Below are 227,823 nucleotides of genomic sequence, written 5' to 3'. Positions count from 1 at the left end.
CTCGGCGGTGCTGTTCCTCGTGCCCGGGTTCGCGCTCGTGACGGGCGCGCTCGACCTCGCGAAGCTCGACTTCTCGGCGGGCGTCGCGCGCGTGACGTACGCGCTGATGATCCTCGCGTCCGCGGCGCTGGCGGTGTGGGGCGTCTCGGCTGCCGCGGGCCTCGCCCCGGACCCGGTGCCCGCACCGGTCCTCGCGGAGCCGCTGCTGTTCGGCCTGCGCGCGGTCGCGAGCTTCCTCGGGGTGCTCGGGTTCGCGCTGATGTTCAACAGCCCCTGGGCGATGGCGCTCGGGGCGGCCTCGATCGGCATGGTGGCGAACGTGGGGCGCCTGCTCCTCGTCGACGCCGACGTCGTCCCGCAGGCAGCCGCCGCGGCGGCGGCGCTGCTCGTGGGCCTGCTCGCGGCGACGGTCGCGCCCGCGCTGCAGGTCCCGCGCATCACGGTGTCCGTCCCGGCGGTGGTCATCATGGTCCCCGGCGTCACGGCGTACCGGGCGGTGTACGAGTTCAACAGCGGCGCGACGGCGCAGGCCCTCGCCTACGCCGTCGAGGCGGGTCTCGTGATCGTCGCGCTCGCGATCGGGCTCGCCGTCGCGCGCATGCTCACCGACCGGGAGTGGACCTTCGAGCGGTAGGAGGGGACGCCGTCGGGCCGGCGGTTTGGTCTGGTGGCGACGCCCTTGTACCCTGGGCGACGCAGGCTCTCCGCGGAGTCCTGCGAGGAGACGTCGCATAGTCAGGTCTAGTGCGCCACCCTGCTAAGGTGGTAACGGGGCAACCCGTTCGAGGGTTCAAATCCCTCCGTCTCCGCTCAGGAAGGTCTCGGTGTGCACGCACCCGGGGCCTTTTCTGTTGCCCGGGATCGTGCGGCCTGCACCGCCCGACGCGCGGGCGGGGCGGCCGGGCTCGTGGCCGAGCCCCTGCCGCCCCGGCGCCGTCACCGGCGCTGCGTGACAGCTCGACGTCGGGCCTGCTCCGTGGGCCGTGCCCTACGCCGTGCCGGTCGTCGCGAGCGCCGACCGCACGACGAACCGCGACGCGCCCGCCCCGGCGAGCACGAGCGCGGACGCCCCCAGGACGCACAGCAGGAACTGCAGGGCGACGCTCGCGTTCGTGAAGGCGTTGATGCCGAGGACGGGCACCATGAACAGCAGCACGGCCGCGGTCGCGACGCCTACGCTCACGACGAGCGGCACGAGCGTCTCGCGGAAGCGCGCCCGGTCGAGCGTCCGCAGGTCGGTGCCCGCGAGGACGAGCGTGCGGTACTCGCCGCGCTGGTCGATGACCCGGCCCGCCTGCATGACGCCCGTCGAGACGGCGGCCAGGACGCCCGCGATGGCGAGGGTGAGGAAGCCGCCCGTCTTGATGTCGACGAGGAACTGGGCCTCCGCCGGGTCGGACGCCATGCCCGGGTCGAAGAGCGCGAAGATGCTCGCGAGGCCCGCGATGAACGTCGCGAGCGCGACCCCGCCCACGGACCGCCACGCGGTCTTCGGGTTGTCCACGATCCGCCGCCCGGCGAGCAGCGTGGGCACGCGGCGCGCGGAGCCGGCGGTGATCCTGCCGACGACCCAGATGACGAACGGCCCGACGAGGTTGAGCGTCGCGAAGCCGATCAGCAGGATGACGACGACGACGGTGATCCCCACCGCGGCCGAGCCGAACGACAGGTTGGTCGCGACGATCATCGCGACGGCCGCGAGCCCGGTCGCGAGCAGGCGCACCGCCTTGAGGCCCGGGGGAGTGACGCGCGCGGCGACGCCGAGCGGCGTGATCGCGACGCGCCGGAGGCTGACGAGCGCGGACACGAGCGCGACCGCGACCACGAGCACGACGGCGCCCAGCAGGGCGGGCACGCCGACCCACAGCTCGGCGACGTCGAACGTGCGGCCCTGGAAGCGCAGCTGCGCGACGAGCGGCAGGAGGGCGCCGTAGCCGACCAGCCCGACGAGCGCCCCCGTGACGGCCTGGGCGGCGGCGTCGAGCACCGTGAGAGACGTGACCTGGCCGGTCGTCGCGCCCGCGAGCCGGAGCGCCGCGAGGCGCGCGTCGCGGCGCGCGACGGCGAGCCGCGCGGCCGCCCCGCCGAGCGTCACGAGCGGGATGAGCAGCAGGAGCGAGGCGATGCCCGCGAAGATCGGGTACTGCGTGTCGTACGACGTCACGGCCGCGTCCACGCCCTCCTGCATGCCCTCGATCCCGCCCGCGCGGCCGAGGAACGCCCCGAACCCGCCCACGACGACGAGCAGGATCGCGGTGGTCGTGGCGAACGCGATGACGGCGAGCACGTTGGTCAGGCCCTGCGGGTCGCGCTCGTCGGCGCTGCGGCGGCGCAGGAGCCACCAGAGGTCGACGGTCCTCATCGGGCGTTCCCCTGACCGGGGACGGCCGGGGCGGCCACGTCGTGGCCGGGCGCGAAGAACTCGCCGGAGATGACCCCGTCGCGCATCGTCACCGTGCGCGAGCAGTGCCGCGCGACCCCGGCGTCGTGCGTCACGACGACGAGCGCGGCACCCGAGTCGCGGGTCGCGCGCGTCAGGACGTCGAGCACCTCGGCGCCGGTCGACTGGTCGAGAGCGCCCGTCGGCTCGTCGGCGAACACGACGCCCGGCGACCCGACGAGGGCGCGCGCGATCGCGACGCGCTGCGCCTGCCCGCCGGAGAGCTCGCCCGGCCGGCGCTGCTCCATCCCGGCGAGGCCGAGGTGGGCGAGCCAGCGGGCGGCGACCGCGGTGGCCTCCGCGCGGGCCGTGCCGGCGAGCATGAGCGGCAGCGCCGCGTTCTCGACGGCGGGCAGCTCGGGCAGGAGCTGGCCCGACTGGAAGACGAAGCCGAAGTCCTGGCGGCGCAGGATCGTGCGCCGCGCCTCCGAGAGCGTCGCGACGTCCTCGCCGCGCCACGACACCGAGCCGGACGTCGGCGTGATGATGCCCGCGAGGCAGTGCAGGAGCGTCGTCTTGCCGGACCCGGACGGGCCCATGATCGCGAGCGACTCCCCGGGGCGGACCGTGAGGCTCACCCCCGCGAGGGCGTGCGTCGCGGTCTGCGCGGAGCCGTAGACCTTGGTGAGCGCGCTCGCGACGAGGGGCGAGCCGCCGGGGACGGGAGTGGGGCCGGTGAACGTCATGCGTCGATCGTCCGCCGGGGAGCGGTGTCGTCGCGTCGGGCTGGGGACGGGACGTCGCCCGGCCCGGGTCCGACCGTGGGGGGACCGTGCGGCGTCGTCCGTGCGGCGAGGGTCGGACGGCGTGGCGTCCGTCACGCCGCGGCCTCCGGGCCCGGATCCGGTTTGGGATCAGGGCGAGGACGCGGTAGTGTTCTCGACGGCCGGTGAGCGATCAACGGCCAGCACGACCAGCGCCCGTAGCTCAACGGATAGAGCATCTGACTACGGATCAGAAGGTTGGGGGTTCGAATCCCTCCGGGCGCACAGCGGAACGGCCCCACCCGACGGGTGTGGGCCGTTCGTCGTTTCCCGCGCGTCTCGTGACCCCGCGTCCGGGCGACCGGCCCTCCCGGTTTCCGCACGATCGTGCTACGTTCGCCGGGTGACCAAGGGCGACGACACGCGGCAGGCGATCCTGCACCGCGGCGTGGAGGCTGCGTACCGCGTCGGCCTGGCGGGCCTGACGATCGGTGAGCTCGCGCGTGCCACGGGCATGTCGAAGAGCGGGCTCTACGCCCACTTCCGCTCCAAGGAGTCGCTCCAGCTCGCGGTGCTCGACCAGGCGCGCGCGGAGTTCGTCGACACGGTCGTGGCGCCCGCGCTGCGCACGCCCCGCGGCGAGCGGCGACTGCGCGAGCTGTTCGAGCGCTGGCTCGTGTGCGACCTGCGGCAGCAGCCCGGCGGTTGCCTGTTCGTCAAGGCGGCGACCGAGCTCGCCGCCCAGGAGGGGCCGGTCCGCGACCAGCTCGTGCGCGACCACCAGGACCTGTACGACGCCGTCGCACAGGTCTACCGGACGTGCGTCGCCGAGAGCGGCTTCCGCGACGACGTGGATCCTCAGCAGTTCGCGTCGGAGCTGTACGGGGTGATGCTCGCGCTGCACCACGCGCACGTCTTCATGGCCGACCCGCTGGCCGAGGACCGGGCGCGTCGCGCGTTCGAGGCGCTCCTCGACGGGTCGCGCGCACCCGTGCCGGTCGCCTGAGCGCCTGCCCCGCACCCGACCCACCCCGACGGAGAGGATCCTCGTGACCACCTCGCGAGCCGAGAAAAGCACGACCGTTCGGCTGGAACGACGGCGCGCCGCGCGCCGTCGGAAGGCCGCGGCTCGACTCGCCCTCGTGCGCGCTCGGTTCGCGGTGCTCCAGACGGTGTCGCCTCGACGGGCCGCCCGGCTCGCCCTCGACCTGTGGTGCACCCCGCCCGACGGCGCGGGTCGTCGCCGCGACGACCGCGCCGTCGCCGGTGCGCTGAGCACCGTGACGACGTCGTCCGGCGCGCGGGTCGTCGTCGAGACGTGGGACCCGCACGCCTCCGCGGACGACGCGCACGACGGGACGATCGGCCGGAGGACGGGGACCGGCGTCGTCTACCTCGCGCACGGGTGGGGCGGGCGGCGCGGCCAGCTCGGCGCGTTCGTCGAGCCCCTGCGTGCCGCGGGCCACCGCGTCGTCGCGTTCGACGCGCCGAGCCACGGGGACTCCGGGCCCGGCCGCCTCGGTCCGCGGCGCAGCACGATGCCCGAGCTCGCGGACGCCCTCGCCGCGGTCGTGCGCGAGCACGGGGAGGCGACGGCCGTCGTCGCGCACTCGCTCGGCACGGCGACGACCGTGCTCGCGGTGCGCGACGGCCTGCCCGCGGGGCGCCTCGTGCTCGTCGCGGCGATCGCCGACGTCCTCGGCCAGCTCGACGGGTTCGCCGACCTGCTGGGCCTGTCGCGCCCGACGCGCGAGCTCCTCCGGAGCCGGCTCTCCGACCTGGCCGGGCGCCCGCTGCCCGAGCTCGACGTGCGCGAGACGCTGCGCACCCACCCGGTGCCGCCGGCGCTCGTCGTGCACGACCGCGCCGACAAGGAGGTCCCGTACCCCGTGGGTGCCGCGCTCGCGGCGGCCTGGCCCGAGGGCGAGCTGCTCACGACCGACGGGCTCGGGCACCACCGGCTGCTGCGCGACCCCGACGTCGTGCGGGCGGTCGTCGACTACGTGAGCTCTCCCGCCGCCCGGCCCGACCCGGAGCCCGTCGTCAGGCCGGCGGCCGGTAGCCGGTGACCTGCGTGAGCGCCCGTGCCCGGTTCGAGCGCGCGAGCATCACGCACCCCGGGACGAACGCGCCGAGCAGGAGCGGCCCGACGACGAGCATCGCGGCCCACATCATCAGGGCGAGGTAACCGGCGGCCGAGTTGTTCGACGGGTCGCTGTCCGCGTAGGCGAGCAGGCCGATGCTCAGCGCGCCCGCGGCGACCATGAGGACGACCGGCACCCAGATGAGCACCCAGGCGGTGCGTCGGTACCTCGGTGTGAAGGCGGCCACCGGCGGCGGGGGCGGAGGTGCATACCCCGGTGCCGGATATCCGAGGCCCGGGTGCTTCGGGTGCGCGGAGTGCGGCGGATACCCGGGACCCGGGTGCCCGGGGTGCGGCGGGTAGGCGGGGTGCGGCCCCGCTGGGGGGCCGCCGTACGCGGACCCGTGCCGCGGGTCGTGCGGGGGTTGGGGCGGCGGTGAGGTCACCCGTCCTGGATATCAGGCGTGCGGGCGTCGTGCGCGGACCGTCCGGCGGCGCGCCCGCGTGTCGGCGGGGCCCGGTAGCGTCGGACCATGCCGTCGGACAAGGTCGACCTCAAGGCGTTCCACCGCGAGCTCTACGCGCCGCCCCGCGGCCGGTTCGTCGAGGTGGACGTGCCGACCCTGGCCTACCTCGCCGTCGACGGCGAGGGCGACCCCAACACGGCGCCGGCCTACGGGCAGGCGGTCGAAGCGCTGCTCTCGCTGTCCTACGCCGTGAAGTTCGCGAGCAAGCGCGCGGGGCGGGACTACGTCGTCGGGCCGCTCGAGGGGCTGTGGACGGCCGACGACCCGGGGACGTTCGTGCGCCGCGAGAAGGGCGCGTGGCGGTGGACCCTCCTCGTCCTCCAGCCCGACTGGGTCGACGAGGACACGGTGGTCGCCGCCACGGAGACGCTCCGGGCGAAGAAGGAGCCCCCGGTCGCGCTCGACCTCGTGCGCCGCACGAGCCTCACGGAGGGGCGGTCGGTGCAGACGCTGCACGTCGGCCCGTACGACGACGAAGGCCCGGTGCTCGCCGAGCTGCACGACGTCTACCTGCCCGAGCACGGGCTCACGTTCGCCGGGCCCCACCATGAGATCTACCTGAGCGACGTCCGGCGCACCGACCCCGCGAGGCTGCGCACCGTGCTCCGCCAGCCGGTCCGCCCGGTCTGACGGCGGGCCCGCCCGGTGCCGGCACGCCCGATCAGGCCGTGCGTGCGGCCCGACCCCGCGGCGCGACGTCAGGCGGCGACCCGCCGCCGCGCCCAGGCGAGGTCGGTCGCGTCGAGCACGTCGGTGAGGCGGCGGCCCGCGAGGCCGCGCGCCCAGGCGGGGGCCGCGCCGTCGGGCACGGCCTCCTGGAGCACCCACTCGCGCACGCCGAGACGGCGCAGGTGCGTCCCGAGGGCGAGGAGCTCGGTGCGCGAGTGCACGCTCGGGTCGACGGTCGTGCGCACCTCGTGGTCGACGCCCGAGCGCAGGATCACGGCCAGCGCCTCGAACGCGCGGCGTCCCGACGGGATCGTGCCCGTCACGACGGGGTAGCGGGACGGCAGGTGCTTGATGTCGAGGCCGACCCAGTCGACGAACGGCAGGAGCCGGGCGAGCCGCGCCGGCCACGGGCCGGCCGTGTGGAGCCCGACGTCGAGGCCGAGGCCCCGCACGTCGTCGATCGCGCCGAGCAGCCCGGGGTGCAGGGTCGGCTCGCCGCCCGAGAACACGACGCCGTCGAGCAGGCGACGGCGCGGCGCGAGGAACGCGACGACCTCGGACCAGGGGACCGTGTCCTGCGGCGGCGGGCCGCCGAGCGCGGCGACCGCGCACAGCCCCGGGTGGTGGCAGTAGCCGCAGCGCCACGGGCAGCCCTGGGTGAGGACCGTCGCGACCCGACGGCCGGGCCAGTCCGTGACGGACAGCCGGTCCAGTCCGGCGACCACGAGGCCGGGGCGGGTCATCGGCGGCTCCTTCGGACCACGACGGCCCGGCGGTCCGGACCTCCCGGCGGCGGTGCCGTCAGGACCTCGAACGTATCCTCGCGGGCCCCCGCGCCGGACCGGCCGAAGGTCCCGACCTGGCAGGCCCGATCCGCGCCCGACGCAGGCGCCACGCGGGACGCGCGTGCCGGACGCGGCGGACCCGGGGTCGCGCGCCCTGGGCGGGCGCACGACCCCGGGTCCGGGGGACCGGGACGGTCAGCCGCAGGCGGGCTGCCCGTGCTCCGGCGTCGCGACGGTCTCGCGCTCGTCGGCGTCGTCGGACGGCGCGGCCGTCGCGGTCACGGGGCCGGTGGTGGCCCCGCGGACGGCGAACGACTGGTACGCGTTCTTCCCCGGGCTGACCGCGGGGAAGCTCTTCGTGCCCCACGGGGTGGCGACGTCGACGTCGAGCGGGACGTCGTCGTCGTTCACGACGCGCACCGCCACGTACGCCTTGCCCGCGAGGCACCGCACCTCGGCCGTCGCCGTCACGGCGACCCCGGGGTGGACCGCCGGGTCCGCGGCGCCGGGCGTGAGCACGCGCAGCGCCGTGAGCCCCGGGTCGCCGTCGCGCCACGACGTGCTCAGCGCGACGTACCGGGCCGTGCGGTCCACGGCGAGCCCGCCGCGCGCGTCACCGGCGCCGAGCGTGCCGACGTCGGTGAACGTCCGGCCGTCGTCGCTCACCGAGACGACCGACTCCGGCGCCCCGCCGCGCTCCCACGCGGCGACGACGGTACCGATCTCGCGCGGGGCGCCCAGGTCGGTGACCATGCGGCCGTCCGGCCCGGGGACCCACGCCGTCGCGGCGTCGCCGTCGACGGCGAGCGACGGCGACGTCATGCCCTCGGGCAGCACGGACGCGGGGAACGTGAGCGTGCTGAGGGCGTGGTCCGCGACCGGGAACGGGGTCGCGTCCCGGAGGGTGACCCGCGTGCCCGACGGCGTCGCCCCGACCGTGCGTGTCGCGCCCGTCTCGGCGTGGCGCAGCTCGACCGGCGCCCTGTCGCCGGTGACGCGGAACGAGCGCGCGTCGGCGACGGCGACCGTCACCCCCGCGGGAGCATGCCCGGCCGGCGTGGCGACCGTCGCGCGCGGCGCGAGGACGACGGCGTCGCCCGCGGGGACGGTGACCGCGAGCGTCGAGGCGTCCGCCCCGACGGTCTGGGTGCCGGCGTAGACCGGGACGGCCCCGCCGTCGTGCGGGACGGTGAGGGTCGTCGCGACGTCGGCGCCCGTGAGGTTGAACGCGACGACGTACCCGTCGACCGCGCTCACGAGCACGCCCGCCGTGTCGGCCGTGGGCACGCGGGCCCCGGCCTGCGCGGCCGTCGCCGCGGCGTCGCCCGGGACCATCTCGACGAGCCGGGGCCCGGCCGCGCCGTCGGTGAGCCGCACGACGTGCCGCGTGTCGGTCGCGCGCGAGACGGTCACGGGGGCGTCCGAGCCGCGCACGACGAACCCGGCCTCGCCCTCGACGTTGAGCCAGTCGCCGTCACTGCTCAGCACCTGGTCGCCCGTGTACCGGAACGACGCGGCGTCGTGCCACGTCTGCCCGTCGAGCGACGTCTGGACGCGGTACTCCTGGCCCGCGGCGACCTCCCAGCCGAGCTGGACCTGGCTCACCGCGGTGGGTGCGCCGAGGTCGACCTGGACCCACGAGTCGTGCTTGGTGCGGTCCGCGACCGCGACGGCCCAGCGGGTCGTGGCGGAGCCGTCGGTGACGGCGCTCGCGGGGTTCGACCCGTTGGCGCTCGACGCGGTGGCCGGCTTGCCCGCGGCGACGTCCGTCCCCGTGGGCGAGAAGGCGCGCAGGTGGTAGAGCGAGTAGCCGTACGTCGCGTCGCCGCGCACGCCCTGCATGCGGACGTAGCGCGTGGTGACCGGCGCGGGCTCGTCCGCGCCCGCCGGGGTGAGGTCGACGGTGTCGAGCCGCGCGACGTTCACGTCCGCCGGGGCCTTGCCGTACGCGGTCGCGGTGGTCCACGTCTGGCCGTCGGTCGACGTCTGGACGAGGTACCGCGCGCCCGCGCTCGCCTCCCACGCGAACCGCACGGCGCCCACGGTCGTCTCCTCGCCGAGGTCTACCTGGATCCACGAGTCCGGTCGCGTGCGCTCGCCGACCGCGACGGCCCAGCGGGTCGACGGGTTGCCGTCGGTCACGCGCGCCGCGGTGCGGCCGCCCGCCATGTCCTGGCTGGACGCGGTCGCGACCTTCCCGGCGGCGAGGTCGGTCGTCGACCCCTCGTCGCCGTAGGCGTGGAACGCGAACATCGAGTAGCCGTACTGCGGGTGGCCCTGCTGCCCGAGGAGCCGGACGTACCGCGCCGTGACGGGCGCGAACGACAGGTCGTCGACGCGCGCGGCCTTCGCGTCCGCGGGGTCGGCCGGACGCGTCACGGGGAGCGTCGCGGTGGTCTCGCCCTCGGCGGTCGTGTAGGTGCGCGACCCGTCGAGGCCCGAGTAGCCGTTCATGGCGAGGTTGCGGACCGACAGGCTGGCGTCCTCCGTGCCCGCCCCGGTCGACGCGTAGACGGCGGCACCGGTCGGGAGCGTGACCTGACCCGCGTAGCCGCTGCCGACCCGGAACACCGACGACGTGCCCTCGAAGCCGTCGCGCGGCCCGGTGTACGTCGTCACGTGCCGCTCGTCGACCGTGGCACCGGTCGTCGGGTAGAGGAACGGGGTCGAGCCCGAGACGTGGAACAGCCACGAGTCGTGCGCGGGGACCCAGGGGAACTTCACGAAGCCCTTGCGGCTCGACGCCGCGGCCCACGCGTCCGCCGTCTGCTGGACGGTCAGGCCCGGCCCGGCGCCGAAGTCGCGCACGCCGGAGAGGCGCTCGAAGAACTCGTCCTGCGGCGTCGGCTCGACGGGGCCCTCGGGCGACTCGGCGGCCTCGACGTGCAGGAGGTAGGAGATCGCGATCTCCGCGCGGGCCTCGGGCTCGTACTTGGGCTCGCCCGAGAACTTCGCGAGCCGGTAGACCGGCGCGTACGACTGGTAGTCCTCGAGCGCGGCGGCGAGGTTCGCCTCGGCGCGCGCGGCGTCGGGGTCGCGCAGGACCTGGCCGAGGAACGCCATCGGGATGGCGTCGCGGCCGTAGAGGAACTCGCGGTCGGCGACCATGGGCATGAACGGCTCGCCCGCGTCGGACATGACGAGCTTGATCGACTCCCACAGCTCCGCCGAGTTGGGCTGGTGCGTGAGGATCTCCGGCAGCGGCTCGTCGCGCAGGAGGAAGTGGATCGCGTTGCGCCCGCCTGACCGCCAGATGTCGGACTGGTAGTGCGGGCCGAACGACCCGTGGTTCTCCACGAGGTACGTGTCGTGGATGGTCTGCATGGTGTTCGTCGACACGGGCCTGCCCGCGACGACGGCCGGGTTGTTCCGGTCGGCCGTCGGCTGGCCCGCCGCGTTGCGGCCCCAGTCGCCGAGCTGCTCGGCCCAGCGCGCGGCGTCGGGGACGTCGGGCGCCCACGCGAGGCCGGGCGCGAGGGCCTGCGTGTAGACGCCGACCTCCTCCTGCGCGGTGTCGCCCTCGTGCTTGCCCGTCGGCCAGTCCGCGGTCCACGAGCCCGAGAGCGGGTCCTTGCCGAAGTCGAGGTCGGCCGTGTACGTCGACTGGCCCGTCGCGATCGTCGTGAGGTTGGCCTGCGTCGTGGCGTCGAGCTCGTCCCACAGCAGCGTCCCGGCCGCGAGGAAGTAGGACTGGAACGTCGAGTCCCAGAACAGCTTCTTGCCCCACGCGCCCGCCGGGTCCACGAACCGGTTGGTCGCTGCGTAGTGCCGGATCGTCGCGAGCGTGCGGGCACGCAGCGTCTCCTCCGGGACCCCCGCGAGCTCGGCGTCGTACTCGCCGTGGGTCAGGAGCACGGCGTTGCCCAGCACGACGGCGAAGTTGAAGTCCTTGAGCTGGTACACCCCGGCGGACTCGTCCCAGACGGTCTCGACCCAGCGGGTGTGCCGCAGCAGGGCGCCGTAGTAGTCGGCGGCGGTCGCGTCGGGGGCGCCGTACGCGGGCGTGGCATCGGCCGTGGTCGACGCCGGGGCCGCGGGCGGGGCGGCCGGCGCGCCCTGGGCGGTCCCGGGGGCCAGGAGGAGGGAGCCGGCCGTCGCGAGGGCGAGGGCGGCGGTCGTGCTGCGGCGTCGCGCGCGGCGCGCGGCCGGAGGCCGGGCGGGTGATCGGGTCATGGTGGGGTCTCTCGTCGTCGTCGTCGTCGGGAGCGGGGTCCGCCGTGGACGGCGGTGCGGCGCGAGGTGCGGGTGCGGGGTGCGGAGCGCCGGTGCCCGCCATCCTGACAGCGCTGTCTGGCAGAGTCCAGAGGTTCGGCGAAACTGCCGCGGGTGAAGCCGCGGGCGGTGGGAAACGCGTCGAGGCCCGTCGGGGAGCGTGGCGGTGGCCATGCTCCCCGACGGGCCTCGGGACCGCGGTGGGCGGCCGGTCGGGTCAGCCCTTGACCGAACCGGACATCAAACCCCCGACGAAGTACTTGCCGAGGACGATGTACACGAGCAGCGTCGGGAGCGACGCGAAGAGCGCGCCGGCCATCGAGACGCCGTAGTTCTGCAGCAGCGCGCCGTTCGCCAGGTTGTTCAGCGCGAGCGTCACGGGGCCGTTCTGGCTGGAGGAGAAGAACACCGCGAAGAGGAAGTCGTTCCACGCGGACGTGAACTGCCAGATGAGCACGACCACGAAGCTCGGGATCGAGATCGGCAGGATGATCGACCAGTAGGTGCGCAGCATCCCGGCGCCGTCGACGCGCGCTGCCTCGACGAGCTCGTGCGGCACGGTCATGTAGTAGTTGCGGAAGATGAGCGTCGTGATGGGGATGCCGTAGATGACGTGCAGCAGGATCAGCGACGGCACGCCGCTCGGGATGCCCAGGCCCAGCACGAGCTGGTTGAGCGGGATCATCACGGCCTGGTACGGGATGAACATCCCGAAGAGGATGAGCGTGAAGACGATGTTCGCGCCCTTGAACGACCAGCGGGAGAGCACGAACCCGTTGAGCGACCCGAGGAAGGCCGCGATGATCGCGGACGGCACGACCATCTGCACCGTGCGCCAGATGGCGGGGGACAGCGCGGTCCACGCCGTCTGCCAGTTCTCCGTCGTCCACGTCTGCGGGAGCGACCACGCGCGCGCCGGCGACGCGTCGCCCGCGCCCTTGAAGCTCGTCACGAAGAGCACGTAGACGGGGATGAGGACGATGACGAGGAACAGCACGAGCGCCGCGTACTTGAGCGTGCGGCCGACCGAGAAGCGTTCGCGCGGCGTGCGGCGCGCGGGCCGGCGCGGCGTGCCGACGACGTCGGGGGCGGGGACGGCCGGCGTCGAGGTGGTCGTCATCGCTTCTCCTGACGGTTGGTGCGGATCAGGTAGGGCACGATGACGACGGCCACGATGATCAGCAGGATCGAGCCGACGGCTGCCGCGTTGGCGTAGTCGAAGCTCGACTTGAAGACGTACATGTCGACGGCCGGAACCTTGGTCTGGTAGTTCGCGGGCTTCGAGATCGACATGATGAGGTCGAACGCCTTGAGCGACATGTGGCCGATGATGATGAGCGCCGAGAGCGCGATGGGCGAGAGCTGTGGGAACAGCACGTGGCGGTAGAGCTTCCACTCGCTCGCGCCGTCCATGCGGGCGGCCTCGCGCAGCTCGTCGGGGATGCCGCGGAACCCGGCGAGGAACAGCGCCATGACGTAGCCGGAGAGCTGCCAGATCGCGGGGATCGCGATGGCTGTGATGCCCCACGTGACGTTGTTCCACCAGTTGTTCTGCAGGAAGTCGAGCCCGACGATCTGGAACAGCCGGTTGAGGCCGCTCGCCTGCTCGCCCTGGTTCGAGTTGAGCAGCCAGCGCCACACGACACCGGACGCGACGAACGACACGGCCATGGGGAACAGGTAGACGGAACGGAAGATCCCCTCGCCCTTGACGGGCTTGTCGAGCATCCACGCCCACAGGAAGCCCATGAGCATCGTGCCGGCGAGGAAGACCACCGTGTAGAGCACGAGGTTCTTCAGCGAGTGCTGGAACGCCTCGCTGCCGAGGAGGGCCGTGTAGTTCTCGAACCACACGACGACCGACGGCTTCTGGCCCGTGGCCTGTGCCGCGGTGTGGTTGTCCGTGATCGACGTCTGGAAGTTCGCGCCGATCAGGCCGTAGACGAACACGCCGACGAGGATCAGCGAGGGCGCGAGCAGCAGCAGCGCTGGGCCGGCGCGTCGCAGTGACTTGAGCATGGTGGGTCTTCCCGGTCGTGGGGGCGTGGGCCGCGGCGCGGGGAGCGCCGGCGTCCCGGGGACGTGTTCCGGTCGCGCTGGTCCGCCGCGCGCCGTCGGGACGTGCCCGACGACGCGCGGCGGCTCCGGCGGAGCGGTGTCAGCCCTGCGCGGTGGCGGCGGCGAGCTCGGACTGGTAGGTCGCGAGGTCGGACCCGCCCGACGTGAACTTGCTCGTCGCGTCGGAGATCGCGTTGAGCGTCGCGACCGGGGCGGCGGCGCCGTGCGCGAGCGAGGAGACGATCGTGTCGTTGCCGAACGACTCGATCGCCGTCTGCTGGTACTCCGAGAACTCGGCGGGGTCGGCGTCGGTGCGGGCCGGGATGGAGCCCTTGGCCTTGTTGAACGCGACCTGGCCCTCGAGCGAGCCCACGGTCTCGAGCCACGCCTTGGCGCCGTCGGGGTGCGGGGCGCCCACCGGGAGGGTGAACGAGTCGGCGAGGAAGTCGAACACGCCGTCGGTGCCCGGGACGGGGAACGCGGTGAAGTCGGTGCCGAGCGTCTTGCCCTGCTCCTCGAACGCCGCGACGGCCCAGTCGCCCATGACGTTGAACGCGGCGTTGCCGTCGATCACCATCTGGGTCGCCTCGGGCCAGTCGAGCCCGTCACGGTCGGTGTTGGTGTAGCTCATGAGCTTCTCGAAGTCCTCGAGGGCGGCCGTGACCTCGGCACCCTCCCAGTCCGTCGAGCCGTCCCACAGGCCGTTGTAGCCCTCGGCCCCGAGGTCCGCGAGGAGCACGGTCTCGAGGAGGTTGACCTGGGTCCAGGTCGTCGCGACCGACAGCGGCGTGACGCCCGCGGCCTTGAGCTTGTCGAGGTCCGCCATCCAGGCGTCGAGGTCCGCGTAGGTCGCGGCCGGGTCGACGCCGTTGGCCTCGAGGACCGTCGGGTTCGCCCAGACCACGTTCGCGCGGTGGATGTTCGACGGGATCGAGTAGATCGCGCCGTCGTCGGACTTGAGGCGGTCCACGAGGTCGGCCGGGAAGACGTCGGTGAGGCCGAACTCGTCGTAGAGCGAGGAGACGTCCTCGATCTGCGCGGCGTCGATGTAGTCCTGGAGCTCGGCACCGGCGTGCGCCTGGAACGTGTCCGGCGGGTCCTGGGCCTGGAGGCGGGACTGGAGGAGGTCCTTGGCGGCCGAGCCGGCGCCGCCGGCGACCGCGCCGTTGATGAACTCCACGTCGGGGTGCTGCTCCTCGAACACGCCGACCAGCGCGTCGAGACCCGCCTTCTCGGAGCCGGCGGCCCACCAGGTGAAGACCTCGACCTCGTCGCCGCCCCCCGAAGCGCCCCCGTCACCGGTGCCCCCGTCACCGGAACCACCGCCGCTGCACGCGGCGAGTGCGAGACCCACGAGGGCGGCCGTCGCCACCGTCGCGCTCGTCCTGCGATCGATTCGCATCGTGATATCCCTACGCCTTCTTCGGTCGTGGGGGACCGGCGGACGACCACGTCGCACCGGCCGGGCGCATCGGTGCGCCCTCGAACCCGAGGCCCATACAACGGCGGCCGACGCTTGATGTCAAGAAATGAACGCAAGCGACGCCGAATCGTGATGTTCGCGTCAAGGCATGGATTCAAGGCCGAGCGCCGCGCGGCCAGCATCATTCTGACAGCGCTGTCCAATTCCTGTCGAGCCCTGCCCCCGACCGGCACCGCGACGCGCCCACCTGGGCGCGCGCGTCCCGGCGGTATCCTGGCCGACGTGCGCGCTGACCGGGTGACACCGGGCTCGCAGACTTCACTGCGTGAGGCCAACCGAGCCCGGATCGTGAGCGCCGTCCAGCAGCGTGGCTCCCTCACGCAGATCGAGCTGGCCGGCGTCACCGGGCTGTCCCCGGCGACCGTCTCCAACATCGTCAAGGAGCTCACCGGCGCGGGCGTCCTGCACACCTCGCCTTCCACGCGCAGCGGACGGCGCGCCCTCCAGGTGACCCTCGCGCGCAACCTCGGGCTCGTCGCGGGGGTGCACTTCGGCACGCGCTCGATGCGCGTCGCGCTCGCGGACGCGTCCATGCGCGTGCTCGCCGACCAGCGCATGCCGCTCGCCCCGGACCACCGCGCCGACACCGGCCTCCAGCGCGCCGCGCTCCTCGTGGGGGAGATGGTCGCGTCGGTCGACGCGTCCCCCGACGAGCTGCTCGCCGTCGGGGTCGGGGTGCCCGCGCCCGTGGACGTGCGCGCCGGGCGCATCGCGACCGTCGGCATGATGCGCGGCTGGGACGGCGTCGTCGTCCCCGAGCTGCTCGAGGCCGAGCTCGGCGCGCCCGTGACGGTGGACAACGACGCCAACCTCGGCGCCCTCGCCGAGACCCGGTTCGGGGCGGCCGTCGGGCACGACGCCGTCGCCTACCTGCGCGTGTCCCACGGCGTGGGCGGCGGGCTCGTCCTGGGCGGGCGCGTCGTGCACGGCCGCGCGGGCGTCGCGGGAGAGATCGGGCACGTGACGATCGACGAGAACGGCCCGGTGTGCCGGTGCGGCAACCGCGGCTGCCTCGAGATGTACGTCGGCGCGGGCGTGCTGCTTTCCATGCTCTCCGAGAGCCGCGGCCACCTCACGCTGCGCGACGTCATCGCGCGGGCCCAGGAGGGGGACCCGGGCTGCCGCCGCGTCCTGTTCGACGCCGGTCAGCACCTCGGCGTCGCGGCCGCGAACCTGTGCAACCTCGTCGACCCGGAGATCGTCGTCGTCGGCGGGCAGCTCGCCGAGGCGGGCGAGTCGCTGCTCGGCCCGCTCCGCACCGCGCTCGAGCAGCGCACGGTCCCCAGCACGGCCGGCCCGGTGCGCGTCGTCGCGTCCGAGCTCGGGTCGGCCGCCGAGGTGCGCGGTGCGCTCGCCGTCGCGCTCGACCTCGCGCGCGTCAGCGGCTCCCTGGGGGTGAGCGCATGAGCGGGGACGGGGCTCGCCCGGGGAATGCCCGCCGTCGCGCGCGGGGTGCAGTGACGACGGGTGTGGCGGCCGTCGTCGTCGCGCTGCTCGCGCTCGCGGGCTGCGCGACGCCGGAGGAACCCGCCGGGCCGTCGGAGGGGACCATCGGGCTCCTGCTGCCCGAGGCCAAGACCGCGCGCTACGAGACGACCGACCGCCCGACCTTCGTCGGGGTGGTCGAGCGGCGCTGCCCGTCGTGCGAGGTGCTGTACGCGAACGCCGCCCAGGACGCCGCGAACCAGCAGCAGCAGGCCGAGTCGATGCTCGCGCGCGGCGCGGACGTCCTCGTGCTCGACGCGGTCGACGCCGTCGCCGCGGTGAGCGTCGTCGCCGAGGCCCAGCGACTCGGCGTGCCCGTCATCGCCTACGATCGCTTCGTCGACGGCGCGGACTACTACGTCTCGTTCGACAACGAGCTCATCGGGTACCTCATGGGGGAGGCGCTCGTCGGCGCGGTCCTCGACCGTGCGGAGCAGGACCCGCCGGCGCAGGGCCGGCGGCCGGGCGTCCTGCTCGTCCAGGGCTCGCCGACCGACCCGAACGCCGCGGAGCTCGCCGCCGGCGCACACCGCGCGCTCGAGGGAGAGGACATCGACGTGCTCGCCGAGTACGACACGCCCGACTGGAGCCCCGACAAGGCGACCGAGTGGGTCGAGGGGCAGCTCACGCAGTACCCGGGTCGCGTCGACGGCGTCTTCGCGGCGAGCGACGGCATCGCGGGCGGCGCCATCGCCGCGATGAAGGCCGCCGGCCTCGACCCGGTGCCGCCCACCACGGGCCAGGACGGCGAGCTCGCGGCCGTCCAGCGCGTCGTCTCGGGCGACCAGTACATGACCGTCTACAAGGCCACGACGGAGCAGGCGCGCACGGCCGCCGAGCTCGCCGTGCGGGTGCTGCGCGGCGAGGACCCGCGCGCGACCGTGGTGATCGACGGCGTCCCGAGCCTCCTGCTCGCGCCGCGCGCGGTCGGCGTCGACGACGTCCGGCGCGTCCTCGTCGACGGCGGCGTCTACACGGTCGACGAGATCTGCACCCCGTCGTACGTCGACGCGTGCGTCGACGCGGGTCTCCTGGAGGCGGCACCGTGAGCGCCCCCGTCCTGACCCTGCGCGGGGTCTCCAAGAGCTTCGGCGGCGTCCGGGCGCTCGTCGACGTCGACGTCGAGGTGCGCGAGCACGAGGTCCTCGCCGTCGTGGGCGACAACGGCGCCGGCAAGTCGACGCTCGCGGGCGTCGTCGCGGGCGCGTTCCGCCCCGACGCGGGCGAGGTGCTGCTCGACGGCGCGCCCGTCGTGCTCGACTCGCCGGCGGCCGCGCGCCAGCACGGGATCGCGGCGGTGTTCCAGCAGCTCGCGCTCGTCGACGACCTCGACGTCGTCGAGAACGTGTTCCTCGGGCAGGAGGTCCTCCACGGGCCGTTCCTCGACGAGATCGCGATGGAGCGCGAGGCGTGGGGCCTGCTCGACCAGCTCGCCGCGACCGTCCCGTCCGTGCGGCAGCCGGTGCGCACGCTCTCGGGCGGCCAGCGGCAGGTCGTGGCGGTCGCACGCGCCCTCCTGGGGTCGCCGCGCGTGCTCGTCCTCGACGAGCCGACGGCGGCGCTCGGCGTCCGGCAGACCGCCGAGGTGCTCAACCTCATCGAGAAGCTGCGCGAGCGCGGGCACGCCGTCGTCCTCATCAGCCACCAGGCGGGCGACCTCCAGGCCGTCGCCGACCGCATCCTCGTGCTGCGGCTCGGCCGCGTGCACGGCGAGTTCCCGGGCGACACGTCCTACGAGGACCTGCTCGCCGCGATGACCGGCGCCGTGCGCCCGGCGCGCCCGGGCGGACCGATCGGGAGCGCGGGCGGGACCGAGCGCGAGCGGCGCACGGGCGGCACCGGGGCGGTGCACCGATGAGCGTCCCCGGCCGCACCTCGGGCGCGGCGCTCGACCGGCCCCTGACGGGCGCGCTGTCCGGGTCCGTCGTGCAGCAGCTGCGCGGCGCGCACCTCGGCATGCTGCCGATCGTCGCCGCGCTCGTGCTCATCTGGGTCGTGCTCGGCGCGATCAACCCCGCGTTCCTCTCCGCGGAGAACCTCGTCAACCTCACGCTCCAGAGCGCCCCCACGGGGATCATCGCGCTCGGCGTCGTGCTCGTGCTGCTCGTCGGCCAGATCGACCTGTCGGTCGGTTCGGTGAGCGGGCTCGCCGCGGCGGTGCTCGCCGTCGGGACGGTCGGGCTGGGCTGGCCGGTCGGGATCGCGATCGTCGCGGCGCTGGCCGTCGGGGTCGTCGTCGGGCTCGGGTACGGGCTGCTCTCCACGCGCCTCGGGCTCGCGTCGTTCGTCTTCACGCTCGCGGGCCTCCTGATCCTCGCGGGCGTGCAGCTGCGCGTCCTCGGTCCCAAGGGTTCGATCAACCTGCCGTTCGAGTCGTGGCTCGTGCGCACGGTCCAGCAGGGCTTCCTCGCCCCCGCGGTCGCGTGGGGCCTCGTGGTCGTGGTCGTGGCGGGGTACGCCGCGCTGCGCGTGACCGACCACGTGCGCCGCGTCCGGGCGGAGCTCCCGAGCCCGGGCCTGGCCCGCGTCGCGGTCCGGACGGCGGTCCTCGCGGCGGTGCTCGTCGCGACGGTCGCGTACCTCGGGACGGCGCGCGGGATCGGCTACACCGTGGTGCTCTTCGTGGCGCTCGTGGTCGTGGTCGACGTGCTGCTGCGCCGCACGCGGTGGGGACGCTCCGTGCGCGCCGTCGGGGGCAACCGGCGCTCCGCGCTCCTCGCGGGCGTCGCGGTGCGCCGCACGGTCGTCTCGTGCTTCGTCGCGTGCTCGACGTTCGCCGCGCTCGGCGGCGTCCTCGCCGCGGGCCGGCTCGCGGCGGCGAACCAGGGGACCGGCGCGGCGGACACCTACCTGACGGCGATCGCGGCCGCGGTCATCGGCGGCACGAGCCTGTTCGGCGGGCGCGGGAGCGCGTGGTCGGCGCTGCTGGGCGTGCTCGTGCTCCAGTCCATCGCGAACGGGCTCACGCTGCTCAACCTCGACACGGCCACGCGGTACATCGTGACCGGAGCGGTCCTGCTGCTCGCTATCGTCGTCGACATGCTGATTCGTGGTCGACGGGAGGTCTGAGATGGTGATGCAGGGGGAGAGCGCGGGGACGGTCCCGCCGGGCGAGGTCGGGGTCGTGGTCCCCGACACCCCGACGGAGGCGGCCGTGGCGCGTCCGCACGGCGGACGCGGAGGCCGGCGCCCGACGCTCGCCTCCGTCGCGGAGGTCGCCGGCGTGAGCCTCAAGACGGCGTCGCGCGTCCTCAACGACGAGCCGAACGTCGCGCCGCAGACGCGCGCCAAGGTCCAGGAGGCCGCGCAGCGGCTCGGCTTCCGGCGCAACGCCGTGGCCGCCGACCTCGCGCGCGGCGGCTCGTCGCGGCTCGTCGGCTTCGTCACCGGCGACCTCGCGAACCCGTTCTACTCCGCGCTGGCCAGCGGCATCGAGCGCGAGCTCCGCCACCACGGCCTCCAGCTCATCACCACGAGCTCGGACGAGGAGCCGGAGCGCGAGCGGTCGCTCACCGAGGCGCTCGTCGAGCGCCGCGTCGGCGCGCTCGTCGTCACCCCGACGTCGACGGACCACTCGGGCCTGCGCCGCGAGCTCGAGGACGGCCTGCCGGTCGTGTTCATCGACCGCCCCGCGCGCGGCGTCGAGGCGGACACGGTCGTCATCGACAACCGCGGGGGAGTGCGCGACGCCGTGACGCACCTCCTCGCGCACGGGCACCGCCGGATCGCGCTCGTGGGCGACGTGTCGCGCCTGTGGACGTTCCAGGAGCGTCGCGACGAGTTCGTCGCGACGCTGCGGGCCGCGGGCGTCGAGGACCCGGGCCGGTACGTGCGGGACGGCGCGCACGACGCCGACCTCGCGCGCGTGTTCGTGGCGGACCTCCTCGCGCTGCCCGAGCCCCCGACGGCGTTCGTCACGGCGAACAACAAGATCACGGTCGGCGCGCTCCACGCCCTGCGCGACCGCGAGGCGTCGGGCGGGGCGGCGGACGTCGCGCTCGTCGGCTTCGACGACTTCGAGCTCGCGGACCTCCTGCACGTGACGGTCGTGGGGTACGACGTCGTCGAGATGGGCCGGCAGGCGGCGGCGCTCGCGGTGTCCCGCGCCGAGAACCCGGAGCTCGCCCCGCGGCTCGTCGTGGTGCCGACGCGGCTCGTCGTCCGCGGCACGGGGGAGGTCCCCGGCCCCGCGGCCTAGGCGTGGCCGCGGTGCCCGTGCGCGTGTCGGTGCGAGCGCGGTCGTGCTGACGGCGTACGACCTCCTCCGCGGTCGAGCGGGTGGCGCGAAAGTCACACTGAGCGTGACTTTTGCGCCAGGGGGTCCTCTTGTCGGCGCCCTGTCGGCAGAGCCCTGACCGCGTTGACAAAGCCCGGAGCCGACGCATAGGTTCAGGTCGCCCCTGACAACGCTTCCCCCCTGCGCGTTGTCAGGGGCACCCCTGCAGCCTGACAGCGCTGTCAGACGATCGAAGGAGATCGCGGCATGACCAGACCACTCCCGTCCGGACGCGCGGTCGCGCGGTCCGGCAGCGGCCGCGCCCGGCCTCTCGGCCTCGTGCTCGCCGCCGCACTCGCCGTCCCGCTCGGGGTGCCTCTCGCGGCCCCCGCGGGAGCCCTCGCCGCCGCCCCCGCCGCGGCCGCCGAGCCGGGCGACTTCTCGTCGTCGTTCGAGTCCGGCGACCCGGCGGCGCTGCCCACCACGGTGGCCGAGCGCGACGGCGCGCCCTGGCAGGCGAACGTCGGCTCGTTCACGGCCGGCCTGCCCGGGAGCGTCCTCGGGCAGCTGAAGGGCGTCACCGCGAGCGCGCAGAACCTGCCCAACGAGGGCGCGGCGAACCTCGCCGACGGCAGCTCGGGCACCAAGTGGCTCGCGTTCGCGTCGACCGGCTGGGTCCGGTACGAGTTCGCCGAGCCCGTCTCGTTCGTCGCGTACACGATGACCTCCGGCGACGACGCCGCCGGTCGCGACCCGAAGACCTGGACGGTCGAGGGGTCGAACGACGGGTCCACGTGGACCGCGCTCGACCGGCGGACGGACGAGGACTTCCCGAACCGCCAGCAGACGCGCACGTTCGAGCTCGAGGCGCCCACCGCGGCGTACACGTACCTGCGCCTCAACGTCACGGCGAACTCGGGCGACTCCATCGTCCAGCTCGCCGGGTGGGACCTCTCGGCCGACCTGAGCGCCGGCCCGTCCGCGGCACCCATGACGACGAAGGTCGGCACCGGGCCGCGCGTCAGCTTCACCAACAAGGCGGGCGTCGGTTTCTCCGGCCTGCACTCGCTCCGGTACGACGGCTCGCACCTCGCCGACGGCGAGACCTACGCGACGAACGTGCTCTACGACGACGTGGACGTCGTCGTCGGCGAGGACACGCGCCTGAGCTACACGATCTTCCCCGAGCTGCTCGACGACCTGCAGTACCCGTCGACGTACGCGGCGGTGGACGTCCTGTTCACCGACGGGACCTACCTGTCCGACCTCGGCGCGCGCGACGCGCACGAGACGGTCGCGACCGCGCAGGCGCAGGGCGAGGGCAAGATCCTCTACGCGGACCAGTGGAACTCCGTGCGGGTCGACCTCGGCGACGTCGCCGCGGGCAAGACCGTGGACCAGGTGCTGCTCGGGTACGACAACCCCGGCGGCCACGCCGGGACGAAGTTCGCGGGCTGGCTCGACGACGTCGCGATCACGGCGGAGCCGGCCACGATCGACGGGTCGAGCCTCGCCAACTACGTGGACACGCGCCGCGGCACGCTCGCGTCGGGCAGCTTCTCGCGCGGGAACAACATCCCCGCGACGGCGACGCCCAACGGGTTCAACTTCTGGACGCCGTACACGAACGCCTCCTCGCAGAGCTGGCTGTACGAGTACCACAAGGCCAACAACGCCAACAACAAGCCCGTCCTCCAGGGCTTCGGGATCTCGCACGAGCCGAGCCCGTGGATGGGCGACCGCAACCAGCTGACGTTCCTCCCGTCGACGGCGTCGGGGACGCCCGACGCCACGCTCTCGACGCGCGGCCTCGAGTTCGACCACGCCGACGAGACGGCGCGGCCCGACTACTACGGGGTCACGTTCACCAACGGGTCCGCGATCGAGGCGACGCCCACCGACCACGGCGCGGTGCTCCGCTTCAGCTACCCCGGAGCCAAGGGCCATGTGCTCGTGGACAAGGTGGACGGCTCCTCCAAGCTCACGTACGACCAGGCCACGGGCACGATCTCCGGCTGGGTCGAGAACGGCTCGGGCCTGTCCGTGGGCCGCACGCGGATGTTCGTCGCCGGCACCTTCGACCGTAGTCCGACGGCGGTCGGGACGGCGGCGGGCAACCGTGCGGACGCGCGCTTCGCGACGTTCGACACGTCGTCCGACAAGACGGTCGAGCTGCGCGTCGCGACGTCGTTCATCAGCCTCGACCAGGCGCGCAAGAACCTCGACCTGGAGGTGACGGGCAAGACCTTCACGGAGGTCAAGGCCGCCGCCGCGCAGGCGTGGAACGACCGCCTGGGGGTCATCGAGGTCGAGGGCGCGAGCGAGGACCAGCTCGTCACGCTGTACTCGAACCTCTACCGCCTCAACCTGTACCCGAACTCGCAGTTCGAGAACACGGGCACGGCGCAGGAGCCCGTGTACAGGTACGCGAGCCCGGTCTCCGCGACCACGGGCTCCGCGACGGACACGCAGACCAACGCGAAGATCGTCGACGGCAAGATCTACGTGAACAACGGGTTCTGGGACACGTACCGCACGGCCTGGCCGGCGTACTCGCTCCTCTACCCGGAGCTCGCGGCCGAGCTGGTCGACGGGTTCGTCCAGCAGTACCGCGACGGCGGCTGGATCGCGCGCTGGTCCTCGCCGGGCTACGCCGACCTCATGACGGGCACGAGCTCCGACGTGGCGTTCGCCGACGCGTACCTCAAGGGCTCGCTCCCCACGGGCACGGCGCTCGAGGCGTACGACGCCGCGCTGCGCAACGCGACCGTCGCGCCGCCGAGCAACGCCGTGGGCCGCAAGGGCCTGCAGACCTCGCCGTTCCTCGGGTTCACGCCGGAGTCCACGCACGAGTCCGTGTCGTGGGGCCTGGAGGGCCTGGTCAACGACTTCGGCATCGGCAACATGGCCGCCGCCCTCGCGGAGGACCCGGCGACGCCGGAGGAGCGCCGCGAGACGCTGCGCGAGGAGTCCGCGTACTTCCTCGAGCGGGCCACGCACTACGTCGAGCTGTTCGACCCCGAGGTCGACTTCTTCGTGCCGCGGCACGAAGACGGCACGTGGGCCGTCGACCCCGAGACGTACGACCCGGAGGCCTGGGGCGGCGGGTACACCGAGACGAACGGCTGGAACTTCGCGTTCCACGCCCCGCAGGACGGCCAGGGCCTCGCCAACCTCTACGGCGGCAAGCAGGGCCTCGAGGACAAGCTCGACGAGTTCTTCTCCACGCCGGAGAAGGGCGCCGGCAACGGCGGCATCCACGAGCAGCGCGAGGCGCGCGACGTCCGCATGGGCCAGTGGGGCATGAGCAACCAGGTGTCGCACCACATCCCGTGGCTCTACGACGCCGCGGGCGCGCCGTCGAAGGCGCAGGAGAAGGTCCGCGAGGTCACCCGCCGCCTGTTCGTGGGCAGCGAGATCGGCCAGGGCTACCCGGGCGACGAGGACAACGGCGAGATGTCGTCGTGGTGGATCTTCGCCTCGCTCGGCTTCTACCCGCTCCAGGTCGGCTCGGACCAGTACGCGGTCGGTTCGCCGCTGTTCGACAAGGCGATCGTGCACCTGCCGGACGGCGACCTCGTCGTCAACGCCGAGAACAACTCGGTCGACAACGTCTACGTGCAGTCCCTCGCGGTGGACGGCGAGGCCCGCACCTCGACGTCACTCTCCCAGGCGGACCTCTCGGGCGGCACGACGCTGGACTTCGTCATGGGTCCGGAGCCGTCGGACTGGGGCACGGGCGAGGACGACGCGCCGCCGTCGCTCACCGAGGGCGACGAGCCCCCGACGCCGGTGCAGGACGCGACGACGGCGGGCCTCGGCACCACCACCGTCGCCGACGGCGACGCGACCACGAGCGCCGCGGCGCTCACGGACAACACGTCCGGGACGCGCACGACGTTCGCCACCAGGACGCCGTCGATCACGTGGGCGGGCAACGGCATCCGCCCGACCGTCGGGTCGTACACGCTGACCTCCGGGGCGAGCGGGACGGCGTCACCGTCCGCATGGACCCTCGAGGGTTCCGACGACGGCGAGACGTGGACGACGCTCGACGAGCGGTCCGGCGAGCAGTTCCGCTGGGCCCTGCAGACGCGGCCGTTCACGGTCGCCGAGCCGACGGCGTTCGCGCGGTACCGGGTGACGGTCACCGCGACGTCGGGCTCCGGCGCGCTGTCGCTCGCCGAGGTCGAGCTCCTCGCCGACCCGAAGGAGTCCGGGGCCGAGGAGCTCACCCTCTCGGCCGCACCGGACCGTGACGGCGTCACGGGCCGCGAGGTCTCGGGCTCGTTCGCGACCCTCACCGGGGTCGAGGGCGACGTCGCGGCGCTCGACGTGCAGGTCGCGTTCGGCGACGGCTCCGAGCCGGTCGCCGGGACGCTGCGGGCGGGCGCGTTCGGCGGGTACGCGGTGGACGCCGCGCACACGTGGACCGCACCCGGCGTCTACCCCGTGACCGTCACGGTCTCGGGCGAGGGGATCGAGCCCGTCTCGGCCTCCTCGTACGTCAGCGTCTCGCTCCTGCGCGAGGGCTCGCTGCTCGCCGCGTACGACAACGTCTGCATCGGCGACGCCGGGACGACGGTCGGCTCGTGCGACGGCCAGGGCGTGTTCTTCGACCGGGCGCAGCTCGCGGCGAAGGGCTTCGTCCAGGGCGAGCGCGCGACGGTGCCGGGCACGGACCTCGCGTTCGACGTCCCGGCGGTCCCCGCCGGGCAGCCGGACAACGCCACGGGCGACGGGCAGACCATCGAGCTCGACGTCCCCGCGGACGCGGAGCAGCTCTCGGTGATCGGCACGGGCACGGAGAAGAACCAGCAGGCCACCGGCACGCTGACCTTCGACGACGGCTCGTCGCAGCCCATCGACCTGAGCTTCGGCGACTGGTCGGGCGCGGCGCGCAACCCGGTGTTCGGCAACATCCCCGTCGCCGTGACGGACAACCGCCTGCGTGGCGGCAGCCCGCAGACCGGCACCCCCGCCGCGTTCTTCGCGACGGCGCCGATCACCCTCCCCGAGGGCAAGCGGCCCGTGAGCCTCACGCTCCCGGACCAGCCGGGCGAGCTCTCGCGCGACGGCCGCATCCACGTGGTCGCGGTCGCGCACGACGGCACGTTCGCCGAGCACCCCGCGCTCGAGGTCACGGCCGCGGAGGGCGTGACGCTCGCCGTCGGGCAGACCTCGGACGTGGCGCTCGCCCAGGTGGCGGGCGGCCGCGAGGGCGCCGACCTCCGGGCGGCGGTCACGTGGGGCGACGGCTCCGACGTCGCGGCCGGCACGGTGGCCGACGGATCGGTCTCCGGCTCGCACGCCTACACGGCGGCCGGGACGTACACGGCGTACGTCGTGGTCGACGACGGCTGGACCAGCCAGGTGGTCGAGGTCCCCGTGACCGTGACCGAGGCGGAGCCGGCCCTCGCCGTCGACGTCACGGTGAGCACCCGCTGCCTCGCCGGCAAGGCGTACGTCGCGGTCCGCGCCGAGAACGGCGAGGACGTGCCGCTCGCGATCCGGCTCGTCACGCCGTTCGGCACCAAGGAGGTCGCGGCCGTCGCGCCGGGCGCCAACGCCTACCAGTCGTTCGCGACGCGGGCCACGGCGGTCGAGGCCGGCACCGTCACCGTCGAGGCGACGCGCGGCACCGGCGACGAGGAGGTGACGGCGTCGATCCAGGCCGACTACGCCGCCGTGACCTGCGGCTGAACCCCTGAGCCCGCCCCGCCCCGCGTCCGACCGGGGTGAGGCAGGCATGCACCACCGGCGGTGCCCCGGGATGATCGTCCCGGGGCACCGCGCCGTACGGGCACCGCGCCCGGTGCGGCGCCCCGCACCCAGCACGAGAAGGACCGAGAGATGACCGAGCACCCGACCGAGCAGCCCACGCCAGCGACCGACCTGCGGCGCTGGCGTCGCGAGCAGCTCGCCGACCTGCTGCGCTTCGGCGAGGCGTCGCTGCGCGCGGACGGCGCCGCGCAGTGGCTCGACGACGACGGGCGCCCCGACCTGTCGCAGCCGGTGCACACGTGGATCACGTCGCGCATGGCGCACGTGTACGCGTTCGCGTCGCTCCTCGGCGTGCCGGGCGCGGGGGAGCGGGCCGACGCCGCGCTGCACGGGCTGCGGGCGGTGCTCGTCGACGCCGAGAACGGTGGCTGGGTCTCGTCGCGCGGCCCCGCGCGGCGCCCGGGCGACGGCCACGACCCGGCGGCGGGCGAGGCCGTCCCGGTGGACGGGACGAAGAGCGCCTACGCGCACGCGTTCGTGGTGCTCGCCGCGGCGTCGGGCACGATCGCGGGCCGCGAGGGTGCGCGCGAGCTGCTCGACGCGGCGCTCGCCGTGCTCGACGAGCGGTTCTGGGAGCCCGGGCCGCGCATGCACGCCGACGAGTGGTCGCGCGACTGGACCGTGCTCGACGAGTACCGCGGCGTCAACGCGAACATGCACTCCGTCGAGGCGCTCCTCGCCGCGCACGACGCGACGGGCGACCCCGAGTGGCTCGCGCGCGCGGCGTCGGTCGCGGACCGCGTCGTGGGGTGGGCGCGCGAGAACGACTGGCGCATCCCCGAGCACTTCGACGCCGGCTGGAACCCCCTGCCGGACTACAACGCGGACCGCCCCCGCGACCCCTTCAAGCCCTACGGGTCGACGCCGGGCCACGGCCTGGAGTGGGCACGCCTGCTGCTCCAGGTCGACGTCGCGGCCGGGACCCCCGGCGCCCGCACCGACGCGGCGGTCGCCCTCTTCGACCGGGCCGTCGCGGACGGCTGGGACGGCGAGCACGGCGGCGGCTTCGTGTACACGGTCGACTGGTCGGGCACGCCGGTCGAGCCCCGGCGCTACCACTGGGTCGCGGCGGAGGCCGTCGCGGCCGCCGACGTGCTGGGCCGCGTCACGGGCGACCCCCGGTTCGCCGAGGCCGCCGCGGGCTGGTGGGCGTGGATCGACGAGCACCTCGTCGACCACGAGCGCGGGTCGTGGCACCACGAGCTCGACACCGCCAACCGGCCCGACGGCGTCACGTGGGTCGGCAAGCCCGACGTCTACCACGCGGCCCAGGCCGTGATCCTGCCCGACCTGCCGCTCACCGGCTCCCTCGCCGCCTCGGCCAAGGCCGCGGGCAGCATCCTGGGCTGACGCCCGGGCCTCGGACCGCCGAGGCCGGGGTCGCGCGCCACGTCACCGTCGCCGTGGCGCGCGACCTCGGGCTCGGCGACGACACCCCCATCAAGAATCGTTTTCTTGAGGGGGGTTCCGTGTTCGTCGGGAGCGTCCGGTGGCACGCCCGCACGCTCTTCGCCGCGCGTGACGTCGCCACCGAGGGCGATCTGCGCCTGTCCCGGGTGTGGACGGCAGACGATCTGCTGGCGGCGTGGCCGTGACGAAGCGCGTCCGGCCTGAGGCCCACGACGACGAGAGCCCCGCACCGGACCGGTGCGGGGCTCTCGCAGGCTGAGCGGGTGACGGGAATCGAACCCGCGCTATCAGCTTGGGAAGCTGAAGTTCTACCATTGAACTACACCCGCGCGGCGCCGGTGGCGTCCGCCCCGGGCCCTCTGGGAGGATCCTCGGCGAACCAGCGCGCGACCCGATCATAGCGGACGACGCCGGTGATGCCAGAACCGCCCGCACCACGACCAGTCCCGCGCCGACGAGCGGCGCGCCGCCCGAGGAGCCGCCTTGTCCGAGAACCCGTACCAGCAGCAGCCCGACCCGTCGCAGGGGAGCCCCGCCCCCGGCGACCCGGTCTACGGCGGCCCCGCCACGCCGTCGGGCCCGACGCCGGGCTCCGGCCAGCAGCCCGGGGCCGGTGACGCGTACGGCCAGCAGGCGTACGGGACGCCGGGTGCTCCGGGCTACGGACAGCCGACGCCCGACCAGGGCTACGGCTCCGCCCCGCAGCCGGGCTACGCCCAGCAGGGATACGGCCAGCAGCCGGGCTACGCGCAGCCCGGCGCCTACGGTCAGCCCGGCGCGTACGGCCAGCCCGGCTACGACCCGGCGTACGACCCCCAGGCGAAGTCGCGCCTCGCCGCGGGCCTGCTGGGCATCCTCGTCGGCAGCCTCGGCATCCACCGCTTCTACCTCGGGTACACCGGCATCGGCCTGACGATGCTGCTCGTGTCGGTGCTGTCCTTCGGGTTCGCGGCGCCGGTCATCGCGATCTGGGGCCTGGTCGAGGGCATCCTCTACCTGACCTCGAAGACGGGCTACTACTCCGTGGACTCGACGGGCCGCCCGCTGCGCGCCTGACCTCCCGTCCGCGGGCGGGGGCCGCGCCGCCTCGACGACGAGCCGGCGCGGCCCCGCGCCCGACGGCGCTCGGCCCGCGCTGACCCAGGGCGCCGGTCGGGGGTGCCGATCCAGGGCGCCGATCCACGGTGCGGAGCCCGGTCCGGGCACGCTCCGGCGTCGGCTAGCGTGGGCCCGTGCTGCTCTCCGACCGCGACATCCGGGCCGAGCTCGACGCCGGCCGCGTCCAGCTCGAGCCGTACGACCCGGCGATGCTCCAGCCGTCGAGCATCGACGTGCGCCTCGACCGGTTCTTCCGGCTGTTCGACAACCACAAGTACCCCTTCATCGACCCGTCGCAGGACCAGCCCGACCTCACGCGGCTCGTCGAGGTCGACCCGGCCGAGCCGTTCGTGCTCCACCCCGGGGAGTTCGTGCTCGGGTCCACGTTCGAGACGGTCACGCTGCCCGACGACGTGGCGGCGCGCCTGGAGGGCAAGTCGAGCCTGGGCCGCCTGGGCCTCCTCACGCACTCCACGGCGGGGTTCATCGACCCGGGCTTCTCCGGGCACGTGACGCTCGAGCTGAGCAACGTGGCGACGCTGCCGATCACCCTGTGGCCGGGCATGAAGATCGGCCAGCTGTGCTTCTTCCGGCTGTCCTCGCCCGCCGACAACCCGTACGGCTCCAGCGTCTACGGCTCCCGCTACCAGGGCCAGCGCGGCCCGACGGCCTCCCGCTCGTGGCAGAACTTCCACCGCACCGACGTCTGAGCGCGGCCCGCCGCGTCGGACGCCGCTCGACCCCGCAGGACCCGAGGACCGGAGGACCGCACCGCATGAGCCCGCTCCCGCCGCTGCCGCACCCCGCCGGGCCCGGCGCCGCGCAGTCCTACCAGGCGCGGCACGTGCTGGGGCTGCCCGCCGACGTCCACGTGGACGAGGTCGAGACGCTCGCGCTCTCGCGGTTCGCGGGCGCGCGCTGGGACGTCGCGCCGGAGGGCACCGAGCCCCTCGTGCCGCCCGCGCGCACCGCGCGGCCGGGCGAGCCGGGGGTCCTGCGCACGTCGCGCCACACGACGCTCACCGGCCCGTACGCGGGCCCCGGCTCGGGCGTGCCGGGCACCGCGCTCGTGTTCGACGTCGTCTGTCCCCGCGAGCGCGGGGACGTCCCCTACCCGGGCGGCGGGGACCGGGACGGCGTCGGGCGCGCGTTCCCCGGCGGCCTGCCGGTCCGGGAGGAGGAGCGCGTGGTCGCGTTCCTCGTCGCGGCGGCGCGCCGCCTCGGCGGGTCGGTCCGGACCGACGTCGGCAACCCGGCGGGGGCGGGCGTCGTCCTCACGCCGGACCCGGGCGTCGCCGTCGACATGACGCTGTACTCGGACGTGTGGCTCGACCCGCACGCCGCGCTCGCGCTCGTCGGCCGGCTCCACCCCCGCACGCGGCTCGCGACGGAGGGCAAGCCGTACGAGGGGCCGCCGAAGGGCATCGCGGAGCTGCCGCTCTACCCGGGCGAGAAGATGGACCCCGAGCTGCGGCGCGCGCTGCACGCCGCGGCGGACGACGTCGACATCAAGGCGCTGACCGCCGGTGCGGTGCTCGACGGGTACGGCCTCCTCGTCGACCTGGGCATGGACGGGCTCGTCGCGGTCGAGGTCGGCGGCGAGGAGGCGCTGCCCCTCCTGCTGCGCGGGCTGCCGTGGACGGTGGGCGGGGCGGTGAGCTACCGCGTGCGCTGGGAGCCGCAGGACCTCGCGGAGTCCCAGCGGGAGCAGCCGTCGCTCGACCACCAGATCGCGCGCAAGCGCGCCGCGGAGGTGGTCACGCAGGTCACGCGGACGCTGCACCAGGCGGTCGGCGGGGAGATCGCGGACGAGGCGGAGTTCCTCGTGGACCCCGAGGATCTGTGACGGCCTACTGAGGAATCGGTCACGGACGGGGCTACGGGCGCCCCGCACGGCTGAGGAGTCGGTAAAATGGTTCTCGGCCCGGCCTCGTCGGCGCCGTGAACTGTCGTGCCCTGCGGCTTCCCCCCGCCCGGGCGCGGCGATGACAAGTCCAGCAAGAACTTCGCCCACCCGCCCCCGACCCGGACGGAGCGGCCCGTGCTCTACGTGCTCCTTGCCCATCTCGTGATGGCACTGGGCGCGCCTGCACTCGTCTCGTTCCTCGGCCGCCGGGCGTTCCTCGTCATGGCGCTCGCGCCGGCGTCCGCGGCGGCCTACGCGCTCGCCTGGACCGACCGCGTGATGTCGGGGGAGCACCCGACGCAGGTCATCGAGTGGGTGCCCGGGCTGGGGCTCGAGCTCGCCTTCCGCATGGACACGCTGTCGTGGCTCATGCTGCTGCTCGTCGGCGGCGTGGGCGCCCTCGTCCTCGTCTACTGCTCGGCCTACTTCTCGCCCACCGCGCAGGGCCTGCGGCGGTTCGGCGGCGTCCTCACCGCGTTCGCGGGAGCGATGGTCGGGCTCGTCACCGCGGACGACATGCTGCTCCTGTTCGTGTTCTGGGAGCTCACGACCGTCTTCTCGTACCTGCTGATCGGCCACTACGCCGACCGCAAGGCGAGCCGTCGTGCCGCCATGCAGGCGATCATCCTCACCACCGCGGGCGGCCTCGCCATGCTCGTGGGGGTCGTGATCCTCGGCGTCCAGGGCGGGACGTTCCGCATGTCCGAGATCATCGCGGACCCCCCGACGGGCGGCGCCGTGACCGCCGCGATCGTCTGCCTCCTCGTGGGCGCGGCGAGCAAGTCCGCGCTCATCCCGCTGCACTTCTGGCTCCCCGCCGCGATGGCGGCGCCCACGCCGGTGAGCGCCTACCTGCACGCGGCCGCGATGGTCAAGGCCGGTGTCTACCTCGTCGCGCGCTTCGCGCCCGCCTACTCGGACACGACGGTCTGGCGCACGCTCGTCGTCGTGCTCGGCGCGGGCACCCTGCTCGTGGGCGGCTACCGCGCGCTGCGGCAGTACGACCTCAAGCTCGTCCTCGCGTTCGGCACCGTGAGCCAGCTCGGCCTCATCATCCTGCTCGTGGGCCTCGGCACGCGCGGCGCCGCGCTCGCCGGGCTCGCCATGATCGGCGCCCACGCGATGTTCAAGGCCTCGTTGTTCCTCGTCGTCGGCGTGGTCGACGCCGCGGCCGGCACGCGCGACCTGCGCCGCCTCACGGGCGTGGGCAAGGCCCTGCCGTGGACCGCCGTCGCGGGCGGGCTCGCCACCGCGTCGATGATCGGGCTGCCGCCGTTCGCCGGGTACGTCGCGAAGGAGGCGGCGCTCGAGTCGCTCCTGCACGGCGAGGGGCCGGTGTGGGTCGACACGGTCGTGCTGTGGTCGGTCGTCGTCGGCTCGATGTTCACGGTCGCGTACGGCCTGCGCTTCTGGTGGGGCGCGTTCGCGTCCAAGCCGCACCTCGGCCGGTCGCCCGCGCGCGCCAACGCGCACGAGAAGGCGTGGGGCGCCGGCGCCGGTACCGGCACCGCGCGCCGCCCGGTCGTCGAGGCCGAGGAGCCGCCGATCGACCCGGCGCGTATCCACCGCCAGCCGTTCCTGCTCGTGGGCCCGGCCGTCGTGCTCGCGGTCCTCGGCCTCGCGACGGCGCTCGTGCCGCACTTCGGCGAGGACCTCCTCGCCCCGTACGCGGACACGTACCCCGTCGGCGAGCCCGGGCACCTCGTCCTGTGGGCCGGCTTCACGCCCGCGCTCGCCCTGACGGTCCTCGTGCTCGCGGTCGGCGTCGTGCTGTTCTGGCAGCGGTCGCGCGTCGAGCGGTTCCAGGCGTCGCTGTGGACGGGGCCCGAGGCCGACGTCACGTACCGCAAGGTCATGCGCAAGCTCGACGACCTGGCCGCCGACATCACGGCCGTCACGCAGCGTGGTTCGCTCCCGTTCTACCTCGGCGCGATCCTCGTGGTCCTCGTGCTCGGCCCGGGCGTCGTCATGGTCGCGCAGACCGCGTGGCCCGAGCAGCTCCGGGCCTGGGACCGTCCCGCGCAGCTCGTCGCCGTCGCCGCGATCTGCATCGCCTCGGTGCTCGCCGCGCGCTCGCGCCGCCGGCTCAAGGCCGTGATCCTCGTCGGGATCGCGGGGTACGGCAACGCCGTCCTCTTCCTCCTGCACGGCGCGCCCGACCTCGCGCTCACGCAGGTCCTCGTCGAGACGATCACGCTCGTCGTCATGGTGCTCGTGCTGCGGCGCCTGCCCGCGTACTTCTCGAACCGGCCGCTCGCGGCGAGCCGGTGGGTCCGCCTGGGCATCGGCCTCGCGGTGGCCGTCGTCATGATGGGCTTCGCGCTCGTCGCGCCGCTCGCGCGCGTCGCGACGCCCATCTCGGTGGACTTCCCGGCCGAGGCCTACGAGTTCGGGCACGGCAAGAACATCGTCAACGTGACCCTCGTGGACATCCGCGCGTGGGACACGATGGGCGAGATCTCCGTCCTCCTGGCCGCCGCGACGGGCGTCGCGTCGCTCGTGTTCCTGCGCTCGCGCAGCGGCGAGATCCTGCGCGCGTCGGGGGCCCGGCCCGCGACCACGGCCACCGGCTCCGGCGTCTGGAGCGACACCGACGACCCGGGTGCCGCGCTGCGCCGCCGCGGGGTCACGGAGAAGGACCAGCCGCGCATGCTCGTGTGGCTGAGCGCCGGCCGCACACTCGCGCCGCAACGGCGCTCGGTGATCTTCGAGGTCGTCACGCGCGTGCTGTTCCACGCCATGATCGTCTTCGCGCTCTTCCTGCTGTTCTCCGGCCACAACGCGCCGGGCGGCGGGTTCGCGGCGGGGCTCGTCGTGGGCATCGCGCTCATCGTGCGCTACCTCGCGGGCGGGCGGTACGAGCTCGGCGAGGCCGCGCCCGTCCACCCCGGTCTGCTCCTCGGGACGGGCCTGTTCCTGTCCGCGGGCGTGGGGCTCGTCGCGTTCCTGCTCACCGGCAACGTGCTCGGCAGCGAGGCCTACGACCTCGCGCTCCCGCTCGTCGGGGAGATCCACCTCGTGACGTCGCTGTTCTTCGACGTCGGCGTGTTCCTCGTCGTCGTGGGTCTCGTCCTCGACATCCTGCGCACGCTCGGCGCCGAGATCGACCGGCACGCGGAACGCGCCGCCGCGGGCCGCGAGCCCGGCGAGGACACGGGGCCGTTCGAGGCCATGGAGCCCGACTCGATCGGAGGTGGCCGCCGGTGAACGTCATCGACATGACGCCCAGCGTCGTCCTCGTCCTCGCGATCGGCGTGCTGTTCGCCGCGGGCGTCTACCTGCTCCTCGAGCGGAGCCTGACCCGCGTCCTGCTCGGGTTCATCCTCATGGGGAACGGCGCCAACCTGCTCTTCCTCGTCGCCGGCGGGCGCGCCGGGGGCGCGCCGCTCATCGGCACGACGCCCGAGGAGGACATGAGCGACCCGCTCGTCCAGGCGATGGTCCTCACGGCCATCGTCATCACGCTCGGCATCACGGCGTTCGTGCTCGCGATGGCCTACCGCTCGTGGCAGCTCCACGGCCACGACGAGGTGCAGGACGACCTCGAGGACCGCCGCGTCGCGCGGCACGCCGCGCGCAACGCGCCCGCGTTCGAGGACGCGGACACGGAGGAGAGCGGCGCCACCCTGGACGACGAGGCCGCCCAGGTCCGCGACGAGACCGACGGCGACGGCGACGGCGTCACGGACGGCGAGGAACCGCCGTCGGGCCCGGCGGGCCAGGACGCCGGGGACGCGACGGACGGCCGCACCGTCGGCTCCGACGCCCGGGACGACGCACAACCTGACGACCGACGGACCGACGGGAAGGAGCCGCGATGAGCCTCACCGCCGCGGCCCTCGTCCCGCTCCCCGTCGTCCTGCCGCTCGTCGCGGCCGGCCTCGCGCTCGCGCTCTGGCGCCACCCGCGCGCCCAGCGCATCATCACCGTGGCCGCGCTCGCGCTCGTCCTCGCGGCGTCCGTCGGCCTCCTGGTCGCGGCCGACTCGGGGCCGATCGTCGTCGACGTCGGCGGCTGGGCGGCGCCCGTCGGGATCGACCTCGTCGCGGACCGGCTCTCGTCGCTCATGCTCGTGGTGTCGAGCTTCGTCATGCTGTGCGTCCTGCTGTACTCGCTCGCGCAGGGCGTGGCGGACGGCGACGAGGAGGCGCCGGTCGCCATCTACCACCCGACGTTCATGGTGCTCGCGGCGGGCGTGTTCAACGCGTTCCTCTCGGGCGACCTGTTCAACCTCTACGTCGGGTTCGAGATCTTCCTCGCCGCGAGCTACGTGCTCCTCACGCTCGGCGGCACGGGCGAGCGCATCCGCGCCGGGTCGATCTACGTGGTCGTGGCGCTGCTCTCCTCGATCGTCTTCCTCGTCGCGATCGCGCTGACCTACGCCGCGACCGGCACGGTCAACCTCGCCCAGCTCTCGGAGCGGTACGCGGAGATCGACCCCGGGACGGCGCTCGCGATCCAGCTCCTGCTGCTGCTCGCGTTCGGCATCAAGGCGGCGATCTTCCCGCTGTCCGCATGGCTGCCCGACTCCTACCCGACGGCGCCCGCGCCCGTCACCGCGGTCTTCGCGGGCCTGCTCACCAAGGTGGGCGTCTACGCGATCATCCGCACGCAGACGCTGCTCTTCCCCGAGGACAGCGTCGTCGACGACGTCCTCATGTGGCTCGCGCTGCTGACCATGGTCGTCGGCATCCTCGGCGCCGTCGCGCAGAACGACATCAAGCGACTGCTGTCGTTCACGCTCGTGAGCCACATCGGCTACATGATCTTCGGCATCGCGCTCGCGTCCGAGCCGGGCATGGCGGCCGCGATCTTCTACGTGGTGCACCACATCACGGTGCAGACGACGCTGTTCCTCGTCGTCGGCCTCGTGGAACGCCGCGGCGGGTCGACGTCGCTCGACCGGCTCGGCGGGCTCGCCAAGCTCGCGCCCGGGCTGGCCATCCTGTTCTTCATCCCGGCGATGAACCTCGCGGGCATCCCGCCGCTGTCGGGCTTCCTCGGCAAGGTCGGCCTCCTCGAGGAGGGCGTCGCCCAGGGCACGCCGCTCACGTGGGCGCTCGTGGTGGGGTCCGTCGTGACGTCGCTGCTCACGCTGTACGCGATCGTCAAGGCGTGGAACAAGGCCTTCTGGCAGACGGCGCCCGTCGAGATCCCCGCGGACGCGCGCCTGCCGCGCGGCATGGTGGGCCCGGCGACGGCGCTCGTCGCCTTCGGCCTCGCGCTCACCGTGGTCGCGGGCCCGCTCTACTCGTACACCGAGCGCGCCGCCGCGACGCTGCTCGACGGCCACACGTACGTCGACGCCGTGTTCCCCGGCGACTCCGACCGCGGCCAGGGCGAGTCGAACGAGGTCGCGACGGGCGAGAGCGACGGCACGGAACCCGCCGGTTCCGAACCGGCCGGCACGGGCGGAGGTGCGGACGGATGAGCCTGCACCGCCGCCGCCGCGCGCTCGCCTCCGGCTGGTTCGCCCGCGTCACCACGCAGTGGCGCACCGTCCTGTGGCTGACGATCGTCTGGGTCATGCTCTGGGGCGACCTGTCCGTGGGCAACGTGCTCGCGGGCGTCCTCATCGGGTTCGCCGTCATCACGTTCTTCCCGCTGCCGTCGATCGCGGCGCGCGGGAAGTTCCGGCCGTGGCCGTTCCTCGTGCTCGTGGGGCGCTTCGTCTCCGACCTGGTCGTCGCGTCGTTCCAGGTGAGCCTCCTCGCGCTGAACCCGCGGCACACGCCGCGCGGCGCCGTCGTGGGCGTGCGGCTGCGGAACCCGTCCGACATCTACCTGACCATCACGGCCGAGCTGTCGTCGCTCGTGCCCGGCTCGATCGTCGTCGAGGCGCACCGCCTCACCGGGATGCTCTACCTGCACGTGCTCGACGTCGAGACCGCGGGCGGCGTGGAGAAGGTCCGCGAGGACACGCTCGCGCTCGAGGCGCGCGTGCTGCACGCGTTCGCGTCGAACGACGAGCTGCGGGCCGCCGGCCTGTACGACGTCCCGTCCGCGCGAGAGGTGGCCGAGGCATGAGCGACACCGTCTACCTCGTGATCGTCGTGGTGAGCGCCGTGCTGCTCGCCGCGGGGGCGAGCCTCGCCGTCGCGCGCGCCGAGCGCGGGCCGTCGATGCTCGACCGCACGATCGCGCTCGACGTCTTTACCACGACCCTCGTCGGGGCGATCGCGCTCGAGGCCGCGTTCTCCCGGCGCACGGACACGATCCCGATCCTCGTCGTGCTCTCGCTCGTCGGGTTCGTGGGCTCGGTGACGATCGCGCGGTTCGCGTCGGTCGAGCCCGAGGACGAGGGTCGCATCCGCACGGCCGAGGAGATCGCCGCCGAGGACGCCGCCCGCCGCGAGGCGGAGGAGTCCGACCGGGACTCGGCGGTCGACGCCGAGCACCACGGCGGCGCGCCCGACGGGGAGGTGCGCTGATGGACCCGACCACCGGCCTGTGGGACACGATCGCCGACGTCGTGTCCGCGGTCTTCCTCCTGTGCGGCGCGTTCCTCGCGTTCGCCGCGGGCGTGGGCGTCGTGCGGTTCCCGGACCTGCTGGCACGCATGCACGCGGCGACCAAGCCCCAGGTGCTCGGGCTGATCCTCGTGCTCGCGGGCCTGAGCCTGCGGCTGCGCTCGTGGGGAGCCGTCGCGACGCTGTTCCTCGTCGTCGTGTTCCAGCTCCTCACGTCGCCCGTCGCGGCGCACATGGTCGGCCGTGCGGGCTACCGCACGGGCAAGGTGCGCACGGACCTGCTCGTCGTCGACGAGCTCACGCGCGACCAGGAGGCGGCCGAGCGCGAGGACACGGGCGAGCACGACGACGCCGACCCGCACGGCGAGCCGGGCGCCACCGGCGGCGTCGAGCTCGCCGACACGGGCGACCCCGGGCCCGACGACGCGGCTCGCCCCGCCGACGCGGAGGGCCCGGCGCGCTGACACTGCCGCGCGCCCGGTCCCGCGCGCGGGTCCCGCACGTGGCTGGTAGACCGGCAGCATGCCCGACGCCACCACGCCCGCCCCGCCGCAGCCGGAGTCGCGCAACCCGCGCGTCGCGCGACCGGAGGGCGGCGGCGACAGCACCGTCACGGTGATCGTCGCGTTCCTCGCGAACGCGCTCATCGCGGGCGCGAAGACGGTCGCCGCGACGGTGACCGGCTCGGCGTCGATGCTCGCGGAGGCCGTCCACTCGTGGGCGGACACGGGCAACGAGATCTTCCTCCTCGTCGCCGACCGGCGCTCGCGCCGCCCGGCGGACACCGAGCACCCCCTCGGGTTCGGCCGCGAGGCGTACGTGTGGTCGATGTTCGCGGCGATCGGGCTGTTCGCGGTCGGCGCGGGGGTGTCGATCACGCACGGCATCCAGGAGCTGGTGCACCCGCAGCCGGCGGACGACTTCGTGGTCGCCTACGCGGTCCTCGCCCTGGCGTTCGTGCTCGAGGGGGTGTCGTTCCTGCGCGCCCGGCGGCAGGCGCGGGCCGAGGCGCGGGCGGCGGACCGCGACACCCTGCACCACGTGCTCGTCACGTCGGACCCGACGCTGCGCGCGGTGTTCGCGGAGGACGCCGCCGCGCTGATCGGCCTCGTGGTCGCGTTCGGGGGCGTCCTGGCCCACCAGCTCACCGGGTCGCCCGTGCCCGACGCCGTCGGGTCGATCGTCGTCGGCCTCGTCCTCGCGGTGGTGTCCGTCGTGCTCATCGACCGCAACCGGCGGTTCCTCGTGGGGGAGGCGGCGATGCCGGCGACCCGCGCCGCGGTGCTCGCGGGCATCCGCGACCTGCCGGAGGTCGAGCGCGTCACGTACCTGCGGCTCGAGTACGTCGGGCCGCGCGCGCTGTACCTCGTGGCGAGCGTGGACCTGCGCGGCGACGAGTCCGAGACGTCCGTCGCCCGTCGGCTCGACGAGCTCGAGCGCCGGGTGACGTCCGTGCCGCTCATCGCGGGCGCGGTGTTCACGGTCTCCGCCCCGGAGGAGCCGTCGATCGTCTGACCTGGCGGCCGACCCCCCCGCCGTCGAACGGGCGCAGAACGGACGAAGCGGTACACATCCGCGGTCCTCATGGGTAGGGTCGAGCGATGGTCTCGCAGCGCACGCCCCGGCACCGCTCGGCGGCGGCGCCCGCGCCGTCTCCCGAGTCGTCTCCTGTGCCCGCGTCCTCCGCCGCGCCCGCACGTCGGCGCGGCGGCCCGTTCGCCCGACACCTGCGGTCCGGTCCGCGCGTCGCGGTGACGACGGGTGTCGTCGCCGCCCTGCTGCTCGGCCCTCCGCTGGGCCTCACGGCCGCGACGGTGACGGGCGAGATCCGGCCCGAGCACGTGGGCCCGCTCGGCCCCGTCGTCGCGGCGCTCCCGTGGCAGGGGAGCGCGCCGCAGGAGTGGCTCGCGGGGCGCGACCCGCGCGACGACCGCGCGTCGCGCACCCTGGCCGACGCGCGCGACGACCTCCCCGCGGACGCCCCGACCGCGCCGGGCACGCCCGGGGCCGACGACGCGCCGCCCGCGGCGACCGCGCCCGCGGCCGCGGCGACCGAGGAGCCTCCCGCCGACGCAGTGCCGACGCCCACGCCGGAGGACGTGCCGCCCGCCGAGGGCGCGGCGGACCTGGCCGGCCCGGACGGCGCGACCGCGACGGGCCCGACGCCCGGCACCGCGCCGGCCGACGGCGCCGCGCCGGCTGCCGGGACCGCCTCGGCCGCCGGGGCGGCGGCGCCGGGCGGAGCCGGTCCCGGGGGGCTCACGGCGGAGGGCGCGGCGGTCGTCGAGCTGACGAACGCGGAGCGGGCCGCCGCCGGGTGCGAGCCGCTCGCCGTCGACGACCGGCTCACCGCCGCGGCGCAGCTCCACAGCGAGGACATGGACGCGCAGGGGTACATGGACCACACGAGCCTCGACGGCCGCTCGCCGTGGGACCGGGCGCACGCGCAGGGCTACCTGAACCCGGGCGCCGAGAACGTGGCGAAGGGCTACCGGACCGCCCAGGACGTGGTGCGCGGGTGGATGGACTCGCCGGGCCACCGCGCGAACATCCTCAACTGCGGCCTGCGGGAGATCGGCGTCGGGCACGCGAACGGGGCGTGGACGCAGGTCTTCGGCTGGGGCTGAGCCCCGGCCCCTCTCGGCGGCGGGCGCACCGCCCGTCCCGCGTCTCGCGGGAGCAGCCCCACGCGCGGTGAATATCGCAGGTCCGCTATCTTATCGCCGGAAAGTGGAACGCTACTGCTCGACGAGGAGTTCAGAATGGCCCCCACCGGACCCGCCGCACCGACCCCGTCCACCCTCGCCCCCGCTGCGGAGGGGCCGCGGCGCGCCGCGGCCCGGCGGCTCCGCGAGGGGCTCTGCGAGCGCCTCGCCGCCTGGTCCGTGCCGGCCCTGCGGGTCGCCCTCGGCCTCGTCTTCCTCGTCTTCGGGGTGCTCAAGTTCTTCCCGGGCGCGAGCCCGGCGGAGCAGATCGTGCGCCGCACGGTCGAGGCGCTGACCTTCGGCCTCGTCGACGGCACCGCCGCCGTGGTCCTCACGGCGGTCGTCGAGACGGCGGTCGGGCTCGCGCTCCTCACCGGTCGTGCGCTGCGGGCCGGGCTCGTCGTGCTCGCCGTCACGCTGGCCGGCGTCCTCTCCCCGGTCGCGCTCTTCCCGGGCGACCTGTTCGGCGACGGCATGACCCTCATGGGTCAGTACGTGCTCAAGGACGTCGTGCTCGTCGCCGCCGCCGGGGTGGTGGCGGCGGCGACGCTCGGGGCCCGGTTCACGCTCGCGGAGCCGGCGCGCGCTCCGGCGGCGTGATGCCGGGCCGGTCCGTCCGCGCCGGGCTCAGCGCGCCGGTGCAGAGACGGTCGCCCGGGCCTCGCGGTCGAGGAGGCTGCGCTTGACGTCCAGTCCGTAGCGGAAGCCGCCGAGGCTGCCGTCCGTGCGCAGGACGCGGTGGCAGGGCACGAACAGGGCCGCCGCGTTCATCGCGCAGGCGCCCGCGGCGGCGCGCACGGCGGCGGGCCGCCCCGACAGCTCGGCGTACCGGGTGTAGGTCACCGGGTCGCCGGGCTCGACCGTGCGCAGCACGTCCCACGCGTGCGCGCGGTAGGGGCCCGAGGCCTGCCGTACCGGGACCGCGTCGATCGCGTGCACGTCGCCCGCGTAGTAGGCCCGGACGGCGGCGACGGCGGTCGCGACGGCGGGGTCGCCGTCGGGCACGGGGGAGACCGTCGCCGGGCGCAGGCCGGGGTGCACGAGCGCGACGAGGTCCGCGGGCTCGTCCGTCCAGCCGGACGCGAGGACCGCGCCGGCGGCGTCGACGACGACCGTGAACGGGCCGTCGGGCGTGGTGAGCGTCGTGGTGGCGGCCGGGCTCGTGCCTGCCGTCGCGGTGGTGGTGGTCGGGGCGGGTGCGGTGGTCACGGGGTCTCCTTCGCAGGGGTCGGGGTGGGCGCGGAGGCGCGCCAGAGGTGCATCGCGGCGTACGAGCGCCACGGCGCCCAGAGCTCGGCGCGGGCGGCGAGCGCGCGGCGGTCGTCGGGCAGGCCGAGCGCGGCGGCGCCGACGCGGAGCGCGAGGTCGCCGTCGAGCAGGACGTCGGGGTCGTGCAGCACGCGCATCGCCACGTACCCGGAGGTCCACGGCCCGACGCCGGGCATCGCCTCGAGCGCCGCGCGCTGGGCCGCGGGGTCGTCGGCCGGGGAGAGGGCGAGCGACCCGTCGGCGAGGGCGTGCGCGACGCCGAGCACCGCGGCCGTGCGCCGGGCGGGACCGCGCAGGTGGTCCGCGCCCCCGGCGGCGAGCTGCGCGGGCGTCGGGAACAGGCGCGTCGGCCCGAACCGCGACGCGAAGGGCGTCCCGAGCGCGACGGCGAGCCGCGACAGGTGCGTCCGCGCGGCCGCGACCGAGATCTGCTGCCCGACGAGCGCGCGCACGAGGATCTCGGCGGGGTCCACCGCCCCCGGGACGCGGATACCCGGCACCGCGCGCACCGAGGCGGCGAGCGCGGGGTCCGCCGCGAGGGCCGCGTCCACGGCGGCCGGGTCGGCGTCGAGGTCGAACAGCCGCCGGACGCGCGCGATCGCGGCCGGGAGGTCGGCCACGGACGTCAGCTCGAGCTCCACGTGGAAGCGCGGTGCGCGCCGTCGGCTCCCAGGCGGCGGCCCGTAGGTGGCCCGGAACGCGCCCGGCCCGTGCGGCAGCGCGAGCGTCCGCGCGTAGGAGAGCAGCGGGCCGTCGAGGTCGACGACCTCGACGCCGTCGACGGCGCGCGCCGCGAGGAACGCGAACACGCCGCGCGCGTCGAACGGCTCGCGCAGGGGAAGGGTGAGGTCGAGCGCGGCGGTGGCGCCGCCGTCGTCCGCGGTGGACCCGGCGGGAGCTGCGGCGGGCGGGCGGCGCGGGTCGCCGGTCGACGGCGCCCGGTCCGGTCGGGCCCGACGCCGCAGCTCACCCGGCGTCGTGTCGAAGACCTCGGTGATCGTGTCGTTGAACTGCCGCACGCTCCCGAAGCCGGCGGCGAACGCGACGTCGGCGAGCCGCAGGTCCGTCCCCGTGAGCAGCGCCCGCGCCGTCTGGGCGCGCAGCGCGCGGGCGAGCGCGACCGGGCCGGCGCCGAGCTCCGCGACGAGCACGCGGTGCACGTGCCGGGCCGAGTACCCGAGGCGGGCGGCGAGGCCGTCGACGCCCTCGCGGTCCACGACGCCGTCCGCGACGAGCCGCATGGCCCGGGCGGAGAGGTCGTGCCCGAGGTCCCAGCTCGGCGTGCCCGGCACCGCCTCCGGGAGGCAGCGCTTGCACGCGCGGTAGCCGGCCTCGTGGGCGGCGGCCGAGGTGAGGTAGAAGGTGACGTTCTCGGGCTTCGGGGTGCGCGCCGGGCACGACGGCCGGCAGTAGATGCCGGTGCTGCTCACGGCGGTGATGAACTGCCCGTCGAAGCGGCGGTCGCGCGACGCGATGGCGCGGTAGCGCTCGGCGAACACGGGGTCCGTGGTCGCCGGGGGCGTCGCGAGGGTCGTCGTCATGACTCGATCCTCACTCGCCGGACCACGCCCTGGCTAGCGGGATTCGGACACGACGCTGTGGTCGTCGTCGGGCAGAGCGCGGCGGAGCAGGGGCTTGTTCACCCGCTCGGTGAAGAAGTCGATGAGCGGACCGGCGAAGAACGCGGTCATGACCGTCCCGACACCGACCGGGCCGCCCAGCGCGACGGCCAGACCGAGGAACCCGAGGTCCTGCGCGACTCGGACGACGCGGTACCGCGCGCGCGTGCGGTCGACGACGATCGGTGCGACAGCGTCGTACGGCGCGGTCCCCACGCCCGCCGTCATGTACGCGGACGCGCCCGCGGTGAACAGGACGATCCCCACGACGAACAGCCCGGTCTGGACGAGGTGGCTCGGAGGGTCCGGGACGAGCGGGGCGAGGAGCGCGGAGAACCACTGGACGAAGAATCCCGTCATGACCATGTTGATGATCGTCCCGACACCGATGTAGGTCCGCCCCCACACCACGACGGGGACGAGCAGCACCGCGTTGACCGCGAGCTGGTAGACGCCGAGGTCGATCCCGAGCAGCGTGCTCGCACCGATGTTCGCGGCGGTGAACGGATCCACGCCGACCTGTGCGGACAGCAGCACCGCCGACCCCAGGCCGAGCACCGCCACACCGACGAGCGCCCAGGCCGCGCGCAGCACGACGTGGGAAGGGCGGGTCCGAGGTGCGCGCGTGGTCACACGGCGACGCTAGGGGCGCGTCCCCGCGGGCGCGACCGCGGAGACCGGGGTGAGCAGACCGTCGCGGCTCAGACGCGCGCGTCGAGCCAGTCGAGGACCTCGCGCAGGTACGTCGACCGGGCGGGCTCGGGGGAGAGCGCCAGGTCGTGCGCGCCGCCCTCGACCGTGACGACCGTGACGTCGTCGCCCAGCCGCTCGGCGCGCGACGTGATGTGCCCGACGTCGAGCACGCTGTCGGTCGTGAGCAGGGCGTCGTGCCAGCCCGACGCCGGGCCGCTGCGCGCGGACGCGAGCACGAGCACCGGGCAGTCGACGTGCAGCCCGCGTGCGACGCGGGCGTGGCCCCGGCGCACCGCCCGCAGGAACCCGGCGCGCACCGGGAACCCCTCGATCGGCTTCCACGCGAGGTCGAAGTCCCACTCGCCGCCGGTGCTCGCGTGCAGCGCCTCCGCCCAGTGCGGGTCGAGCGCACCCACGATGAGCCGCGGCGCGACCCGCCCGACGACGTCGACCACCCACGTCACCGGGCCGCGGAACACCCACGGCTTGTTGAGGTCGAACCACGGGCTGTTGAGCACGAGCGCCGCGAGCCGGCCGGGCCGCGCGTCGGCCCACAGGCTCGCGAGGAGACCGCCGGTCGAGTGCCCGAGCACCACGAGCCGGTCGTGCCCCTCGGCGCGCACCGCGCGCGCCGCCGCGTCGAGGTCCTGCGCGTAGACGGCGAGGTCGGTGACGAAGTTCGGGTCGTCGTCGGGCCGCGACGGCGCGCCCGAGCCGCGGCCGATCGAGCGCCCGTAGCCGCGCAGGTCGACGGCGTAGAACCGGTACCCGCGCGCCTCGACCGCCTCCGCGACGTGCGTCTGGAAGAAGTAGTCGATGAACCCGTGCACGTACAGCACCGCGGGCCGGTCGCCCGCGGGCGCCGCGGCGTCGCGCCGCACCAGGGTCGCCACCGCGCCGTCCGGGAGGTCGAGGTCGCGCGCGACCCAGTCCCCGCCCAGCACGTCGGGCCGCCAGGTCCCGTCCGTCCGCGTCGCCTCGTCCACCGCCGCCTCCTCGCTGCCGCCGGCACCGCCGGCCCGACCCCTCTGCCGTGCCAGGGTCCCACGTCGTGCGCGCCCGCGGACGCCGACGGGCGGTAGCGTGACGCGGATGACGAGCGAGATCCTCGCCCGCGTCGACGACGGCGTCGGGCACCTCACCCTGGACCGGCCCCGCGCGCTCAACGCGCTCGGGTACTCGATGCTCGGCGAGATCGCCGACGTGCTGGACGAGTGGCGCGTCGACCCGACCGTGCGGCTCGTGCTGCTCGACGGCGCGGGCGACCGCGGCCTGTGCGCGGGCGGCGACATCCGTGAGCTGCACGCGTCGGTCGTCGCCGGGCGGCAGGCCGACGCGCGCCGGTACTTCCGGCGCGAGTACGCGGTCGACGCGGCGCTCGCGGAGCTGCCCGTGCCCGTCGTGACGATCATGGACGGCATCACCATGGGCGGCGGCGTCGGCCTCGCGGCCCACGCGCCGGTCCGCGTCGTCACCGAGCGCTCGCGCGTCGCGATGCCCGAGACGCGGATCGGCTTCACGCCCGACGTCGGCGGGTCGTGGCTCCTCGCCCGCGCGCCCGGGCGGCTGGGGGAGATGCTCGCGCTCGGCGCGGTGACGATGGACGCCGCCGACGCGATCCACGCCGGGTTCGCCGACCACTACGTGCCGAGCGAGCGGCTGCCCGTGCTCGGCGCGGACCTCGCCGCGCTCGCGAGCGCGGGCGTCGACCCGCTCGACGTCGAGGCCGTGCGCGACGTCGTGCGGCGGCACGCCCTCCCGGCGCCGGTGTCCGGGCTCGTCGCGCGCCGCGCCGCGATCGACGCCGCGTACGCGGCGGACACGGTGCCGGAGATCGTGGCGCGCCTGCGCGCGGCCGCCGCCGACGGCGACGAGCGCGCGGGTGCGGAGGCGGACGAGCTCGAACGGCTGTCGTCCACGGCGGTCACCGTCGCGCTCGCGGCCGTCCGCAGCGCGCGCGACCTGCCCGACCTCCGCGCGGCGCTCGCCCAGGAGTACGGGCTCGTCTGCTGGTTCGTCGACACGCAGCCCGACCTCGTCGAGGGGATCCGCGCGCAGGTGGTCGACAAGGACCGCGACCCGTCGTGGCGCCCCGCGACGCTCGCGGAGGTCGACCCCGCGCTCGGCGCCGAGGCGCTCGCCTACGTGCCCGCGGAGGCGCTGTGGGACGACGCCCTCGGCCCGCGGCTCGCGCGCCGCGCAGTCGAGGCCGTCGTGCGCCGCTTCAGCGAGGGGGATCCGACGCCCGACGAGCTCGCCGCGGCGCACGACGACCTCGTCGTCGAGCTCGTGGAGCGGCACGAGGACGGGAGCGTCGTCGTGCACCTCGCCGACACGTGCGGCGAGCACTTCCTCGACGGCTACTGGCCCGCGGTGCGGCTCGACGCCGTCGGCGACGTCGTCGAGGTCACCGTCGAGTCCTGAGCGGTCCCGGACGCACGACGGCCCGCCCCCGGTCTCCCGGGGCGGGCCGTCGTGTCGTGCGGGGTGCGGACCGCTCAGTCGGTCGGCGGGCGCAGGCGCGTCGCGTCGTCGATCTCGTCGTCGGGACCGGCCTGCGCGCCCGGGCCGTCCTGGCCCGCGGGGCCCGGCTGCGGCGGGAGCGGCTGGGTCGGTGCCGGCGGCTGGTGCGGCGGGAGCGGCTGGGTCGCTCCCGGCGGGACGGGCGGCTGGGCCGGCAGCGGCGTCGTCGGGGACGACTGCGGGTGCGGCGCGCCGGGGGGCGCGAACGGCGCGGCGCCCGGGTAGCCGCCCTGCTGCTGCGGCGCCGGCGGCTGGCCGCCGTACGGGCCACCCTGCTGGCCCGGGCCGGACGGCGTCCCGTAGCCCTGCGGCTGACCGGGCTGGCCCGGGTACTGGCCCTGCTGGCCGGGGTACTGGCCCTGCTGACCCGGGTACTGACCCTGCTGGCCGGGCTGACCGGGGTACTGGCCCTGCTGGCCGGGGTGCGCGCCGGGCTGGCCGTACTGGCCGGGGTACTGGCCCCGCTGGCCCTGCCCGGGGTACTGGCCCTGCTGGCCCGGGTACGGCTGCTGGCCGGGGTACTGACCCTGCTGGCCGGGCTGGCCCGGGTACTGGCCCGGCGCGCCGTAGACGCCCTGCTGTCCGGGCTGGCCGGGGTACCCGCCCTGCGGGAAGCCGGTGCCCTGGCCGTCCTGCGTGCCGGGCTTCGAGCGGAGCACGAGCCACAGCACGAGGCCGATGATGCCGAGCAGCACGAGGCCGCCGACCAGGAACCAGATCCACGCCGACGAGCCGGACCCGTCGGAGCTCTCGGCGTCGGGTGCGGTCGCGCCGTCGTCGGTGCCCTCGTCCGTGCCCTCGTCCGTGCCCGAGCCCGCGGAGCCGCCGGGCACGGCCGAGCCGCGCGCCGTCATCTCGTTGACCTCGCCGACCACCGGGGTCCACGTCACGGTGTTGCCGTCGACCTCGCCGTTGGACTCCGCCACCTCGCCGGGGAACGTGATGGCGATCTTGATGTCGAGGCCCTCCATCATCTGCCGCGACATCTCGTCGGTCGCCGCGTCGCCCGTGTCCGGGTTGAACTCCTCACCCGTCATGTCCATCGAGCCGCTCACGACGTACTCGTCGCCCTCGCGGGTGACGGAGATCGAGTCGGCGGCGCCGGTGTCGAGCTGCGCGATCGGCTGGTCGGCGTAGGTGATCTTGGTGCCGGTGTAGCCGTCCTGCGCGTACGGCTCCTGCGTCGCGCCTTCCGGCATCTCGGACTCCATCTCGGAGCCCATCTGGTCCCAGAGCTCCTGGGGGTCCGAGCCCATCGACTCGGCGACCTCGTCCGAGAACGCCATGACGACGCTGCCGTCGAACGTGTCGTCCTCGTTGAGGGTGATGGCCATGTCCATCCTCATGCACCCCGCGAGGAACAGTGCGAGGGTGGCGAAGAGGGCGCCGAGGCCGAGTCGTCTGCGCAAGGGTGAGGAGTTCACCCGCCCAGCATGTCTCGGATCGTCGCCCGGGGCGAGGGTCGATGCCGATTTGAGACGGAATGCGGCCGGACTTCATCCGCTCCGAGGGCGTGCGAGGACGGCGAGCGGTCGTCCGGGAGTGCCGAACGAAGTTGAGCGGAATACACTCAACTTAGGAGTCGTTCCACTGGTCAGACCAGATTTTCGAGGCATCACATCGGAGCACCTATGGAAACGAAGTTCACCACGATGTCGCAGCAGGCGATCGGCGAGGCGATCCAGACCGCGTCGGCCGCCGGCAACCCGCAGCTCGAGCCGACCCACCTCCTGGCCGCGCTGCTCACGCAGGAGGGCGGTGTCGCCGTCGGGCTCCTGGACGCCGTCGGCGCGGACAAGCAGGCCGTCGGGCAGAAGGTGCGCGCGGCGCTCGTCGCGCTGCCCACCGCGAGCGGCTCGGCCGTCGCGCAGCCGACGCCGTCGCGCGCCACGTCCGCGGCCCTCGACGCCGCCGCGAAGGAGGCCCAGGCGCTCGGCGACGAGTACGTCTCGACGGAGCACCTGCTCCTCGGCATCGCGGCCGGGTCGTCCCAGGCCGCGACGATCCTCCAGCAGGCCGGCGCGACCGCCGAGGCCCTGCGCTCCGCGCTGCCCGCCGTCCGCGGGAGCGCGCGCGTGACGAGCCCCAACCCGGAGGGTACCTACAAGGCGCTGGAGCAGTACGGGACCGACCTCACGGCGCGCGCCGCCGAGGGCAAGCTCGACCCCGTCATCGGTCGCGACTCCGAGATCCGGCGCGTCGTGCAGGTGCTCAGCCGCCGCACCAAGAACAACCCGGTGCTCATCGGCGAGCCGGGCGTCGGCAAGACCGCCGTCGTCGAGGGTCTCGCCCAGCGCATCGTCGCGGGCGACGTTCCGACCTCGCTCCAGGGGAAGCGCCTCGTGTCGCTCGACCTCGCGAGCATGGTCGCGGGCGCGAAGTACCGCGGCGAGTTCGAGGAGCGCCTCAAGGCCGTCCTGGAGGAGATCAAGTCCTCCGACGGCGAGGTCGTCACGTTCATCGACGAGCTGCACACGGTCGTCGGGGCGGGCGCGGGCGGCGAGGGCGCCATGGACGCGGGCAACATGCTCAAGCCGATGCTCGCGCGCGGCGAGCTGCGCCTCGTCGGCGCGACCACGCTCGACGAATACCGCGAGTACATCGAGAAGGACCCGGCGCTCGAGCGCCGGTTCCAGCAGGTGTTCGTCGGCGAGCCCTCGGTGGAGGACACCGTCGCGATCCTGCGCGGGCTCAAGGAGCGGTACGAGGCGCACCACAAGGTGACGATCGCCGACTCCGCGCTCGTCGCGGCGGCGTCGCTCTCCGACCGGTACATCACCGGGCGCCAGCTCCCGGACAAGGCGATCGACCTCGTCGACGAGGCTGCGTCGCGCCTGCGCATGGAGCTCGACTCGTCGCCGATCGAGATCGACGAGCTGCAGCGCGCCGTCACGCGCCTCGAGATGGAGGAGGTCGTGCTGTCCGAGTCGACCGACCCCGCGTCGCTCGAACGGCTCGAGAAGCTGCGCGCCGACCTCGCGGACCGTCGCGAGGAGCTCGCCGCGCTCACCGCGCGGTGGGAGGCCGAGAAGGCGGGTCACAACCGCGTCGGCGACCTGCGCGCGAAGCTCGACGAGCTGCGCGTCCAGGTCGAGCGCGCGATCCGCGAGGGCGACCTCGAGACCGCGGGCCGGCTGCAGTACGGCGAGATCCCGCAGGTGCAGCGCGAGCTCGACGAGGCCGAGGCGGCCGAGCAGGCCGACGACGCGTTCGCCGCGTCCGGCCCCGAGGCCGCGCCGATGATCGCGGACAAGGTCGGCGCCGACGAGATCGCGGAGGTGGTGTCCGCGTGGACGGGCATCCCCGCCGGCCGCATGCTCCAGGGCGAGAGCGAGAAGCTCCTGCACATGGAGGAGGCCATCGGGGAGCGCCTCATCGGCCAGCAGGCCGCCGTCCGCTCCGTGTCCGACGCCGTCCGCCGCTCGCGCGCGGGCGTCGCCGACCCGGACCGCCCCACGGGCTCGTTCCTCTTCCTCGGCCCCACGGGCGTCGGCAAGACGGAGCTCGCGAAGTCGCTCGCCGACTTCCTCTTCGACGACGAGCGCGCCATGGTGCGCATCGACATGTCCGAGTACTCCGAGAAGCACTCGGTCGCCCGGCTCGTCGGCGCGCCCCCCGGGTACGTCGGCTACGAGGAGGGCGGCCAGCTCACCGAGGCCGTCCGGCGTCGGCCGTACTCGGTCGTGCTGCTCGACGAGGTCGAGAAGGCGCACCCCGAGGTCTTCGACATCCTGCTGCAGGTGCTCGACGACGGCCGTCTCACCGACGGCCAGGGCCGCACGGTCGACTTCCGCAACGTCATCCTCGTGCTGACGTCGAACCTCGGCTCGCAGTTCCTCGTCGACCCGATGCTCGACGACGCGGAGAAGCGCGAGGCCGTCATGAGCACGGTGCGGGCGTCCTTCAAGCCCGAGTTCCTCAACCGGCTCGACGACGTCATCGTGTTCGAGCCGCTGACGATCGAGGAGCTCGGCCGGATCGTCGACATCCAGGTCGCCGCGCTCGGCCGGCGCCTCGCGGACCGGCGCATCACGCTCGACGTGACGACGGCCGCCCGCGAGTGGCTCGCGCTCGAGGGCTTCGACCCGGCGTACGGGGCGCGCCCGCTGCGCCGCCTCGTGCAGCGCGAGATCGGCGACCGCCTCGCGCGGATGCTGCTCTCGGGCGACGTCGCCGACGGCGACGTCGTGCGGGTCGACCGCGACCCCGAGGGCGACGGTCTCGCCCTCGGCACGGAGATCCTCACAGCCTGATATCCCGCTCGGCTGCCCCCCGCGCCACGTGCCGTCGTCGAACGGCTGGCACGTGGCCTGGGGCGGGGTCGTGCCCTGCCCGCCCTGCGGCTAGGGCCGCGCTCTCGAGCCTTGAGGAGAGGGTGCGGCCGGGTGCCCGGGACGACGTCCGTAGCCCCCCGGACCGGCGCCGGGAGGCATCCTGATCCTCGATTCGCGCGTTCACGCGGACCTTTGCGCACCCGGTCCGTCATCACGGTCACGATGCGTCACGTCCATGGCTCGCCAGAGGCGACCCCCGGGAGTCGCGCCGTCCCAGGTAACGCTGCCCGTCCGCGTCCCCGGCGGCTCTTTGTTAGCACCTCAGATTTAGGTCTTGTGGCGCGCGCACTGGTGTGCAATCCTCGTGCCAGCCGCCCAGGGGGGGGCGGCAAGACAGGGGAAATCGCGATGAAGCGAAGATTGGTCTCAGCCATTGCGGCGTCAGCCCTCGTGATCGGTGCGGTCGTGGCAGTGCCTGTCACAGCTGCGGCGACACCCGGGATCAACGGCTGCCACTTCCAGATCTACGACTGGGCGACATACACCGAGACCTTTCGTGGAAACTGTGGACTGACGCGTGCGCGGTTCGACTATCGCACCACCAACGGTGGGGTGTTCCAGGACATCGCCTACTGGCACACATGGTCCGAGACGAGTCGTTACCCGTCGCCCTGGAGAGTCGCGAACTACGGTCAGGTGTGGGACCGCAATCAAACCAGCGGGTGGAAGGTGCCGTGATCGTATGACGGTGCCGGGACGATGGTTGTCGACCGTCGTCGCTGCGGTTGCTCTCCTGTCCGGCTGTTCCCAGAACGCCGGGCAGGAGGGCCCGTACGCAGCAGAGTTCGATGCTGCATACGAGGCATCGACGTCCGATTTCGAACGGGGCGTGCTGCGCGACGGAACCATCTCGGACGCGGAGATGGTCGAGGCTCGGAGCCGACTCGTCGCGTGCTTGGAAGACCGTGGCGTCCCGGTGGAAGCTCTCGGTGACCGGTATCGGCTCGGACCGTTCGAGGACGAAGCGGAGTCCCGAGGCGCGGACTCGATCCTCGCAGAGTGCGAGACCGGGACGACAGCGCTCATCGAGCCTCTCTACGCGGCTGTCCTCGGGAATCCTCAGGACGAGGACGTGAACACCGCCGTCGCAGAGTGCATGGTCCGGCACGGTGCGCGAGGGGCCGACTATTCCGCCGACGACGTCGTCCGCGAGATCGGTGAGAGGGCTTTCGACGGGCTCGAGCCGGATGCATGGGAAGTGCGATGCATGAGGAATCCGGACTCGTGAGAAGCGACGCCGGCCGTGCCACGGTATCGCTGCTCGTCGCCTGTGCCGTCGCGTTCGCGGGGGCGTGCACGGCCCGTCCGACCGTCCCTCCGCTGACTCTCGAGGAGAGCCGTGAGCTCGCGGACGCAGCAGATGTTCGGACAGTCGTGCTGCCCGAGGGTTTTGCGTCTGACGGGGTGGTCCGAGATCGGGCGATCGACGAGTCGCTCAATGATGTCCCGATCGGTTTCTCCCGCGAGTGGGGGCAGGCCCTGGGGAGGCCCGTGTTCGTCGTCTACGAGTTTGTCGGATCGTGCGGGGGCGAGCCGGAGCGCGGATGGACGTACGTCTTCGACGCCGACTCGGAACCGGAGTGCATTGTCGAGCCGACGCCCGATGAAGCTCTCGGGAAGGTCGTGGACCTTGCCGATCGCTCGGTCGGCTCGCGTGGTCCCGTCGTCGTGGTGATGGACCGCGACCGCTCGCTGGTCGTCGATCTCGCGAAGGACTGATCCAGGCAGGAACCTCTCGGAGTGCCTGGGTTCGAAGAAATGCAGGGGTGATGACGGTGAGCAAGAGTGACGGGCCCGGGGTCACGGTGGCCACGATCATGCTGGGCGTGGTGACGCTTCTTGCGGGTGGCGTGGCCGCAGGTGTGGTTCTGGCGCCGGATCGTGTGCCGCAGAGCGTACGGTCGCCGGAGGCGGTGGCTACGGCGCCGGTCTCGTCGCAGGCATTCGACGACATGCGGCGGGTGAAGGTGACGCCGCAGGTCGCGCAGGATACGCCGCTGTCGTTGGCGGGCTCGGGTCGGGTGACGGCGTCGTCGTGCGTGCCGGGTGGGGTGATCGAGTCCGGATCGAGCCCCGTGACGATCGACGACCGGCCGGTTCTGGCGCTGGCGACGTCGATCCCGCTGTGGCGTGACCTCGCCCCGGGCGCGGAGGGTGACGACGTGCGTGCGCTCCAGGCCGAGCTCGCGCGGATCGGGTTCCCTGTTCGTGCGGACGGGGAGTACGGGAACGCGACGAAGACGGCGGTGGCGCGTCTGTTCGAGGAAGCGGGGGCTGCAGAGCCGTCGGATGACCTTCCGGCGGCGTCCGTGCTGTGGTTGCCGGCGCCGTCGGTGGCGGTGGCGGAGTGCGGGGCGCCGTTGGGCACGGTCGCGGGCGACGAGCCGTTCATGACCGTTGCAGGCGGGCTGTCGTCGTTGCAGCTCGCTGACTCGGTCAGGGACGGCGCCCCGGGTGCGCGGGTGGTGCGGTACGGAGAGCTGACCGCGCCGGTGGGCGAGGGCGGCGTGGTGACGGACCCGACGTTCCTGGAGGAGGTGCAACGAGGCCCGGAGCTCGAGGCGTGGCAGCGCTCGGAGGGCTCGGAGCCGGTGACGCTGGAGTACGTGCTGGCCGAGCCGCTGGACGTGGCGGTGGTGCCCCCGGGCGCGTTGTTCGCGCTTTCGGGCAGTTCGGGGTGTGTCGTGGGAGACGGTAGCCCCCGGCCGGTGACGGTGGTGTCGTCGTCCTTGGGGCAGACGTTGGTGACGTTCGACGGCGCTGCGCCGTCCGTCGTCGACCTCACGCCGCAACAGGGGCAGTCATCGTGCGCATGAGGCCGCGCAGAGCGGGCCGAGGGAGCCCAGACGCAGGAGCGCCGAAAGACAAGTACGTGCGCACGTCCGGTTTGTCTCACGCGTTCGACGGGACGCGCACCCTGTTCACGGGCTTGGACATGGTGCTGCGACCAGGTGAGGTCGTGGGGCTGGTCGGCCCGTCGGGCTCGGGCAAGTCCACGCTGCTCAGCCTGCTCGCAGGCTGGGTGACGCCTCGGGCGGGCACGATCGAGCGGGTCGGGGTCGATCACACGGGCTGGGTGTTCCAGAATCCGCACGGGGTGGCAGGGCGGGCGGCCCTGGACCACGTGGTGCTGCCGTTGCTGGCCCGAGGGGCCCGACGCCGCGACGCGGAGACCCAGGCGCAGGAGGTCCTGGACCGGTTCGCGCTCGCGCCGGTCGCGGGCCGGCCCTTCCGCGCGCTGTCGGGCGGAGAGGCGCAGCGGCTCATGCTCGCGCGTGCGGTCGCGATCGCTCCGGACCTGCTGCTCGTGGACGAACCGACCGCGCAGCTCGATCTCGCGACCGCCGGGACCGTGAACGATGTCCTCGAGGGGATCGCGCAGCAGTCCTCGATCGTCGTCGTCGCGACGCACGACCCGAACACGCGCGACGCGTGCACGCGCATCGTCGATCTCGCGGACCACCAGGAGGAAACGTCCCGCCTCGCGGCGCAGCGGGACGGAGGGGCGGGATGACCACCACCCCGCCCGCAGCGACGGCTCCGCCCACGAACGTGCCTGCCTCCACGCCCGCTGGGATACCCGACCAGACCCCGCCGCGCCGTCGTCGGTCGATGCGGGCCGGGTCGACGATGTCCGAAGCGTGGCGCAACGTCCTGACCGGCACCACACGTGCGGCGCCGTACGCCGTCGTGCTGCTGCTCGCCGTCGGCGTGCTCGCCGCGGTGGATGTGCGTGCGGTGGTCGACGTCGTCCGCGGCGCGCAGGACTTCCGCGACGCCGGTGCGAGCGTGCAGGTGCTCGAGTCGCCCGAACACGTGGACGCGGTGCGGTGCGAGGCGCTGACCCAGATCGCCGGGGTGCGCGCCGCCGGTGCACTGCGTGCGGGCGAGCCGGTTCGTGCTCTGAACCTCCCGGGGTCAGAACTCTCCACCTACGAGATCACTCCCGGCCTGGCGCGCGTTCTCGACCCGTCGGCCACGACCGCCTCCGGCGTGTGGCTGGCGAGCGATCTCGCAGAGGCGCTCGGCATCCGCGCTGGCGACCAGATCGCGACCAGTACGGGGACGGCCGTCGTCGCGGGCGTTTACCCCTACCCCGACGACGGCCGGGTCCGCACGCTCGGCTACACCTTGCTCGCCCCGGTACCGGCCACCGGGTCCTTCGACGCGTGCTGGGCCGAGATCTGGCCCGCCGATGCGACCACGGCCGCCTACCTACGCACCGCTCTCGTGCCCGACCCGTCCGGTGAGACCAGGCCCACCCAGAGCCAGCTCAACGCTCGCCTCGGCACCAGCTATGATGCGCCGGCCCTGCTCGCCGAGCGCCTGACCCGGCATGCCCCGGTCGCCGCGCTCGCCGTCGGGATCGCCTTGGGCTACACCGCGATCCGCTCCCGTCGCCTCGAGCTCGCCGCCGCCCTGCACGCCCGCGTCCCGCGACCTGCACTCGCTTGGCAGGCCCTGCTCGAGACGCTCGCGTGGACACTCGCCGCCACCACCGTCGCCGCCACCGCACTGTGGTGGGTCGCCGCCTGGGAGAACCCTGACCTCGGCATCGAGACCTGGGCCACGGGCGCGCGGTCCCTGGCCGCCGGCGCGGTCGGCACCTTCCTCGGCGCCCAGACCGCCGTCCTCACCACGCGAGAGAAGCACCTCTTCCGCTATTTCAAGGAGCGATAGGCCGCAGCCCGTCCCACCACCCGGCTCCCGTTCGTCAACGAGCAGTCTCGGCCGGAGCCCGGGCGGACAGCGCGCCGCCAGGACATACTCGGTCCGTGCCGACCGACGAGACGACCTCTTCCGCGACCACCTCCGCGCAGCGGCGGCCCGACGACGTCCCGCGCCGCTCCGCGGTCATCGTCAACCCGAACCGCGTCGAGGGGCTCGACGCGCTGCGCGAGCTCATCGTCGCGCGCCTCACGGACGCCGGGTGGCCCGAGCCCGCGTGGCTCGAGACGACGGCCGAGGACCCGGGGACGGGCCAGGCGCGCCAGGCCGTCGAGGACGGCGCCGAGGTGGTCTTCGTGAGCGGCGGGGACGGCACGGTCCGCGCCGTCGTCGAGGGGCTCGCGGGCACCGACGCCGCGCTGGCGATCCTGCCGGGCGGCACGGGGAACCTGCTCGCCGCCAACCTCGGGGTCCCGTCGGACGCCGAGGAGGGGATCCGGCTCGTGCTGCGGGGCGGCCGGCGCACGATCGACGTCGGGGTGGCCGACGGGCAGACGTTCGCGATCATGGCGGGCATGGGCCTCGACGCCGCGATGATGCAGGACGCGCCGACGGCGCTCAAGGCCCGCGCGGGCTCGATCGCGTACGTCTTCTCCGCTCTCAAGCACCTCGCCGACGACGAGATGCACGTCGAGGTCACCGTCGACGGGCGGACGCGTCGGCGCCGGGCACGCACCGTGGTCATCGGGAACGTCGGGCGGCTCCAGGCCGGGACGAACCTCCTCCCGGACGCGGAACCCGACAACGGCCAGCTCGAGGTCGCGATCTTCGCGCCCCGGAACCTCAAGCACTGGGTCCAGCTCCTGTGGGGCGTGGTGCGCGGCAAGAGCCGGGTGCCGAGCCGCGAGGTCGTGCGGGGGCGTGAGGTGTCCGTCGTGTCCGACCGGCCGCAGCCCCGCCAGCTCGACGGCGACGTCATCGATCCGGACGAGCGCCTCGACGTCAGCGTGCGGCCGGACGCCCTGCACGTGTGCGTCTACCACCCCGAGGAGTCCGAGGACCTCACGCGCGGCGCTCCCGGCAACCGCTGAGCCTGTTCTGACCGGTGCGCCGACCTCGTGCGAGGGCGAGCGCGCGGGAGCACCGTAGGGCCATGAGCCCACGACCGCCCGAGCGTCCCGGCGCGCAGGAGTGGCTGCCCCGCGGCCGCGCCGTGCACGACGTCGAGGCGCTCGACCGGGCGGCGCACGACTGCCACGGGTGCGAGCTCTGGGCGGACGCGACGCAGGTCGTGTTCTCGCGCGGTCCGCACGACGCGCGGCTCGCCCTCGTCGGCGAGCAGCCCGGCGACCACGAGGACCGCGAGGGCGAGCCGTTCGTGGGCCCGGCCGGGCGCCTCCTCGACGACGCCCTCGACGCGGCCGGGCTCGCGGCCGACGACGTGTACCTGACGAACGCGGTCAAGCACTTCCGGTTCGAGCAGCGGGGCGGGCGCCGCCTGCACAAGAGCCCGGACGTCGCCCACGTCCGTGCGTGCCTGCCGTGGCTCACCGCCGAGGTCGCCGCCGTGGGGCCGCGCGTCGTCGTCGCGATGGGCGCGACCGCGGGGCGCGCCGTCCTGGGGCGGCCCGTGCGCGTGACCGCCGAGCGGGGACGGGTCCTCGACCTCGGCGACGCGGAGCCGGCGTCGCCGTTCTCCCCGGGCGCGCCCAGCGGCGGTGGGCCCACCGAGCCGTCCGACGGCGCCCACCTGCCCCGGCCGACGGACGCGCCGCGCGTCGTCCTCACCACCCACCCGTCCGCGCTGCTGCGCGTACGTGACCGCGCCGAGCGCGAGGCGGCGTTCGCCGCGCTCGTCGACGACCTCCGCCTCGCGGCCGACGCGGCCGACGCGGCGGGCACGCGGTGAGCGACCACCCGAGCGCGCCCGGTGCGGGGCGGGGCACGCCGCCCGGCGCGTCGCCGCACCCGACACCGCGGGTGGTGGTGAACGCCCAGCGCTGGGAGGCCCTGACGTTCCTGCACTGGCCTGTCGACCCGGCCGTCGTGCAGGGCTGGCTCCCGCCCGACCTCACCGTGCAGCAGGCGGGTGGGACGACGTGGCTCGGGGTGGTCCCGTTCCGCATGGCGGGCGTCCGGGTCCCGCCGCTGCCGCCGCTGGGCGCGTGGTCGGCGTTCCCCGAGCTCAACGTCCGCGTGTACGTGCGCGACCGTGCGGGCGCCGAGGGCGTGTGGTTCCTCGGCCTGTGGGCGACGTCGCGCGCGTTCGTCGCCGCGACGCGCGCGGCCGGCGTCCCGTACCACCCGGCCCGCGCGGCGGTGCACGCGCGCGGCGACCGGGCCGGGGCGCCGTCCGCGGTGCGCTACCGGTTCCGGTCCGACGGCCGCGGGCCCCTGCGCGTGCCGCACGAGCACCCGGGGCTGCGCGAACTCTCCCTGCACGCCGAGGTGCGCGCGCACGAGGAGGTGGACGCGTCGTCGGGCCTCGTGCGGTGGCTCACGGCACGGTGGTCCGCGTACGGCGCGCGGGCCGGGCGGCTGTGGCGGTTCCCCGTCGTGCACGAGCCGTGGACCCTGCGACGCGGAACCCTCGACGTCCTCGACACCGACCTGCTCGACCGCCTCGGGCTGCCCCCCGCGGACCCGCCGCTCGTGCACGTCGCCGCGCCGGTGCACGCCCGGTTCGCGGTCCCGCGGCCGGTGGGCTGAGGTCAGGCGGCCGGGTCGACGATCCCGTGCCGGAACGCCCACACGACGAGCTGCACGCGGTCGCGCGCGCCCGTCTTCGTCATGGCCCGGCTCAGGTGCGACTTCACGGTGCTCGGTTCGAGGAACAGCGCCGTCGCGATCTCCGCGTTCGACGACCCCCGGCACAGCAGCGCCACGATGTCGAGCTCGCGCGGCGTGAGGAGCGCGGCCGCGTCGTCGTCCCGCGACACCGGGGCACGACGCCGCGCGAACTCGCCCAGCACGCGGCGGGTGAGCGACTGGTCCACGAGGCCGTCGCCCGACGCGACGCGGCGGACGGCGTCCACCAGCACCTCCGGCTCCGCGTCCTTGAGCAGGAACCCGCTCGCCCCGGCCTCCAGCGCCCCGAACACGTAGTCGTCGAGGTCGAACGTGCTCACCACGAGCACCGGCACCGGGTCCGCGACGTCGGGCCCGGCGAGCGCGCGCGTGGCCGTGATGCCGTCGCCGCCGGGCATGCGCACGTCCATGCACACGACGTCGGGGCGCTCGCGGCGCGCGACCCGCACGGCGTCCGCGCCGTTCGACGCCTCGCCGACGACCTCCAGGCCCTCGCTCTCGAGGATGACGGTGAAACCGGCGCGGACGACGGCCTGGTCGTCCACCAGCACGACGCGTGTCACGAGGCCTCCTGGGCGGGGGTGCGGGGGTCGCGCGCGGGCGCGTGGGGGACGGTCAGCCGGACGAGCCACGCGCCGTCGGGCGTGCGCCGCGCGTCGAGCGTGCCGCCGAGCACGGCCGCGCGCTCGCGCATCCCGACGAGGCCGTGGCCCGGTCGCGCGTCCTGCGGGGGAGCGACGCGACCGGCGGGGTTGCGCACGGTGACGACGACGGCCGCCGGGCTCCACGCGAGCCGCACCGCGACCGGTCGCCCGGGTGCGTGCCGCCGCGCGTTGGCGAGCGCCTCCTGCAGCACGCGGTAGACGGCGATCTGCGCGGTGGGCGCGGGCTCCCAGGGCTCGCCCTCGGTCTCGACGGTGACCGTCGTGCCCGCCGCGCGCGCCGTCTCGAGGAGCGCGGGGAGGTCGGCGAGCGTCGGCTGCGGGGCCTCGCGCTCGTCGCCCTCGTCGTCGCGCCCGCGCAGGATGCCGACCACGAGGCGCAGGTCGTCGAGGGTCTCGCGGCCCTGCGACCGGATCCAGCGCACCGACTCCTTGGCGCGCTCCGGGTCGGCGTCGACGAGCCGTTCCGCCGCGGACGCCTGCACGACGATGCCCGAGAGGTGGTGGGCCGCGACGTCGTGCAGCTCGCGCGCCATGCGGGCACGCTCCTCGAGCACCGCCTGCGCGGCGAGCGCCTCGCGCTCGCGCTCGGCGCGCACCACGCGGTCGCGCAGCTCGGCGACGAGCTCGCGCCGCGTCGCGACGTACGAGCCGACGAGCGCCGCGCCCACGAACGTGAGGACTGCCGAGAGCAGCGCGCCCCCCACCTGGAGCGCGTGCTGCGCGGGCCCGGCCCCGGCGGGGACACCGAACCCGCCGAGCGCGAAGATGAGCAGGACCTGCGCGAGCGCCGCGAGCGCCGGCGCCCCGAGGCGCGCGCGGCGGGGCGCGTAGGCCCCGGCGGAGTAGGCGGCGACGAGCGTCGCCGGGGCCTGGAACCCGACGTACGGCGGCAGGAGGGCGGTGATCGCCACCTGCGCGACGACGGTCAGCGTGAGGCAGACCAGCGGCGCCCGACGGCGGAGCACGAGCGCCGCGGCCTGGCCGACGACGAGCGCGAGCACGGTCGCGCGCACGCCCGGACTGATCAGGCTCTCCCCCGGCGCGCCGAACGTGGCCCCGACCTCCGTCGCGAGGACGCGCTCGATGCCGAGGAACAGCACGACGGTCGCGAGGGCGACCACACCGGCCAGCACGGCGTCGCGGCCGGTGTCGGTGCGGACGCCGACCCGGTCGAGCGCGCGGCGCAGGGTCTCGGTCACGGTCCTCCTCCAACGGGCGACGGGTGCGGGGACGGGGTGCGCCGTCGGGCCCGCCCACCCTACGGGGCGGGCGGGCCGACGGCGCCGTGCGGCTCCCGGCCTGTGGACGACCGGGTCGTCGCGTCGGGAGCGGGACGGGCTGTGGTCAGACGAGGTCGCGCCGGCGCAGGCTCACGGCGCCCCCGCCGAGCAGGACCGCGGCCCAGGCCGCGAGCCCGGTGAGGGCGGCGAGCGCGCCGAGCGGGGCCGCGCCGCCGAGGAGCGTCGCGGCGGACCCGCCGGTCGACGCGAGCGCGCCCAGCCCGAGCGGGAGCCACTCGGCCGCGGCCGAGTCGCCGCCGGACAGGAGCGTCACCGCGCCGCGGACGATCGGCTCGGCGAGCGCGAGCGCGGCGACCGTGACGACGCCCGCGACCTGGCCGCGCACGAGGGTGCCGATGCCGAGCCCGAGCCACGCGAGCAGGACGAGCACCGCGAGCCCGCGGGCCCAGACGCCGAGGACGTCGCCGGGGCCGAGCGCGAGGCCCGCGCCCGGCGTCGTGACGATCGCGACGAGCAGGCCCAGGGCGCCCAGGAGGGCGAGGACGACGCCCACGCCGAGCGCGACGGTCGCGGTCGCGCCCGCCTTCGCGCCGAGGATGCGCAGCCGCGACGGCTGGACGAGCGCCGTGGGCACGATGCCGCCCGTGCGGAAGTCGGTCGTCACGGCGAGCACGCCGAGCAGGAGCATGCACACGGTCGCGACGCCGACGGAGCCGGAGCCGCCGAGGCCGGTGCCGAGGAGGTCGAGCATCGAGCGCTGGAACGCGGGCTGCGAGACGTCGGCGAGCGCGCCGAGGTCCGGCGCGAGCTCGGCCACCATCTCGGGCGGGGCCTGGAGCCCGACGGTCGTGCCGCCGCCGGCCGCGTCGGCGCTGCGCAGGATCGTGGGGAGCAGCAGGGTGAAGGCCTGGACGACGAGCATCCCGGCGACGGCGACGGCCGCGACGACCCACGTCGCGCGGGTCGTGCGGAGCTTGAGCATCTCGGCGCGGTACATCAGCGCACCCCTTCGGTCGTGGCGGTCAGGTCGAGGTAGAAGTCCTCGAGGGACTCCCCGTGCAGCAGCTCGTCGAGCGGCCCCTCCGCGACGACGCGCCCCTGCCCGACGACGACGAGGTCGTCCGCGACCTGCCGCACCTCGGACAGCACGTGGCTCGCGAGGAGCACGGTGCCGCCGTCGTCGGCGAACGCGCGGACGAGGTCGCGCAGCCAGCGCATCCCGGCGGGGTCGAGACCGTTCGCGGGCTCGTCGAGGACGAGGACCTCCGGGTCGCCGAGCAGCGCGGCCGCGATCCCGACGCGCTGCCGCATCCCCAGCGAGTACGTCCGGACACGGCGGTCCGCGGCGGGGGTCATGCCGACGAGCGCGAGCACCTCGTCGACGCGACGCGCCGGGATCCGGCCGGCGGACGCGAGCACGCGCAGGTGGTCGCGGCCCGTGCGTCCCGGGTGCAGGCCGCCCGCGTCGAGCAGCGCGCCGACGGTGCGGGCCGGGTGCGTCAGGTCCGCGAACACGCGGCCGTCGAACGTCGCGGTGCCCGCGGTCGGGGCCGCGAGCCCGAGCAGGACGTGGAGCGTGGTCGTCTTGCCGGCGCCGTTCGGGCCGAGCAGCCCGACGACGCGGCCCGGCGCGGCGGTGAACGTCACGTCGTGCACGGCGTCGAACGCCCCGTACGCCTTGCGCAGCCCGGAGACGTGGATGGTGGTCATGCCGGTCCCTCCCTCGTGCGTCCCGCACGGGCCTCCCGTGCGGTGCCCCACCAGGCTGTCGCGCGGGCCCCCGCCGGGTCTTGCGGCGCAGGGCGGAACCTGCGTTGCGACCTCCGTCGGAGGCGTGGCGCCGCACCGCTGGACCGGGGGAGCCGTGGCGGGTATCGCCGCAGGTGAGGGCGTCGGGCGTGACACACGAGCCGGGATGGGGCAGGGTGGACGTCCACCCGATCGCCCTGGTGGGCAGCGTGTCGCGCCGTCCGCCCCCTCGACAGCCCCGGAAGGAGGCGACGTGCGCCGACGCCACGACCGGTCCGGACCCGCCGAGCGGGACCGCACCGCCCCCCTCCAGCGGCCCGCGCGCCGCACCGCCACGCCGTGGGTCACGGTTGCCGCCGGTGCCGGGGCGGTGACGCTCGTCGTCGCCGTCGCGGGCATGGTCGGTGCCGCGACGGGCGGTGGCGAGGCGGTCGTCGTCGGCGGGGTCTCCGCCGAGGGCGGCGCGAACGGCGAGGACGCGGTCCCCGCGGTCACGCCGCGCCCCGACACCCCCCGCCCCGAGGTGACCCGCATCCCTCCGCCCGACGCGGCGGACGGCACGTCCGACGACGCGCGCCGGGCCCCGTCCCCGCGCCCGTCCGCGAGCGGCCCGGGAGAGCAGGCCGCGCCCGGCGCGCCCTCGCCCACCACCGAGCCCGCGCCCGCTCCCACCGCGTCCGAGCCGACCCCGGGACCGACCGCGCCCACCCCCACGCCCTCCCCGACGACCGACCCCGGCACGGCGTCCGTCTCGTGGGTCCAGGAGCGGCTCCGCGTGCACGGTGCCGACGTCGCCGTCACGGGGACGATGGACGACGCCACGCGCACCGCGCTGCGGTCGTTCCAGAAGGCGCACGGCCTCACGCCCGACGGCACCGTCACCGCGGCGACCGCCGAAGCCCTGCGGGCCGCGCCGCCCGACGTCGAGGACCCCACCGGACCTGGCCCGACGCCCCCGGCCGAGCCCGCGCCGACGCCCTCCGCCGACCGGCCGTCGGTCGCGGTGCCCGGGCCGTCGTCGAGCGCCGACGAGCCCGCCCCGACGCTCGCCCCCGCACCCTGAACCTCCTCCGCCCGGGCGCGGGCACCCCGCCGGGCCGCACCGCGGTCGGTAGGGTGTGCCCTCGTCGGACGACGGACGGAGCAGTGCCATGACGAGCGCGGCCATCGGCGCCGGGCAGGACCCCACGGGCTCCCGCCGCGCCGCGGCGCCCGACCCCGCCCGCGGGTACGCGAAGGGACGCGCCAAGCGTGAGGAGATCCTCCAGGCGGCCGTCGTGCTCTTCGGCGAGGTCGGCTTCCACGCCGCGTCGCTGCGCGAGCTCGCGTCCCGCGTCGGCATGTCCCACCCCGGGCTGCTCCACCACTTCCCGACGAAGGCGGCGCTCCTCGAGGCGGTGCTCGACCACCGGGAGACCGTCGACCGCGCCGACCTCGAGGAGGACCTCGCGCGCGGGACCGACTTCTTCGACGCGCTCGTGCGGCTCGTCGAGCGCAACGCCCTGCGCAGGCCCATCGTCGAGCTGTTCACGGCGCTCGCGGCCGAGGCGACGTCGCCCGACCACCCGGCGCACGCGTACTTCGTCGAGCGCTACGAGTCCACCGTCGCGCGCATCGGCGAGCAGCTGTCCCGGCGCGCCCGGTCGTGCGGCCTGCGCGACGGCGTCGAGCCGGAGGTCGCGGCCCGCCAGCTCGTCGCGCTCATGGACGGTCTGCAGGTCCAGTGGCTGCTGTCCCTCGACCGCCCGCGGCCCGAGCGCGTCGACATGGCCGCGGACCTGCGCGCGTACCTGCGCCTCGTGCTGTCCGACGCCGAACGCTGACGGCGCGGTCCGCCCGGGACGTCAGCCGATCAGGTCCGCCGGGAGCGGGGCCTCGCTGCTCGCCAGGCACAGCCCCGTGCGGTCGCCGCCGCGCCAGGACGCCTCGGTCGGTGCCCACACCACGAGCCGCACGTCCTCCGGGGCATCCGGACCGAGGGTCTCGGGCGTGCACACGCGCGCCACGCGGCGGTCCACGGCGTCCTGGCCGGGCCAGACCTCGTCCGCGCCCATGTCGGTGCGCCCGACGACCTGCGCACGGTGCTCGTCGGCGCACGGGACGGCGCGCACGCGCGACACCTCGCCGTCGGGCGGGAGCTCGTCGAGGCACGTCCCCAGCACGAGCTGCACCGCGCTCACCGTGCGGGGTGCGTCCACGTCGCCCGCGAGCGGCGTGCGCGCCTGCTCGCCCTGCCACCAGGCGATCCCGCCCACCACCCATCCGAGCGTCGCGACGGCGCCGAGCACCATCCCGGTCACGGCCAGGCCGCGTCCGCGGGTGCCGCGGGAGCGGACGCGCGACAGGGCCGCGGCGCCGAGGCCGACCCCGACCGGCCCGAGCACCACGCCCGCGGGCACGCTCGCGACGGCGAGCGGCTCGACGCCGGGCGTTGCGGGCTGCCACCCGGGCGCGTAGTACGTCTCGGGGGCGAAGCCGGGCCGGTCCCCGGGCCCGGGCGGCGGCACGGGTGCCGCCGCACCGGAGGGGCCGTGCGGCGTCGGGCCGGGCCGGGGCGCGCCGGCTTCCGCGGCGCGAGGCTCCGCGGCCCCGGGCGCTCCCGAGGGGGGCGGGACGGGCGGGCGTCCCGAGGGCCCGGACGCGGCGTCGCCGGGCGGGGCGAAGAGGTCGTCGTCGCTCACGGTGCCGAGTCCCCGAGCGTGCCGGCGAGGACCACGAGCATCGCGAACGCCGTGCCGACCGCGCCGACGACGATCCCGGTCACCGCGAAACCGCGCCCGCGCGTGCCGTCGCGCATGACCTGGTTGAGCGCCACGATGCCCAGCACGAGGCCGACGAGGCCGGGGAAGCCCGCGCAGAGCACGAGGCTCGCGATCGACACGATCATGGACGCGAGCGCGAGCCCGTTGGTCCGCGGCGGGGGCGCGTAGGGCGCGCCGTACGGCGGCGGGTAGCCCCCGTAGCCCGGTGCCGGGTACGCCGCGGGTCCGGGCGGCGCCGCGTACCCGGGCGTCCCGCCGTACGACGGCGTCGCCCCGGGGGCGTAGGGGGAGCCGGGGCCGTAGGGGGACCCGGCGGGCGCGGCCGGCGCGCCGTACGGGGCGCCGGCGCCCGACGTGCTCCCGTACCCGCTCCCGCCGCCCGGCGTGCTCCCGTACCCGCCCCCGGCGCCCGACGGCGCGACGAACCCGCCGTCGTCCGGCGCGGCGGGGGCGTCCTCGGTGGGCGGGTGGTACGGCGTGAGCGGCGGCTGGTGCGGACGCCGCGGGGCGTACGGGTCGGCGGGCTCGTCGGGGGACCCGTACGGAGGGACGGGTGGCGTCGTCATGGACACACCGTAGCGAGGGGACGCGCCCTGCCCGGCCCGGACCCGCGGCGCCGACCCGCGGCCCGAGCCCGACGGCGGACGCCCCGGAGGTCAGCCCGCCAGGTCGACGACGACCGGCACGTGGTCCGACGCGCCCTTGCCCTTGCGCTCGTCGCGGTCGATCGTCACGCCCGTGACGCGCGCGCGGGCGGCGGGCGACAGGTACGCGAAGTCGATGCGCATGCCCTCGTTCCGCGGGAACCGCAGCCGCTGGTAGTCCCAGTAGGTGTAGGTGCGCTCGGCGGGGATCGCCTCGCGCGTGACCTCGGTGTACCCGGCGGCGCCGAACGCGGCGAAGGCGTCCCGCTCGGCGGGGGTGACGTGCGTCTTCCCGGCGAAGTACGCGACGTCCCACACGTCGGTGTCGAGCGGCGCGACGTTCCAGTCCCCGACGAGCGCGACCTGCGCCGCCGGGTCGGCGGCGAGCCAGCCCGCGGCCTGCGCGCGCAGCTCGTCGAGCCAGCGCAGCTTGTAGGCGTAGTGCGGGTCGCCGACCTCGCGCCCGTGCGGCACGTAGAGGCTCCACACGCGCACGCCCCCGCACGTCGCGCCGAGCGCGCGCGCCTCGACCTTGTCGCCGAACGCGGGCTGCCCGGGGAACGACGTCTCGACGTCGTCGAGGCCCACGCGCGAGACGACGGCGACGCCGTTCCACTGGTTCACGCCGACGTGCGCGACCTCGTACCCGGCCGCCTCGAACGGCGCGACGGGGAACTGCGCGTCCGTGCACTTGGTCTCCTGGAGCGCGAGGACGTCGGTCCCCGTCCGCTCGAGGAACGCGACCGCGCGGTCGACGCGGGCACGGACGGAGTTGATGTTCCAGGTCGCGAGGCGCACGGGCCCCACCGTACGGCGTCGCGGGCGCGACCCGCAGCGACCCGCAGCGGCCCCGACGGTCAGGCGGGCCGGTAGCCGTTCTCCGGTCGCCCGGCCGCGCCGTACCGGGGCGCGACGTCGGCGCGCCCCGTCGCGACGAGGTGCTCGAGGTAGCGGCGCGCGCTCACGCGCGACATCCCGGTCCGCGCGGCGACCTCGCCCGCCGACGCGTCGCCCGCGTCGGCGCACGCCGCCGCGAGCGCCTCGACGACGAGCCGCAGGCTGCGCTCGGACAGCCCCTTCGGCAGCGCCGCGGCCTCCGGCGTCCCGCGCCGCACGAGGCGGTCGACGGCGTCCTGGTCGAGCTCGTCGCCCGCGGTGCGCAGCGAGTCGCGCAGACGGGCGACCTCGTCGAGCCGGCCGCGCAGCGCCGCGGCCGTGAACGGCTTGACGAGGTAGTGCTGCACGCCGCCCGCCATGGCCTGGCGGACGCTCTCCAGCTCGCGCGCGGCGGTCGTCGCGACGACGTCGACGGGCGGGGACGGCCGGCGCCGGATCTGGCGCAGCACGTGCAGCCCGGTCGCGTCCGGCAGGTAGATGTCGAGCAGCACGACGTCCGGGTCGAGCACGGCGAACGCGCGCAGCGCCTCGGCCGCCGTGCGCGCCTCGCCCACGACGACGAAGCGCGGGTGCGACTCGACGAAGCCGCGGTGCAGGCGCGCGATCGTCGGGTCGTCCTCGACGACGAGGACGCGCAGCCGGTCGCCCGGCGGCGCCGTGGGCGCGCCGGTGGGGGCGGGGGAGCGGCCGGCGGGGGTCACGACGCCGTCTCCGGCGTCCGGGCCCGGGCGCCCGCGGCCGCGTCGACGGGCTGCGCGGGGAGGGCCACGGCGACGCGCGCCCCGCCGAGCACGGAGGTGGTCACCTCCACCGTCCCGCCGCGGCGCGCGGCGACGCGCCGTACGAGGGCGAGGCCGATCCCGCGCCCGGGCGGGCCCGCCTTCGTGGTGTACCCGGCGGCGAAGACGTCGGCGCGCGAGCCCGCGGGGATGCCGGGCCCGTCGTCCTCGACGACGACGACCACCCGGTCGCCCGGCGTCGGGCCCGTGCCGTCGGGCGCGCGGTCGGTCACGAGCACGCGGACGCGGCCCCCGGGCCCGACGGCGTCGACCGCGTTGTCGACGAGGTTGCCGAGCACGGTGAGGGCGTCGCCGTGCAGGGCGGCGTCGTCGGGCCCCGCGGGCGCGGCGAGGTGCGCGGACGGCGACACCTCGAGGCGCGAGCCGCGCTCGCGCGTCGTCGTGGCCTTGACCAGGAGCAGCGCCGCGACCTCGGGGGAGTGGACGCCGGGCGCGACGCCCGACGCGGTGAGCAGCCCGCCGTGCCCGGCGCGCTCGATGAACGCGACGGCCTCGTCGGCCTGCCCGAGCTCCAGCAGGCCCGAGACGACGTGGAGCTTGTTGGCGAACTCGTGGGACTGCGCGCGCAGCGCGTCGGTGAGGCCGCGCGCGCCGTCCAGGTCGCGCAGGAGCGCGTGCAGCTCGGTGTGGTCGCGCAGGAGCAGCACGGTCCCGACGGCGCGCCCGTCGACGCGGGCCCGGTCGGCGCGCGCGAGCAGCACGCGCTCGCCCGCGAGGACGAGCGCGCCGCCCTCCTCGGGCCCGGCGGCGGGCGCGTCGGCGTCGTCGGCCGTCTCCGCGGTGTCGGGCACGAGCGCGAGGAGCTGCGGGTCGAGGACGTCGTGCGCGGGCCGCCCGACGGCGTCGGCCGCCGCGATCCCGAGGAGGCGCTGCGCCTCGTCGTTGACGAGCACGACCGCGCCGTCGCGGTCGAGCGCGACGACGCCCTCGGAGATGCCGTGGAGCATCGCGTCGCGCGTCTCGAGCAGCCGGCCGATCTCCTCGGGCTCGAGCCGGAAGATGCGGCGGCGCACGGCACGCGTGACGAACGCCGCGCACACCACGCCGAGCGCCGCCGCGACGCTGAGGGCCGCGAGCAGCCACCCGAGGTCGTCGGCGAGGTCGTCGGCCAGGTCGGACTCGAGGATGCCGACGCTCGCCGTCCCGACGACGTCGCCCTCGGGCCCGAACACCGGGACCTTGACGCGCCACGACTCGCCCAGCGTGCCGGTCTGCGTGCCCGTCCACACCTCGCCGGAGAGCGGGACCGACGGGTCCGTCGAGACCCTCTCGCCGATGCGGGTCGGGTCCGGGTGGGAGTACCGCACGCCCTCGTCGTCCGTGACGACGACGTACGTGACGTCGGAGGCCTCGCGGATGACCTCCGCGATCGGCTGGATCGTCGCGGCGGGGTCGTCGTCGTCGAACGCGTCGATGATCGCGGGCAGGCGCGCGACGGAGAACGCGACCGCGGTCATGCGGTCGAGGTAGGCGTCGCGGAGCTGGCGGTGCTGCAGGGTCGAGGCGACGGCCCCCGCCGACGCCACGACCAGCAGCACGATGGCGACCTGCAGCACGAGGAGCTGCACCCGGAGCGACACTGCTCGACCCACCGCACCAGTGTGCCCCAGGTCCGCCGCACCCGGGCCTCGGCCGTGACCACAACGACCGCAACCACCGGATCGACCACAACGTCCAGTACGACCGCAGCCCTCGCCGTGCCGCCCCGCGCTCCTAGGCTCCCCGGATCAGGTCGTGAGGCCCGCGCCGTTGCGGGTCCCGCTCAAGGAGGAGACATGCGATCCGTCGTCCGCCCGCGCTCCGGGCACACCGTCAGCCCGCGGCACGCTCTCACCGCGACGCTCGCCGCAGGACTCGTCCTCGGTCTCGCCGCGTGCTCGGGCCTCGAGCCCGGCGCCCCCACGACGGGCGGCTCCGGCGACGCGTCCGGCGGGGCCGCCGCGTCGGTCGACGAGCTCGCGATCGTCGTCCCGGCCGACCCCGGCGGGGGCTGGGACCAGACCGGCCGCGCGATGCAGCAGGACCTCCAGGGTTCCGGGCTCGTGCGCACCGCGACCGTCACGAACGTCGGCGGCGCCGGCGGCACGGTCGGTCTCGCGTCGCTCGCCAACACCACCGACCCCCACACGCTGCTCGTCATGGGCCTCGTCATGGTCGGCGCGGTCGAGACCAACGAGTCGCAGGCCCGCATCGAGGACACCACCCCGATCGCGCGCCTCACCGAGGAGCCCCTCGTCGTCGTCGTGCCCGCGTCGTCGCCGTACCAGACGCTCGAGGACCTCGTCGACGACGTCGTGGCGAACGGCAAGTCCGTCTCCATCACCGGCGGCTCCGCCGGCGGGGCCGACCACATCCTCGCGGGGATGCTCCTCCAGGCGGCCGACGTGCCGTCGGCCGAGGTGGGCGGGCTCCTCAACTACGTCGCCTACTCGGGCGGCGGCGAGTCGCTCGCCGCGCTGCTCGGCAACAAGGTCAGCGCCGGGATCTCGGGCGTCGGCGAGTACGCGGAGCAGGTCAAGGCCGGGACCGTCCGGGCGCTCGCGGTCTCGGGCGCCGAGCGCACGGACCTGCTGCCCGACGTGCCGACCATGACCGAGGCCGGGTACGACGTCGAGCTCACGAACTGGCGCGGCGTCGTCGCGCCGGGCGACCTCTCCGACGAGGACCGCGCCGCCCTCGAGCTGCTCGTCAGCGAGATGGTCGCGTCCGACGAGTGGCAGGCGACGCTCGAGGAGAAGGGCTGGGACGACGCGTTCCTCGTGGGCGAGGAGTTCGACGGCTTCCTCACGGAGAACATCGCCGACATCAAGATGACGCTCACCGACGTCGGCCTGGTCGCGCCGTGACCAGGCGTCGCGCCTCGCGCGACGCGCCACCCGACGCGTCGCGCGAGCCGGGGTCGTCGGAGGCTCCGTCCGCGGGGTCGTCCGCCGTGGCTCCCGAGCCAGGACCGTCCGACGCCGAGCCCCGCCCCGGGCCAGCGCCGGCGACGGCCGTCGGCGACCCCGCCGACGGCCAGGCCGCCGGGGACCCCGCAGGCGCCACCCCCGCCGCGGGTCCCCGGCGGCGACCCGGCGAGCTCGTCGTCGCCGGCGTCACCGCCGCCCTCGGGGTGTTCGTGCTCCTCGACGCGGGGACGATCGTCGTGCCGGGCTCGTCGAACACGCTCGGTCCCCGTGCGTTCCCCTACCTCGTGGGCGCGCTGCTGCTCGCCACCGGCCTCGTGCTGCTCGTCGCCGTCTGGCGGGGGCACGGCGGCCAGGAGGAGGACAGCGAGGACGTCGACCCCGACGCCCGCACCGACTGGCTGACCGTCGGTCTCCTCGGCGCGGTGCTGTTCGTGCACGTCTACGCGATCAACCTCGTCGGGTGGCCGTTCGCCGCGACGCTCCTGTTCGCCGGGGCCGCGATCGTCCTCGGCGCCCGCCCGTGGTGGCGCGCCGCCGTGCTCGGCCTCGTCCTGGCCCTGGTGATCCAGGTCCTGTTCGGGGGCGTGCTCGGGCTGTCGCTCCCGCCCGGCCCGCTCCTGGAGGGGGTGACCTGGTTCCGTGGATAACCTCACCGCGCTGCTCGACGGGTTCGCGACCGTCGTCCAGCCCGTCTACCTGCTCTACGCGCTGTTCGGCGTGTTCGTCGGGACCGCGGTCGGGGTGCTCCCCGGCATCGGCCCCGCGATGACGATCGCGCTGCTCCTGCCGCTCACGTACTCGCTCGACGCGACGGCCGCCATCATCGTGTTCGCCGGCATCTACTACGGCGGCATGTACGGCGGGTCGACGACGTCGATCCTGCTCAACACGCCCGGCGAGTCGTCGTCGATCGTCACGGCGCTCGAGGGCAACCGGATGGCCCGCATGGGCCGCGGGGCGGCCGCGCTCGCGACCGCCGCGATCGGCTCGTTCGTCGCGGGCACCATCGCGACCGTCGCCCTGACGTTCGTCGCGCCGTACGTCGCGCGCTGGGCCGTGCAGCTCGGCGAGCCCGACTACTTCGCGCTCATGGTCGTCGCGTTCGTGACCGTCGGCGCGCTCCTCGGGTCGTCGGTGCCGCGCGGCATGGCGTCCCTGTCGCTCGGCCTGTTCCTCGGGCTGATGGGCACCGACACGCTCACCGGCCAGCAGCGGTTCACGTTCGGCGTCCCGACGCTCGCCGACGGGATCGACGTCGTCATCGTCGCCGTCGGCCTCTTCGCGGTGGGCGAGGCGCTGTACGTCGGGTCGCGCCTGCGGCACGGTCCCGTGCACGTCATCCCCGTCGAGAAGGGGTGGCGTTCCTGGATGAAGCGCGAGGACTGGCGGCGCTCGTGGAAGCCGTGGCTGCGCGGGACGGCGATCGGGTTCCCCGTCGGCACCATCCCGGCGGGCGGCGCCGACGTCGCGACCTTCCTGTCGTACGCCGCCGAGCGCAGGTCCGCCGGGAAGCACAAGGACGAGTTCGGCAAGGGCGCGATCGAGGGTGTCGCGGGCCCGGAGGCGGCGAACAACGCCGCGGCGTCCGGCGTCCTCGTGCCGCTCCTCACGCTCGGCCTCCCGACGACGGCGACCGCCGCGATCATCATCGTCGCGTTCCAGTCGTACGGCATCCAGCCGGGCCCGCTGCTCTTCGAGAGCCAGTCCGCGCTCGTGTGGGCGCTCGTCGCGAGCCTCTACGTGGGCAACCTCATGCTCATCGTGCTCAACCTGCCCCTCGTGGGCATGTGGGTGAAGGTGCTCCAGATCCCGCGGCACTACCTCTACGCGGGCATCCTGCTGTTCGGCGCGCTCGGCTCGTACGCGCTGAACTTCTCCCCGGTCGACGTGCTCATCCTGCTCGTCATCGGCGCGATCGGGTTCTTCATGCGGCGCTACGGCTACCCCGTCGCGCCCATGGTCGTCGGCATGATCCTCGGGCCCATGGCCGAGGACCGCCTGCGCCGCTCGCTCGCGATCAGCCAGGGCGACCTGACGACGCTCGTCACCAGCCCGTTCGCCGCGACGGCCTACGCCCTCGTCGCCGTCGTGGTCCTCGCGGGCCTCTGGCTGCGCCGGCGCGAGCGCCGCACCGGCGCCGAGCTCGCGGCGCTCGCGGAGGACGTCCGCGTCGAGGCCCAGGACCAGGAGGTGCGCTGATGACCGTCGTCCTCGCCTACGCGCCCGGCGAGCTCGGGACCGCCGCGACGCGGGCCGCGGCCCGGGCGGCCGTCCTGCTCGGCGCCGGCGTCGTCGTGGTCAACACGACGCGCGGCGACCGGCTCGTCGACCCGCGCTGGGCCGACCACGACCAGCTCGTCGAGGTCGGCACGATCCTCGAGGAGGCGGGCGTCGAGCACGAGGTGCGGCACCTGCAGTCCTCCGCGCTGCCCGCGGAGGTCGTGCTCGGTGTCGCGGCCGAGGTCGACGCCGACCTCGTCGTCGTGGGGGTGCGGCACCGCACCCCCGTGGGGAAGCTCGTGCTCGGCTCCACCGCCCAGCAGATCCTGCTGGGCGCCGCGTGCCCCGTGCTCGCCGTCAAGCCGCCGGCCCGGTGACACGACTCCACCCCGCCTGCGGGCGCCCGGGTCACCCGGGCGCCCGTAGGCTGTGACCATGGCGACAGCACTCATCACCGGCGCGAGCGCCGGCCTGGGTTTGGAGTTCGCGTGGCAGCTCGCCACGGCGCGGCACGACCTCGTCCTCGTGGCGCGCGACGAGGCGCGCCTCGAGGAGACCGCACGGCAGATCCGCGCCGCGGCCGGGGTGCGCGTCCAGGTGCTGCGCGCCGACCTCTCCGTGCCCGACGACGTCGCGCGCGTCGCGGAGCGCCTCGCCACGACCGGCGGCCCGGACGAGCGCCCGGTCGGCCTGCTCGTCAACAACGCGGGCTTCGCGACGCACCAGCACTTCGTCGGGGGCGACCTCGACGTCGAGCTCGAGGCGCTCGACGTCATGGTCCGCGCCGTCATGGTGCTGTCGCACGCGGCGGCGGGCCAGATGACGGAGCGCGGGCGCGGCGCGATCCTCAACGTCGCGTCGGTCGCGGCCCTCACCGCGGGCGGCACGTACGCGGCGGCGAAGGCGTGGGTGCGGTCCTTCACGGAGGGGCTCGCCGTCGAGCTGCACGGCACGGGCGTCACGGCGACCGTGCTGTGCCCCGGCTTCACGCACACCGAGTTCCACGACCGCGCCGGCATCGACAAGTCGGTGCTCCCCGACCTCGCGTGGCTCGACGCCGACCGGGTCGTCGCGGAGGCGCTCGCGGACGTCCGGCGGGGCGTCGTCATCTCCACGCCGTCGGTGCGGTACCGGGTCGCGTCGGCGGCCCTGCGCGCGATGCCGCGCTCTGCCGTCCGCGCGATCGGCAAGTACCGCTAGGCACCGGGCGGGCCCGATACCCTGGCGGTCGTGACTACCGACCCCGCCTCGACGCTCGCCTCGACCCCCCGCGAGCAGCTGCTCGGCCTCATCCGTGAGCTCGCCGTCGTGCACGGCCGCGTGACGCTCTCCTCGGGCAAGGAGGCGGACTACTACGTGGACCTGCGCCGCGTGACGCTGCACCACCGCGCGGCGCCGCTCATCGGCCACCAGCTCCTGGACCTCCTCGAGGAGCAGGCGCTCGGCACGGCGGAGATCGACGCCGTCGGCGGCCTGACGCTGGGTGCCGACCCCATCGCGACCGCCCTCCTGCACGCCGCCGCGTCCCGTGGTCAGGACCTCGACGCGTTCGTGGTGCGCAAGGCGGCGAAGGCGCACGGGATGCAGCGCCAGATCGAGGGCCCCGACGTCGCGGGCCGGCGCGTCGTCGTGGTCGAGGACACCACGACGACGGGCGGCTCGCCGATCACGGCGATCGAGGCCGTGCGCGCGGCCGGGGGCGAGGTCGCGGGCGTCGCGACGATCGTCGACCGTGCCACGGGTGCGGGCGCGAAGATCGAGGCGCTCGGCGTGCCGTACCACTACCTTTTCAGCCTGGAGGACCTCGGCCTCGCCTGAGCCCCTCCCGCTCCGTCTCCCGCCGCTCGACGCGGCGCACCGCCCCGCGGCCTCCTGGGCCGCGGGGCGTCGTCGTGGAGGGAGGAGGCGCGCGTCACATCTCGATAGGTCAGGCTTACCTTGCTTTGGTGAGGCGACCCTTATATGGTCCGTCTCGGCGGAGCGTGAGCACGCTCCCTTCTCGGTCCCGCTCCCCGCCGGGACCTCGCCCGGACCAGCACGGGAGACCTTGTGCGCACTTCATCGCCGAGACGCGTCCGACGCGCCCTCGCCTCGTTCCTCGCCGCGGCGCTCGCCGCCGGCCTCACCGTCGCCGGCACCGGCGCCCCGGCCCAGGCGGCCGCGGCCGACGTGACCGGCGGGTCGGCCACCTGGAACTTCGTCGACTCGTGGACGTCGTACGTCACGGGCGGCATCGCCCAGGGCACGATCACCCCGCCGCTCCAGGGCGGCCAGGCGACCTACGGCCCCGCGTCCGGCAGCTACGACGCCGCGTCCGGGACGGGCACCGTCCGTCTCGGCGGATCGACCCGGTACGAGGGCCACCACGGCGCGCTCGACGTGACGATCTTCGACGTGCGGCTCGACCTCACCGGCCCGACGACGGGCGCGGTCTACGCGGACTTCGCGGGCACGGTGAACCCCGGCGCGGGGAACGACGTCAAGGTCGCCGACGTCACGGTGTCCGCGACGCGCACCGGCGACGAGGTCACGTTCGTGGCCGACGGGACCGTCGTCGGGACGCTCGGGAACGTCTCGCCGTACTTCTCGTCGTACGCGGGCAAGCCCCTGTCGACCTTGACCGCCCGCGTCGTGTCGCCCGAGCCCGTGGCGCCCGCGCAGGCGACGACGACCGCGCTCGCCGCAGCGCCCGCGGGCACGTCCGCGGCCGGGGCGAGCGTGACGCTCACCGCGACCGTCGCGCCCGCCGCCGCGGGCACGGTCGAGTTCCGTGACGGCGGCACCGCCCTCGGCACCGCTCCCGTGGCCGACGGCGTCGCGCGCCTCGAGACCGCGGCCCTCGCCGCGGGGAGCCACGAGCTGAGCGCCGCCTTCACGCCCGCGGACCCGGCCGCGTTCGTCGCCTCGGCCTCCGCGGCCGTCGCGCACACGGTGACCGCCACGGAGCCCGAGCCCGAGCCGGAGCCCGCCGTCGACCCCGCGGTCACGGTGTCGCCGTCGGCGCCCGTCGACCCGGCGGTGGAGAACACGTTCACGATCCAGGGCACCGGGTTCGTCGGCGCGGGCGCCGCGAACGGCGCGTACGTGCTCCTCGGCGACGCCTCGATCTGGGACGGCAGCGGCCCTCTCGTCGCGAGCGGGTGGCTCGCCCAGGGCTGGGTCATGCCGCAGCAGGTGCGCGACGGCGCGTTCACCACGACGCTGACCGTCCCGGCCGGAAAGCTCGACCCGGCGAAGCAGTACGTGGTGGCGACGTCCGCCGCGCACGGCCTCTCGGCGACCGACCGCAGCCTCGACACGTTCACGCCCGTCGCGGTCCAGGGCGGCACGACGCCCGAGCCGGTCTGGGAGCCGCGGATCACCCTCTACGCCGCCGACGGCACGACGCCGCTCGGGGACGCGCCCGTCCGCCCGGACGACAGGATCGTCGTCAAGGGCTCGGGCTTCGACCCGGCCGCGAACGTCGCGCCCGCGGGCAACCGCCCGCCGATCTCCGGCGGCATCCCCGCCGGCACCTACGTGGTCTTCGGCAGCTTCGCGACCGACTGGCGCCCGTCGGAGGGTGCCCCGTCGAGCGCGCGCACGGCCGGCGCGCAGCGGTGGGCCCTCTCGTCCGCGGCGCTCGACCAGGTGGACCCGCGCTACCAGTCCGCGATCCGCGGGCAGTGGGCCGAGCTCGCGCCGGACGGCACGTTCACCGCCGAGCTCGTCGCGAGCGAGCTCGAGCGTGAGGGCGGCCGCTACGGCGTCTACACGTACGCCGCGGGCGGCACGGTCAACGCCGCGCAGGAGCTGTACGCGCCCGTCGCGTTCACGACGGAGCCCGAGGCGCCCGTGTGGGAGCCCGAGATCTCGGTGCTCGCCGCGGACGGCACGACGCCGCTCGGCGACACCCCGGTCGCGGCGGGCGACACGATCGTCGTCCGGGGCACCGGCTTCGACCCGGCGGCGAACGTCGGCGGGCGCGGCGTCCCGATCCCGGCGACGCTCCCGCAGGGCACCTACGTCGTGTTCGGGAGCTTCGCCGAGCAGTGGCGGCCGTCCGAGGGCGCTGCGGCGTCGACCCGCAAGGTCGGCTCGCAGGTGTGGGCCCTCGCCGAGCCCGTGCTCGACCAGGTCCCCGTGCAGTACCAGTCGGTGGTCCGGGCGCAGTGGGCGGACATCACGCCGGACGGCACGTTCGAGGCGCGTCTCGTCGTGAAGAACCCCGCCGCGCTCGAGGGCGGTCGCTACGGCGTCGCCACCTACGGCGCGGGCGGCGTGAGCAACGCCGCGCAGGAGCTCTTCGTCCCCGTCGCGTACGACGCGCCGGGCACGCTCACCGTCACGCCCGCGTCCACCACGGTGGAGGCCGGCTCGACGGTCCGCCTCGCCGTGCGTGGCCTCGCTGCGGACGACGCGGTCAAGGCCGTGACGTTCGGCGGCGCCCCGGCGTCGTACTCCCGCGACGGCGCGACGCTCGTGCTCACGGTCCCCGCCGGCACCCCCGCCGGGGCAGTCCCCGTCGTCGTCACGTCGGAGCTCGGCCTGACCGGCAGCGCCACGCTGACCGTGACCGCCCCGGTCCCCGGCGGCGAGGCGAAGGCGACCACGACGACGCTCGCGTCGTCGGCGACGTCGGTCGTCGAGGGCGCGGCGGTGACGCTCACCGCGACGGTCGCGCCGAAGACCGCCGGCACGGTCCGGTTCGTCGCGGGCGGCACGACCCTGGGCACCGCGGCCGTCACGGACGGTGTCGCGACGTTCCGGACGGCCCCGCTCGCCGTCGGGTCGCACGCCCTGAGCGCGACGTTCGTCCCCACGGACGCCACCGCCTACCGCGGCTCGACGTCCGCGCCGGTGACCGTCGCGGTGACCGCCACGCCGGTGACCCCGGCGCCGACGACGGCCGGCAGCCTCACGTGGGGCGTCAAGGAGTCGTTCCGCAGCTACATCGTGGGCCCGGTCGCGAAGGGCGGCGCGACGGCGACGAGCGGCGCGAGCGTCGTCGACGGCGTCTTCCGCTTCGGCCAGGCCGACGGCGGCACGTGGACCGCGTCGAGCGGCCGGGGGACGGCCCGGTACGCCGGGACGGTCCGCTTCACCGGCCACGCGGGCGCGCTCGACCTCACCCTGTCGAACCCGGTGGTCGAGATCACCGGCCCGGGCACGGGTCGCCTGCTCGCGGACGCGCGCTCCACGGGGCTGGACGGCTCGACGTTCGACCGCACGGGCGTCGCCGTCGCGACCCTGGCGCTCGGTGCGCCGACGACGAGCGCGGACGGGGCCGTGACGTTCCGCGACGCGGCCGCGACGCTCACCGCGGACGGCTCGCTCGCGTTCGTCGGCTTCTACCCGGCCGGGACCGCGCTCGACCCCGTGACGTTCACGGTCGGCGCGAAGGCGACCGCGCCCGGGGGCGGCGGCACCATCGGCGCCCCGGGCGACGGCTCGACCGGCGGGTCCGTGGACCCGGCGAAGGCGACGCTCTCGGTGGCGCAGGCTCGCCCGGGCGACGAGGTGACGATCAGCGGCGTCGGTTTCGGCGCGCGCGAGTCCGGCATCCGCACGGAGCTCCGCTCCACGCCGCGCACGCTCGCGACGGGCACGACCGCGAACGCCGGTGGCGCCGCGAGCTCGACCGTGACGATCCCGAAGGACGTCGCCCCGGGCGAGCACACGCTCCTCCTCGTCGGTGCGGACCACACCGCGTCCGCGCCCATCACGATCGTGGGCGCCGGCACGACCGGCACCGGCTCCGGTTCCGGCAGCGCGACGGAGCAGTGCTTCGCGCAGGGCGTCAACGGCGCGACCCTCTCGTGGGGTGTGAGCGACCGGTTCCGGTCGTACGTCACCGGCCCGATCGCGAAGGGTTCGGTCTCGACGGACGGCGTGCGGGACGGCGGCTCGGCGTTCACGTGGAGCGGCGGCAAGGGCTCGTTCAACACGGACCTCGGCAAGGGCCGCGCGAGCTTCGGCGGGTCGGTGTCGTTCTCCGGGCACGAGGGCATCCTCGACCTGCGGATCAGCAACCCGCGGGTGGTCGTGGACGGGTCGTCGGGCACGCTCGTGGTCGACGTGCAGAGCAGCGACATGGAGGGCAACAAGTCCTCGTCGACCGGCGTCGCGTTCGCGAGCCTGGACCTGTCGGGGAAGAAGGCGACGTCGGGCTCCACGATCACGTGGAGCGGCGTCCCCGCGACCCTCACGGCCGCCGGCGCGAAGGCGTTCGCCGGGTTCTACGAGGCCGGGACCGCGCTCTCGCCGGTGACGGTGAGCTTCCCGGTCGGCGGCGACGTCGAGTGCGACGCCTACTCGGGGGCGCTCGCCACCACCGGCTCCGACGCCGGGAGCCTCGCGCTTCTGGCCGGGACGCTGCTGCTCACCGGTGCGGCCCTCCTGGCGGTGCGCCGCCGTCGCGCGGGTCGCGTGGAGGTGGCCGCGGCCGGCTGACCCCGGTCCCCGGCACGACGACGCCCGGTCACCTCGCGGTGACCGGGCGTCGTCGTGCGTGCGGGGTTCCCCGGGGAGCTGGAACGGCCGGACCGGCCCGGCGTGCCCTCAGACGAGGTCGACGAGGTCCGCGACGGAGTCGACGACCTTGCTCGGCCGGAACGGGTAGCGGTCGACGTCGGACATCGTCGTGGAGCCCGTCATGACGAGGTAGGTGTACAGGCCCGCCTCGATGCCCGCGACGACGTCGGTGTCCATCCGGTCGCCGATCATCGCGGTCGTCTCGGAGTGGGCGTCGATGCGGTTGAGCGCGGAGCGGAACATCATCGGGTTGGGCTTGCCGACGAAGTACGGCTTGCGGCCCGTCGCCGAGGTGATCATCGCCGCGACGGCGCCCGTGGCGGGCAGCGGGCCCTCCTGCGACGGCCCGGTCGTGTCGGGGTTGGTGCAGATGAACCGCGACCCGCCCAGCACGAGGCGGATCGCCTTGGTGATCGCCTCGAACGAGTACGTGCGCGTCTCGCCGAGCACCACGTAGTCCGGGTCGGACTCGGTGAGCGTGTAGCCGGCCTCGTAGAGCGCCGTCGTCAGCCCGGCCTCGCCCACGGCGTACGCGCTGCCCTGGGGGATCTGGTCGGTGAGGAACTGCGCCGTCGCGAGCGCCGACGTCCAGATCGACTCCTCCGGCACGTCGATGCCCGACGTCGCGAGCCGCGCCCGCAGGTCGCGTGCCGTGAAGATCGAGTTGTTCGTGAGGATGAGGAACGGCCGGCCCTTGTCGCGCAGCGCGCGCACGAACTCCGGTGCGCCGGGGATCGCGTGGCCCTCGTGGACGAGCACGCCGTCCATGTCGGTGAGCCAGCTCGTGATCTCTCGGGTCATGTCAGGCGTCCTTCCCGTCCGTGTCGGCCTGGCCGACGGCGGTCGCGTCCTCCGCGACCCCGGTCCTCTGCTGGGCGTCGGCCGCGATCTGCGCCTCGAGCGCCGCCGCCCGCTTCTCCGCCCGCCGCCCGCGCCAGACCTCGACGACCATGGGCAGCACGGACAGGAAGACGATGAGGAGGACGAGCGCCTCGATGTTCTCCTTGACGAACGTGATGTTCCCCAGGAGGTAGCCGAGCCACGTGAGGCCGACGGCCCAGAGCAGCGCGCCGAGCGCGTTGAACCCGACGAAGTGCCGGTAGTGCATCTTGCCGACACCCGCGGCGACGGGGGCGTACGTGCGCACGATGGGCACGAACCGCGCGATGACGATCGTCCGGCCGCCGTACTTCTCGAAGTAGGCGTTCGTCTGGTCGATGTACTTGCGCTTGAAGAACCGGGAGTCGGGCCGGTCGAACACCTTGGGCCCGACGGTGCGTCCGATGAGGTACGCCGTCTGGTCGCCGAGGAACGCTGCGGCGAACAGCAGGACGAGCAGCACGGGCAGGCTGATCTGCAGCGACTCCTGCGCGACGAGCGCACCCGCGGTGAACAGCAGCGAGTCGCCCGGCAGGATCGGGAAGAGCAGGCCCGTCTCGATGAAGATGACGACGACGATCCCGACGAGCGCGGCGTCGCCGAAGCGCTCGATGAGCGTCATCGGGTCCATCCAGTCGGGGCCCAGGGCGGCGACCGGTCCGGCGGCGCCGAGGCTCGCGGCGTGCGCGGCTCCCGGGAGGGCGGAGGCGAGCTCGGCGAGGGTGGTCACGGGTCACCAGCGTAGCCGGGCGCGGCCGCGTGGCCCGGCGGTCGGTGTGGACCCGCCGTGGAGGTCCGGCGACGACGGACCTGCGGGTCCCGGCAGAATGTGCGCCATGGCGAGCAGCGCGGGCGAGCGGGAGGCGGACGAGCGCGAGGTCGGCGTCGGCCCGTGGCCCGGCGGCCCGGAGGCGTGGCCCCGCGTCCCGGACCCCGCCGGACCGCCCGGGGCGACGCGGCTCGACCCCCGGTACGACCCCGAGCTGCTCGCGCACGGCGACCGCCGCAACGTCGTCGACGCCTACCGGTACTGGACGGTCGAGGCCGTCGTCGCCGACCTCGACGCGCGCCGCGACCCGGCCCGCCGGCTCCACGTCGCGATCGAGAACTGGGCGCACGACCTGAACATCGGCTCCGTCGTCCGCACCGCCAACGCGTTCAACGCGGCCGGGGTGCACGTCGTGGGGCGACGGCGGTGGAACCGCCGCGGCGCCATGGTCACCGACCGCTACCTGCACGTCCACCACCATGAGTCGGTGGCGGACCTCGCGGTCTGGGCGGCGGGGGAGGGGCTGCCGCTCCTCGGGGTCGACAACGTCCCGGGGTCGGTGCCGATCGAGGGCTACGCGCTGCCCGCGTCGTGCGTGCTGCTCCTCGGCCAGGAGTCGGCCGGGCTGACGCCCGAGGCGGTCGAGGCGTGCCGCGCGGTGCTCCACATCACGCAGCACGGGTCGACCCGGTCGATCAACGCGGGCGCCGCCGGCGCGATCGCCCTGCACGCGTGGGCGGCGCAGCACCTGGGGCCGACGGGGTCGCCGAGGTAGAGGCGTGGTCATCCGGGGACCACAGGTCGAACGGCCCTGACCTCGCGCTGTCATCCATGCCAGACTTTGACCTGACAGTCCACCCCGCACGACTCCACAGGAGCTCCGCATGCCCATCGCAACCCCCGAGGTCTACGCCGAGATGATCGACCGGGCGAAGGCAGGCTCGTTCGCCTACCCGGCCGTCAACATCACCTCGTCGCAGACCATCACCGCCGCGCTCCAGGGCTTTGCCGAGGCCGAGTCCGACGGCATCATCCAGGTCTCCGTGGGCGGCGCCGAGTACGGCTCGGGTTCGACGGTCAAGGACCGCATCGCCGGTTCGCTCGCGCTCGCGGCGTACGCGCGCGAGGTCGCGAAGAACTACCCGGTGCAGATCGCGATCCACACCGACCACTGCGTCAAGAAGAACCTCGACTCCTGGGTCCGCCCGCTCCTGGCCATCGAGGCCGAGCAGGTGAAGAACGGCGGCCTGCCGACGTTCCAGTCGCACATGTACGACGGCTCGGACGTCCCCCTGGACGAGAACCTCACCATCGCGGCCGAGCTGCTCGAGCTCTCGCAGGCGGCGCGCACGATCCTCGAGATCGAGGTCGGCGTCGTCGGCGGCGAGGAGGACGGCCACGAGGCCGAGATCAACGAGAAGCTCTACACGACGGTCGAGGACGGCCTCGCGACGATCGAGGCGCTCGGCACGGGCGAGAAGGGCCGCTACCTGACGGCCCTCACGTTCGGCAACGTGCACGGCGTGTACAAGCCGGGTGCGGTCAAGCTCCGCCCGGAGATCCTCAAGGAGATCCAGGAGGCCGTCGGCGCGAAGGTCGGCAAGGAGAACCCGTTCGACCTGGTCTTCCACGGCGGCTCCGGCTCCACGGCCGAGGAGATCTCGGCGGCGGTGGACTTCGGCGTCATCAAGATGAACATCGACACCGACACGCAGTACGCGTTCACGCGCCCCGTCGTCGGGCACATGTTCTCGAACTACGACGGCGTCCTGAAGATCGACGGCGAGGTCGGCAACAAGAAGGCCTACGACCCGCGCGCCTGGGGCAAGCTGGCCGAGGCCGGCATGGCCGCGCGCATCATCGAGGCGTCGCAGCAGCTGCGCTCCGCGGGCAACAAGATCCGCTGACGCCGCACGGCCCGGCGTCCGCTCCGGGCCCGCGTCGCACGAAGGCCCCCGGTCCGTGAGGACCGGGGGCCTTCGTCGTGCTGCGGCCGCGGGCGCGCCCGACGACGGGCGTCCGGCGGCCACGGGGATCAGTCGGTGGTGCCCGCGCCGTTGCCGGGAGGCTCGTCGAGGTCGAAGCCGGGGTCCACGTCGACGATGTCGAGCAGCTCGCCGATGCGGGTCACCTCGAGCAGGAACCGGACCGTGGGCGGGGCGCGGAGGACGCGCACGCGGTGCGGGCCGCGCGACGCGAGACGTGCGAGGAACGCCACACCGGACGAGTCCATGAAGGTCACGTGGTGGGCGTCGATCTCGACGGGCAGGCCGGAGTCCTCCGCCGCGGCGGTCGCCTCCTGGAGGTCGGCGCCGAGGTCGGCGTCGATCTCGCCCGAGAGCACGATGCGGGCTCGCGTCGTACCCACGATGACGTGCACGCTCGCGGGGTCGCCCGCTCCTGCGGGGTCGCCGGCGACGCCGACCGGGCGGTCTGCGGCCGGGGGTGTACCTTCGCGCACCGGCGCTCCTCTCTGGCGTGGTCCGGACCGGTTCCGGTCTCGGGAAGCACCAATCTACGGTTGAATGTCCAGTCGGGACAGTAACGCGACCGTGGCGTCCGTTTCCAGACGATCGACGCTCGGACCGTCGGAGGTGACGATGGGCAGCTCGCCGGGGCTCGGCACCGACCTGCCCGCGCACGTCCAGGAACTGTGCACACGCGCGATGGACGCCACCGGGGTCGCGATGTTCGTCACGGGCCCGCGGTCGGCGGAGATGCCGATCGTCTGGGTCAACCGCGCGTTCGAGCGCCAGACCGGGTTCACCGCCGCCGAGGTGCTCGGCCGCAGCCCCCAGGTCCTCGAGTCGCTCCTCGCGAACCCCGTCGACGCCCAGCAGCTCCGCGCCGCCGTGGCCGACGAGCGCGAGCTCACCTACACCGTGCGCACCTTCCGGCGCGACGGGGTCGCGGTGTGGACGCAGCTCTCGCTCGCGCCCCTCACCGGCCCGGACGGCACGGTGACCCACTGGGTCGGTGCGCAGGTCGACGTCTCCGAGCACCTCGACCGGTACGCGGCCCAGGTCGCGTCGCTCGCGCTCGAGCGGCGCGAGCGCGCGGTGCTCGACGTCGTCTCCCGAAGCTCCGACCTCCTCGCCGACCTCGACCAGCCGTACGCGTTGCGCGACATCACGGCGCTGCTCGCGGGGTACGTCGTCGACTGGGCGGGCTTCTACCTCAACGACGACGGGCTGCGGTACGCGGAGGGCGTCGACACGGCGGCGCCCCCGAGCGGGCGCGGCCAGCGGCACGGCCGCTACACGCCCGGCGTCCTGCCCCTGGCCCCGGGCGTGCACGCGACCGACGCGCTCGGCGACTCGGCCTCCGTCACCGGCTCGGTGCCGCGCGTCCGCGTGGACGTGCCCGACCGCGTCCAGGACGTGCTCGACGGGCGCATCGAGGGGCCGGTGACGCTCGACCTCTCCGCCACGTACCCGCAGTGGTCCGCCTCGGGCTGGCTCCAGCGCGACCTCCACCACCGGCTCTCCGGGCTGCCCCGGCGGCCGGGGTCCGTGACGGTGTCCGCCGTCCCGGGGCGCCGGCGCATCCTCGGCCTGCTCGTCACGGGAGACCTGCCCGACACGCCGCCGCAGGGGTTCGGCACCGACGCGGAGGCCCGCGAGGGCGTGCGCACGCTGCTGCAGGTCATCGCCCGCCGCGCCGGCACCGCGATCGACAACGTGCGCCTGTACGCGCGCGAGCACCGCCTCGCCGAGACGCTCCAGCGCGCGATGCTCCCCGAGCAGGCCGACGTCACGGGCCTCGACGTGTGGACGTACTACGCGCCGAACTCCGAGCACGCCCAGGTGGGCGGCGACTGGTACGACGTCCTGCAGATCGCGCCGGACGTCGTCGGCCTCGTCATCGGCGACGTCGTGGGGCACGACGTCGAGGCCGCGGCCGCGATGGGCCAGCTGCGCTCGGTGGTGCGCTCGTACGCGTACGAGCTCACGACGCCCGGCCCCGTGCTCGAGCGCGTCGACCAGCTCGTCCAGGGCATGCGCATCCCGCGCTCCGCGAGCCTCGTGTACGCGGCGCTCACGCAGCCGGACGCCGCGCAGCCTGAGGACACGTGGCGGATCGAGTACTCGCGCGCCGGCCACCTGCCGCCGCTCCTGCTGCGCGACGGCACCGTGACGCAGCTCGACGACGCCGGGGGAGCGCTCGTCGGCTTCGGCGGCCGCAGCCGCTCGACGGGCGTCGCGACGCTCCTGCCGGGCGACACGCTCGTCTTCTACACCGACGGCCTCATCGAGCGCCGCGACCGCGCCCTGCGGGTCGGGCTCGAGGCGCTCGTCGCGGCGTCCGAGGCGGTCACGGCCGTCGACGCCGCGGGCGTGGGCGAGGAGCTGCTGTCGCGCCTGGCCGACGCCCCCGAGGACGACGTCGCGCTCGTCGTCGTGCGCATCCCCGACCCGCAGCGGGACGCGTCCGCCGTCGTGCTCAGCCCGCGCAGCCGCCGCTGGCTCCTGCCGAGCGAGCCGGCGTCGATCGGGCGTGCGCGGCACGCCGTCGTGCGCACGTGCCAGGCGTGGGGCGTGCGGGAGAGCGCCAACGCGGAGCTCGTCGTCTCGGAGCTCGTCGCGAACGGCGTGCTGCACGGCTGGGGCCACCTCGCGCTGCGCCTGTTCGACACGGGCGACGGCATCCGCGTCGAGGTCGAGGACTCCAACCCGGCGCCCCCCGTCCCCACGGACGGGCACCCGAACCGCATGGGCGGCTTCGGCATGCAGATCGTCGAGCGGCTCGCCGACTGGGGGTGGCGCCCGACGGCGTCGGGCAAGCTCGTGTGGGCAACCCTGCGACCCTCGGGGCGCTAGGACGCCCCGCGGGCGTCAGGCCGGGGGCTCGACCTTGGCGAAGCCGGACGGGGGTGTCGCGGGCTCGCAGCGGTGGTCGTTGTCGATGCGGAACAGCTCGAGCGCGCCGCACACCTCGAGAACGAACAGGTCCCGGTCGTCGCAGCCGCGCAGCACCGTCGCACCGCCGCGCTTGCGACCGGCGTCGGCGAGCGAGATGAGGAACGCCGCGCCGGTGGAGTCCATGAACGTCACGCGGCACATGTCGATGACGAGGAGCTGACGGCGCAGCCCGACGACGCGTGCAGCGATCTCCGGGAACTGGTCGCGCTCGGCGAGATCGAGGTCTCCGGCGATGACGAGGGTCGTCGTCGCGGGGGACGTGGCGATCTCGATCATGCCCACGACTCTAGACGCCGCCCGGGTGCGTCGCGCGCCCACCCGGTGGTCGCCGGGCGGACGCGCGGCCGGTCAGCGCAGCGCGCGCACCTCGTCGGCCGAGGTCCCGGAGTCGCGCAGGAACTGCTCGCAGCGCTCCGCCTCCTCGACCTCGCCGAGGTACGCGGCGCACTCGGCGAGGGCCAGGAGCGCGCGCAGGAAGCCCTGGTTCGGCACGTGGTCGGCCGGGATCGGTCCCTGGCCGCGCCAGCCGGCGCGCCGCAGGGAGTCCAGCCCGCGGTGGTAGCCGGTGCGCGCGAACGCGTAGGCCGTCACCGCGCCGCGCGAGCCGTTCTCGTGGAGGAAGTCCTCGGCGAGGTAGGCCCACGCGAGCGAGCTCGCGGGCGAGCGGCCCGCGATCTCGTACGGGTCGCCGTCGGCCGCGATGGCGTCGCGGACGTGCGCGTAGTCGTCGGGGAGGCGGACGGGTGCGGGGCCGTCGAGGAGGTTCGGGTGGGTGTCGCTCATGAGGCCATTCTGCCCATCCCGGGCGTGACGCGGTCGATAGACGCCTCGAAGGTCAATTTCCGTCATCCGACCGGTAAACTCGGCGCCGGTCCCCGGGTCTCTGCCGCCCGGGTGACGCCTCGGGCCCGCGGGCCCGGCGCCGTCGGGCACGCCGTGCCCGCTCCGCTCCGGACGCCGGTGCGCGCCCACGACCATGACCGGCCCGAGGAACAGGCAGCGCGAAAGTGGGGATTCCATGCCAGGCGTGGTGCTCGTCGGTGCCCAGTGGGGCGATGAGGGCAAGGGCAAGGCGACCGACCTCCTCGGGTCCCGGGTCGACTACGTGGTCAAGTTCAACGGCGGCAACAACGCCGGCCACACGGTCGTCATCGGGGACGAGAAGTACGCGCTCCACCTGCTGCCGTCGGGCATCCTGTCCCCGGGGGTCACGCCGGTCATCGCGAACGGTGTCGTCGTCGACATCGAGGTGCTGTTCCAGGAGCTCGACGACCTGATCTCGCGCGGCGTCGACGTCTCGCGCCTGCTCGTCTCGGGCTCCGCGCACGTCATCGCCGGCTACCACCGCACGATCGACAAGGTGAGCGAGCGGTTCCTCGGCAAGCGTCGCATCGGCACGACGGGCCGCGGCATCGGGCCGGCGTACGCGGACAAGATCAACCGCGTCGGCATCCGCATCTGGGACCTCTTCGACGAGAAGATCCTCGCGGAGAAGATCGAGGGCTCGCTCGACCAGAAGAACCACCTGCTGGTGAAGGTCTACAACCGCCGCGCCATCACGGTGGACGAGACCGTGGCCGAGCTGCTGCAGTACGCCGACCGGCTCAAGCCGATGGTCGCGGACACGGCGCTCGAGCTGAACAAGGCGCTCGACGCGGGCAAGAACGTCCTCTTCGAGGGCGGGCAGGCCACCATGCTCGACGTCGACCACGGGACGTACCCGTTCGTCACGTCGTCCAACGCGACCGCGGGCGGCGCGCTCACGGGCTCGGGCGTCGGGCCGACGCGCATCAGCTCCGTGATCGGCGTCATCAAGGCGTACACGACGCGCGTGGGCGAGGGCCCGTTCCCGACCGAGCTGTTCGACGCGAACGGCGAGTACCTGCTCAAGCAGGGCGGCGAGTACGGCGTCACGACGGGTCGCGCGCGCCGCTGCGGCTGGTACGACTCGGTCATCGCTCGCTACGCGACCCGCGTCAACGGCATCACCGACATGGTGCTCACCAAGCTCGACATCCTCACCGGCTTCGAGAAGGTGCCGGTCTGCGTCGCGTACGACGTCGACGGCGTCCGGTACGACGAGATGCCGCTCGACCAGACGGCGTTCCACCACGCGAAGCCGATCTACGAGGAGCTCGACGGCTGGTGGGAGGACATCTCCGGCGCCCGCACGTTCGACGACCTGCCGGTCAACGCGCAGCGCTACGTGCACGCGCTGGAGGAGATGTCGGGCACGCGGATCTCCGCGATCGGCGTCGGCCCGAGCCGCGACGCGATCATCCCGCGCCACGACCTCATCCACTGAGCCGACGACGCCCGCCGACCACGGCCCGGACGCCCCGCGGGGCGTCCGGGCCGTCTCGGTAGACTCGGCGCCCGTGAAGATCCTCGTCGTCGGGACCGGTGCCCGCGAGCACGCCATCGTCCACGCCCTCGCGCACGAGGCCGACCGCCCGGGCGCGGAGCGCCACGAGCTGCACGCCGCCCCGGGGAACCCGGGCATCGGGGACCTCGCGACGCTGCACGCGGTGGACCAGAACGACGGCGCCGCGGTGGCCGCGCTCGCGACGGACCTGGGCGTCGAACTCGTCGTCGTCGGCCCGGAGGCGCCGCTCGTCGCCGGCGTCGGGGACGCGGTGCGCGAGGCCGGCGTCCCCGTGTTCGGGCCGAGCGCCGAGGCCGCGCGGCTCGAGGGGTCCAAGGCGTTCGCGAAGGACGTCATGGCCGCCGCGTCGGTCCCCACGGCGCTCGCGCACGTGTGCACCGACGTCGACGAGGTCGCGGCCGCCGTCGACGCGTTCGGCGCGCCCTACGTCATCAAGGACGACGGCCTGGCCGCGGGCAAGGGCGTCGTCGTCACGGAGGACCGCCAGGCCGCGCTCGAGCACGCCGCCGCGTGCTTCGCGACGCCCCGCCGCGCGGCGGACGGCACGCCCGAGGACCCGTGCGTCGTCGTCGAGGAGTACCTCGACGGTCCCGAGGTCTCCCTCTTCTGCGTGAGCGACGGCGCGACGGTGGTGCCGCTCGCGCCCGCCCAGGACTTCAAGCGCGCGTTCGACGCCGACGCGGGCCCGAACACGGGCGGCATGGGCGCCTACAGCCCGCTGCCGTGGGCGCCCGAGGGCCTGGTGGAGGAGGTCGTCACGCGCGTCGCGCAGCCGACGATCGACGAGATGGCGCGCCGCGGCACCCCGTTCGTCGGCGTGCTCTACGTGGGCCTCGCGCTGACGAGCCGCGGCACGCGCGTCGTCGAGTTCAACGCGCGCTTCGGCGACCCCGAGACGCAGTCCGTGCTCACGCGCCTCGCGACGCCGCTGTCCGCGGTCATGCTCGCGGCGGCCCAGGGGCGGCTCGCCGAGGTCGGCCCGCTGCGCTGGCACGACGACGCGTCCGTCACCGTCGTCGTCGCGGCGCACGGCTACCCGGGCGCCGTCCGTGGCGGCGACCCGATCACGGGGATCGACGCGGCAGAGGGCGTCGAGGGCGTGCACGTGCTGCACGCGGGCACGTCGCGCGCGGACGACGGCGGCCTGGTCGCCTCGGGCGGCCGCGTGCTGTCGGTCGTGGCGCGCGGCGCGGACCTGGCCGAGGCGCGCCGCCGGGCGTACGCCGCGGTCGACCGCATCGTGCTCCCGGGCTCGCACCACCGCACCGACATCGCGGCGAGGGCCGCAGCGGGCGAGGTCACGCTCGCGGGCTGACACCCCGCCGTCGAGCACGGCACGGCGGTCGGTCTCCGCGGGGGAGCGACCACCGTGCCGTGCTCAGCACCTCAGGGGTGAGGCCTCAGGCGCGGCGCCACTTCTGGGCCGCGGTGCCGTTGCACGTCCAGATCTGGAGCTTGGTGCCGTCGGCGCTGTTGCTGCTCGGCACGTCGACGCACTTGTTCGCCAGCACCGACACGAGGTCGCCCGCGCCGCTGAGCGCGAACTTCTGGGCCGCGTTGCCGCTGCAGTTCGCGAGCTGGAGCGCCGTGCCGTCGGCCGTGGCCGCCCACGCGACGTCCATGCACCTGCCGCCCGCGCGGACGGTGCCGTCGGCCTCGAACGTCCAGCGCTGCGCGCTCGACCCGTTGCACGTCCACAGCTGGAGGCGCTTGCCGTCGCTGAAGTCGGACCCGGGGACGTCGATGCACTTGCCCGCGAGCCCGACGAGCGCGCTGCCCGACCCGCCGCCCGTGGTCACGAGCGACAGCCCGTAGGCCGACAGGATCGGGTTGACGGGCTGGTAGATGAACTTGCCGCCGTTCGAGCAGTCGTTGATGCGGCCCGACGTGACGCCCTGCGCCTGGTTGCCGGAGATCACCGAGCCGCCCGAGTCGCCGCCCTCCGCGCACGCGCTGCCGCGCACGAGGCCGGGAACGTCGCCGTTGCCGTAGTTGACGGTGATGTTCTTCTGCTCGATGACGCCGCAGCGCCAGCCGGTCGTGGCGCCCGAGCGGCACACCGACGCACCCACGGGCGCCTCGGCCGAGCCGGCGACGTCGACGGTGCCGCCCGCGTAGTTGTTCACCCGGGGGACGGGGGAGAACCCGGCGTCGACGCGCACCCACGCGTAGTCGTGGCCGGGGAACGACGCCGCCTGGACCGTCCCCATGCGCGCCCAGCTCGCGGTGAGCACCTCCTTGCCCGCCGCGCCGCAGTGCCCCGCCGTGACGAAGCCGCCCTGGACGGCGAAGCCGATCGAGCAGGCCGAGCCCGACGACGCGCCCGGGTCCCGGGTGATGTAGCGGTCGCCGCCGCGCACGTCGGCCGTGAGCTCGTACGGCGCCGCGAGGACCTCGGTGCGCACCGCGGCTGCGTCGACCCCGGACGCGGCGACGAACGCCTGCGCTGCCGCGTGGTCGAGCGACTCGACGACCACCTCGTTCGTGGTGACGTCGACGTACCAGGCCTGGACGGCGTCGGGAGTGGTGGTCGCGTCGAGCCGGGCCGCGACGTCGTCGAGCTCGGCCAGGCCGTGCTCCACGACGACGGCCGTAGCACCGGCCGCCTCGACGTCGGCGACGGCCGCCGGGTCGGTCACGGCGACGACGGGGGCGCCCGCCGCGGCGTCGACCCACGTGCCGGCGTACGCCGTCCCGAGGCCGTCGCTCAGTGCGCGCTCGACGGTGGCCGTCGCTGCGTCGAGCGCGAGCCGGTCGGCGACGCCCGCGGCATCGAGCCCCAGGTCGCGCTCGAGAGCGCGGAGCTGCCCGTCAGACAGGTCGTCGGGGGCGGGGGCGGCGGGGCTCGCGGTCGTCGGTGACGGGCTCGGGCTCGGTGCGGACAGGGGCGCGCCCGCGGGACCGAGAGCGCCCGCGTGCGCGGTCGTCGCGAGGCCCACGCTCGCGACGACCACCCCCACCCCGGCCGCTAGCGCTGTCAGGCGATGGTGCATCGTGCGGTGGTGCATCGGTGCCTCCTCCGTGCGGATGGGGCCCGCCGCCGTCGGCAGGCCCGGACAGCAGCGCACGCGCCCCCGCAGGAGTCGCTCCGGTGCGGCCCCCTGACGGCGGGAGAGCGCTCCCACGGCCGTCCTGACGAGCAGGCTAGCGGCACGCCGGTCGATCGGCACGCGCGACGGGTGTGGTGCGGACGGACGTCCGACGCGGGGAGCGCCGGGTTGGTGCACGATCAGGGCTCGAACGTCTCTTCGGCGAGGAGGTCCGGCGACGAGCCGAGCAGCGAGCGCGTGATGCGCTCGGCGTCCGCGGTCATCTCGTGCACGGCGGACCCGAGGTCCTCGTCTCCCACGTCGTGGCTCGCCTCGACCGCGCGCAGGACGGCGCGCCGGACCACCTCCTTGACGAACGAGGCGGTCACGCCGTCCGTGCGGTCGGCGGCGTCGGCGAGCGCACCGGAGGTGAACGGCAGCTCGCCGCGGTAGAGCTCGAACAGCCGGAGCCGCGCCGAGGCGTCGGGCAGGGGGATCTCGACCGCGAGGTCGACCCGGCCGGGGCGCTGCGCGAGCGCGCGCTCCAGGAGGTCGGCGCGGTTCGTCGTCAGGACGAACGCGACGTCGGAGTCGCTGGCGAGGCCGTCCATGGCGTCCAGCACCTCGAACAGCAGGGGCTGCGGGCCGTCGTGGAACGAGCGGTCCTCGGCGATGAGGTCGCAGTCCTCGAGCACGATGATCGCGGGCTGGAGCGCACGGGCCGTCTCCGCGGCGAGCCGGACGAGCCGGAGCGCACCCCCTGCGAGGACGATCACCGTCGTGCCCGGGCTCTCGCCGACGAGGTGGCGGACGGTGTGGGTCTTGCCCGTCCCCGGCGGACCGTAGAGCAGGACGCCGCGCTTGAGGTGCTGACCAGCCGCGAGGAGCTCCGTGCGGTGCCGCGCGACGCCGAGCACCTGACGCTCGATCCTGCTCAGCGTGCCGTCCGGGAGCACCACGTCGGTCGCCGGGACCCGGTCTCGCCGCAGGAACGTCATGCCGCCGGCCTGCGCGCCGTAGTCCGACGCCGTGAACGTCACGACCTGGCCGCGCAGCACGCTGTGCTCGACCATGGCCGCCCGGAGCTCGGCGAGGAGCGACAGGGCGGCGTCCTCCTGGGGGCACATGACCTCGACGCTGCCCTCGTCGCCGTGCCGCGGGTTCGCCGCGCGCTGCAGGAGCGCGACGGGCGTGCCCGCGTACGCGAAGAGGTGCAGACCGAAGGAGACGGTGCGGCGCTCGCTCTCGGGGCCCGTCGCCGCGCGCGCGTAGTCCACCGCGCCGACGGGAAACTGGCGCCACAGGGCGGAGTGCTCGACGATCTCGGAGAGGGACGTGTGCATCCGCTGCTCGCCGCCACCGACGCCGACGACGCGGCCACCGCCGTGACGGGCGACGACGGCCTCGATCGCGACGTCCGCGTCGACGCTGCGCAGAGCGGACACCGTCTCGGTGACGACCGCGATCGAGCGCGGGTCGGTGCCGAGGTGCTCGCGCAGCACGTCCGCGACGGACGGCCCGGCGTCGGTCCGCTGCCGCTGGGCCTGCTCGTTGGCGGTCTCCATGAAGGCCGAGAAGGTGGCGAGGAAGTCGCGCACCCCCGGGTCGTGCGTCGCGCGCCCGGCGTCCTCGCCCTGGTCGGGCGTGCCGTCGAGCGCGCCGCCGGGGGCGGCTCCCGAGGTGGACGAGGGGCCGGGTTCGAGTCGCATGGTGCGACACTAGGGGCCGTGACCCACACCCCGCAGGACCCCGGCTCGGCCCTCTCGCTCGGCGAGGCCGACGCCCTCGACACGGTCGCGCTCGACCTGCCCGGCTGGACGCACGCGTACTCCGGCAAGGTGCGCGACCTGTACACGCCGGACCTGCCGGCCGTCGGGGGCGTGCACCCCCTGGGCGACGTCGTCCTCGTCGTCGCGAGCGACCGGGTGAGCGCCTACGACCACGTGCTGTCGCCCGGTATCCCGGACAAGGGCGTCGTGCTCACGCAGCTCAGCCTGTGGTGGTTCGAGCAGCTCGCCGACCTCGTGCCGAACCACGTCGTCTCGACCGCCGTCTCGGCGGTGCCGGGTGACGGCCTCGTGCCGGACGTCGTTGCCGGCCGCGCGATGATCTGCCGCCGCCTCGACATGTTCCCGGTCGAGTGCGTGGCCCGCGGGTACCTGACGGGCTCCGGCCTCGTGGAGTACCGTGCGGGCGGCGAGGTGTGCGGCGTGCCGCTGCCCGACGGCCTCGTCGACGGGTCGCGCCTGCCCGAGCCGATCTTCACGCCGGCGACGAAGGCTGCCGTGGGCGAGCACGACGAGAACGTCTCGTTCAACGTCGTGGCCGAGCAGATCGGCCTCGACGACGCCACGCGCCTGCGCGACCTCACGCTCGCCGTGTACGCGCGCGCCGAGGAGATCGCGCGCGATCGCGGCGTGATCCTCGCGGACACCAAGCTCGAGTTCGGCGTGGATCCGGCGACGGGGGAGACGGTGCTCGGCGACGAGGTGCTCACGCCCGACTCGTCGCGCTTCTGGCCCGCGGACCAGTGGGAGCCGGGCCGCGCGCAGCCGAGCTTCGACAAGCAGTTCGTGCGCGACTGGCTCACGTCGCCCGCGTCGGGCTGGGACCGCGCCGCGGACACCCCGCCGCCGTCGATCCCGGCCGACGTCGTCGCGCGCACCCGCGCGCGGTACCTCGAGGCGTACGAGCGGCTCACCGGGTCGACGCTCGCCTGACGCCTGACGCCTGACGCCTGACGCCTGACGCCTGACGCCTGACGCCTCACGCCTGACGCCTCACGCCGTCCGGAGGGTGCCGGGCCGGAGGTAGGTGTGCCCGCTCGGCCCGGTCCACCGGACCGACCCGTCGGCGAGCAGCGCCGGGCGCCAGCCGTCGCGTGCGCGGACGACCCGGTGGTGGCGGCACAGGGCGACGAGGTTGTCGGCCCCGTGCGCGGGCTCCGCGTCCTCGTCCGTGCCCGTGCCCGTGCCTGTGCCCGGCCGCGGGGCGACGACGTGGTCGAGGTCGCAGCGGAACGCGGGTACGCGGCAGCCCGGGAAGACGCACGTCCCGTCGCGCGCGAGGACGCGGGCCACGGTGGCCGGCGCGGGTCGTGAACGGCCGCGGTCGATCGTCGGGACGGGTGCTGCTGGTGCGTCCATGGTGAGCCTCCGTGCGTCGTCGGCGAGGTGTCGTGCGAGGGCGGGGAAGGGGCAGGACCCCGCCCTCGCACCGTGCTCGAGCGTGCGTCTCGAACACGTGTTCGAGCCTAGCCGCACCCTCCGACATGCGCCGAGCGCTTGCGCACATAGGTCGCCGGGCGATATATATCGACCATGGTCACCTCGGCCCCGTTCCGCATGACGGAGCAGGCGTACCTCGTGCTCCTCGCGCTCAGCGGGGAGCCGCTCCACGGCTACGCCGTCATCCGGTCGGTGCGCGACCTCTCCGACGGCCGCACCCGCCTCGGCGCGGGCACCCTCTACGGGAACCTCGACCGCCTCGTCGCGGCCGGTCTCGTCGAGCCGACGGGCGAGGAGGTCGTCGACGGCCGGCTGCGTCGCTACTACCGCGCGACCGACGACGGGCGCCGCGCCGCCCGCGCCGAGACCCTGCGCCTCGCCGAGCTCGCGGAGCGCGCGCGTCGGTCGCTCTCCCGCGGTGCCGGTCGGGGTGCCGCCGACGGTCTCGCCGGGAGCGGCGCGTGACCGGGCGGCGGGCCGCCGCCGACGGCGCGCAGCCCGGTCGCCCTGCCCGCGGGGCGCGCGGCGTCGACCGGTACGAGCGGTCCGCACGGTTCTGGCTGCGTGCCTACCCCCGGCGCTGGCGCGACCTGCACGGGGACGAGGCGCTCGCCGTCCTGCTCGACCTGGCGCCCGAGCCGGACGACGGCGCCGCTCCCCGCAGCATCGGCGCCCGCGAGGCGTGGGGCCTCGTGCGCGCGGGGTGGGCGCTGCGGTGGCGCGAGCACCCGCCGCTCGGGCGCTGGCTGCTCTACCGGTCGCTCGACCTGCGGCTCCCCGCGCGGTACTGGTGGTGGGTCGCCGACGACATCCACGGGGCGCTCTACCCCTGGCGCAGGGCTGTCGCGGCCGCGTCGCTCGTCACGGGGATCCAGCTGGTCGTCTCGGCCATGATGGTGTTCCTCGGGGTGGTCTCGGCAGGGGCTGAGTACGTGTGGCGGCTCCCCTTCACCTGGTGGTACTGGCCGCTGGTCCTGGTGTGCGCAATCGGGTCCGCCATGCTCTTCGCGCGGTCGAACGTCGACCGGGCCTGGCGCAAGCACGTGCTCGACGGCAACATCCCGGTCGACACCCCGGACCGGCGCCGCACCGCGGGCGGCTGAGCCCGCCCGCTCACCGTGCGGACGCCCGGCCGGACGGGTGCGCGCGCCCGCTAGACTGGGCGCGGAATCCCGCCGTCGGCTCCCGCTCGTCCCGTCCTCCCGGGCGTCCTCGACGCCCGTGACGTGGCCGGGATCCCGGAGCCCCGGCCCTCCCAACACTCTCGCCAAGGAGCCCCCGTGGGACGCGTCGTCGTCGAGGTCATGCCCAAGCCCGAGATCCTGGACCCGCAGGGCAAGGCCGTCGTCGGGGCGCTGCCGCGCCTCGGCTTCACCCAGTTCACCTCCGTCCGCCAGGGCAAGCGGTTCGAGCTCGAGGTCGAGGGCCCGGTGACGCCGGAGGTCCTCGCCGCCGCCGAGGAGGCCGCGGTGAAGCTCCTGTCGAACCCCGTCATCGAGGACGTCGTGCGCGTCGCCGACATCGAGACGGACGCCGCCGCGACGATCACGTCGCAGGGTCTCGCCTGATGACCGCCTCGGCTCTCGCGACGGCCACGGTCGGCGTCGTCACCTTCCCCGGCACGCTCGACGACCGCGACGCCGCGCGCGCGGTGCGTCTCGCGGGCGGCGAGGCAGTGTCGCTCTGGCACGCCGACGCCGACCTCCACGGCGTGGACGCGGTCGTCCTGCCCGGCGGCTTCTCCTACGGCGACTACCTGCGCGCGGGCGCGATCAGCCGCTTCGCGCCGGTCATGGAGTCGATCGTGGACGCCGCGAAGGGCGGCATGCCCGTGCTCGGCATCTGCAACGGCTTCCAGATCCTCACCGAGGCCCACCTGCTCCCGGGGTCGATGGTCAAGAACGACCACCTGCACTTCGTGTGCCGCGAGCAGGTCCTCGTGGTCGAGAACGCCGACACCGCCTGGACGCGCGACTACACGGCCGGCCAGCGCATCACGATCCCGCTGAAGAACCAGGACGGGCAGTTCGTCGCCGACGAGCGGACGCTCGACGAGCTCGAGGCCGAGGGGCGCGTCGTCTTCCGCTACGACGGGTGGAACCCGAACGGGTCGCGCCGCGGCATCGCGGGCATCTCGAACGCGGCCGGCAACGTCGTCGGCCTCATGCCCCACCCGGAGCACGCCGTCGAGCCCGGCTTCGGCCCGGCGGCCGAGGCCGGCCCGCGCGCCGGCACCGACGGTCTCGGGTTCTTCACGTCCGTCCTGGGCGCGCTCGTCCGCGCGTGACGCTCCCGCGCGTCCTGCCCGACGCCGTCGGGCGCCCCCGGGCCGGGGTCGTCACCGTGGTGACGGTCCCGGCGGACGACGCCGCGGCCGAGCGGCTGCGGTCGCGGCAGCAGGCGGAGCTCGCGGTGCGCTACGGCGAGCCCGACGCCGGCACGTTCGCCCCCGAGGCGGCGCTCGCGAACGTCGTGGTCCGGGAGGACGGCGAGCCGGTCGCGTTCGTCGCGCTGCGCGACGTCTCCGGCACGCCGGACGGACGCGGCGGCACGCACCCCGCGCGGACCGGCGAGGTGAAGCGCCTGTACGTCGAGCCCGCCCACCGGGGCCGCGGGCACGCCCGCACCGCGATGCGCGCGCTGCACGAGCGCGCGGTCGCCGCGGGCCTCGACCGGCTCGTGCTCGAGACGGGCACGCTCCAGCCGGAGTCCATCGACCTCTACCTCGCGCTCGGGTACGTGCCGATCGAGTCGTACGGCCACTACGCCGGGCAGCCGCTCTCGCGCTGCTTCGCGCTCGACCTGCGCGTGTCGCCCGCCGCTGCGTCGGATGCCGCCGGAGCGCGGACCGCCGCGCCGGATGCCACCGGACCACGGGGCGCTGCGCTGGACGGCACGAGGTCGGGGCCCGGCGCCGCGGCGGGCGGCCTGGTCGTCGGGGGTGCGGCGGTCGAGCTCCGAGCCGTCCCGTGGGACGACCCCGACGCGGCAGCGCTGCGCCGCGAGATGCACGAGACGTCGTCGGCCGTCCTGTACCCCGAGCTCTTCAGCGGCCTCGACTCCGCCGGAGGCTTCGAGGCCGTGGACGCGCGCCTGGGAGTCGACGTCGTGGTCACCCTCGTGGCGTACCGGGACGGCGAGGCGCTCGGGTGCGCTTCGCTGCGACGGCCCGAGCCCGGCGCGCCGCAGGACGCGCTCGAGGTGAAGAAGGTGTTCGTGCGGGAGAGCGCGCGCCGCACGGGGACCGCGCGTCGGCTCCTCGACGGGCTGGAGACGGCGGCGCGTGAGCGCGGGGCCTCCACGCTCCTGCTCGAGACGGGCATCCGCCAGCCCGGCGCCATCGCGCTCTACCGCTCGCTCGGCTTCCGTGCCGTCGCGCACTTCCCGCCCTACGACGGCGACAACCACGTCGCGCTGTGCTTCGCCAAGCCGCTGACCTGAGGCGATACCCGCCGTGCCGCATATGACCGCGCTGTCCGGTTCCGCTAGGGTGGACCGGTGATCCCCCTCGCGTCCGGCGCCCACTCCGTGGCCTCCGTCGTCCTCGAGCTGCTCGGGTGGGTCTCCGCAGCCGTGACGCGGGTGCCCGGAAGGATCGGTGCGCTCGCGGCGGAAGTGCGGGAGACCGCGGCGGGTTGGGGCCTCCCGGTCGGCGAGGTCACCGACCTCTACGCCGACTTCCCCGTCCGCCTCGCGCTCGCCGTCGGCGCCGTCGCTCTGGTGTGCGCGGTGGTCGCCCTCGTCCACGGCCTGCGGCAGCGGCCCGGCGCCGCGGGCACCGAGGGCGACACCGGGCGCGTCACCGGGAGCTGAGCAGCGGCGCGACCTCGTGGCCGAGGAAGCGCACGAACGCCTCGACGTCGGGCTCGTCCGCGGTCGGCTGGACCGCCACGACCGTCGCGCCCGCCTCCGCGAGAGCCAGGACGCCCGCCGCGACCGCGTGGGCGTCACCTGCGGCGCCGATGCCCCGACCGGGCTCCGCGCCCCACACCGGCAGCTCGCGGTCGACCCGTGCCTGCGCATCCGGCCCCGTCGCGGCGATGAGCGTCGCGTGGACGTCGAACCCCGGGCCCGCGCCGCCCTCGCGCGCGACGGCCGCCGCGCCCCGCACGTCCTCGGGGGTCAGCGCGTTCGTGAGGATGAGACCGTCGCCGAGCTCGCCGGCCAGCGCGAGCGTCCGCGGCCCGGACCCGCCCAGCCACAGCGGGACCGGCTCCGTGGGCGGCCAGTCGAGCCGGACGGCGTCGAGCGTGACGTACCGGCCGTCCGTCGTGAGCTCCTCGCCCGCGAGCAGGCTCCGCAGCGCCGTCGCGTGCTCGCGCAGGAGCGTCAGCGGCGACGCGACGCGCACCCCCGCCTGCCCCATCCACTCCTGGACGCCGTGCCCGACCCCCGCGACGAGGCGACCGGGGAACATCCGCGCGAGCGTCGCCACCTCCATCGCCGTGATCGCCGTGCTGCGCAGCGGGGCGGGCATGAGCCCGATGCCGACGCGCACGCGCTCGGTCCACGCGAGGGCAGCGGCCGCCGAGGCGAGGCCGGACTGCTTGAAGCAGTCCTCCCACACCCAGAGGTCGTCGAGGCCGGCGTCCTCCGCCGTCGTCGCGAGCCGCCGCAGGCTCTCGGGTGCGTGGGTGGGCACGAACGCGATACCGAGCCGTGGTGTCGTCATCCCGTCATCGTGCACCGTGGCACCGACAGTCAGCCGTCGCGGCTCGGGGTGCCGGGGGTGTCGTCGGCCGCGTCCGCTCCGATGTCGGCGATCGTGCCGGTGCCGGTGCCGGTGCCGGTGCCGGTGCCCGCGTCGGTGTCTGGGCCGGCGAGGAACGCGAGCTGCGCGGCGACGGACTGCCGGGCGGCTCCTCGCACCGCGGGGTCGACGTCGGCGTAGACCCGCGCGACCACCTCGTCGACCGCGCCCGGCGCGTCCGGGGCCAGGCCGAGCGTGGTCAGCGCGGCCCGCACCTGGGCGAGGCGCTCGTGACGGTGCTCGCGGTACGCGCGCACGCGCGCCGCGAGGTCGTCGACGACGGGTCCGTGGCCGGGGAGGCCGGTCACCAGGCCTGGACCGCCCGCCACGGCCTCGATCGCGTCGAGGCTCGCGAGGTAGGCGCCGAGCGACCCGTCGGGCGCCGCGATCACCGTCGTCCCCGCCCCGAGCACCGTGTCGCCCGTGAGGACGGTCGTGCCCGACAGCGTCCGCGCGCCCTCGTCCGCCGCGGTCCCGGAGCCTGCGGCGACGGGGCCCGCGGTGCCGGAGCCCGCCGAGCCCGGGTCCGGCGTGCGGCGGGCCCGGTCGTCGGTCGAGGCGACCGGGCCGTCGTCGGGCAGGACGAGGCAGACCGAGTCGGCCGTATGGCCGGGCGTGGCGAGGACCGCGACCCGCAGGCCAGCGGCCTCGATCACCTCGCCGTCGCGCAGCGGCGCGCCGCCGTGGCAGTGGTCCGGGTCGGCGGCCCGCACCGGGGCGCCGGTGCGCGCGCGCAGCCCGGGGGACCCGGCCGTGTGGTCGGCGTGCCGGTGGGTCACGAGCACGAGCTCGACCGGCCCGGCGGCGGCGAGCGCGTCGAGGTGGGCCGCGTCGTCGGGCCCCGGGTCCACGACGACGCACGACGCCGAGCCCGGCGCGCGCAGCACGTACGAGCGCGTGCCGTCGAGCGTCATGGGGCCGGGGTTGTCGGCGCGCAGGACGGCGGCGAGGCGCGTGACGGGTGTCGGGGCGCTCATGTCACGCGCGGTGACGCAGGACCGCCGGGCGGCCCTCGTCGTCCCACTGGGCGAACCGCGCGTCGATCAGCGGCGCGACGAGCTCGTACGTCTCCCACGTGTCCGGGACGCGGTACACGTCCTCGGGCTCCCCGTCGCCGGGGCTCACCGCGTCCACGTAGTCCTCGAGGTAGAGGCCGCCGTCGCCCTCGTCCTCGTCGTCGCCCGCGTAGTAGGCGCTCGCGAACGCAATGCCGACGTCGTCGAGGTCGTGGTCGACGAGCTTGCCGTCGCACGACTCGTGCACGAATGCGCCCGGCGTGACGGTGCGCTCGCGCAGCGCCGCGAGCTCGTCCTCGGAGTCCTCCTCGAGCTCCGGGGACGCGTGCCCCGCGAGCACCGCCCACGCGAGGAACATGCCGATGTGCGTCGCCCCCGCCTCGGGACCGGCCTCGGGCGGGTAGCCCTCGCCGCCCGAGTGCCAGGACGCGTCGTCGTACTTCGTGGTCATGCGCGCGACGCTACCGCCTCCCACCGACGCCGCCGCGCCCCCGCCACGACGCCGCCGCCGACCACGACGCCGCTCCGCGTCGAGCACGACCTTGCTGTCGTGACGGGCGCTATGGCGACAGCAACGTCGTGCTCGGCGGGGAGGGTCAGACGGCGAGCTCGCCCGCGAGGAGCTCGAGCGTGCGCGCGCGGCCCGGCGTCGCGTCGAGCGCCTCGTCCGCCCGGGACGCGGCGACGGGCACGACCATGACCTCGTCCACGCCATGGCGCTCGGCGAGCCGACGGACCTCGGCCGCCGCGGCGTCGGGCGTGCCGACGGCCCAGCGGCGCAGGCTGTCCTCGACCATCTGCCCGGCCGCGCCGTCGAGCGGCGCGGCCTGCGCCTCCTCGACGGTCTCGAGCGCGGTGAGCGCCTGCCCGGTGCGCAGGCGCGCCATCATGCGGGCCTGGGGGAGGGCCCGGGCGCGCGCCTCGTCGTCGGTCTCCGCGACGACGGCGTTGAGGGTGAGGAACGTGCGGGGCTCGGGGAACGCCTCGCTCGGGCGGTAGCCCTCGCGGTACAGGGCGAGGATCTCGTCGATGCCCTGGCCCGAGAAGTGGTTCGCGAACACGTACGGCAGGCCGAGCTCGGCCGCGAGGCGCGCGGAGTAGTCGCTCGACCCGAGCAGCCAGACCGTCGGGGTGCCGTCCGCGGCGGGCGTCGCGTGCACGTCGTAGACCTGCCCGCTCGTGAGGCGCAGCGTCGCGCCCTGCGGGCTCATGAGCGCGAGGATGTCCGTGACGTGCTGGGGGAAGCGGTCGACGTCGGCCGTCGGGCCGGTGATGCGCAGGAGCTGCGTGACGACCGGGTCCGAGCCGGGGGCGCGGCCGAGGCCCAGGTCGACCCGCCCCGGCGCGATCGCCTCGAGCGCGGCGAACTGCTCGGCCACGACGAGCGGTGCGTGGTTGGGCAGCATGACGCCGCCCGAGCCGACGCGGATCCGGTCCGTCACCGACGCGGCCGCGGCGATCATCACGGGCGGGGTCGAGGCCGCGACCGCGGGCATGTTGTGGTGCTCGGCGAACCAGTAGCGCTCGAAGCCGAGCCGGTCGGCGAGGCGGACCAGGTCGAGCGACGCTCGCACCGCCTGGGTGCTGGACTGGCCCGAGCGGACGGGCACGAGGTCGAGGACGGACAGGCGGGGGGTCTGGGTGCTCACCCTGGTGCCAACCGGCCACCCCCGTGCCTCATTCCCCGGGGCGACCGCGCACGCCTGCCAGGATGGTCGCCATGGACGTCCCCTCGATGATCATGGGCGCCGCCGTCGCGTCCGTCGCCTGGATCGTGCTCGTGCCCTGGGGCCGCCTCAAGGAGCTGCGCGAGCGCGATCAGGCGGAGCGCACCGAGGACTGACCGCCGGGCAGCGGAGTCCGCAGCCCGCTCGCCCGGTGGACCGGGCTCGTCACCGCGGTGCGCACGGCGTCCTCGGAGCCGACGACGCGCACGAACGACTGCGCGCGCGTCACCGCCGTGTACAGCAGCTCGCGCGTGAGCAGCGGCGAGGTCGCGGGCGGCAGGACGAGCGTGACGCGGTCGAACTGGCTGCCCTGCGCGCGGTGGACCGTCATGGCGTGCACGGTCTCCACGGGCGGCAGCCGGTGCGTGCGCACGCGCAGCGGCGCGCGCGGGTCCCCGAACACGGCGACGACCCCGCCCGAGGGCTCCGCGACGAGCACGCCGGTGTCGCCGTTGTAGAGGCCGACGTCGGCGTCGTTCGTCGTGACGAGCAGGGGCCGCCCGGCGACCCACGGGGAGTCGGTCGCGTGGTGGCCGGTCGCCTCCTCGACCCACGCCTCGACCTGCGCCGCCCACCGGCCGCGCCCCGCGGGCCCGCGCCGGTGCGCCACCATGACGCGGTGCCGCGCGAGCGCGTCGAGCGCGGCGGCGGCTTCCCCGGCGCGCGCGGCCTCGACGAGCAGGGTCCCCGCCGCGACGGCGTCCGCGCGGACCGCGGCCAGCACCGCGTCGTCGGGCTCGTCGTCGGGCGCCTCGAGGAACTCCACGGACCCGTGCCCCGCGCGCAGCAGGGTGAGCGTCGCCTCCGCGTCCTCGGCCCGGATCGCGGCGGCGAGCGGCAGGATCTCCGAGTCGCGGTCCTGACGGTGGACGGTGCGCAGCCGGACGACGCCGTTGCCGAGCACCGCCCGGTCGTCGACCTCGCCGTCGGCGGGCGGCGGCGCGTCGGCCAGCGCGGTCTCGGCCGCCGCGAGCACGACCGGTGCGGTGGCCGGGGGCGTGACGGGCTCGCGGTGCACGAGGTCGCCGAGCACGGCGCCGGCCTCCACCGAGGCGAGCTGGTCCGGGTCCCCGACGAGCACGAGCCGCGCGTCGGGCCGCAGCGCCTCGAGCAGCCGCGCCATGAGCGGCAGCGCGACCATCGACGTCTCGTCGACGACGACGACGTCGTGCGGCAGGTGGTGGTGCGCGTCGTGGCGGAACCGGGTGCTGCTGCCCGGCCGGTACCCGAGCAGGCGGTGCAGCGTCGTCGCGACGGGCGTGCCGACGCGCGCGCGGTCGGCGGCGTCGCCGAACCCGGCGACGACCTCGCGCACCGCCTCCTGGAGCCGTGCGGCCGCCTTCCCGGTCGGGGCGGCGAGCGCGACGCGCAGCGCCGTGCCCTGGTCGGCCGGGACGTTCGCCCCCGCGCGCGACGGAGCGGGCGCCGCCGCGGTCGCGGGGCGGGCAGCGTCGTGCGGGACGGCGTCGTGCAGGACGGCGAGCAGCCGCGCGACCGTCGTCGTCTTGCCCGTGCCGGGGCCACCCGTGAGGACGGTGAGCCGGCGCGTGGCGGCGTGCGCGGCGGCGAGCCGCTGCCGCGTGTCCTCCGCCGCGGGGAAGAGGCGGGCCAGCGCGACGTCGAGGCGGTCGGCGTCGACCGGCAGGTCGGGCGCCGCGAGCCGACCGTCGACGTCGTGCCGGACCGCGAGCTCGTCGCGCCAGTAGCGGTCGAGGTACAGCGCGCCCCCGACCCAGCGCGCGGGCCTGTCGGGCGCGCCGTCGACCCCGACGGCGACCAGCGGGCTGCGCGCGACCGCGCCGGCCCACGCGGCGCGGTCCGGCCACGGCAGGTCCGCGGCGTCGGTCCGGGCGGCCTCCTCGTCCTCGGGCAGCGCCAGGGAGCCGAGGTCGTCGAGGCGCACGCACACGGAGCCGCTGCGCACGGCACGGACGGCGAGCGCGACGGCGAGCAGCACCTGGTCGTCGTGCTCGCCCGTGAGCCGGCCGAGCCGCAGCGCGACGCGCACGTCGGCGGCCGAGACCACGCGCGCGACGTTGAACGGCGCCAGGCCCGCCGGCACGCCGACGGCGAGCCGCGGGTCGCCCTCGTCGACCACGTCGCCCGCAGGAGGAGCGGTGGGCCGGAGCGTCGACCCGGGAGTGGTCGTGGTCATGCGCGACCTCCGTCGAGCAGGGCGGACAGGGCGACGACGAGCCCGGGCGGCGGGCTCCAGGCGACGACGCCGTACGGGGTGCCGTCGGGGCCGCGGGGCGTATCCGGCCCGGCCATGCCGCGCACGAAGAGGTACGCCCCGCCGGCGAGGTCGCGGTCGGGTTCGTAGTCGCGCACGCGCCACCGCAGGTAGCGGTGGAGCGCGACGAGGTAGAGCACGAGCTGCAGCGGGTAGTGCGAGGCGAGCATCGCGTCGCGCATGGCGTCGGGGTGGTAGTCGCCCACGGCGAGCGGGACCCCGGGCGGCCCGACGCGGTTCGTCTTGTAGTCGACGACCAGGTACCGGTGGCGGCCGCCCGGATCCCCGTCCGGAGCGCCGTCGGGACCCGGGGCGGGCACGCGCAGCACGGCGTCGATCGAGCCCGTGAGGTAGCCGCGCAGCGGGACGCCGCCGGTGCTCGTGCCCGTCTCGGACTCGTCGGCCAGCGCCGCCAGGAGGTCGGGGTATCGGGCGAACGCGTCGTCGGCGGGCAGGTGCGCCCGCAGGACGTCCGCGAGGTCGCGCAGCGTCGCGGGACGCACGCCCTCCGTCTCGTCGCCCCCGGCGAGCGGGAGCTCGAACTCGAGCTCGGGCAGCCGGTCCCGCGGGTCGACGTCGGCGAGCGTGAGCCCGCCCGCGATCGGGCCGAGCGGCGTGCGCAGCGACAGGCCGAGCGCCGTCGCGAGCGCGACGGGCTCGACGCCCGGCACGCGGACCGTCGCCGCCTGCGCGCAGCGGGCGCGCACCTCGGCGTCGAGGTCGTCGGCCGCGGTGTCGACGTACTCGAGGATCTCGTGCACGAGCGTGCCGAACGCGGTGCCGCCCGGCTGCCCCTCGTACGGGGACGGCACGTCCGCGCCGGGTCGCGGGGTCGAGGCCGGGGCCGAGGGCGCGGCGGTGTCGTCGTCGGCGGTCTCCTCCGGCTCGTCCTGCACGCCCGGGTCCTCGGGCTCGCTCTCGATCCCGCCGACCGGGCCGTGGTGCGCGGCCGCGGTCAGGGCCGAGTACGACGCCCGACGCCAGTCGCGGTCCGGGAGGTGGGCCGCGGTCGCGAGCGCGAGGTCCGTGCCCGACCGGGTGCCGGGCGACCAGCGCTCGCCCTTCGGCCGCGCGTCGACCTGCTCGACGACGACCGTCCCGCCCGACCGCGCCGCGACCGCCTCGAACGCGGACCGGACGGCGTCGTCGCGCATCGCGTCGGGCCGTGCGTGGCGCCCGGGCTCGCCGCCGAGCATCCGGTCGGCGAGCAGGAGGCGGGTGAGCGGTCCCGATCCGGTGCTGCGCTTCGTGGGGGTCCAGTGCACGACGACCTGGTGCCGAGCCCGGGTGAGCGCCACGTACAGCAGGCGCAGGTCCTCGCCGAGCTCTTCGTCGCGCCAGCGCGCCTTGGCGTCCACGAACCCGGGGGAGCCGACCCCGCCGAGGTGCAGCACGCGCTGCCCGTGGTCGTCGTGGAACGCGAACAGCTCCTGGTCGTCGGGCTCGAACCGCTCCCACCCGAACGGGACGTAGACGACGCCGAACTCCAGACCCTTCGCGGCGTGCACGGTGACGACCTGCACGGCGGCGGCGTCGGTCTCGAGACGGCGGGTGCGCTCGTCGGTGAAGACCGTCCCGACCTCGGCGATCCGGGTCCGGAGCCAGGCCGTGAGCGCGGCCGTGCCGAGCCCCTCGGTCGTCGCGGCCTCGTGCAGCGCCTGCGTGACGTGGCGCAGGTCGGTGAGGTAGCGCTCGCCGTCGGCGCGCGCCATGACACGGGCCGTCGCCCCGCGCCGTGCGGCGACCTCCGCGACCGCGGCCACGCCCCGGTCGGCGAGCAGGTGCGCCCAGGCCCGGACCGTGTCGCCGAGCTCGTCGTGGTCCGCGTCGTCCGCCGTCGCGAGGCGCTGCGCGTCCCAGCCGACGAACGGGGTGAGGGCGAGCGCCGTCGCGCGCCGGTGGAGGCCCGGCTGCTCCAGCGCCGCGAGGAGCGTGAGCCAGTCCTGCGCCGCGGCCGACCCGAACACGCTCGACGGCCCCGAGACGACCGCGGGCACGCCCAGCGCGACGAGCGCCGAGCGCACCGCCTCGGCCTGCGCGTTCGTGCGCGTCAGCACGGCGACGTCGCGCGGCTCGAGCGGGCGCCAGTGCGCCGCGTCGCCCGCCGCCCCGCCGACGTCGTCGCGCACGCGGTCGCCCCCGCCGGACGCGGTGCCGAGACGGCTCGCGACGTCGGCCGCGACGTCCTTCGCGAGCAGGCCGCGCGCGTCCGGGGCCGACGGCGCCGACGAGGCGCCCAGCCGGTAGGCGCGGCGCGTCACCTGCCGCAGCCGCACCGGCGCGCCGCCGGAGAACCGCGCCTCGGGGTGCGCCGCGTCGACCGGGCGCACGACGATGCGCGGGTCGCCGAGCGCCGTCTCGCCGAGCAGCGCGTGCAGGCCTGCGAGGAGCGGGCCGTCGCTGCGCCAGCTCGTGCTGAGCGTCGCGGTGTCCGTCGCGTCCTCGACGGCCTGCAGGTACGTCACGACGTCCGCGCCGCGGAACGCGTAGATCGCCTGCTTGGGGTCCCCGATGAGGACGAGCGCGCTGCTCTCGTCGGGCCGCCCGTGGAACGCGGTGCGCAGGATCGCCCACTGCTCGGGGTCCGTGTCCTGGAATTCGTCCACCATGACCACGCGGAACCTCGACCGGACGCGCTGCGTCGCCGTCGCACCGTGCTCCGGGTCGGTGAGGGCGCGGCGCAGCAGGACGAGGAGGTCGTCGTAGTCGAGCAGGTGCATCGCGCGCTTGCGCGCCTCCACCTCGCGGCGGGCGGCGACGGCGACCTCGTACCGCGCCGCGGCCACCGAGCCTTCGGCCGCGTCCGACGGCGCGACCACCGCCCCGTGGTCGCTCACCGCCGCGCGGGCGACCGCGCGCACGTCGCGCGGCGAGAGGATCGGCTCGCTCTGGTCGGCGAACCGCCGCACGTACAGGTCGTCCGTGACCTCCTCGACGAGGTCGGCCACGTCGGGCAGGAAGCTCGTCGCGAGGTCGACGTCGGCCGCCGTCCCGAGCGCGGTGAGCATCTGCTGGCAGAACCCGTGCGTCGTCGTGATCGTCGCGGCGTCGAGCTGGGACAGCGCGACGCGCAGGCGCTCGCGACGGCGGGCGAGCTCGTCGGCGTCGACCGCGGCGAGGAACCGGACGAGCTCGTCGGTGCTGTGCGCCGGGTCGGGGCCGCGCAGCGTGCGCTCGGTCGCGACGAGGCGCTCGCGCACGCGGTCGCGCAGCTCCGACGTCGCGGCCCGGCCGAACGTCACGAGCATGATCTCGGGCAGCGCCGCCACGCCCTCGGCGACGTAGCGCGTGGTGAGGGTCGCGATGGTGTGCGTCTTGCCCGTGCCGGCGCTCGCCTCGAGCACGATCGTCCCGCGCGGCAGGTCGCCGAACGGGTCGAAGCGCCGCGGGCTCCCCGCGTCGGGTCCGGGCACCGCGGGTCCGGACGCCGCGGCGGGCGTGGCGGGTGCGGACGTCGGGCCGCTCATCGCGCACCTCGCAGCTCGTGCTCCAGCAGGGGGTCCCACACGCGGCGCGCGAGCGCGCCGAGGCGGGTCGGGTCGTCGGGGAAGCGGCCCAGGTCGGCGGTCGTCGCGTGGCCCGCGAGGTCGGGGAGCGCCGGGTCCTGGCCCCACGCGAGCACGACGTACGGGTCCTTGCGCTCGAAGCCCTTGTTCCACGCCCACCCGGCGCGCATCAGGGCGTCGCGCGCGTCGGTGGTGCGCCGCTCCTCGGCGTAGCGGAGCGCGACCTCGGGCAGCAGCGGCAGGGGCTCGCGGGCGGCCTCGTCGCGCAGGGCCACGAGGTCGGCCAGCACGGCGGCCGCCGTGTCGCGGTCGGGCGGCGTGAGCGTCGACCACGCGACCCCCGGGCCGCGGGGCGATCGGCCGATCGCGACGGCGTCCCACGGGCGGTCCGGGTCGCTCACGCGCAGCGCGAGCGCCTGCACCCAGGCGCGCAGCCGGTGCTTCGGCCCGAGCCGCGAGTACTCCGTGCGCACCACGCGCGCGCCGTGCACGCCCGGCACGCTGCCGACGAGCGTGCCGCCGTCCGGGAGGGTGGCCCGCACGTCGACCGTCTCGGCGGAGCTCAGCACGTCCTGGCTCACGGGACGACCGGCCGCGACGTCGGCCTCGCGCGCGGCCTCGACGGACGCGACCCGGAGCGGCCCCACGGCCCGGACGACCTCCTGGAGCGCCGACCGGCCGAGCTCGCGCGGCGGGACCTGGCCGCGGCGCCACTCGGCCTGCATCGCGCGGTTCGGGTCGACGCCCGCGAGCGCGGCCCGCAGCACGCGGTCGCCCACGCCCCAGCCCGCGAGCCCCGTGAGGGAGAGGGGCAGCCGGTCCTCGACGTCCTCCTCCTCCAGCACGAGACCCACGTCGAGCGTGTGCTGCGCGAACCAGCGGGGTGCGTTCTCGAGCAGGCGGACCAGGTCGTCGAGCTCGACGTCGGCGCGGCGCCCGGTCGCCGTGGGCGACCCCGGTCCTTCCACGGAGCCGACGGCGGCACCGGTCGGCAGCGAGAGCGGTGCGCCGACGAGCGCCCCGACCGGCTCACGCTTCTCGCGCGCCTGGCGGGCCCCGGCGAACGCCGCGTCGTCGTGGCTGAACGGTCCGGGGACGCCGAGCGCGCCCGGCGTGAAGTTCCGCTCGTCGACCGTCTGGAGCGGGTGCTGCACGACGACGTGCTCCCGCGCGGGGCGCCCGTCGGCCGTGGTGGCCACCCGGTCCAGCGCGTCGAGCAGCTCCGCCACGGGCACCGCGGGCGGACGCGGCGCCCCGGTGCGCTCGTCGGCACCCGTGTGCAGGACGACGAGGTGGTCGCCCGCCGCGGCGACGGCGTCGAGGAAGATCTGCCGGTCCTCGCTGCGCGCGTCGCGCTCGCCGATCTCGGGGTGCCGGGCGAGCAGGTCGTCGCCCGCGGGCGCGGCGGTGCGGGGGAACACGCCGTCGTCGAGCCCGAGGAGGCAGACCACCCGGTGCGGCACGGAGCGCATCGGCTCGAGCGAGCACACGGTGAGCGCGCCCGTGCGGAACCCGGCGCGCGTCGGGCGCCCGGCCAGGCGGTCGTCGAGCAGCGCCCGCACGTCCGCGAGCCGCAGCGCGACGCCGCCGTGCGCGGCACCCGCCGCCCGCACGTCGCCCAGCACGCGGCGCGCAGAGCCGATCTGCCACGCCTCCGTCGGCGGCGCCTCCGCCAGGAGCGTGAGCGCGCGGTCGAGGGTGTTGAGCCAGTGCGCGAGCGGGTGCACGCCGTCGAGACCGCGCAGGATCTCCGTGAGCCGCGCGACGAGCTCCGCGAGCCGGCCCGCGAGGTCCACGTCCGTCGAGCCGACGTCGTCCAGCGGGAGCGCGGGCCCGACGAACCGGGCGTCCTCGTCGGCCATCGCGGCGCCGAGCAGGATGCGGTCGAGCGCCGCGTCCCACGTGCCCTGCCGCACGTGCCCGTCGATCCCGAAGCGGGCGCGACGCTCGCCGTCCTCGCCCCAGTGGACCCCCGCCTCGACGGCCCACTGCCGCAGCCGGTCGACGTCGTCGTCGGAGAAGCGGAACCGGCGGCGGACCGGGCCGCTCGCCGCGAGGTCGAGCACCTCGGACGCCGTGACGCGGCCGTCCGCGAGGCGCAGCAGCGTGGCGAGCAGCGCGAGCACAGGGTTGGTGGTCCCGGCGCCGCGGTCCGCGAGGCTGACCCGCAGCCGCTGGCCCGGGTGCGCGTCTTCGCCCAGCTCAGGGACGGCGCCGAAGGTCGCGGTGACGAGCGGCGCGAACGTCTCGACGTCGGGGCACAGCACGATGACGTCGCGCGCCTGGAGCGTCGGGTCGGCGGAGAACAGGCCGACGAGCGTCTCGCGCAGCACCTCGACCTGCCGGGCGCGGCCGTGGCACGCGAGCACCTGCACGGAGCGGTCCGTCGGGTCCAGCACGTGCGCGCCGTCCGGATCGTCGGCCCGCAGCGCGGACTGCAGCGCGCCGAGCAGGGTCGGCGGCGGGGGCGCCGCCTCGTGGTGGGTCTCGCGCGCCTCGCCCGCGGCGAGCCGCAGCTGCAGCTCGACCGTGTCCCGGCCGGTGGACGCGAGGAACGGGTGGCGCGCGAACGTCGGCAGGTCCGCGCGACGCCGGACGGGCGCGCCCGCGCGGTCCGAGCCCGGGTCCGCGTCGCCCTTGGAGGGGTCGCCGGCGGACGCGGCGACCGTCGCCCACAGCGCCGGCGAGGGGTGCACGAGCCACAGGTGGACGTCGCGGTGCGCGGCGAGCGCGCGCAGGACCCGGAGCTCGTCCTCGGGGAGCCGCGTGGGCCCGAACACGGACAGCCGCGGCGGCAGGTCGACGGCCGCCGGGTCCGCGTGCAGCGCCGCGACCGCCTCCGTCACGCGCCGTGCCGGGTCCGTCGCCGGGACGCGCTCCACCAGGCGGCGCCACAGCTCGGGCTGCCACGCGAGGTCGTCCGGCGCGACGGCGGTCCCCGTGACCGGGGCCGACCACGCGAGCACGACCTCGGGCCGCTGGCGGGCGTAGTCGACCAGGAGGTCCGCGAGCCGTCGCGCGAGCGTGAGCCGCCGGCCCCGCCGCACCTCGTCGCTCGGGTCGCCGACGTAGCGCGCGAGCGGCGCCGCCCAGGGCTCGGCGAGGTGCGCGTCGAGCACCTCGAGCACCGACCACGCGAGCCGCTCGGGCCGCCACGGGTCGTCGTCGGGGTCGAGGTCCGTGAGGTCGGCCACGACCTGCTCGACGAGCCGCCGCGGGCCCCGGAAATCCACGTTCGCGCAGATCCCCGCCGTCTCGCCCGCGCCCAGGTGGTGCGAGAGCCGCTGCGCGAGCCACCGCTCCACCCCGCGCGTCGGGACCGCCACGACGTCCGGCGTGAACGGGTCCGCCGGGACCTCCGCGAGCACGGCGGCGAGCGGCGCCACGAGCGCCTCGGCACGCTCGGAGCGGTGCACGTGCAGCAAGAGGACCCCTGTCGATGGTGGTGGCGTGATCATGTGCCCGGCCCGCGGCCGTGCGCTACGAGGAATCTACGAGGTGCGACCCACACCGTCGAACCGCCGTCCACAGGCGGCCCGGGGACTACGGTGTCCGCACCGCACGCGCGCGGAGGCCGCGGCGGAATCAGCACCCGAGGGAGGACCGATGCGGCAGCGGAGGACGACGGCCGTGCTGTGCACGATCGCCGACGGCGCCTCGCCGGGCACCGTCGCGGCCGCGTGTCGCGGCGCGCTCCTGGCGCTGCGCGACCGGGTGGCACGGCTCCAGGTCGACGTGTACTCCGACGAGCCGTGGCCACCGGACGCGACCGACGCGGTGCACGCCTTGGAGGAGCTGTGCCGCGCACGACGCGGACGCCTCGCCCGGCGCTTCGGGTGGGAGCCCCCGATCTCGCTCGAGCTCGACCCGCGCGACGACCGCGAGCTCGACCTCGCCCTCGCCGTCGCCCCCTTCACGATCTGCGGCTCGGGCTTCGACGAGCACTGGACGCTGCTCTGGGACGTGAACGACACCGGGACGTCGGTGAGCTTCCTCCTGCTGCCGCACGAGCTGGACGCGGTCCGGTCGCACGTCGCACGGTCGGGCGGCCGCCCGGAGGACGTCGTCGTGCTGGGCGACCGTCGCGGCTGACACGATCGCGCTTCGCGCGGCTCAGCCGCGCCGTGCCACGAAGACCCACTCGCGACCCGGGCGGTCGGGCGCGTCCCGGACGTCCACGACCTCGAACCCGCACGCCACGAGCGACGTCTCGACCTCCTCGCGCTCCCGGAAGCGCAGCGTCGAGTCGGAGTGGAGCGTGGTGCCGTCGGGCAGCACGGTCGTGTCGTGGAAGGACACGAAGGGGAGCGACACGTCGGTGAGGTCGGTCCAGGACTCGACCGGGCCGACGTCGGGCACGTCCACGCGCGTGGTCGTCGCCTCGCGGACCCACCCCTCCCAGGCCCGACGGGCGGGCACGCGCGTCTCGAGCACCAGCCACCCGCCCGGCGCGAGCGCGTCGTGGACGCCCCGCAGCGTCGCGGCCCACGCGTCGTCGGTGAGGAACACCTGCGCGACGTTCGCCGTCATCGTCGCGAGGTCGACCTGGAGCGGGGGGAGGGCCGTCGCGTCGCCGTGCAGCCAGCGCACGCGCTCGGCGCCTGGCTTCGTGCGGGCGACGTCGAGCGACGCACCCGCCGGGTCGAGGCCGACCACCTCGACGCCGCGCTGCGCGAGCAGGCACGCGAACGTCCCGGTGCCGCACCCGACGTCGAGCACTCGGCGCGCGCCCAGCTCGTCGACGATCGCGACGTAGGCGTCGAGGTCGGACCGGTCCGGGTCGAGCGGGTCGTAGAGGGCGGCGAGGCGGGGGTCGTCGAAGAGGGCGTCGGGCACCCGACGACGCTACGAAAGCTCACGCGACCGGTCCACCCGATCCTGGGAAGCCCCCGGTGCCGACCAGGCTCCTCCTGCCCGCCGAGCAGGTGGTCGTGGCCCGTCCCGGCGCCGGGACGGGCCGATACCGCCTGCTCGGCGGGAGGCGGGGTCAGGAGTTCAGGGCTTGCTCGACGTCCTCGATGATGTCTTGCGGGTCTTCCAGGCCCACCGACAGGCGCACGGTCGTCTCCGCGATCCCGACGGCGGCGCGGCCCTCGGGGCCGAGCTTGCGGTGGGTCGTGGTGGCCGGGTGCGTGACGAGCGACTTCGCGTCGCCGAGGTTGTTCGAGATGTCGACGACCTGCAGCGCGTCGAGGAAGGTGAACGCGCGCTTCTTCGCCGTCTCGGGGTCGGTGCCCTCGGGCACGGCGAGGTCGAACGTCACGACGGTCCCGCCGCCACTCTGCTGCGACCGCGCGAGCTCGCGCTGCGGGTGCGACGCGAGGAACGGGTAGCGCACGCGGCCGATCCCGGGGAGCTGCTCCAGCGCCTCCGCGACCTGCGCCGCCGCGGCGTTCTGCGCGGCGACGCGCAGGGGCAGCGTCTCGAGGCCCTTGAGCAGCACCCACGCGTTGAACGCCGAGAGCGACGGCCCGGTGTTGCGGATGAAGGTCTGCACCGGGCCGGTGACGTACTCCTCGGTCCCGAGGATCGCGCCGCCGAGCACGCGGCCCTGCCCGTCGATGTGCTTGGTCGCCGAGTAGACGACGACGTCGGCCCCGAGCTCGAGCGGCCGCTGCAGCAACGGCGTCGCGAACACGTTGTCGAGCACGACGACCGCGCCGGCGGCGTGCGCGAGCTCGCTCACGCGCCGCGCGTCGACGATGTCCTGCATGGGGTTGGACGGCGTCTCGAAGAACACGACGTCCGCGGGGGTGGACAGCGCCTCCTCCCACTGCGACAGCACGTGGCCGTCGACGTAGTCCGTCCGCACGCCCCACTTCGCGAAGATCTCGTCGAAGATGACGAGGCTCGACCCGAACAGCGCGCGCGCCGCGACGATGCGCGACCCGGACCGCACCAGCGCGGCGAGCGCCGTGAACACGGCGGACATACCGGACGCCGTCGCGTAGCACGCCTCCGCACCCTCCAGGAGGCGCAGGCGCTCCTCGAACGTGTGCACGGTCGGGTTGCCGTAGCGTGAGTAGACGAACCGGTCGAGCTCTCCCTTGAACGCCGCCTCGGCGTCCGCCGCACGGTCGTACGTGTAGCCCTGCGTGAGGAACAGCGCCTCGGACGTCTCCTGGAACTCGGTGCGCGCGTGGCCGCCGCGCACGGCGAGCGTCGCGGGACGGGCGCTCGCGGGCAGGGGCTTGCGGCCGGAGCCGCCGGGCACGCTCCCGGGCACGACCGCGCTCACCGGGCGGCCTCGTCGAACGTCGTGGTGGGCAGCCCGCGGACCTTCCAGCCCTCGACGTCCCGCAGGCCCGAGAACCCCTGGGCGCCCTCGAAGCCCTCGAGCACGTTGTACGACGGCCCGAGCCCGGCGGCCGTGGCCGCGCGCGCCGCGCCGATCGACCGCTGGCCCGAGCGGCACAGGAACACGACGGGGCGCTCGTCGCCGGGGGTCAGGCCTGCTTCGACGAGCCGGTCGAGGAACCGCGGGTTGGGCCCCGCCGGGGTCACCCACTCGTCGAACAGGACGTCGCGGCCGAGCTGAGTGGCGTCGGGCACGCCGATGGTGCGCCACTCGCCCTCGGTGCGGACGTCCACGAGCACGGCGCGCTCGTCGTGCGCGAGCAGGTCCCATGCCTGCTGCGGGGTGAGGTCGCCGGCGTAGCCGACGGCGGGACGCGCCTCGGGGGGTGCCGGCCAGGGTGCCGACGCCTGCTGGGACTGGTCGCTCATGAGAGTCCTCCTCCATCGATCGTGGCAGTAGCACCCTGCGCCCGGCCGCCGAGGCGGTCCGGGGGGTTGCTGCGGCGTCGACGTGCCACGTCACTCGGCCGCTCCGGATGGTTGGCTCGGATCGTACGCCACGCGTCCGACGTGCGGAACGCCCGTCTCGGGGAGCGGCCCGTGAGGGGTGCTCGACGCCGCGCGGCTCCGCTAGCGTGGCCGCGCGGCCGGGCGGGGGTCCCGGCGGGCGGGGGGAGTCGATGCAGACGGGACGAGCACGCGCTGCGGGCGCGGGCGTGGCGGCGGTCGTCGTCGCGGCGGGCGCTTGGTGGTGGGCCGCGTCCGGCGGGGAGGAGCCCCCGCAGGGTGTCGTGAGCGTGGGGCCCGTCGGGGACGATGCCGCGCGGACGCCCGGGGAGCGGCCGTCCGTCCACCCGGTTCGCCCCGAGGGCGAGCGGCCCGACGGCGAGCGGCTCGACCCGCCCCCGCCGTCGTCGGACGGGGCCGCGGCGCACCGGGGCGAGCCGGTCGACCTGGCCGATCACACGGTCGGCGGGTACGAGGGCTGGTGGAGCTCCGACGGGAACGGCGCGGCGTGCGACGCCTACGCCGACGCGCACCCGGAGGTCGTGCTCGCGAGCACCCGCACGGGCGCGGTGATCGAGGCCCACACGCGCGGTGTGCGCCTCCAGCGCCCGCCGGCGACACCGCCGGGCGACCCGGCGCGGTGGCCGGCCGACTCGGTCGTCGTGCTCGACGCCGGCACGGGGGAGGTGCTCGAGTCGTTCGCGGTCGACGAGTCGGGGTGGCGCCTGGAGACGCCCGTGGGCTGCGTCCCGCCATCCGAGACGCCGTGACCACCGGTTGACACGCCACCGTGCGCGCGGACATCCTGGTCCGCAGGTCATGAGTGCCAGCGCGAAACCCCGGTTTGCTGGCCGGCAACCCTCCTCTCGCGGCGGGGTGCCCCGGGTGACGACCAGGCCGCACGCCGACCGGCGGGCGGCAAGCGCGGGGAGGTTCTCCCCGGACGACCCTGGAGGACTGTGCCATGACTGCTCTCGCGGACGTCTCGTGTCCCACCGACGCCCCGGCCCCTGACCTCGCGGCGCTCGCCGACGCGCCCGCGCTCCTGCCCGTCGTCGGCGGGGACACGCTCGTCCCGCTCGTCGACGGCCGCAGCGTGCCGTACGCGAACCTCGACGTCGCGGCCTCGGCCCCGGCGCTGCGCTCGGTCGCGGACCGCGTGACCGAGGTGCTGCCGCTCTACGCGAGCGTGCACCGCGGCGCGGGCTACCTCTCGCAGGTCTCCACGGCGCTCTACGAGGCGTCGCGCCGCACGATCGGTGCGTTCGTCGGCGCACGCGAGGACGACGTCACGGTCGTCACGCGCAACACGACCGACTCGCTCAACCTGCTCGCGGGCTGCGTCCCGGCGAACGCGGACGGCACGCCCGGGCGCGTGCTCGTCCTCGACGTCGAGCACCACGCGAACCTGCTGCCGTGGCAGCGCGCCGGCGGCGCGACGGTCCTCGCGGGCGGCGCGTCCGTCGCGGAGACGCTCTCGGGCCTGCGCACCGAGCTCGCGCGCTTCCCGTACGCGCTCGTCGCCGTGACCGGCGCCTCCAACGTCACGGGCGAGTCCCTGCCCGTCGCCGAGGTCGTCCGCGCCGCGCACGACGCGGGGGCGCGCGTCGTGCTCGACGGCGCTCAGCTCGTCCCGCACCGCGGGTTCTCGCTCGCCGCGTCGGGCGTCGACTACGTCGCGTTCTCCGGGCACAAGACCTACGCGCCGTTCGGCGCGGGGGCGCTCGTCGGGCGGCGCGACTGGCTCGACGCGGGCACCCCCTACCTCGCGGGCGGCGGCGCCGTGCGCCAGGTCGCGGTGACCGGGACCCAGTGGCAGACGGCGCCCGCGCGCCACGAGGCCGGCTCGCCGAACGTGGTGGGCGCTGCGGCGCTCGCGGCGGCGTGCGACGCGCTCGCCGCGCTCGACCCGACCGACCTGCACGCGCACGAGGCGGCGCTCCGCGCGGCCCTCGTCGCGGGCCTGGAGGCGGTCCCGGGTGTCCGGGTCGTGCGCGTGTGGGACGACGCCGTCGACCCGGTCGGCGTCGTGACGTTCGCCGTCGAGGGCCACGACCCGGGCCTCGTCGCCGCCTACCTCTCGGCCGAGCACGGCATCGGCGTGCGCGACGGCCGGTTCTGCGCGCACCCGCTGCTCGCGCGCCTCGGCTACGACGCGGGCGCGATCCGCGCCTCGGTGGGCGTCGGGACGACCGGTGCGGACGTCGTGCGTCTCGTCGAGGCCGTGCGCGCGTACGTCGAGCAGGGCCCGGCCACCCGGTACGAGGTCGTCGACGGCTGCTGGGCCGTCGTGGACGACCCCCGCCCGGTCCCCGTGGGGTCCGGCCTGGAAGGGCTCTTCGCGACCGCGGCGGCGGGCTTCCTCGCCGACGCGGCGGGGTGCGGACCGGCCGTCTGACCGTCACCGGCGGCCGACGCGGCAGCCTGTTCACCGGGTCGTCGCCGAGCGTTGTCCACCGCGACGCCGGACCCTCTTGGCGCGGTGTTCCGCGTGTGCTCTGATATGCGCTGTGCTGCACGACGTCGTCCTCTCGGGGCACGGTTTCCGGCTGGAACCGCTGGCCCTGGAGCACGCTGAGACGCTGGCCGGCCTCGTCGACGAGGCGATGTGGTCAGGGATGAGCATCCCCCTGCCCTACGGGGTCGCGGGGATGGCCGATCTCGTGGCCGCGACCCGTGCGGCCCCGGACCTCACGGGCTTCGTCGTGCGCGCCGTCGACCCCGACGGCGCGCCCGGCGCCGTGCTCGGCAGCACCGCGTTCCGCGACCTGTCGCTCGTCGACCGCCGCGTCGAGGTGGGCCGCACGTTCTACGCGCGCTCCACGTGGGGGAGCCTCGTCAACCCCGTGACGAAGTGGCTGCTGCTGCGCCACGCGTTCGAGACGTGGGACGTGCACCGGGTCGGCTTCCGCGTCGACACGCGCAACGAGCGCTCGCTCGGGGCCATGCGCCGTCTCGGCGCCCACGAGGAGGGCGTCATGCGCGGCCACCGCACCGCGCCCGACGGGACGCGCGCCGACTCCGTGCTGTTCTCGATCCTCGCGCCCGAGTGGCCCGGGGTCGAGGTGGGCCTCCTCGCGCGGATCACCGCCCCGCGCGTCGTCCCGGTGCTCGCCCCGGCGCCGTCGGCCGACGTCCGGCCGCTCGCCGCGTCCTGACCGTCGCGGCTCCCGCTCGTCGCGTCCTGACCGCCGCGGCTCCCGGTCGTCGCGTCCTGACCGTCGCGTCCCGGTCGTGGCGTCCCGGTCGAACGGTCCCGGAGACGCCACGAGGGCCCCGCCGGAGCGGAGCCCTCGTGAGCAGAACGGTGGAGCACGTCAGCGGTCGAACGCGTCCTTGACGTCGTCGCCCGCCTGCTTGACGTTGGCCTTGGCCTTGGCCTGGTCAGCCTGGCCCTCGGCCTCGAGCCGCTCGTTGTCCGTGAGCTTGCCCGCGCCTTCCTTGAGCTTGCCACCCGCCTCTTCGGCGGCGTGCTTGGCCTTGTCTCCGAGTCCCATGGGTGCTCCTCTCGTCGGTACCTCTCGACCGTAACCACGGTCGGCCGGCTTCGCACGCGGTCGGGGCACCGGTGGTGTGGTGGGATGTGCGGGTGCAGCACGACACCGTCCTCGAAGGCTTCGGCGTCCGCCTCGAACCGCTCGCCGCGACCCACGCGCCGGCGCTCGGCGCCCTCGTCGACGACGGCATCTGGGCGGGCATGTCCAGCGCCGTCCCGCGCGGCACGGAGGCGATGGAGGGCTACGTGCGCGACGCGGTCGCCGCGCCGGGCCGGCTCGCGTTCGCGGTCCTCGGTGCTCCCAGCGCTCCCGGTGCACCCGGTGCGGACGGCGCGACCGCCGACGCCGTGGTCCGTGGCTCGACGTCGCTCTACGAGTGGGTCCCGTCCCAGGGCCGGGTCGAGCTCGGGTCCACGTTCTACGCGCGCGAGTGGTGGGGCGGTACGACGAACCCGGCGTGCAAGTACCTCCTGCTGCAGCACGCGTTCGAGGACCTCGGGGTCGCGCGCGTCGCGCTCCGCGCCGACGCCCGCAACAGCCGGTCCATCGGGGCGATCCGGCGCCTGGGCGCGGTGCCGGAGGGCGTCCTGCGCAGCCACCGCGTGGCGCCCGACGGCTCCCGCCAGGACACCGCCTACTTCTCGGTCCTCCGCGACGAGTGGCCGACCGTCCGCGACGGCCTGCTCGCCCGCCTGCCCTGACGGACCGGCACGCCGAGCACGAGCCTGCGCGGCGTCGAGCACGGGGTAGGTGTCGTCATGCGCTCCAGAACGACATCAACCCCGTGCTCGGCGGCGGGGGTCAGGGACGCGGGGTGACGCGGCCCGCGAGGTGGAGGCGGCCCTTGCCGTCCCACGCCTGGTAGGTGACGCCCGTGCCCGGGTCGCCCGCGCCGTCGGGCACGGCCGCCGCGACCTGCCCGACGGCGTCCCGCACCTCGGCGGCCACGTCGCCCGCCGGGCGCAGCGCGACGTCGACCGTGCCGGGCAGCAGCACCGGCTTGGCGAACGTGACGGTCCAGTCGTAGGCGTCGCCGCAACCGGGACCCGCCTCGGCGAGCGCCCGCGCCGCGGTGTACATGCCGTGCGCGATGGCCCGCGGGAACCCGAACGCCTTGGCGCCCAGTGCCGACGTGTGGATCGGGTTGCGGTCGCCCGACACCGCCGCGTACGCGCGGCCCGTCCCCGCCCCGAGCGCCCACCGTGCGGTGGGCAGGGGCGGGACGAACGCGGGCGGGCCGTCGGCGTCGGCCGGGGCGGGGCCGCCCGGGAGGGAGGCGCCCTTCGCGAGGTACGTCGAGACGCCCCGGTAGGCGAGCGTCGTCGCGGCCAGCCCGCTGCCCGCGGCGCGCTCGTCGTCCGTGCGCAGCACCGAGACCTCCGTGACGAGGTCCACCTGGACACCGCGGCGGTGCGGGCGCAGGTCCTGCGCCCACGCGCGGACCTCGAGCGCGTCCCCGAGCCGCACCGGACGCAGCACGGACACCGAGTTCGCGAGGTGCACCATGCCGAGCAGCGGGAGCGGGAAGTCGGCCCGCACCATGACGGCCGTCGCGAGCGGGAACCCCAGCACGTGCAGGTACCCGGCGGGCAGGACGTCCGACGGCGCCTCGCCCACGAGCCGCGCGTACCGCGCGAGGTGCGCGGCGGTGCCCACGTGGCCCGGTGCCGCGTCGTCGCCCGTCGGGACGGCCGCGACGCGGTAGGTGACGTCCGGGAGCGTGAGCTCCGTCCGGCCGCCCCGGACGGGCAGCCGGTGCGCCGCCGCGATCCGGCCCGACGCCGCGAGCCCGCGCACGTACAGGCCGCCCAGACCCGGGACGGCAGGCAGCGTCTCGACGCGCGCCGGGGCGCCCGCGGGCGCCGTCACCGGCCCACCACGTTCTGCCCGCACACGCGCAGCACCTGCCCGTTGACGCCCCCGGCCGCGGGCGACGCGAGGAACGCGATCGCCTCGGCCACGTCCACGGGCTGGCCGCCCTGCTGGAGCGACGCGACGCGGCGCGCGACCTCGCGCTGCACGAACGGGATCGACGCCGTCATGTCCGTCTCGATGAAGCCCGGCGCGACGGCGTTCGCCGTCCCGCCCGGGCCCCCGGGCGCCGCGAGCAGGCGGGCGAACGCGCGCGTGTGCCCGATGACGCCCGCCTTCGAGAACGCGTAGTTCGCCTGGCCCCGGTTGCCCGCGATCCCGCTCGTCGAGGCGAGCGACACGACGCGCGGCGCGGAGGAGAACCCGTTCGCGCCGAGCAGGTACTCCGTGATCCGCAGCTGCGCGGCGAGGTTCACCGCGACCACCGCGTCCCACTTGTCGGGCGACATGTTGGCGAGCAGCTTGTCGCGCAGGATGCCGGCGTTGTGGACGAGGACGTCGAGCCCGCCGTGCCGTGCGCGCGCGTGCTCGAGGATCCGGGCGCCCGCGTCGTCGGCGGTCACGTCGAGTTGCAGCGCCGTGCCCTTGATCTCGTTCGCGACCCGGGCGAGCGCCTCGCCCGCCGCGGGCACGTCGACCACGACGACCTTCGCGCCGTCGCGCGCGAGCGTCCGGGCGACCTGCGCCCCGATGCCGCGGGCCGCGCCCGTGACGACGGCGACCTTGCCGGCGAGCGGCTGGTCGAGGTCGGCGGAGGTGCTGCCCGCGGCGCCGTCGGTCGCGCTCGGTCCCACGCGGAGGAGCTGGCCGTCGACGAACGCCGACTTGGCGGACAGGAAGAAGCGGAGGGTCGCGAGGACGCTCGGGCTGTCGACAGGGGCGTCGTCGGTCACCTGGATGCCGTTGGCGGTCGCGCCGTAGCGCAGCTCCTTGGCGACGGACCGCAGGAACCCGTCGACGCCCTCGCGGGCGGCGGCGAGCTCGGGGGAGTCGGTGTCGGCGGGGCCGCGGGAGATCGTCACGACGCGGCCGTTGGGCGCGAGGCGGCGGAGCGTCGCCGAGAGCGCCATGACGGGCGCGGACGCGTCCTGCGGCCGCTCGATCCCGCTGAGCACGACGACGACCGCGCCCCAGCGGGTCGTGTCGTCCGGGGTCTGGCGGACGTCGAGGTCCCAGCCGAGCAGGGCCTCGGCGACGAGGTCGGCGTCGTCGCGCACGCCGGGCGTGCCGCCGAGCACGAGCACGGGCCCGACGGTGAGCGGGTCGCCCGCGCGGAAGCGGCGCAGGACCGCGGGGCGCGGGAGGCCGAGCTTCTTGGCGAGCGTCTTCGTGAAGCCGGAGTTGACGGCCTGGACGTAGGAGTCGGTCACGGTGTTCCTCTCGGTCGTCGGGGCGTCAGGCGGCGTCGGTCGCGGGGACGGACTGGAGGATCGCGGCGACGCCGAGGCCGCCCGCGGCGCACACGGAGATCAGCGCACGCGCGGGCGCCCCGGTCTCGGCGGTGCGCTGCGCGAGGAGCTTGGCCGCCGTCGCGACGATGCGCCCGCCGGTCGCGGCGAACGGGTGGCCCGCGGCGAGCGAGGAGCCGTTGACGTTGAGCCGCGAGCGGTCGATCGAGCCGAGCGCGCCGTCGAGCCCGAGCTCGGTGCGGCAGTACTCGTCGTCCTCCCAGGCCTTGAGCGTCGTGAGCACGGTCGACGCGAACGCCTCGTGGATCTCGTAGAGGTCGAAGTCGCCGAGCGTGAGCCCGTTGCGGACGAGCAGGCGGGGGACCGCGTGCGCGGGGGCCATGAGCAGGCCCTCGTGGCCGTGCACGAAGTCGACGGCGGCGGTCTCCGCGTCGACGACGCGCGCGAGGAGCGGCAGGTCGCGCTCGCGCGCCCACTCGGCCGAGGCGAGGAGGACGGTCGACGCGCCGTCGGTGAGCGGGGTCGAGTTGCCCGCCGTCATGGTCGGGGTGACGCCTTCCAGACGCTTGCCGTACACCGGCTTGAGCGCGGCGAGCTTCTCGAGCGACGAGTCGGCGCGCAGGTTGTCGTCGCGCACGAGCCCGCGGAACGGGGTGACGAGGTCGTCGAAGAACCCGGCGTCCCACGCGGCCGCAAGGTGCTCGTGGCTCGCGAGCGCGAGCTCGTCCTGCGCCTCGCGCGAGATGTCCCAGCGGGCCGTCGTGATCGCCTGGTGCTCGCCCATCGACAGGCCGGTGCGCGGCTCGTCGGTCGCGGGCGTGAGGGGCGCGAGGTCGGCGGGGCGGACCTTCGCGAACGCCTTGACGCGCTGGCCGAACGTCTTGGCGTGGCTCGCCTCGAGCAGCGCCCGACGCAGGCCCTCGCTCACGGCGATGGGGGCGTCGGACACGGTGTCGGAGCCGCCCGCGACGCCCGACTCGACCTGGCCGAGACGGATCTTGTTCGCGACGGCGATGGTCGCCTCCAGGCCGGTCGCGCACGCCTGCTGGAGGTCGTAGGCCGGGGTCTGCGGGGAGAGCGACGACCCGAGCACGGACTCGCGCACGAGGTTGAAGTCGCGGGAGTGCTTGAGCACGGCGCCGCCGACGACCTCCCCGAGCCGCTCGCCCTGGAGGCCGAAGCGCGCGACGAGCCCCTCGAGCGCGGCGGTGAACATCTCCTGGTTGCTCGCGGACGCGTACTTCTTGCCGGCGCGGGCGAACGGGATGCGGTTCCCGCCCACGACCCACGCGTCGCGGGGAGCGCCCGCGGGGGCGTCTTCCCGGGGGGACTGCTCGGGGGTCGGGCGGGGGCTGGTGCTGGTGGCCACTGTGCCTCACTTCCTGTCCGTGCTCGCTGCGCTGCGTTCGGTGCCGGCCCGGGAGAGCGCCTCGGCACGGCGTGCGCGAGACGGGGGAGAGGGCCGGTTGGTGTCCAATACCAAGAGTACCTGATACTCTCGGTTTCGTGAGTCGGGTCACAGGGCTGTGTCCTGCCCCGGCACGGCACCCGTGACGAGGTGCCGACGACATCGAGGTCGGGCGCAACGGAGGACGACGTGAACGCAGGTGCCGACGCGCGACCGGTCACCCGAGGGCGGGTGCAGCCGGCCGCGGTGGTCGACGGTCGGTCGACCCGCTGGGACGAGCACCGGGCGGCGCGCCGCGCGGAGCTCATCCGGGCGGCGAGCAAGGCGGTGCACCGGGGAGGCCCCGGGGTCTCCATGGACGAGATCGCGGCGGCGTCGGGCACGTCGAAGTCGATCATCTACCGCTACTTCGACGACAAGACCGGGCTCCAGGTCGCCCTGGGCTCCGCCGTCGTGGGGCAGATGCACGACGCCCTGACCCAGGCGGCCGAGGCCGCCGAGACGCCCAAGCGCGCGCTGCGCGCGATGGTCGGCGTGTACCTCGAGATGATCGAGAGCTCGCCCAACGTGTACTACTTCGTCACCCGGACGAGCGCCGTCGCGGGGACGGAGGAGCCCGCCGCCCAGCTCGCGGCGAGCGGCCTCACCCAGGGCGCGGGCGGCGCCGACCGCGCCCCGCTCGCCGCCTTCCTCGACTCGGTGATCGAGCTCGTCGCCGAGCCGTTCGCCCGGGTCACCGACGTCTCCCCGGCCGACGCCGCGGCGTGGGCCGCGGGCGCCGTCGGCTTCGTCCGGGGCGCCGGCGAGTGGTGGCTCGCCCACCGCGAGCGCGCCGACGTCCCCGACCGCGAGCAGCTCACCGAGCGCGTCGCCGCGTGGCTGTGGGCCGGCCCCGTCGGCGTCCTCTCCCACAACCCGGGCACGACCCGCCCGGACGCCGTCCGCCCTCCGCACCCGGCGACCGCCTCAGACCCCAAGGAGAAGCCATGACCGCCACGTCCGACCGTCCCGCGCTCGCACCGCGCACGACGAGCGCCGGCGACGCGGGCCCGACGTCGCAGGGCGACGCCCGCGTCGACGTCGCCGCGCTCGAGAAGATCCTGCTCGGCCGCTGGGCCGACCTGCGCGCGACGGCGCGCGCGACCGCGGGCGAGGAGGCGTTCCAGCGCGTCGAGGGCCTGAGCCTGCGTGAGCACCGCGAGCGCGTGCTGGAGCAGATGCACCTGCTCGTGGGCAAGGGCCAGGTGTGGCGCGGGTACCCGGAGCGCCTCGGCGGCGCGGACGACGCGGGCGGCAACCTCGCCGGGTTCGAGGAGCTCGTCGCGGCCGACCCGTCGCTGCAGATCAAGGCGGGCGTGCAGTGGGGGCTGTTCGGCTCGGCCATCCTGCACCTGGGCACGCCCGAGCAGCAGGACCGCCTCCTGCCGGGCGCCATGGACCTCTCGGTGCCGGGTGCGTTCGCGATGACGGAGATCGGCCACGGGTCCGACGTCGCGAGCATCGCCACCACGGCGACGTACGACCCGGAGACCGAGGAGTTCGTCATCCACACCCCGTTCCGCGGGGCGTGGAAGGACTACCTCGGCAACGCGGGCGTGCACGGCGTGGCCGCCGTCGTGTTCGCGCAGCTGATCACGAAGAACGTCAACCACGGCGTGCACGCGTTCTACGTGCCCATCCGCGACACCGCGGGCGAGCGCGACGAGCTCGGTCGGCTGCCCTTCCTGCCCGGCGTGGGCGGCGAGGACGACGGCCAGAAGGGCGGGCTCAACGGCATCGACAACGGGCGCCTGCACTTCGACCACGTGCGGGTCCCGCGCACCGACCTGCTCGCCCGCTACGGCTCGGTGGACGCCGACGGCACGTACTCCAGCCCCATCGACAGCCCCGGGCGCCGCTTCTTCACGATGCTCGGCTCGCTCGTCCAGGGTCGCGTGTCGCTCGACGGCGCCGCGGTGACCGCGGCGAAGCTCGGCCTCGCGATCGCGGTGCGGTACGCGAACGAGCGCCGCCAGTTCACGGGCGCGACGCCGACGGAGGAGGTCGTGCTCCTCGACTACGGCACGCACAAGCGTCGCCTGATCGTCCCCATCGCGGAGACCTACGCGGCGCACTTCGCGCACGACCGCCTGCTCGACCTGTTCCACTCGGTGTTCTCCGGTGAGGAGGACACCCCGGAGCAGCGCGAGGACCTCGAGACGACGGCGGCCGCGCTCAAGGCCACGAGCACGCGGTTCGCGCTCGACGTGCTCCAGGAGACGCGCGAGGCGTGCGGCGGGGCCGGGTTCCTCACGACCAACCGCATCACGAGCCTGCGCGCCGACCTCGACGTGTACGCGACGTTCGAGGGCGACAACACCGTGCTGCTCCAGCTCGTCGCGAAGCGCCTGCTCGCCGACTACGGCAAGCAGTTCAAGGGCATCACCCCCGGCCAGATGGCGCGCGTCGTCGTCGAGCGTGCGGGCGACATGGCGCTGCACCGCACGCCGCTCAAGCGGGCCGCCCAGGCGCTCGCGGACGTCGGCGACCCGCGCCGCGCGGCCGGCCACCTGCGCGACCCCGAGACGCAGCGCGCGCTGCTCACCGACCGGGTCGAGACGATGGTCGCGGACGTCGCGCAGGCGCTGCGCCCCGCGCAGAAGGCCGACCCGGAGACGGCGACGAACCTGTTCAACGCCCACCAGGTCGAGCTCGTCGAGGCGGCCCGCGCCCACGCGGAGCTGCTGCGCTGGGAGGCGTTCACGCAGGCGCTCGACACGATCGAGGACGCGGGCACGCGCGAGGTCCTCACCACGGTGCGCGACCTGTTCGGCCTGAGCCTCGTCGAGCGGCACCTCGCCTGGTACCTGCTCAACGGGCGCCTCTCGACGCAGCGCGCGCGCACGGTGACGAGCTACCTGGACCGCCTCATCGACCGGCTGCGTCCGCACGCGCAGGACCTCGTGGACGCCTGGGGCTACGGCCCCGAGCACCTGCGCGCGACGATCGCGACCGGCATCGAGAAGGAGCGCCAGGACGAGGCGCGCGACTACTACCGGCGCCTGCGCGCGAGCGGCGACGAGCCGCGGAGCGAGAAGTCGCTGCGCAAGGCCGCGAAGGGCGGCCCGCAGGCCCGCTGACCACCCCGGCGTCGTCCTCGGCGCCACCCCGGAACGTCCTCGGCGTCGCAGGCGGAGCGGTACCGCTGCCGAGGGTCAGGCCCGGGCGGCACGACGTCCACCAGCCGTCGTGCCGCCCGGGCCGTTGCCGTCTCGGTCTCGTTCTCCGTCTCGGTCGCCGAGCACGAGGTTCCTCTCGTTCCGAGGCACATGCCGACAGGAACCTCGTGCTCGACGGGGAGGGACGTCGTGCTCGGCGGCCGAGCCGGTGCGCGGGCCGCAGTCGGGACGACGGCGGCGGTCAGGCGGGGTTGCAGCGCGCGGACATCGTGGCGAGGAGCCCGACGTCGGGCCGCCAGGGCTCGAGGTTCCACGTCGCCTTGTCCGGGGTGCCGACGGCGTGGCACACGAGCTGGTCGTGCATCGTCGGGGTGTCGGCCTCCGGCTCGGCGGCGACGACCTGCGCCCACACGAGCTCCTGGCCCGCCTGCCCCGCGGCGCGGGCCCACGCGGTCGGGTCGACGGCGAGCGACCGGCCGCCCTCGCGCTCGCCCCAGTCGGTGCTCCGCACCGCGCGCGTGCCGAGCGGGACGACGACCTCCCACGCCCCGGCGGCGTCGGTCGTCGTGGTCTCGCCCGGGTCCCCGTCGGGAGCGCTCGCCGCGTCGTCGCCGCCCGGCGCCGTCCCCGCCGTACCCGCCGTCCCCACGAGCGTCACCTCCGCGCGGTGGGCGTCGACGAGCGCGACCCGGACGCGCGGGGTCCCGGGTGCGGGGGTGTCCGCCGCGGGGCCGGCGTCCGTGCCGTCGGCCGTCCCGCCCTCTGCCCCGCTCGCCCCGTTCGCACCGTCGGCGCCGTCCGCGCCGGGCGTGCCCGGCGCGCCGTGCCGGCCCACGACGCGCGGGGCGCCGAGCCCGCCGACGGGCGTGCTGCCGTCGTCCAGGACGGTGAGCGTGCCGTCCGGGTGGCGCACGAGCGAGCCGCCCTCCACCGAGACCACGGCTGGGGCACCCGCAAGGGCGAGCGTGACGTCGGACGCGCCCTCGGCGTCGGCCGTGACCCGAGGGGGTGCCGCCCCGCCCGACGCCGGCGGGGGCACGGCGAGCTCGACCGTCGCCGTCCCCACGGGAACGCGCACGGACGCGGGCTCGGTGTCGCTGTGCCGGTCGCCGTCCGGGTCGTCCGCGGCGCGGCCGTCCTCCGTGGTGGCGCCAGGGCCGGGGGACGGGACCCGCGCCGGTGCGGACGTCACCACGTCTGGGTCCGGCGGCGGGGTGCCGGGCGTGCACGCGGCGAGCGCGACCGGGACCAGGACGCCGACGGCGAGCGCGCCCAGCACCGTCGTCCCGGGCCGCCCGTCGGCGACCCGGCGCGGGCGGGTCACGACGGCACGGGGAGCAGGCCGGCCCAGCGGCGGGCCACGTCGACCAGGCCGACGCGGTCCAGCGCGTCGACCTCGTCGGGCGTGAACCAGCCGACGTCGTCGGTCGACTCGTCCTCCTCGACGCGCAGCTCGCCGCCTACCACGTGGGCCCGGTAGACGATGCGGATCGCGTGCAGCGACCGGTCGCGGTCCTCGGGCCGGATCCGGTCGGCGGCGTCGATCACGAGGCTGTCGACGCCGAGCAGGCCGTCGAGCTCGACGTCGTAGCCGGTCTCCTCGCGCACCTCGCGGACGGCCGCGGCGGCGGGGTCCTCGCCCGGGTCGATGCCGCCGCCGGGCAGCGTCCAGCCGCCGCGGTCCCCCTCGCTCCAGTGGGGGAGGAGCATCCGGCCGTCCTCGCGGACGACCACGGCGTAGGCGGCGACGCGGATCTGCATGGACCCATCATGCGCGACGGGCTCCCTCCGTCCGGCGCGGTGCGTCGGTCCCTCGGCTCCCCGGAGGCCAGCTCGGGGCGCTGGTCGGTGACGGAGCCCGCCGCCCGCCCCGGGAGGCGACGTCGTCGACGGACGTCCGTGTCAGCATGTGGAAGGTCCCCCCGCGCACGCGGGCGGGAGAGGACGATCCTCCCGTTCGTCCCAGGGGGGGCGTCAGGAAGGGGACATCGCGATGAGGCGAAAGATCATGGCTACCGTGACCGCGGCGGCACTGGCCCTCGGAGGGGCCGTGCTCGTCCAGGGGTCGGCGGAGGCCGCGCTGTGGGCGAACTGCTCGGGGCAGATCCTGAGGAACGGCGCCGGTCAGAGCGCACCGCGGATCTCGTGCACGACCGTCGGTCCTCGGACCGAGGCGCGCGGGAAGCTGGACTGCACGGCTGCGCCCGACACGGCCACCGCCTGGGTTCGCGCGTACCAGAGCTCGACCGGGGGCTTCTGCCTGTTCGGCGCCCGCGGCTACTCCTACGAGGTCCGCGGGTACTAGCGACCACGGCGTCGTAGGGAGCAGAGCATGACCACGGTCGAGTTCCGGGATGCGACGCTCGTGGTGGGGAGGGGGCGCGTGGCGCGCCCCCTCTTCCGCGGGTTCTCACGGGTGTTCCGCGCAGGGTGCGTGACGGCCGTCGTCGGCCCGTCGGGGAGCGGCAAGACCAGTCTCCTGCGGGCCGTCCTCGGAGAGGTGCCGCTGTCGGCCGGGTCGGTGCACGTGGCCGGGCGAGACGTCGGTCGGCTCCGGGACAAGTCTGCGCTTCGACGGACCTCGGTCACGACGATCGCGCAGGACCTCAACCTCGTCGACACCCTCACGGCCGAGGAGAACGTCCTGTTCGGGCTCAGGGTGGCAGGGGTCCGCGGTGCCGAGGCCCAGGTCGAGGGCTGGTTCGAGCGGCTCGGCATCGCCGACGTCCGTACCATGCTGCCGACGACGCTCTCGGGCGGCGAGCGGCAGCGGGTCGCGATCGCGCGTTCCCTGGCGTCACCACATCCCGTCGTGCTCGCCGACGAGCCGACGGGAGCGCTCGACGAGGAGAACACCCGCATCGTCGTCGAACAGCTCAAGTACTTCTCGTCCGAGGGAAAGTGCTGCATCGTCGTCACGCACGACCCCGTCGTGGCCGCGGGTGCCGACGAGGTCGTGGCGTTCCACGAGGGCTTCGTGGGATGAGAGCCGTCACCCCCGCGGGCCTGGGCGTGCGCAACCTGCGGGGGCTGTGGCGGCACTCCGCGTTGCTGGCGGTCGTCGTCGCGGTCGTCGTCGCGGGGACGTTCGCTGTGTTCTCGGTGCGCGGCAGCGCCCAGTACTCCGGTGAGGAGCTCGCGCGCATCGCCATGGGCGAGGCGGACCTCCAGGCACGCTTCGCGGGGGGCGACGTCGCGTCCGTGCCCGAGGTCGAGCCCGGGCCCGGGACCGGCATCGCTCGCGTGCTCACCGACACCGACCTGCGCACGACGCTCGTCGCGGGCACCGCGTCGCAGATGCTCGACGGGCGGGTCGTCGCCTACGAGGACCCGATGACGACGGGGATCGTCACCTTCGCCCGCGACGTCTCCGGCTCTCCCGAGCTCGCGCTGTCCCCGGCAGCGGCCGACCGCCTCGGGGTCGTCCTCGGAGACACGGTCGGCGTCCGGACTGCCGGGTCGACCGTGACGCTGACCTTCACCGACGAGGTGCGGTACGCCGGCGCCACCGACGCCGCGTTCTTCCTGATCTCCCCGGCCGGGGCCGACGCAGCGCAGCTCGAGCAGATCGTGGACGGCGCGTCGAGCTCCTTGACTCCCCGATGGCTGGTCGAGAGCACGGACCCGCTCGTGACGGGCCAGCGTCTGCGCGACCTGGGGCTCACGGTGGCGACACGAGGCGGCTTCACGGCTCAGCCACCGACGGACCTGGTCGACGTCGATCTCGTGCTGGGCGGTGTCGGGCTGGTGGCCGCCGGCGTCCTCGGCGCCACGACGGCCTCGCTGGCGCAGGCGCGCGGGCGCCAGGACGCGATCCTGCGCGCGCTGGGTGCGACGAGGCGCGAGCGGCGGACGGTGTGGTCGGTCCACGCGGGCGCGGCAGCGGGAGGTGGTGCGGCGGTCGGCCTCGTGCTCGGGGCAGTCGTGACGCACGTGGGCGTCGCGCTGCTCTCGGGCGTCGTCCACCAGGACTGGGGCGGCATCGACTACGCGTGGCTCCCGGGGATCCTCGCCGCTGCGCTCGCGAGCGCTGCCGTGCTCGTGGTCGTCGTCGGCGGTGTCCGTGAGCCTGCCGCGGCAGGGGAGCCGGCTCGTGCGAGGGGACCCGCGTGGACGCGCCGCGGTGGCTACACGGTGCGTGTGGCCGCACGCCTCGCGACCCGATCCCGGGGACTTCGGAGGGTCGGGGTGGTCGTCGTCGGCTCGGCGGTCGCCGTGAGCTGCGCGGGTCTGGCGACGGTGGAGGCCGCCCGGGAGAGGGCGGCCACGGCCTACGTCGCGGCGGTGCCCGTCGGCGATGCGGAGCTCCGGACGGGCCGAGCGCTGACCGACGCCGAGCGGTCGGCGATCGAGGTGAGCGGCAACCTCCGGGTGATCGACGACGCACGGGCGTCGTTCACGGTCGACTCGGCGGGCACGGACGTCCCGGTCGTCCTCGAGAGCGACTTCACCCGCTGCGCGCGCGCCGGGGCCGTCGACGACTGCCTCGACCGAGCAACCCTGCAGGACGACCGGTCGGTGCTCCTGGTGGACGGCGCCGACGAGGCTGCGGCGCTCCTCGGTCGAGACGTCACGGCCGAGGAGAGGAGCGCGCTCGACGAGGGGGACGGGCTCCTCCTGGTCGAGCCGGACGACGACGTGGTGCTCGTGCCGCCACCCGGCTACAGCGAGTCCGAGACGGACTTCCGCCGGGCGCTCGATCCGGTCGCCGTCGACGGGTACGCGACGTTCGGCAGGCTTCCGGCCCTGATCGTCTCCGCGGAGCGCGGGGTGGAGCTGGGGCTCTTCGAGGAGAGGAGCGGGCTGGGGTTCTCCTTCCTCGTCCCTCAGACCGGGGCGATCGACGAGAGCGTCGTCCGGACCGCGCTGCCGGCAGACGTCTCCGGCACCGCCGAGCTCGTCGTCGAGGCCGGGCCGCCTCTCGTCGGGATCCTCGACACGATCGCCCGCACCACGCTCCTCGTCGGCAGCGGGCTCGTCGTCCTCGTCGTCCTCCTCCTGGTCGCGGCCTGGGCAGAGGACAGCGCGCCTCAGCTGCGCGCCCTGGCCGCCGTGGGAGCACGTCCGCGGATGCTGCGCGGGGTCCTCGTGCTGCGCAGCCTGGTGTCGGTCCTCCCCGCGGTGCTGCTGGGCCTCGGGACCGCCGCGGTCCTCGCGGGCGCGTTCGCGCTGGTCGCCGGAGCCCGTCCCTCCGGGGCGGGAGACGCGTGGTGGCTACCGGTGCTCGTCGCGGTGCTGGGGTCGGGCGCCGCCGCGTGGCTCCTGGCTCCCGTGCCGCGGCAGTCTCTCGCGCGGCGCTGAGGCGGGTGGCGCGGCCGATCGTCGGTCCCGCGGTGCCCATGCGCCTCCCGCCGAACGGCGGGTCGTCGGTCACTCGTCGTCGATGCCGTCCTCCAGGCGGGACACGTCGGAGAACGCGATCCGGCGGTGGCGCACCGAGCGGTTGTAGAGCCACGTGACGAACGAGAGCACGACCCCGAGGGCCACGAGCGCGCCCGCGATGACGTACTGCTCCTGCTGGTCGGCGCTGCGGGCCCACGGCCCGGCGAGGTACGCGCACGTGAGGGCGCCGAGCACCGCGAGCCAGGTGCGGGTGCGGAAGTGCTCGTGGTCGACGCGGTCGCGGCGCAGCACGAGGAGCGCGATGTTGACGATCGTGAACACGACGAGCAGGAGCAGCGACGTCGTCCCGCCCAGCAGGGCGACCGCGTTGGTGCCCGCCGCGGTCCCGGACTGCCGCACGACGTACACGATGAGCGCGAACGCGATGGCCGTCGTCACGAGGATCGCGACCCACGGCGTGCGGCGGAACGGGTGCACCTGGCCGAACGCACGCGGCAGCACGCCCTGGTTCGCCATCCCGTAGAGCAGGCGGGACGCCATGAGCATGTTGATGAGCGCCGAGTTCGCGACGGCGAACATCCCGATGAACGGGAAGATCGTGTCGAACGGCAGGTTCGGCGCGCCCGCCGCGACGACCTGCGTGAGCGCCGACCCCTTGGCGTCGTCCGTGAGGTCGCCCACGGGGACGAGCGCGACGGCGGTGATCGCGACGAGCACGTAGATCGCGCCCGTGATCGAGAGCCCCGTGAGCATCATGCGCGGGAAGTCCCGCACGGGGTTCTTGCACTCCTCCGCCATGTTCACGGAGTCCTCGAACCCGACCATGGCGAAGAACGCGAGCGTCGTCGCGGCGGTGACGGCGAGGAACACGCTCTTGTCGTCGGCGCTCTCGAACACGACGACGCGCGAGAAGTCGGCGCGGCCCTGCGTCGTCGCCCACAGCCCCACGAAGACGACGAGCAGGAGGCCGGACAGCTCGACGAGCGACAGCACGACGTTCGCCTTGACGCTCTCACCGACCCCGCGCAGGTTGACGAGCGCGACGAGGGCCATGAAGGCGAGGGCGATGAGCAGGCGGCCGTCGCCGCCCGTCGGCAGCCCGAGCCCGAACCCGTCGGAGACGAACCCCGCGAACGCGTTGGACGCCGTGGAGGCCGAGGTGATCCCGGAGCTCATGACCATGAACGCGACGACGAACGTCAGCAGGTGGATGCCGAACGCCTTGTGCGTGTAGAGCGCGGCGCCGGCGGCGCTCGGGTACTTCGTGACGAGCTCGAGGTAGGAGAACGCGGTGATCGTCGCGACGACGAACGCGAGCAGGAACGGCAGCCACGCCGCCCCGCCGACCTCGCCCGCGACCTGGCCGGTGAGCGCGTACACGCCCGTGCCCAGGATGTCCCCGACGATGAACAGCAGGAGCAGCTTGGGCCCCATGACGCGCTTGAGCTCCGGTTGCTGCCGTTCCTGCGTGCGGCCCGCGGTCTCGCTCATGAGAGGCTCCCTCGCGTCTCGGACGTCCCGGACTCCCATGGAACCCCCGCGCGGGCGTCCTGTCAGCGCGAACGCGCGCGTGTCGCGGTCGGACCGTCGGTCGCGGTCGCGTCGGGGCGCCCGGGAGCGGGCGCAGAGGGCGGGCCTGCCGCGAGGGAGGACGGCACCGCGACGGAGGGCGCCCCCGCGCCAGGCACGACCGCCGTGCCGGGCGGGCGCTGTCGCCCCAGGACGCCCGTCGTCGTCGCGACGCCCAGCAGGAGCACGGCACCGCCCACCACCTCGGCCGCGTTCGGCACCTCGTCGAGCACGAGCCACGCGGCGAGCATCCCGACCGGCGGCACGAGCATCGTGAACGGCACGACCGCCGACGCCGGGTACCGCGCGAGGAGCGTGTTCCAGATCCCGTAGCCCACGAGGCTCGCGAGCCAGGCGGTGTAGAGGGTCGACAGGACCGGCGCGAGCGTGAGGTGGGTGAGCGCGTGCCCGACGGCGTCCGGCCCGTCGAGCGCGAGCGACAGCCCGAGCATGGGGACCGGCACCACGAGCGCCGACCACACCGTCATCGACAGCCCCTCCAGCCCCGGCCGCGGGGAAGAGCCCCGCCCCGCCGAGGCAGACCCCTGGTCGCCCGAGGTAGAGCCCTGGGTGCGCGAGGTAGAGCCGTGGTCACGGCGGCTCCCGGCGCGTCGGGCGACGACGTTCCCGACCGCCCACGACGCCGCGGCGGCGAGCGTCACGACGAACGCGAGGGCCGGCGTCGAGGCGCTGCGGCCCACGCCGACGACGACCAGCCCGGCGGCGCCGACCAGCACGCCCACGAGCTGCGCGCGCGTCGGGACCTCGCGCAGCGCCGCGGCGGCGAACAGCACGGTGAGCCCGACCTGGGCCTGCAGCACGAGCGACGCGAGCCCGGCGGGCATGCCGAGCGCGAGCGCGGTGTACAGCAGGCCGAACTGGCCGAGGCTCATGAACGCGCCGACGAGCAGCACGTCCCGCCACCGCGCGCGGGGCCGCGGCACGAGGAACACCGCCGGGACCAGGACGACGAGGAAGCGCAGGGCGACGAACAGCGTCGGCGGCATGTCGCCGAGCCCGAGGTCGATGACGACGAAGTTCACACCCCAGACGACGGCGACGAGGACGGCGAGGAGGGACGGGCGCAGCGGCATGGCATCGAGGGTGCGCCCGCGGCATCGTGCACGTCCAGCGCACAGTCGTGCACGGTTCCCGGTAGCCACGCTTCCGAATAGCATCGGTCGCATGATCGACCTCGCCGCCGTGGACGCCCTGCTCGCCGTCGAGCGCACCGGCACCGTGCACGCCGCGGCACGCGACCTCGGGTACACGCCGTCCGCCGTCTCGCAGCAGGTGAAGCGCCTGGAGCGCGACCTCGGCGCGCGCCTGCTCGACCGCGAGGGGCGGGGCGTCGTCCTCACGGCCGCAGGGCGGCGCGTCGTCGAGGAGGGCCGCGCGCTGCGCGAGCAGGTCGAGTCGCTGCGGGCCCGCCTGCACGACGCCGGGGCGCGCCCCACGGGGACCGTGCGCCTCGGGTCGTTCTCGACGGCGGTGCGCGGCGTCGTCGCCCCGCTCCTCGCGCGGGTGCGCGACGACGTGCCGGACCTGCGCCTCGTCGTCGAGGAGACCGAGCCGTGGGACGCCGTCGCGGCCGTCGCGGCGGGCACGCTGGACCTCGCGCTCGTGCACCACTGGGAGGGCGTCGGCCTCGCGCTCCCGCCGAGCCTGCGCGCCGAGGAGCTGTTCCGCGACGAGGCCGACGTGCTCGTGCACGCGTCGAGCCCGCTCGCGGGGCGGGCCGCGCTCACGCCGTCGGACCTGCTCGACGAGACCTGGGTCTGCACGCCCGACGGCACCATCTGCTACGAGTGGTTCTGCCACATGTTCGCGCGCGAGCCGCGCGTCCCGCGCATCGACTTCCGGTGCCTCGAGTTCGCGTCGCAGGTCGAGGTCGTGGCCCAGCGCCTCGCCGTCGCGCTCGTGCCGCGCCTCGGGCGCGGCCCGCTGCCGACCGACGTCGTCGCGGTGCCCGTGCACGAGCCCGTCCCGACCCGCCCGGTCACGGTCGTGTGGCGCGCGACCATGACCGACGCCCCCGCGGTGCGCTACCTGCGCGAACGCCTGCGCGTCGCAGGAACCCGGCACGGCCGCGAGCCGTTAGGCCCCGTGAGCACACCTGCCGACGAAGGGGCACGATGACCGAGCACGCGCCGACCCGACGGGCCGCCGACCCGCGCACCGTGGCGATCGCGGGGCTGTCCACCGTGGCGTGGTACGCCGTGCCCGACGTCGTCCGCCCGCGCTGGGCGCGCGCGCTCGTCAAGACCGCGGTCGCGACGGCCGCCGTCGTGCTGACGTTCACCTCGACGACCGAGGGGACCGAGGCGCGCGAGGGCCTGCGCTCCCTGCGCGACGCGGCCCGCGAGGCGGACGCGGACGAGACCGACGCGGAGGCCGAGATCGCGACGGCCGACGGCGCCCCGCGCGAGGACAACACCTGGGCGACCGACGACGACGCCACGCCGGTGCCGGCGGGCGTCGCCGTCGCGGGCGCGGCGGCCGGGCTCGCGCTCGCGACGACCCTCGTCGTCGCGGGCGAGAAGTGGGTCTACCGGCGCGGGGAGCGCCTGCGCGAGCGCGGCGTGCGGCTGCCGCACACGCGCGTCGGGCTCGTGGTCGGCGCGCTGGCCGTGGCGCTCGCGGCGGCCGAGCCGCTCCTGTGGAACGCTGAGGAGCGCTGAGGCAGCGACACCCGGTCGGTACGCCGGGGTCTGCGCACCGTGCGGCCTCGCGGACCGGGAGGGACCGACGATGATCGGGTTCGGGCTGGCGCTCGCGGGGGTCGCCGCGGCGATCCACGTGTACATCTTCGTCATGGAGTCGCTCACGTGGACGAGCGACCGCACGCGCGCCACGTTCGGCACGTCGCCGCAGGAGGCGGCGGCCACGCGCGAGATGGCCTTCAACCAGGGGTTCTACAACCTGTTCCTCGCGGTGCTCGTCGTGCTCGGCATCGTCCTGTACGCGGCGGACCGGCAGGACGTCGGCCTGACGCTCGTGGTCGCGGGGGCCGGTTCCATGGTCGCGGCGGGGCTCGTGCTCCTCGTCTCGTCGCCGTCGAAGGCGCGGGCGGCGCTCGTCCAGCTCGTCCCGCCCGCGCTGGGCGTGCTGGGCGTCGTGCTGGGGCTGACGCTCTGAGCCGTCCCGCGTACCGCGGTGGCCGCGCTCGGAGTCGCGGCCGGGAGCCTGGTCAGCAGGACGCGGCGACGCGCATGGCGCTGAGCATCTCGAGGCGCGACAGGATGCGCTCGCGCTCGGCCTCGAGCTCGTCCCGGTAGCGGCCCTCCGCCGGTTCGACGGTCTCGACGGCCCCGTGGCCCACGTAGGAGCCCGTGCGCCGGGAGTAGCCGTTGAGCTGGCGCTCGACGAGCGTGAGCTCGTGGCCGAGCCGCTCCAGGTGCGGGTCGAGGAGGTCGCTGGTCCTGCTGCGGTCGGTGCCGGACGTCGGTTCGAGAAGGGTGGTCACCCCTCCATCGGAACCCGGAAACCGGGTTTCCGCACGGCGAGACGCTCGTCTCACTTCTCGGCCGCCCGCGACGCGAGACGCGCGGACGGCCTCTCCGCGGGCGCCGGTAGACTGGCCGCGCGCCGTCGTGCGCTCCCCGCTCAGCGCCCACCCGAGGGAAACGATGACCGCCCCCGCACCCCAGGCTTCCGCACGCTCCGAGGCTCGTCCCGCCGCGTCGACGCTCGACACCGTCGAGCACGCCGCCGCCACGCCCGACGAGGTCCAGCCGTTCGCCGAGCTCGGCCTCAAGCCGGACGAGTACCAGCGCATCCGCGACATCCTGGGGCGCCGCCCCACGGCCGCGGAGCTCGCGATGTACTCCGTCATGTGGTCCGAGCACTGCTCGTACAAGTCCTCCAAGGTCCACCTGTCGAAGTTCGGCGCCGCGACCACGGACGAGATGAAGAAGCACCTGCTCGTCGGCATCGGCGAGAACGCGGGCGTCGTCGACATCGGTGACGGCTGGGCCGTGACGTTCAAGGTCGAGTCGCACAACCACCCGTCGTTCGTCGAGCCCTACCAGGGCGCCGCGACGGGTGTCGGCGGCATCGTGCGCGACATCATCTCCATGGGCGCGCGCCCCGTCGCCGTCATGGACCAGCTCCGCTTCGGCGCCGTCGACCACCCGGACACGGCGCGCGTCGTGCACGGCGTCGTGAGCGGCGTCGGCGGGTACGGCAACAGCCTCGGCCTGCCGAACATCGGCGGCGAGCTCGTCTTCGACTCCTCGTACCAGGGCAACCCGCTCGTCAACGCGCTGTGCCTCGGCGTGCTGCGCCACGAGGACATCCACCTCGCCAACGCCTCGGGCGTCGGCAACAAGGTCGTGCTGTTCGGCGCCCGCACGGGCGGCGACGGCATCGGCGGCGCCTCGATCCTCGCGTCGGAGACGTTCGAGGACGGCGTGCCCGCCAAGCGCCCGAGCGTCCAGGTGGGCGACCCCTTCATGGAGAAGGTCCTCATCGAGTGCTGCCTCGAGCTCTACGCGGCGCAGGTCGTGGAGGGCATCCAGGACCTCGGTGCCGCCGGCATCTCGTGCGCGACGTCGGAGCTCGCCTCCAACGGCGACGGCGGCATGCACGTGTGGCTCGACGACGTCCTGCTGCGCGACCCGACGCTCAACGCGGGCGAGATCCTCATGTCCGAGTCGCAGGAGCGCATGATGGCGGTCGTCGCGCCGGAGAAGCTCGACGAGTTCCTCGCCATCACCGCCAAGTGGGACGTCGAGACCGCCGTCATCGGCGAGGTCAACGACTCCGGCCGCCTGACGATCGACCACCACGGCGAGCGCATCGTCGACGTCGACCCGCGGACCGTCGCGCACGAGGGCCCGGTGTACCACCGCCCGTACGCGCGCCCGTCGTGGCAGGACGGGCTCAACGCCCGCACCGTGGCCGCCGACGCTCTCGCCCGACCCGAGAGCGGCGACGAGCTCCGCGCGACGGCGCTGCGCCTCCTCGCGTCGCCGAACCTCGCGTCCAAGGAGTGGGTGACGAACCAGTACGACCGGTTCGTCCAGGGCAACACCGCGCTCGCGCAGCCCGACGACTCGGGCGTGGTCCGCGTCGACGAGAGCACGGGTCTCGGCGTCGCGCTCGCGACGGACGCGAACGGCCGCTACGGCAAGCTCGACCCGCGCACGGGCGCCCGCCTCGCGCTCGCCGAGGCGTACCGCAACGTCGCGACGACGGGCGCCCGCCCGCTCGCCGTGACCGACTGCCTCAACTTCGGCTCGCCCGAGGACCCCGACTCGATGTGGCAGCTCGTCGAGGCGATCGAGGGCCTCGCGGACGCGTGCCGCGAGCTCGGCGTCCCCGTGACGGGCGGCAACGTGTCGCTCTACAACGGGACCGGCGAGCCGGGGCAGATCGACTCGTCGATCCACCCGACCCCGGTCGTGGGCGTGCTCGGCGTGCTCGACGACGTCGCGCACGCCACGCCGTCGGGCTGGCGCGAGACGGGGGAGAGCATCTACCTCCTCGGCACCACGCGTGCGGAGCTCGACGGCTCGGCGTGGGCCGACGTCGAGCACGGCCACCTGGGCGGCGTGCCCCCGCGGGTCGACCTCGCGGCCGAGAAGGCGCTCGCCGGCGTCCTCGTCAACGCGAGCCGCGACGACCTCGTGTCGGCCGCGCACGACCTCTCCGAGGGTGGGCTCGCGCAGGCGCTCCTCGAGGCGTCGCTGCGCTTCGGCGTCGGGGCCACCGTGTCGCTCGACGCGCTGACCGAGCGCGACGGCGTCACGCCGTTCGAGGCGCTGTTCTCCGAGTCGACGGCCCGCGCGCTCGTCGCGGTGCCTCGCGGCGAGGAGTCCAAGCTCGTCGACGCGTGCGTCGCGCGCGGCGTCCCCGTCCTGAAGATCGGCGAGACGGGCACCGAGCCCGGCGCCGTCGCCGAGTCGGGCGAGGCGCTCGAGGTCGCGGGCCTGTTCACCGTCCCGCTCAGCGAGGCGGACGCGGCCTTCCGCGGCACGCTGCCGGCCATCTTCGGCTGACACCCGCTCCACCGACGCCCCGGTCACCACGTGGTGACCGGGGCGTCGTCGTCCGGTCCCGGTCCAGCCCTCGGTCGAGCACGAGGTTGGCGTCGGGACGGACCCCGGAACGACGGCAACCTCGTGCTCGGCGGACGGAGGGGACGGGCGGGTGGGCGGGTTCGGTGGAGATCACCGGGCGGGCCGGTGGGGCGGGTCGCGGCGGCGGGGCGGCGCTGCGAGAGTCCGGGCATGACCTCGGCCACCACGCGCCTCCCGCCCGCGCGCGTCACGACGCGGCGCCGACCGGGCGGCCGACCCCTCACGGTCGTCCTCGCCACGGGCGTCGTCGCGGTGCTCCTCCTCACGCTCGTGCGCATGCTGCCCGACGACGCGTGGACGCCCGTCGCGCAGCTCGTCGGGTTCACGCCGTTCGTCGCCCTGGGCGCCGCCGTCGGGCTCGTGCTCACGCTGCTCGCGCGCCGGTGGCTGCTCGCGGCGCTGCTCGCCGTCTGCGTCACCGTGCAGGCGGTGTGGCTCGTGCCCGCGTTCGTGCCCGGCCCCGCGCCGCCCGACGACGCGGTGACGCTGCGCGTCATGGGTGCCAACACCTGGTACGGCGCGGCGGACGCGGAGGCGCTCGTCGACCTCGTCCGCACCGAGGACGTGCAGGTGCTCGCCGTGCTGGAGCTCACGACGGACCTGCGCGAGCGGCTCGTCGCGGCGGGGATCGAGGACGTGCTGCCGTACAGCGCCGACGGCAAGGTCGGGCGCGGCGCCATGGGCAGCGGGCTGTGGAGCGCGCTGCCGCTCCGCGACGTGGACGTCGAGCCGTTCTCGAACGACGCGATGCCGTCGGCGACGGTGGAGGTCGACGGCGTCCCGGTGCGGGTCACCGCGGTGCACCCGATCCCGCCGATCCCGGAGTACGTGGACATCTGGCACGAGGAGACGGACGCGCTCGCCGAGCGCGCGCACGGCGACCCGCTGCCCCAGGTGCTCGTCGGCGACTTCAACTCCACCCACGACCACGCGACGTTCCGCCGGCTGCTGGGCGACCGGTTCCACGACGCGTCGCGCGCCTCGGGCGGCGGGCTCGACCTGTCGTGGTCGCCGCGCCCCGGCGTCGTGCCGCCGGTGCTCAACCTCGACCACGTGGTGACCGACCGTGAGAACGTCGTGACCGACGTCGGCTCCCTGCACGTCGTGGGCAGCGACCACCGCGCGATCGTCGCGACGGTGCACGTGCCCCGCCCCTGACGACGACGGACCCGGCACCACCGGCCGACGAGCGGGCTCGCTCGTCGACCGGTGGCACCGGGTCCGGTGCGGGGCTCCGCGGCCTCAGCCGCGCGCGGTCTCCGGCTCGGTCGCGTCCGGGCCGGTCGTGCCCAGCTCGGTGCCGTCGTCGGGCGCGACGCCCTGAGCCGCCGGGTCGGTCGACCCGTCGAGGTGGTGCGGGTGCCGGCGCTCGAGCGCGGCGCCCTCCACGTCGACGTCGGGCAGGATGCGGTCGAGCCAGCGGGGGAGCCACCACGCCTTGTCGCCCACGAGGTGCATGAGCGCCGGGACGAGCAGCATCCGCACGACGAACGCGTCGACCAGCACGCCGAACGCGAGCGCGAACCCGATGGGCCGGATCATCGCGCTGTGCGAGAAGACGAACCCGCCGAAGACGGAGATCATGATGATCGCCGCGGCCGTCACCACGGCCCGGCCCGCGCGGACGCCCTGCACGATCGCGACGCGCGCGGGGGCGCCGTGCGCGTACGCCTCGCGCATCCCCGAGCCGAGGAAGAGCTGGTAGTCCATCGCGAGGCCGAACAGGATGCCGACGAGGATCGTGGGCAGGAAGTTGAGGATCGGGCCCGGCGTCTCGACGCCGAACACCCCCGCGAGCCAGCCCCACTGGTAGATCGCGACGACCCCGCCGAGCGCGGCGAAGTACGACAGGATGAACCCGAGCGTCGCGACGACCGGCACGAAGATCGACCGGAACACGAGCACGAGGATGACGAGCGACAGCCCGACGACGACCGCGAGGTAGATCGGCAGGGCCTGCGCGAGCTTCTCCGAGATGTCGATGTTGCCGCTGGCCGAGCCCGCGACGCCGAGCGTGACCTCGCCGTCGAGCGGCTCGAGGGCGCGCAGCGCGTGCACGAGCTCCTCGGTGGACTCGCTCGTCGGGCCCTCGGCCGGGATCACCTGGAACGCCGCGACCGTGCGGTCCTCGGACGTCCCGATCGGGGCGACCGCCACGACGTCGTCCTGCGCGAACAGCTCCTCGGCCACGCCGACCTGGTACTCGAGCGCCTCGGCCTCGGTGGGCTCGCCCGGCAGGTCGGCGACGACGAGCAGCGGCCCGTTCGTGCCCTCGCCGAACTCCTCGGCGACGGTCGAGTACGCGCGGTACTGCGTGGAGTCGTGCGCCTCGGACGAGCCGTCGGGCAGGTTGGTCCGCAGGTCGAGCGCGGGCAGGGCGATCACGCCGAGCGCGACGACGGAGAGCAGGGCCGTCCCCACCGCGCGGACGGTCGACATGGGGCGCACGGGCTCCGCGGCGGGCAGGCCGCCCGCGGCGCCCGGCTCCGACGACGCGGTCCCGGCCGACGCGCCCGTCGAGGCGCCCGACGACGCGGCGGGCCCGGCGAGCGCGGCGCGCTCGCGGCGGCTGAGGATCCGCGGGCCGATCATGCCGAGGAGGGCCGGCGTGAGCGTGACGGCGATGAGCACGGCGATCGCGACGCACAGCGCACCGACCGTGCCCATGAGGCCGAGGAACGGGATGCCGGTGACGTTGAGCGCGAGCAGCGCGATGAGCACCGTCGCCCCGGCGAACACGACCGCGTTGCCCGACGTGCCGTTCGCGAGCGCGATCGACTCGTGCAGCTCGTCGCCCTGCTTGAGCTGGCGCCGGTGCCGGTTGACGATGAACAGCGAGTAGTCGATCCCGACGGCGAGCCCCAGCATGAGGCCGAGCACCGGCGTCACCGACGACATCTCCACCACCCCGGACAGCGACATCGCGGCGAGCGCGCCGATCCCGACCCCGATGAGTGCCGTGAGGATCGGCAGGCCTGCGCCCACGAGCGTCCCGAGCATGACGACGAGCACGATCGCCGCGACGACGAGGCCGACGGCCTCGCCCACGCCGAACACCTGCGGCACGCCCTGGGCGATGTCGGACGAGAAGTCGGTCTGGACGCCGTCGACCGGGTCGTCGGCGAAGACAGCCACGAGGTCGTCCTTCGTCTGCTGGTCGATGCTCATGTTCGGCTCGGTGAACGTCACGTTCGCGACCGCCGCGCTCCCGTCCGTGGACACGAGGCGGATGTCGGACGCCATGTCGAGCAGGGGAGCGGAGAGCTCGAGCTGCGCGGACTGCTCCTCGAGCGTCGCGCTCTGGTCCTCCAGCGCGTTGACCTGCTGGTCGAGCGTCGTGGCCTGCGACTCGAGCGTGGCGCGGCCCGCGTCGATCTCGGCCTGCTGCGCGTCGAGCTGCGGCGCCGCCTGCTCCAGCCCGCCCGCGGCCTCCGCCTGGGCACGTGCGGCGTCGAGCTCGTCCTGGCCCGCGTCGAGCTGGGCGCGCGCGGCGTCGACCTGCTCCTGCGCGGCGGCGAGCTGCGCGCGGCCGTCCTCGATCTGCTCGCGTCCCGCGGCGATCTGGGTGCGGCCGTCGTCGATCTGCTTCCGCTGGTCGGCGAGCTCCTCCTGCGTCGCGAACGGGTCGACGACCGACGCGACGCCGTCGACCTCCTCCGCCGCGGCGAAGCGGTCCGCGATCGCCGCCTCCTGCTCGGGCGTGAACGGCGCGCCGTCCTCCGTCGCGAGGACGATCGTGCCGCTCCCGCCCGACGCCTCGGGCAGCGCGGTCTGGAGTCGCTCGGTGACGTCCGCGGTGGGGGTGCCGGGGATCGAGAAGCTGCTGGCGAGCGTGCCGCCGAACGCGACGAACGCCGCCCCGGCGAGCACGAGCACCGCGAGCCACGCGGCGAGGACGGTCCGCGCGCGGCGCGCGCACGCGCGGCCGAGGCGGTAGAGGAGTTCAGCCATGAGGATCCTTCGGTGGGAGTCCGGTCCGGGTCCGGCGGGTGTGCCCGGGGTGGCGGGTGCGGTGCTGCGGGAGAGGTGGTCGCGAGGCGGGACAGGGCGGGGAGGGTGCGGGTCGTGTCAGACGGGGTCCGCCCAGCCGGCGCGGATCCGTTCGACGAGGCGGTCGAGCAGGCCGGACCACACCGCGCGCGACGCGTCGTCGTCGGCGGCGCCGGTCTCGGCCCACCAGCGCCGCTGGATGACGAGGACCCCGGCCATGAGCGCGCCCACGAGCATCTCGATCTCGAGCGGGTCGACGTCCGGGTGCCGGCGCGTGGTCGCCGCGACGAGGCGCTCGGCGAGGTGGGTGAAGGTGCGCACGACCATCGTCGTGACGCGCGGCGTGGGCTCGGTCGCGGTACCGCCGAGGGCGCGCGTGAGGTAGGCCATGGGGCCGACGAGGTCCGTGCCGCGCAGCGCCGCGGTGACGTCGTCGAGGGGTGTGGGGCGGTCGGTGCCCGGCTCGGCCGCGCTCGCCCCGAGCGTCTCGACGACGGTGCCCAGCACGTCCTCGCAGACCTCGACGACGACGTCGTCGAGCGACGCGAAGTGGTTGAAGATCGTGCGGCGCGCGACGTCGGCCCGGGCCGCGAGCTCGTCGACGGTGAAGCGCGCGCCGCCCTTCTCCTCCATGAGCGACGCGGCGGCGGCGACGATCGCGCGGCGGTGGCGTGCGCGCAGGGCCGCGCGACGGTCGGGGGCCGCGGCGTCCGGGCCGGGGACGTCCGCGCTCGGCGCGTCCGGGGTCACGGCGTCCGTCGCGGGCGCGGTCGGGCGCTCGGGTCCGGGGAGGAGAGGCACCTCTTGACACTAGGTGCATCGATGCACTGGGTGCAAACGAGGGCCTCGGCTGCTCAAAGTTGACCGATCGAGTCCAGTATGTGGGAAGGTCCCGGCGGTGCGTTGACACCCTCTCCGACCGCTCGTAGGTTCCCGGCAACCGAGGTCCACGGACCCCGGCACAGGACATGGTCATGAGCTCCGACGCGAAGCCCCGGCTCGTCGGACGGCAACCCTCCCGCGCGGCGGGGTGCCCCGGGTGAGGACCAGGTCCCGTGTCGCGCGACCTGCGCGGTGCGGGGCAACACGCGGCGCCCGGAGACGGGCACGAAGGAGACGGACGATGGACCGGCGAGAGTCGAGCACCGCGGTGAGCACCCCGCACGCGCCGACGTGCCCCTGTCCGGTCCGCGCTGCGGCCGTCGTCCCCTGTCCGGTCGGCGCCCCCGTGCGCGTCACCTGTTGTCGCTGACGACGCCCCGCTCCTGACGCCGCGCGCTCCCGCGCGCACGCCCTGACGGGCCTCCCTCCGGCCTCCCCGGCCCCGCCCTGCCGTCCCGCGGCGGGACGACCCTGCCCACCCCCGGCACCCCGCCGCGCCCTGAGCGCGCCGCCGGCGCCTGTCCCAGAACGGATCCTCGCGATGCCCGACCCCCGCCCCGCCCGTACCGTCCACCTGGGCGTCGACCTCACCGACGCCGGTGCGCACCCCGCCGCCTGGCGGACCGTGGGCTCCCAGGCCCAGCGCCTGTTCGACGCCAAGCGCCTCGTCGAGCTCGTGGCCACCGCCCAGCGCGGCCTGCTCGACCTCGTCACGCTCGACGACGCGTTCACCCTCCAGCCGGGCCGCAACGGGTCCGTGCGCGGCCGGCTCGACGCCGCGCTCGTCGCGTCCCGGCTCGCGCCGCGCAGCGCGGGCATCGGCCTCGTCCCGACCGTCACCACCACGCACACCGAGCCGTTCCACGTCTCCAAGGCGGTCGCGACGATCGACCACGTGAGCTCCGGCCGCGCGGGATGGCAGGTCGGGTGGTCCACGACCCCGGCCGAGGCCGCGGCCTTCGGGCGCAAGGGCGCCCAGGACGAGCCCGACGCCGTGGCCGAGGCCGACGAGGCGGTCGAGGTCGTCACGCGGCTCTGGGACTCGTGGGAGGACGACGCCGAGATCCGCGACGTCGCGACGGGCCGGTTCGTGGACCGCGAGAAGCTGCACTACGTCGACCACGAGGGCATCCGGTTCGCGGTCAAGGGGCCGTCGATCACGCCGCGCCCGCCGCAGGGCCAGCCGCCCGTCGTCGTGCGGGCGAGCACGCCGGCGTCGCTCGACCTCGCGGCCCGGCGGGCCGACGTCGTGCGGGTCCGCGCGGCGACGCGGGACGAGGCGGTCGCGCTGCGGGCGCAGGTGCGCGACGCCGCCGCGGACGCCGGGCGCGACCCCGACGGGCTGCGGGTCCTCGTGGACGCGTACGTCGTCGTCGGGGACACGCGCGCGAGCGCGCAGGCCCGCCTCGACCTGCTCGAGGACCTCGAGGGCGTCTCGTGGGACACCGACTCGCTGACGCACGTCGGCACGGCGCGCGACCTCGCGGCGACGGTCGAGGAGTGGGCGCACGCCGGTGCCGCCGACGGCTTCCTGCTGCGGCCGTCGTCGCTGAGCACGGACCTCGACGCGATCGTCGACGGGGTCGTGCCGCTGCTCCAGGGCGTGGGCCTGTTCCGCACCGCGTACCCGGGCACGACGCTGCGCGACACGCTCGGCCTCCCGCACCCCGCGAACCGCTACGCGGCGATCGCCTGAGCCCGGACGGACGCGACATGAGCACCCGACCCCGCAAGCAGATCCACCTCGGCGCCCACTTCCCGGGCGTCAACAACACCACCGTGTGGAGCGACCCCCGCTCGCGCAGCCAGATCGACTTCGCGTCGTTCGAGCACCTCGCGCGCCGCGCCGAGGAGGCGAGGCTCGACTTCTTCTTCCTCGCCGAGGGCCTGCGCCTGCGCGAGCACAAGGGCCGCATCCACGACCTCGACGTCGTCGGCCGCCCCGACACGCTGCCCGTCCTCGCCGCGCTCGCCGCCGTCACGGAGCGGCTCGGCCTCGCGGGCACGATCAACACGACGTTCAACGAGCCGTGGGAGCTCGCGAAGCAGTTCGCGACGCTCGACCTGCTCTCCGAGGGCCGCGCGGCGTGGAACCTCGTGACGAGCCCCGACGCCTTCACGGGCGCCAACTTCCGCCGCGGCGGGTACCTGCCCTACCCCGAGCGGTACGCGCGGGCGGCCGAGGTCGTCGAGGTCGCGCGCGCCCTGTGGGACTCGTGGGACGACGACGCCGTGCTGGCCGACCGGATCGCGGGCAAGTTCCTGCGGCCCGGCGCGGTGCGGCCGGTCGCGCACCACGGGACGTACGCGGACGTCGTCGGGCTGTTCGAGACGCCGCGCGGCCCGCAGGGCCACCCCGTCCTGTTCCAGGCGGGCGACTCGGCCGACGGGCGCGACTTCGCCGCCGCGACCGCCGACGTCGTGTTCTCCGCGCACTCGACGTTCGACGCGGGGCGCGCGTTCTACGAGGACGTCAAGGGGCGGCTCGCGGCGCACGGGCGCGAGCGCGACTCCCTGAAGATCCTGCCCGCGACCGTCGTCGTGCTGGGCGACACGCCCGCCGAGGCGGAGGAGCGCGCCCGGGAGATCCGGCTCCAGCAGGTCTCGGGCCCGACGGCGATCGCGTTCCTCGAGCAGGTCTGGGGCCGCGACCTCGAGGCGTACGACCCCGAGGGCCCGCTGCCCGACGTCGACCCCGACACCGAGAACCTGTCGATCACGCGCGGCCGGGTGCGGCACGCGAAGGACCCGGCGGCGGTCGCCGCGGCGTGGCGCGAGCAGGCCGAGGCGAACGGCTGGTCGATCCGCGAGCTCGTCATCCAGGTGACGTCGCGCGGCGGGTTCGTCGGCACGCCGCAGCAGGTCGCGGACGACATCGACCGCCACGTGCAGGAGGACGCCTCCGACGGCTTCATCCTCGTGCCCCACCTCACGCCGGGCGGGCTCGACGACGTCTTCGACCAGGTCGTCCCGCTGCTCCAGGAGCGCGGCTCGTTCCGCACGGAGTACGCGGGCACGACCCTGCGCGAGCACCTCGGCCTCGCCCGCCCCGGCGCGACGCGCGGCGACGGCGAGCCCACGACGGCGCACCCCGCCGAGCTCGTCGGCTGACCGCCGCCGGCACCGCGGCGACCACCGTACCGACCACCCGCACCGACCTCGGAGGACCCATGAGCACGAGCACGCCGACCGCCACGGGCGCCGTGGCCACCGCACCCGCCGACCCCGTCGCGTACGCGTCGCCCGACGCCGCCGCGTGGGCCGCCTGGCACGCCGACCGCGAGGACGGGCTGCGCCCGCCGCACGGCTGGCTGAGCCTCGTCGCGTACCACGCGCTCCCGGCCGAGCCCGCCGCCCTCCCGGGTGTCCCGGGGCTCTGGTGGGCCGACGCCGACGGCGCGCACCACCGCGCGGACGAGGGCGGCGCCGTCCGGACGACGGGCAGCGCCGTCGGGACCGTCGTCGTCGCGGAGGGCGGGTCGACGCTCGCGGGCACGTTCATCCCGGACGGCCGGGACGCGGGCGACCCGTCCGACGGCGGCGAGACGCGCGAGGTCGCGGTGGAGGTCGTGCGCCGCACGGGCCGCTACGCCGTCCGCGTGCGCGACCCGCTCGCCCCGGCCCGGACGGCGTTCGACGGCGTCCCGACGTTCGCCTACGACCCCGCCTGGGTCGTCGACGCGCCGGTGCGCTGGTACGACGCGCCGCGGCCCGTCGTCGTCGGCGCCGCCCGGCCCGGCCTCGTGCACCACGTGCGCACGGTCGGCGAGGTCGACCTCGTCGTCGAGCGCGACGGCGCCCGGCGCGGCGCGACGCTCGCCCTCACCGGCGCGCCGGGCGGTGCGGTGACGCTGCTCTTCAGCGACGAGGCGGACGGCGTCGCCCCCTGGCGGGTTCTGCGCGTGGACGCCGACGCGGTGCCCGGCACCGCGGGCAGCGTGCGCCTCGACCTCAACCGGGCCGTCAACCTGCCGTACGCGTTCAGCGACTTCGGCACGTGCCCGGCGCCGGTCGAGGGCAACCACGTGCCGTTCGCCGTCACCGCGGGCGAGAGGGCACCCCGGTGACCGCCGTCGCCGCGCGCCCCGCCGGGCAGGGGACGCGCGAGGTCCGGTCCGTCGCGATGCACGACCCGCTCGTGCGGCCGCTGCTCGACGAGCTCTCCCACGAGTACTGGACGCGGTACCAGCGCGTGCTCAGCGCCGAGGAGCTCCGCGCCGAGATGGAGCACTACCCCGCGCAGGACTTCGCCGCGCCGCACGGCGAGCTCGTGCTGGTGCTGGAGGACGGCGAGCCCGTCGCGGGCGGCGCGTTCCGCCGTCGGGCCGAGCCGGAGCTCGGCGACCCGGCGCGCCTCACCCGGCCGGCCGCGCGCCGCGCCGACGGGACGCCCGCCGTGCGCACCGCCGAGCTCAAGCGGATCTGGACGCACTCGGCGCACCGGCGCCGCGGGCTGGCGCGCCTCGTGCTCGCCGAGCTCGAGCGCCGGGCCGTCGAGCGCGGCTACCGGCGCGTCTACCTCACGACGGGCCCGCGCCAGCCCGAGGCCGCCGGTCTGTACCTCGCGACCGGCTACACGCCCCTGTTCGACACCGGGACCGATCCCGAGGAGATCGGCCCGCTCGCCTTCGAGAAGTGGTTGGAGGTCGCGCCATGAGCACCGTGTCGCTCCCGCAGGACGAGTCCCGGCAGCTCGCGCCGCCGTCGGGCCGGCACCCCGCCGACCCGCGCGGCGGTGTCGAGGACGCGCTGCCGCTCGAGAGCCTGCGCATCGTCCCCGCCCGGCACCCGGGCCGCTGGGTCGCGACGGCCGGCGTGGCCGTGCTCCTCGCCATGGTCGTCAGCTCGCTCGTGACGAACGACCGCTGGGAGTGGGGCGTCGTCGCGCAGTACCTCACCTGGCCCTCGATCCTCGAGGGCGCGTGGGCGACGATCCGGCTCACGCTCGTCGCGTCGGTCGTCGGGTTCGCGCTCGGCACCGTGCTCGCGCTCATGCGCCTGTCGCGCTCGCCGCTCCTGCAGTCGGTCTCGTGGACGTACACGTGGGTGTTCCGGTCCGTGCCGCTGCTGCTGCAGCTGTTGCTCTGGTACAACCTCGCCTACCTGTACCCGTACCTGAGCGTCGGCATCCCCTTCGGGCCGGAGTTCCTCTACTTCGACACGCTGTCCGTGATCGACAAGTTCTGGGCCGCGATCCTCGGGCTCGGGCTCTCGCAGGCCGCGTACTCGGCCGAGATCGTGCGGGCCGGGATCCTCTCGGTCGACCAGGGGCAGCAGGAGGCCGCCGCGTCGCTCGGCATCCCCAAGCGCCGCCAGGTGAGCCGCATCATCCTGCCGCAGGCGATGCGCTCCATCATCCCGACGGCCGTCAACGAGGTGATCGGGCTGCTCAAGGGCACGTCGATCGTCTACGTGCTGGCGTACGGCGAGCTGTTCTACATCGTCAGCGTCATCTACGGCCGCAACGGCCGCGTCGTGCCGCTGCTCATCGTCGCGTCGATCTGGTACCTCGTGCTCACGACGCTCATCACCGTCGTGCAGTACTACGTCGAACGGCACTACGCGAAGGGCGCGGTGCGCACGCTGCCCCCGACCCCGCTGCAGAAGGCGCGGTGGACCGTGCTCGTCTGGGCGTCGCGGCTCTCCGGCCGCCCCGTGCCCGACGCCGTCCCGCCCGCGTACGCGGCCCGCGCCCGGGTGGGCGTGCTGACCCGCACCGCGCGCACGTCGGGAGGTGCGGCATGAGCGCCGACGTCGCGACCGCCGGGCTCGTCGAGATCCACGGCGTCCACAAGAGCTTCGGCACCCTCGAGGTGCTGCGCGACGTGTCGCTCACCGTGCCGCCCGGGTCCGTGACGGTCGTGCTCGGCCCGTCCGGCTCCGGGAAGTCGACGCTGCTGCGCGCGATCAACCACCTGGAGAAGGTCGACAAGGGGTTCATCTCGCTCGACGGCGAGCTCATCGGGTACCGCCGCAAGGGCAACACCCTGCGCGAGCTCAAGGAGCGCGAGATCCTCGGCCAGCGCACCCAGATCGGGTTCGTCTTCCAGAGCTTCAACCTCTTCCCGCACCTCACCGCGCTCGAGAACGTCGTCGAGGCGCCGGTATCCGCGCAGCGTCGGCGCCGCGAGGACGTCGAGCCCGAGGCCCGCGCGCTGCTGGAACGCGTCGGGCTCGCGGACAAGGCCGACGCGCGACCCCGCCAGCTCTCCGGCGGGCAGCAGCAGCGCGTCGCCATCGCCCGTGCGCTCGCGCTGCGGCCCAAGGTGCTCCTGTTCGACGAGCCCACCTCGGCGCTCGACCCCGAGCTCGTCGGGGAGGTGCTCGAGGTCATCAAGGACGTCGCGAGCACCGGCACGACGCTCGTCGTCGTGACGCACGAGATCGGCTTCGCCCGCGAGGTCGCCGACACCGTCGTGTTCATGGACGACGGCGTCGTCGTGGAGCAGGGCACGCCCGCCGAGGTGCTCGACCACCCGCGCCACGACCGCACCCGGGCCTTCCTCCAGAAAGTCCTCTGAAACCCACCCGACGTCCACCGACGCCCGCCGTCGTGACCCGCGACCGGCCGCCCGGCCGTCCCGCACACCCGCACTCCCTGCGTCACCCCGACGCACCACCCGAGAGGTAGGACTCACGTGACCGCAACGACCACCCGCGCCCGCGCCCCCCGCGCGCTCGCCGCCCTCGCCGTCGTGCCCCTGCTGGCGCTCGCGGCCTGCTCCGGGGTGAGCACCGAGGCCCCGGCCGCGGCGGACGAGGGCGCGGCGACCGACGAGAGCACGACGTCCGTCTCGGACGCCCTCGACGTGAGCACGAGCCCGGACCAGGACCGCATCCGCACCACCGAGTCGGCCGAGGCCGTCGCGCTCCTCCCGGACGCCTGGAAGGACAAGGACGAGCTCGTCGTCGCGATCTCCGCGGGCGCGGCGCCACCGCTCGGCTTCCTCGCCGACGACGACGAGACGCCCATCGGCAACGAGACCGACATCGCGCAGCTCGTCGCCGACGCGCTCGGCAAGGACCTGCGCCTGGAGGTCAAGGCCTGGGCCGACTGGCCGCTCGCGCTCGGCTCGGGCGACGTCGACGCCGTGATCTCCAACGTCACGGTGACCGAGGAGCGCAAGGAGACGATCGACTTCTCCACGTACCGCAACGACGAGCTCGGCTGGCTCGTGGGCGCCGACTCCGACATCACGTCGATCGCGAAGCGCGAGGACATCGCGGGCAAGGTCGTCGCCGTCGGCTCCGGGACGAACCAGGAGAAGATCGTGCTCGAGTGGGACCGCCTCAACCAGGAGGACGGCCTCGAGCCCATCCAGGGCCCCGAGTACTACGAGCAGTTCTCCGACGTCCTGCTCGCGCTCCAGTCCGGGCGCATCGAGACGTACGTCGGCCCCAACGCGTCGCTCGCGTACCAGGCGGCGATCTCCCCGCAGGACTTCAAGGTCGTGGGCACGCTCAACGGCGGCTGGCCCGACACGGCGCAGATCGCCGTCGCCACGAAGAAGGGCAACGAGGCAGCCCCGGCCATCACGGCCGCGATCAACCACGCCATCGAGGACGGCACCTACCTCGAGGTGCTCCAGCGGTGGGGCCTGGAGTCCGAGGCCGTCGAGGAGTCGCAGACCAACCCGCCCGGCCTGCCGAAGACGGAGTGACCCGCGCATGACCACCAGCACCCAGCACGTCGACCACCTCGTGGTCGGGGGCGGCGTCATGGGCTCGGCCGCGGCGTGGCAGCTCGCCCGGCGTGGGCGCGACGTCGTGCTGCTCGAGCGCTTCGCGCCCGGGCACGCGCACGGCGCCTCGCACGGGACGTCGCGCATCTACCGCACGACGTACGCCGAGCCCGAGTACCTCGACCTCGCGCAGGAGGCGCTACGCCAGTGGCGCGAGGTCGAGGACGAGACCGGGACCGAGCTCCTCGACGTGACCGGCGGCGTGAGCCACGGGCGTCGTGACGGCGCGGCCGCGCGCCGCGTCGACGCGATCGGCGCCGCGTTCGCGGTCCGGGGGATCGAGCACGAGTGGCTCGACCCCGCGGCCGCGGCCGAGCGCTGGCCGGGGCTGCGGTTCGAGGGCCGGGTGCTGCACGAGGTCGCGACGGCCGGCCGGCTCCACGCCGACCGGGCCGTCGCGGCCCTCCAGGGGGCCGCGGCCGCGCGGGGCGCCGACGTGCGGCACGAGGTCGCCGTCCGGCACGTCGAGCGCGTCCCCGAGGGCGTGCGCGTCGTCACCGACGGCGCCGACGTCGTCGCGCGGGTCGTCGTCGTGACCGGCGGGGCGTGGAGCGCGGGTCTGCTGGGTTCCCCGGCGGGCGGCCTGCTCGGGCAGGAGCTCCCGCTCGTCGTCACGCAGGAGCAGCCCGCCCACTTCGCGCTCGCCCCCGGCACGTCGCCCGCGGGGTGGCCCGCGTTCACGCACGACGTCGGTCCCGGCACCGCGTGGCCGAGCGGCGTCTACGGGCTCGCGACCCCGGGCGAGGGCGTCAAGGTCGGCTTCCACGGCGTCGGCCCCGTCGTCGACCCCGACCGGCGCTCCTACCGGCCGGAGCCGGGCCAGCTCGCCGCGCTGCGCGACTACGTGCGCACCTGGCTGCCCGGCCTCGACCCCGACGCGTACGTCCCCGTGAGCTGCACGTACACCACGACGCCGGACCACGACTTCGTGCTCGACCGGCGCGGCGCGGTCGTCGTGGGCGCCGGGTTCTCCGGCCACGGCTTCAAGTTCGCCCCGGCCGTCGGGCGCGTGCTCGCCGACCTCGCGACCGCCCCCGGCGCCCTGCCCGACGGCGGCACCGCCGCCGAGCGGTTCGCGCTCGCCCGCCTCGCCGCACTCCCCGAGAGGACCGCCTCATGACGATCGCTCCCGCACCCACCGCCGGGGACGCTCCGGCCCCGGCCGCGGACCCCGGGACGCTCCCCGCGCCGCCCCACGACACCGACGGTGCCCGCGCCGCGCTCGCCGCGCGGTACGGCGTCGACCCCGCCGGGGTCGAGGACGTCGCGCCCGGCGCGGCCGCGGGCCTGGCACCCGCCGCGGACCGTCCCGGCACCGTCCTCGCGACGCAGCTGGGCCACCGGACGGTGCGCCGCTACCGCACCGACCCGCTGGCCCACCACGTCGTGCCGACGCTCGTCGCCGCCGCGCAGTCCGCCCCGACGTCGTCGAACCTCCAGCTCTGGAGCGTCGTCGCCGTCACCGACCCCGCGCGCAAGGCGCGGCTCGCCGCGCTCGCGGGCGACCAGGAGCACGTGCGCACCGCGCCGCTGCTGCTCGTCTGGCTCGCCGACGTCGCGCGGGCCCGCGCTCTCGGCGAGCGCGAGGGCGTCCGGCTCGAGGCGACCGACTACCTCGAGACGACGGTCGTCGCGTTCCTCGACGCCGCGCTCGCCGCGCAGAACGCCGTCGTGGCGGCGGAGTCGCTCGGTCTCGGCACCGTGTACATCGGCGCGCTGCGCAACCACCCCGCCCAGGTCGCGGCCGAGCTCGGCCTGCCCGAGGGCGTCGTCGCGGTCGTGGGGCTCGTCGTCGGGCACCCCGACCCCGCGGGCGGGGAACGGGTCAAGCCGCGGCTGCCGCAGGCGGCCGTCCTGCACGCCGAGCGCTACCGCGCCGTCGGGCAGGACCAGCACGTCGCGGCGTACGAGGAGCGCATCGCGCCCTTCTACCGCGAGGAGGGGCTCGACGGCGGCTGGCGCGACCGCGTCGTCGACCGCCTGCGTGTCCCTGGCGCCCTGCGCGGGCGCGCCCACCTGCGCACCACGCTCGCCGCGCTCGGGTTCCCGTCCAAGTAGCCCGGCGACCGCCTCGCCCCGAGCCACCGCACCCCACCAGAGGAAGCCATGTCCCACCAGCACCCGCACCCGACCGCCACCCCCGGCGGGCCGCGACCGGCGTCCGGCCGCGTCCCGCTGTCCGTGCTCGACCTCGCGATCGTCCCCGAGGGGGCGACGGGCCAGGACGCGGTGCGCCGCGCCGTCGGGCTCGCGCGCGACCTCGACCGGCTCGGCTACCACCGCGTCTGGTACGCCGAGCACCACCTGTCGCCCGGCGTCGGCTCGGCGTCGCCCGCCGTGCTCGCCGCCGCCGTCGCGGCCCGGACCGAGCGCATCCGCGTCGGCAGCGGTGCCGTGCTGCTCAGCACGACGAGCCCGCTCGTCGCCGCCGAGCAGTTCGGGACGATCGCCGCGCTCCACCCCGGCCGCGTCGACCTCGGGCTCGGCCGGGCGTTCACGCCGCCGCCGGGGGAGAAGGGGGCCGGGGCTCCGCGGCGGGCCCGGCCGGCCACCGGGCCGCGGGTCGTCGACGGGCTGTACGTGCCCGGCGCGCCGCCGGCGGACGTCAACGACTCCGTGCTGCGCGAGCGGATCCTCGCGCAGAAGCGGATCGTCGGGGCGTCGCGCACCCCGGCGAGCTTCCGCGACGAGCTCGAGCTCGTGCTCGGGCTGCGCGCGGGGACCTACCGCGACGAGCGCGGGACGTCGTACGTGAGCCCGCCCGTCGAGGGCGCCGACTGGGACCTGTGGGTCCTCGCGTCGAGCGCGGGCGAGAGCGCGCGCGTCGCGGGCGAGCTCGGGCTGCCGCTCGCCGCGAACTACCACGTGGCGCCGTCGGCGACGCTCGACACCGTCGCCGCGTACCGCGAGGCGTTCCGGCCGGGCGTGCTCGACGAGCCCTACGTCGTCGTGTCCGCCGACGTGCTCGTCGCCGACACCGTCGAGCGGGCCCGCGAGCTCGCGACGCCGTTCGCGGACTGGGTGCTCTCCATCCGCAGCGGCGCCGACGGCGCGATCGCCTACCCGGAGCCGGGCACGTCGCCCGCGTGGGAGGAGCGTCCGGAGGCGGAGCGCGCGCTCGTCGCCGACCGCGTCGACACACGCATCGTCGGTGACCCCGAGACCGTCGTGCGGCGGCTCGAGACCCTGCGCCGCGCGACCGGCGCGGACGAGCTCCTCGTCACCACCGCGACCCACGACGCCGACGACGCCCGACGCTCGTTCGCGCTGCTCGCCGAGCACTGGTTCGCGGACGCCGACGCCGACGCTGCCGCACGCGCCGCCGTCGCCCCCGACGTCGCACCCGCGCTCGCCGCCACCCACTGACACCACCACCCCGCGAAGGAGACACCGATGACCACGACCCCGCCCCTGCGGGCCGCGACCGACGCCGCCGCCCAGGTCGCCGACGGCGCGCTGCTGATCGACGTGCGCTCGGCCGGCGGTCGCGCCGCGCACGGCGAGATCCCCGGCGCCACGCACGCCGACCGCGACGACCTCGACGCGCTGTTCGGCCCCGCCGACGCCCCGGTGATCTCGCTCGACACGCCCGTCGTCGTCGTGTGCGGGTCGCCGAACGGCTCCGGGCCGGTGGCCGAGGCGCTCGCACGCCGCGGGTACACGCACGTGTCCCACGTCGACGGCGGCTTCCCCGCGTGGAAGGAGGCCGGCCTCCCGGCGTCCGACCCCGTCGGGGCGGCCCCGGAGCCCGCGCCCTCGGGGTCCGCGGCGCCGCCGGAGCCGACGGCACCCGCCCGGCCCTGAGCCGGCGGCCGGACCGTGCCCCGCACGTCCGGTCCGCGACCCCGCACCCCGAACCACCCGCACCGACACCACGGAGACCCTCATGCCCGTCGAGTTCCTCGGCATCGCCACGACCAACGACGCCTCGGAGACCACCGAGCGCACGACCGCCGCGTTCGACCCCGCCTACCTCGAGCGCCTCGTGCGCGCGCACGAGGACAACGGCTGGACGCGCGTCCTCTTCGCGTACGGCTCCTCCGGCCCCGAGCCCGCCGCGCTCGCCGCCTACACCGCCGCGCGCCTGCAGTCGATCGAGCTGCTGCTCGCGCACCGGCCCAACGTGTCCTACCCGACGTACGCCGCCAAGACGTTCGCGACGCTCGACCAGCTCTCCGGCGGGCGGCTCTCCGTCCACTTCATCACCGGCGGCAACGACCACGAGCAGGGCCGCGAGGGCGACACGCTGACCAAGGACGAGCGGTACGCGCGCACCCACGAGTACATCCAGATCGTCAAGCAGGCCTGGTCGAGCGCCGAGCCGTTCGACCACCACGGCCCGTTCTACGACTTCGACGACTTCGTGCTCGACGCCAAGCCCTTCGAGGGCCGCACCCCGACCATCTCGTTCGGCGGGTCGTCGGACGCCGCGTTCCGCGTCGGCGCGGCCGAGGCCGACATCTACGCCGTCTGGGGCGAGCCGCTCGACCGCACCGCCGAGCAGATCGCGCGCGTGCACGCCGAGGCCGCCGCCGCGGGCCGCACGACGCCGCCGCGCATCCACGCCGCGTTCCGGCCGATCGTCGCGCCGACCGAGGAGCTCGCCTGGGAGAAGGCGCACCGCATCCTCGACCGGATCGAGGCGCGCAAGGCCGCCGCGGGGGGCCAGCTCAGCCGTCGGCACCCGATCGACAAGCCCGAGAACGCGGGTTCCCAGCGCCTGCTCGAGATCGCCGCCCAGGGCGAGCGCTTCGACACCGCGCTGTGGACCGCGACCGCGAAGGCCACCGGCGGCGCCGGCAACTCCAACGCGCTCGTCGGCACGCCCGAGCAGGTCGCCGAGGCGCTGCTCGCCTACTACGACCTCGGCGTCCGCGTCATCTCCGCGCGCGGCTACGACCTGCTCGACGACGCGGTCGACTTCGGTCGCTACGTCATCCCGCTCGTCCGCGAGGAGGTGGCGAAGCGCGACGCCGCCGCCGCCGAGGCCACCGCGGCCTGACAGATCGGCAACCCCGCCCCGGGTCGGCAGCTCCGGTCGGGTTCGGCACCTGCGCGTGCCGAACTCGACCGGAGCTGCCGAACGCGCCGGTACCGGCCCCCGGACGACGACGAACAACAAGGAGAAGGACGTGCGGTTCCAGGTACTCGACATCGTGTTCAACCCGCCCCACCCCGTGACCGGGGAGGCGGTCGCGCCGTCCGACCGGTTGAACCGGGTCGTGGAGACGGCGGTGCTGGCCGAGGAGCTCGGGTTCGACTCGTTCGCGGTGGGGGAGCGGCACGCGGGAGAGGTGCTGTCGTCGGCGCCGACGGTGCTCCTCGGCGCGGTCGCGGCGCGGACGTCGCGCATCCTGCTGAGCACGGGCGTCACCGTGCTGTCGCTGCTCGACCCGATCCGCGTCGCCGAGGACCTCGCGACGGTCGACCAGCTGAGCCGCGGGCGGCTGGAGATCGTCATCGGCAAGGGCAACGAGGTGCTGCAGTACCCGCTGCTCGGGCTGGACCTCGACAAGCAGTACGAGTACCTCCAGGAGAACTACGAGCTGCTGCGCCTGCTGCTGTCGGAGGAGGACGTCAGCTGGAGCGGGCGGCACCGCCACGCGCTGGAGCACGCGACGACGCTGCCGCGGCCGTTCGCCGGGCCGTTCCGGATCTGGCACGGGTCGGCGACGTCGCGCTTCGCGGTCGACCTCGCGGCCCGGTACGGGGACCCGATCGTCAGCGCCAATGCGCTGCAGCCGCGCGAGAACTACCAGGTGCTCATCGACCGCTACCGCGAGCAGTACGCGGCGCACGGGCACGACCCGGCGTACGGGTACGTCGGGTCGGGCTCGGGCGGGCTGTTCCTCGCCGACACGACGGAGGAGGCGATCGAGCAGTACCGCCCGATCTACGAGGGCCAGGTCGCGGCGGCGGCGCGCCGGGGGTACGGGCCCGACGCCGTCGGGAAGGCACCGAGCTTCCGGACGGTCGAGGACGCCGTCGAGCGGGGGCCCGCGCTCGTGGGGTCGCCGGAGCGCGTGGCCGAGAAGATCCTCGACTACCACGCCTCGTACCGGCACGACCTGCAGTCCGTCTCGGTGAACCACCTGATCCCCGCGGCGCAGCAGGAGGACGTCCTGCGCCGGTTCGCGGAGGAGGTGGTCCCGGTCGTGAAGGCCGAGGTGAAGACCGACCTGTGGAGCCCGGCCGACGCCCGCCGCGCGGCGGGGTTCACCGCGGCCTGAGCGATCGCCGGACCGGAGGGAGGGGCCCGTCTCGCCCGGCGAGGCGGGCCCTCGCCGTGCTCGTGGCAGCCCCGGCGACGGGTCACGACGACGCGGAGCAGGAAACAACCGTCCGTCTGGCGGGACGGTCGTCTCGATACTTGACTCACCTGGTCGAGATTGTCTTTCCTGCTCCCAGGTGACGAGCGTCAGCACGCAGGCCCGGCTCGCTGACCAGCAACCCTTCGACGTGACGGGGTGCTCCGGGAACGACCTGACCGCGTGGCTCCCGCCGCGCGGTAAGCACGGCACCCCGGTGGGTTCCCCCGCCGCGCCGGCCCTGGGCCCGGCGCGGTCGACCACCGGCGCCGGACGACCGCCGGTCCTCAGCCGGCACACGAGGAGAGCAGCACGACATGATCCCCACACCTCACCGACGCCGGTCCCTGACCGTCGCCGCGGCGGCCGCCGCGACGGGCCTCCTGCTCAGCGCGTGCGCGGGCGGCGGCTCCGGCGCGTCCGACGGCGACGGGTCGCCCAGCCCGTCCGGCGAGCCCGTGGCGGGCGGCGACCTGACGTTCGCGCTCACGGTCGACTCGCACTGCATCGACCCGCAGCAGGTCGGCAACAACGACGCCATCGCGGCGGCCCGCCAGACGGTCGCGTCGCTCACGGCGCAGGACCCGGACTCGGGCGAGATCCTGCCGTGGCTCGCGGAGAGCTGGGAGGTGAACGACGACGCGTCGAGCTACACGTTCCACCTGCGCGACGACGCGACGTACGCCGACGGCACGCCGATCGACGCCGAGTCGGTGAAGACGAACTTCGACGCGATCGTCGCGCTGGGCGCGACGGCGTCGCTCGGGTCGCAGTACCTCGTCGGCTACGAGGGCACGACCGTCACCGACCCGCAGACCCTCACGGTGGACTTCGCGGAGCCAAGCGCGCAGTTCCTCCAGGCGACGTCGACGTTCTCGCTCGGCCTCCTCGCCCCGTCCTCGGCCGACCTGAGCGTCGAGGACCGCTGCGCCGGGAAGTTCGTCGGCTCCGGCCCGTTCTCCGTGAAGTCGTACACGCAGGACCAGGAGATCGTGCTCGAGAAGGTCGCGGGCTACGCGTGGGGCTCGGAGGCGAGCGACCACCAGGGCGAGGCCTACCTCGACACGGTGACGTTCAAGGTCATCCCCGAGGCGAGCGTGCGCAGCGGCAGCCTGCAGTCCGGGCAGATCGACGCCACGGCCGCGATCTCGACCGTCGACCTCCCGCAGTTCGACGGGAACGGGTTCTGGCTCGAGTACCGCGCCAACCCGGGCGTCGTGTTCAACCTCTTCCCCAACGAGTCGAGCCCGCTCGCGGGCGACGAGGCCGTGCGGACGGCGATCCTCCAGGGCATCGACCGCGAGCAGATCGCGGACACCGTGCTCAGCGCGCAGGACGAGCCGGCCACGAGCGTCCTGTCGCACTCGACGCCGCTCTACGAGAGCGTCGCGGACGAGCTCGCCTACGACCCCGAGGGCGCGAAGAAGATCCTCGACGACGCGGGCTGGGTCGAGGGCGCCGACGGCGTGCGCGAGAAGGACGGCCAGAAGCTCTCCACGACCGTGACGTTCTGGCAGGTGCCGGAGCCGCTCGAGCTCGTCCAGCAGCAGCTCGCACAGATCGGCGTGGACCTCCAGCTCCAGCACGTGACCGTCGCCGAGTCGCAGGCGATCAAGGAGAGCGGCGACTTCGACTTCGACTACTACAACCTCACGCGCTCCGACCCGGACGTGCTGCGGACGATCTTCTCGGCGAACGCGCGCAACATCAACCAGCGCGACGCGGAGGAGGTCGACGACCTGCTCGACGCGTCGGCCGCGGCGACCGACCCGGCCGAGCGCCAGAGGCTCGTCACGGAGGCGTCACGCCTCCTGGTCCAGAAGGGGCACGCGATCCCGGTCTACGAGCTCTCGACGACCATCGCGGCCGCCGACACGGTCCACGGCCTGACGTTCGAGGCGTCGTCGCGCCTCGACTTCTACGACGCCTGGGTCACCCAGGGCTGACCCGCCGGGCCCGCCTGCCCGACGCCGCGGCGTCGGGCAGGCGGGCATCCCCCACGGAAGGAGGCCGACCATGGGCCGGTACGTCCTGCGTCGCGCCGGGCAGGGCCTGTTCGTGCTCTGGGCGGCGTTCACCATCTCGTTCTTCGTCCTCTACCTGCTGCCCAGCGACCCGGCCGCGCTCATGGCGAGCGGCGGGGGCGAGGCGGACCAGGTGGACCCCGCGCTGCTCGACGCCCTGCGCGCCCAGTACGGCCTCGACCGGCCCGTGCTCGTGCAGTACGCCGACGCGCTGTGGCACGCGCTGCGGCTCGACTTCGGGACGTCGTACGCGTCCGGGGCGCCCGCGACGCAGCTCGTGCTCCAGGCGCTCCCGGAGACGCTCCGGCTCACGGCCGCGGCGCTCGTCCTCGCCGTCGTGGCGGGCGCCGGCATCGCGATCGCGAGCACGTTCCCGCGCGCGGCCTGGCTGCGCCACGCGCTCGCGTCGCTGCCGCCGCTCGGCGTCGCCCTGCCGCCGTTCTGGCTGGGCCTCCTCCTGCTGCAGTGGTTCTCCTTCCAGATCCCGCTGTTCCCCGCGATCGGCAACCAGGGCGCGATCAGCCTCGTGCTCCCGGCGATCACGCTCGCCGTGCCGGCGAGCGCCGCGCTCGCCCAGGTGCTCGCGCGGAGCCTGCGCGGGACGCTCGGCGAGCCGTACGTCGAGACGGCGCGCGCCAAGGGCGCGAGCCGCGCGCGCGTGCACTTCGGCCACGCGCTGCGCAACGCCGCGATCCCCGCGCTGACCGTGCTGGGCGTCGTCGTGGGCGGGCTGCTCGGTGGCACGGTCGTCACCGAGACGGTGTTCTCGCGCGCGGGCCTGGGACGGCTCACGGTCACGTCGGTGGACGCGCAGGACATCCCCGTGGTGCAGGCGGTCGTCGTCCTCTCGGCGCTCGTGTTCGTGGTCGTCACGCTCGTGGTCGACCTGCTCTACCCCCTGCTCGACCCCCGGATCGACGCACGACAGAAGGCGGTGGCCGCATGAGCACCAGGCCGGGAGTGCGCATCGTGCTCCGGGACGAGGCCCGGGTCGCGGACCGTGCCTCGGTGGCGGACGTGCCGCCGTCGGGCGCGCTCGCCCCCGACGCCCCGCCCGCCGACGCGCCCGGGGGACGCACGCCCGCGGAGATCGAGGTCGAGGACCGCGAGGACGCGCGCGCGATCCTCCGGCACGGCCGCGTGCGGACCCGGGGCACGGCGGGCCGGTGGCGGCGCGGGGCGCGGTACGCCGTGCGGCGTCCCGGGCTGGTCGTCGCCGTGCTCGTCGTCCTGCTCGTCACGGCGTGGGCGGTCGTCCCGCAGCTCTTCACGGCGTACGACCCGCTGACGGGCGTGCCCGCGGACCGGCTGCAGCCGCCGTCGGGCGCGCACCTGTTCGGCACCGACCACCTGGGGCGGGACGTGTACGCGCGCGTCGTCCACGGCGCGTCGGCCTCGCTCGGCGCGACCCTCGTCGCGGTCGCGGTCGGGCTCGTCGCCGGGTCGCTGCTCGGCCTGCTCGCGGGGTTCGTGCGCGGGTGGGTGGACGACGTCGTCGGCCGGTTCGTCGACGTGCTGCTCGCGATCCCCAGCATCCTGCTCTCGCTCGCGATCATCACGGCGCTCGGGTTCGGGACGGTCAAGGTCGCGATCGCCGTCGGCATCACGAGCGTCGCGACGTTCGCGCGCGTCATGCGGGCCGAGGTCCTGCGCACCTCGACGTCGGTGTACGTCGAGGCGGCCCGCGCGTCGGGGGTGCGCTGGTACGGCGTGCTGGGGCGCCACGTGCTGCCCAACTCGACGGGACCGGTGCTCGCGCTCGTCGCGCTCGAGCTCGGCACGGCCGTGCTCGCCATCTCGGCCCTGAGCTTCCTCGGCTACGGGACGCCGCCGCCCGCGCCGGAGTGGGGGTCGCTCGTCTCGGGCGGGCGCGACTACCTGGCCACCGCGTGGTGGCTCACGACCATGCCGGGCCTCGTGATCGTCGCCGTCGTGCTGTCGGCGAACCGCATCGCGCGGGCCCTGGAACGGACCGGAGGGGACGCATGACCGCCACGACGCCGACCACCCAGGAGCGTCCCGGCCCGACGTCGGGCGAGGCGCCCGCGCTCGAGATCCGCGGTCTGGAGGTCGCCTACCGCACGCGCGACGGCGGCTCGTACGCCGCCGTGCGCGGCGTCGACCTCACGGTCGGGCCGGGCGAGGTCGTCGCGCTCGTGGGCGAGTCCGGGTCGGGCAAGAGCACGACGGCGCACGCGGCCCTGCACCTGCTCGCGCGCGGGGGCGAGGTGACGGCAGGGACCATCCGCCTCGGCGGCCGCGACGTCGGACGGCTCTCCGAGAAGGAGTGGCAGCAGGTGCGGGGCCGCGACGTCGGGCTCGTGCCGCAGGACCCGACGGTCTCGCTCAACCCCGTCACGCGCGTGGGCGACCAGGTCGCGGAGGTGCTCGTCATCCACGGGCTCGCGCGGCGCAAGGAGGCGCGCGAGCGTGCGGTCGAGCTGCTGCGCCAGGCCGGGATCGACGACCCGGAGGCCCGCGCGCGGCAGTTCCCGTCGCAGCTCTCCGGCGGGATGCGCCAGCGCGTGCTCATCGCGATCGCCGTCGCGGCCCGGCCGCGCCTCGTCGTCGCGGACGAGCCCACGAGCGCGCTCGACGTGACGGTCCAGCGCCGCATCCTCGACCACCTCGACGGACTCGTGCGCGACCTCGGCACCGCCGTCCTGCTCATCACGCACGACCTCGGCGTCGCGGCGGACCGCGCCGACCGGATCGTCGTTCTCGAGCACGGGGTCGTCGTCGAGGAGGGCACCGCCGAGCAGGTGCTGCACGACCCACGCCACCCGTACACCCAGCAGCTCATCGCGGCGGCGCCGAGCCTCGCGAGCTCGCGCCTCGTCGCAGGCGGCACCCCGGAGACGGCGCCGAACGACGGCGTCGTCCCGCGCGCCGACGCGAGCCGCGCCGCGGTCGCGAGCCGCGCCGTCGACCAGGGGATCGCGGTGCCCGACGCCGCCGGCCCGGACACCGCGAGCGCGCCCGTCCTCGCGGTGCGGGACCTGCGCAAGGAGTTCACGCTGCCGCGCGGGTCGTCGCACCGGACGCTCGTCGCGGTGGACGGCGTGAGCCTCGCGGTCGGGCGCGGCGAGACGTACGCGCTCGTGGGGGAGTCGGGGTCGGGCAAGAGCACGACGGCGCGCCTCGCCCTCCGGCTCGAACGGCCCACCGCGGGCACGGTGGAGTTCGCCGGCGAGGACATCACGACGGCACGCGGCGAGCGGCTGCGGTCGCTGCGCCGCGGCTTCCAGGTGGTCTACCAGTCCCCGTACGCGTCGCTCGACCCGCGGTTCACCGTCGAGCAGATCGTCACCGAGCCGCTCCGGGCGTACCGGGTCGGGTCGCCGTCCGAGCGCGCCGACCGGGCGCGTGCGCTCGTCGAGGACGTCGCGCTCCCGCCCGACGTGCTCCGCCGGGGACCGCGCGAGCTCTCGGGCGGGCAGCGCCAGCGCGTCGCCATCGCGCGGGCGCTCGCCCTGAACCCGGCGCTCGTCGTGCTCGACGAGCCCGTCTCGGCGCTCGACGTGTCCGTGCAGGCGCAGATCCTCGAGCTGCTCGTGCGGCTCCAGGCCGAGCACGGGCTCGCGTACCTGTTCATCTCGCACGACCTCGCCGTCGTGCGGCAGGTGTCCGACCACGTCGGCGTCATGCACCGCGGGCGCGTCGTCGAGCAGGGGGCGGCCGAGCAGATCCTGCTCGACCCGCAGGAGGAGTACACGCGTGAGCTCGTCGCGGCCATCCCCGGCCGCCGCACGCTCCAGGACGCGCCCCGGGCGTCGTCCACGACAGCAGGGAGCGCACGATGACCGTCGCCGCACGACCCGCAGCGCCCGGCACCCGGCCCGGGACCAGGGCGACGCCCGGGCCGCGCGTGCTCGCGGAGCCCGCCCCCGCGCCGTCGCGCACCGAGCTCGCGGGCCGCACCACCGAGCTGCTCCAGGCGATGATCCGCAACGCGTGCGTCAACGACGGCACCGTCGGCTCGGGGCACGAGGCCCGCAACGCGCGCGCCGTCGCGGACGTGCTCGACGGTCTGGGCCTCGAGGTCGAGTGGGTCGAGCCGCAGCCCGGTCGCACGTCGCTCGTCGCGCGCCTGCGCGGCACCGACCCCGGTGCCCCGTCGCTCGCGCTCGTCGGGCACACCGACGTCGTCCCGGTCGAGCCGGAGGGGTGGACGCGCGACCCGTTCGGCGGCGAGCTCGTCGACGGCTGGGTCTGGGGCCGGGGCGCGATCGACATGCTCGGGCTCACGTCGGCGTTCACGGTCGTCACGCGGGCGATCGCGGAGAGCGGGCAGCGGCTGCGCGGCGACCTCGTGCTCGCCGCCGTCGCCGACGAGGAGCACGGCAGCACGTGGGGGGTCGACTGGATCACGCAGCACCGGTACGACCTCGTGGACGTCGACGCGGTCCTCACGGAGTCGGGCGGGGTGCCGCTCGGGCCCCGGGGGAGCCGCACGGTCGCGGTGGGGGAGAAGGGCGGCGCGGGGCGCCGGCTTCGCGTCGTCGGTCGGCCGGGGCACGGGTCGGGGCCGTACGGGTCGCTCAACGCGATCGTGCTCGCGGCCGAGGCCGTGCGGCGGATCACCGCGCACCGCGGCCCCGTCGTCATCGGAGACCTGTGGCGCCGCTACGTCGACGCGCTCGACCTCGCGCCCGACGTGCGGGCCGCGCTGCTCGACCCCGCGCGGATCGACGACGCGCTGCCCGCGCTCGGTGCGCTCGCGTCCGTCGCGCACGCCACGACCCACACGACCGTCGCGCCGACCGTGCTGCACGCGGGGTCGAAGCCCAACGTCATCCCCGGGCTCGCCGAGGTCACGCTCGACGTCCGCGTCCTCCCGGGCGCGACCCCGCAGGACGTGGCCGACCTGCTCGACGACGCGCTCGGCGACCTGCGCGAGCACGTGCACGTCGAGGGGGACTGGTTCGGCGAGGCCTCGCAGTCGCCCACCGACGGCGCGGCGTACGCGGCGATCGAGCGGGCCGTGCGCGCGCACGCGGGCGCCGACGTCGTGCCGGTCCTCGGTACGGGCGGCACGGACGGGCGCTTCTTCCGCCGTCGCGGCGTGCCGGCCTACGGGTTCGGGCTGCTCAGCGAGCAGTGGGACCCCGGGGTCTTCCGGTCGCTGTTCCACGGAAACGACGAGCGCGTCGACGTCGAGTCCCTCGGCCTCACGGCCACCGCGCTGCACGACGTCGTCACGAGCTACCTCGGGTGAGCGGTCGTCCCGGCGTCGGCGCCCCGCCGTGGCGGTGACCGCGGGCGGGCGCGCGTCGCGGGCCGTGCTGCGGGTCTGCCTCGCGACCGGGTTCGTCACGCTGCTCGACTCCGCGATCCTCACCGTCGCGGCGCCGGCGCTGCGGGCCGAGCTCGGCGCGACGACCGCCCAGCTCCAGTGGATCCTCGCCGGGTACTCCCTGACCTTCGGGCTCGCGCTCGTCCCGGCCGGCCGCCTCGGCGACCGGCTCGGTCGCGGCGGACCGCTGGCCGTCGGGCTCGGGCTGTTCGCCGTGGGGAGCCTGGTCGGCGCGACGGCCTCCGACGCCGACGTGCTCGTCGCCGCGCGCCTGCTCCAAGGAGCCGGCGCCGGGACCGCGAACCCGCAGGTCATCGGCCTGCTCCAGGACCACTACGCCGGACCGGCTCGCGCGCGTGCGCTCGGCGCCTACGCCTCGACGGGGGCGTTCGCCATGGTCCTGTCCCCGCTCGTCGGTGGCGGCATCCTGTCCGCGCTCGGACCGGCGGCGGGGTGGCGCGCCGCGGTCGGGCTCGCCGCGCCGCTCGGGCTGGCGGTCATGGTGGTCGCCCTGCGGGCGCTGCGGCCGGGGGACGCCGGACCTGGCGTCGCGGGAGAGGGCCGGGCCGGTGCGAGCACGGACGGCGGCCGCGGGGGCCGGTCGCGCGGCAGTCGGGTCGGGGTGGGCTTCGACGTCGTGGGCCTCGTGCTCGTCACCCTCGTGACCCTGGGCCTGCTCGTCCCGTTCGTCGCCGACGGGCCGCGCGCCGTCGTGCTGCCGGTCTCGCTCGGGGTGCTCGTGGCCGCCGTCGGGGGGCTCGTCGTGTGGGAGCCGCGCTACGCGCGGCGTGGCCGGGCGCCGGTGCTCGCCCCGGGGCTCCTGCGTTCCCCCACCTACGTGCTGGGGTGCGTCGTCGCGGCGTTCAGCTTCGGGGCCGCGCTCGGCTACTCGGCGGTCCTCATGCTCTTCCTGCAGGACGGCGCGGGCCTCAGCCCGGTCCAGGCCGGCCTCGTGACGACGCCGGGCGCCGTCGCGTCGGTGGTGGCGGCGAACCTCTCGTGGCGGTCGTTCCGGCGGTTCGGTCGGCGCGGCGTCACCGTCGCCGTCGGGGCGAAGGCCCTCGTCGCCGTGGGCACGGCGCTCGCCGTCGGCGTCGCGCCCACGGCGGCCGTGGTCGCCGCGCTCGTCGTCTCCCAGGTGCTCACGGGTGTCGCCGCGGGGCTGACGATCTCGCCCAACCAGACGCTCACCCTGGAGGGGGCGCCCGGCACCGAGCGCGGCGTCGCGGGGGCGGCGCTCCAGCTCGTGCAGCGCGTCGCGGCCACCGTCTGCATCGCCGCGATGACCGGCGCCTTCGTGGCCCGGACCGACGGCGCGGCCCCGGGTCTCCTCGACGCGCACCGCGACGGCCTCGTCGCCGTCAGCTCCGCCGTCGCGGCCCTCGCCCTCGTCGCCTGGGCGGCATCGTGGCTCGACGAGCGTCTCGCCCGCCCCGCCACCAGATAGAGCCGCAGGCCGTGGGGGAGGACACCAGGTGTCCTCCCCCACGGCCTGCGGCTCGACGGCGCGGTGCCGGACGGGTCAGGCCTCGCGGTTCTCCGAGGAGAGGAACCAGGCCTGCTTCTCCAGGTCCGCGATGATCTCGTGCAGGATGTCGGCGCTCGTCGGGTCCTCGGCGTCGACGTCGTCGTGCACGGCACGGACGACCTCGACCGTCTGCGCGATGCGCTCGACGACCGCGTCGACCGTGTCGCCGACCGACACGAGGCCCGCCGGGTACGGCGAGAGGTCCGTCGTCGTCGCGACGGTCTCGGTGCGGCCGTCGGGCACGACCTGGAGCGCGCGCATGCGCTCGGCGACGGTGTCGCTGTGCTCGCGCGCGGCGTCCACGACGTCGTCGAGCTGGAGGTGCAGGTCGCGGAACCCGCGGCCCGTGACGTTCCAGTGGGCCTGCTTGCCCTGGACGTGCAGGTCGACGAGCGCGACGAGCACGCGCTGCAGGTGGGCGCGGAGCTTCTCCGACGCCTCGAAGCGGGCCGTCGTGCGGTGGATGGTGGGTGCGGACATGGTGCTCCTCGCTCTCTCGGGGGTCGCCCGGAATCGTGCGGCGGTCACCCGGCTTCCGTCGGTGCCGTTCACTTGAACGATTCCAGACTAGGTGGCATTCCGCGCGCCCGCCAGCAAGGAGAGGCGTGCCTGACCTGCGGCGGGGCTCGTCGCGCGCCGAGCCGCAGCGTGGCGCGTCACGTCCTCTCGCCAGGTGAGAGGACGGCGTCCGGCCTTGCCCCGGGCGGCGCGCGGTGGTCCGCTGGGGCCATGACCGACACCTCCCGGACCCTCGCCTTCGGCACCCTCCCGTCGCGCACGCTCGGCACCGGCGGGGCGGCGCTCGCCGTCTCCGCCGTCGGGTTCGGCGGGATGTCCGTCACCGACGCCTACGGCCCCGCGGACGCCGCGGAGGCCGAGGCCGTGCTGCTCCGCGCGCTCGATCTCGGCGTGACGCTCTTCGACACGGCCGACGTCTACGGCCACGGCCGCAACGAGGAGCTGTTCGGCCGGGTCCTCGGGCCGCACCGGGACGAGATCGTCCTCGCGTCGAAGTTCGGGCTCCCGCCCGCGGGCGGCCACCCCGACGGGCGTCCGGTCGACGGCCGCCCCGAGTACGTCCGTGCCGCAGTCGACGCGAGCCTGCGCCGCCTCGGCACCGACCGCCTCGACCTGTACTACCTGCACCGCGTCGACCCCCAGGTGCCGATCGAGGACACGGTGGGCGCGCTCGCCGAGCTCGTGGAGGCCGGGAAGGTCCGCGGCATCGGTCTCTCGGAGCCGTCCGCCGCGACCGTGCGCCGCGCGCACGCCGTGCACCCCGTGACGGCCGTGCAGAGCGAGTACTCGCTGTGGACGCGCGACCCGGAGGACGAGGTGCTGCCGACGCTGCGCGAGCTCGGGGTCGGCTTCGTGCCCTTCTCGCCGCTCGGCCGGGGCATCCTCACCGGGACCGTGGACGCCACCGACGGCTTCGCGGAGGACGACGTGCGCCGCGCCCACGCCCGGTACGCCGGCGAGGCGTTCGAGCACAACCGCGGCCTCGTGCGCTCCCTGGAGCAGCTCGCCGCGGAGCACGGCGTCACGACGGCACAGCTCGCGCTCGCGTGGCTCCTCGCGCAGGGCGACGACGTCGTCCCGATCCCGGGGACGAAGCGCGTCGCATACCTGGAGCAGAACGTCGCGGCGGCCGCGGTCGAGCTCACGCCGGACGACGTCGCGACGATCGGCGCCGCGATCCCGCGCGCGGCCGTCCAGGGCGTGCGGCACCCGCAGCCGGACCTCCTCGACGGCTGACCTGCCGCGCGGGCGGCGGCGAGGACAGGGGGCCGCCCACCCTGCCTCGCGGGGCCGGGGAGACCTAGACTGGAGAGGTCCTGTGGGTCTCCCCGCGCAGAGGTCGGCTCCGATGTCGTGGCTGCTCATGATCTGGTGCGCGACGGCGTGCACGGCCGCCGCCGCGTGGTGGGTGCTGCGCCGGGCCGGGCGGCCTCCGAGCCACCGGGCGGGCGCGGGCCGTCGTGCCGCCGCGGCGCCGGACCCGCTGACGACGCTCGCGCTCCAGGTGCGGCTCACCGCGCTCGCCGCGGAGCTCCGGCGCATCGAGGCCGACCCGGACGTCTACGCGCGCGCCCACCACTACCTCGCGGTCCAGGGCGCCTACGACGCGCTGCTGCGCGAGGCCTGTCGGCTCACGGGGCTCCCGGTCGCGGACGCGCCCCTGCGCGCGGGCTTCCGCACCGGCGACGACGAGCGGTTCCGCGAGGAGCTCGAGCTCAGCGCGCGCGGCTGGAGCTGGTGACGGACCACCCGTGAGGGGCGGCACGGGACGGGCGAGGGGCCCGACGGCGGGACCTCCGCCGTCGGGCCCCTCGCCCGTCCGTGCGCTCAGAGCGCGGAGTGGTCGCCGATCCGGTGGTAGGTGCGGTCGTGGTAGACGAGCGGCGACGCCGCCGCCTCCCGCGACGCCCCGGGCGCGGCGCCGACGCTCGACGCGAGCGCGCGCAGCGAGACGAGGTAGGAGTCGCCCACCGGGGTGCGCTGGACGACCCGCCCGCGCACCCACGACAGCGCGCCGTCGATCACGGGCTCGCCCGTCGGCAGGCGCGACCAGCCGCCGTCCGCGAACCGGTCGATGCCGCTCGTCGCGAACCGGGCCGAGACGTCGTCCTGGTGGTCCGCGAGGAAGCTCACGGTCAGCGTGCGCGCCGTCGAGACCGCGGGCCACGACGACGACGTGGACGCGAGCGAGAACGCGAGCAGCGGGGGCGCGGCCGAGACTGAGATGACCGACGTCGCGGTGAAGCCGACGAGGCGGTCGCCGTGCTCGAGCGCGACGACGGCGACGCCCGCGGGGTGGCCGCGGAACACGGCCTTGTACTCGTCGGGGGAGAGCTGGGGCTCGTCCTGCTCGGCCAGGAGGGCCTCCAGGTGGGTGAGCTCGGCGGTCATCGGGCCACCCCCGCGAACGCGTCGGCGACGGCTGCGTCGGTGCGGGCCGACGGGCGGTCCTCCGCCGGGGGGAGCTGCGCCGTGGCGCGGCGCAGGGCGTCGCCCTCGCGCGCGAGCCACGCGTCCACGACCGGTCCCAGGTCCGCGAGCTGCGGCTCGGTGACCGTGAGCGACCGGGTCGGGACGACGGCGCCGAGCTCGACGAGCACGGGTCGCAGGTGCACCTCCCCGACGAGCGCGTGCGCCGGGTTCCCGGACACGACGAGCGGGACCACGACGACGCCCGCGAGCCCGTCGGGGCCGTAGAGGTCGAGGAAGGCCTTCAGCAGCCCGGTGTAGGACGCCTTGTAGACCGGCGTCGCCACGACGGCGACGGTCGCCCGGGCGAGCTGCTCACGGGCGGCGTCGGCCGCCGGATGGTCGGCGGCGAGCACCTCGCCGGCGAGCGACGCCAGGTCGACCGTGGCGACGTCGTCCGCGCCGAGGAGGTCGGCGACGCGGCGCGCGACCGTCTCGGCGGCGCCGAGCGTGCGCGAGCCGGGCCGCGGGTTGCCCGAGACGGCGAGCACCGTCGGGTGGGTGGGGTGGTGGGTCATGTGCACCTCGCAGTAGTCGTCGATCACGCTTGCCGTGCGGGCCGTCCTCGCCGGTGGCGGGGCAGGCCGGGCCCGGCCTGGTCATCTCCCGGAGCACCCCGCCGTGACAGGGGGTTGTCGGCCAGCGAGCCGGGGCTTGGCGCTGGCGCTCGTGACCTGGGGACGGGTATAGCAACCGCCCCGAGAAACTGCACCAGATCGGTAGGGTTTCTCAGTGGGTGGACGGATGTGTCGTCGTCGGTGACTCCTGTGCCGCCCCGTGCGGTCGCTCGTGCGCTGCGGCCGCCCGTGCCGGTGCGCGCGGAGTGAGACGGTGTGACGGGAGCTTCTGGCACAGGCGTACCGTCAGCAGGAGTTCCGCCCGCGTCAGACGAGGAGTACCCATGGACAGCCGACTGCAGTCCGTCTACGACGAGGTCCTGCGTCGCAACCCCGGCGAGGCCGAGTTCCACCAGGCCGTGCGCGAGGTCTTCGACTCGCTCGGCCCCGTGCTGCGCAAGCACCCGCGCTACGTCGAGGCCGCCGTCCTCGAGCGCGTGTGCGAGCCGGAGCGCCAGATCATCTTCCGGGTCCCGTGGGTGGACGACACCGGGCGCGTGCAGATCAACCGCGGCTTCCGCGTCGAGTTCAACTCCGCGCTCGGCCCGTACAAGGGCGGCCTGCGGTTCCACCCGTCGGTCTACCTGGGCATCGTGAAGTTCCTCGGCTTCGAGCAGATCTTCAAGAACTCGCTCACGGGCATGCCCATCGGCGGCGGCAAGGGCGGCTCCGACTTCGACCCGCGCGGGCGGTCCGACGGCGAGGTCATGCGGTTCTGCCAGTCGTTCATGACGGAGCTCTACCGGCACATCGGCGAGAACACGGACGTCCCCGCGGGCGACATCGGCGTGGGCGGCCGCGAGATCGGCTACCTCTTCGGGCAGTACAAGCGCATCACCAACCGGTACGAGTCCGGCGTCCTCACGGGCAAGGGCATCTCGTGGGGCGGCTCGCTCGTCCGCACGGAGGCCACGGGCTACGGCACGGTCCTCTTCGCGCAGAACATGCTGGAGACGCGCGGGCAGGAGCTCGACGGGCGCCGCGTCGTCGTCTCGGGCTCGGGCAACGTCGCGATCTACGCGACGGCCAAGGCGCAGCAGCTCGGCGCGAACGTGGTCGCGTTCTCCGACTCGTCGGGGTACGTCGTCGACGAGGCCGGGGTCGACCTCGAGCTCCTGCGCCAGATCAAGGAGGTCGAGCGCGGGCGCGTCGCCGACTACGCCGCGCGCCGCCCCGGGGCCCGCGTCGTCACCGACGGGTCCATCTGGGACGTGCCGTGCGACGTCGCGCTCCCGTGCGCGACGCAGAACGAGCTCGACGAGGCGGCGGCCAAGCAGCTCGTCGCGAACGGCGTCGTCGCGGTCGCGGAGGGCGCCAACATGCCCACGACGCCGAGCGCCGTCGCGCTGCTCCAGGAGGCGGGCGTCCTCTTCGCGCCGGGCAAGGCAGCCAACGCGGGCGGCGTCGCGACGTCGGCCCTCGAGATGCAGCAGAACGCGTCGCGCGACGCGTGGTCCTTCGAGTACACGGAGGACCGCCTCGCGCAGATCATGGCGGGCATCCACGACCGCTGCGTCGAGACGGCCGACGAGTACGGCACGCCCGGCAACTACGTGCTCGGCGCCAACATCGCGGGCTTCACCAAGGTCGCCGACGCGATCCTCGCGCTCGGCGTCATCTGACCCGAGCCGCACGACGACGGCCGTCGGTGCCCCGCGCGGAGCGGTGGCATCGGCGGCCGTCGTGCGCCCGTGAAAAGCCCTCCGGCCGAGAAGGGTCGGGCGCCTAGGGTGGCCGGATGGCGGCGGTCAGGCAGGTCCAGGTCACGTTCGACTGCGCGCAGCCACGGCGCGTCGCCCGGTTCTGGTGCGAGGTGCTGGGCTACGTCCCGGCGCCGCCCCCGGAGGGCTTCAGCACCTGGGACGACGCCGAGGCCTCCCTCCCGGCCACAGAGCGGGACGCGTGGTCCGCGTGCAGCGACCCCACCGGGGCCGGTCCGCGCCTGTACTTCCAGCGTGTCCCCGAGGGCAAGGTCGTCAAGAACCGCGTGCACCTCGACGTGCGTGCCGGCACCGGGCTCGTGGGTGCCGAGCGTCTCGCCGCGCTCGAGGCCGAGCGCGACCGGCTCGTCGCGCTCGGCGCGACGTGCGTGCGCGTGATGGTCGCCGACGAGGAGAACGAGTCCTGCATCGTCATGCAGGACGTCGAGGGCAACGAGTTCTGCCTGGACTGACCGCCGGGCCGACCCGCGGACCGCTCCGCCAGCCGGCCCCGGCGGTCGTGCCGAGGGGTGCCCTACGCGACCGTCGTGCGGACGGTGACCGGGATGTTGCCCCGGGTCGCGAGCGAGTACGGGCAGACGGCGTGCGCGGCCTCCGCGAGCTCCTCGGCGACGTCCTGGGTGACGCCGCCCCCGAGCTCGACGTGCAGCGTCGCGCCGAGCGAGAAGCCGCCGTCGCCGGTCGGGACGAGGTCGACCTCGGCGACGACGGCCGAGTCGGCCACGGGGACCTTGCGCTGCGCCGCGACCATCTTCAGCGCCGAGTGGAAGCATGACGACCACCCGGCTGCGAACAGCTGCTCCGGGTTCGTCCCGCCACCGGGGCCGCCCATCTGGCGCGGGACGGCGAGCGTGACGTCGAGCTGGCCGTCGTCGGACACGGCGCGGCCTCCGGCGCGACCGTCGCCGGTCGCGGTGGCCACGGCGGTGTAGAGGGTGTCAGCCATGAGGTGCCTCTCGAGAGTCGGGATCGAAGTAGAGTTACTAGTACGTCTACATCGGAGAACCTAGACTGGTGGCCGACCGCGCGCAAGGGCGGAGACAAGGAGGGGGCATGGTCGACGACTCGCCGACGCCCGGGGCGACGGGCCGCGGCACCGCGGCCGACACGCGCCGCCGCATCCTCGAGGCAGCCTCGGCGCTCTTCTACGCCCAGGGCATCCGAGCGACGAGCGCCGACCGCGTCATCGAGCAGGTCGGCATCACCAAGGTGACGTTCTACCGCCACTTCCGCACGAAGTCCGACCTCGTCGTCGCCTACCTCGAGGCGCAGGCCGCACGCGACCGTGCCGTCGTCGACGAGTCGCTCCGCGACGCCGAGCCGCTCGACGCCCTGAGCGCCCTCGCGGGCGCCATCGGCGCCGTGAGCTGCGTGCCGGGCTTCCGCGGCTGCCCGTTCATCAACGCCGCGGCGGAGACACCCGACCCGCAGGACCCGGTGCGCGTCGTCGTGGACCGCCACCGGCGCTGGACGCGGGACGTGTTCGCCCGCCTCGCCGCCGCGGTCGGCGTCACGGACGCCGACGCGACCGCGGCGCAGCTCATGATGCTGCGCGACGGCGCCATGGTCGCGGGCTACCTCGGCGACCCCGACGAGGTGGCCGCGACCCTGCGGTCCGCGTGCCTCGCCGCCGTCGCCACGGGACGGCCGACGCCGGCCTGAGCTCCCGCGCCCGGCCCGCGCCCGGAGTCGTCTACCCTGGCCGACGGCCGCCGTCGTGCGGGTCGCGCGACGCGACGGCCGCCGGACCGGACGACGGGAGAGCGCCATGACGACCACCCACCCCGAGGGGGGCGCGGCGCCCGCGGCCCGCGACGTGGCCCTCGAGCTCGCGGTCCAGGACCCCGACGGCGTCCGCGTGGCCGCGGCCGTGCGTGCGCACCGGGTCGAGCTGTGCGTCGGGCTCGGCGCGACGGGCGGGCTCACGCCCAGCGCCGGGCTCGTCGAGGCCGCGGTCGCCGCCGCAGCGGAGGCCGACGGTCCGGGGCCACGCGTCGAGGTGCACGTGCTCGTGCGCCCGCGCCCGGGCGGCTTCGTCCTCACGCCCACCGACCTCGACGTCCAGGTGCGCGACGTCCGGGCCGCGGTGGCGGCCGGGGCGCGCGGCGTCGTCGTGGGTGCGCTCACCCCGGACGGCCTGGTCGACGTCGGCGCCGTCCGCGCCCTCGTGGACTCCGCCGACGGGCGCGAGGTCACGTTCCACCGCGCCGTCGACGTCGTCGCCGACCCGCTCGCCGCGCTCGACGCGCTCTCCGGGGCCGGGGTCGTGCGCGTGCTCACGTCGGGCGGTGCGTCGCGCAGCATCGACGGCACCGACCGGCTGCGCGCCATGGCGGCGCACGCGCGCGATGCGCTCGGCGGGCGTGTGCAGGTCATGGCCGGCGGGGGAGTGCGGCCGCAGGACGTCGGGGCCCTGGTGGCCGCGCGCGTCGACGCCGTGCACCTCTCGGCCAAGCGCGTCGTCGCGGACGACGCCGGGCCGGGGGGCGGCGGCGACGCCGGCTACGAGGTCACCGACCCCGAGGTCGCGCGGGCCGCGCGTGCCGCGCTGGACGCCGCTCGCTGACCCCGCTCCCGGCTCGCCGCCGGCGCTGCCGCCGTCCCGCCGCCGACCCCGTCCCCGACCGCTCCCGCCAGCGCGGCCTGCTGCGCCCGTGCGACGCGCTGCGCCCCGCACGACCCGCTGCGCCGGGACCGGCCACGGGCCGCCCCACCCCCTCCTGACCGTCCTCGGCACCTCGGCCGGACCCCGTTCCACGGGGTCCGGCCGAGCCCGTCGCGGCGCGATCCTGGTATCGATGTCTCAGTTAGGTAACTTTCCTGTCGTATTCGTAGGAGGGCCGGTGGCTATTAGTTAGTGTTCCTGCCACACGCCTGCGGGCGCCGAAGTACGACGTGAGGACGCGTCGTCCATGCGAAAGGACCGAAGATGATTCGAAGCACGGCGCGCAAGCGTCTGCTCACGGCCGCGGCACTCGTGACGGGCGTCTCGCTGCTCGCGAGCGCCTGCACCGGCGGGGGCGATGGCGAGGGTGAGGGCAACGGCGGTGAGGCCCGTGTCCTCAATGTCTGGGCCGGCACCCAGACGCCCATGGTCGCGAACTTCAACCCGTACGCGCCCAACCCGCTGCACGTGACGAACGGTGGCATCTACGAGCCGCTGTTCTTCTACAACCGCGCCGAGGCCGGCGACCCGACGCCCCGCCTGGGCGAGTCCTACGAGTGGAGCGAGGACGGCACCGAGCTGACCGTCAAGATCCGCGAGGGCGTGAAGTGGTCCGACGGCGAGGACTTCACGGTCGAGGACGTCATCTTCTCGTACACCAACGACGCGGCGAAGCGCGACTACCTGAACACGATCGAGAAGGTCGACGAGTCGACCGTCAAGTTCACGTTCAACGGCGCGCAGTTCACGAGCGCCGTGCAGATCCTCGGCACCACGCTCATGGTCCCCGAGCACCTCTTCAAGGAGGTGTCGGACCTCATCACGTTCACGAACGACGAGCCGGTGGGCACCGGGCCGTTCACGCTCGACACCATCACGAACGCGACCTACACCGTCGTCCCGAACGAGGACTACTGGGGCGGCGAGCCGAGCCTCGGGAAGGTCCGCTTCCTCGCGCTCGACAAGAACCAGAGCGCCCAGGACCTCCTCGCCACCGGCAAGATCGACTGGACCACGATGTTCATCGCGGACCCGGAGACGGTCACCGGCGGCGGCCAGGTCTCGCTGCTCAACACCCCGCAGGACCCGACCACGATCATGTCGTGCTCGAACGCGGCGCTCGGCTGCGCGGGCCCGCAGACGGACCTCGCCGTCCGCCAGGCGGTCAACCTGCTCGTCGACCGCGGCGAGATCAACGAGAAGGCGTTCTCGGGCCACGCGGCCGTCGCGTCGCCGTCGCTCGCGCTCGTCGGTCGTGACGACCGCTGGATCTCCTCCGAGATCGAGAAGGAGAGCCCGCAGGAGGGCGACCCGGCCGAGGCGGCCAAGGTCCTCGAGGCGGCGGGCTACACCAAGGGTGCTGACGGCATCTTCGAGAAGGACGGCCAGAAGCTCTCGGTCGACCTCATCTCGGTCGACGGCTGGAGCGACCACAACGCGGCGGGTGACCTCATCGCGCAGCAGGCGCTCGAGGCGGGCGTGCAGATCAACCACGTGAAGATCACGCAGCAGGAGATGTCCGACGCCCGGACCAGCGGCAACTACCAGATGATGATCAGCGGCATCACGGGCACGTCGCTCGACGACCCGTTCGCCATCTACCGCCAGTGGCTCACGACCGAGTACACGACGCCGGTGGGCGAGACCATCGAGGCCGGCCGCTTCAACTTCCCGCGCTACTCGAACCCGCTCGTCGACGAGGCCGTGGCCACCGCCGCCGGCACCAACGACGAGGACACGAAGAAGGCCGCGTACGCCACGGTGCAGAAGGAGATCGCCCGCGACCTCCCCTACATCGCCCTCGTCGTGAACCCGACCATGTCGTTCGTCAACACGAAGGACTACACCGGCTGGCCGTCGGAGGACGACATGTACGCCTTCCCGCCGTCGTGGGCCACGATCAGCAACGGCGTGATCCTCTCCCAGCTCAAGCCCGCGAGCTGATGTCGCACTGCCGAAGAGGAGCTCGGGTGAACGAGGAGTCGGTTCAATGAGGTACTACGCACGGCGGATCGCGTTCTACGTGGTCACCTTCTGGGCCGCCGTCTCGCTCAACTTCCTTCTCCCGCGGGCCATCCCCGGTGATCCCAAGCAGATCTACCTCGACACCCTGCTCCGGAAGAACGGTGAGCTGACTCCGGGCCTCATCCAGAGTGTCGACATCCTCTTCGGCAGTGACGACGCCTCGCTGTGGGAGCAGTACCTCACGTACTGGAAGAACATCTTCACAGGTGATCTCGGTACGTCGGTCCTGTACTTCCCGGCACCCGTCAGCCAGCTGCTCGGCGAGGCCCTCCCCTGGACGGTGGGCCTCGTCGGGCTGGCGACGATCATCGCGTTCCTCCTCGGCGTCGGCCTCGGCGCATGGGTCGGGTGGAAGCGCGGTACGTGGGTCGACCACATCATCCCCGCGTCGACCTTCCTCCAGGCGGTGCCGTACTTCTGGCTCGCCCTGGTCCTCATCTCGATCTTCTCGGTGTCGCTCGGCTGGTTCCCCATCGTGGGCGCGTACGACATCTTCGAGTTCGACAGCGGTCCCGAGTGGTCGTGGGACTTCGTGGGCAGCGTGATCTACCACGGCACCCTCCCGGCCGTGACGATCATCCTGTCGGCGATGGGCGGCTGGCTCCTCGGGATGCGCAACATGATGGTCTCGACGATCGCCGAGGACTACGTCACGACGGCCGAGGCCAAGGGCCTGCGCCCCTTCCGGGTCGCGCTGACGTACGCGACGCGGAACGCGGTCCTGCCGTCGGTCACGGGCTTCGGCATCGCGCTCGGCTTCGTCGTCGCCGGGTCGGTGGTCATGGAGCAGGCCTTCAGCTACCCCGGCATCGGCAAGCTGCTCTTCACCGCGGTCCAGGCGAAGGACTACGCGCTCATGCAGGGCGCCTTCCTCGTGATCACCGTCGTGGTGCTCGCGGCGAACTTCCTCATGGACCTGATCAACGGCATCATCGACCCGAGGACGCGGAACAATGGCTGACCCCACCCGTGACGCCGAGACCGTGACTCCCGCGGCCGACGCCGCTCCTGCCGCCTCCGTGGTGGTGGACGGCCTGCCGCCCGAGAACCGGACCGCCGGCATCGTGCCGGACGTGCCCATCGCCCCGCCCGAGGCCGTCGTCGCGGGCGAGCCCGTCCCACAGAGCACCGCGCCGAAGCGCGGCATCCGGGCGATGCTCCCGCGCCGTTCGGGCAAGCTCGTCGTCGGCCTCGTGCTGACGCTCGGGATCGTGCTCTTCTCCGTCGTGGCGCCGCTGTTCAGCCAGAGCCCGCGGGCGACGTCGAACCCGGCGTACCTGCCGCCGAGCACCGAGCACCTGCTCGGCACGAACAACATCGGCGTCGACATCTTCGCCCAGGTCGCGCACGGCGGCCTCGGCTCCCTCACGGTGGGACTGCTCGCGGGCGTGATCGCGATGGTCCTCTCGCTCCTGTTCGGCATCATCGCCGGCTACGTCGGGGGCTGGACCAACGAGATCCTGTCCTTCGTCACGAACATCATGCTCGTGATCCCCGGGCTCCCCCTGATCATCGTGATCTCCGCCTACCTCGAGTCCCGCTCGCTCTTCCTCGTCGCCCTGATCCTCGGCATCACCGGGTGGGCGGGGGCGGCGATCGTGCTACGGGCACAGGCCCGGTCCCTGCGCAGCCGCGACTACGTCTACGCGGCCAAGGTCGCGGGCGAGAAGGCGCCGCGCATCGTCCTCGTCGAGATCCTGCCGAACCTCCTGCCGCTGCTCACCGCGAACTTCCTGGGCGCCGTGCTCCTCGCGATCCTCAGCGAGGCCGGCCTCTCGTACCTCGGCCTCGGGCCTTCCGGGTCGGTGACGTGGGGCACCATCCTCAACGAGGCCAGCACGCAGAACGCGATGGCGTACGGGCGCTGGTGGTGGTTCGTCCCGCCGGGCCTCCTCATCGCGCTGTTCGGCTGCGGGCTCGCCCTCATCAACTTCAGCATCGACGAGATCATCAACCCCAAGCTGCGGACGGCCCCTGCCGCGGTCAAGAACGTCCGCCTCGCGCGCAAGCAGCGCGCGAAGCTCCAGACGGCGACCGCGCCGAGCACCGCCAAGGCCGGCACGGCGGGCACCGCGGCCGACACCCCCGCCCGCGACGACGAGAAGGTCCAGTCATGAGCGCACCGACCCTCACCGCGAAGCCTGCGGGCGACTTCGGGGCCCCGCCCGGTGCGGTCCCCGTGCTCACGGCGCGGAACGTCTCGATCGAGTACCAGGTGAACCCGGTCGTGCAGGCCGTGAAGGACGTGTCCCTGACCCTGCACCGAGGCGAGATCCTCGGCCTCGCGGGCGAGTCCGGCTGCGGCAAGACGACCCTCGCGTACGGGCTCAACCAGCTCCTCAAGCCGCCGGCGCTGCGCACGAGCGGGGAGATCGTCCTCCACGACAAGGACGGCGACGACATCGACGTCGCCGCCCTGTCCGGGGACTCGCTGCGGGCGTTCCGCTGGGACAAGGTCTCGATGGTCTTCCAGGGGGCGATGAACTCCCTCAATCCCGTGATCAGCATCAAGGCCCAGCTGTTCGACGTCTTCGCGACGCACCGCCCGGGGATGTCCGCGAAGGCCAAGCTCGAGCGCAGCCGTGAGCTGCTGGAGCTCGTCGGGGTCGACCCGAACCGGCTCGACAGCTACGCGCACGAGCTCTCCGGCGGCATGCGCCAGCGCGTCATGATCGCGATGGCCCTCGCGCTCCAGCCGCAGGTCATGATCATGGACGAGCCGACGACGGCGCTCGACGTCGTCGTCCAGCGCGGCATCCTGCGCGAGATCATGCGGCTCCGCGAGCAGTTCGACTTCGCCGTCGTCTTCATCACGCACGACCTGCCGCTGCTGCTGGAGATCAGCGACCGGATCGCGGTCATGCTCCGCGGCGAGATCGTCGAGCTCAACACGGCCGAGGAGATCTACAACGCGCCCGCGCACGAGTACACGCGCCGCCTGCTCGGGTCGTTCCCGAGCCTGACGGGCGACCGTGGCGGGTTCGTCCGGTCCGGCGAGGACACCGCCGACAGCACGGGAGGGGTGGCCTGATGGGCACGCTCGAGATCCGGAACCTCACCAAGGACTTCGTCATCCGCAACGGGTGGAAGCGGTCGCGGCTGCGTGCGGTGAACGACGTGTCGTTCACGCTCGAGCCGGGCAAGACGATCGCCATCGTCGGTGAGTCGGGTTCCGGGAAGTCGACCGTCGCGCGGATGATCGCGAAGCTCGAGACGCCGACGTCCGGCGACATCCTGCTCGACGGCGTCCCGTCCGCCCGGCGTGGCCGTGGCCTGGCCGAGTACCGGCACGACGTCCAGATGGTGTTCCAGGACCCGTTCGCGTCGCTCAACCCGTTCCACTCGATCCGTCACCACCTGGAGCGGCCGCTGCGGATCCACGGGCGCGCGAAGACGGCCGCCGAGCTCGACGCGGCCGTCGACGAGCTCCTCACGCGCGTGAACCTCACGCCCCCGGGGACGTTCGCGGAGAAGCGTCCGCACGAGATGTCCGGAGGTCAGCGGCAGCGCGTCGCGATCGCCCGCGCGCTCGCCCCCGGCTCCCGGTTCCTCGTCGCGGACGAGCCCGTGTCGATGCTCGACGTGTCGATCCGGCTCGGGGTGCTCAACCTGCTGGCGCGCCTGCAGCGCGAGGAGAACCTCGGCGTCCTCTACATCACGCACGACCTCGCGACGGCGCGGCACTTCAGCGACGAGATCCTCGTGATGTTCCGCGGGAACGTCGTCGAGCGCGGGCCGTCGGACCAGGTCATCCTCGACCCGCAGCACGAGTACACGAAGCTGCTCCTCGGGGCGGCGCCGGAGCCGCAGAACCACGGCCGCCTCCGCGAGGAGGTGCGCCGCGAGCTCGCCGCGGCCGCGGCGGGCGAGGGCGACGCCGTCGCCCGCGACCGCTTCGGCACGCGCGGCATGTGAGACGGGCGTCGCCCGTCCCCTCTTCGTCCGGGCAGCGGGGGTTGCCCGGCGGCACGCGTCGGTGGTGACGCGTGCGCGTCGCGCGGGCCAGGTCAGTCGGACGCCCTGGCCCGCGCGCTCGCCCCGTCCGTCGTCGTTCGTCCTGCCACACAGGACGTCCCCGGTGATGGGTGGGTAGGGTCGGGCTCGTGCCCGCCCGTCACCTGCGCCTCGCGCGACCCGAGCCCTCCGCCCCGAGCAGCACCGCCCTGGTCACCGACGCGCTCGCGGCGCTGCGCCGCGAGATGGAGGTGCCGGAGAGCTTCCCGGACGGGGTGCTCGCCGAGGCCGAGGAGGTCGTGCGAGAGGACCGCCCGGTGCCCGGTCCCGGGCGCGTCGACCTGCGCGACGTCCCGTTCCTCACGATCGACCCGCCGGGCTCGATGGACCTCGACCAGGCGCTGCACCTGGAGCGTGCCGGGGGAGCGCCGGACGACCCGGCGGGCGCCGCGTTCGTGGTGCACTACGCGATCGCCGACGTCGGCGCGTTCGTCGTGCCGGGCGGCGCGATCGACGCCGAGGTCCACGAGCGCGGCACGACCCTCTACGCGCCCGACGGCCGCACCCCGCTGCACCCGGCCGTGCTGTCCGAGGGCGCGGCGAGCCTCCTGCCGGGCGAGGACCGCCCGGCCGCGGCCTGGCGCGTCGTGCTCGACGCCCGCGGCGAGATCCTCGACGCGACGGTGCGGCGCGCCGTCGTGCGCTCGACGCAGCGCCTCACCTACGACGAGGCGCAGGCCCGGATCGACGCTCGTCCCGCCGGGGACGACACCGGAGACCCCCTCCTGCTGCTCCGCGAGGTGGGCGAGCTGCGGCTCGCGCGCGAGCGCGAGCGCGGCGGTGTGTCGCTCGAGGTCCCGGAGCAGGAGATCGTCACGCGCGACGACGGCTCGTTCGGCCTCGAGTTCCGCTCGACCCTCCCGGCGGAGGCCTGGAACGCGCAGGTGTCGCTGCTCACGGGCATCGCGGCGGCGCGGATCATGCGCGCGGGGGGCGTCGGCGTCTTCCGCGCGCTGCCGGACGCGGACCCGCGCGACCTCGCGCGCCTGCGCCGCACGGCCCGGGCGCTCGGCATCGGCTGGCCGCGCGAGACGCCGTACGCCGAGCTCGTCCCGACGCTCGACTCGCGCGTCCCGCGCCATGCCGCGTTCCTCAACGAGGCGACGTCGCTGTTCCGGGGCGCGTCGTACGAGGCGTTCGGTGGCACGGGCCAGGAGCCCGGCGTGCCCGACGACGCGGCGCACGCCGCGATCGGTGCGGAGTACGCGCACGTCACCGCGCCCCTGCGCCGGCTCGTGGACCGCTACGGCACCGAGGTGTGCCTCGCGCTGTGCGCGGGGGAGGACGTGCCGCGGTGGGTGCTCGACGCCCTGCCCGGCCTGCCGCGCACGATGGCCCGCACGGGCCAGCGCGCGAGCGCGTACGAGCGCGCGATCGTCGACGTCGTCGAGGCCGCGCTGCTCACCGGTCGCGAGGGCGAGGAGTTCGACGGCGTCGTGGTCGACGTCGAGGACGACCGCGAGCGCGCCCGCCGCCTCGAGCGCGAGGACGCCGACGAGGCGGGCGGGGCACGGCGCGGCCAGGTGGTCCTCGCCGACCCGGCGGTGCGCGCTCCCGTCGAGGGGACGGACCTCCCGCTCGGCGACCCGGTGCGCGCCACGCTGCGCGAGGCGTCGGTGCCCGGGCGCCGCGTCCGGTTCACCGTCGGCTGACGCCGGGCCGCGCGGCCTAGGCTGGTCCTCGTGCCTGCCCGACGCCGTACCGACCCCGCCGCCGGCCGCCTCGCCCTGGCGACGTGGCGCGACGACCCCACCGACCGCCGTGCCGTGACGACGGCCGTGCGGTTCACGCTCGAGGAGCTCGCCGACGTCGCGCCCGGGCACACGGTCGAGGTGCGCGTACCGCCCGCGGGGGCCGTCCAGGCGGTCGAGGGCCCGCGGCACACGCGCGGGACGCCGCCGAACGTCGTCGAGACGGACCCGCAGACGTGGCTGGGCCTCGTCACGGGGGCCGTCGCCTGGGCCGACGCCGTCGCGGACGGGCGCGTCCGTGCGTCGGGCGAGCGCTCCGACATCTCCTTCCTGCTCCCGCTCCAGGCGGCCCGGCCGCGCTGACCACTCAGGCGGGGGCCTCGGCATCCGCTCGCGGGCGGCGAGCGTGTTACCGGTGGGTAACGTTCTGGGGGCCGGTCTGGCGGAGCGCCGGACGGGGGACTAGCGTCCCAGGATGACCGGCCGCCGTCCGCGCGGGCGCTCGCGGCACGACGACGTGCGCTGGCGTTCTCGTGACGGTGACACGGCAGCAACCGCACGTTCATCCAGGTGGGGTGCGATGTCCCGCGGAGGCAGGGCGTCGCCCCGTCCGAGGGACGTCCCCGACCCACGGGAACGCGCGAGCTGCTGCCCGGCCGTCCGCACGAGATGAAGGAGTCAGCGTGACCGACCACCAGCACCTGCGGCGACGGAGGGTGGTGGCGGGCACGTTGACCGTGGCCCTCGCCGTGCCGTTCTCCGTCGCGGCGGCCACCGCCGCGAGCGCGGCGCCCGACGGGTCGGGCCTCGTCATCAACGAGGCCTACCTGAGCGGCGGCAGCGCCAACGCCCCGTACACCCACAAGTTCGTCGAGCTGTACAACCCCACGCAGGCGGCGATCGACCTCTCCGGGATGTCGCTGCAGTACCGCTCCGCGACGAGCACGGGCGCCTTCACGGGCGTGACCGCGCTGACCGGCTCGGTCGCCCCCGGGGGCTACTACCTGGTGCAGGGCGGGTCGAACGGCTCGAACGGCGCCGCGCTGCCCACGCCCGACGCGACGGGCGGTCTCAACCCGTCGGGCACGACGGGCACCCTGGCGCTCGTGCGGTCGACCTCTCCGGTGACGCTGCCGGCGGGGAACGCCGCGGGCGCCGCGAACGTCGTCGACCTCATCGGGTACGGCACCTCGAACACGTTCGAGACGGCCGTGGGCCCCGCGCCGTCGGCCAACAACGTGCCCGCGTCGATCAACCGGACCGGGTACGCCGACACGGACGACAACAGCAAGGACTTCACGCTCTCCAGCACCGTGACGCCGCAGAACAGCGGCGACGACGGCGGCGGCCCGGGCCCTGAGCCGGGCGAGGTCGTCCCGATCGCGGAGATCCAGGGCACGGGCGCGGCGAGCCCGCTCGTCGGGCAGACGGTCACCACGCGCGGCGTCGTCACCGCGACCTACCCCACGGGCGGCTACGACGGCTTCTACCTGCAGACGGAGGGCACCGGCGGCGACCTCGACGCGTCGCACACGGCGTCGGACGCGATCTTCGTCTACTCGAAGGCGGGCGCGGCCGCGGTGGCGGTCGGCGACCACGTCGAGGTGACGGGCGCGGTCTCCGAGTACTTCACGCTCACCCAGATCACGCCCGCGGCGGGCGGCTGGACCGTGCTCGACGAGGCGGCGCAGGACGTCAAGCCCGCGAACGTCGCGTTCCCGGCGACCGACGCCGAGCGCGAGGTCCTCGAGGGCATGCTCGTGCAGCCGGCGGGCGACTACGTCGTCGCGGACAACTACGACACGAACTACTACGGGTCGTTCGTGCTCGCGGCGGGGACGGACCCGTTCGTCCAGCCGACGTCGGCCGGGCGGCCGGGCAGCGTGGAGGCGGCGGCCGCCGTCGCGGACCGTGCGGCGCGGGCCGTGGTGCTCGACGACGGCGCCACGACGAACTTCAACAACACCGCGAACAAGGGCGTCCCGCTCCCGTACCTCACGGGCGGGGCACCGGCGCGCGTGGGTGCGGCCGTGTCGTTCACGACGCCGGTCATCCTCGACTACCGGTTCGACGCCTGGACGTTCCAGCCGCGCACGCAGCTCACCGCGGGCGACGGCGGCAACGCCGCCACGGTGCAGCCGGTCACGTTCGAGAACACGCGGGAGGACGCTCCGGCCGAGGTCGGGGGCGACCTCTCCGTCGCGACGTTCAACGTGCTCAACTACTTCACGACCACGGGCGACCAGGTCGCGGGCTGCCAGTTCTACACGGACCGCGCGGGGAACCCGATCACGGTCCGCACGGGCTGCGACGCGCGCGGCGCGGCGGACGCCGCGAACCTCGAGCGGCAGCAGGCGAAGATCGTCGCGGCGATCGACGCCCTCGACGCGGACGTCGTCGCGCTCATGGAGATCGAGAACTCGGAGCCGTTCGGCAAGGACCGCGACCAGGCGCTGTCGGACCTCGTGGACGCGCTCAACGCGGCCGCGGGCGCCGAGGAGTGGGCGTTCGTCCCGTCGCCGGCCGCCGTGCCGACGGACGAGGACGTCATCCGCCTCGCGTACATCTACCAGGTGGCCGAGGCCGAGCCGGTCGGCGACTCCGTGATCCTGCTCGACGACCCGGCGTTCTCGAACGCGCGCGAGCCCCTCGCCCAGGTCTTCCAGCCCGCGGGCGGGATCACCGAGGGTGACGACGCGGCGAGCGACGACGTGCTCGTCGTCGCGAACCACCTCAAGTCGAAGGGCGGCAGCGACTCCGCGCCCGCCGACCAGAAGGACACCGGCGACGGCCAGGGCGCGTACAACAAGGCGCGCGTGGGCCAGGCGACGGCGCTCGTCGCCTTCGCCGAGAACGTCGCGGCCGACGCCGGGACGGACAAGGTCCTGCTCGCGGGCGACTTCAACTCCTACGAGCAGGAGGACCCGCTGCAGGTGCTCAAGGACGCCGGCTACACCGACCTCGGTGCGTCGACGGGCGAGCACACCTACCTGTTCGACGGGTACGTCGGGTCGCTCGACCACGTGTTCGCGTCGCCGGCCGCGGCGGACGCCGTCACCGGCACCGACGTGTGGAACATCAACTCGGTCGAGCCGATCGCCAACGAGTACAGCCGGTACAACTACAACGCGTCGATCCTCTACGACACGACGCCGTTCCGGTCGTCCGACCACGACCCCGTCCTCGTGGGCCTCCAGCTCGGCGCCGCCGAGCCCGGCACCACGCAGCTGGACCTGCTGGCGATCAACGACTTCCACGGTCGCATCGACGCCAACACGGTGAAGTTCGCGGGCACGATCGAGCAGCTGCGCGCGGCGAACCCCGACGGGACGGCCTTCGTCTCGGCGGGCGACAACATCGGCGCCTCGCTGTTCGCGTCGGCGCTCCAGGAGGACCAGCCGACGATCGACGTGCTGAACGCGCTCGACCTCGCGGCGTCCGCGGTGGGCAACCACGAGTTCGACCAGGGCATGGACGACCTCACGGGTCGTGTCACCGACGAGGCCGACTGGGCCTACCTGGGCGCGAACGTCTACGACAAGGGCACGACGAACCCGGCGCTGCCGGAGTACCAGGTCGTCGAGATCGACGGCCTCGACGTCGGCTTCGTCGGCGTCGTGACGGAGGAGACCCCGACGCTGGTCACGCCGTCGGGCATCGCCGACGTCGAGTTCGGCGACCCCGTCGAGGCGCTCAACCGCGTCACCGCCCAGCTCCAGGACGGCGACCCGGCGAACGGCGAGGCGGACGTCGTCGTGGGCCTCGTCCACGAGGGCGCGTCCGCGGGCACGCCCGACGGCGCGACGCTCGAGGAGGAGGTCGCCGCGGGCGGCGCCTTCGCGGACATCGTCGACGGGACCGACGCGCGCGTCGCGGCGATCTTCACGGGCCACACCCACAAGCAGTACGCGTGGGACGCGCCCGTCCCGGGCGTCCCGGGCAAGACCCGCCCGATCGTCCAGACCGGCAACTACGGCGAGTTCATCGGGCACGTGTCGCTCACCGTGGACACCGCGACCCACGAGGTCACGGCGTACACGGCGCAGAACGTGGCCCGCACGAAGGCGGAGGACGCGACCCTGGTCGCGACGTACCCGCGCGTCGCGGAGGTCAAGACGATCGTCGACGCGGCGCTCCAGCAGGCCGAGATCATCGGCGCGACCCCGATCGGCGAGGTCACCGCGGACATCACGACCGCGTTCGCGGGCGGCTCGTACACCGGTCCCGGCGGGACGTACGTGGGCTCCGGCCCGAACCCGACCTCCGGGCGTGACGACCGCGCCTCGGAGTCGACGCTCGGCAACCTCGTCGCCGACTCGCTCCTCGCGACGCTCTCCGACCCGGCGCGCGGCGCTGCGGACATCGGTGTCGTCAACCCCGGCGGGCTGCGCAGCGAGCTGTTCCACGACGGTGACGGCGTCATCACCTACGCCGAGGCCAACGCGGTGCTGCCGTTCGTCAACAACCTGTGGACCGTGACCCTGACGGGCGAGCAGGTCGTCGAGATGCTCGAGCAGCAGTGGCAGACGGACGCGAACGGCAACCGTCCGTCGCGCCCGTACCTCGCCCTGGGCCTCTCGGACAACGTGTCGTGGACGGCGAGCACCGCCGACCCGAACGCGGCGCCGGGGAGCAACGTCTCGTCCGTGACGATCGACGGCGAGCCGATCGACCCCGCCGGGGAGTACCGCGTCGCGACGTTCTCGTTCCTGGCCACCGGGGGCGACAACTTCCGCGTGTTCACGGACGGCACCGACCCGCGCGACTCCGGTCTGGTCGACCGGGACGCGTGGATCGCGTACCTGCAGCAGAGCTCGCCGGTGTCGCCGTCGTTCGACCGCTCGCGCGTGGTCGTCGACGAGCTGCCCGGCACCGTGACGGCGGGCTCCGACGTGAGCGTGGGGCTCTCGGGCCTGAACCTCACGTCGCTCGGGTCGCCGACGAACACGTCGGTGGACGGGTACCTCGTCGCCGCGGACGCCACGTTCGACCCGGCGAACCCGGGCACCGCGGCGGGCACCGCCACGGTGACGGGCGGGGCGGCGACCCTGACGGCGACGGTCCCGGCCGACGCCGCGGCGGGCGAGTACGACCTGTGGGTCGTCGCGTCGCCGAGCGGCACGACGGCGCGCATCCCCGTCACGGTCGAGGCCGCGGCCCCGACGGTGGAGCTCGTGAACCTCGAGGCCACCGCGCGCTGCACGGGCAAGTTCGTCCACCTCGCGGTCCGCGCCACCAACGGCGAGGACGCGCCGGTCGAGGTCGTCCTCCAGACGCCCTACGGTTCCAAGCGGTTCCCGAACCTCCAGCCGGGCAAGAACGCCTACCAGTCGTTCAACACCCGGGCCACGTCGATCGAGGGCGGGACGGTCACCGTGACCGCGACGCTCGACGGCGTGACGCAGGAGTACGAGATCCCCTTCGAGGGTCAGACCTGCGGCTGACGCCTGCCTGACGCCGTGCGGCGCCGCCGAGGAGGCGACGCCACATCCCGCGACCCGGGTCCCGTCCGACGGGCCCGGGTCGCGGTGCGTCCGGGGCGAGGACTCTGCGGGGAGTCCCAGGAAGCGCGGGTAGGGTCGTGCTCGTGAGCTCCGAGCAGTCCCGCGTGCCCGACGGCACGACCCCAGACCCGTCCGCCGCGCCCGACGCCGTCGTGCCCGACGCCGCGCGCCCCGAGGCCGGGTCCGAGGCCGCCGAGCCCGGGGGCGCTGAGCCCGAGGCCGCCGGGCCGGGGACGAGGGCGGACGAGACGCCCGGCGCGGTATCCGACGACGCCGCCTCCGCCGGTGGCGAGGAGGTCGAGATCGAGTCCGTGGTCGACCCGGCGACGGTCCGCCGCGCCCCCCGCTACCGTGCGTTCTTCACGGTCGGCATCCTCCTGGGCACGGTCCTCGGCCTGGGCATCGGTGGTGCGTGGCTCCAGTCGCCCGCCGCGGCGCCGGTCTTCAAGCCCGGCGTCTACTTCACCGTCATCCTCGTGACGTGCGCGGCGCTCGGCGCCGCGGTCGCGGGCGTGTGGGCCGTCGTCGCCGACCGCCGCAGCCTGCGCGGGCGCCGCTGACCGCTCAGCCGACGAGCGGCTCGGCCACGCGCCGGTCCGCCGGCTCGGACGCCGTACCGGTCGGGGCGCCGGCGGCGGGGGAGAGCCGCACCGCCACGCCGGGCGCCAGGCCCAGCGTCCGCGCTTCCGCGCGGGTCACGACGACGGACACCACCTCGTCGCCCGCGGTCACCTCCGCGCGCACCTCGAACCCCACGCGCGTCGTGCGCGTGACGACGCCGGTCACGCCCGCCGCGTCCGCCGTGTCCCCGATCGCGACGCCCCGGTGCAGGTGCGCCGACGGGTCGAGGCCCGCCCCGCCGTCGGGCAGGACCTCGACGTGGACGTCGTGCGGGCGGACGAGGACCCCGCCGAGGCGGGTCACCGGCCCGAGGAATCCCATGACGAAGTCGTTCGCGGGGCGGTCGTAGAGGTCGTCGGGGGTGCCGACCTGCTCGATGCGGCCCTCGTTGACGACGACGATCTCGTCCGCGACCTCGAGCGCCTCCTCCTGGTCGTGCGTGACGAACACGGTGGTCACGGGGATCTCGTCGTGCAGGCGGCGCAGCCAGTCGCGCAGCTCCTTGCGGACCTTCGCGTCGAGCGCGCCGAACGGCTCGTCGAGCAGGAGGACGCTCGGGCGGATCGCGAGCGCGCGGGCGAGCGCCATGCGCTGGCGCTGCCCGCCGGAGAGCTGCGACGGCAGCCGGTGGGCGAAGCTCTCGAGGTGCACGAGCCGTAGCAGCTCGTCGACGCGCTCGGCGATCTCGGCCTTCGGCGTGCGGCGGATCTCGAGCCCGAACGCGACGTTCCGCGCGACGCTCAGGTGCTTGAAGGCCGCGTAGTGCTGGAAGACGAAGCCCACGTTGCGGCGGCGCGCGGGCAGGTTCGTGGCGTCACGGCCCTCGATCTCGACCTGGCCGGAGTCCGGCACCTCGAGCCCGGCGACGACGCGCAGCAGCGTGGACTTGCCTCCGCCGCTCGGGCCGAGCAGCGCCGTGAGGCGGCCGGTCGGCACCGAGACGGAGACGTCGTCGAGCGCGACGAAGTCGCCGAAGGTCTTGCGGACGTTGCGGATCTCGATGCTCATGCGTCGGCCTCCGTGGGGGCGGCGGTGCGGGCGGACCTGGCGGTGCGGGGGGAGCGGCGGGGGCGGGGGCCGGCGTCGTCGTCGGAGCGCAGGAACGTCACGGCGACGATGCACGCGACGGACACCGACGCGAGGAGGAACGCGACGGCGTAGGCGGTGCCCTGCTCGAAGTCCTGGTACCGCTGCTCGACGAGCAGCGTGGACGTCTGCGTGCGGCCCTCGAAGTTGCCGGAGACGACCTTGACCGCGCCGAACTCGCCGAGGGCGCGCGCGAGCGTGAGCACGACGCCGTAGACGACGGCCCACCGGATCGCCGGCAGGGTGATGCGCCGGAACGTCTGGAGGCGGCTCGCCCCGAGGCTCGTCGCGGCGAGCTCCTCGTCGGTGCCGAGCTCCGTGAGGACCGGCACGACCTCGCGGACGACGAGCGGGAGGCACACGAACGCGGTGGCGAGGACGATGCCCGGCGGCGCGAAGATCACCTGGAGCCCGGCGTCCTCGAGAGCGCCGCCGAACCAGCCGTTCTTCCCGTACACGAGGACGAGCGAGAGCCCGACGACGATCGGCGAGACGGACAGCGGGAGGTCGAGCAGGGCGTTGAGGAGCGCCTTGCCCGGGAAGTCGTACCGGACGATGAGCATCGAGATCCCGACGCCGAACACGGTGTTGATCAGCACGACCTGCACCGCGACGGCGGCGGTGAGCTGGAGCGCGAAGACGACGGACGGGTCGGCGAGGGCCCGCTGGAACGTCTCGAGCCCGTCCGCGAACGCGCCGCGCACGACGAGCGAGACCGGCCACCCCACGAGCAGCACGAGGTACACGACCACGACGGCGCGCAGCGTGCGGCGCACCCAGGGGGAACTATCCACGGCGGGCCACCCTGCGCTGGAGGAGCTGGATCGTCGCGATGACGAGCAGCGAGACGAGGAGGAGCACCGACGCGACGGCCGCCGCCTGCTCCGGCTGGCCGTTCTCCAGGTAGCTGAGGATGCGCACGGAGCCCACCTCGGTGCGCATGGGCAGGTTCCCGGAGAGCAGCACGAGCGCGCCGTACTCGCTGATCGCACGCGCGAACGACAGCGCGGCGCCCGCGGTGATCGCGGGCGCGAGGGCCGGGAGGACGACGCGGCGGAAGGTCGTGGCCCGCGTCGCGCCGAGCGACGCGGCGGCCTCCTCGACGTCCCGGTCGAGCTCGGCGAGCACGGGCTGCACGCTGCGCACCACGAAGGGCAGCGTGACGAAGAGGAACGCGAGGAAGACGGCGGCGCGCGTGTTCGCGACGTCGACCCCCAGCGGCCCCGACGGCCCGTACAGCGCGAGCAGCACGAGGCCGGCGACGATCGTGGGGAGCGCGAACGGGATGTCGATGAGCACCTCGAGGAGCCGCTTGCCGGGGAACCGGTCGCGCACGAGGACCCACGCGATGAGCGTGCCCATGACGACGTTGACGGCAGTCACGGCGAGCGCCTGCGTGACCGTGAGTGTCAGCGCCGCGGCGGTCTGCGGCTGCGTCACAGCGGCGACGAAGGCAGGCCAGCCGCCGACGGACGTCTCGACGAGCACCGCGATCAGCGGGACGAGGGCGAGGGCCGAGAACCACACGAGCGCGACGCCGAGCCCGAGGCCGGAGGTCGCCGTGAGCCGGTAGGGGCCGTTGGGCGCCCGACGGCGCGTGCGGCCGGGAGGCGCGGCCGAGGCCGGGCGGCGCTCGCGCGCCGCCCGGCCCGGTCGTTCAGCGAGGGTCGAGGACACGGGTCACTGCTTCCCGGTCTCGGCCTGGATCTTGGTCACGAGGCCCTCGTCGCCGAAGAACTTGTCGTTCGTGGCCGACCAGCCGCCGAAGTCGTCGGCGATGGTGAGGAGCGTCGGGACGGTGGGGAACGGGTCGCTCGGGTCGTTGGCGCCCTCGACCTCGAAGTCGACGTCCCCGGTCAGGGGGCGGAAGCCCACGTGCGCGAACGCCTCCTGGCCCTCGGGCGTGAGGACGAAGTCGAGGTAGCTCTGCGCCTTAGGGTCGGCGTCGACCGTCACCGCGGCGGGGTTCTCGATGAGGAGCGTCTGGTCGGGGACCACGTAGTCGAACGTCTCGCCGTTCTGCCGCGCGAGGATCGCCTCGTTCTCATAGGAGAGCAGGACGTCGCCGGTGCCGGAGGTGAACGCCGTCGTCGCGTCGCGGCCGCTGCCGGGCAGCGCCACCGCGTTGGTGAAGAACTTCCGCAGGTACTCGGTCGCGTCCTCCTCGGAGCCGCCGTTCGCGATGACGCTGCCCCACCCGGCGAGGATGTTCCAGCGGGCCGAGCCCGAGGAACCGGGGTTCGGGGTGACGATCTCGACCCCGGGTTGGACGATGTCCTCCCAGCTCTGGATGTTCTTCGGGTTGCCCTCGCGCACCACGAGGACGACGACGGACTGGCTGACGATGCCCTGGTTCTCGCCCGCGTTCCAGTCCTCGGCGACGAGGCCCGCGTCGACGAGGCGCGTCACGTCGCCCTCGAGCGAGAAGTGCACGTAGTCGGCCTCGAGCCCGTCGGCGACCGCGCGGCTCTGGTCGCCGGACGCGCCGTACGACGTCTCCCAGGTCACGCCCTGGCCGTCCTCGGTCTCGCCCCACAGCTCCTGCGCCGCGTCGTTGCCCGCCTTCGGCACGGCGAAGCCGACGAGCGAGAGCGTCGTGGGCTCGACGTCGGAGCCGCCGTCGCCGCTCGCGTCGCCCCCGCCCGACCCGTCGACGGCGGTCGGCGCGCAGGCGGTGAGGACCAGGGCGGTGGCTGCCGCGGCAGCCGCGAGGGTGATCGTCGTCCGGAGGCGTCGCATGGTGTCGTCCTTCGTCGGGGTCCCGGGGAGCGGGAGCGGTGGTGGAACGGGCCCGGCGCGGCGGCCATACTGGACCCCCGCGGTCGGGTAAGTCGAGATTCAAGCGCGGCGTTCCCACGCAGCGAAACCCCCGACCGACAGGTGGGACGACGTAACGCCACCGTGAACGACGGCCGGGGGCCGTCCGCCTGGTCGTCCGCTTCCGCCCTCGCCCGCACGCTGTGGGACACTGAGGTACGTGGCCCCCCGCGGAGATGGACTTCTCAACCACGACCTCATGCCCGGCGAGAAAGGCCCCCAGGACGCCTGCGGCGTCTTCGGTGTCTGGGCGCCCGGCGAGGAGGTCGCCAAGCTCGCCTACTTCGGGCTCTACGCGCTGCAGCACCGCGGCCAGGAGTCGGCGGGCATCGCGACGAGCAACGGCGAGCAGATCCTCGTCTACAAGGACATGGGCCTCGTCTCCCAGGTCTTCGACGAGACGGCCCTCAACGCCCTGACGGGGCACATCGCCGTCGGGCACTGCCGGTACTCGACCACGGGCGGCGTGACGTGGGAGAACGCGCAGCCGACGCTCGGCGCCACCGCGTCCGGGACCGTGGCCCTCGGGCACAACGGCAACCTCACGAACTCCGCCGAGCTCGTCAACCTCGTCGCCGAGCGCTACGGGAGCCAGCGCCGCGGCGAGCTCGCGCGCGGCAACACGACGGACACCGCGCTCGTCACCGCGCTCCTCGCGGGCGACGCCGACCACACGCTGGAGGCGACGGCGCTCGAGGTGCTCCCGCGCTTGCGCGGCGCGTTCTCGCTCGTCTTCATGGACGAGCGCACGCTGTACGCCGCGCGCGACCCCCAGGGCGTGCGCCCGCTCGTGCTCGGCCGCCTCGAGCGCGGCTGGGTCGTCGCGAGCGAGACGCCGGCTCTGGACATCGTGGGCGCGTCCTTCGTGCGCGAGGTCGAGCCCGGCGAGCTCATCGCGATCGACGCGGAGGGCCTGCGCTCGCAGCGCTTCGCGCCCATCGAGCGCGCGGGCTGCGTCTTCGAGTACGTCTACCTGGCCCGCCCGGACACGAGCATCAACGGCCGCTCGGTGCACGCGGCGCGCGTCGAGATGGGCCGCCAGCTCGCCCGCGAGCACCCCGTCGAGGCGGATCTCGTCATCCCGGTCCCCGAGTCCGGCACGCCCGCCGCGGTCGGCTACGCCGCCGAGTCGGGCATCCCGTTCGGCCAGGGGCTCACGAAGAACGCCTACGTGGGCCGCACGTTCATCCAGCCGTCGGACACGCTGCGCCAGCTCGGCATCCGGCTCAAGCTCAACCCGCTGCGCGACGTGATCCGCGGCAAGCGGCTCGTCGTCGTCGACGACTCGATCGTGCGCGGCAACACGCAGCGCGCGCTCGTGCGCATGCTGCGCGAGGCCGGCGCGGCGGAGGTGCACGTGCGCATCAGCTCGCCGCCCGTGAAGTGGCCGTGCTTCTACGGCATCGACTTCGCGTCGCGCGCCGAGCTCATCGCGAACGGCCTCTCGCCGCACGAGATCGGCCAGTCGCTCGGTGCCGACAGCCTCGGCTACATCTCGACCGAGGGCATGATCTCGGCGACCGAGCAGCCGTCGTCCCAGCTCTGCACGGCGTGCTTCACCGGCAAGTACCCCATCGAGCTGCCGCCGGACGACCAGCTCGGCAAGCACCTCCTCGAGCAGGCCGAGCTCCCGCTCGGGGCGCCCGAGGACGGGCTGCGCAGCCTCTCGGTGACCGCCGGCGGCGCCGGCGCCCTCCAGCACCCCTGACCCGCACCCTCCGCACCACCGGCGCGCGCGCCGCGAGACACCTTTGGAGCCGACACCATGACTGCCGACTCGCCCCGCACGGGCCTCACCTACGCCGCCGCGGGGGTCGACACCGAGGCCGGTGACAAGGCCGTCGAGCTCATGAAGGACGCCGTGCGACGCACCCACGGGCCGCAGGTCCTCGGTGGCGTCGGCGGGTTCGCCGGGCTCTACGACTTCTCCGAGGTCGCGACGTACCGCCGTCCGCTGCTCGCGACGTCGACCGACGGCGTCGGCACCAAGGTCGCGATCGCCCAGGCGCTCGACGTGCACGACACGATCGGCTTCGACCTCGTCGGCATGGTCGTCGACGACATCGTGGTGGTGGGCGCCAAGCCGCTGTTCATGACCGACTACATCGCGTGCGGCAAGGTCGTGCCCGAGCGCATCGCGGGCATCGTGCGGGGCATCGCCGCCGCCTGCGAGGTCGCCGGCACCGCGCTCGTCGGCGGCGAGACGGCCGAGCACCCGGGCCTGCTCGGCGAGGACGAGTACGACGTCGCGGGCGCGGCCACGGGCGTCGTCGAGGCGGACGCGCTGCTCGGCCCGGAGCGCGTGCGCGAGGGCGACGTGCTCGTCGCCATGGCGTCGTCGGGCCTCCACTCGAACGGCTACTCGCTCGTGCGCGCCGTGCTGAAGCACGCGGGCTGGGGCCTCGAGCGGCACGTGGACGAGCTCGGCCGCACCGTCGGCGAGGAGCTGCTCACCCCCACGCGCGTCTACGCGAGCGACTGCCTCGCCCTGGCCGCCGACGACGCGGCTCAGGTCCACGCGTTCACGCACGTCACGGGCGGCGGCCTGGCCGCGAACCTCGCGCGCGTCCTCCCGGCCGGGCTCGTCGGGGTCGTGGACCGGGGGAGCTGGGACGTCCCGCCCGTCTTCCGCCTCGTGCGCGAGCTGGGCGGGGTGCCGCGCGGCGACCTCGAGAACACCCTCAACCTCGGCGTCGGGATGGTCGCGGTCGTGGGCGCGGACGGCGTCGACGCCGCCCTGGCGCGGTGCGCCGCGCTCGGCGTGCCCGCGTGGGTGCTCGGCACGGTCGAGGCGTTCGACCCGGACGCGGCCCGTGACCTCGCCGACGGCGACCTGGTCGCCGGCACCAAGGGCGTCCAGGCGGGCGCGGTGCGGCTCGTCGGGGACTACCGCTCCTGATCACCGCCCGGTCGGGTCGGCGCGCGGATCGTGGCGTCGGCCCGGCCAGGGCTGCTTTCCCGCGGGCGTGACGGGTCGATCCGTCAACGATGTCGCGGTGGGGTGATCCGCCGCGGACGCACGACGACGGCGCCACCGCCTGCGGGCAGGCGGCGGCGCCGTCGAGGTCAGGTGCGTCCGTGCGAGACGGCGGAGGGGGTGTCGCGGACGACCGTCAGCGGTCGTCGGACCAGTCGTTGTAGCGCTGGTCGTAGCGCTCGAGGTCGTCCGGCTCGGCGCCGAAGCGCGAGTCCGTCACGACATCCGTACGGCTGTGACCCGTGAGCTCCTGCTCGAGCGCACTGTAGTTCGTCTCGGGGCTGTAGTACTTCAGCGCGCGAGCGACCTTGGTCTGCTTTGCCTTCTGACGGCCGCGGCCCATGGCTCCGACCCCCTCAACGTAGAAGCGGGGCGGCAACGTACTCAGACGTGCGGCCCCGGGGTGTAGTTTCGTCTGTTCAGGGTCCAACGGTACATGCTCAGGGCCTATTCCATCCACTCAGAGACCCTGGCCGAGCCGTGGACGTGCCTACCGTCACACAGTCTCCACCGCGCGGCCCCGCCCGGACCGGGTCGGGCGGTGCGGAGGGCCCCTGCGGACCACCTGCGGCAACGCTCTCGTATGCCGCAGGAGCGCCTATCCGGCCGATCCGACCATAGAGCGCCTAATTCACCCGTCCGTCAAGTCGCCCGAAATCCGCATGCTGCGACAATGGAAGGTACTGGCGTCGTGCTGTCGTCGTGATCCGGGGTATCTGCCGGACCAGCGCGTACCAGGAGGAGGTGTCGTGATGTCCATGCACGGGGAGTCCGAAGTTCTGCTCACGCCCGCCGAGGTCGCCAGCCTTTTCCGCGTCGACCCCAAGACCGTCACCCGCTGGGCGAAGGCGGGCAAGCTGTCGTCGATCCGCACCCTCGGTGGCCACCGGCGCTACCGCGAGTCCGAGGTCCGGGCCCTGCTCGGCGCCGCGAGCGAGCCCGCGGACGGTACCGACAAGTCCTGACCCGGGGTCGCGCCCGGCCCACGGCCCACGGCGCGCCGACGTGGCGGCGCGCACCCGAACGGACGCCGGCACGACGCACGTTCTCGGTCGGCGCCGGCCTTGCCACCCAGCCCTGCGCGCGTGCGACGCTCCCGCACGCCGGATGGCCCGCGTCCCCGAACCCTCCCCGCGTGCCGGACGCCCCGCGCGTCGTCGAACCCTCCCGCACGCCGGAACGCCGCCGACCCCGCGTCCGGTGGAGCACCGGCGCGGGATCGACGGCGTTCGTCGACGGGGTCGCTACGAGCGGCGGCGGAGGATCGCCGCGGCCACCAGCGCGACGCCGACCACGGCGGCGCCCAGCAGCAGCTTGACGTTGCGGGACCGGTCCGGGTCCTCCTCGGGCAGCCCGTTGCCGGAGAGGAACGCCCCGGTGTCGCTCGCCGCCTGCTTCGCCTGCTGCGCGGCGGCCTTGGCCTGGACGCGCGGGTCGAGCCGCGTCGTGAGCTCGTCGATCGTCCCCGCGAGCTCCTTGCGGGTGCTCGCGATCTCGTCCTCGAGCTGGGACGGGGAGAGCTGGGGGTCGGGGGTCTCGCCGGTTCCGCTCACGGGCGCAGTCCTTCCTTGATGGTCGCGACGTCTTCCTTGATGCTCTCGACCGCACCGGTCGGCGTCGGCGGCACGCCCCGCTGGAGCTGCTTGACGCCGACGAACGCGAGCGTACCGGCGACCAGCACGAGGACGCCGCCGACGATCAGCGCCGCGAGCCACAGCGGCATGGCGGTCGCGAGGCCCTCCATGGCGGAGTGCAGCAGGAAGCCCAGGCCGTACAGCACGAGCACGCCGCCGACGACGAGCAGGCCGATGCCGATGCCGGCGTGCTTCGCCTTCGTCGTGAGCTCGGCCTTCGCGAGGGCGATCTCCGAGCGGACGAGGCGGGTCGCCTGCTCGGACAAGCGCTCCACGAGCTGTCCGACCGTCGGCTTCTGCTCCTCGGGCGGGATGCGCCCGTCGATCCAGTCGCTCATCTCTCAGCCTTTCCGCAGGTGATCCCCCACCACTCAACCGGCACCGGGGTCGGCGCGCAACTTCCCCGGGGGTGCTCGCGGTGCCCCGGGGGCGAGGAGGGTCGCGCGAGGGACGCCGCGCCGGCTCGGGACGCAGAAGACCCCCGTCCGGAATCCCGGGCGGGGGTCTCTCGGTGGCTCCGACCGGCGTCGATCCGGTGACCTTTCGATTTTCAGTCGAACGCTCTACCAACTGAGCTACAGAGCCATGGGGGAAGAGCCCGGCCGGCCGATGCCGACCGGGCTCTTCGCCTCACGCGACCCTGACGGGACTTGAACCCGCGACCTCCGCCGTGACAGGGCGGCGCGCTAACCAACTGCGCTACAGGGCCTTGCTGTTCTTCGCGAGACACACCTTAGCACCAGGGAACCCGGTGGTTTTCACCAGTGATCCTGGCGGTGTGGTGGCCCGCATTCGAACCGAGAGGATCGTACCGTACCGGTGAGCCGATCCGTAAATCCGCCGGTGACCACCGGTCCCGACGCGATCTCGCGTACCCCCAACGGGATTCGAACCCGTGCTACCGCCGTGAAAGGGCGGGGTCCTAGGCCGCTAGACGATGGGGGCTCAGGAACGTCGGCCAGTGTACAGCGGCACCGCCCGGGGCTCCTCGTCGGATCCGCCGCCCGCGCGGGGGAGGATGGGCGGGTGGTGGAGATGACGCGGGCCGAGTTCGAGGACGCCGTGCGCGACGGGCTGGACCTCGTGCCCGAGGACCTGGCGGCGCAGATGGACAACGTCGTGGTGCTCGTCGAGGACGACGCGCCCGACGACGACCCTGAGCTGCTCGGGCTCTACGAGGGGGTCCCGCTCACGGAGCGGGACCACATGTGGGCGGCGGGCGCGCTGCCCGACCGCATCACGATCTTCCGCAACCCGACGCTCGCCATCTGCGAGACGCGCGAGGACGTGGTCGAGGAGGTGGCGGTGACCGTCGTCCACGAGATCGCGCACCACTTCGGTATCGACGACGACCGGCTGCACGAGCTCGGCTGGGGCTGAGCCCGGGCGGTCCGGGGTCGCCGATCGCTAGGATCGGCGGGTGACGACGAGCGCCGCGAGCGACCCCCGGCACGACGGCGCGCACGACCACGAGGCGGTCGCGCGCCTGCTCCACGCGCTCGCCGAGCCGCGCCGCCTCGCGATCGTGCACCTGCTCACGGGCTCGGAGCGCCGGGTCGTCGACCTCACGCGCGAGCTCGGGCTGGCCCAGTCGACCGTCTCGGAGCACCTCACCACGCTGCGCGAGGTCGGGGTCGTCGCGGTGCGGCGGGAGGGCCGGTCGTCCTGGTACCGCCTCGTGCGCCCGGAGGTCGCGCACCTCCTCGCCGACGCGGAGCACGTCGCCCTCGCCCCCTGACCCCTGCTCGTGACGCGTGTCACGGCGCGCCCCGCCTAGAAAACATCGGTGTTCATCGATATCATCGGCATCTACCGATGAATGGAGGATCGATGGGAGCGGGTCACGACCACGGCGCAGGTGGCCTCGACGCGCCCGACCACCGCAGGCGGCTCGCCGTCGCGTTCGGCATCACCGCGACGATCCTCGCGGCCCAGGCCGTCGGCGCGGTGCTCACGGGGAGCCTGGCGCTCCTGACGGACACGGCGCACATGCTCACCGACGCGGTCGGGCTGGCCGTCGCGCTGGTCGCGGCGTCGCTCGCGCTGCGCCCGGCGACCAAGCACCGCACGTGGGGCTTCCGCCGTGTCGAGGTGCTCGCGGCCCTCGCGCAGGCGGCGCTGCTCCTCGCCGTCGGCGCGTACGCCGCCGTCGAGGGCGTCCGGCGCCTGCTCGAGCCGCCCGAGGTGCCCTCCTCCGAGCTGCTCGTGTTCGGGATCGTCGGTCTCGTGGGGAACCTCGTCGCCATCGCGGTCCTCGCGTCGGGGCGACGCGCGAACCTCAACCTGCGCGCCGCGTTCCTCGAGGTGGTCAACGACGCGCTGGGCTCCGTCGGGGTCATCGTGGCCGCCGTCGTGATCGCCACGACGGGCTACCAGCGGGCTGACGCCATCGCCGGCCTGCTCATCGCCGTCCTCATCGTGCCGCGCGCGTTCCGCCTCCTGCGCGAGGCGACGGCCGTCCTCATGGAGTTCACGCCCGAGGGCCTGGACCTCGACGACGTCCGGCGGCACATCCTCTCGCTCGACCACGTCGAGGACGTCCACGACCTGCACGCCTCCACGGTCGCGACAGGGCTCCCGACGATCTCGGCGCACGTCGTCGTGGACGACGCGTGCTTCCGGGACGGTCACGCGCTGGAGATCGTCGAGCGCGTGCGCACGTGCGTCGCCCACCACTTCCCGGTCTCCGTCGAGCACTCGACCTTCCAGCTCGAGACGGCCGCCCTGCGCGACCGCGAGGCGCACGGCCACGCCTGAGGGCGCCGTCGGGCCTCCCAGCGGTGCGCGAGCGGACGCCCTGGGGACGACCCGTCGCCGTGCGGGGCGCGCCCACTAGGGTGGTGCCATGACGATCCTCGTGACCGGCGGAGCCGGGTACATCGGCGCGCACGTGGTGCGCCTCCTGCAGGAGCGCGGCGAGAAGGTGGTGGTGGTCGACGACCTGAGCACGGGCCGCGCGGACCGGGTCGGTGACGCGGTGCTGGTCGAGGTCGACGTCGCGTCGCCCGAGGCCGTGGACGTGCTCACGCGCGCCATGACCGAGCACGACGTGCGCGCGGTCGTCCACTTCGCGGCGCGCAAGCAGGTGGGGGAGTCGGTCGAGAAGCCGGCCTGGTACTACCAGCAGAACGTCGGGGGCTTCACGAACCTCGTCACCGCGATGCAGGCGGCCGGCGTCGACCGTCTCGTCTTCTCGTCGTCCGCGGCGACGTACGGCATGCCGTCGGTGTCCCTGGTCGAGGAGAAGCTGCACGCCGAGCCGATCAACCCCTACGGCGAGACGAAGCTCGTGGGGGAGTGGCTGGGCCGGGCCGCGGGCCGCGCGTGGGGGCTGCGGTTCGTCGCCCTGCGCTACTTCAACGTCGCCGGTGCGGGCTGGCCGGACCTGGGCGACCCCGCCGTGCTCAACCTCGTGCCCATGGTCCTCGACCGCCTCGAGCGCGGCGAGCGGCCCAAGATCTTCGGGGACGACTACCCCACGCCGGACGGTACGTGCATCCGGGACTACATCCACGTCCTCGACCTCGCGCAGGCCCACCTCGCCGCGCTCGAGTACCTGGGTGTGGACGAGCGTCCGTTCGACGTCTTCAACGTCGGCACGGGTGAGGGCTCCTCGGTGCGCGAGGTGATCGACGAGATCGGGCGCGTCAGCGGGCTCGACGTCACGCCGGAGGTCCTGCCGCGTCGCGCGGGCGACCCGCCGCAGCTCGTCGGGAACCCCCGCCGCATCAACGAGCTCTTCGGCTGGCGCGCCACGAACGGCCTGCCGGAGATCATCGCGTCGGCGTGGGAGGCCTGGCAGGCCGGGCCCCGCCGCATCGACACGACGCGCGAGGCCGCCTCCGAGGTGTGAAATCCGGCGTCCCGTGCGACCCTACATCCCTCAGCATGCTGAGGATCGACCGGGGAGGTTCCCCGGCGACGGAAGACGGGACGACGACGTGGGTGACGAGAGCGACCCGGCACGGCTGTACGACCTGACCGCCGCACGCACGAGCCGGGTCGTGCTGGCGGCGTACTCGACCTCGTTCGGGCTGGGCGCGCGCCTGCTCGACGCCCCGACCCGCGACGGGATCGACGCGGTGTACGGGCTCGTGCGGATCGCCGACGAGGTCGTGGACACGCGCCGCGGCGACGGCGCAGCAGACCTCCTCGACGAGCTGGAGGCGGAGACCGCGCGGGCGCTCGACCGCGGCTGGTCGACGAACCTCGTCGTCCACTCGTTCGCCCGCGCCGCGCGCCGCTGCGGGTTCGGGCACGACGAGGTCGACCCGTTCTTCGCCTCGATGCGCACCGACCTCACGGTCCGCGTGCACGACCGCGAGAGCTACGAGCGGTACGTGTACGGCTCGGCCGAGGTCGTCGGCCTCATGTGCCTCGCGGTGTTCCTCAACGCGCGGCGTCGCCCCGGAGAGCCGCTGCACGTCCCGGACCCGGCGCTGGTCCGGGGCGCCCGCGCGCTCGGCGCGGCGTTCCAGAAGATCAACTTCCTGCGCGACCTGCGCACCGACCACGACGAGCTCGGGCGCGCCTACCTGCCCGGCGTCGTCCCCGGCCGACTGCGCCGCCGGGACGTCGAGGCGTTCTGCCGCGAGGTCGAGGGCGACCTCGCCGCCGCCCGCGCCGCGCTCCCCGGGCTCCCGGTGCGCCCGCGCATCGCCGTGGCCGCGACCGTCGCCGTCTACGAGCGGCTCCTGGCGCGGCTCGCCGCGACGCCGCCGGAGGACATCCTGCGTGCGCGCGTGCGCATCCCGGACACGATGAAGGTCGCGCTCGCGGCGCGCGCCGCCGGCGGCCAGCTCCTCGGCCAGGTGGCGTCCGCCCGGTCCCCGCGCCCGCGGAAGGTGCTCGCGTGAGGGCTCCGCGCGTCGTCGTCGTCGGAGGGGGGATCGCCGGGCTCGCCACCGCCGCCCTGCTCGCGCGCGGCGGCGCCCGCGTCACCCTGCTCGAGCGGCACGACGAGGTGGGCGGTCGCGCGGGCACGCTCGAGGTGGACGGCTTCCGCTTCGACACCGGCCCGTCCTGGTACTTCATGCCCGAGGTGTTCGAGCACTTCTTCGGGCTGCTCGGCGCGCGCGTCGAGGACCACCTCGACCTCGTCCCGCTCGACCCGGCGTACCGGGTGTTCTTCGAGCCGGGCGCGGACGGCGCGGCGTCGACATTCGAGCTGTCCGGCAACGCCGGGGTCAACCGGTCGCGGCTCGACGCGATCGAGCCGGGAGCCGGGGGCCGGATCGCCGCGTACGCCGAGGACGCGAGCGAGGCGTACGGGCTGGCGCTCGACCACTTCCTCTACACGACGTTCGAGCGCCCCGACCGGGCGCTCTCGCCCTCGGTGCTGCGTCGGCTGCCGCGCCTGGCCGGTCTCCTGCGCGAGTCGCTCGCCGACCGCGCCGCGCGCGCCGTGGAGGACCCTCGGCTCCAGCAGCTCCTCGGGTACCACGCCGTGTTCCTCGGGTCGTCGCCCTACCGCGCGCCCGCGCTCTACTCGCTCATGAGCCACCTCGACCTCGTCGACGGCGTCCAGTACCCCCGCGGGGGCATGTACACGCTCATCGAGGCCGTCGAGCGGCTCGCGCGCGCCGCGGGCGCGGAGGTGCGCACCGGCGCGGACGTCGCCGGGATCGAGGTCGTGCCCGGCGCCGGTCGCCGCGGGCGGGTCGCCGGCGTGCGCCTCGCGTCGGGCGAGCTCGTCGAGGCGGACGTCGTCGTGTCGGCCGCCGACCGGCACCACACGGAGACGGCGCTCCTCGAGCCGCGCTGGGCCGACCTCCCCGCCGTGGCGTGGGAGGACAAGGGTCCCGGCATCTCCGCGCTGCTCGTGCTCGCGGGCGTCCGCGGCGAGCTGCCCGAGCTCGCGCACCACTCGCTGTTCTTCACGAAGGACTGGCCCGCCAACTTCGACGCGGTGCTCGGCCCGGACCGTCGCAGCGACCCTCGCGGCCTGCGCGTGCCGGAGCCCGCCTCGCTCTACGTGTCGCGCACGAGCGCGACGGACGGGCCGACGTCGGCCGCCCCCGCGGCGCCGCCCGGCCACGAGAACCTGTTCCTCCTCGTGCCGTTCCCCGCCGACCCGACGCTCGGCGGCGACGAGCCGTCGCAGCGCACGCTCGAAGGGCTGGCCGACCGCTACCTCGCCCAGGTGGGGCGCTGGGCGGGGGTCGAGGATCTCCCGGGGCGCGTCGTCACGCGACGCGTGCTCGGGCCAGCGCACTTCGCGACCGAGCTCTCGGCGTGGCGCGGCGGCGCGCTCGGCATGGAGCACACCCTGCGGCAGTCCGCGCTGTGGCGCCCGGGGAACGCGTCCCGCCGTGTCGACGGGCTCTACCACGCCGGAGGTGGCACGATCCCGGGCGTGGGACTGCCGATGTGCCTGATCAGCGCCGAGCTCGTCGCCAAGCGGCTGCTCGGCGAGACGTCCGCGCGCCCGCTGCCCGAGCCGCTGCGCGAGGGCTTCCTCGCCGCGAGCCGCCGGCCCGAACGGCTCCGGCCGGCGGACCGGCCGGTGGCGGTCCGCCGGTGACGGGCCTCGCCTACCTCGGTGCGCTCGCGGTCTCGCTCGGCGGCCTCGCCGTGCTCGACCGCCGGTTCCGGCTCGCGTTCTGGTCCGACCCCCGGCGCGCCTCGCTCACGGTCGGTCTCGGCGTCGTCGGGTTCCTCGCCTGGGACGTCGCGGGCCTCGCGCTCGGGATCTTCGCGCGCGGGGAGAGCCCCTGGATGACCGGGCTGCTGCTCGCGCCCGACCTCCCCGTCGAGGAGGCGGTGTTCCTGACGCTCCTGTGCTACAACGCGCTGCTCGTCTGGCGGGGCGCCGAGCGCGTGCTCGCGGCCCGCCGCGCCGGGGAGGACGACGCGTGACGAACATCGTGCTCAACGTCATCGTCCTCGCGGTGCTCGTCGCGGTGTCGTGGCGCGTGCTGCGCCGGCTGCGACCCGGGCCGCTCGTGTGGACGGCCGTCGTGATGTGCGTGCTCACCCTCGTGTTCGACACGCTGATGATCGCGGCCGACCTGTACGTCTACCACCCGGACAAGATCCTCGGCGTCTACCTGTGGGGGGCGCCGCTCGAGGACTTCGCGTACGCGCTCGCCGCCGCGCTCGGGATGCCGGTGCTGTGGACGGTGCTCGGCGCCCGCGGTCGCGACCGCACCGCCGGCCGCGGGTCCGGGCGCGGGCGTGCCACGGAGGACGACCGGTGAAGGACGTCCTCGCCGCGTCGCGGCCCTTCTCCTGGATCAACACCGCGTACCCCTTCGCCGCGGGGTACCTCGTGGCGACCGGCGGGCGCGTCGACCTCGCGCTCGTCGTCGGGACGCTGTACTTCCTCGTGCCGTACAACCTGCTCATGTACGGCGTGAACGACGTCTTCGACTACGCGAGCGACCTGCGGAACCCGCGCAAGGGCGGCATCGAGGGCGCGCTGGCGGACCCGGCGACCGCGCGCGTCACGCACCGGCGCATCCTGCGCGCGTGCGTCGCGACCAACGTGCCGTTCCTCGTCGCGCTCCTGCTCCTCGGCGACCCGCTCGCGGGCGCGGTCCTCGCGCTCGTGGTGTTCGGCGTCGTCGCCTACTCGGCGCCCCGGCTGCGGTTCAAGGAGCGCCCGTTCCTCGACTCGTTCACCTCGGCGATGCACTTCGCCGGGCCGCTGCTGTACGCGCTCGTGCTCGTCGACGCGGACCTGTCCGCGCGCGCCGTCTGGCCCGTGCTCGTCGGCTTCGTGCTCTGGGGCATGGCGTCGCACGCGTTCGGCGCGGTGCAAGACGTGCGCGCGGACCGCGAGGGCGGCATCGCGTCCGTCGCGACGGCGATCGGCGCGCACGCGACCGTGCTCGCCGCGGCGGCGGCGTACGTCGGGGCGGCCGTCGTGCTCGCGGTGCTCCCGTGGCCCGGCGTCCTCGCCGCTCTGCTCCCGCTGCCGTACGCCGTCAACGTGCTGCGGTTCCGCGACGTGCGCGACGACGACTGCGAGCGCGCCAACGCCGGGTGGCGGGCGTTCCTGTGGCTCAACCTCGTCACCGGGTTCCTCGTGACGATGCTGCTCCTCGCGGACGCCCTCACCTGACGCGCCCCGCGTCGCCGGGCACGGACGACGACGGCCCCGGTCCCGCGAGGTCGTCGCGGTGCCGGGGCCGTCGTCGTGGGGGAGCGGCCCGTCAGGAGATGTCGCCGTACTCCCAGTGCCAGGGCTCGTTCTTCGAGCCGCCGGCGCGGGCCCACTCGGGGTTCTCCCACCCGTAGGCCGGCGCGTTGGCGCGCATCCACTCGTACTGCGCGGTGCCGTAGCTCTGGATGCCGCCGCCGAGGTCGAGCGCGAGCGCCCAGCCGTGGTTCGACATGCCGGGCGGCGCCGCGAAGTAGCCGCGGGACGCCTTCACGGCGACCTGGGACGCGTACGAGCGGTACGAGTCCGTGACGGACAGGTTCGCGCCGAACGCCTCGCGGTACTTCTCGTTGAGGGCCTCGATCTGGTGGGCGGCGTCGCAGCGGAGCTGCTCGCCGGGCGCGAACGACAGCTCGCACAGCGCGCTCGCCGGGATCTGGCCGTTGCCGTAGCCCGCGGTGGACGTGGCCCACTGGTCGAGCTGGGCGGCGACCTCCTCGGCCGACGGCGGTCCGGGCACGACCTGGACGGTCACGCCCGAGCCGGCGGCGTCGAGCAGGGTCGTGAGCTCCGCCGTCAGCGCGGCGATCTCCTCCGTGCCGGCGGGAGCCGCCGGGTCCGCGGGTGCCTCGGCGTCTGCGGCCGGGGCACCGGCGTTCGCGTTCCCCGTACCGGTGGTGAGGTCGGGCGCGTCGGTCGCGGTGTCCGCGGCCGCCGCGTCCTCCTCGGGCGACTCGGTCGCCGCGTCGGCGCCGGCCGACGGCGCGGCGGCGTCCGTCCCGGGCGTGGCGTCGTCGGGCGCCGTGGCCAGGCCCGGCGTCGCGGTGCCGAGCTTCGGGACCGCGGCCTCGAGCTCGTCGAGCGGCGTGCGGGCCGAGGACCGGCTCGCACGGTCGTCGGCGCGGCCGTCGAGCGCGGGCACGCTCGCGCCGAGCGTCTCGGCGGCGGTGAGCGTGTCGTCGGTCGCGGGCTCCTCGGTGGCCTCGGCGGTCGCCGTGGCGCCGTCGTCCGGGCTCGCGAGCCCGGACCCCGCGGGGGAGCCGAGGAGCGTGGTGGCATCCTCGGACGGGGACGCCTCGGACACGGCCTCGCTGAGCCGCGTGCGCGCGTCCTCGATCTGGGCGACCTGCTCGGGCGTGAGCGCCGCGGCGCCCTCCCCGGTGAGGAACTGGGCCCGGACGAGCACGTCGCCCGCGGCGTCGACGGTCGCCGGGTCGGCCGTCGCCGGGGCGGCGGACGTCCCGAGGGACACGGGGGCGACCGCGGTGCCGGGGGTCGGCGCGCCGGCGGGCGCCGCCTCGGTCGCGTCGGTCGCCGCGGACGGCACCGCGCCGTTGGCGAAGGCCGCCGCGGCGGTGCTCGCGGTGAGCGCGACGGCCGCGACGGCGGCGCCGGTCCCGAGCGTGCGGCGGCGCCGGGGCGCGGCAGAGCCGGTCCCGTGCGTGCCACGGCGGGCAGCGGAGACGAGTGCGGCGGGGAACGAGGCCCGGCGCGCGGTGTGGCGGCCCATCTAGCGCGCCTCGCCGCGGACGGCGGGGTACGCGCCGGTGGTGCCGGTCGGGGTGGACGTGAGGTGCTGTGCAGTGGTCAAGCGGACGATCCGATCATCGGGTCGTGGTCGCGGGCATCGAGCGCGGCGCGCTCCGGTCCCTGGGCACCTGCGCAGGGGAGCGCGGGGTGACCACGACGGCGTGCGGTCGGGCGGGACGCGAGCGCGCCCTCTCACCACGACGCCGACAGGCACGGTCTCGGGGTGGACCGCGGAGGCCTGTCGGCTGTTCCATCTTCAACTAGACGGACGTCCAGAGGGGTGGGCTCACGAGGGGAAGCCCCGGGAATGGCGTGGGGACCGTGTGCTCAGGACGTGAAGAGGGTACGTGTCACGCGTCCTGCGTCGCGCGTGACCGCCGAGCCGACGAGCGTCCCGAGCGCGATCCCGAACACGGCGACGACCGCGTTCGCGATCTCCTGCGCGGCCTCCGGGCCCCCGTTCACGAGGTCGGAGAGACCCAGGAGGCTCAGGGCACCGGGCACGAGGAGCCAGAACGCGGGCAGCGTCGTGACGGCCGCCGGCGGCCCGTGCCGCGAGCGCTCGACGAGCGCGGCGAGCGGGGCGATGACGAGCGCCCCGAAGAACCCGGCGAGGGGCGCCGCGGCGAGCGACCCCAGGAGCTGGGCCGCGTAGGCGCCCAGCAGCACGAGCAGGACCCAGGGGAGCGACCCGCGCGGGGACGACGCGAAGAGCATCTGCCCCAGCCCGACGGCGAGGATCCCGACCCACGGCGCCCACCACCCGAGGTGGTCGCCCTGCGGTGCCGCGACGAGCGGGCCCCCGACGGCGGCGCCGGCGACGACGCCGAACACGAGGAGCAGGAGCTGCGCGACGCCGTAGACGAGCCGGCTCGCCCCCGCGACGATCTGGTTGCTCGTCAGCTCGATCGCCGCGACGGTGAGCACCGACCCGGGCAGGAACGACACGAGCGGCGGGACGAGCACGCTCAGCGGGTCGTCGCCCAGCCACGGGTGCACCACGTCCACGGCGAGGAGCGTGACGACGAACGCCGCGACGACGGGCAGGGCGGTCGCGAGCGTGGGCCACCGCGTGCCGAGCCAGCGCAGCGCCCCGACGAGCAGCCCGAGCGCGAGGTAGACGGGCAGGAGCGGGCCCGTCGGGTTGAGCACGAGGCCGAACCCGACGGTGAGCAGCCCGTGCCCGACGACGGTGAGCACGGGCCCGAACCGGGGCGGGCGGGCGACGATCGCGCGCAGCTGCGCCCGCGCGTCGGCGAGCGGGACGTCCGACGTGCGCAGGCGGCGCACGAGCGTCATGAGCGCCCCGATCTGGTCGAGGTTGAGACCGCTCGCCTCCGCGGCCGAGAAGTCCGCGACCGCGCCGCTCTCGGTGCTCACCCGGACGAAGACGCCCGTCGGCAGGACGAGGGTGCCCACGGTCGAGGCGCCCGACCGCCGGGCGACCGCCTCGAGGTCGTCCTCGACGTCGGTGACCGAGCGGCCGGAGTCGAGGAGCGCCGTCCCGAGCTCGCGCAGGAGGGGCACGAGGTCGGGCGAGACCTCGGGCGGCTCGGGCTCGGCAGCGAGCGGCGGTTCGTCGCCCAGCGCGCGCAGCACCCGGCGCACGACGCCCGGGGCACGCCGGACGTCGTCGAGCCAGGTCGCGTGCCGGCGGCGGGTCAGGGCGGGCCCTCCGTGCTCACGGCGACGAGCGCGAGCAGGGCGTCCGCGTAGGCGTCGGCCGCGTCGGCGGCGCGGTGCTCGGCCGCCTCGCCGAGGACCTCGGTGCGCACGACGTACCCGTCGGCGGTCCGTTCGAGCGCGCGGAACGTGCCGCCGAGCAGCTCGCGGAGCTGGCCCTCCAGCGGGTGCCACAGCGCGTCCTCGAGCGCGACGGAGTCGAGCGCCCACTCCGTCGTGCCGTTGAAGCCGAGCACGACGCCGGTGTCGAACTCGTGCGGCTCGATGGTCATGTCGCTCACGGTGAAGACGTCGCCGTCGGCGCCGGTGGTGAGGAGGCGGAAGCGGTCGCCCGAGGCGGGGGACCACCGCACGCCCGCGTCGCGCAGGGCGAGCGCGAGCTCCCACGAGATCATGCCTGCCACGGTAGGCCCGGCCCGGCCGCCGCGCGCGTCGGCCCGCGTCCCGACCCGCGGGACGATCCGTCCCGCGCCCGCGCGCGTTCACGACCCGGAAACACCCGCCGCGTTCACTCGTCCCATGACCCACGACGTCCCCGGGGACGCGCGGCGGACGGGCGGCGACCCCGCCCGCGCCGTGCCCCCGTACCCGCCCGCCCGACCCCGCTCCGGCCCGGCCCTCGCCGGCGCCGGTCCCGTGACCGTCGCGATCGAGCGCCGCGTCCGGCCCGAGAACGTCCCCGCCGTCACGCGCTGGGTGCAGGACGGGGTCAACCTCGCCAACCGCTACCCGGGCTTCCTCGGCTCCGGCTGGGTGCGCGCGTCCGCCGGGTCGCACGACTGGCACATGCTCTACCGGTTCGCGGACGCCGCGACGCTCGACGCGTGGGAGACCTCGCCCGACCGGGTGGGCTGGCTCGCGCGGGGGCGGGACCTCGTCGAGGAGACGCGGGTCGAGCGCCGCACGGGCATCGAGGGCTGGTTCGACACCCCGACGTCTCCCGCGCCGTCGAGCGCGTCGGTCGTCGCGGCGCCGCCCCGCTGGAAGCAGTCCGTGAGCATCTGGCTCGGGTTCTTCCCGGTGAACCTCGCGTTCACCGTGCTCGTCGGGAGCCTGGTCCCGGCGTGGGACGAGGTGCCGGTCGTCCCGCGCGTGCTCGCCACGACGCTCGTCCTCACGCCCGTCATGACCTACCTCGTGCTGCCGCGCGTGACGCAGGTGCTCGCGCCGTGGCTGGCCCGCCCTCCGCGGTCCCGGGCGCCCCGCGTCCGACGCGCGGCCCGGAGGTGACGGTCTCGCACCCTGCCTAGCCTGGGGGGATGGACACCGAGCTCGAGAACACGACCGACGTCCTGCTCACCCTCGGTGCGGTCGCGGCGGGCGTGGTCCTGGCGTTCGTGCTGGGGACGGTGATCTCCGCGGTCGTGCGGCGGGCCGGGCGGCGCAGCGAGCTGGCCCGGGACCTGTCGCGACGGCTCCGGCGGCCGGACCGCGCGGTCCTCACCGTCGTCGCCGTCTGGATCGCCGTGCGCGTCACCACCGACGCCGGGACGCCGTGGCGGCCCGCCGTCGAGCACCTGCTGCTCATCGCGCTCATCGTGGTCGGGGCGTGGTGGGTGGGCGCGATCGCGTTCGTGCTCGAGGACTCCGCGCTCCAGCGCTACCGCATGGACACCGCGGACAACCGGCATGCGCGCCGCGTCCGGACGCAGATCACGGTGCTGCGGCGGCTCACCGTCGCGGTGATCGTCGTGTGCGCGGTCGCGGGCATCCTGCTGACGTTCCCCGCAGCGCGCGCGGCGGGGGCGAGCCTCCTCGCGTCGGCCGGGCTCATCTCGATCGTCGCGGGGCTCGCGGCGCAGACGTCGCTCGCCAACGTCTTCGCGGGCATGCAGATCGCGTTCACCGACGCGATTCGCGTCGACGACGTCGTGGTGCTCGAGGGCGAGTGGGGGCGCATCGAGGAGATCACGATGACGTACGTCGTCGTGCACCTGTGGGACGACCGTCGGCTCATCATGCCGTCGACCTACTTCACGACGACGCCGTTCCAGAACTGGACGCGGCGCGCGGCCGACCTGCTGGGCACGGTCGAGCTCGACCTCGACTTCGAGGTGCCGGTCGGCCCGATGCGGGCCGAGCTGCGGCGGCTGCTGGGGCTCACGGACCTGTGGGACGAGCGCGTCGGCATCCTCCAGGTGACCGACGCCGTCGGGGGCCTCGTGCGCGTGCGCGCGCTCGTCAGCGCGCACGACGCCCCGACGCTGTTCGACCTGCGGTGCTTCGTGCGCGAGGGACTCGTCGACTGGTTGCAGCGCGCCGCGCCCCAGGGCCTGCCGCGCACGCGGCTCGAGCGCGCGGTGGACGCCCTGGACCTCGACGGGCCGGACGAGCGCGACGGGCTCGGCGCGCCGGACGGGGCCGACGCGCCCGGTGGCCCCGGCCGCGACGCCACGGACGACGGCGGTCCCGTCGCCCCGGCGCGGCCGCCCCGGCTCCCCGCGGAGCGCGGTGCGCGCCGTGCCGACGCGCCCGTCGTCCTCGGCACGATCCGGCGCGCGGGCCGCGGCGCAGGCGCCGCGCCGAGCGAGGACCCGACGCGGCTCGTCGGGGTCGTGCCGGGCCCGGACGACGGCGCAGGTCGTCCCGGCCCCACCGGGCCGACCACGGCGGACGGGGGCGTCGACGCCGAGGCGCCGGGCAGCACCCGGCCGCTGCCCGCCGTCGGGCACGACGACGACCTGCCCGAGGCCGCGGAGTCCGCCTTCTTCAGCGGGACGCCCGAGGGCGAGGAGCGCTCGCGGGCCTTCGCCGGACCCGGCCAGGACGTCATCGAGGAGCGCGAGCGCACCGCCGAGCACGAGACGGTGCCGGACGAGACCCCCGACCACGACACCGGCGACGGTCGAGCACGTGGTTGACGACCGGATCGGCCGCGACGCGGTCGCGGATCCCGTGCTGGACGGCGAGGGTCGTCAGGCCAGGGGCGGGAGGGTGGGGATGTCGACGCTCGCGTCCGCGTAGGGGGCGACGAGGAGCGTCGCGGTGGCCCAGCCGCGCGTGAGCAGGCCGGTGTCGGAGTCGGGCTCGGAGTGCCGCTCGGTGCCCGAGTACTGGAGCACGAGGTGCCGGTCGCCGTCCTCGTGGATGTTCGCCTGGACGAGGCCGAACGACGCGAGGGGCGCCTGCCGCAGCCCGCGCAGGCGGTCGGGGGCGACGTCGGGCACGTTGACGTTGAGCGTGCGCCGGTCGAGCGGGACGTCGGTGGCGCTCCTGTCCATCCAGGCGAGCACGTGGTCGGTGACGAGCCGCGCGGTGTCCCAGTGCCGCGGCTCGGCGGCGTCGACCGAGACGGCGAGCGACCGGATGCCGTGCGTCATCGCGGACAGCGCCGCGCCGACGGTGCCCGAGTGCAGGATCGCGTTGCCCGTGTTCGCGCCCTTGTTGGCGCCCGAGAGCACGAGGTCGGGCCGCGGGCCGAACCCGCCGTACGCGGCGACGAACGCGATGAGCGCGGGGGCGGCGCGCACGGCGTAGGAGGTGACGTCGTCGGGCAGGCCGGGGGAACTACGCGGCTCGACGGCGAGCCGGCCGTCGCGCTCGGCGCCCAGCAGCGCGGCGCTCGCCCCGGACGACTCCCGGGCGGGTGCCGCGACGACGACCTCGTACCCGGCGTCGAGCGCCGCCCCGGCGAGCACCGCCAGGCCGGGGGAGTCGATCCCGTCGTCGTTGGTCACGAGTGCGCGCACGCGGTCCTCCTGAGGGTTCGGGTTCGGGTCCGGGTTCTGGTGCGGGGCCACGCTCCGCGGGCCCGCGTCAGGTCACGTCCTCGACCGTGACGCTGCGCGCGAAGCGCTCGATCTGGTCGCGGCGGCCCGTCCCGAGGCCCCGCCGCGTGACGTTGAGCGCCCCGGCCGCGGCGCCGAGCCGGACGGCGTCGGGCAGTCCGAGCCCGCGCCCCAGCCCGACGGCGATTCCCGCCGTCATCGAGTCGCCCGCGCCGCGGTGGTCGACGGTCGTGACGCGGGGCGTCGTGACCCGGTACGTGTGCTCGCGCGTGACGAGCAGCGAGGGGTCGTGCGCGCGGGACACGACGAGCGCGCGCGGGCCGGCGTCGACCATGGCGCGCGCGGACCGCAGGAGCGACTCCTCGGACTCGTCGTCGCTGAAGCCGCCCTCGACGAGCTCCTCGTGGCTCATCTTGAGCACGACCCCCGGCGCGTCGGCGACGGCCCGGGCCTGGTCCGCGGAGAGGTCCGCGACGACCTGGCGGTCCGAGGCGTGCAGGTCGTGGGCGAGGCGCCGGAAGAACGACGCGGGGACCCCGACGCCGGTCTCCGAGCCGGTGAGGATCGTGACGGCCGCGTCGAGCGCGCTGACCAGGACGGTGCTGTAGAGGTCGTCGACCTCGTGCCGGTTCAGGGGGTAGGGGTCCATCGTCACGAGCTCGGTGCGCTGCCCGCTGCGCCGGTCGTGGACGAACGCCCCGTTGCCGCCGGTGCCGACCGTGCGCAGCTCGAGGTTCTCGGTGCGGGCGAGGTGCGCCGCGACGCTGCCCGTCTCGCCGCCGAACGGCCCGCAGACCACGACGTGCGCCCCGAGCGAGTAGGCCATGCGCGCGAGCCACAGGCCCTGGCCGCCCGGGTGGACGTGCACCTCGGGCGACGTCTCGGTCGGCCCGGCGGGCTCGATCTCGATCGCGAGCAACGGGGTCAAGGCGAGCACGCACACCGCGGGCGACCGGGGCGCGCCGCCGGTCGCGGCAGGGCTCGTCGCGGTGCCGGGCGGGTGCGCGCCCGGGGGCGTCGGCGGGGTCGTCGCGCTCATCCGTCGAGGCTAGGGCGACGCGGCGAGGTCCACCTCTCGGGCGCCCGCGTGCGCGGCGGGGCCGAGCCGCGCGTCGAGCCAGCCGACGAGGCGGTCGGGTCGGTCGGTCATGATGCCGTCGACGCCCTGGACCAGGAGGTCGTCCCACTCGTCCGGCGTGTCCGCGGTCCAGACGTGCACGCGCAGGCCCGCGTCGCGCAGCGTCTCCACGAGGCCCGGCTCGTGCGCGAGGAGCGCGACCTCCGGGTGGCACCCCACGACCCCGAGGTCCGCGCACACCGCGACCAGCTCGTCCAGGCTGTCCGGGTGCAGCGCGAGCAGCAGCGCCCGGTCGAGGTGCGGCGCGGCGTCGCGCAGCGCGGCGACCGTGGGCGGCCAGAACGACTGGACGACCACCCGGTCCCCGATCCCGGCGGCGTCCACGACCCCCGTCACGAGCGCCGCGTCGTCCGCCGACCACACGCCCTTGAGCTCGACGAGCAGCTCCAGCCCGGGCCGCTCCGCGACGAACCGCGCCGCCTCCTCGAACGTGGGGACGCGCTGGCCCGCGAACGCCCGCGCGAACGACGACCCGGCGTCCAGCGCGCGGACCTGCGCCAGCGTCAGTCCGTCCACGCGGCCGGTGCCGTCCGTCGTCTCGTCCACGACGTCGTCGTGCAGCACCACGACGTGCCGGTCGGCCGTGAGGTGCACGTCGAGCTCGATCGCGTCCGCGCCCGCGCGCCACGCCGCCTCGAACGCCGCGAGCGTGCTCTGCGGAGCGACGGACGAGTTGCCCCGGTGCCCAACGACGAGCGGCCGGCCCGCGCGGTCGGCGGCCGGTTCGAGGAGCCGGGCGCGACCCGGTGCGCCGGGCGGCTCCGCCGGCGTCCGGGGTGCGGTGCGGTCGAGCGGCATGGGGCCAGTCTCGCGCGCGGCGCGCCCGGCCGTCCTGCGCAGGACGCCGCGCGCCGGACGTTCCGCCGACGTTCACCCGGTCGTCGTGCGGCGGCGGTCAACGCGCGCGGCCGGTGAGCGCGAGGAGGCGCGTGAGGTCGTCGGCGCCGTCGTCGACGTCGAGGGGACCGCGGAAGAGCGGGCCGGGCTCGAGGAACGTCGAGCGCGCCTCGGCGTAGCGCAGCGCCCACGCGACGAGCGCCGGCTCGACCTCCTCGTCCCCGCCCGTCGCCCGGGCCAGGTCCCAGGCGTGCACCACGAGGTCGAACGTCATCTGCGCGCAGTACTCCGCGCCCGACTCGTCGCCGTACGAGAGGTGCACGCGACGGTCGAGGGCGTCCGGCGCGAGGAACGCCTCGCGCGCCTGGACGGACGCGTCGACCCAGCGGTCGACGGGATCGTCGCCCAGCACGTCGCCGTCGAAGACGCCGCCGACGTCCTCGATCCAGCGGCCCGAGAGGAGCTCCGGGGCCCAGAGCTGCTCGGCCGTGACGTGGTTGACGAGGTCGCGCACGGTCCAGTCCGCGTCGGGCGTGGGGAGCGGCCAGCGGTCGTCGCGCAGCGGGCGCACGAGCGCGTCGAACGCGCCGATCGCGTCGCCGTGGGCGGCGAGGACGTCCATGCGGGCCTCCCGGGGCCGGGTGCTGCGGTGCTCCTCCACCGTGGCACGCCCTGCCGCGCACCGCAGGTCGAGCAGCGCGGCCCGCGGCCCCCGGGGACGGTGGGGGCCGCGGGCCGCCGTCTCACACCGACACGACGATCTTCACGTGGTCGTCCTTGTGGTCGATGAGCTCTCGGTACCCCTTCTCCACGACGTCCTCGACGGCGATGCGGCTCGTCACGAACGGGGCGAGGTCGACCTTGCCCTCCTGCACGAGCCGGATCACGGCCGGGTGGTCGTCCGCGTACCCGATCGCGCCCTTGATGGTCAGCTCGCGGAGCAGGACCGTCATGACGTCGAGCGTCGGGGGCTCGGAGAACAGCGCCACGATCTGGAGCGTGCCGCCCGCCTTGAGCGCGTGGATCAGCGTGTCGAGCACGGGCTGCGCGCCCGAGCACTCGATCGCGACGTCCGCGCCGCGGCCGTCCGTGAGCTCGAGGACGCGCGCGGCGACGTCGACCTCGCGCGGGTCGAGCACGTCGTCGGCCACCCCGGTCTCCAGCGCCTTGGCCTTGCGCGCCCCGCTCACCTCCGTGACGATCGCGCGCGCCCCGATCGCGTGCAGCACGGCGCACGTGAGCAGGCCGATCGGCCCCGCGCCGCCGACGAGGACCGTGTCGCCCGCCTGCGCCCCGGAGAGGCGGACGCCGTGGTACGCGACGGCCAGCGGCTCGATGAGCGCCGCCTGGTCCAGCGGGACGTCGCCCACCGGGTGCACCCACCGCCGCTCGACCACGACGTGCTCCGCCAGCCCGCCGCCGCGGCCGGAGATGCCGATGAAGCCCATCTTCACGCACGCGTTGTAGAGCCCGTCGCGGCACGGCGGGCACTCTCCGCACACCATGAACGGCTCGACGACGACCGCGTCCCCGACCGCGAGGCCCTCGACGCCCTCGCCGAGCTCCTCGACCACGCCGGAGAACTCGTGCCCGAACACGACGGGCAGCGTCTCGCCCGACAGGGGGTGCGGCTGCGTCTCCGACGGCGCCGGCGGGAACGGGCCCTCGAGGTAGAGGTGCAGGTCCGAGCCGCAGATCCCCGTCCACGCGGGCCGGATCTTCACGGTCCCCGGCCGGGTCTCGGGCTCCGGGACGTCCTCGATCCGGAGGTCTTCCTTGCCGTGGTACCGCGCCGCCTTCATCGTGCTCACCTCGTCCGTCGTGCCGCGCGCACCGGTCGGTGCGCGGCGGCCGGTCCCGGACCGGTCCTCGGTGCACCCGCGGCGACCCCTGGTTCCCGACCGCACCTCCACGGTAGGCCGGAGGCCCCGCCCCGGGCCGCGCCGAAGGTCCCGCCGGACGAGGCCGGTCGTCGTCGGCCGCGATACTGGGGCCCGTGACGCCGAACCCGACCCCGGACCCGACCGTGACGCGCGCCGCGCACCGTCCCGCGCAGGGCGGAGCCCGCGCGTGACCGACCGGTGGACGTGGCCCGCGTACGTCGGCCTGCTCGGGGGCGCCCTGCTCTTCGCCGCCTTCCTCGTGCCCGCGCTCGCGTGGCAGTACCGGCGGTACGGCCGCCTGAGCGGCCGACGTCTGCTCGGGGCGGCCGCCGTCGCGGTCTACGGGGTCGCGCTCGTCGCCTACACGCTCCTGCCGCTCCCGAGCGGCGACCTCGCGCGGTGGTGCGCGCAGTACGGCGTCGCGGGCGCCGAGCTCGTGCCGTTCCACTCGCTCGCGGACGTCCGACGGGACACGGCCGGGCTCGGGCTCGGCGCGACCCTGCGCAGCACGGCCGTGCTCCAGGTGGTCTTCAACGTCGTCCTGTTCGTCCCCTGGGGTGTGCTCGTGCGGCGCTACCTCGGCCGCGGGGTGCTCGTCACGACGCTGTCCGGCCTGCTCGTGTCGCTCCTCGTCGAGACCACGCAGTACACCGGGATCTTCGGGATCATCCCGTGCTCGTACCGGGTCGCCGACGTCGACGACGTGCTGACCAACACGCTCGGCGCGCTCCTCGGGGCGCTCGCGGCGCCCCTCCTGCTGCGCTGGATGCCGCGCGCGGGAGAGCTCGAGGCGCGCCGGGAGGAGGCCCGGCCGGTGACCGTCTGGCGGCGGTGGCTCGGGATGCTGCTCGACGCGCTGCTCGTCACGGCGCTGGGCGTCGTGCTGCAGGTCGCGTACCGCACGGTGCTCTACGCGCTCGGGCGCCCGCTGCCCGACGGCGCGGACTGGGCCCAGTGGCTGCTCGGCACGCTCGTGCCGTTCGTGGTCGTGTTCGTGGTGCCGACGTTCCTCGGCAGCGGCGCCTCGTGGGGCCAGCGGACGGTGTGGCTCGCCCCGCGCTGGGCCGGACGGCGCGGCACGACGGCGCAGCGCGTCGCCCGCGCGGCGGCGGGCGGAGCCCTGTGGGGCGCGCTCGGCCTGCTGAGCGACCTGCCGGCGGGCCTGCCTGCGGCGGTGGGGGTGGCCGCCTCGGTCGCGGCGCCGCTCGCGGCCCTGTTCGCGGTGGTGTCGGTGGTCGCGGTCCCGTTCACCCGCGGGCGCCGCGGGCTCTCGGGTGCGGTGAGCGGGGCAGAGCTCGTGGACGCGCGGGAGGTTCCGGTCAGCCCTCGGTGATCAGCCCGACGAGCAGGGCGACGGCGCCCCACACGACGAGGCCGCCGCCGACCGCGATCGCGATGCCGCTCGCACCCGTCGACCCGGCGCGGCGCGCGCCACGGGCGGCCGTCGCGGCGACCGCGAGGCCGGACACGACGAGCACAGCCCCTGCCACGATCCAGAACATCGCCCATACCGTCGCATACGGCGCGCCCTGCTGCATCGTGGACGGCCGTCCAGGTCTGGCGTGTCGCGTCGTGCGAACACGTGCCCGGACCCGCACAACCGCACCGTTCCGCGCCTCGTGAGCGCCCGTGCCCCGGACGCGGGCCCTGCGGGTGCTGCGTCCGGCCGCCCGAGACGTGAGACGGGTGGCGCCCAGGGCTGCGGCTGTCGGCCCGAGAGGTGAGACGGGTTGCGCCCGGGTGCCGGCTGGCCGCACCGTGTGCGGGTGCCCCTCCCCACCGACGGCCCGCCCGTGCGCCGCATCCTCTTCCCCGGCCGCCACCACGTCGTCACGCGATACCAGGTCGACTACCTCCGGGCGCTGCGCGCCGGTCTCGTGCACGACCTCGACGGTCGGCGCGTGCGCTGCACCCCCGACGTCGAGGTCGTCTGGGTCGTGACGTCCGCCAACCACGCGGGCACGCGCCGCAACCCGCTGCCCGGGCACCGGCGCGAGGCGCTCGTCGAGAACGTCACGACCCGGGAGGGCCTCGCGTCCGTCGTCGTGCCCGTGCCCGACGTCGCGCCGGACGACCGCTTCGCCCACCTCGTCGTGACGAGCGTCGCGACCGCGACCGGCGTCGCGCCCGAACCGGCGGACACCGTCGTCGCGTGCTCGACGCCCGCGCTCGTCGACGCCTACCGCGCCCTCGGCTACCGGGTCGCGGGGGTCGAGCTCGACGCCGCCGAGCCGGGCGGTGACCTCCCCGCGCGGCCGTGGGACGTCGTCGAGCAAATCGCCGCGGGGGACGAGCGCTGGCGCGACGTCGCGCACCCCGCCGTGCCGGAGTTCTTCGCGCGCTACCGGTTCGTCGAGGACGTCCGGCGCATCTTCGCCGACCCGGTCGTGTCCGGCGACGGCGACCTCACCTCGACGCGCGACTACCGCACGTACGCCGCCGCGTTCGAGGACGCGTCGGCGCGCAAGTGGGCCCAGGTCGCCCCGCACGTGCGGCCCGGGCGGATCGTCGACATCGGGTGCGCGACGGGCGGCCTCCTGGAGCACGTGGCGCGCGAGCCGCGCTTGCACGAGTCGGACCTGTTCGGCGTCGACGTCGCGCGGCACCTCGTCGCGGAGGCCGAGCACAAGAAGGCGCAGGGCGTGTTCGCGAACCCGCACGTGTGGTTCGTGCAGGCCAACATCCTCGACCGGTCCGTGATGCCCGACGCCTCCGTCGACACGACCCTCACCGTCGCGCTCACGCACGAGGTGTCGTCGTACGGGGACGGCGTGCGCGACGTCGAGACGTTCGCGCGCCGCGTCCACGCGCACACGCGGCCCGGCGGCGTGTGGATCAACTCGGACGTGTGCGGTCCCGCGGAGCCGGACCGGGTCGTCGTGCTCACGCTGCGGACCGACGACGGCGCCCCCGCGACCGGCGACGGCCCCGGCGGCGCACGCACCGACCTCGACGAGCTCGCGCGCGAGGACGTCGCGGCGTGGGTCGGGGCGCTCTCGACCGACGCCCGGCTCGTCCAGTTCGCGTACGACTTCCCCCGCCTCTCCGGGGCAGAGTTCCGGCCCGAGCGCGTGCGCCCCGGGTCGTGGCGGCTCACGCTGCGCGAGGCGATGGAGTTCCTCACGCGCAAGGACTACGTCGACAACTGGCTGTCCGAGAGCCACGAGCGCTTCTGCGACCTCACCGGCCCCCGGTGGGCCGACCTCCTCACCGCCGCCGGGTTCGAGCTCGAGCCGGGGAGCGGGGCGTGGCGCAACGAGTGGGTCGTCGAGCACGCGTTCACGCCCGTCGCCGCCCTGCACGACGCTACGACCGGCGAGCCCGTCGACTGGCCCGACACCCACGTCCTCACCGTCGCCCGCCGCCCCGAGCTCGCCTGACCTGCCCGCACTGCCGAGGTAGAGCCGCAGTCGCGCGGGCTCGCGCGAAGTAGAGCCCAGGTGGGCCGAGGTAGAGCCCTGGTCGCGCGAGGTAGAGCCCAGGTGGGCCGAGGTAGAGCCCAGGTCGTGACCTCGGCTCTACCTCACCGGACGGGCTCTCCCTCGGGAGGGCGTGGCGGCGTGGTCGTAGGCTCGGAGCGTGCTCCTCGACGCCCGCACGCTGCGCGGCCTCCAGGACGGGACGGTGACGCTGGCGTTCCGCCGCTGGACGACGCCGCGCGTGCGCGTCGGGACGCTCCAGCGCACGCAGGTGGGCGTCGTCGAGGTGACGTCGGTCGAGCGCGTGCCCGTCGGTCCGGACGGCGAGCCCGTCGTGTCCGACGACGAGGCCCGCCTCGCGGGGATGACCTCGCCCGAGCGCGTGCTCGCTCGGGGCGCCGGGCGCGAGGGGGACCTCTACCGCGTGGGCCTGCGGCTCGCCGGCCCGGACCCGCGCGTCGCGCTGCGCGAGGACGCGGACCTCGACGAGGGCGCCGTCGAGCAGCTCCGCACCGCGCTCGCGCGGAAGGACCGGGCCGCCGCGGAGCCGTGGACGCGCCGGTACCTCGAGCTGATCGGCACGCACGAGGGCGTCGTCGCGCGCGAGCTCGCCGCCGGGCTGGGGATGGCCCGCGACGACTTCAAGGTGCGCGTGCGCCGGCTCAAGGAGCTCGGCCTCACCGAGAGCCTCGACGTCGGGTACCGCCTCTCGCCGCGCGGGAGGGCCTACCTCGCCGCGACGGCGGACGAGCGGCCCGCCTCGTGAGGTCGAGCTCCCTCGCGGGGCCAGGCCTCTACTCCGCGCGACCAGGCCTCCACTCCGCGCGACCAGGCCTCTACCTCGCGGACCTGGGCTCTACCTCGCGAGACCCCGCCTCTACCTCGCAGAACCAGGCCTCTACCTCGGCGAGGTAGAGGCCCGGTAGTGCCTGTCGGCGAGACGTGCGCGCGGGCGTGCGCCGCGGGCTCTCGGGTGCGCACGCACCGAGGAGCCCGGCGTCATGAGGCGTCAGCGCCCGAGGGCTTCGCGTGGCGTCGTGGTCTCCACGGTGTGCGAGCCGTCGCCGATCGCCGGGAGGCCGTCGATGCTCGTGGTGTTCTTCGTGACGCGGTAGGCCTCGAGCTGCTCCGGGGTCTTGCGGTCGGCCCAGCGGTCGAGCAGGTCCCGGTCCTCGACGAGGGCCATGCGCGGCACGGAGAACCCGCACGAGTCGGAGACCCGCGTCACGTCGACGACCACGACGCCGCGCTGACCCGCTGTCTCGCGCTTGGGGAAGCGGGCGCGCAGCGCGTCGAACTCCGGGCTGCCGGCCTCGACGTACCGGCCGGTCCCGTGGAAGCGGACGATGTTGGGCGGACCCTCGAACGCGCAGAACATCACGACGATCCGGCCGTTCTCGCGCAGGTGCGCGGGCGTCTCGGCGCCCGAGCCGGTGTAGTCCAGGTAGGCGACGCGGTGCGGACCGAGCACCGCGAACGTCCCGGCCATGCCCTTGGGCGCGACGTTCACATGACCGTCCGCGGCGAGCGGCGCGGTGCCGACGAAGAACACCGGCTGCGCGAGGACGAACGCCGCCAGCCGGTCGGTGATCTCTGCGTGCACGGTGGCCATGAGGGGAGTCTGGCACCGGTGTGGGCGGGCGTCGGTAGCGTCCGGTGGATGAGCACGAGGACGGCACCGGACCACGACCCCAAGGCGACGCTGCTGCGGTACCTGAGCCGGGAGCGCGACGCGCTGCTCGCCAAGGCGGAGGGGCTGAGCGAGTACGACGTCCGCCGTCCGCTCACGCGCACCGGCACGAACGTCCTGGGCCTGGTGAAGCACGTGGGCAGCGTGCAGCTCGGCTACCTGCACGAGGCGTTCGGCGGCACGCACGACCTGGACATGCCCTGGTTCGCCGACGACGCAGAGGTGAACGCCGACATGTGGGCCACGGCGGACGAGAGCCGGGAGGAGATCCTGGAGCTCTTCCGCCGGTCGTCGGAGCTGTGCGACGCGACCGTGGCGTCGCTCGACCTCGACGCGCCCGGGCACGTCCCGTGGTGGCGCCCGGGGAACCGGGACGTCACGCTCCACCAGGTGCTCGTGCACGTCCTCGCGGAGGTGGCGCACCACGCCGGCCACGCCGACATCGTGCGCGAGCTCGTCGACGGCGCGGCGGGTGACGGGCGGGGCAACCTGCCCGCGCTGGGCGACGACGAGTGGGCCGCCTACCGGGCGCGCGTCGAGTCCGCGGCCGTCGAGGCGTCCCGACGCGCGGGGGAGCGCCCCTGAGCCGCGCGGCGCTCGCGGACGCCGGGCGAGGTCAGGCGCGCTCGAGCAGGACGGCGACCTCGTAGTGCGACGTCTGCGGGAACATGTCGAGCACGCGTGCCTCGCGCGGTCGGAGCGACGGCATGAGGGCCAGGTCGCGCGCGAGCGTCGTCGCGTTGCAGCTCGAGTAGACGACGTGCCCGACGCCGGACCGCTCCAGCCAGGTGCTGAGCGTCTCCCCGATGCCGCGCCGCGGCGGGTTCACGACGACGAGGTCCGGCACGTCCTGCCGTGAGAGGGCGAACGCGGTCGCGTCCTCGGCGAGGAAGGTCGTGCGGTCGAGCCCGGCGTCGCGCGCGGTGAGCCGTGCGCTCGCGACGGCCTCGGCGCTCGTCTCGACGCCGACGACGTCGCGACCGGGCCCCGCGACGTGCAGCGCGAACCCGCCCACGCCGCAGTAGAGGTCCCAGACCGTGGCGGGTGCGGCGTCCTCCACCCAGGCCCGGCCCTGGCGGTAGAGGGCCGCGGCGACGTCGGTGTTGGTCTGGAAGAAGCTCTGCGGGCGCAGGTGGAGGTCGATCCCGTTGACGTGCATCCGCAGCGTCTCGGCCTCGGTGAGGACGATCTCGGTCTCGCCCTCGACGACGGCCTTGTGCTCGGGGTGCAGGTTCACGGACACGACGCGCAGCGACGGGAGAGCGTCGAGCAGGGCAGGCAGGTGCTTGCGGACCCGCGGCACGGACTCGGTGGACCGCAGGACGAACCGCGCCATGAGGTCGCCGTCGGGGGAGAGGGTGACGAGGACGTACTTGAGCTCGCCGCGCCGCGTGCGGACGTCGTAGGGGACGAGCCGCGCGCGCGTGACGAACGCCGCGAACGCGGGGAACGACGCCTGGAGCGCGGGCGGGTAGAGCGGGCAGTCGGTGAGGTCGACGCCGCCGCCCTCCGCGAGGATCCCGAGCACCGGGGCGTCGGTGGAGCCGGTGACGACCATCTTCGCCTTGTTGCGGAAGCCGGACTCGGCGGACTCGACCGTCGGCAGCCAGGCGAGGTCCGGACCGAGGGGGGCGAGGAGCTCGGCGCAGTGCTCCTGCTTGCCGGTGACCTGCGCGGGGTAGGCGAGGTCGAGGAGGGTGCACGACCGGCACCGGCCGGCGTCGTAGTGGTGGCACTGCACTCGTTCGAGTCTACGGGCGACCGGCTCCCTCCCGGGGGCCGCGCACGGAGGGAGCGCCGCGGCGTCGATGCATGGCCCCCAGCACGCCGCACCGGACTCGGAAGAGCGCTCCCTGGCGTCGCAGGCCGCTGTCCGTTACGGTCGTGGCAGCGCTTCCACACCTCCTGTGGCAACGCTGTCGCCGGAACAGCCCGGCGACCGGTTTCGACGGAGCAACCGAACAGGAGCAGATCCGGTATGCCTCACGACAGGAAGAACAGCAGCAGACGAGCGTGGGCCGCGCTGTGCGCCGCGGTCCTCGCGGTGAGCGGGGCGCTGGTCGGCGTGGCGGCGCCCGCGAGCGCGGTCCCCGCGACCATCCCGCTGACGATCACCAACGACTCGGGCAGGGGGCCGATCTACCTGTACGTCCTCGGCGAGCGCGACGGCGTCGCCGGCTGGGCGGACGCGGGCGGCACGTTCCACCCGTGGCCCGGCGGGGTCGGGCCCGTGCCCGTCCCGGCACCCGACGCGTCGATCGCGGGACCCGGCCCCGGCCAGTCCGTGACGATCCGGCTCCCGAAGCTGTCCGGGCGCGTCTACTACTCCTACGGCCAGAAGATGACGTTCCAGATCGTGCTCGACGGGCGGCTCGTCCAGCCCGCCGTCCAGAACGACTCCGACCCCAACCGCAACATCCTCTTCAACTGGACCGAGTACACGCTCAACGACGGCGGCCTGTGGATCAACAGCACGCAGGTGGACCACTGGTCCGCGCCGTACCAGGTGGGCGTCCAGCGCGCCGACGGGCAGGTCCTCAGCACGGGCATGCTCAAGCCGAACGGCTACGAGGCGTTCTACACGGCCCTCGAGAGCGCGGGGTGGGGCGGGCTCGTGCAGCGCGCGCCCGACGGGAGCCGCCTGCGCGCGCTCAACCCGTCGCACGGGATCGATGTCGGCAAGATCTCGTCGGCCTCGATCGACTCCTACGTCACCGAGGTGTGGAACTCTTACCGCACGCGCGACATGGTCGTCACGCCGTTCTCCCACGAGCCCGGCACGCAGTTCCGCGGCCGGGCCGACGGCGACTGGTTCCGCTTCAGGAACGGGTCCGGGCAGGAGGTCGCCGCGTTCAAGAAGCCCGACGCGTCGAGCGTGTACGGGTGCCACAAGGACCTCCAGGCGCCCAACGACCACGTCGTCGGGCCGATCGCCCGCACCCTGTGCGCGGCGCTCGTCCGCACCACGGCGCTGACCAACCCGAACCAGCCCGACGCGAGCAACGCCGGCTTCTACCAGGACGCCCGCACCAACGTCTACGCGAAGCTCGCGCACCAGCAGATGGCGAACGGAAAGGCGTACGCGTTCGCGTTCGACGACGTCGGCGCGCACGAGTCGCTCGTCCACGACGGCAACCCCCAGGCGGCGTACATCAAGCTCGACCCGTTCACCGGCACGGCGACACCCATCGGGAACGGCGGCAGCACCGAGCAGCCGGGCACCCCCGGCGGTCTGCCCACCGGGACGGGTGCGCTCCGCATCGGGAGCACGTTGTGCCTCGACGTCCCGTGGGCCGACCCGACCGACACCAACCAGGTCCAGCTCGCCACCTGCAGCGGCAACGCGGCGCAGCAGTGGACGCGCGGCACCGACGGGACGGTGCGCGCCCTCGGCAAGTGCCTCGACGTCGCGCGCAGCGGGACGGCCGACGGCACCGCCGTGTGGATCTACACGTGCAACGGCACCGGCGCGCAGAAGTGGACGTACGACTCCGCGACCAAGGCCCTGCGCAACCCGCAGTCCGGCAAGTGCCTCGACGCCCAGGGCGGCGCACCGCTGCGTGACGGCCAGAAGGTCCAGCTCTGGACCTGCAACCAGACCGACGCCCAGCGCTGGACGCTCTGACCGCGCCCGTCGCCCGAGCGGCCCCGCGCCCCGGTGCCCGACGACGCCCGCTCCCGGGACGTCGTCGGGCACCGGCGTGCGGGCCGGGCGACGGCCGCGCCGGGCCCGCCGGGTGTCAGGCCGGCCGGGTCGCCTTGCCGTCGAGCCACAGCGTGTCGGAGTCGTCGCGGTGCGAGCCGTCGGACCCCACGTGCTTCGCCGAGATCTGCGGGCCCTTCGTGATGACGTGGACCATCGCCATGCCGTGCCCGCGGCCCAGGCCGTAGTCGTCCCGGAGCCACTCGAGGATCGGGGTCGCCTTCGTCGTCTCGTCGAACCCGCGCTCGTGCGCGAGGTCGACCAGCTGGCGCGGGGTCAGACCGGTCTTGTCCTCGACCGCGTCGAGATAGGCCTGGAAGGACATGCGAGCTCCTCGTCGTCGGGGCAGGTCGATCGACCCGCCGCGAACGTACCGACGACCGCCCACACCCGGAGTCATCGGTCGGGGCGCACGCTCCCGCGGGGCGGTCGGTGCGCCCGCTCGCCCGAGCGCAGCACGTCCATCACCGCGTTCTCCACCAGCACCGGCACGAAGTCGCGCACGTGCGCGGCCTGGTACCGGCCCAGCTCCGCGAGCACCTGCTCGCGGACGTCGTCCACCGGCACGTCCGGGAAGCGCGTGCTGACCCGCTCCACCACGACGTCGATCTCGCGGTCCTCGTCCTCGATCGCCATGGTCCGACGGTCCGGCCGCACCCGTCACGCGCGCAACCAACGGCGGATGAACGGGCGGTGTCGGCCCGCGGTCGGGCCGCCGTCGGGCCGCTGACCAGCCCGGTCCCGGTGGCCGGGCCGGCGGGCTCCCGGTGAGCCGAGCGGGACGGGGTGCGGGCCGGGGGTTCGCGTGTCAGGGTGGCCGCTCCGCTCCTTCAAGCCGCTGGAGGTACCCCCGCGTGGACGACCAGACCCTGATCGACGTCCCCCTCGACGACGCCGACCTCATCACGTCGATGCCGCCCGAGGAGTACCAGTTCGTGGAGGAGTGGGTGCTCTCCACGACGGAGGAGCTCTCCGCGCTGCGCGCCGGCCTCGTGGCGACGCTCGAGAGCCAGGGCGTCGCGTCGACCGGTCGGCTCTCGTCCACGCCGGACAAGCTCGTCCTCATCGCCTCGGAGCTCGCGACCAACGCTCTGCGCCACGGCCTGCCACCGACGATCGTGCGCCTCGCCCGCAGCGGCGACCGGTTCCTCCTCGAGGTCGCCGACCACGACGTGTCCTCCGAGCCCGTCTACGCCGGTCGCCGCATCCCCGGCGCGGGCGGCGTCGGCCTGCACATGGCCCGCCAGCTCTCGCTCGACGTCGGCTGGTACCGGACCGACGACGTCAAGACCGTCTGGGCGACGTTCACGGCCTGAGCGTCTGCTGACCACGGCGCGGGGCGCCGACCGGCGGTCCACCAGGGCGTGGGCATCCACCGGGCCGCGCCGTGAGAGACGCCGCATCATCGCTCCTGGTCCCGCTCGTCGGCGGCGACTGGGGCGACGCCGCACAGGCCGCCGGCGCGCTCGGCCTCGTCGCCGTCCTGTCCCTCGCGACGTTCCTCTGGTCCCTCCCCGAGCTCGGCGCCGGTCGGGGCCCGTGGGCGGCTGTCCTCGACCGCACCGGCCAGGACGTTCGGGCAGACCCGCGCCTCCTCGCTCGCCACCGCGACCCTGTGGTCCGACGTCTCCTGGCCCTCGTCATCGTCCAGTCGCTTGCGGCCGCGCTCACGACCCTGGCCCTCGCGGCCAGCGCGCAGCTCCCCGAGGTGATCCCGCTCGTCGACGTCGAGCCCCTTGTCCCTCAGCGTCCGGGCGACCTCATCGTGAACGTCTCCACCGCGGACACGCGGGCCGGGCTCGACTCGCTCGCGGAGCGGATCGCCGCCGAGCATCGACGATCCGATAGCTGACGCAAGACGCATCGTCGTTGGCGCTGGGGAGTGACTACACCTCAGCGCACGCCTCGCCATAGGACGGGTGCCCGGCGACGACGAACGTTGAGCCGTCGGACTCGAGGACGCTCACGTGCTCGGCGCCGAGCCCCTTGACGGCCTCGCAGACGGCGATCGCGCTCTGCGCTTCCGCGCTGCCCGCGTCACTGCGCGGGTCGGCGATCGTGGTCTCGACTTCGATGCGCCCCGGCTCGGTCTCGGTGGCCTTGGTGACGACGTCGCCGGCGACGGCCTGGGCGTCGGCGGTCCGGTCGACGGGGGCGCTCGCCTCGGCCTCGGTCGAGGTCTCGGTCGCGGGAGCCGCGGTGGCTTCGTCGGGTGCGTCGCCCGAGCACGCGGACAGGGTAAGCGACAGGGCCAGGATCGCGCCGGCGGCGAAGGTACGTCTCGTGCCGGGGAGCCTATGGCGTTGCTTGGTGCGATCAGGCGTTGCGTCCGGTATTCACCCGATGTCGTATGCGTCAATGTGTGGCCCCCAGTGCTCTGGCCACGGAGCGGGACGCCAGCCATCAGGGCGTGCACCCTCGTAGCCGCCGGTCTTCCATGCGCGCCCGTCGATGTCGACCCAGGACAGTTCCACTAGGGGAGCGGCTTGGATGTTGCGTGCGGTGTTCTTCTTAAGTTCCCGCCACTTCCCGCGCCACGTTGCAGTCTCGCCGGGCGGCAGTATGGAGAAACTCTTGTACTCGTCTTCGGGGATGACGACCCAGAAGAGATCTTGCCGTTCCGCCCCGTTATCAACAACGGTATGTGCGCTGATGCAACTGAGGTTTCTGACCGGTGCGTCGCTGCGATTCGTGACCGATATGGTGGTGATGCCACGGGTCAGTGTGCCCGTCGTCGTGGCCGTGAGGAGGCCTGCGTCACGTCGTGCGTCTCGCTCGGCGAGCCACCTTACGTTCTGCAGCTTCTTCTGCTGCTTCCTCAGCGCGCTGCTGGGCAGCCGCCACGGCCTGCTCGTGCCGGAGGCGGTCATCCCGCGCGTTCCCGCGCTGCGCGATCCACAGCGCGATTCCGGCGGCGGCGAGGGCGGCCGCTGCGCCGACCCACTCGCCGACCGTCCCCATGGCGAATGTCCTGCCTCGAACGCCTGCGGTCACGATCGCTCCTACCGCGCCTCCGCCAAGGAGCGAAACAGAGGCCAGCGTGATGGCAACTTGCGTCGTCAAGCGCTTCCTCTTGGGCACGGCGGTACCCCAGCGTGCCAGTCGCTGTCGAATCCCACCCCCCCCGGACACACAGGCGCGCCGTTCGCAGGTCGTGATCGATCGGGCAGATGTTCAGGATGAGTGAGGCGACACCGGCCCTATCTTTTGTGTCATGTGGGGAGAACTGTGGTCGGTCCTCGGTCCTCTTGTTGGTGTGGGAGTCGGTGGACTCATCACCTGGTGGACCCAACGCGGCCTTACAGCGCGTCAGGAGGAGGCCGCGGCGGCGCGGTCGCTCCTCGAACGCAGGCAAGCGGCCTACGAGAAGTTCTTTGCGACCGCGACGACCGCCAGCCTGTATCGCGCGATGTTCCTCGCGAGCACCGCGTCGCTCGAGGAGCTCGGGGGTCGGTCGTGGCCTCGGAGGTCGCGTTGGCTGGCGTGAAGTTCATCGCTCCGCCGGATACCAGCGTCGCTGCGCATCGCCTGAACGAGGCCGCCTATCTTGCCGAGGCTGGTGCCTCGGAAACGGAGAGGGCGGAGAACGCTGCCGAACTCACGGCAGCACTCGACGAGTTTCTCCGGCTTGCCCGCCGCGACGTTGGTGCAGGCGCGCCCGCGACGGGGCCCGCCCCCGTGCATCTCTGGGTCGCCAAGAAGGACGTTGGGGGCGGACCAGCGAGCGAATCTCCCGATCGTTAACCCCGCGTGGACGGGCGCCTAGACAGCGAGCAGGGCGGCGTCCGTGTCCGGTGTCTGGGTGTGCGTCCGTCGGGCCCGGACCGCGGACACCCGGGCGCAGACGCTCGTCCGGCCGAGGCCGAGCTCGTCGGCGATCGCGCGTCCGGACGGGCCCGTCTTCAGCGCGAGTCGGTCGATCTCGTCGAGGCGCTCGGCCACGCGGCCGCGGGCAGCCGTCCGGATCCTCCGGACACCGTCCGGGTATCCGCCGTCGGTCCGGGTGTCCGCCGTCTTGCTGTCCATGGTGTGCAGCAGCTCG

204 protein-coding genes, 6 tRNA genes and 4 riboswitches (2 of these 214 only partly in view) are annotated in these 227,823 nt (G+C 74.9%); of the genes, 129 read left to right on the top strand and 81 right to left on the bottom strand.

Annotated elements, in window-relative coordinates:
* Both RDI86_RS05950 and RDI86_RS05945 read left to right on the top strand, forming a co-directional pair.
* Positions 1–634, top strand: the final stretch of a protein-coding gene (locus RDI86_RS05950; RefSeq protein WP_163188901.1) for a threonine/serine exporter ThrE family protein. It extends 644 nt beyond the left edge of the window; 634 of the gene's 1,278 nt are visible here — the last part of the coding sequence; its start codon lies off the left edge, out of view; the stop codon is at positions 632–634.
* 86 nt (positions 635–720) lie between these two features.
* Positions 721–809 (top strand) — tRNA-Ser (locus RDI86_RS05945).
* Positions 810–988: 179 nt separating this feature from the next.
* Here the strand turns inward: RDI86_RS05945 and RDI86_RS05940 are convergent.
* Together RDI86_RS05940 and RDI86_RS05935 are read right to left on the bottom strand one after the other, a co-directional pair.
* Positions 989–2,362 (bottom strand): hypothetical protein, encoded by a 1,374-nt coding sequence (locus RDI86_RS05940; RefSeq protein WP_061267187.1) that lies wholly within the window; start codon positions 2,360–2,362, stop codon positions 989–991.
* A complete protein-coding gene (locus tag RDI86_RS05935) occupies positions 2,359–3,126 on the bottom strand; it encodes an ABC transporter ATP-binding protein (protein WP_308820933.1) in 768 nt (255 codons plus the stop codon). The genes RDI86_RS05940 and RDI86_RS05935 overlap by 4 nt, the downstream gene beginning before the upstream one ends.
* Positions 3,127–3,356: 230 nt before the next feature.
* Here RDI86_RS05935 and RDI86_RS05930 point away from each other — a divergent pair.
* From RDI86_RS05930 to RDI86_RS05920, 3 genes are all read left to right on the top strand, one after another.
* Positions 3,357–3,429: transfer RNA gene (locus tag RDI86_RS05930), tRNA-Arg, on the top strand.
* A gap of 118 nt (positions 3,430–3,547) precedes the next feature.
* The gene (locus tag RDI86_RS05925; protein ID WP_031316900.1) at positions 3,548–4,150 is read left to right on the top strand and encodes a TetR/AcrR family transcriptional regulator; all 603 of its coding nucleotides are present in this window, start codon (positions 3,548–3,550) and stop codon (positions 4,148–4,150) included.
* Between the two features lie 136 nt (positions 4,151–4,286).
* Entirely contained in the window at positions 4,287–5,213 is a 927-nt protein-coding gene (locus RDI86_RS05920) for an alpha/beta fold hydrolase (RefSeq protein WP_308820932.1), read from the top strand.
* Here RDI86_RS05920 and RDI86_RS05915 read toward each other — a convergent pair.
* The gene (locus RDI86_RS05915; protein ID WP_076403714.1) at positions 5,188–5,436 is read right to left on the bottom strand and encodes a hypothetical protein; all 249 of its coding nucleotides are present in this window, start codon (positions 5,434–5,436) and stop codon (positions 5,188–5,190) included. The genes RDI86_RS05920 and RDI86_RS05915 overlap by 26 nt on opposite strands.
* A 324-nt stretch (positions 5,437–5,760) precedes the next feature.
* On the opposite strand from RDI86_RS05915, the gene RDI86_RS05910 reads away from it, so the two are divergent.
* Entirely contained in the window at positions 5,761–6,384 is a 624-nt protein-coding gene (locus RDI86_RS05910; RefSeq protein WP_308820931.1) for a GyrI-like domain-containing protein, read from the top strand.
* Positions 6,385–6,452: 68 nt separating this feature from the next.
* On the opposite strand, the gene RDI86_RS05905 is transcribed toward RDI86_RS05910, so the two are convergent.
* The 5 genes from RDI86_RS05905 to RDI86_RS05885 all read right to left on the bottom strand — a co-directional run bounded on the left by RDI86_RS05905 (position 6,453) and on the right by RDI86_RS05885 (position 14,880).
* Complete coding sequence (locus tag RDI86_RS05905; RefSeq protein ID WP_168946268.1) at positions 6,453–7,166, bottom strand: anaerobic ribonucleoside-triphosphate reductase activating protein; 714 nt, start codon at positions 7,164–7,166, stop codon at positions 6,453–6,455.
* Positions 7,167–7,403: 237 nt separating this feature from the next.
* Positions 7,404–11,381, bottom strand: coding sequence for a discoidin domain-containing protein (locus RDI86_RS05900; protein ID WP_308820930.1), 3,978 nt, complete (start codon positions 11,379–11,381; stop codon positions 7,404–7,406).
* 256 nt (positions 11,382–11,637) lie between these two features.
* Positions 11,638–12,540 (bottom strand): carbohydrate ABC transporter permease, encoded by a 903-nt coding sequence (locus RDI86_RS05895; protein WP_074805223.1) that lies wholly within the window; start codon positions 12,538–12,540, stop codon positions 11,638–11,640.
* Complete coding sequence (locus tag RDI86_RS05890; RefSeq protein ID WP_061267180.1) at positions 12,537–13,439, bottom strand: carbohydrate ABC transporter permease; 903 nt, start codon at positions 13,437–13,439, stop codon at positions 12,537–12,539. Before RDI86_RS05890 ends, RDI86_RS05895 begins: the two co-directional genes overlap by 4 nt.
* A gap of 139 nt (positions 13,440–13,578) precedes the next feature.
* Entirely contained in the window at positions 13,579–14,880 is a 1,302-nt protein-coding gene (locus RDI86_RS05885) for an ABC transporter substrate-binding protein (RefSeq protein ID WP_061267179.1), read from the bottom strand.
* Between the two features lie 369 nt (positions 14,881–15,249).
* On the opposite strand from RDI86_RS05885, the gene RDI86_RS05880 reads away from it, so the two are divergent.
* From RDI86_RS05880 to RDI86_RS05845, 8 genes are all read left to right on the top strand, one after another.
* Positions 15,250–16,368: an ROK family transcriptional regulator gene (locus RDI86_RS05880; RefSeq protein WP_244550363.1), complete on the top strand. Its 1,119-nt coding sequence runs from the start codon at positions 15,250–15,252 to the stop codon at positions 16,366–16,368.
* A 50-nt stretch (positions 16,369–16,418) separates the two neighbouring features.
* Positions 16,419–17,495, top strand: coding sequence for a substrate-binding domain-containing protein (locus RDI86_RS05875; protein ID WP_308820929.1), 1,077 nt, complete (start codon positions 16,419–16,421; stop codon positions 17,493–17,495).
* A complete protein-coding gene (locus RDI86_RS05870; protein ID WP_083711284.1) occupies positions 17,492–18,304 on the top strand; it encodes an ATP-binding cassette domain-containing protein in 813 nt (270 codons plus the stop codon). The genes RDI86_RS05875 and RDI86_RS05870 overlap by 4 nt, the downstream gene beginning before the upstream one ends.
* Positions 18,301–19,515, top strand: a complete 1,215-nt coding sequence (locus RDI86_RS05865) for a sugar ABC transporter permease (RefSeq protein WP_076403700.1) — start codon at positions 18,301–18,303, stop codon at positions 19,513–19,515. The genes RDI86_RS05870 and RDI86_RS05865 overlap by 4 nt, the downstream gene beginning before the upstream one ends.
* Position 19,516: 1 nt before the next feature.
* Positions 19,517–20,644, top strand: coding sequence for a LacI family DNA-binding transcriptional regulator (locus RDI86_RS05860; protein WP_308820928.1), 1,128 nt, complete (start codon positions 19,517–19,519; stop codon positions 20,642–20,644).
* Between the two features lie 285 nt (positions 20,645–20,929).
* Positions 20,930–26,365 (top strand): GH92 family glycosyl hydrolase, encoded by a 5,436-nt coding sequence (locus RDI86_RS05855; protein ID WP_308820927.1) that lies wholly within the window; start codon positions 20,930–20,932, stop codon positions 26,363–26,365.
* Between the two features lie 150 nt (positions 26,366–26,515).
* Positions 26,516–27,796 carry an AGE family epimerase/isomerase gene (locus tag RDI86_RS05850; protein WP_163188890.1) on the top strand — a complete coding sequence of 427 codons (1,281 nt, stop codon included), beginning with the start codon at positions 26,516–26,518 and terminating at the stop codon, positions 27,794–27,796.
* A 53-nt stretch (positions 27,797–27,849) separates the two neighbouring features.
* On the top strand, positions 27,850–28,041 hold the full coding sequence (locus RDI86_RS05845; protein ID WP_043652996.1) for a hypothetical protein: 192 nt from the start codon (positions 27,850–27,852) through the stop codon (positions 28,039–28,041).
* A gap of 73 nt (positions 28,042–28,114) precedes the next feature.
* On the opposite strand, the gene RDI86_RS05840 is transcribed toward RDI86_RS05845, so the two are convergent.
* Positions 28,115–28,185: transfer RNA gene (locus tag RDI86_RS05840), tRNA-Gly, on the bottom strand.
* Between the two features lie 154 nt (positions 28,186–28,339).
* Between RDI86_RS05840 and RDI86_RS05835 the strand changes: the two genes are divergently transcribed.
* The 12 genes from RDI86_RS05835 to RDI86_RS05780 all read left to right on the top strand — a co-directional run bounded on the left by RDI86_RS05835 (position 28,340) and on the right by RDI86_RS05780 (position 40,635).
* Complete coding sequence (locus tag RDI86_RS05835; protein ID WP_061267174.1) at positions 28,340–28,912, top strand: TM2 domain-containing protein; 573 nt, start codon at positions 28,340–28,342, stop codon at positions 28,910–28,912.
* 176 nt (positions 28,913–29,088) lie between these two features.
* Positions 29,089–29,664, top strand: coding sequence for a dCTP deaminase (dcd, locus tag RDI86_RS05830; RefSeq protein ID WP_034652708.1), 576 nt, complete (start codon positions 29,089–29,091; stop codon positions 29,662–29,664).
* A 65-nt stretch (positions 29,665–29,729) separates the two neighbouring features.
* Positions 29,730–30,800 (top strand): hypothetical protein, encoded by a 1,071-nt coding sequence (locus RDI86_RS05825; protein WP_043653002.1) that lies wholly within the window; start codon positions 29,730–29,732, stop codon positions 30,798–30,800.
* A 195-nt stretch (positions 30,801–30,995) separates the two neighbouring features.
* Complete coding sequence (locus RDI86_RS05820) at positions 30,996–34,067, top strand: Na+/H+ antiporter subunit A (RefSeq protein WP_076403696.1); 3,072 nt, start codon at positions 30,996–30,998, stop codon at positions 34,065–34,067.
* A gap of 11 nt (positions 34,068–34,078) precedes the next feature.
* Positions 34,079–34,681, top strand: coding sequence for a Na(+)/H(+) antiporter subunit C (locus RDI86_RS05815; protein ID WP_308820957.1), 603 nt, complete (start codon positions 34,079–34,081; stop codon positions 34,679–34,681).
* The gene (locus tag RDI86_RS05810) at positions 34,678–36,291 is read left to right on the top strand and encodes a Na+/H+ antiporter subunit D (protein ID WP_308820926.1); all 1,614 of its coding nucleotides are present in this window, start codon (positions 34,678–34,680) and stop codon (positions 36,289–36,291) included. Before RDI86_RS05815 ends, RDI86_RS05810 begins: the two co-directional genes overlap by 4 nt.
* Positions 36,288–36,887, top strand: coding sequence for a Na+/H+ antiporter subunit E (locus tag RDI86_RS05805; protein WP_021482449.1), 600 nt, complete (start codon positions 36,288–36,290; stop codon positions 36,885–36,887). Before RDI86_RS05810 ends, RDI86_RS05805 begins: the two co-directional genes overlap by 4 nt.
* Positions 36,884–37,291 (top strand): monovalent cation/H+ antiporter complex subunit F, encoded by a 408-nt coding sequence (locus RDI86_RS05800; protein ID WP_061267170.1) that lies wholly within the window; start codon positions 36,884–36,886, stop codon positions 37,289–37,291. Before RDI86_RS05805 ends, RDI86_RS05800 begins: the two co-directional genes overlap by 4 nt.
* On the top strand, positions 37,291–37,794 hold the full coding sequence (gene mnhG / locus RDI86_RS05795; RefSeq protein WP_308820925.1) for a monovalent cation/H(+) antiporter subunit G: 504 nt from the start codon (positions 37,291–37,293) through the stop codon (positions 37,792–37,794). The genes RDI86_RS05800 and mnhG overlap by 1 nt, the downstream gene beginning before the upstream one ends.
* A gap of 58 nt (positions 37,795–37,852) precedes the next feature.
* Positions 37,853–38,845 carry a cation diffusion facilitator family transporter gene (locus RDI86_RS05790; RefSeq protein ID WP_082774319.1) on the top strand — a complete coding sequence of 331 codons (993 nt, stop codon included), beginning with the start codon at positions 37,853–37,855 and terminating at the stop codon, positions 38,843–38,845.
* Between the two features lie 86 nt (positions 38,846–38,931).
* On the top strand, positions 38,932–39,957 hold the full coding sequence (locus RDI86_RS05785; protein WP_308820924.1) for a CAP domain-containing protein: 1,026 nt from the start codon (positions 38,932–38,934) through the stop codon (positions 39,955–39,957).
* A gap of 135 nt (positions 39,958–40,092) precedes the next feature.
* Entirely contained in the window at positions 40,093–40,635 is a 543-nt protein-coding gene (locus tag RDI86_RS05780) for a DoxX family protein (RefSeq protein ID WP_076403688.1), read from the top strand.
* 27 nt (positions 40,636–40,662) lie between these two features.
* On the opposite strand, the gene RDI86_RS05775 is transcribed toward RDI86_RS05780, so the two are convergent.
* From RDI86_RS05775 to RDI86_RS05760, 4 genes are all read right to left on the bottom strand, one after another.
* Positions 40,663–41,244 (bottom strand): methylated-DNA--[protein]-cysteine S-methyltransferase, encoded by a 582-nt coding sequence (locus tag RDI86_RS05775; RefSeq protein WP_168944755.1) that lies wholly within the window; start codon positions 41,242–41,244, stop codon positions 40,663–40,665.
* Complete coding sequence (locus RDI86_RS05770; protein WP_061267167.1) at positions 41,241–42,845, bottom strand: AlkA N-terminal domain-containing protein; 1,605 nt, start codon at positions 42,843–42,845, stop codon at positions 41,241–41,243. Before RDI86_RS05770 ends, RDI86_RS05775 begins: the two co-directional genes overlap by 4 nt.
* Before the next feature lie 33 nt (positions 42,846–42,878).
* Positions 42,879–43,556: a YitT family protein gene (locus tag RDI86_RS05765; protein ID WP_076403682.1), complete on the bottom strand. Its 678-nt coding sequence runs from the start codon at positions 43,554–43,556 to the stop codon at positions 42,879–42,881.
* 68 nt (positions 43,557–43,624) lie between these two features.
* On the bottom strand, positions 43,625–44,602 hold the full coding sequence (locus RDI86_RS05760; RefSeq protein ID WP_308820923.1) for an alpha/beta hydrolase: 978 nt from the start codon (positions 44,600–44,602) through the stop codon (positions 43,625–43,627).
* A 106-nt stretch (positions 44,603–44,708) separates the two neighbouring features.
* Between RDI86_RS05760 and RDI86_RS05755 the strand changes: the two genes are divergently transcribed.
* The gene (locus RDI86_RS05755; protein ID WP_308820922.1) at positions 44,709–46,040 is read left to right on the top strand and encodes an enoyl-CoA hydratase/isomerase family protein; all 1,332 of its coding nucleotides are present in this window, start codon (positions 44,709–44,711) and stop codon (positions 46,038–46,040) included.
* A 74-nt stretch (positions 46,041–46,114) separates the two neighbouring features.
* Here the strand turns inward: RDI86_RS05755 and RDI86_RS05750 are convergent, their stop codons facing one another.
* Complete coding sequence (locus tag RDI86_RS05750; RefSeq protein WP_308820921.1) at positions 46,115–47,563, bottom strand: LppM family (lipo)protein; 1,449 nt, start codon at positions 47,561–47,563, stop codon at positions 46,115–46,117.
* 207 nt (positions 47,564–47,770) lie between these two features.
* On the opposite strand from RDI86_RS05750, the gene clpB reads away from it, so the two are divergent.
* The 10 genes from clpB to RDI86_RS05700 all read left to right on the top strand — a co-directional run bounded on the left by clpB (position 47,771) and on the right by RDI86_RS05700 (position 57,850).
* Positions 47,771–50,392, top strand: coding sequence for an ATP-dependent chaperone ClpB (clpB, locus tag RDI86_RS05745; protein ID WP_076403673.1), 2,622 nt, complete (start codon positions 47,771–47,773; stop codon positions 50,390–50,392).
* A 429-nt stretch (positions 50,393–50,821) separates the two neighbouring features.
* On the top strand, positions 50,822–51,151 hold the full coding sequence (locus RDI86_RS05740) for a hypothetical protein (protein ID WP_308820920.1): 330 nt from the start codon (positions 50,822–50,824) through the stop codon (positions 51,149–51,151).
* A 25-nt stretch (positions 51,152–51,176) separates the two neighbouring features.
* Positions 51,177–51,701 (top strand): hypothetical protein, encoded by a 525-nt coding sequence (locus RDI86_RS05735; protein WP_143311009.1) that lies wholly within the window; start codon positions 51,177–51,179, stop codon positions 51,699–51,701.
* Positions 51,698–52,192: a hypothetical protein gene (locus RDI86_RS05730; protein ID WP_308820919.1), complete on the top strand. Its 495-nt coding sequence runs from the start codon at positions 51,698–51,700 to the stop codon at positions 52,190–52,192. Before RDI86_RS05735 ends, RDI86_RS05730 begins: the two co-directional genes overlap by 4 nt.
* A 50-nt stretch (positions 52,193–52,242) precedes the next feature.
* Positions 52,243–53,289, top strand: a complete 1,047-nt coding sequence (locus tag RDI86_RS05725; protein WP_308820918.1) for a peptidoglycan-binding domain-containing protein — start codon at positions 52,243–52,245, stop codon at positions 53,287–53,289.
* Positions 53,290–53,345: 56 nt separating this feature from the next.
* Positions 53,346–53,987: an ATP-binding cassette domain-containing protein gene (locus RDI86_RS05720; RefSeq protein ID WP_308820917.1), complete on the top strand. Its 642-nt coding sequence runs from the start codon at positions 53,346–53,348 to the stop codon at positions 53,985–53,987.
* Complete coding sequence (locus tag RDI86_RS05715) at positions 53,984–55,153, top strand: hypothetical protein (RefSeq protein WP_143311007.1); 1,170 nt, start codon at positions 53,984–53,986, stop codon at positions 55,151–55,153. The genes RDI86_RS05720 and RDI86_RS05715 overlap by 4 nt, the downstream gene beginning before the upstream one ends.
* Before the next feature lie 95 nt (positions 55,154–55,248).
* On the top strand, positions 55,249–56,232 hold the full coding sequence (locus RDI86_RS05710) for a diacylglycerol kinase family protein (protein WP_083711277.1): 984 nt from the start codon (positions 55,249–55,251) through the stop codon (positions 56,230–56,232).
* A 62-nt stretch (positions 56,233–56,294) separates the two neighbouring features.
* Positions 56,295–57,050: a UdgX family uracil-DNA binding protein gene (locus RDI86_RS05705; RefSeq protein WP_168944763.1), complete on the top strand. Its 756-nt coding sequence runs from the start codon at positions 56,295–56,297 to the stop codon at positions 57,048–57,050.
* Positions 57,051–57,124: 74 nt separating this feature from the next.
* Positions 57,125–57,850, top strand: a complete 726-nt coding sequence (locus RDI86_RS05700) for a DUF2071 domain-containing protein (protein WP_308820915.1) — start codon at positions 57,125–57,127, stop codon at positions 57,848–57,850.
* Positions 57,851–57,852: 2 nt separating this feature from the next.
* Here RDI86_RS05700 and RDI86_RS05695 read toward each other — a convergent pair whose 3' ends face one another.
* The 4 genes from RDI86_RS05695 to RDI86_RS05680 form a co-directional block, all read right to left on the bottom strand.
* Positions 57,853–58,512 carry a response regulator transcription factor gene (locus RDI86_RS05695; protein WP_108050948.1) on the bottom strand — a complete coding sequence of 220 codons (660 nt, stop codon included), beginning with the start codon at positions 58,510–58,512 and terminating at the stop codon, positions 57,853–57,855.
* The gene (locus RDI86_RS05690; protein ID WP_308820914.1) at positions 58,509–59,813 is read right to left on the bottom strand and encodes a sensor histidine kinase; all 1,305 of its coding nucleotides are present in this window, start codon (positions 59,811–59,813) and stop codon (positions 58,509–58,511) included. Before RDI86_RS05690 ends, RDI86_RS05695 begins: the two co-directional genes overlap by 4 nt.
* A 145-nt stretch (positions 59,814–59,958) precedes the next feature.
* On the bottom strand, positions 59,959–60,852 hold the full coding sequence (locus RDI86_RS05685) for a hypothetical protein (protein WP_168944766.1): 894 nt from the start codon (positions 60,850–60,852) through the stop codon (positions 59,959–59,961).
* Positions 60,852–61,565, bottom strand: a complete 714-nt coding sequence (locus tag RDI86_RS05680; protein WP_308820913.1) for an ATP-binding cassette domain-containing protein — start codon at positions 61,563–61,565, stop codon at positions 60,852–60,854. The genes RDI86_RS05685 and RDI86_RS05680 overlap by 1 nt, the downstream gene beginning before the upstream one ends.
* Before the next feature lie 292 nt (positions 61,566–61,857).
* Here RDI86_RS05680 and RDI86_RS05675 point away from each other — a divergent pair, with 292 nt between their 5' ends.
* Together RDI86_RS05675 and RDI86_RS05670 are read left to right on the top strand one after the other, a co-directional pair.
* Positions 61,858–62,667, top strand: coding sequence for a peptidoglycan-binding protein (locus tag RDI86_RS05675; protein ID WP_308820912.1), 810 nt, complete (start codon positions 61,858–61,860; stop codon positions 62,665–62,667).
* An 88-nt stretch (positions 62,668–62,755) separates the two neighbouring features.
* On the top strand, positions 62,756–63,427 hold the full coding sequence (locus RDI86_RS05670) for a TetR/AcrR family transcriptional regulator (protein WP_308820911.1): 672 nt from the start codon (positions 62,756–62,758) through the stop codon (positions 63,425–63,427).
* 21 nt (positions 63,428–63,448) lie between these two features.
* On the opposite strand, the gene RDI86_RS05665 is transcribed toward RDI86_RS05670, so the two are convergent.
* The 5 genes from RDI86_RS05665 to RDI86_RS05645 all read right to left on the bottom strand — a co-directional run bounded on the left by RDI86_RS05665 (position 63,449) and on the right by RDI86_RS05645 (position 68,299).
* On the bottom strand, positions 63,449–64,285 hold the full coding sequence (locus RDI86_RS05665) for a DUF4190 domain-containing protein (protein WP_308820910.1): 837 nt from the start codon (positions 64,283–64,285) through the stop codon (positions 63,449–63,451).
* Positions 64,282–64,932 carry a DUF4190 domain-containing protein gene (locus RDI86_RS05660; protein WP_308820909.1) on the bottom strand — a complete coding sequence of 217 codons (651 nt, stop codon included), beginning with the start codon at positions 64,930–64,932 and terminating at the stop codon, positions 64,282–64,284. Before RDI86_RS05660 ends, RDI86_RS05665 begins: the two co-directional genes overlap by 4 nt.
* 90 nt (positions 64,933–65,022) lie before the next feature.
* Entirely contained in the window at positions 65,023–65,808 is a 786-nt protein-coding gene (locus tag RDI86_RS05655) for an exodeoxyribonuclease III (RefSeq protein ID WP_061267149.1), read from the bottom strand.
* Positions 65,809–65,867: 59 nt separating this feature from the next.
* The gene (locus RDI86_RS05650; RefSeq protein WP_228485202.1) at positions 65,868–66,608 is read right to left on the bottom strand and encodes a response regulator; all 741 of its coding nucleotides are present in this window, start codon (positions 66,606–66,608) and stop codon (positions 65,868–65,870) included.
* The gene (locus tag RDI86_RS05645; RefSeq protein WP_241005689.1) at positions 66,605–68,299 is read right to left on the bottom strand and encodes a sensor histidine kinase; all 1,695 of its coding nucleotides are present in this window, start codon (positions 68,297–68,299) and stop codon (positions 66,605–66,607) included. Before RDI86_RS05645 ends, RDI86_RS05650 begins: the two co-directional genes overlap by 4 nt.
* Before the next feature lie 183 nt (positions 68,300–68,482).
* Here RDI86_RS05645 and RDI86_RS05640 point away from each other — a divergent pair, with 183 nt between their 5' ends.
* The 7 genes from RDI86_RS05640 to RDI86_RS05610 all read left to right on the top strand — a co-directional run bounded on the left by RDI86_RS05640 (position 68,483) and on the right by RDI86_RS05610 (position 78,268).
* On the top strand, positions 68,483–69,553 hold the full coding sequence (locus RDI86_RS05640) for a tripartite tricarboxylate transporter substrate binding protein (protein WP_076403647.1): 1,071 nt from the start codon (positions 68,483–68,485) through the stop codon (positions 69,551–69,553).
* Complete coding sequence (locus RDI86_RS05635; protein ID WP_308820908.1) at positions 69,550–70,263, top strand: tripartite tricarboxylate transporter TctB family protein; 714 nt, start codon at positions 69,550–69,552, stop codon at positions 70,261–70,263. The genes RDI86_RS05640 and RDI86_RS05635 overlap by 4 nt, the downstream gene beginning before the upstream one ends.
* Positions 70,256–71,815, top strand: a complete 1,560-nt coding sequence (locus tag RDI86_RS05630; protein WP_043653871.1) for a tripartite tricarboxylate transporter permease — start codon at positions 70,256–70,258, stop codon at positions 71,813–71,815. Before RDI86_RS05635 ends, RDI86_RS05630 begins: the two co-directional genes overlap by 8 nt.
* Positions 71,815–72,213 (top strand): universal stress protein, encoded by a 399-nt coding sequence (locus tag RDI86_RS05625; protein ID WP_061267146.1) that lies wholly within the window; start codon positions 71,815–71,817, stop codon positions 72,211–72,213. Before RDI86_RS05630 ends, RDI86_RS05625 begins: the two co-directional genes overlap by 1 nt.
* 58 nt (positions 72,214–72,271) lie before the next feature.
* Positions 72,272–73,036: an SDR family oxidoreductase gene (locus RDI86_RS05620; RefSeq protein ID WP_061267145.1), complete on the top strand. Its 765-nt coding sequence runs from the start codon at positions 72,272–72,274 to the stop codon at positions 73,034–73,036.
* A gap of 30 nt (positions 73,037–73,066) precedes the next feature.
* Positions 73,067–73,654 carry an orotate phosphoribosyltransferase gene (gene pyrE / locus RDI86_RS05615; RefSeq protein WP_308820907.1) on the top strand — a complete coding sequence of 196 codons (588 nt, stop codon included), beginning with the start codon at positions 73,067–73,069 and terminating at the stop codon, positions 73,652–73,654.
* Positions 73,655–73,885: 231 nt separating this feature from the next.
* Positions 73,886–78,268 carry an HtaA domain-containing protein gene (locus RDI86_RS05610; RefSeq protein ID WP_308820906.1) on the top strand — a complete coding sequence of 1,461 codons (4,383 nt, stop codon included), beginning with the start codon at positions 73,886–73,888 and terminating at the stop codon, positions 78,266–78,268.
* Positions 78,269–78,376: 108 nt separating this feature from the next.
* Here the strand turns inward: RDI86_RS05610 and RDI86_RS05605 are convergent, their stop codons facing one another.
* Both RDI86_RS05605 and RDI86_RS05600 read right to left on the bottom strand, forming a co-directional pair.
* Positions 78,377–79,150 (bottom strand): HAD-IIA family hydrolase, encoded by a 774-nt coding sequence (locus tag RDI86_RS05605; RefSeq protein WP_021482670.1) that lies wholly within the window; start codon positions 79,148–79,150, stop codon positions 78,377–78,379.
* A 1-nt stretch (position 79,151) separates the two neighbouring features.
* Positions 79,152–79,859, bottom strand: coding sequence for a VTT domain-containing protein (locus RDI86_RS05600; protein ID WP_082774328.1), 708 nt, complete (start codon positions 79,857–79,859; stop codon positions 79,152–79,154).
* A 205-nt stretch (positions 79,860–80,064) separates the two neighbouring features.
* Between RDI86_RS05600 and RDI86_RS05595 the strand changes: the two genes are divergently transcribed.
* Together RDI86_RS05595 and fbaA are read left to right on the top strand one after the other, a co-directional pair.
* Positions 80,065–80,772: an RNA methyltransferase gene (locus tag RDI86_RS05595; protein ID WP_308820905.1), complete on the top strand. Its 708-nt coding sequence runs from the start codon at positions 80,065–80,067 to the stop codon at positions 80,770–80,772.
* Between the two features lie 109 nt (positions 80,773–80,881).
* Positions 80,882–81,904, top strand: coding sequence for a class II fructose-bisphosphate aldolase (fbaA, locus tag RDI86_RS05590; RefSeq protein ID WP_021482032.1), 1,023 nt, complete (start codon positions 80,882–80,884; stop codon positions 81,902–81,904).
* A 128-nt stretch (positions 81,905–82,032) separates the two neighbouring features.
* Here the strand turns inward: fbaA and RDI86_RS05585 are convergent, their stop codons facing one another.
* Positions 82,033–82,458, bottom strand: coding sequence for an STAS domain-containing protein (locus tag RDI86_RS05585; protein ID WP_021482033.1), 426 nt, complete (start codon positions 82,456–82,458; stop codon positions 82,033–82,035).
* Positions 82,459–82,597: 139 nt separating this feature from the next.
* On the opposite strand from RDI86_RS05585, the gene RDI86_RS05580 reads away from it, so the two are divergent.
* Entirely contained in the window at positions 82,598–84,817 is a 2,220-nt protein-coding gene (locus tag RDI86_RS05580; RefSeq protein WP_061267141.1) for a SpoIIE family protein phosphatase, read from the top strand.
* A gap of 15 nt (positions 84,818–84,832) precedes the next feature.
* On the opposite strand, the gene RDI86_RS05575 is transcribed toward RDI86_RS05580, so the two are convergent.
* Together RDI86_RS05575 and RDI86_RS05570 are read right to left on the bottom strand one after the other, a co-directional pair.
* Entirely contained in the window at positions 84,833–85,195 is a 363-nt protein-coding gene (locus tag RDI86_RS05575) for an STAS domain-containing protein (protein ID WP_043653881.1), read from the bottom strand.
* A gap of 72 nt (positions 85,196–85,267) precedes the next feature.
* On the bottom strand, positions 85,268–85,702 hold the full coding sequence (locus RDI86_RS05570) for a DUF3151 domain-containing protein (protein ID WP_043653884.1): 435 nt from the start codon (positions 85,700–85,702) through the stop codon (positions 85,268–85,270).
* Between the two features lie 235 nt (positions 85,703–85,937).
* On the opposite strand from RDI86_RS05570, the gene RDI86_RS05565 reads away from it, so the two are divergent.
* Positions 85,938–87,224 (top strand): adenylosuccinate synthase, encoded by a 1,287-nt coding sequence (locus RDI86_RS05565; protein WP_021482868.1) that lies wholly within the window; start codon positions 85,938–85,940, stop codon positions 87,222–87,224.
* A gap of 73 nt (positions 87,225–87,297) precedes the next feature.
* Entirely contained in the window at positions 87,298–88,620 is a 1,323-nt protein-coding gene (gene purD, locus RDI86_RS05560) for a phosphoribosylamine--glycine ligase (RefSeq protein WP_308820904.1), read from the top strand.
* Between the two features lie 85 nt (positions 88,621–88,705).
* On the opposite strand, the gene RDI86_RS05555 is transcribed toward purD, so the two are convergent.
* Together RDI86_RS05555 and RDI86_RS05550 are read right to left on the bottom strand one after the other, a co-directional pair.
* Positions 88,706–90,313, bottom strand: coding sequence for a ricin-type beta-trefoil lectin domain protein (locus tag RDI86_RS05555; protein WP_308820903.1), 1,608 nt, complete (start codon positions 90,311–90,313; stop codon positions 88,706–88,708).
* A gap of 221 nt (positions 90,314–90,534) precedes the next feature.
* Positions 90,535–92,043: an ATP-binding protein gene (locus RDI86_RS05550; RefSeq protein ID WP_308820902.1), complete on the bottom strand. Its 1,509-nt coding sequence runs from the start codon at positions 92,041–92,043 to the stop codon at positions 90,535–90,537.
* Positions 92,044–92,139: 96 nt separating this feature from the next.
* Here RDI86_RS05550 and RDI86_RS05545 point away from each other — a divergent pair, with 96 nt between their 5' ends.
* A complete protein-coding gene (locus RDI86_RS05545; RefSeq protein ID WP_308820956.1) occupies positions 92,140–93,054 on the top strand; it encodes a phosphoribosylaminoimidazolesuccinocarboxamide synthase in 915 nt (304 codons plus the stop codon).
* Between the two features lie 60 nt (positions 93,055–93,114).
* Here RDI86_RS05545 and RDI86_RS05540 read toward each other — a convergent pair whose 3' ends face one another.
* Positions 93,115–93,480, bottom strand: coding sequence for an HNH endonuclease signature motif containing protein (locus tag RDI86_RS05540; protein WP_308820901.1), 366 nt, complete (start codon positions 93,478–93,480; stop codon positions 93,115–93,117).
* A 174-nt stretch (positions 93,481–93,654) separates the two neighbouring features.
* Between RDI86_RS05540 and RDI86_RS05535 the strand changes: the two genes are divergently transcribed.
* The 6 genes from RDI86_RS05535 (at position 93,655) to RDI86_RS05510 (ending at position 97,374) form a co-directional block, all read left to right on the top strand.
* Positions 93,655–94,026, top strand: coding sequence for a PadR family transcriptional regulator (locus tag RDI86_RS05535; RefSeq protein WP_308820900.1), 372 nt, complete (start codon positions 93,655–93,657; stop codon positions 94,024–94,026).
* Complete coding sequence (locus RDI86_RS05530) at positions 94,023–94,664, top strand: hypothetical protein (protein ID WP_308820899.1); 642 nt, start codon at positions 94,023–94,025, stop codon at positions 94,662–94,664. The genes RDI86_RS05535 and RDI86_RS05530 overlap by 4 nt, the downstream gene beginning before the upstream one ends.
* A 177-nt stretch (positions 94,665–94,841) precedes the next feature.
* Positions 94,842–95,129, top strand: coding sequence for a phosphoribosylformylglycinamidine synthase subunit PurS (purS, locus tag RDI86_RS05525; protein WP_021483374.1), 288 nt, complete (start codon positions 94,842–94,844; stop codon positions 95,127–95,129).
* Positions 95,129–95,848, top strand: a complete 720-nt coding sequence (gene purQ, locus RDI86_RS05520; RefSeq protein WP_034654359.1) for a phosphoribosylformylglycinamidine synthase subunit PurQ — start codon at positions 95,129–95,131, stop codon at positions 95,846–95,848. The genes purS and purQ overlap by 1 nt, the downstream gene beginning before the upstream one ends.
* On the top strand, positions 95,845–97,002 hold the full coding sequence (locus tag RDI86_RS05515) for a GNAT family N-acetyltransferase (protein ID WP_308820898.1): 1,158 nt from the start codon (positions 95,845–95,847) through the stop codon (positions 97,000–97,002). Before purQ ends, RDI86_RS05515 begins: the two co-directional genes overlap by 4 nt.
* Positions 97,003–97,059: 57 nt before the next feature.
* A complete protein-coding gene (locus RDI86_RS05510) occupies positions 97,060–97,374 on the top strand; it encodes a hypothetical protein (protein ID WP_076403636.1) in 315 nt (104 codons plus the stop codon).
* Here RDI86_RS05510 and RDI86_RS05505 read toward each other — a convergent pair.
* The 4 genes from RDI86_RS05505 to RDI86_RS05490 all read right to left on the bottom strand — a co-directional run bounded on the left by RDI86_RS05505 (position 97,361) and on the right by RDI86_RS05490 (position 100,976).
* Positions 97,361–98,233: an LLM class flavin-dependent oxidoreductase gene (locus RDI86_RS05505; RefSeq protein ID WP_308820897.1), complete on the bottom strand. Its 873-nt coding sequence runs from the start codon at positions 98,231–98,233 to the stop codon at positions 97,361–97,363. The two genes, RDI86_RS05510 and RDI86_RS05505, sit on opposite strands and share 14 nt — an antisense overlap.
* Positions 98,234–98,262: 29 nt before the next feature.
* The gene (locus RDI86_RS05500) at positions 98,263–99,288 is read right to left on the bottom strand and encodes an MBL fold metallo-hydrolase (protein WP_308820896.1); all 1,026 of its coding nucleotides are present in this window, start codon (positions 99,286–99,288) and stop codon (positions 98,263–98,265) included.
* 1 nt (position 99,289) lies between these two features.
* On the bottom strand, positions 99,290–99,778 hold the full coding sequence (locus tag RDI86_RS05495) for a hypothetical protein (protein WP_308820895.1): 489 nt from the start codon (positions 99,776–99,778) through the stop codon (positions 99,290–99,292).
* Between the two features lie 145 nt (positions 99,779–99,923).
* Positions 99,924–100,976, bottom strand: coding sequence for an LLM class flavin-dependent oxidoreductase (locus RDI86_RS05490; RefSeq protein WP_061267132.1), 1,053 nt, complete (start codon positions 100,974–100,976; stop codon positions 99,924–99,926).
* 71 nt (positions 100,977–101,047) lie between these two features.
* Between RDI86_RS05490 and RDI86_RS05485 the strand changes: the two genes are divergently transcribed.
* Positions 101,048–101,170 (top strand): hypothetical protein, encoded by a 123-nt coding sequence (locus RDI86_RS05485; protein ID WP_021483523.1) that lies wholly within the window; start codon positions 101,048–101,050, stop codon positions 101,168–101,170.
* On the opposite strand, the gene recD is transcribed toward RDI86_RS05485, so the two are convergent.
* The 3 genes from recD to recC are packed head-to-tail and all read right to left on the bottom strand — an operon-like array spanning position 101,146 to position 110,209.
* Complete coding sequence (gene recD / locus RDI86_RS05480) at positions 101,146–103,209, bottom strand: exodeoxyribonuclease V subunit alpha (protein WP_308820894.1); 2,064 nt, start codon at positions 103,207–103,209, stop codon at positions 101,146–101,148. The two genes, RDI86_RS05485 and recD, sit on opposite strands and share 25 nt — an antisense overlap.
* Positions 103,206–106,754, bottom strand: a complete 3,549-nt coding sequence (locus tag RDI86_RS05475) for a UvrD-helicase domain-containing protein (RefSeq protein ID WP_308820893.1) — start codon at positions 106,752–106,754, stop codon at positions 103,206–103,208. The genes recD and RDI86_RS05475 overlap by 4 nt, the downstream gene beginning before the upstream one ends.
* Positions 106,751–110,209 (bottom strand): exodeoxyribonuclease V subunit gamma, encoded by a 3,459-nt coding sequence (recC, locus tag RDI86_RS05470; protein ID WP_308820955.1) that lies wholly within the window; start codon positions 110,207–110,209, stop codon positions 106,751–106,753. The genes RDI86_RS05475 and recC overlap by 4 nt, the downstream gene beginning before the upstream one ends.
* A gap of 190 nt (positions 110,210–110,399) precedes the next feature.
* On the opposite strand from recC, the gene RDI86_RS05465 reads away from it, so the two are divergent.
* Positions 110,400–110,885, top strand: a complete 486-nt coding sequence (locus RDI86_RS05465; RefSeq protein WP_076403629.1) for a hypothetical protein — start codon at positions 110,400–110,402, stop codon at positions 110,883–110,885.
* A 21-nt stretch (positions 110,886–110,906) separates the two neighbouring features.
* On the opposite strand, the gene RDI86_RS05460 is transcribed toward RDI86_RS05465, so the two are convergent.
* The 3 genes from RDI86_RS05460 to RDI86_RS05450 form a co-directional block, all read right to left on the bottom strand.
* On the bottom strand, positions 110,907–111,629 hold the full coding sequence (locus RDI86_RS05460) for a class I SAM-dependent methyltransferase (RefSeq protein ID WP_061267129.1): 723 nt from the start codon (positions 111,627–111,629) through the stop codon (positions 110,907–110,909).
* 151 nt (positions 111,630–111,780) lie between these two features.
* Positions 111,781–113,031: an O-succinylhomoserine sulfhydrylase gene (locus RDI86_RS05455; RefSeq protein WP_374990518.1), complete on the bottom strand. Its 1,251-nt coding sequence runs from the start codon at positions 113,029–113,031 to the stop codon at positions 111,781–111,783.
* Positions 113,028–113,519, bottom strand: coding sequence for a rhodanese-like domain-containing protein (locus RDI86_RS05450; RefSeq protein ID WP_076403624.1), 492 nt, complete (start codon positions 113,517–113,519; stop codon positions 113,028–113,030). The genes RDI86_RS05455 and RDI86_RS05450 overlap by 4 nt, the downstream gene beginning before the upstream one ends.
* A gap of 251 nt (positions 113,520–113,770) precedes the next feature.
* On the opposite strand from RDI86_RS05450, the gene RDI86_RS05445 reads away from it, so the two are divergent.
* From RDI86_RS05445 to RDI86_RS05435, 3 genes are all read left to right on the top strand, one after another.
* Positions 113,771–114,367, top strand: a complete 597-nt coding sequence (locus RDI86_RS05445) for a hypothetical protein (RefSeq protein WP_308820892.1) — start codon at positions 113,771–113,773, stop codon at positions 114,365–114,367.
* Positions 114,368–114,412: 45 nt separating this feature from the next.
* A riboswitch (SAM riboswitch) is annotated at positions 114,413–114,528 on the top strand.
* A 33-nt stretch (positions 114,529–114,561) separates the two neighbouring features.
* Positions 114,562–115,995 (top strand): aminotransferase class V-fold PLP-dependent enzyme, encoded by a 1,434-nt coding sequence (locus tag RDI86_RS05440; RefSeq protein ID WP_308820891.1) that lies wholly within the window; start codon positions 114,562–114,564, stop codon positions 115,993–115,995.
* Between the two features lie 112 nt (positions 115,996–116,107).
* On the top strand, positions 116,108–116,755 hold the full coding sequence (locus RDI86_RS05435; RefSeq protein WP_076403620.1) for a GNAT family N-acetyltransferase: 648 nt from the start codon (positions 116,108–116,110) through the stop codon (positions 116,753–116,755).
* 159 nt (positions 116,756–116,914) lie between these two features.
* Here RDI86_RS05435 and RDI86_RS05430 read toward each other — a convergent pair whose 3' ends face one another.
* A complete protein-coding gene (locus RDI86_RS05430) occupies positions 116,915–117,094 on the bottom strand; it encodes a CsbD family protein (protein ID WP_308820890.1) in 180 nt (59 codons plus the stop codon).
* Positions 117,095–117,186: 92 nt separating this feature from the next.
* Between RDI86_RS05430 and RDI86_RS05425 the strand changes: the two genes are divergently transcribed.
* On the top strand, positions 117,187–117,795 hold the full coding sequence (locus RDI86_RS05425; RefSeq protein WP_009866996.1) for a GNAT family N-acetyltransferase: 609 nt from the start codon (positions 117,187–117,189) through the stop codon (positions 117,793–117,795).
* A gap of 100 nt (positions 117,796–117,895) precedes the next feature.
* On the opposite strand, the gene RDI86_RS05420 is transcribed toward RDI86_RS05425, so the two are convergent.
* Genes RDI86_RS05420 through RDI86_RS05410 form a run of 3 tightly spaced genes read right to left on the bottom strand, consistent with a single transcriptional unit; the run spans position 117,896 to position 121,744 of the window.
* A complete protein-coding gene (locus RDI86_RS05420; RefSeq protein ID WP_308820889.1) occupies positions 117,896–118,963 on the bottom strand; it encodes a MaoC/PaaZ C-terminal domain-containing protein in 1,068 nt (355 codons plus the stop codon).
* Positions 118,960–120,336 (bottom strand): 3-oxoacyl-ACP reductase, encoded by a 1,377-nt coding sequence (locus RDI86_RS05415; RefSeq protein ID WP_308820888.1) that lies wholly within the window; start codon positions 120,334–120,336, stop codon positions 118,960–118,962. Before RDI86_RS05415 ends, RDI86_RS05420 begins: the two co-directional genes overlap by 4 nt.
* 25 nt (positions 120,337–120,361) lie before the next feature.
* Positions 120,362–121,744 carry an acetyl-CoA C-acetyltransferase gene (locus tag RDI86_RS05410; RefSeq protein WP_308820887.1) on the bottom strand — a complete coding sequence of 461 codons (1,383 nt, stop codon included), beginning with the start codon at positions 121,742–121,744 and terminating at the stop codon, positions 120,362–120,364.
* Between the two features lie 228 nt (positions 121,745–121,972).
* On the opposite strand from RDI86_RS05410, the gene RDI86_RS05405 reads away from it, so the two are divergent.
* Together RDI86_RS05405 and RDI86_RS05400 are read left to right on the top strand one after the other, a co-directional pair.
* Positions 121,973–122,773 carry a TetR/AcrR family transcriptional regulator gene (locus RDI86_RS05405; RefSeq protein ID WP_076403608.1) on the top strand — a complete coding sequence of 267 codons (801 nt, stop codon included), beginning with the start codon at positions 121,973–121,975 and terminating at the stop codon, positions 122,771–122,773.
* Positions 122,770–124,902: an acyl-CoA dehydrogenase gene (locus RDI86_RS05400; protein ID WP_076403605.1), complete on the top strand. Its 2,133-nt coding sequence runs from the start codon at positions 122,770–122,772 to the stop codon at positions 124,900–124,902. Before RDI86_RS05405 ends, RDI86_RS05400 begins: the two co-directional genes overlap by 4 nt.
* A 280-nt stretch (positions 124,903–125,182) precedes the next feature.
* Here RDI86_RS05400 and RDI86_RS05395 read toward each other — a convergent pair whose 3' ends face one another.
* Positions 125,183–126,265 (bottom strand): DUF2599 domain-containing protein, encoded by a 1,083-nt coding sequence (locus RDI86_RS05395; RefSeq protein WP_308820886.1) that lies wholly within the window; start codon positions 126,263–126,265, stop codon positions 125,183–125,185.
* A complete protein-coding gene (locus tag RDI86_RS05390; protein ID WP_061267120.1) occupies positions 126,262–126,702 on the bottom strand; it encodes an NUDIX hydrolase in 441 nt (146 codons plus the stop codon). Before RDI86_RS05390 ends, RDI86_RS05395 begins: the two co-directional genes overlap by 4 nt.
* 247 nt (positions 126,703–126,949) lie before the next feature.
* On the opposite strand from RDI86_RS05390, the gene RDI86_RS05385 reads away from it, so the two are divergent.
* From RDI86_RS05385 to RDI86_RS05375, 3 genes are read left to right on the top strand one after another with little or no spacing between them, the layout of a single operon-like run.
* Positions 126,950–127,246, top strand: a complete 297-nt coding sequence (locus RDI86_RS05385) for a hypothetical protein (RefSeq protein WP_128957619.1) — start codon at positions 126,950–126,952, stop codon at positions 127,244–127,246.
* Between the two features lie 27 nt (positions 127,247–127,273).
* A complete protein-coding gene (locus tag RDI86_RS05380) occupies positions 127,274–127,927 on the top strand; it encodes an ABC transporter ATP-binding protein (protein WP_076403599.1) in 654 nt (217 codons plus the stop codon).
* Positions 127,924–130,242: an FtsX-like permease family protein gene (locus tag RDI86_RS05375; RefSeq protein WP_308820885.1), complete on the top strand. Its 2,319-nt coding sequence runs from the start codon at positions 127,924–127,926 to the stop codon at positions 130,240–130,242. The genes RDI86_RS05380 and RDI86_RS05375 overlap by 4 nt, the downstream gene beginning before the upstream one ends.
* Before the next feature lie 69 nt (positions 130,243–130,311).
* Here the strand turns inward: RDI86_RS05375 and RDI86_RS05370 are convergent, their stop codons facing one another.
* Complete coding sequence (locus RDI86_RS05370) at positions 130,312–131,775, bottom strand: APC family permease (RefSeq protein ID WP_168944791.1); 1,464 nt, start codon at positions 131,773–131,775, stop codon at positions 130,312–130,314.
* 62 nt (positions 131,776–131,837) lie between these two features.
* Complete coding sequence (locus RDI86_RS05365; RefSeq protein WP_308820884.1) at positions 131,838–132,947, bottom strand: EamA family transporter; 1,110 nt, start codon at positions 132,945–132,947, stop codon at positions 131,838–131,840.
* Positions 132,948–133,038: 91 nt separating this feature from the next.
* Between RDI86_RS05365 and RDI86_RS05360 the strand changes: the two genes are divergently transcribed.
* The 3 genes from RDI86_RS05360 (at position 133,039) to RDI86_RS05350 (ending at position 134,991) form a co-directional block, all read left to right on the top strand.
* Complete coding sequence (locus tag RDI86_RS05360; RefSeq protein ID WP_076403593.1) at positions 133,039–133,992, top strand: LysR family transcriptional regulator; 954 nt, start codon at positions 133,039–133,041, stop codon at positions 133,990–133,992.
* A complete protein-coding gene (locus RDI86_RS05355; RefSeq protein ID WP_308820883.1) occupies positions 133,989–134,534 on the top strand; it encodes a hypothetical protein in 546 nt (181 codons plus the stop codon). Before RDI86_RS05360 ends, RDI86_RS05355 begins: the two co-directional genes overlap by 4 nt.
* 70 nt (positions 134,535–134,604) lie before the next feature.
* Complete coding sequence (locus tag RDI86_RS05350) at positions 134,605–134,991, top strand: DUF1304 domain-containing protein (protein ID WP_061267114.1); 387 nt, start codon at positions 134,605–134,607, stop codon at positions 134,989–134,991.
* 52 nt (positions 134,992–135,043) lie between these two features.
* On the opposite strand, the gene RDI86_RS05345 is transcribed toward RDI86_RS05350, so the two are convergent.
* Positions 135,044–135,319: a hypothetical protein gene (locus tag RDI86_RS05345; RefSeq protein WP_021482313.1), complete on the bottom strand. Its 276-nt coding sequence runs from the start codon at positions 135,317–135,319 to the stop codon at positions 135,044–135,046.
* A gap of 163 nt (positions 135,320–135,482) precedes the next feature.
* Here RDI86_RS05345 and purL point away from each other — a divergent pair, with 163 nt between their 5' ends.
* Together purL and RDI86_RS05335 are read left to right on the top strand one after the other, a co-directional pair.
* Positions 135,483–137,855, top strand: a complete 2,373-nt coding sequence (gene purL, locus RDI86_RS05340) for a phosphoribosylformylglycinamidine synthase subunit PurL (protein ID WP_061267112.1) — start codon at positions 135,483–135,485, stop codon at positions 137,853–137,855.
* A 231-nt stretch (positions 137,856–138,086) separates the two neighbouring features.
* Positions 138,087–139,094, top strand: a complete 1,008-nt coding sequence (locus RDI86_RS05335; RefSeq protein WP_061268349.1) for an endonuclease/exonuclease/phosphatase family protein — start codon at positions 138,087–138,089, stop codon at positions 139,092–139,094.
* 84 nt (positions 139,095–139,178) lie between these two features.
* Here the strand turns inward: RDI86_RS05335 and RDI86_RS05330 are convergent, their stop codons facing one another.
* Entirely contained in the window at positions 139,179–141,887 is a 2,709-nt protein-coding gene (locus RDI86_RS05330; protein WP_308820882.1) for an MMPL family transporter, read from the bottom strand.
* Between the two features lie 117 nt (positions 141,888–142,004).
* Positions 142,005–142,727: a TetR/AcrR family transcriptional regulator gene (locus RDI86_RS05325; protein WP_244550359.1), complete on the bottom strand. Its 723-nt coding sequence runs from the start codon at positions 142,725–142,727 to the stop codon at positions 142,005–142,007.
* Positions 142,728–142,896: 169 nt separating this feature from the next.
* Positions 142,897–143,004: riboswitch (SAM riboswitch) on the top strand.
* A 345-nt stretch (positions 143,005–143,349) separates the two neighbouring features.
* Between RDI86_RS05325 and RDI86_RS05320 the strand changes: the two genes are divergently transcribed.
* The 19 genes from RDI86_RS05320 to RDI86_RS05230 all read left to right on the top strand — a co-directional run bounded on the left by RDI86_RS05320 (position 143,350) and on the right by RDI86_RS05230 (position 165,625).
* Entirely contained in the window at positions 143,350–144,504 is a 1,155-nt protein-coding gene (locus RDI86_RS05320; RefSeq protein WP_043657610.1) for an LLM class flavin-dependent oxidoreductase, read from the top strand.
* A 17-nt stretch (positions 144,505–144,521) separates the two neighbouring features.
* The gene (locus RDI86_RS05315; protein ID WP_308820881.1) at positions 144,522–145,919 is read left to right on the top strand and encodes an NtaA/DmoA family FMN-dependent monooxygenase; all 1,398 of its coding nucleotides are present in this window, start codon (positions 144,522–144,524) and stop codon (positions 145,917–145,919) included.
* Positions 145,920–145,978: 59 nt separating this feature from the next.
* On the top strand, positions 145,979–146,875 hold the full coding sequence (locus tag RDI86_RS05310; RefSeq protein WP_308820880.1) for a DUF1684 domain-containing protein: 897 nt from the start codon (positions 145,979–145,981) through the stop codon (positions 146,873–146,875).
* Positions 146,872–147,465, top strand: a complete 594-nt coding sequence (locus tag RDI86_RS05305; RefSeq protein ID WP_374990517.1) for a GNAT family N-acetyltransferase — start codon at positions 146,872–146,874, stop codon at positions 147,463–147,465. Before RDI86_RS05310 ends, RDI86_RS05305 begins: the two co-directional genes overlap by 4 nt.
* Positions 147,462–148,553, top strand: a complete 1,092-nt coding sequence (locus tag RDI86_RS05300) for an amino acid ABC transporter permease (RefSeq protein ID WP_076403581.1) — start codon at positions 147,462–147,464, stop codon at positions 148,551–148,553. The genes RDI86_RS05305 and RDI86_RS05300 overlap by 4 nt, the downstream gene beginning before the upstream one ends.
* Positions 148,550–149,329 (top strand): amino acid ABC transporter ATP-binding protein, encoded by a 780-nt coding sequence (locus RDI86_RS05295; RefSeq protein WP_076403579.1) that lies wholly within the window; start codon positions 148,550–148,552, stop codon positions 149,327–149,329. Before RDI86_RS05300 ends, RDI86_RS05295 begins: the two co-directional genes overlap by 4 nt.
* A gap of 117 nt (positions 149,330–149,446) precedes the next feature.
* Complete coding sequence (locus tag RDI86_RS05290; protein WP_168944798.1) at positions 149,447–150,469, top strand: ABC transporter substrate-binding protein; 1,023 nt, start codon at positions 149,447–149,449, stop codon at positions 150,467–150,469.
* Positions 150,470–150,476: 7 nt separating this feature from the next.
* A complete protein-coding gene (locus RDI86_RS05285) occupies positions 150,477–151,670 on the top strand; it encodes an FAD-dependent oxidoreductase (RefSeq protein WP_308820879.1) in 1,194 nt (397 codons plus the stop codon).
* On the top strand, positions 151,667–152,608 hold the full coding sequence (locus RDI86_RS05280; protein WP_308820878.1) for a nitroreductase family protein: 942 nt from the start codon (positions 151,667–151,669) through the stop codon (positions 152,606–152,608). Before RDI86_RS05285 ends, RDI86_RS05280 begins: the two co-directional genes overlap by 4 nt.
* A 48-nt stretch (positions 152,609–152,656) precedes the next feature.
* A complete protein-coding gene (locus RDI86_RS05275) occupies positions 152,657–153,916 on the top strand; it encodes an LLM class flavin-dependent oxidoreductase (protein ID WP_308820877.1) in 1,260 nt (419 codons plus the stop codon).
* A gap of 27 nt (positions 153,917–153,943) precedes the next feature.
* Positions 153,944–154,354 carry a rhodanese-like domain-containing protein gene (locus tag RDI86_RS05270; protein ID WP_076403573.1) on the top strand — a complete coding sequence of 137 codons (411 nt, stop codon included), beginning with the start codon at positions 153,944–153,946 and terminating at the stop codon, positions 154,352–154,354.
* Between the two features lie 82 nt (positions 154,355–154,436).
* Positions 154,437–155,552, top strand: a complete 1,116-nt coding sequence (locus tag RDI86_RS05265; RefSeq protein ID WP_308820876.1) for an LLM class flavin-dependent oxidoreductase — start codon at positions 154,437–154,439, stop codon at positions 155,550–155,552.
* Positions 155,553–155,682: 130 nt separating this feature from the next.
* Positions 155,683–156,780, top strand: coding sequence for an LLM class flavin-dependent oxidoreductase (locus RDI86_RS05260; protein WP_308820875.1), 1,098 nt, complete (start codon positions 155,683–155,685; stop codon positions 156,778–156,780).
* 177 nt (positions 156,781–156,957) lie between these two features.
* Positions 156,958–157,071: riboswitch (SAM riboswitch) on the top strand.
* Between the two features lie 104 nt (positions 157,072–157,175).
* Entirely contained in the window at positions 157,176–158,804 is a 1,629-nt protein-coding gene (locus tag RDI86_RS05255) for an ABC transporter substrate-binding protein (protein ID WP_194521904.1), read from the top strand.
* A gap of 70 nt (positions 158,805–158,874) precedes the next feature.
* Complete coding sequence (locus RDI86_RS05250; protein WP_194226456.1) at positions 158,875–159,828, top strand: ABC transporter permease; 954 nt, start codon at positions 158,875–158,877, stop codon at positions 159,826–159,828.
* Entirely contained in the window at positions 159,825–160,871 is a 1,047-nt protein-coding gene (locus tag RDI86_RS05245) for an ABC transporter permease (protein ID WP_308820874.1), read from the top strand. Before RDI86_RS05250 ends, RDI86_RS05245 begins: the two co-directional genes overlap by 4 nt.
* Positions 160,868–162,685 (top strand): ABC transporter ATP-binding protein, encoded by a 1,818-nt coding sequence (locus RDI86_RS05240; RefSeq protein WP_308820873.1) that lies wholly within the window; start codon positions 160,868–160,870, stop codon positions 162,683–162,685. Before RDI86_RS05245 ends, RDI86_RS05240 begins: the two co-directional genes overlap by 4 nt.
* Positions 162,682–164,100: a M20/M25/M40 family metallo-hydrolase gene (locus RDI86_RS05235; RefSeq protein WP_308820872.1), complete on the top strand. Its 1,419-nt coding sequence runs from the start codon at positions 162,682–162,684 to the stop codon at positions 164,098–164,100. The genes RDI86_RS05240 and RDI86_RS05235 overlap by 4 nt, the downstream gene beginning before the upstream one ends.
* Before the next feature lie 28 nt (positions 164,101–164,128).
* The gene (locus tag RDI86_RS05230) at positions 164,129–165,625 is read left to right on the top strand and encodes an MFS transporter (RefSeq protein WP_308820871.1); all 1,497 of its coding nucleotides are present in this window, start codon (positions 164,129–164,131) and stop codon (positions 165,623–165,625) included.
* A 75-nt stretch (positions 165,626–165,700) separates the two neighbouring features.
* Here RDI86_RS05230 and RDI86_RS05225 read toward each other — a convergent pair whose 3' ends face one another.
* Complete coding sequence (locus RDI86_RS05225) at positions 165,701–166,186, bottom strand: Dps family protein (protein ID WP_051028364.1); 486 nt, start codon at positions 166,184–166,186, stop codon at positions 165,701–165,703.
* A 249-nt stretch (positions 166,187–166,435) separates the two neighbouring features.
* Between RDI86_RS05225 and RDI86_RS05220 the strand changes: the two genes are divergently transcribed.
* Together RDI86_RS05220 and RDI86_RS05215 are read left to right on the top strand one after the other, a co-directional pair.
* Positions 166,436–167,461 (top strand): aldo/keto reductase, encoded by a 1,026-nt coding sequence (locus RDI86_RS05220; RefSeq protein WP_076403559.1) that lies wholly within the window; start codon positions 166,436–166,438, stop codon positions 167,459–167,461.
* A gap of 112 nt (positions 167,462–167,573) precedes the next feature.
* Entirely contained in the window at positions 167,574–167,966 is a 393-nt protein-coding gene (locus RDI86_RS05215) for a hypothetical protein (RefSeq protein WP_228485210.1), read from the top strand.
* A gap of 86 nt (positions 167,967–168,052) precedes the next feature.
* Here the strand turns inward: RDI86_RS05215 and RDI86_RS05210 are convergent, their stop codons facing one another.
* Complete coding sequence (locus RDI86_RS05210) at positions 168,053–168,616, bottom strand: flavin reductase family protein (RefSeq protein WP_076403557.1); 564 nt, start codon at positions 168,614–168,616, stop codon at positions 168,053–168,055.
* Positions 168,613–169,212 carry an NADPH-dependent FMN reductase gene (locus tag RDI86_RS05205; protein ID WP_083711407.1) on the bottom strand — a complete coding sequence of 200 codons (600 nt, stop codon included), beginning with the start codon at positions 169,210–169,212 and terminating at the stop codon, positions 168,613–168,615. The genes RDI86_RS05210 and RDI86_RS05205 overlap by 4 nt, the downstream gene beginning before the upstream one ends.
* A 54-nt stretch (positions 169,213–169,266) precedes the next feature.
* A riboswitch (SAM riboswitch) is annotated at positions 169,267–169,369 on the bottom strand.
* Between the two features lie 226 nt (positions 169,370–169,595).
* Here RDI86_RS05205 and gdhA point away from each other — a divergent pair.
* Together gdhA and RDI86_RS05195 are read left to right on the top strand one after the other, a co-directional pair.
* Positions 169,596–170,933 (top strand): NADP-specific glutamate dehydrogenase, encoded by a 1,338-nt coding sequence (gene gdhA, locus RDI86_RS05200; RefSeq protein WP_021482903.1) that lies wholly within the window; start codon positions 169,596–169,598, stop codon positions 170,931–170,933.
* Between the two features lie 116 nt (positions 170,934–171,049).
* Positions 171,050–171,484, top strand: a complete 435-nt coding sequence (locus RDI86_RS05195; RefSeq protein WP_194521907.1) for a VOC family protein — start codon at positions 171,050–171,052, stop codon at positions 171,482–171,484.
* A gap of 62 nt (positions 171,485–171,546) precedes the next feature.
* On the opposite strand, the gene RDI86_RS05190 is transcribed toward RDI86_RS05195, so the two are convergent.
* Complete coding sequence (locus RDI86_RS05190) at positions 171,547–171,978, bottom strand: organic hydroperoxide resistance protein (protein ID WP_076403553.1); 432 nt, start codon at positions 171,976–171,978, stop codon at positions 171,547–171,549.
* Positions 171,979–172,085: 107 nt separating this feature from the next.
* Here RDI86_RS05190 and RDI86_RS05185 point away from each other — a divergent pair, with 107 nt between their 5' ends.
* The 11 genes from RDI86_RS05185 to RDI86_RS05135 all read left to right on the top strand — a co-directional run bounded on the left by RDI86_RS05185 (position 172,086) and on the right by RDI86_RS05135 (position 187,491).
* Entirely contained in the window at positions 172,086–172,694 is a 609-nt protein-coding gene (locus tag RDI86_RS05185) for a TetR/AcrR family transcriptional regulator (RefSeq protein ID WP_082774605.1), read from the top strand.
* A gap of 106 nt (positions 172,695–172,800) precedes the next feature.
* A complete protein-coding gene (locus RDI86_RS05180; protein ID WP_308820870.1) occupies positions 172,801–173,598 on the top strand; it encodes a copper homeostasis protein CutC in 798 nt (265 codons plus the stop codon).
* Positions 173,599–173,961: 363 nt separating this feature from the next.
* Positions 173,962–175,641: an ABC transporter substrate-binding protein gene (locus tag RDI86_RS05175; protein WP_076403549.1), complete on the top strand. Its 1,680-nt coding sequence runs from the start codon at positions 173,962–173,964 to the stop codon at positions 175,639–175,641.
* Between the two features lie 46 nt (positions 175,642–175,687).
* Positions 175,688–176,683, top strand: a complete 996-nt coding sequence (locus RDI86_RS05170; RefSeq protein WP_061268323.1) for an ABC transporter permease — start codon at positions 175,688–175,690, stop codon at positions 176,681–176,683.
* A complete protein-coding gene (locus RDI86_RS05165) occupies positions 176,676–177,839 on the top strand; it encodes an ABC transporter permease (protein WP_308820869.1) in 1,164 nt (387 codons plus the stop codon). The genes RDI86_RS05170 and RDI86_RS05165 overlap by 8 nt, the downstream gene beginning before the upstream one ends.
* Positions 177,836–178,753, top strand: coding sequence for an ABC transporter ATP-binding protein (locus RDI86_RS05160; RefSeq protein ID WP_082774603.1), 918 nt, complete (start codon positions 177,836–177,838; stop codon positions 178,751–178,753). Before RDI86_RS05165 ends, RDI86_RS05160 begins: the two co-directional genes overlap by 4 nt.
* Positions 178,753–179,637, top strand: coding sequence for an ABC transporter ATP-binding protein (locus tag RDI86_RS05155; RefSeq protein WP_061268322.1), 885 nt, complete (start codon positions 178,753–178,755; stop codon positions 179,635–179,637). The genes RDI86_RS05160 and RDI86_RS05155 overlap by 1 nt, the downstream gene beginning before the upstream one ends.
* Before the next feature lie 188 nt (positions 179,638–179,825).
* Positions 179,826–181,388 carry an RNB domain-containing ribonuclease gene (locus tag RDI86_RS05150; protein WP_308820868.1) on the top strand — a complete coding sequence of 521 codons (1,563 nt, stop codon included), beginning with the start codon at positions 179,826–179,828 and terminating at the stop codon, positions 181,386–181,388.
* A 30-nt stretch (positions 181,389–181,418) separates the two neighbouring features.
* Complete coding sequence (locus RDI86_RS05145; protein ID WP_043656540.1) at positions 181,419–181,790, top strand: sterol carrier family protein; 372 nt, start codon at positions 181,419–181,421, stop codon at positions 181,788–181,790.
* 320 nt (positions 181,791–182,110) lie between these two features.
* Positions 182,111–186,871: an ExeM/NucH family extracellular endonuclease gene (locus RDI86_RS05140; RefSeq protein ID WP_308820867.1), complete on the top strand. Its 4,761-nt coding sequence runs from the start codon at positions 182,111–182,113 to the stop codon at positions 186,869–186,871.
* Positions 186,872–187,014: 143 nt separating this feature from the next.
* A complete protein-coding gene (locus RDI86_RS05135; protein ID WP_143311004.1) occupies positions 187,015–187,491 on the top strand; it encodes a hypothetical protein in 477 nt (158 codons plus the stop codon).
* Between the two features lie 4 nt (positions 187,492–187,495).
* Here the strand turns inward: RDI86_RS05135 and RDI86_RS05130 are convergent, their stop codons facing one another.
* From RDI86_RS05130 to RDI86_RS05115, 4 genes are read right to left on the bottom strand one after another with little or no spacing between them, the layout of a single operon-like run.
* Positions 187,496–188,560, bottom strand: a complete 1,065-nt coding sequence (locus RDI86_RS05130; protein ID WP_076403537.1) for a sulfate/molybdate ABC transporter ATP-binding protein — start codon at positions 188,558–188,560, stop codon at positions 187,496–187,498.
* Positions 188,557–189,432, bottom strand: coding sequence for a sulfate ABC transporter permease subunit (locus RDI86_RS05125; RefSeq protein ID WP_308820866.1), 876 nt, complete (start codon positions 189,430–189,432; stop codon positions 188,557–188,559). Before RDI86_RS05125 ends, RDI86_RS05130 begins: the two co-directional genes overlap by 4 nt.
* Positions 189,425–190,315, bottom strand: coding sequence for a sulfate ABC transporter permease subunit CysT (gene cysT / locus RDI86_RS05120; RefSeq protein WP_061268316.1), 891 nt, complete (start codon positions 190,313–190,315; stop codon positions 189,425–189,427). The genes RDI86_RS05125 and cysT overlap by 8 nt, the downstream gene beginning before the upstream one ends.
* A 3-nt stretch (positions 190,316–190,318) precedes the next feature.
* Positions 190,319–191,377, bottom strand: a complete 1,059-nt coding sequence (locus tag RDI86_RS05115) for a sulfate ABC transporter substrate-binding protein (protein ID WP_034653459.1) — start codon at positions 191,375–191,377, stop codon at positions 190,319–190,321.
* 238 nt (positions 191,378–191,615) lie between these two features.
* On the opposite strand from RDI86_RS05115, the gene purF reads away from it, so the two are divergent.
* Entirely contained in the window at positions 191,616–193,163 is a 1,548-nt protein-coding gene (gene purF / locus RDI86_RS05110; RefSeq protein WP_031315107.1) for an amidophosphoribosyltransferase, read from the top strand.
* A 57-nt stretch (positions 193,164–193,220) separates the two neighbouring features.
* Positions 193,221–194,354 carry a phosphoribosylformylglycinamidine cyclo-ligase gene (purM, locus tag RDI86_RS05105; protein ID WP_076403534.1) on the top strand — a complete coding sequence of 378 codons (1,134 nt, stop codon included), beginning with the start codon at positions 193,221–193,223 and terminating at the stop codon, positions 194,352–194,354.
* 214 nt (positions 194,355–194,568) lie between these two features.
* Here purM and RDI86_RS05100 read toward each other — a convergent pair whose 3' ends face one another.
* The gene (locus tag RDI86_RS05100) at positions 194,569–194,775 is read right to left on the bottom strand and encodes a DUF3073 domain-containing protein (RefSeq protein ID WP_021482112.1); all 207 of its coding nucleotides are present in this window, start codon (positions 194,773–194,775) and stop codon (positions 194,569–194,571) included.
* A 409-nt stretch (positions 194,776–195,184) separates the two neighbouring features.
* On the opposite strand from RDI86_RS05100, the gene RDI86_RS05095 reads away from it, so the two are divergent.
* Positions 195,185–195,397 (top strand): BldC family transcriptional regulator, encoded by a 213-nt coding sequence (locus tag RDI86_RS05095; RefSeq protein WP_021482113.1) that lies wholly within the window; start codon positions 195,185–195,187, stop codon positions 195,395–195,397.
* Positions 195,398–195,676: 279 nt separating this feature from the next.
* Here the strand turns inward: RDI86_RS05095 and RDI86_RS05090 are convergent, their stop codons facing one another.
* The 5 genes from RDI86_RS05090 to RDI86_RS05070 form a co-directional block, all read right to left on the bottom strand.
* Complete coding sequence (locus RDI86_RS05090; RefSeq protein WP_308820865.1) at positions 195,677–195,985, bottom strand: DUF3618 domain-containing protein; 309 nt, start codon at positions 195,983–195,985, stop codon at positions 195,677–195,679.
* A complete protein-coding gene (locus RDI86_RS05085) occupies positions 195,982–196,404 on the bottom strand; it encodes a phage holin family protein (protein ID WP_021481597.1) in 423 nt (140 codons plus the stop codon). Before RDI86_RS05085 ends, RDI86_RS05090 begins: the two co-directional genes overlap by 4 nt.
* 174 nt (positions 196,405–196,578) lie before the next feature.
* Positions 196,579–196,651 (bottom strand) — tRNA-Phe (locus tag RDI86_RS05080).
* Positions 196,652–196,701: 50 nt separating this feature from the next.
* A tRNA-Asp gene (locus RDI86_RS05075) sits at positions 196,702–196,775 on the bottom strand.
* A 163-nt stretch (positions 196,776–196,938) separates the two neighbouring features.
* Positions 196,939–197,011, bottom strand: a tRNA-Glu gene (locus RDI86_RS05070).
* 90 nt (positions 197,012–197,101) lie between these two features.
* Here RDI86_RS05070 and RDI86_RS05065 point away from each other — a divergent pair.
* From RDI86_RS05065 to RDI86_RS05025, 9 genes are all read left to right on the top strand, one after another.
* Complete coding sequence (locus RDI86_RS05065) at positions 197,102–197,446, top strand: metallopeptidase family protein (RefSeq protein WP_074805895.1); 345 nt, start codon at positions 197,102–197,104, stop codon at positions 197,444–197,446.
* A 40-nt stretch (positions 197,447–197,486) separates the two neighbouring features.
* Positions 197,487–197,804 (top strand): metalloregulator ArsR/SmtB family transcription factor, encoded by a 318-nt coding sequence (locus tag RDI86_RS05060; RefSeq protein WP_021481595.1) that lies wholly within the window; start codon positions 197,487–197,489, stop codon positions 197,802–197,804.
* Positions 197,805–197,896: 92 nt separating this feature from the next.
* Entirely contained in the window at positions 197,897–198,823 is a 927-nt protein-coding gene (locus RDI86_RS05055) for a cation diffusion facilitator family transporter (protein WP_074805531.1), read from the top strand.
* Between the two features lie 88 nt (positions 198,824–198,911).
* Entirely contained in the window at positions 198,912–199,919 is a 1,008-nt protein-coding gene (gene galE / locus RDI86_RS05050; RefSeq protein ID WP_076403532.1) for a UDP-glucose 4-epimerase GalE, read from the top strand.
* Between the two features lie 88 nt (positions 199,920–200,007).
* Entirely contained in the window at positions 200,008–200,922 is a 915-nt protein-coding gene (locus tag RDI86_RS05045; protein ID WP_308820864.1) for a squalene/phytoene synthase family protein, read from the top strand.
* The gene (gene crtI, locus RDI86_RS05040; protein WP_308820863.1) at positions 200,919–202,589 is read left to right on the top strand and encodes a phytoene desaturase family protein; all 1,671 of its coding nucleotides are present in this window, start codon (positions 200,919–200,921) and stop codon (positions 202,587–202,589) included. The genes RDI86_RS05045 and crtI overlap by 4 nt, the downstream gene beginning before the upstream one ends.
* Positions 202,586–202,924 (top strand): lycopene cyclase domain-containing protein, encoded by a 339-nt coding sequence (locus RDI86_RS05035; protein WP_308820862.1) that lies wholly within the window; start codon positions 202,586–202,588, stop codon positions 202,922–202,924. The genes crtI and RDI86_RS05035 overlap by 4 nt, the downstream gene beginning before the upstream one ends.
* On the top strand, positions 202,921–203,265 hold the full coding sequence (locus RDI86_RS05030; RefSeq protein ID WP_043655437.1) for a lycopene cyclase domain-containing protein: 345 nt from the start codon (positions 202,921–202,923) through the stop codon (positions 203,263–203,265). Before RDI86_RS05035 ends, RDI86_RS05030 begins: the two co-directional genes overlap by 4 nt.
* Positions 203,262–204,131 (top strand): prenyltransferase, encoded by an 870-nt coding sequence (locus RDI86_RS05025; RefSeq protein WP_043655443.1) that lies wholly within the window; start codon positions 203,262–203,264, stop codon positions 204,129–204,131. Before RDI86_RS05030 ends, RDI86_RS05025 begins: the two co-directional genes overlap by 4 nt.
* 91 nt (positions 204,132–204,222) lie before the next feature.
* On the opposite strand, the gene RDI86_RS05020 is transcribed toward RDI86_RS05025, so the two are convergent.
* From RDI86_RS05020 to RDI86_RS05010, 3 genes are all read right to left on the bottom strand, one after another.
* A complete protein-coding gene (locus tag RDI86_RS05020) occupies positions 204,223–205,680 on the bottom strand; it encodes a D-alanyl-D-alanine carboxypeptidase family protein (RefSeq protein ID WP_076403524.1) in 1,458 nt (485 codons plus the stop codon).
* Positions 205,681–206,027: 347 nt separating this feature from the next.
* A complete protein-coding gene (locus tag RDI86_RS05015) occupies positions 206,028–207,299 on the bottom strand; it encodes a threonine/serine exporter ThrE family protein (protein ID WP_061268307.1) in 1,272 nt (423 codons plus the stop codon).
* Between the two features lie 62 nt (positions 207,300–207,361).
* Positions 207,362–207,778, bottom strand: coding sequence for a hypothetical protein (locus RDI86_RS05010; protein ID WP_061268306.1), 417 nt, complete (start codon positions 207,776–207,778; stop codon positions 207,362–207,364).
* Positions 207,779–207,902: 124 nt separating this feature from the next.
* Between RDI86_RS05010 and RDI86_RS05005 the strand changes: the two genes are divergently transcribed.
* Positions 207,903–208,613, top strand: a complete 711-nt coding sequence (locus tag RDI86_RS05005) for an antibiotic biosynthesis monooxygenase (RefSeq protein WP_308820861.1) — start codon at positions 207,903–207,905, stop codon at positions 208,611–208,613.
* A gap of 29 nt (positions 208,614–208,642) precedes the next feature.
* The gene (locus RDI86_RS05000; RefSeq protein ID WP_308820860.1) at positions 208,643–210,244 is read left to right on the top strand and encodes a mechanosensitive ion channel domain-containing protein; all 1,602 of its coding nucleotides are present in this window, start codon (positions 208,643–208,645) and stop codon (positions 210,242–210,244) included.
* Positions 210,245–210,298: 54 nt separating this feature from the next.
* Here RDI86_RS05000 and surE read toward each other — a convergent pair whose 3' ends face one another.
* The 5 genes from surE to RDI86_RS04975 all read right to left on the bottom strand — a co-directional run bounded on the left by surE (position 210,299) and on the right by RDI86_RS04975 (position 214,888).
* Positions 210,299–211,072 carry a 5'/3'-nucleotidase SurE gene (gene surE, locus RDI86_RS04995; RefSeq protein ID WP_308820859.1) on the bottom strand — a complete coding sequence of 258 codons (774 nt, stop codon included), beginning with the start codon at positions 211,070–211,072 and terminating at the stop codon, positions 210,299–210,301.
* A 67-nt stretch (positions 211,073–211,139) separates the two neighbouring features.
* Positions 211,140–212,150 carry a 1-phosphofructokinase family hexose kinase gene (locus RDI86_RS04990; RefSeq protein ID WP_082774835.1) on the bottom strand — a complete coding sequence of 337 codons (1,011 nt, stop codon included), beginning with the start codon at positions 212,148–212,150 and terminating at the stop codon, positions 211,140–211,142.
* A 9-nt stretch (positions 212,151–212,159) separates the two neighbouring features.
* Positions 212,160–213,047: a glycerophosphodiester phosphodiesterase family protein gene (locus tag RDI86_RS04985; RefSeq protein ID WP_308820858.1), complete on the bottom strand. Its 888-nt coding sequence runs from the start codon at positions 213,045–213,047 to the stop codon at positions 212,160–212,162.
* Between the two features lie 97 nt (positions 213,048–213,144).
* Positions 213,145–213,708 carry a TIGR03086 family metal-binding protein gene (locus RDI86_RS04980; RefSeq protein ID WP_308820857.1) on the bottom strand — a complete coding sequence of 188 codons (564 nt, stop codon included), beginning with the start codon at positions 213,706–213,708 and terminating at the stop codon, positions 213,145–213,147.
* Positions 213,709–213,829: 121 nt separating this feature from the next.
* Positions 213,830–214,888: a 2,3-butanediol dehydrogenase gene (locus RDI86_RS04975; protein ID WP_308820953.1), complete on the bottom strand. Its 1,059-nt coding sequence runs from the start codon at positions 214,886–214,888 to the stop codon at positions 213,830–213,832.
* A gap of 268 nt (positions 214,889–215,156) precedes the next feature.
* Between RDI86_RS04975 and RDI86_RS04970 the strand changes: the two genes are divergently transcribed.
* Complete coding sequence (locus RDI86_RS04970; RefSeq protein ID WP_308820856.1) at positions 215,157–216,302, top strand: VanZ family protein; 1,146 nt, start codon at positions 215,157–215,159, stop codon at positions 216,300–216,302.
* On the opposite strand, the gene RDI86_RS04965 is transcribed toward RDI86_RS04970, so the two are convergent.
* Complete coding sequence (locus tag RDI86_RS04965; RefSeq protein ID WP_308820855.1) at positions 216,289–216,471, bottom strand: hypothetical protein; 183 nt, start codon at positions 216,469–216,471, stop codon at positions 216,289–216,291. The genes RDI86_RS04970 and RDI86_RS04965 overlap by 14 nt on opposite strands.
* A 264-nt stretch (positions 216,472–216,735) precedes the next feature.
* On the opposite strand from RDI86_RS04965, the gene RDI86_RS04960 reads away from it, so the two are divergent.
* Positions 216,736–218,349 (top strand): class I SAM-dependent methyltransferase, encoded by a 1,614-nt coding sequence (locus RDI86_RS04960; protein WP_308820854.1) that lies wholly within the window; start codon positions 216,736–216,738, stop codon positions 218,347–218,349.
* A 199-nt stretch (positions 218,350–218,548) separates the two neighbouring features.
* Positions 218,549–219,154 carry an ASCH domain-containing protein gene (locus tag RDI86_RS04955; protein ID WP_308820853.1) on the top strand — a complete coding sequence of 202 codons (606 nt, stop codon included), beginning with the start codon at positions 218,549–218,551 and terminating at the stop codon, positions 219,152–219,154.
* A gap of 243 nt (positions 219,155–219,397) precedes the next feature.
* Here the strand turns inward: RDI86_RS04955 and RDI86_RS04950 are convergent, their stop codons facing one another.
* Positions 219,398–220,000: a pyridoxamine 5'-phosphate oxidase family protein gene (locus RDI86_RS04950; RefSeq protein WP_251176484.1), complete on the bottom strand. Its 603-nt coding sequence runs from the start codon at positions 219,998–220,000 to the stop codon at positions 219,398–219,400.
* 48 nt (positions 220,001–220,048) lie between these two features.
* Here RDI86_RS04950 and RDI86_RS04945 point away from each other — a divergent pair, with 48 nt between their 5' ends.
* Complete coding sequence (locus RDI86_RS04945) at positions 220,049–220,663, top strand: DinB family protein (RefSeq protein ID WP_076403515.1); 615 nt, start codon at positions 220,049–220,051, stop codon at positions 220,661–220,663.
* Positions 220,664–220,694: 31 nt separating this feature from the next.
* Here the strand turns inward: RDI86_RS04945 and rlmC are convergent, their stop codons facing one another.
* Positions 220,695–221,819 carry a 23S rRNA (uracil(747)-C(5))-methyltransferase RlmC gene (gene rlmC, locus RDI86_RS04940; RefSeq protein ID WP_308820852.1) on the bottom strand — a complete coding sequence of 375 codons (1,125 nt, stop codon included), beginning with the start codon at positions 221,817–221,819 and terminating at the stop codon, positions 220,695–220,697.
* Between the two features lie 237 nt (positions 221,820–222,056).
* On the opposite strand from rlmC, the gene RDI86_RS04935 reads away from it, so the two are divergent.
* A complete protein-coding gene (locus RDI86_RS04935; protein WP_308820851.1) occupies positions 222,057–223,703 on the top strand; it encodes a glucan endo-1,3-beta-glucosidase in 1,647 nt (548 codons plus the stop codon).
* 115 nt (positions 223,704–223,818) lie between these two features.
* On the opposite strand, the gene RDI86_RS04930 is transcribed toward RDI86_RS04935, so the two are convergent.
* Positions 223,819–224,106: a DUF4287 domain-containing protein gene (locus RDI86_RS04930; protein ID WP_076403510.1), complete on the bottom strand. Its 288-nt coding sequence runs from the start codon at positions 224,104–224,106 to the stop codon at positions 223,819–223,821.
* 71 nt (positions 224,107–224,177) lie between these two features.
* A complete protein-coding gene (locus tag RDI86_RS04925; protein WP_043655044.1) occupies positions 224,178–224,417 on the bottom strand; it encodes a three-helix bundle dimerization domain-containing protein in 240 nt (79 codons plus the stop codon).
* Positions 224,418–224,635: 218 nt separating this feature from the next.
* Between RDI86_RS04925 and RDI86_RS04920 the strand changes: the two genes are divergently transcribed.
* Positions 224,636–225,097 carry an ATP-binding protein gene (locus tag RDI86_RS04920; protein WP_206153853.1) on the top strand — a complete coding sequence of 154 codons (462 nt, stop codon included), beginning with the start codon at positions 224,636–224,638 and terminating at the stop codon, positions 225,095–225,097.
* Positions 225,098–225,168: 71 nt separating this feature from the next.
* Positions 225,169–225,633, top strand: coding sequence for a hypothetical protein (locus RDI86_RS04915; RefSeq protein ID WP_076403509.1), 465 nt, complete (start codon positions 225,169–225,171; stop codon positions 225,631–225,633).
* 484 nt (positions 225,634–226,117) lie between these two features.
* Here RDI86_RS04915 and RDI86_RS04910 read toward each other — a convergent pair whose 3' ends face one another.
* Positions 226,118–226,651 (bottom strand): hypothetical protein, encoded by a 534-nt coding sequence (locus RDI86_RS04910; RefSeq protein ID WP_308820850.1) that lies wholly within the window; start codon positions 226,649–226,651, stop codon positions 226,118–226,120.
* An 892-nt stretch (positions 226,652–227,543) separates the two neighbouring features.
* A protein-coding gene (locus RDI86_RS04905) for a hypothetical protein (RefSeq protein WP_168944830.1) crosses the window boundary here: on the bottom strand, positions 227,544–227,823 show its 3' end. 326 nt of this gene lie beyond the right edge of the window; 280 of the gene's 606 nt are visible here — the last part of the coding sequence; its start codon lies beyond the right edge, outside the window; its stop codon occupies positions 227,544–227,546.

The organism is Cellulosimicrobium sp. XJ-DQ-B-000 (genome assembly GCF_031119065.1).
Classification (GTDB): domain Bacteria; phylum Actinomycetota; class Actinomycetes; order Actinomycetales; family Cellulomonadaceae; genus Cellulosimicrobium; species Cellulosimicrobium funkei.
The sequence above is the reverse complement of the archived record's forward strand: the minus strand, read 5'-3'. Positions and strand labels throughout refer to the sequence as shown.

Bases quoted from the DNA above. Each gene is read 5' to 3' on its own strand.
- RDI86_RS05445 (WP_308820892.1), top strand. From the start codon at position 113,771: ATGCAGACGGGACGAGCACGCGCTGCGGGCGCGGGCGTGGCGGCGGTC.
- RDI86_RS05265 (WP_308820876.1), top strand. From the start codon at position 154,437: ATGCCCGTCGAGTTCCTCGGCATCGCCACGACCAACGACGCCTCGGAG.
- RDI86_RS05465 (WP_076403629.1), top strand. From the start codon at position 110,400: ATGCGGCAGCGGAGGACGACGGCCGTGCTGTGCACGATCGCCGACGGC.
- RDI86_RS05770 (WP_061267167.1), bottom strand. From the start codon at position 42,845: ATGACGACGACCCTCGCGACGCCCCCGGCGACCACGGACCCCGTGTTC.
- galE (WP_076403532.1), top strand. From the start codon at position 198,912: ATGACGATCCTCGTGACCGGCGGAGCCGGGTACATCGGCGCGCACGTG.
- RDI86_RS05250 (WP_194226456.1), top strand. From the start codon at position 158,875: ATGGGCCGGTACGTCCTGCGTCGCGCCGGGCAGGGCCTGTTCGTGCTC.
- RDI86_RS05855 (WP_308820927.1), top strand. From the start codon at position 20,930: ATGACCAGACCACTCCCGTCCGGACGCGCGGTCGCGCGGTCCGGCAGC.
- RDI86_RS05240 (WP_308820873.1), top strand. From the start codon at position 160,868: ATGACCGCCACGACGCCGACCACCCAGGAGCGTCCCGGCCCGACGTCG.
- RDI86_RS05540 (WP_308820901.1), bottom strand. From the start codon at position 93,480: ATGGACGCACCAGCAGCACCCGTCCCGACGATCGACCGCGGCCGTTCA.
- RDI86_RS05500 (WP_308820896.1), bottom strand. From the start codon at position 99,288: ATGAGCGCCCCGACACCCGTCACGCGCCTCGCCGCCGTCCTGCGCGCC.
- RDI86_RS05285 (WP_308820879.1), top strand. From the start codon at position 150,477: ATGACCACCAGCACCCAGCACGTCGACCACCTCGTGGTCGGGGGCGGC.
- RDI86_RS04925 (WP_043655044.1), bottom strand. From the start codon at position 224,417: ATGGCGATCGAGGACGAGGACCGCGAGATCGACGTCGTGGTGGAGCGG.
- RDI86_RS05400 (WP_076403605.1), top strand. From the start codon at position 122,770: ATGACCGCCACGTCCGACCGTCCCGCGCTCGCACCGCGCACGACGAGC.
- RDI86_RS05370 (WP_168944791.1), bottom strand. From the start codon at position 131,775: ATGAGCGAGACCGCGGGCCGCACGCAGGAACGGCAGCAACCGGAGCTC.
- RDI86_RS05195 (WP_194521907.1), top strand. From the start codon at position 171,050: ATGGCGGCGGTCAGGCAGGTCCAGGTCACGTTCGACTGCGCGCAGCCA.
- RDI86_RS05885 (WP_061267179.1), bottom strand. From the start codon at position 14,880: ATGCGAATCGATCGCAGGACGAGCGCGACGGTGGCGACGGCCGCCCTC.
- RDI86_RS05935 (WP_308820933.1), bottom strand. From the start codon at position 3,126: ATGACGTTCACCGGCCCCACTCCCGTCCCCGGCGGCTCGCCCCTCGTC.
- RDI86_RS05895 (WP_074805223.1), bottom strand. From the start codon at position 12,540: ATGACGACCACCTCGACGCCGGCCGTCCCCGCCCCCGACGTCGTCGGC.
- RDI86_RS05095 (WP_021482113.1), top strand. From the start codon at position 195,185: ATGTCCATGCACGGGGAGTCCGAAGTTCTGCTCACGCCCGCCGAGGTC.
- RDI86_RS05550 (WP_308820902.1), bottom strand. From the start codon at position 92,043: ATGCGACTCGAACCCGGCCCCTCGTCCACCTCGGGAGCCGCCCCCGGC.
- RDI86_RS05375 (WP_308820885.1), top strand. From the start codon at position 127,924: ATGAGAGCCGTCACCCCCGCGGGCCTGGGCGTGCGCAACCTGCGGGGG.
- RDI86_RS05620 (WP_061267145.1), top strand. From the start codon at position 72,272: ATGGCGACAGCACTCATCACCGGCGCGAGCGCCGGCCTGGGTTTGGAG.
- RDI86_RS05505 (WP_308820897.1), bottom strand. From the start codon at position 98,233: ATGACGACACCACGGCTCGGTATCGCGTTCGTGCCCACCCACGCACCC.
- RDI86_RS05205 (WP_083711407.1), bottom strand. From the start codon at position 169,212: ATGACCCACCACCCCACCCACCCGACGGTGCTCGCCGTCTCGGGCAAC.
- RDI86_RS05890 (WP_061267180.1), bottom strand. From the start codon at position 13,439: ATGCTCAAGTCACTGCGACGCGCCGGCCCAGCGCTGCTGCTGCTCGCG.
- RDI86_RS05910 (WP_308820931.1), top strand. From the start codon at position 5,761: ATGCCGTCGGACAAGGTCGACCTCAAGGCGTTCCACCGCGAGCTCTAC.
- gdhA (WP_021482903.1), top strand. From the start codon at position 169,596: ATGGACAGCCGACTGCAGTCCGTCTACGACGAGGTCCTGCGTCGCAAC.
- RDI86_RS05575 (WP_043653881.1), bottom strand. From the start codon at position 85,195: ATGATCGAGATCGCCACGTCCCCCGCGACGACGACCCTCGTCATCGCC.
- RDI86_RS05660 (WP_308820909.1), bottom strand. From the start codon at position 64,932: ATGACGACGCCACCCGTCCCTCCGTACGGGTCCCCCGACGAGCCCGCC.
- RDI86_RS05680 (WP_308820913.1), bottom strand. From the start codon at position 61,565: ATGACCACCATCCACGTCTCCGGGCTGCGCAAGGCGTACGGGGCGTTC.
- RDI86_RS05225 (WP_051028364.1), bottom strand. From the start codon at position 166,186: ATGTCCGCACCCACCATCCACCGCACGACGGCCCGCTTCGAGGCGTCG.
- RDI86_RS05065 (WP_074805895.1), top strand. From the start codon at position 197,102: ATGACGCGGGCCGAGTTCGAGGACGCCGTGCGCGACGGGCTGGACCTC.
- RDI86_RS05170 (WP_061268323.1), top strand. From the start codon at position 175,688: ATGAGGTACTACGCACGGCGGATCGCGTTCTACGTGGTCACCTTCTGG.
- RDI86_RS05810 (WP_308820926.1), top strand. From the start codon at position 34,678: ATGAGCCTCACCGCCGCGGCCCTCGTCCCGCTCCCCGTCGTCCTGCCG.
- RDI86_RS05160 (WP_082774603.1), top strand. From the start codon at position 177,836: ATGAGCGCACCGACCCTCACCGCGAAGCCTGCGGGCGACTTCGGGGCC.
- RDI86_RS05365 (WP_308820884.1), bottom strand. From the start codon at position 132,947: ATGCCGCTGCGCCCGTCCCTCCTCGCCGTCCTCGTCGCCGTCGTCTGG.
- RDI86_RS05900 (WP_308820930.1), bottom strand. From the start codon at position 11,381: ATGACCCGATCACCCGCCCGGCCTCCGGCCGCGCGCCGCGCGCGACGC.
- RDI86_RS05605 (WP_021482670.1), bottom strand. From the start codon at position 79,150: ATGACCCGAGAGATCACGAGCTGGCTCACCGACATGGACGGCGTGCTC.
- RDI86_RS05905 (WP_168946268.1), bottom strand. From the start codon at position 7,166: ATGACCCGCCCCGGCCTCGTGGTCGCCGGACTGGACCGGCTGTCCGTC.
- RDI86_RS04980 (WP_308820857.1), bottom strand. From the start codon at position 213,708: ATGGACGTCCTCGCCGCCCACGGCGACGCGATCGGCGCGTTCGACGCG.
- RDI86_RS05685 (WP_168944766.1), bottom strand. From the start codon at position 60,852: ATGTACCGCGCCGAGATGCTCAAGCTCCGCACGACCCGCGCGACGTGG.
- RDI86_RS05860 (WP_308820928.1), top strand. From the start codon at position 19,517: ATGGTGATGCAGGGGGAGAGCGCGGGGACGGTCCCGCCGGGCGAGGTC.
- RDI86_RS05350 (WP_061267114.1), top strand. From the start codon at position 134,605: ATGATCGGGTTCGGGCTGGCGCTCGCGGGGGTCGCCGCGGCGATCCAC.
- RDI86_RS05725 (WP_308820918.1), top strand. From the start codon at position 52,243: ATGACGGTGAGCAAGAGTGACGGGCCCGGGGTCACGGTGGCCACGATC.
- RDI86_RS05380 (WP_076403599.1), top strand. From the start codon at position 127,274: ATGACCACGGTCGAGTTCCGGGATGCGACGCTCGTGGTGGGGAGGGGG.
- RDI86_RS05780 (WP_076403688.1), top strand. From the start codon at position 40,093: ATGGCCCCCACCGGACCCGCCGCACCGACCCCGTCCACCCTCGCCCCC.
- RDI86_RS05600 (WP_082774328.1), bottom strand. From the start codon at position 79,859: ATGGACCCGATGACGCTCATCGAGCGCTTCGGCGACGCCGCGCTCGTC.
- RDI86_RS05235 (WP_308820872.1), top strand. From the start codon at position 162,682: ATGACCGTCGCCGCACGACCCGCAGCGCCCGGCACCCGGCCCGGGACC.
- RDI86_RS05215 (WP_228485210.1), top strand. From the start codon at position 167,574: ATGTCGTGGCTGCTCATGATCTGGTGCGCGACGGCGTGCACGGCCGCC.
- RDI86_RS04985 (WP_308820858.1), bottom strand. From the start codon at position 213,047: ATGCCGCTCGACCGCACCGCACCCCGGACGCCGGCGGAGCCGCCCGGC.
- RDI86_RS05275 (WP_308820877.1), top strand. From the start codon at position 152,657: ATGTCCCACCAGCACCCGCACCCGACCGCCACCCCCGGCGGGCCGCGA.
- RDI86_RS05310 (WP_308820880.1), top strand. From the start codon at position 145,979: ATGAGCACGAGCACGCCGACCGCCACGGGCGCCGTGGCCACCGCACCC.
- RDI86_RS05670 (WP_308820911.1), top strand. From the start codon at position 62,756: ATGACGAGCGCGGCCATCGGCGCCGGGCAGGACCCCACGGGCTCCCGC.
- RDI86_RS05595 (WP_308820905.1), top strand. From the start codon at position 80,065: ATGGCGAGCAGCGCGGGCGAGCGGGAGGCGGACGAGCGCGAGGTCGGC.
- fbaA (WP_021482032.1), top strand. From the start codon at position 80,882: ATGCCCATCGCAACCCCCGAGGTCTACGCCGAGATGATCGACCGGGCG.
- RDI86_RS05335 (WP_061268349.1), top strand. From the start codon at position 138,087: ATGACCTCGGCCACCACGCGCCTCCCGCCCGCGCGCGTCACGACGCGG.
- RDI86_RS05295 (WP_076403579.1), top strand. From the start codon at position 148,550: ATGAGCGCCGACGTCGCGACCGCCGGGCTCGTCGAGATCCACGGCGTC.
- RDI86_RS05790 (WP_082774319.1), top strand. From the start codon at position 37,853: ATGCCCGACGCCACCACGCCCGCCCCGCCGCAGCCGGAGTCGCGCAAC.
- RDI86_RS05940 (WP_061267187.1), bottom strand. From the start codon at position 2,362: ATGAGGACCGTCGACCTCTGGTGGCTCCTGCGCCGCCGCAGCGCCGAC.
- RDI86_RS05280 (WP_308820878.1), top strand. From the start codon at position 151,667: ATGACGATCGCTCCCGCACCCACCGCCGGGGACGCTCCGGCCCCGGCC.
- RDI86_RS05010 (WP_061268306.1), bottom strand. From the start codon at position 207,778: ATGATCTCGTGGGAGCTCGCGCTCGCCCTGCGCGACGCGGGCGTGCGG.
- RDI86_RS05165 (WP_308820869.1), top strand. From the start codon at position 176,676: ATGGCTGACCCCACCCGTGACGCCGAGACCGTGACTCCCGCGGCCGAC.
- RDI86_RS05270 (WP_076403573.1), top strand. From the start codon at position 153,944: ATGACCACGACCCCGCCCCTGCGGGCCGCGACCGACGCCGCCGCCCAG.
- RDI86_RS05190 (WP_076403553.1), bottom strand. From the start codon at position 171,978: ATGGCTGACACCCTCTACACCGCCGTGGCCACCGCGACCGGCGACGGT.
- RDI86_RS05865 (WP_076403700.1), top strand. From the start codon at position 18,301: ATGAGCGTCCCCGGCCGCACCTCGGGCGCGGCGCTCGACCGGCCCCTG.
- RDI86_RS05360 (WP_076403593.1), top strand. From the start codon at position 133,039: ATGATCGACCTCGCCGCCGTGGACGCCCTGCTCGCCGTCGAGCGCACC.
- RDI86_RS05495 (WP_308820895.1), bottom strand. From the start codon at position 99,778: ATGACCACGAAGTACGACGACGCGTCCTGGCACTCGGGCGGCGAGGGC.
- RDI86_RS05220 (WP_076403559.1), top strand. From the start codon at position 166,436: ATGACCGACACCTCCCGGACCCTCGCCTTCGGCACCCTCCCGTCGCGC.
- RDI86_RS05715 (WP_143311007.1), top strand. From the start codon at position 53,984: ATGACCACCACCCCGCCCGCAGCGACGGCTCCGCCCACGAACGTGCCT.
- RDI86_RS05815 (WP_308820957.1), top strand. From the start codon at position 34,079: ATGACGCCCAGCGTCGTCCTCGTCCTCGCGATCGGCGTGCTGTTCGCC.
- purQ (WP_034654359.1), top strand. From the start codon at position 95,129: ATGACCGCCTCGGCTCTCGCGACGGCCACGGTCGGCGTCGTCACCTTC.
- RDI86_RS05555 (WP_308820903.1), bottom strand. From the start codon at position 90,313: ATGCACCACCGCACGATGCACCATCGCCTGACAGCGCTAGCGGCCGGG.
- RDI86_RS05315 (WP_308820881.1), top strand. From the start codon at position 144,522: ATGAGCACCCGACCCCGCAAGCAGATCCACCTCGGCGCCCACTTCCCG.
- RDI86_RS05055 (WP_074805531.1), top strand. From the start codon at position 197,897: ATGGGAGCGGGTCACGACCACGGCGCAGGTGGCCTCGACGCGCCCGAC.
- RDI86_RS05565 (WP_021482868.1), top strand. From the start codon at position 85,938: ATGCCAGGCGTGGTGCTCGTCGGTGCCCAGTGGGGCGATGAGGGCAAG.
- RDI86_RS05300 (WP_076403581.1), top strand. From the start codon at position 147,462: ATGAGCACCGTGTCGCTCCCGCAGGACGAGTCCCGGCAGCTCGCGCCG.
- RDI86_RS04975 (WP_308820953.1), bottom strand. From the start codon at position 214,888: ATGAAGGCGGCGCGGTACCACGGCAAGGAAGACCTCCGGATCGAGGAC.
- RDI86_RS05580 (WP_061267141.1), top strand. From the start codon at position 82,598: ATGGGCAGCTCGCCGGGGCTCGGCACCGACCTGCCCGCGCACGTCCAG.
- RDI86_RS05020 (WP_076403524.1), bottom strand. From the start codon at position 205,680: ATGGGCCGCCACACCGCGCGCCGGGCCTCGTTCCCCGCCGCACTCGTC.
- RDI86_RS05180 (WP_308820870.1), top strand. From the start codon at position 172,801: ATGACGACCACCCACCCCGAGGGGGGCGCGGCGCCCGCGGCCCGCGAC.
- RDI86_RS04965 (WP_308820855.1), bottom strand. From the start codon at position 216,471: ATGTTCTGGATCGTGGCAGGGGCTGTGCTCGTCGTGTCCGGCCTCGCG.
- RDI86_RS05155 (WP_061268322.1), top strand. From the start codon at position 178,753: ATGGGCACGCTCGAGATCCGGAACCTCACCAAGGACTTCGTCATCCGC.
- RDI86_RS05625 (WP_061267146.1), top strand. From the start codon at position 71,815: ATGACCGTCGTCCTCGCCTACGCGCCCGGCGAGCTCGGGACCGCCGCG.
- RDI86_RS05355 (WP_308820883.1), top strand. From the start codon at position 133,989: ATGACCGAGCACGCGCCGACCCGACGGGCCGCCGACCCGCGCACCGTG.
- RDI86_RS05005 (WP_308820861.1), top strand. From the start codon at position 207,903: ATGACCCACGACGTCCCCGGGGACGCGCGGCGGACGGGCGGCGACCCC.
- RDI86_RS05640 (WP_076403647.1), top strand. From the start codon at position 68,483: ATGCGATCCGTCGTCCGCCCGCGCTCCGGGCACACCGTCAGCCCGCGG.
- RDI86_RS05800 (WP_061267170.1), top strand. From the start codon at position 36,884: ATGAGCGACACCGTCTACCTCGTGATCGTCGTGGTGAGCGCCGTGCTG.
- RDI86_RS04950 (WP_251176484.1), bottom strand. From the start codon at position 220,000: ATGGCCACCGTGCACGCAGAGATCACCGACCGGCTGGCGGCGTTCGTC.
- RDI86_RS04930 (WP_076403510.1), bottom strand. From the start codon at position 224,106: ATGTCCTTCCAGGCCTATCTCGACGCGGTCGAGGACAAGACCGGTCTG.
- RDI86_RS04910 (WP_308820850.1), bottom strand. From the start codon at position 226,651: ATGACCGCCTCCGGCACGAGCAGGCCGTGGCGGCTGCCCAGCAGCGCG.
- RDI86_RS05705 (WP_168944763.1), top strand. From the start codon at position 56,295: ATGAGCCCACGACCGCCCGAGCGTCCCGGCGCGCAGGAGTGGCTGCCC.
- RDI86_RS05535 (WP_308820900.1), top strand. From the start codon at position 93,655: ATGGTCACCTCGGCCCCGTTCCGCATGACGGAGCAGGCGTACCTCGTG.
- clpB (WP_076403673.1), top strand. From the start codon at position 47,771: ATGGAAACGAAGTTCACCACGATGTCGCAGCAGGCGATCGGCGAGGCG.
- purM (WP_076403534.1), top strand. From the start codon at position 193,221: ATGACTGCCGACTCGCCCCGCACGGGCCTCACCTACGCCGCCGCGGGG.
- RDI86_RS04935 (WP_308820851.1), top strand. From the start codon at position 222,057: ATGCCTCACGACAGGAAGAACAGCAGCAGACGAGCGTGGGCCGCGCTG.
- RDI86_RS05785 (WP_308820924.1), top strand. From the start codon at position 38,932: ATGGTCTCGCAGCGCACGCCCCGGCACCGCTCGGCGGCGGCGCCCGCG.
- RDI86_RS05185 (WP_082774605.1), top strand. From the start codon at position 172,086: ATGGTCGACGACTCGCCGACGCCCGGGGCGACGGGCCGCGGCACCGCG.
- purL (WP_061267112.1), top strand. From the start codon at position 135,483: ATGACCGCCCCCGCACCCCAGGCTTCCGCACGCTCCGAGGCTCGTCCC.
- RDI86_RS05475 (WP_308820893.1), bottom strand. From the start codon at position 106,754: ATGAGCGGCCCGACGTCCGCACCCGCCACGCCCGCCGCGGCGTCCGGA.
- RDI86_RS05000 (WP_308820860.1), top strand. From the start codon at position 208,643: ATGGACACCGAGCTCGAGAACACGACCGACGTCCTGCTCACCCTCGGT.
- RDI86_RS05085 (WP_021481597.1), bottom strand. From the start codon at position 196,404: ATGAGCGACTGGATCGACGGGCGCATCCCGCCCGAGGAGCAGAAGCCG.
- RDI86_RS05440 (WP_308820891.1), top strand. From the start codon at position 114,562: ATGACTGCTCTCGCGGACGTCTCGTGTCCCACCGACGCCCCGGCCCCT.
- RDI86_RS05825 (WP_043653002.1), top strand. From the start codon at position 29,730: ATGAGCCCGCTCCCGCCGCTGCCGCACCCCGCCGGGCCCGGCGCCGCG.
- RDI86_RS05210 (WP_076403557.1), bottom strand. From the start codon at position 168,616: ATGACCGCCGAGCTCACCCACCTGGAGGCCCTCCTGGCCGAGCAGGAC.
- RDI86_RS05385 (WP_128957619.1), top strand. From the start codon at position 126,950: ATGGCTACCGTGACCGCGGCGGCACTGGCCCTCGGAGGGGCCGTGCTC.
- RDI86_RS04990 (WP_082774835.1), bottom strand. From the start codon at position 212,150: ATGAGCGCGACGACCCCGCCGACGCCCCCGGGCGCGCACCCGCCCGGC.
- RDI86_RS05390 (WP_061267120.1), bottom strand. From the start codon at position 126,702: ATGCAGATCCGCGTCGCCGCCTACGCCGTGGTCGTCCGCGAGGACGGC.
- RDI86_RS05850 (WP_163188890.1), top strand. From the start codon at position 26,516: ATGACCGAGCACCCGACCGAGCAGCCCACGCCAGCGACCGACCTGCGG.
- RDI86_RS05805 (WP_021482449.1), top strand. From the start codon at position 36,288: ATGAGCCTGCACCGCCGCCGCCGCGCGCTCGCCTCCGGCTGGTTCGCC.
- RDI86_RS05130 (WP_076403537.1), bottom strand. From the start codon at position 188,560: ATGAGCATCGAGATCCGCAACGTCCGCAAGACCTTCGGCGACTTCGTC.
- RDI86_RS05245 (WP_308820874.1), top strand. From the start codon at position 159,825: ATGAGCACCAGGCCGGGAGTGCGCATCGTGCTCCGGGACGAGGCCCGG.
- mnhG (WP_308820925.1), top strand. From the start codon at position 37,291: ATGGACCCGACCACCGGCCTGTGGGACACGATCGCCGACGTCGTGTCC.
- RDI86_RS05100 (WP_021482112.1), bottom strand. From the start codon at position 194,775: ATGGGCCGCGGCCGTCAGAAGGCAAAGCAGACCAAGGTCGCTCGCGCG.
- RDI86_RS05755 (WP_308820922.1), top strand. From the start codon at position 44,709: ATGACGAGCGAGATCCTCGCCCGCGTCGACGACGGCGTCGGGCACCTC.
- RDI86_RS05320 (WP_043657610.1), top strand. From the start codon at position 143,350: ATGCCCGACCCCCGCCCCGCCCGTACCGTCCACCTGGGCGTCGACCTC.
- RDI86_RS05430 (WP_308820890.1), bottom strand. From the start codon at position 117,094: ATGGGACTCGGAGACAAGGCCAAGCACGCCGCCGAAGAGGCGGGTGGC.
- RDI86_RS05740 (WP_308820920.1), top strand. From the start codon at position 50,822: ATGAAGCGAAGATTGGTCTCAGCCATTGCGGCGTCAGCCCTCGTGATC.
- RDI86_RS04945 (WP_076403515.1), top strand. From the start codon at position 220,049: ATGAGCACGAGGACGGCACCGGACCACGACCCCAAGGCGACGCTGCTG.
- recD (WP_308820894.1), bottom strand. From the start codon at position 103,209: ATGACCACGACCACTCCCGGGTCGACGCTCCGGCCCACCGCTCCTCCT.
- RDI86_RS05175 (WP_076403549.1), top strand. From the start codon at position 173,962: ATGATTCGAAGCACGGCGCGCAAGCGTCTGCTCACGGCCGCGGCACTC.
- RDI86_RS05330 (WP_308820882.1), bottom strand. From the start codon at position 141,887: ATGGCTGAACTCCTCTACCGCCTCGGCCGCGCGTGCGCGCGCCGCGCG.
- RDI86_RS05485 (WP_021483523.1), top strand. From the start codon at position 101,048: ATGGACGTCCCCTCGATGATCATGGGCGCCGCCGTCGCGTCCGTCGCC.
- RDI86_RS05115 (WP_034653459.1), bottom strand. From the start codon at position 191,377: ATGCGACGCCTCCGGACGACGATCACCCTCGCGGCTGCCGCGGCAGCC.
- RDI86_RS05255 (WP_194521904.1), top strand. From the start codon at position 157,176: ATGATCCCCACACCTCACCGACGCCGGTCCCTGACCGTCGCCGCGGCG.
- RDI86_RS05450 (WP_076403624.1), bottom strand. From the start codon at position 113,519: ATGAGCGACCAGTCCCAGCAGGCGTCGGCACCCTGGCCGGCACCCCCC.
- RDI86_RS05570 (WP_043653884.1), bottom strand. From the start codon at position 85,702: ATGAGCGACACCCACCCGAACCTCCTCGACGGCCCCGCACCCGTCCGC.